The organism is Sphingomonas sp. PAMC 26617 (assembly GCF_000242835.1).
Taxonomy (GTDB): Bacteria; Pseudomonadota; Alphaproteobacteria; order Sphingomonadales; family Sphingomonadaceae; genus Sphingomonas.
Map to the genome: position 1 here is coordinate 3,824,079 of NZ_JH594425.1, position 224,303 is coordinate 4,048,381.

At 66.5% G+C, this 224,303-nt stretch carries 226 protein-coding genes, 4 tRNA genes, 2 other RNA genes, 2 pseudogenes and 1 riboswitch (2 of these 235 cut by a window edge); of the genes and pseudogenes, 99 read left to right on the top strand and 135 right to left on the bottom strand.

Annotated features, from left to right (window positions below):
• A protein-coding gene (ffh, locus tag RH91_RS16845; protein WP_010164180.1) for a signal recognition particle protein crosses the window boundary here: on the bottom strand, positions 1–634 show its beginning. 875 nt of this gene lie to the left of the window's left edge; the window shows 634 of its 1,509 coding nt (coding positions 1–634); the start codon lies at positions 632–634; its stop codon lies beyond the left edge, outside the window.
• Between the two features lie 260 nt (positions 635–894).
• Here ffh and RH91_RS16850 point away from each other — a divergent pair, with 260 nt between their 5' ends.
• The 4 genes from RH91_RS16850 (at position 895) to ispZ (ending at position 5,615) form a co-directional block, all read left to right on the top strand.
• Positions 895–2,538 (top strand): putative bifunctional diguanylate cyclase/phosphodiesterase, encoded by a 1,644-nt coding sequence (locus tag RH91_RS16850; protein WP_010164182.1) that lies wholly within the window; start codon positions 895–897, stop codon positions 2,536–2,538.
• A 64-nt stretch (positions 2,539–2,602) separates the two neighbouring features.
• On the top strand, positions 2,603–4,054 hold the full coding sequence (mtaB, locus tag RH91_RS16855) for a tRNA (N(6)-L-threonylcarbamoyladenosine(37)-C(2))-methylthiotransferase MtaB (protein WP_010164184.1): 1,452 nt from the start codon (positions 2,603–2,605) through the stop codon (positions 4,052–4,054).
• A complete protein-coding gene (gene ftsY / locus RH91_RS16860) occupies positions 4,051–4,980 on the top strand; it encodes a signal recognition particle-docking protein FtsY (protein WP_010164185.1) in 930 nt (309 codons plus the stop codon). The genes mtaB and ftsY overlap by 4 nt, the downstream gene beginning before the upstream one ends.
• Entirely contained in the window at positions 4,977–5,615 is a 639-nt protein-coding gene (gene ispZ, locus RH91_RS16865; protein WP_029624022.1) for a septation protein IspZ, read from the top strand. The genes ftsY and ispZ overlap by 4 nt, the downstream gene beginning before the upstream one ends.
• Before the next feature lie 437 nt (positions 5,616–6,052).
• Here ispZ and RH91_RS16870 read toward each other — a convergent pair whose 3' ends face one another.
• Positions 6,053–6,664 carry a superoxide dismutase gene (locus tag RH91_RS16870; protein ID WP_010164187.1) on the bottom strand — a complete coding sequence of 204 codons (612 nt, stop codon included), beginning with the start codon at positions 6,662–6,664 and terminating at the stop codon, positions 6,053–6,055.
• A 73-nt stretch (positions 6,665–6,737) separates the two neighbouring features.
• Positions 6,738–7,784 (bottom strand): phage shock protein operon transcriptional activator, encoded by a 1,047-nt coding sequence (pspF, locus tag RH91_RS16875; protein WP_010164188.1) that lies wholly within the window; start codon positions 7,782–7,784, stop codon positions 6,738–6,740.
• 157 nt (positions 7,785–7,941) lie between these two features.
• Here pspF and RH91_RS22570 point away from each other — a divergent pair, with 157 nt between their 5' ends.
• The 9 genes from RH91_RS22570 (at position 7,942) to RH91_RS16915 (ending at position 11,312) form a co-directional block, all read left to right on the top strand.
• Positions 7,942–8,091 carry a hypothetical protein gene (locus RH91_RS22570; protein ID WP_157136961.1) on the top strand — a complete coding sequence of 50 codons (150 nt, stop codon included), beginning with the start codon at positions 7,942–7,944 and terminating at the stop codon, positions 8,089–8,091.
• 36 nt (positions 8,092–8,127) lie between these two features.
• Positions 8,128–8,796: a phage shock protein PspA gene (gene pspA / locus RH91_RS16880; protein ID WP_029624025.1), complete on the top strand. Its 669-nt coding sequence runs from the start codon at positions 8,128–8,130 to the stop codon at positions 8,794–8,796.
• The gene (gene pspB / locus RH91_RS16885) at positions 8,796–9,086 is read left to right on the top strand and encodes an envelope stress response membrane protein PspB (RefSeq protein WP_010164191.1); all 291 of its coding nucleotides are present in this window, start codon (positions 8,796–8,798) and stop codon (positions 9,084–9,086) included. The genes pspA and pspB overlap by 1 nt, the downstream gene beginning before the upstream one ends.
• A 1-nt stretch (position 9,087) precedes the next feature.
• A complete protein-coding gene (gene pspC, locus RH91_RS16890; protein WP_010164193.1) occupies positions 9,088–9,465 on the top strand; it encodes an envelope stress response membrane protein PspC in 378 nt (125 codons plus the stop codon).
• 59 nt (positions 9,466–9,524) lie between these two features.
• A complete protein-coding gene (locus RH91_RS16895) occupies positions 9,525–9,821 on the top strand; it encodes a hypothetical protein (RefSeq protein ID WP_010164195.1) in 297 nt (98 codons plus the stop codon).
• 19 nt (positions 9,822–9,840) lie between these two features.
• On the top strand, positions 9,841–10,113 hold the full coding sequence (locus tag RH91_RS16900) for a hypothetical protein (protein ID WP_010164196.1): 273 nt from the start codon (positions 9,841–9,843) through the stop codon (positions 10,111–10,113).
• A 197-nt stretch (positions 10,114–10,310) separates the two neighbouring features.
• Positions 10,311–10,550 (top strand): hypothetical protein, encoded by a 240-nt coding sequence (locus RH91_RS16905; protein ID WP_010164198.1) that lies wholly within the window; start codon positions 10,311–10,313, stop codon positions 10,548–10,550.
• A gap of 23 nt (positions 10,551–10,573) precedes the next feature.
• Positions 10,574–10,816, top strand: a complete 243-nt coding sequence (locus tag RH91_RS16910; RefSeq protein ID WP_026046661.1) for a hypothetical protein — start codon at positions 10,574–10,576, stop codon at positions 10,814–10,816.
• 85 nt (positions 10,817–10,901) lie between these two features.
• Positions 10,902–11,312 (top strand): SufE family protein, encoded by a 411-nt coding sequence (locus tag RH91_RS16915; RefSeq protein WP_010164200.1) that lies wholly within the window; start codon positions 10,902–10,904, stop codon positions 11,310–11,312.
• 17 nt (positions 11,313–11,329) lie between these two features.
• Here RH91_RS16915 and RH91_RS16920 read toward each other — a convergent pair whose 3' ends face one another.
• Positions 11,330–12,181, bottom strand: coding sequence for a hypothetical protein (locus RH91_RS16920; RefSeq protein ID WP_010164201.1), 852 nt, complete (start codon positions 12,179–12,181; stop codon positions 11,330–11,332).
• Between the two features lie 138 nt (positions 12,182–12,319).
• Here RH91_RS16920 and RH91_RS16925 point away from each other — a divergent pair, with 138 nt between their 5' ends.
• The gene (locus RH91_RS16925; protein ID WP_010164203.1) at positions 12,320–12,640 is read left to right on the top strand and encodes a DMT family transporter; all 321 of its coding nucleotides are present in this window, start codon (positions 12,320–12,322) and stop codon (positions 12,638–12,640) included.
• Positions 12,641–12,695: 55 nt separating this feature from the next.
• Here the strand turns inward: RH91_RS16925 and RH91_RS16930 are convergent, their stop codons facing one another.
• The 11 genes from RH91_RS16930 to RH91_RS16975 form a co-directional block, all read right to left on the bottom strand.
• The gene (locus RH91_RS16930; protein ID WP_010164205.1) at positions 12,696–13,022 is read right to left on the bottom strand and encodes a hypothetical protein; all 327 of its coding nucleotides are present in this window, start codon (positions 13,020–13,022) and stop codon (positions 12,696–12,698) included.
• Positions 13,019–13,564 (bottom strand): J domain-containing protein, encoded by a 546-nt coding sequence (locus RH91_RS16935; protein WP_010164206.1) that lies wholly within the window; start codon positions 13,562–13,564, stop codon positions 13,019–13,021. Before RH91_RS16935 ends, RH91_RS16930 begins: the two co-directional genes overlap by 4 nt.
• An 84-nt stretch (positions 13,565–13,648) precedes the next feature.
• Positions 13,649–14,043: RNase P RNA component class A (rnpB, locus tag RH91_RS21285), an RNA gene on the bottom strand.
• Positions 14,044–14,085: 42 nt separating this feature from the next.
• The gene (locus tag RH91_RS16940; RefSeq protein ID WP_010164208.1) at positions 14,086–14,775 is read right to left on the bottom strand and encodes an N-acetylmuramoyl-L-alanine amidase; all 690 of its coding nucleotides are present in this window, start codon (positions 14,773–14,775) and stop codon (positions 14,086–14,088) included.
• A gap of 64 nt (positions 14,776–14,839) precedes the next feature.
• A complete protein-coding gene (locus tag RH91_RS16945) occupies positions 14,840–15,634 on the bottom strand; it encodes a CheR family methyltransferase (RefSeq protein ID WP_010164209.1) in 795 nt (264 codons plus the stop codon).
• A 65-nt stretch (positions 15,635–15,699) separates the two neighbouring features.
• Complete coding sequence (gene cheB, locus RH91_RS16950; RefSeq protein WP_010164211.1) at positions 15,700–16,752, bottom strand: chemotaxis-specific protein-glutamate methyltransferase CheB; 1,053 nt, start codon at positions 16,750–16,752, stop codon at positions 15,700–15,702.
• A gap of 118 nt (positions 16,753–16,870) precedes the next feature.
• Positions 16,871–17,236: a response regulator gene (locus RH91_RS16955; protein WP_010164213.1), complete on the bottom strand. Its 366-nt coding sequence runs from the start codon at positions 17,234–17,236 to the stop codon at positions 16,871–16,873.
• An 85-nt stretch (positions 17,237–17,321) separates the two neighbouring features.
• On the bottom strand, positions 17,322–17,750 hold the full coding sequence (locus tag RH91_RS16960; protein ID WP_010164215.1) for a chemotaxis protein CheW: 429 nt from the start codon (positions 17,748–17,750) through the stop codon (positions 17,322–17,324).
• Entirely contained in the window at positions 17,750–20,041 is a 2,292-nt protein-coding gene (locus tag RH91_RS16965) for a chemotaxis protein CheA (RefSeq protein ID WP_010164217.1), read from the bottom strand. The genes RH91_RS16960 and RH91_RS16965 overlap by 1 nt, the downstream gene beginning before the upstream one ends.
• A gap of 56 nt (positions 20,042–20,097) precedes the next feature.
• Positions 20,098–20,742 (bottom strand): histidine phosphotransferase family protein, encoded by a 645-nt coding sequence (locus tag RH91_RS16970; RefSeq protein WP_010164218.1) that lies wholly within the window; start codon positions 20,740–20,742, stop codon positions 20,098–20,100.
• Complete coding sequence (locus RH91_RS16975) at positions 20,739–21,227, bottom strand: M67 family metallopeptidase (protein WP_010164219.1); 489 nt, start codon at positions 21,225–21,227, stop codon at positions 20,739–20,741. Before RH91_RS16975 ends, RH91_RS16970 begins: the two co-directional genes overlap by 4 nt.
• A gap of 52 nt (positions 21,228–21,279) precedes the next feature.
• Here RH91_RS16975 and RH91_RS16980 point away from each other — a divergent pair, with 52 nt between their 5' ends.
• From RH91_RS16980 to mtgA, 3 genes are all read left to right on the top strand, one after another.
• A complete protein-coding gene (locus tag RH91_RS16980; RefSeq protein WP_010164220.1) occupies positions 21,280–22,227 on the top strand; it encodes an RluA family pseudouridine synthase in 948 nt (315 codons plus the stop codon).
• 54 nt (positions 22,228–22,281) lie between these two features.
• Positions 22,282–23,187, top strand: a complete 906-nt coding sequence (gene rpoH / locus RH91_RS16985; RefSeq protein ID WP_010164221.1) for an RNA polymerase sigma factor RpoH — start codon at positions 22,282–22,284, stop codon at positions 23,185–23,187.
• Between the two features lie 151 nt (positions 23,188–23,338).
• Positions 23,339–24,016: a monofunctional biosynthetic peptidoglycan transglycosylase gene (gene mtgA, locus RH91_RS16990; protein ID WP_010164222.1), complete on the top strand. Its 678-nt coding sequence runs from the start codon at positions 23,339–23,341 to the stop codon at positions 24,014–24,016.
• Between the two features lie 257 nt (positions 24,017–24,273).
• Here mtgA and RH91_RS16995 read toward each other — a convergent pair whose 3' ends face one another.
• The 8 genes from RH91_RS16995 to RH91_RS17025 all read right to left on the bottom strand — a co-directional run bounded on the left by RH91_RS16995 (position 24,274) and on the right by RH91_RS17025 (position 29,545).
• Complete coding sequence (locus RH91_RS16995; protein ID WP_010164223.1) at positions 24,274–24,513, bottom strand: hypothetical protein; 240 nt, start codon at positions 24,511–24,513, stop codon at positions 24,274–24,276.
• 72 nt (positions 24,514–24,585) lie between these two features.
• A complete protein-coding gene (locus RH91_RS17000; protein WP_010164225.1) occupies positions 24,586–24,909 on the bottom strand; it encodes a YbaB/EbfC family nucleoid-associated protein in 324 nt (107 codons plus the stop codon).
• On the bottom strand, positions 24,906–26,579 hold the full coding sequence (locus RH91_RS17005) for a DNA polymerase III subunit gamma/tau (RefSeq protein ID WP_010164227.1): 1,674 nt from the start codon (positions 26,577–26,579) through the stop codon (positions 24,906–24,908). The genes RH91_RS17000 and RH91_RS17005 overlap by 4 nt, the downstream gene beginning before the upstream one ends.
• A gap of 74 nt (positions 26,580–26,653) precedes the next feature.
• Positions 26,654–26,751, bottom strand: an RNA gene (ffs, locus tag RH91_RS21755) — signal recognition particle sRNA small type.
• A gap of 38 nt (positions 26,752–26,789) precedes the next feature.
• A complete protein-coding gene (locus tag RH91_RS17010; RefSeq protein WP_026046662.1) occupies positions 26,790–27,008 on the bottom strand; it encodes a hypothetical protein in 219 nt (72 codons plus the stop codon).
• A 43-nt stretch (positions 27,009–27,051) separates the two neighbouring features.
• The gene (locus tag RH91_RS17015) at positions 27,052–27,384 is read right to left on the bottom strand and encodes a 2Fe-2S iron-sulfur cluster-binding protein (RefSeq protein WP_010164229.1); all 333 of its coding nucleotides are present in this window, start codon (positions 27,382–27,384) and stop codon (positions 27,052–27,054) included.
• Positions 27,381–28,463, bottom strand: a complete 1,083-nt coding sequence (locus RH91_RS17020) for a cysteine desulfurase family protein (protein ID WP_010164231.1) — start codon at positions 28,461–28,463, stop codon at positions 27,381–27,383. Before RH91_RS17020 ends, RH91_RS17015 begins: the two co-directional genes overlap by 4 nt.
• Complete coding sequence (locus tag RH91_RS17025) at positions 28,460–29,545, bottom strand: cysteine desulfurase family protein (protein ID WP_010164232.1); 1,086 nt, start codon at positions 29,543–29,545, stop codon at positions 28,460–28,462. The genes RH91_RS17020 and RH91_RS17025 overlap by 4 nt, the downstream gene beginning before the upstream one ends.
• A gap of 126 nt (positions 29,546–29,671) precedes the next feature.
• Between RH91_RS17025 and RH91_RS17030 the strand changes: the two genes are divergently transcribed.
• Positions 29,672–30,328, top strand: coding sequence for an alpha/beta hydrolase (locus tag RH91_RS17030; RefSeq protein WP_010164234.1), 657 nt, complete (start codon positions 29,672–29,674; stop codon positions 30,326–30,328).
• A 261-nt stretch (positions 30,329–30,589) separates the two neighbouring features.
• Here RH91_RS17030 and RH91_RS17035 read toward each other — a convergent pair whose 3' ends face one another.
• The 9 genes from RH91_RS17035 to smpB all read right to left on the bottom strand — a co-directional run bounded on the left by RH91_RS17035 (position 30,590) and on the right by smpB (position 42,114).
• Positions 30,590–31,222 (bottom strand): glutathione S-transferase family protein, encoded by a 633-nt coding sequence (locus tag RH91_RS17035; RefSeq protein ID WP_010164236.1) that lies wholly within the window; start codon positions 31,220–31,222, stop codon positions 30,590–30,592.
• Between the two features lie 224 nt (positions 31,223–31,446).
• Positions 31,447–32,559, bottom strand: a complete 1,113-nt coding sequence (gene recA / locus RH91_RS17040) for a recombinase RecA (RefSeq protein WP_026046663.1) — start codon at positions 32,557–32,559, stop codon at positions 31,447–31,449.
• Positions 32,560–32,713: 154 nt separating this feature from the next.
• A complete protein-coding gene (locus RH91_RS17045) occupies positions 32,714–33,724 on the bottom strand; it encodes an SDR family oxidoreductase (protein WP_010164241.1) in 1,011 nt (336 codons plus the stop codon).
• A 115-nt stretch (positions 33,725–33,839) separates the two neighbouring features.
• A complete protein-coding gene (locus RH91_RS17050; RefSeq protein WP_010164243.1) occupies positions 33,840–34,193 on the bottom strand; it encodes a response regulator in 354 nt (117 codons plus the stop codon).
• A 38-nt stretch (positions 34,194–34,231) separates the two neighbouring features.
• Complete coding sequence (locus RH91_RS17055) at positions 34,232–36,655, bottom strand: response regulator (RefSeq protein WP_010164245.1); 2,424 nt, start codon at positions 36,653–36,655, stop codon at positions 34,232–34,234.
• Between the two features lie 209 nt (positions 36,656–36,864).
• On the bottom strand, positions 36,865–38,910 hold the full coding sequence (locus tag RH91_RS17060) for a M13 family metallopeptidase (protein WP_010164247.1): 2,046 nt from the start codon (positions 38,908–38,910) through the stop codon (positions 36,865–36,867).
• Between the two features lie 28 nt (positions 38,911–38,938).
• The gene (locus tag RH91_RS17065; RefSeq protein ID WP_029624027.1) at positions 38,939–40,996 is read right to left on the bottom strand and encodes a M13 family metallopeptidase; all 2,058 of its coding nucleotides are present in this window, start codon (positions 40,994–40,996) and stop codon (positions 38,939–38,941) included.
• A 55-nt stretch (positions 40,997–41,051) separates the two neighbouring features.
• Entirely contained in the window at positions 41,052–41,639 is a 588-nt protein-coding gene (locus RH91_RS17070) for a DUF2062 domain-containing protein (RefSeq protein WP_010164251.1), read from the bottom strand.
• Positions 41,632–42,114 (bottom strand): SsrA-binding protein SmpB, encoded by a 483-nt coding sequence (smpB, locus tag RH91_RS17075; protein WP_010164253.1) that lies wholly within the window; start codon positions 42,112–42,114, stop codon positions 41,632–41,634. Before smpB ends, RH91_RS17070 begins: the two co-directional genes overlap by 8 nt.
• A gap of 167 nt (positions 42,115–42,281) precedes the next feature.
• Between smpB and RH91_RS17080 the strand changes: the two genes are divergently transcribed.
• Positions 42,282–42,683: an acyl-CoA thioesterase gene (locus tag RH91_RS17080; RefSeq protein WP_010164255.1), complete on the top strand. Its 402-nt coding sequence runs from the start codon at positions 42,282–42,284 to the stop codon at positions 42,681–42,683.
• Between the two features lie 151 nt (positions 42,684–42,834).
• Here RH91_RS17080 and dapA read toward each other — a convergent pair whose 3' ends face one another.
• Positions 42,835–43,716 carry a 4-hydroxy-tetrahydrodipicolinate synthase gene (gene dapA / locus RH91_RS17085; protein WP_010164257.1) on the bottom strand — a complete coding sequence of 294 codons (882 nt, stop codon included), beginning with the start codon at positions 43,714–43,716 and terminating at the stop codon, positions 42,835–42,837.
• Between the two features lie 87 nt (positions 43,717–43,803).
• On the opposite strand from dapA, the gene RH91_RS17090 reads away from it, so the two are divergent.
• From RH91_RS17090 to RH91_RS22575, 6 genes are all read left to right on the top strand, one after another.
• The gene (locus RH91_RS17090; RefSeq protein WP_010164258.1) at positions 43,804–45,795 is read left to right on the top strand and encodes a lytic transglycosylase domain-containing protein; all 1,992 of its coding nucleotides are present in this window, start codon (positions 43,804–43,806) and stop codon (positions 45,793–45,795) included.
• Between the two features lie 7 nt (positions 45,796–45,802).
• Complete coding sequence (greB, locus tag RH91_RS17095) at positions 45,803–46,306, top strand: transcription elongation factor GreB (protein ID WP_010164259.1); 504 nt, start codon at positions 45,803–45,805, stop codon at positions 46,304–46,306.
• A 96-nt stretch (positions 46,307–46,402) separates the two neighbouring features.
• Positions 46,403–46,738 (top strand): DoxX family protein, encoded by a 336-nt coding sequence (locus RH91_RS17100; RefSeq protein ID WP_442852548.1) that lies wholly within the window; start codon positions 46,403–46,405, stop codon positions 46,736–46,738.
• Positions 46,739–46,862: 124 nt separating this feature from the next.
• Positions 46,863–47,138: an acylphosphatase gene (locus tag RH91_RS17105; RefSeq protein WP_029624028.1), complete on the top strand. Its 276-nt coding sequence runs from the start codon at positions 46,863–46,865 to the stop codon at positions 47,136–47,138.
• 34 nt (positions 47,139–47,172) lie between these two features.
• On the top strand, positions 47,173–47,598 hold the full coding sequence (locus RH91_RS21275) for a Uma2 family endonuclease (RefSeq protein ID WP_010164264.1): 426 nt from the start codon (positions 47,173–47,175) through the stop codon (positions 47,596–47,598).
• Positions 47,599–47,742 (top strand): hypothetical protein, encoded by a 144-nt coding sequence (locus RH91_RS22575; protein ID WP_157136962.1) that lies wholly within the window; start codon positions 47,599–47,601, stop codon positions 47,740–47,742.
• A 172-nt stretch (positions 47,743–47,914) separates the two neighbouring features.
• Here the strand turns inward: RH91_RS22575 and ettA are convergent, their stop codons facing one another.
• Positions 47,915–49,594, bottom strand: coding sequence for an energy-dependent translational throttle protein EttA (gene ettA, locus RH91_RS17115; protein WP_010164266.1), 1,680 nt, complete (start codon positions 49,592–49,594; stop codon positions 47,915–47,917).
• 248 nt (positions 49,595–49,842) lie between these two features.
• Here ettA and RH91_RS17120 point away from each other — a divergent pair, with 248 nt between their 5' ends.
• Positions 49,843–51,249 (top strand): M20/M25/M40 family metallo-hydrolase, encoded by a 1,407-nt coding sequence (locus RH91_RS17120; RefSeq protein WP_010164267.1) that lies wholly within the window; start codon positions 49,843–49,845, stop codon positions 51,247–51,249.
• Between the two features lie 151 nt (positions 51,250–51,400).
• Positions 51,401–51,667 (top strand): hypothetical protein, encoded by a 267-nt coding sequence (locus tag RH91_RS17125; protein ID WP_010164268.1) that lies wholly within the window; start codon positions 51,401–51,403, stop codon positions 51,665–51,667.
• A gap of 197 nt (positions 51,668–51,864) precedes the next feature.
• Here RH91_RS17125 and RH91_RS17130 read toward each other — a convergent pair whose 3' ends face one another.
• Positions 51,865–52,497 (bottom strand): tetratricopeptide repeat protein, encoded by a 633-nt coding sequence (locus RH91_RS17130; RefSeq protein WP_029624029.1) that lies wholly within the window; start codon positions 52,495–52,497, stop codon positions 51,865–51,867.
• A gap of 114 nt (positions 52,498–52,611) precedes the next feature.
• On the opposite strand from RH91_RS17130, the gene RH91_RS17135 reads away from it, so the two are divergent.
• Positions 52,612–53,358 (top strand): HAD-IIB family hydrolase, encoded by a 747-nt coding sequence (locus RH91_RS17135; protein ID WP_010164270.1) that lies wholly within the window; start codon positions 52,612–52,614, stop codon positions 53,356–53,358.
• A gap of 141 nt (positions 53,359–53,499) precedes the next feature.
• On the opposite strand, the gene RH91_RS17140 is transcribed toward RH91_RS17135, so the two are convergent.
• The 14 genes from RH91_RS17140 to RH91_RS17205 all read right to left on the bottom strand — a co-directional run bounded on the left by RH91_RS17140 (position 53,500) and on the right by RH91_RS17205 (position 66,175).
• Positions 53,500–54,552 (bottom strand): Leu/Phe/Val dehydrogenase, encoded by a 1,053-nt coding sequence (locus tag RH91_RS17140; RefSeq protein ID WP_010164271.1) that lies wholly within the window; start codon positions 54,550–54,552, stop codon positions 53,500–53,502.
• 26 nt (positions 54,553–54,578) lie between these two features.
• Positions 54,579–54,655 (bottom strand) — tRNA-His (locus RH91_RS17145).
• A gap of 53 nt (positions 54,656–54,708) precedes the next feature.
• Positions 54,709–55,446 (bottom strand): type II secretion system protein N, encoded by a 738-nt coding sequence (locus RH91_RS17150; RefSeq protein WP_010164272.1) that lies wholly within the window; start codon positions 55,444–55,446, stop codon positions 54,709–54,711.
• Positions 55,443–55,919: a type II secretion system protein GspM gene (gene gspM, locus RH91_RS17155; RefSeq protein WP_010164273.1), complete on the bottom strand. Its 477-nt coding sequence runs from the start codon at positions 55,917–55,919 to the stop codon at positions 55,443–55,445. The genes RH91_RS17150 and gspM overlap by 4 nt, the downstream gene beginning before the upstream one ends.
• Positions 55,916–57,013 carry a type II secretion system protein GspL gene (gspL, locus tag RH91_RS17160; protein ID WP_010164275.1) on the bottom strand — a complete coding sequence of 366 codons (1,098 nt, stop codon included), beginning with the start codon at positions 57,011–57,013 and terminating at the stop codon, positions 55,916–55,918. The genes gspM and gspL overlap by 4 nt, the downstream gene beginning before the upstream one ends.
• A complete protein-coding gene (gene gspK, locus RH91_RS17165) occupies positions 57,010–58,002 on the bottom strand; it encodes a type II secretion system minor pseudopilin GspK (RefSeq protein ID WP_029624030.1) in 993 nt (330 codons plus the stop codon). The genes gspL and gspK overlap by 4 nt, the downstream gene beginning before the upstream one ends.
• Positions 57,986–58,741, bottom strand: a complete 756-nt coding sequence (gspJ, locus tag RH91_RS17170) for a type II secretion system minor pseudopilin GspJ (RefSeq protein WP_332306622.1) — start codon at positions 58,739–58,741, stop codon at positions 57,986–57,988. The genes gspK and gspJ overlap by 17 nt, the downstream gene beginning before the upstream one ends.
• A 26-nt stretch (positions 58,742–58,767) precedes the next feature.
• A complete protein-coding gene (gene gspI, locus RH91_RS17175; RefSeq protein ID WP_010164278.1) occupies positions 58,768–59,139 on the bottom strand; it encodes a type II secretion system minor pseudopilin GspI in 372 nt (123 codons plus the stop codon).
• Positions 59,140–59,143: 4 nt separating this feature from the next.
• Positions 59,144–59,617, bottom strand: coding sequence for a GspH/FimT family pseudopilin (locus tag RH91_RS17180; RefSeq protein WP_029624033.1), 474 nt, complete (start codon positions 59,615–59,617; stop codon positions 59,144–59,146).
• The gene (gspG, locus tag RH91_RS17185) at positions 59,592–60,050 is read right to left on the bottom strand and encodes a type II secretion system major pseudopilin GspG (RefSeq protein ID WP_081469561.1); all 459 of its coding nucleotides are present in this window, start codon (positions 60,048–60,050) and stop codon (positions 59,592–59,594) included. The genes RH91_RS17180 and gspG overlap by 26 nt, the downstream gene beginning before the upstream one ends.
• Positions 60,051–60,058: 8 nt before the next feature.
• A complete protein-coding gene (gene gspF, locus RH91_RS17190; protein ID WP_010164281.1) occupies positions 60,059–61,294 on the bottom strand; it encodes a type II secretion system inner membrane protein GspF in 1,236 nt (411 codons plus the stop codon).
• Positions 61,295–61,410: 116 nt separating this feature from the next.
• On the bottom strand, positions 61,411–62,940 hold the full coding sequence (locus RH91_RS17195) for a GspE/PulE family protein (protein WP_010164283.1): 1,530 nt from the start codon (positions 62,938–62,940) through the stop codon (positions 61,411–61,413).
• 128 nt (positions 62,941–63,068) lie between these two features.
• A complete protein-coding gene (gene gspD, locus RH91_RS17200) occupies positions 63,069–65,312 on the bottom strand; it encodes a type II secretion system secretin GspD (protein ID WP_010164284.1) in 2,244 nt (747 codons plus the stop codon).
• Complete coding sequence (locus RH91_RS17205) at positions 65,309–66,175, bottom strand: type II secretion system protein N (protein ID WP_010164285.1); 867 nt, start codon at positions 66,173–66,175, stop codon at positions 65,309–65,311. Before RH91_RS17205 ends, gspD begins: the two co-directional genes overlap by 4 nt.
• 126 nt (positions 66,176–66,301) lie before the next feature.
• Here RH91_RS17205 and RH91_RS17210 point away from each other — a divergent pair, with 126 nt between their 5' ends.
• The gene (locus RH91_RS17210) at positions 66,302–66,976 is read left to right on the top strand and encodes a prolyl hydroxylase family protein (RefSeq protein ID WP_029624034.1); all 675 of its coding nucleotides are present in this window, start codon (positions 66,302–66,304) and stop codon (positions 66,974–66,976) included.
• Between the two features lie 61 nt (positions 66,977–67,037).
• Here the strand turns inward: RH91_RS17210 and RH91_RS17215 are convergent.
• From RH91_RS17215 to lon, 3 genes are all read right to left on the bottom strand, one after another.
• A tRNA-Val gene (locus RH91_RS17215) sits at positions 67,038–67,112 on the bottom strand.
• A 128-nt stretch (positions 67,113–67,240) separates the two neighbouring features.
• Positions 67,241–67,513 carry an HU family DNA-binding protein gene (locus RH91_RS17220; protein ID WP_010164287.1) on the bottom strand — a complete coding sequence of 91 codons (273 nt, stop codon included), beginning with the start codon at positions 67,511–67,513 and terminating at the stop codon, positions 67,241–67,243.
• A gap of 152 nt (positions 67,514–67,665) precedes the next feature.
• On the bottom strand, positions 67,666–70,098 hold the full coding sequence (gene lon / locus RH91_RS17225) for an endopeptidase La (protein WP_010164288.1): 2,433 nt from the start codon (positions 70,096–70,098) through the stop codon (positions 67,666–67,668).
• 299 nt (positions 70,099–70,397) lie between these two features.
• Between lon and RH91_RS17230 the strand changes: the two genes are divergently transcribed.
• The 3 genes from RH91_RS17230 to RH91_RS17240 all read left to right on the top strand — a co-directional run bounded on the left by RH91_RS17230 (position 70,398) and on the right by RH91_RS17240 (position 73,823).
• Entirely contained in the window at positions 70,398–71,363 is a 966-nt protein-coding gene (locus tag RH91_RS17230) for a bifunctional helix-turn-helix transcriptional regulator/GNAT family N-acetyltransferase (protein WP_010164289.1), read from the top strand.
• Between the two features lie 97 nt (positions 71,364–71,460).
• Positions 71,461–73,197 carry a M1 family metallopeptidase gene (locus RH91_RS17235; protein ID WP_010164292.1) on the top strand — a complete coding sequence of 579 codons (1,737 nt, stop codon included), beginning with the start codon at positions 71,461–71,463 and terminating at the stop codon, positions 73,195–73,197.
• A 26-nt stretch (positions 73,198–73,223) separates the two neighbouring features.
• On the top strand, positions 73,224–73,823 hold the full coding sequence (locus RH91_RS17240; protein WP_232283544.1) for a methyltransferase family protein: 600 nt from the start codon (positions 73,224–73,226) through the stop codon (positions 73,821–73,823).
• 29 nt (positions 73,824–73,852) lie between these two features.
• On the opposite strand, the gene RH91_RS17245 is transcribed toward RH91_RS17240, so the two are convergent.
• The 3 genes from RH91_RS17245 to RH91_RS17255 all read right to left on the bottom strand — a co-directional run bounded on the left by RH91_RS17245 (position 73,853) and on the right by RH91_RS17255 (position 76,789).
• A complete protein-coding gene (locus RH91_RS17245; RefSeq protein ID WP_232283545.1) occupies positions 73,853–74,395 on the bottom strand; it encodes a DUF4893 domain-containing protein in 543 nt (180 codons plus the stop codon).
• A 259-nt stretch (positions 74,396–74,654) separates the two neighbouring features.
• Positions 74,655–75,923, bottom strand: coding sequence for an ATP-dependent Clp protease ATP-binding subunit ClpX (clpX, locus tag RH91_RS17250; RefSeq protein WP_010164295.1), 1,269 nt, complete (start codon positions 75,921–75,923; stop codon positions 74,655–74,657).
• Between the two features lie 164 nt (positions 75,924–76,087).
• A complete protein-coding gene (locus tag RH91_RS17255) occupies positions 76,088–76,789 on the bottom strand; it encodes an ATP-dependent Clp protease proteolytic subunit (RefSeq protein WP_010164296.1) in 702 nt (233 codons plus the stop codon).
• 393 nt (positions 76,790–77,182) lie between these two features.
• Here RH91_RS17255 and RH91_RS17260 point away from each other — a divergent pair, with 393 nt between their 5' ends.
• Positions 77,183–78,646, top strand: coding sequence for a hypothetical protein (locus tag RH91_RS17260; RefSeq protein WP_010164297.1), 1,464 nt, complete (start codon positions 77,183–77,185; stop codon positions 78,644–78,646).
• 221 nt (positions 78,647–78,867) lie between these two features.
• Here the strand turns inward: RH91_RS17260 and tig are convergent, their stop codons facing one another.
• Positions 78,868–80,517 carry a trigger factor gene (gene tig / locus RH91_RS17265; RefSeq protein ID WP_010164298.1) on the bottom strand — a complete coding sequence of 550 codons (1,650 nt, stop codon included), beginning with the start codon at positions 80,515–80,517 and terminating at the stop codon, positions 78,868–78,870.
• Positions 80,518–80,577: 60 nt separating this feature from the next.
• Positions 80,578–80,662, bottom strand: a tRNA-Leu gene (locus RH91_RS17270).
• A 159-nt stretch (positions 80,663–80,821) separates the two neighbouring features.
• Here RH91_RS17270 and RH91_RS22585 point away from each other — a divergent pair.
• Positions 80,822–81,031: a hypothetical protein gene (locus RH91_RS22585; protein WP_157136964.1), complete on the top strand. Its 210-nt coding sequence runs from the start codon at positions 80,822–80,824 to the stop codon at positions 81,029–81,031.
• Positions 81,028–81,255 carry a hypothetical protein gene (locus tag RH91_RS17275; RefSeq protein WP_010164302.1) on the top strand — a complete coding sequence of 76 codons (228 nt, stop codon included), beginning with the start codon at positions 81,028–81,030 and terminating at the stop codon, positions 81,253–81,255. The genes RH91_RS22585 and RH91_RS17275 overlap by 4 nt, the downstream gene beginning before the upstream one ends.
• A gap of 12 nt (positions 81,256–81,267) precedes the next feature.
• Here RH91_RS17275 and RH91_RS17280 read toward each other — a convergent pair whose 3' ends face one another.
• The 7 genes from RH91_RS17280 to gatC form a co-directional block, all read right to left on the bottom strand.
• Complete coding sequence (locus RH91_RS17280) at positions 81,268–81,861, bottom strand: hypothetical protein (RefSeq protein ID WP_010164303.1); 594 nt, start codon at positions 81,859–81,861, stop codon at positions 81,268–81,270.
• 11 nt (positions 81,862–81,872) lie between these two features.
• Positions 81,873–83,078, bottom strand: coding sequence for a M48 family metallopeptidase (locus RH91_RS17285; protein WP_010164304.1), 1,206 nt, complete (start codon positions 83,076–83,078; stop codon positions 81,873–81,875).
• Positions 83,079–83,774 (bottom strand): hypothetical protein, encoded by a 696-nt coding sequence (locus tag RH91_RS17290; protein WP_010164305.1) that lies wholly within the window; start codon positions 83,772–83,774, stop codon positions 83,079–83,081. It lies immediately after the preceding gene.
• A 153-nt stretch (positions 83,775–83,927) separates the two neighbouring features.
• The gene (gatB, locus tag RH91_RS17295; protein WP_010164306.1) at positions 83,928–85,403 is read right to left on the bottom strand and encodes an Asp-tRNA(Asn)/Glu-tRNA(Gln) amidotransferase subunit GatB; all 1,476 of its coding nucleotides are present in this window, start codon (positions 85,401–85,403) and stop codon (positions 83,928–83,930) included.
• A 105-nt stretch (positions 85,404–85,508) separates the two neighbouring features.
• Entirely contained in the window at positions 85,509–87,602 is a 2,094-nt protein-coding gene (locus tag RH91_RS17300) for an HAD-IIIC family phosphatase (RefSeq protein ID WP_010164307.1), read from the bottom strand.
• A gap of 2 nt (positions 87,603–87,604) precedes the next feature.
• Positions 87,605–89,089, bottom strand: a complete 1,485-nt coding sequence (gatA, locus tag RH91_RS17305; RefSeq protein WP_010164308.1) for an Asp-tRNA(Asn)/Glu-tRNA(Gln) amidotransferase subunit GatA — start codon at positions 89,087–89,089, stop codon at positions 87,605–87,607.
• A 94-nt stretch (positions 89,090–89,183) separates the two neighbouring features.
• Positions 89,184–89,486 carry an Asp-tRNA(Asn)/Glu-tRNA(Gln) amidotransferase subunit GatC gene (gene gatC / locus RH91_RS17310; protein ID WP_010164309.1) on the bottom strand — a complete coding sequence of 101 codons (303 nt, stop codon included), beginning with the start codon at positions 89,484–89,486 and terminating at the stop codon, positions 89,184–89,186.
• 276 nt (positions 89,487–89,762) lie between these two features.
• Between gatC and RH91_RS17315 the strand changes: the two genes are divergently transcribed.
• Positions 89,763–90,893, top strand: coding sequence for a DUF3089 domain-containing protein (locus tag RH91_RS17315; protein WP_010164311.1), 1,131 nt, complete (start codon positions 89,763–89,765; stop codon positions 90,891–90,893).
• Positions 90,894–90,905: 12 nt separating this feature from the next.
• Positions 90,906–91,370, top strand: a complete 465-nt coding sequence (gene ruvX / locus RH91_RS17320) for a Holliday junction resolvase RuvX (protein WP_010164312.1) — start codon at positions 90,906–90,908, stop codon at positions 91,368–91,370.
• A 46-nt stretch (positions 91,371–91,416) separates the two neighbouring features.
• On the opposite strand, the gene RH91_RS17325 is transcribed toward ruvX, so the two are convergent.
• Positions 91,417–91,818 (bottom strand): hypothetical protein, encoded by a 402-nt coding sequence (locus tag RH91_RS17325; RefSeq protein WP_010164313.1) that lies wholly within the window; start codon positions 91,816–91,818, stop codon positions 91,417–91,419.
• A gap of 60 nt (positions 91,819–91,878) precedes the next feature.
• On the opposite strand from RH91_RS17325, the pseudogene RH91_RS21760 reads away from it, so the two are divergent.
• The 4 genes and pseudogenes from RH91_RS21760 to RH91_RS17345 all read left to right on the top strand — a co-directional run.
• A pseudogene (locus RH91_RS21760) lies at positions 91,879–92,346 on the top strand (LysR substrate-binding domain-containing protein); the annotation flags it as partial.
• Between the two features lie 85 nt (positions 92,347–92,431).
• A complete protein-coding gene (locus RH91_RS17335) occupies positions 92,432–93,418 on the top strand; it encodes an aspartate carbamoyltransferase catalytic subunit (protein WP_010164315.1) in 987 nt (328 codons plus the stop codon).
• Positions 93,415–94,650 carry a dihydroorotase gene (locus tag RH91_RS17340; protein WP_010164316.1) on the top strand — a complete coding sequence of 412 codons (1,236 nt, stop codon included), beginning with the start codon at positions 93,415–93,417 and terminating at the stop codon, positions 94,648–94,650. The genes RH91_RS17335 and RH91_RS17340 overlap by 4 nt, the downstream gene beginning before the upstream one ends.
• Before the next feature lie 123 nt (positions 94,651–94,773).
• On the top strand, positions 94,774–95,844 hold the full coding sequence (locus RH91_RS17345; protein WP_010164317.1) for a PA0069 family radical SAM protein: 1,071 nt from the start codon (positions 94,774–94,776) through the stop codon (positions 95,842–95,844).
• 12 nt (positions 95,845–95,856) lie between these two features.
• Here RH91_RS17345 and RH91_RS17350 read toward each other — a convergent pair whose 3' ends face one another.
• From RH91_RS17350 to RH91_RS17360, 3 genes are read right to left on the bottom strand one after another with little or no spacing between them, the layout of a single operon-like run.
• Positions 95,857–97,197 carry an SPOR domain-containing protein gene (locus RH91_RS17350; RefSeq protein ID WP_010164318.1) on the bottom strand — a complete coding sequence of 447 codons (1,341 nt, stop codon included), beginning with the start codon at positions 97,195–97,197 and terminating at the stop codon, positions 95,857–95,859.
• Positions 97,194–97,754: a hypothetical protein gene (locus tag RH91_RS17355; RefSeq protein WP_010164320.1), complete on the bottom strand. Its 561-nt coding sequence runs from the start codon at positions 97,752–97,754 to the stop codon at positions 97,194–97,196. The genes RH91_RS17350 and RH91_RS17355 overlap by 4 nt, the downstream gene beginning before the upstream one ends.
• Before the next feature lies 1 nt (position 97,755).
• Positions 97,756–98,472 (bottom strand): ParA family protein, encoded by a 717-nt coding sequence (locus RH91_RS17360; protein ID WP_010164321.1) that lies wholly within the window; start codon positions 98,470–98,472, stop codon positions 97,756–97,758.
• A 168-nt stretch (positions 98,473–98,640) separates the two neighbouring features.
• On the opposite strand from RH91_RS17360, the gene RH91_RS17365 reads away from it, so the two are divergent.
• A complete protein-coding gene (locus RH91_RS17365; protein WP_010164322.1) occupies positions 98,641–99,576 on the top strand; it encodes an SPOR domain-containing protein in 936 nt (311 codons plus the stop codon).
• A gap of 70 nt (positions 99,577–99,646) precedes the next feature.
• On the opposite strand, the gene serB is transcribed toward RH91_RS17365, so the two are convergent.
• Entirely contained in the window at positions 99,647–100,528 is an 882-nt protein-coding gene (serB, locus tag RH91_RS17370; protein WP_010164323.1) for a phosphoserine phosphatase SerB, read from the bottom strand.
• On the opposite strand from serB, the gene miaA reads away from it, so the two are divergent.
• From miaA to RH91_RS17395, 5 genes are all read left to right on the top strand, one after another.
• The gene (gene miaA / locus RH91_RS17375) at positions 100,521–101,450 is read left to right on the top strand and encodes a tRNA (adenosine(37)-N6)-dimethylallyltransferase MiaA (protein WP_010164324.1); all 930 of its coding nucleotides are present in this window, start codon (positions 100,521–100,523) and stop codon (positions 101,448–101,450) included. The two genes, serB and miaA, sit on opposite strands and share 8 nt — an antisense overlap.
• 74 nt (positions 101,451–101,524) lie before the next feature.
• Complete coding sequence (locus RH91_RS17380) at positions 101,525–103,276, top strand: acetolactate synthase 3 large subunit (protein WP_010164325.1); 1,752 nt, start codon at positions 101,525–101,527, stop codon at positions 103,274–103,276.
• Between the two features lie 197 nt (positions 103,277–103,473).
• Positions 103,474–103,989, top strand: a complete 516-nt coding sequence (gene ilvN / locus RH91_RS17385) for an acetolactate synthase small subunit (RefSeq protein ID WP_010217549.1) — start codon at positions 103,474–103,476, stop codon at positions 103,987–103,989.
• Between the two features lie 119 nt (positions 103,990–104,108).
• Positions 104,109–105,128, top strand: a complete 1,020-nt coding sequence (ilvC, locus tag RH91_RS17390; protein WP_010164328.1) for a ketol-acid reductoisomerase — start codon at positions 104,109–104,111, stop codon at positions 105,126–105,128.
• A gap of 271 nt (positions 105,129–105,399) precedes the next feature.
• Positions 105,400–106,020, top strand: coding sequence for a YceI family protein (locus RH91_RS17395; protein WP_010164330.1), 621 nt, complete (start codon positions 105,400–105,402; stop codon positions 106,018–106,020).
• A gap of 46 nt (positions 106,021–106,066) precedes the next feature.
• Here the strand turns inward: RH91_RS17395 and RH91_RS17400 are convergent, their stop codons facing one another.
• On the bottom strand, positions 106,067–106,459 hold the full coding sequence (locus tag RH91_RS17400) for a BLUF domain-containing protein (RefSeq protein WP_010164332.1): 393 nt from the start codon (positions 106,457–106,459) through the stop codon (positions 106,067–106,069).
• A gap of 230 nt (positions 106,460–106,689) precedes the next feature.
• Between RH91_RS17400 and leuA the strand changes: the two genes are divergently transcribed.
• Positions 106,690–108,348 carry a 2-isopropylmalate synthase gene (leuA, locus tag RH91_RS17405; RefSeq protein WP_010164334.1) on the top strand — a complete coding sequence of 553 codons (1,659 nt, stop codon included), beginning with the start codon at positions 106,690–106,692 and terminating at the stop codon, positions 108,346–108,348.
• A gap of 147 nt (positions 108,349–108,495) precedes the next feature.
• On the opposite strand, the gene RH91_RS17410 is transcribed toward leuA, so the two are convergent.
• From RH91_RS17410 to folE, 3 genes are read right to left on the bottom strand one after another with little or no spacing between them, the layout of a single operon-like run.
• Positions 108,496–108,855 (bottom strand): dihydroneopterin aldolase, encoded by a 360-nt coding sequence (locus RH91_RS17410; RefSeq protein WP_010164336.1) that lies wholly within the window; start codon positions 108,853–108,855, stop codon positions 108,496–108,498.
• Complete coding sequence (locus RH91_RS17415; protein ID WP_010164338.1) at positions 108,855–109,607, bottom strand: SDR family oxidoreductase; 753 nt, start codon at positions 109,605–109,607, stop codon at positions 108,855–108,857. Before RH91_RS17415 ends, RH91_RS17410 begins: the two co-directional genes overlap by 1 nt.
• Positions 109,607–110,227, bottom strand: a complete 621-nt coding sequence (gene folE / locus RH91_RS17420) for a GTP cyclohydrolase I FolE (protein ID WP_010164340.1) — start codon at positions 110,225–110,227, stop codon at positions 109,607–109,609. The genes RH91_RS17415 and folE overlap by 1 nt, the downstream gene beginning before the upstream one ends.
• 249 nt (positions 110,228–110,476) lie before the next feature.
• Here folE and RH91_RS17425 point away from each other — a divergent pair, with 249 nt between their 5' ends.
• The 5 genes from RH91_RS17425 (at position 110,477) to RH91_RS17445 (ending at position 115,962) form a co-directional block, all read left to right on the top strand.
• The gene (locus RH91_RS17425; RefSeq protein ID WP_010164342.1) at positions 110,477–113,059 is read left to right on the top strand and encodes a TonB-dependent receptor; all 2,583 of its coding nucleotides are present in this window, start codon (positions 110,477–110,479) and stop codon (positions 113,057–113,059) included.
• 130 nt (positions 113,060–113,189) lie between these two features.
• Positions 113,190–113,393 carry a DUF2945 domain-containing protein gene (locus RH91_RS17430; protein ID WP_010164344.1) on the top strand — a complete coding sequence of 68 codons (204 nt, stop codon included), beginning with the start codon at positions 113,190–113,192 and terminating at the stop codon, positions 113,391–113,393.
• A gap of 43 nt (positions 113,394–113,436) precedes the next feature.
• A complete protein-coding gene (locus RH91_RS17435) occupies positions 113,437–113,718 on the top strand; it encodes an SWIB/MDM2 domain-containing protein (RefSeq protein ID WP_010164346.1) in 282 nt (93 codons plus the stop codon).
• 112 nt (positions 113,719–113,830) lie between these two features.
• Entirely contained in the window at positions 113,831–114,853 is a 1,023-nt protein-coding gene (locus tag RH91_RS17440; protein WP_010164348.1) for a potassium channel family protein, read from the top strand.
• Between the two features lie 125 nt (positions 114,854–114,978).
• Complete coding sequence (locus RH91_RS17445) at positions 114,979–115,962, top strand: aldo/keto reductase (RefSeq protein WP_029624038.1); 984 nt, start codon at positions 114,979–114,981, stop codon at positions 115,960–115,962.
• Between the two features lie 479 nt (positions 115,963–116,441).
• Here the strand turns inward: RH91_RS17445 and RH91_RS17455 are convergent, their stop codons facing one another.
• Positions 116,442–118,079 (bottom strand): methoxymalonyl-ACP biosynthesis protein FkbH, encoded by a 1,638-nt coding sequence (locus RH91_RS17455; RefSeq protein WP_010164354.1) that lies wholly within the window; start codon positions 118,077–118,079, stop codon positions 116,442–116,444.
• Positions 118,080–118,477: 398 nt separating this feature from the next.
• Between RH91_RS17455 and RH91_RS17460 the strand changes: the two genes are divergently transcribed.
• Positions 118,478–119,347, top strand: coding sequence for a hypothetical protein (locus RH91_RS17460; protein ID WP_010164356.1), 870 nt, complete (start codon positions 118,478–118,480; stop codon positions 119,345–119,347).
• Positions 119,348–119,700: 353 nt separating this feature from the next.
• Here RH91_RS17460 and RH91_RS17465 read toward each other — a convergent pair.
• The 5 genes from RH91_RS17465 to RH91_RS17485 all read right to left on the bottom strand — a co-directional run bounded on the left by RH91_RS17465 (position 119,701) and on the right by RH91_RS17485 (position 122,151).
• A tRNA-Arg gene (locus tag RH91_RS17465) sits at positions 119,701–119,777 on the bottom strand.
• 60 nt (positions 119,778–119,837) lie between these two features.
• Complete coding sequence (locus RH91_RS17470) at positions 119,838–120,308, bottom strand: DUF1178 family protein (protein ID WP_010164358.1); 471 nt, start codon at positions 120,306–120,308, stop codon at positions 119,838–119,840.
• A complete protein-coding gene (locus RH91_RS17475) occupies positions 120,305–121,126 on the bottom strand; it encodes a carbon-nitrogen hydrolase family protein (protein ID WP_010164360.1) in 822 nt (273 codons plus the stop codon). Before RH91_RS17475 ends, RH91_RS17470 begins: the two co-directional genes overlap by 4 nt.
• Positions 121,123–121,380, bottom strand: a complete 258-nt coding sequence (gene grxC / locus RH91_RS17480) for a glutaredoxin 3 (RefSeq protein WP_010164361.1) — start codon at positions 121,378–121,380, stop codon at positions 121,123–121,125. Before grxC ends, RH91_RS17475 begins: the two co-directional genes overlap by 4 nt.
• A gap of 45 nt (positions 121,381–121,425) precedes the next feature.
• Positions 121,426–122,151: a ComF family protein gene (locus RH91_RS17485; RefSeq protein WP_010164362.1), complete on the bottom strand. Its 726-nt coding sequence runs from the start codon at positions 122,149–122,151 to the stop codon at positions 121,426–121,428.
• A gap of 8 nt (positions 122,152–122,159) precedes the next feature.
• Between RH91_RS17485 and RH91_RS17490 the strand changes: the two genes are divergently transcribed.
• Positions 122,160–123,047, top strand: a complete 888-nt coding sequence (locus RH91_RS17490) for a class I SAM-dependent methyltransferase (RefSeq protein ID WP_010164363.1) — start codon at positions 122,160–122,162, stop codon at positions 123,045–123,047.
• Between the two features lie 30 nt (positions 123,048–123,077).
• On the opposite strand, the gene RH91_RS17495 is transcribed toward RH91_RS17490, so the two are convergent.
• Together RH91_RS17495 and RH91_RS22590 are read right to left on the bottom strand one after the other, a co-directional pair.
• Positions 123,078–123,467: a response regulator gene (locus RH91_RS17495; protein WP_010164364.1), complete on the bottom strand. Its 390-nt coding sequence runs from the start codon at positions 123,465–123,467 to the stop codon at positions 123,078–123,080.
• A 61-nt stretch (positions 123,468–123,528) separates the two neighbouring features.
• On the bottom strand, positions 123,529–125,091 hold the full coding sequence (locus tag RH91_RS22590; protein ID WP_232283589.1) for an ATP-binding response regulator: 1,563 nt from the start codon (positions 125,089–125,091) through the stop codon (positions 123,529–123,531).
• Between RH91_RS22590 and RH91_RS23220 the strand changes: the two genes are divergently transcribed.
• On the top strand, positions 125,092–125,367 hold the full coding sequence (locus tag RH91_RS23220) for a hypothetical protein (protein ID WP_232283595.1): 276 nt from the start codon (positions 125,092–125,094) through the stop codon (positions 125,365–125,367).
• On the opposite strand, the pseudogene RH91_RS23225 reads toward RH91_RS23220, so the two are convergent.
• From RH91_RS23225 to RH91_RS17560, 12 genes and pseudogenes are all read right to left on the bottom strand, one after another.
• Positions 125,293–125,844 (bottom strand): annotated as a pseudogene (locus tag RH91_RS23225) (tetratricopeptide repeat protein); the annotation flags it as partial. The gene RH91_RS23220 and the pseudogene RH91_RS23225 overlap by 75 nt on opposite strands.
• Positions 125,845–126,023: 179 nt before the next feature.
• A complete protein-coding gene (locus RH91_RS17510) occupies positions 126,024–127,304 on the bottom strand; it encodes an EAL domain-containing protein (protein ID WP_232283547.1) in 1,281 nt (426 codons plus the stop codon).
• A gap of 523 nt (positions 127,305–127,827) precedes the next feature.
• A complete protein-coding gene (gene argE, locus RH91_RS17515; RefSeq protein WP_010164369.1) occupies positions 127,828–128,997 on the bottom strand; it encodes an acetylornithine deacetylase in 1,170 nt (389 codons plus the stop codon).
• A 37-nt stretch (positions 128,998–129,034) separates the two neighbouring features.
• The gene (locus tag RH91_RS17520; protein ID WP_010164371.1) at positions 129,035–130,546 is read right to left on the bottom strand and encodes an efflux transporter outer membrane subunit; all 1,512 of its coding nucleotides are present in this window, start codon (positions 130,544–130,546) and stop codon (positions 129,035–129,037) included.
• Complete coding sequence (locus RH91_RS17525; RefSeq protein WP_010164372.1) at positions 130,543–132,141, bottom strand: DHA2 family efflux MFS transporter permease subunit; 1,599 nt, start codon at positions 132,139–132,141, stop codon at positions 130,543–130,545. Before RH91_RS17525 ends, RH91_RS17520 begins: the two co-directional genes overlap by 4 nt.
• A gap of 1 nt (position 132,142) precedes the next feature.
• Positions 132,143–133,366 carry an HlyD family secretion protein gene (locus tag RH91_RS17530; RefSeq protein WP_010164373.1) on the bottom strand — a complete coding sequence of 408 codons (1,224 nt, stop codon included), beginning with the start codon at positions 133,364–133,366 and terminating at the stop codon, positions 132,143–132,145.
• Positions 133,363–134,001, bottom strand: a complete 639-nt coding sequence (locus RH91_RS17535) for a CerR family C-terminal domain-containing protein (protein ID WP_010164374.1) — start codon at positions 133,999–134,001, stop codon at positions 133,363–133,365. Before RH91_RS17535 ends, RH91_RS17530 begins: the two co-directional genes overlap by 4 nt.
• A gap of 229 nt (positions 134,002–134,230) precedes the next feature.
• Positions 134,231–135,733: a flavin-containing monooxygenase gene (locus RH91_RS17540; protein WP_198283274.1), complete on the bottom strand. Its 1,503-nt coding sequence runs from the start codon at positions 135,731–135,733 to the stop codon at positions 134,231–134,233.
• A 62-nt stretch (positions 135,734–135,795) separates the two neighbouring features.
• The gene (locus tag RH91_RS17545; RefSeq protein WP_010164376.1) at positions 135,796–140,040 is read right to left on the bottom strand and encodes a translocation/assembly module TamB domain-containing protein; all 4,245 of its coding nucleotides are present in this window, start codon (positions 140,038–140,040) and stop codon (positions 135,796–135,798) included.
• A complete protein-coding gene (locus tag RH91_RS17550; RefSeq protein ID WP_010164377.1) occupies positions 140,040–142,154 on the bottom strand; it encodes an autotransporter assembly complex protein TamA in 2,115 nt (704 codons plus the stop codon). The genes RH91_RS17545 and RH91_RS17550 overlap by 1 nt, the downstream gene beginning before the upstream one ends.
• A gap of 104 nt (positions 142,155–142,258) precedes the next feature.
• Positions 142,259–144,328, bottom strand: coding sequence for a malate synthase G (locus RH91_RS17555; protein WP_198283275.1), 2,070 nt, complete (start codon positions 144,326–144,328; stop codon positions 142,259–142,261).
• A gap of 74 nt (positions 144,329–144,402) precedes the next feature.
• A complete protein-coding gene (locus RH91_RS17560) occupies positions 144,403–144,855 on the bottom strand; it encodes a MarR family winged helix-turn-helix transcriptional regulator (RefSeq protein ID WP_010164380.1) in 453 nt (150 codons plus the stop codon).
• An 81-nt stretch (positions 144,856–144,936) separates the two neighbouring features.
• Between RH91_RS17560 and hppD the strand changes: the two genes are divergently transcribed.
• The 4 genes from hppD to RH91_RS17580 all read left to right on the top strand — a co-directional run bounded on the left by hppD (position 144,937) and on the right by RH91_RS17580 (position 148,943).
• Complete coding sequence (gene hppD, locus RH91_RS17565) at positions 144,937–146,001, top strand: 4-hydroxyphenylpyruvate dioxygenase (protein WP_029624041.1); 1,065 nt, start codon at positions 144,937–144,939, stop codon at positions 145,999–146,001.
• A 295-nt stretch (positions 146,002–146,296) separates the two neighbouring features.
• Positions 146,297–147,583, top strand: coding sequence for a homogentisate 1,2-dioxygenase (hmgA, locus tag RH91_RS17570; protein ID WP_010164382.1), 1,287 nt, complete (start codon positions 146,297–146,299; stop codon positions 147,581–147,583).
• 56 nt (positions 147,584–147,639) lie between these two features.
• On the top strand, positions 147,640–148,347 hold the full coding sequence (gene gntA / locus RH91_RS17575) for a guanitoxin biosynthesis heme-dependent pre-guanitoxin N-hydroxylase GntA (RefSeq protein WP_010164383.1): 708 nt from the start codon (positions 147,640–147,642) through the stop codon (positions 148,345–148,347).
• Positions 148,344–148,943, top strand: coding sequence for a DUF1989 domain-containing protein (locus RH91_RS17580; RefSeq protein WP_010164384.1), 600 nt, complete (start codon positions 148,344–148,346; stop codon positions 148,941–148,943). Before gntA ends, RH91_RS17580 begins: the two co-directional genes overlap by 4 nt.
• Positions 148,944–149,126: 183 nt before the next feature.
• On the opposite strand, the gene RH91_RS17585 is transcribed toward RH91_RS17580, so the two are convergent.
• The 3 genes from RH91_RS17585 to RH91_RS17595 are packed head-to-tail and all read right to left on the bottom strand — an operon-like array spanning position 149,127 to position 151,757.
• Positions 149,127–150,542, bottom strand: coding sequence for a coniferyl aldehyde dehydrogenase (locus tag RH91_RS17585; RefSeq protein ID WP_010164386.1), 1,416 nt, complete (start codon positions 150,540–150,542; stop codon positions 149,127–149,129).
• 10 nt (positions 150,543–150,552) lie between these two features.
• On the bottom strand, positions 150,553–151,008 hold the full coding sequence (locus RH91_RS17590) for a hypothetical protein (protein WP_010164388.1): 456 nt from the start codon (positions 151,006–151,008) through the stop codon (positions 150,553–150,555).
• Positions 151,005–151,757 (bottom strand): prepilin peptidase, encoded by a 753-nt coding sequence (locus tag RH91_RS17595; protein ID WP_010164389.1) that lies wholly within the window; start codon positions 151,755–151,757, stop codon positions 151,005–151,007. Before RH91_RS17595 ends, RH91_RS17590 begins: the two co-directional genes overlap by 4 nt.
• A gap of 249 nt (positions 151,758–152,006) precedes the next feature.
• Here RH91_RS17595 and RH91_RS17600 point away from each other — a divergent pair, with 249 nt between their 5' ends.
• Positions 152,007–153,206 (top strand): acetyl-CoA C-acyltransferase, encoded by a 1,200-nt coding sequence (locus RH91_RS17600; protein ID WP_010164390.1) that lies wholly within the window; start codon positions 152,007–152,009, stop codon positions 153,204–153,206.
• 49 nt (positions 153,207–153,255) lie between these two features.
• Positions 153,256–154,254 (top strand): alpha/beta hydrolase, encoded by a 999-nt coding sequence (locus RH91_RS17605; protein WP_010164391.1) that lies wholly within the window; start codon positions 153,256–153,258, stop codon positions 154,252–154,254.
• Positions 154,255–154,305: 51 nt separating this feature from the next.
• Here RH91_RS17605 and RH91_RS17610 read toward each other — a convergent pair whose 3' ends face one another.
• Both RH91_RS17610 and RH91_RS17615 read right to left on the bottom strand, forming a co-directional pair.
• On the bottom strand, positions 154,306–154,770 hold the full coding sequence (locus RH91_RS17610) for a GNAT family N-acetyltransferase (protein ID WP_010164392.1): 465 nt from the start codon (positions 154,768–154,770) through the stop codon (positions 154,306–154,308).
• Complete coding sequence (locus RH91_RS17615; RefSeq protein ID WP_010164393.1) at positions 154,767–155,270, bottom strand: SH3 domain-containing protein; 504 nt, start codon at positions 155,268–155,270, stop codon at positions 154,767–154,769. Before RH91_RS17615 ends, RH91_RS17610 begins: the two co-directional genes overlap by 4 nt.
• A 97-nt stretch (positions 155,271–155,367) precedes the next feature.
• On the opposite strand from RH91_RS17615, the gene RH91_RS17620 reads away from it, so the two are divergent.
• A complete protein-coding gene (locus tag RH91_RS17620; protein ID WP_029624042.1) occupies positions 155,368–156,366 on the top strand; it encodes a 2-hydroxyacid dehydrogenase in 999 nt (332 codons plus the stop codon).
• A 34-nt stretch (positions 156,367–156,400) separates the two neighbouring features.
• On the opposite strand, the gene RH91_RS17625 is transcribed toward RH91_RS17620, so the two are convergent.
• Complete coding sequence (locus tag RH91_RS17625; RefSeq protein ID WP_232283548.1) at positions 156,401–157,360, bottom strand: phytanoyl-CoA dioxygenase family protein; 960 nt, start codon at positions 157,358–157,360, stop codon at positions 156,401–156,403.
• Positions 157,361–157,607: 247 nt separating this feature from the next.
• On the opposite strand from RH91_RS17625, the gene RH91_RS17630 reads away from it, so the two are divergent.
• Entirely contained in the window at positions 157,608–158,699 is a 1,092-nt protein-coding gene (locus RH91_RS17630; RefSeq protein WP_010164397.1) for an energy transducer TonB, read from the top strand.
• 7 nt (positions 158,700–158,706) lie between these two features.
• On the opposite strand, the gene uvrC is transcribed toward RH91_RS17630, so the two are convergent.
• Positions 158,707–160,629 carry an excinuclease ABC subunit UvrC gene (gene uvrC, locus RH91_RS17635; protein ID WP_010164399.1) on the bottom strand — a complete coding sequence of 641 codons (1,923 nt, stop codon included), beginning with the start codon at positions 160,627–160,629 and terminating at the stop codon, positions 158,707–158,709.
• A 217-nt stretch (positions 160,630–160,846) separates the two neighbouring features.
• On the opposite strand from uvrC, the gene RH91_RS17640 reads away from it, so the two are divergent.
• Positions 160,847–161,176 carry an antibiotic biosynthesis monooxygenase gene (locus RH91_RS17640; protein WP_010164400.1) on the top strand — a complete coding sequence of 110 codons (330 nt, stop codon included), beginning with the start codon at positions 160,847–160,849 and terminating at the stop codon, positions 161,174–161,176.
• Positions 161,177–161,344: 168 nt separating this feature from the next.
• Here the strand turns inward: RH91_RS17640 and RH91_RS17645 are convergent, their stop codons facing one another.
• From RH91_RS17645 to RH91_RS17670, 6 genes are all read right to left on the bottom strand, one after another.
• The gene (locus RH91_RS17645) at positions 161,345–161,668 is read right to left on the bottom strand and encodes a hypothetical protein (RefSeq protein WP_010164401.1); all 324 of its coding nucleotides are present in this window, start codon (positions 161,666–161,668) and stop codon (positions 161,345–161,347) included.
• Between the two features lie 116 nt (positions 161,669–161,784).
• Positions 161,785–162,339 (bottom strand): F0F1 ATP synthase subunit B family protein, encoded by a 555-nt coding sequence (locus RH91_RS17650; protein WP_010164402.1) that lies wholly within the window; start codon positions 162,337–162,339, stop codon positions 161,785–161,787.
• Positions 162,332–162,826 carry a F0F1 ATP synthase subunit B family protein gene (locus tag RH91_RS17655; RefSeq protein ID WP_010164403.1) on the bottom strand — a complete coding sequence of 165 codons (495 nt, stop codon included), beginning with the start codon at positions 162,824–162,826 and terminating at the stop codon, positions 162,332–162,334. Before RH91_RS17655 ends, RH91_RS17650 begins: the two co-directional genes overlap by 8 nt.
• 19 nt (positions 162,827–162,845) lie before the next feature.
• Positions 162,846–163,058: a F0F1 ATP synthase subunit C gene (locus RH91_RS17660; RefSeq protein ID WP_010164404.1), complete on the bottom strand. Its 213-nt coding sequence runs from the start codon at positions 163,056–163,058 to the stop codon at positions 162,846–162,848.
• A gap of 59 nt (positions 163,059–163,117) precedes the next feature.
• The gene (locus RH91_RS17665; RefSeq protein WP_051116738.1) at positions 163,118–163,876 is read right to left on the bottom strand and encodes a F0F1 ATP synthase subunit A; all 759 of its coding nucleotides are present in this window, start codon (positions 163,874–163,876) and stop codon (positions 163,118–163,120) included.
• Positions 163,877–163,896: 20 nt separating this feature from the next.
• Positions 163,897–164,190: an AtpZ/AtpI family protein gene (locus tag RH91_RS17670; protein WP_010217632.1), complete on the bottom strand. Its 294-nt coding sequence runs from the start codon at positions 164,188–164,190 to the stop codon at positions 163,897–163,899.
• A 195-nt stretch (positions 164,191–164,385) separates the two neighbouring features.
• Between RH91_RS17670 and radC the strand changes: the two genes are divergently transcribed.
• From radC to arsH, 5 genes are read left to right on the top strand one after another with little or no spacing between them, the layout of a single operon-like run.
• Complete coding sequence (radC, locus tag RH91_RS17675; protein WP_010164408.1) at positions 164,386–165,081, top strand: RadC family protein; 696 nt, start codon at positions 164,386–164,388, stop codon at positions 165,079–165,081.
• A 51-nt stretch (positions 165,082–165,132) separates the two neighbouring features.
• Positions 165,133–165,465, top strand: coding sequence for an ArsR/SmtB family transcription factor (locus tag RH91_RS17680; protein ID WP_010164411.1), 333 nt, complete (start codon positions 165,133–165,135; stop codon positions 165,463–165,465).
• A gap of 17 nt (positions 165,466–165,482) precedes the next feature.
• On the top strand, positions 165,483–165,905 hold the full coding sequence (arsC, locus tag RH91_RS17685; protein ID WP_010164412.1) for an arsenate reductase (glutaredoxin): 423 nt from the start codon (positions 165,483–165,485) through the stop codon (positions 165,903–165,905).
• Positions 165,905–167,191: an arsenic transporter gene (locus RH91_RS17690; RefSeq protein WP_010164413.1), complete on the top strand. Its 1,287-nt coding sequence runs from the start codon at positions 165,905–165,907 to the stop codon at positions 167,189–167,191. The genes arsC and RH91_RS17690 overlap by 1 nt, the downstream gene beginning before the upstream one ends.
• Positions 167,192–167,222: 31 nt before the next feature.
• A complete protein-coding gene (arsH, locus tag RH91_RS17695; protein ID WP_010164414.1) occupies positions 167,223–167,960 on the top strand; it encodes an arsenical resistance protein ArsH in 738 nt (245 codons plus the stop codon).
• A gap of 283 nt (positions 167,961–168,243) precedes the next feature.
• On the opposite strand, the gene RH91_RS17700 is transcribed toward arsH, so the two are convergent.
• Positions 168,244–168,696 carry an EF-hand domain-containing protein gene (locus RH91_RS17700; protein WP_010164415.1) on the bottom strand — a complete coding sequence of 151 codons (453 nt, stop codon included), beginning with the start codon at positions 168,694–168,696 and terminating at the stop codon, positions 168,244–168,246.
• Positions 168,697–168,931: 235 nt separating this feature from the next.
• On the opposite strand from RH91_RS17700, the gene purB reads away from it, so the two are divergent.
• Complete coding sequence (gene purB, locus RH91_RS17705) at positions 168,932–170,251, top strand: adenylosuccinate lyase (protein ID WP_010164416.1); 1,320 nt, start codon at positions 168,932–168,934, stop codon at positions 170,249–170,251.
• A 479-nt stretch (positions 170,252–170,730) separates the two neighbouring features.
• Here the strand turns inward: purB and dnaJ are convergent, their stop codons facing one another.
• Positions 170,731–171,864, bottom strand: coding sequence for a molecular chaperone DnaJ (dnaJ, locus tag RH91_RS17710; protein WP_010164418.1), 1,134 nt, complete (start codon positions 171,862–171,864; stop codon positions 170,731–170,733).
• Between the two features lie 125 nt (positions 171,865–171,989).
• Entirely contained in the window at positions 171,990–173,891 is a 1,902-nt protein-coding gene (gene dnaK, locus RH91_RS17715) for a molecular chaperone DnaK (protein WP_010164421.1), read from the bottom strand.
• A gap of 180 nt (positions 173,892–174,071) precedes the next feature.
• On the opposite strand from dnaK, the gene RH91_RS17720 reads away from it, so the two are divergent.
• Positions 174,072–174,500, top strand: coding sequence for a copper chaperone PCu(A)C (locus RH91_RS17720; protein WP_010164422.1), 429 nt, complete (start codon positions 174,072–174,074; stop codon positions 174,498–174,500).
• Between the two features lie 9 nt (positions 174,501–174,509).
• Entirely contained in the window at positions 174,510–174,977 is a 468-nt protein-coding gene (locus RH91_RS17725) for a hypothetical protein (RefSeq protein ID WP_010164423.1), read from the top strand.
• 48 nt (positions 174,978–175,025) lie between these two features.
• On the opposite strand, the gene RH91_RS17730 is transcribed toward RH91_RS17725, so the two are convergent.
• The 8 genes from RH91_RS17730 to glmU form a co-directional block, all read right to left on the bottom strand.
• A complete protein-coding gene (locus RH91_RS17730) occupies positions 175,026–175,886 on the bottom strand; it encodes a serine hydrolase (protein ID WP_232283549.1) in 861 nt (286 codons plus the stop codon).
• 143 nt (positions 175,887–176,029) lie between these two features.
• Complete coding sequence (locus RH91_RS17735; RefSeq protein WP_010164425.1) at positions 176,030–177,874, bottom strand: sensor histidine kinase; 1,845 nt, start codon at positions 177,872–177,874, stop codon at positions 176,030–176,032.
• Positions 177,871–179,766 carry a putative bifunctional diguanylate cyclase/phosphodiesterase gene (locus RH91_RS17740; RefSeq protein ID WP_010164426.1) on the bottom strand — a complete coding sequence of 632 codons (1,896 nt, stop codon included), beginning with the start codon at positions 179,764–179,766 and terminating at the stop codon, positions 177,871–177,873. The genes RH91_RS17735 and RH91_RS17740 overlap by 4 nt, the downstream gene beginning before the upstream one ends.
• Before the next feature lie 192 nt (positions 179,767–179,958).
• Positions 179,959–180,867, bottom strand: coding sequence for an ROK family protein (locus tag RH91_RS17745; RefSeq protein WP_010164428.1), 909 nt, complete (start codon positions 180,865–180,867; stop codon positions 179,959–179,961).
• The gene (gene glmS, locus RH91_RS17750) at positions 180,864–182,687 is read right to left on the bottom strand and encodes a glutamine--fructose-6-phosphate transaminase (isomerizing) (RefSeq protein ID WP_010164429.1); all 1,824 of its coding nucleotides are present in this window, start codon (positions 182,685–182,687) and stop codon (positions 180,864–180,866) included. Before glmS ends, RH91_RS17745 begins: the two co-directional genes overlap by 4 nt.
• Before the next feature lie 14 nt (positions 182,688–182,701).
• Complete coding sequence (locus tag RH91_RS17755; protein WP_010164432.1) at positions 182,702–183,082, bottom strand: PIN domain-containing protein; 381 nt, start codon at positions 183,080–183,082, stop codon at positions 182,702–182,704.
• Positions 183,079–183,459 (bottom strand): ribbon-helix-helix protein, CopG family, encoded by a 381-nt coding sequence (locus tag RH91_RS17760; protein WP_010164434.1) that lies wholly within the window; start codon positions 183,457–183,459, stop codon positions 183,079–183,081. Before RH91_RS17760 ends, RH91_RS17755 begins: the two co-directional genes overlap by 4 nt.
• A gap of 30 nt (positions 183,460–183,489) precedes the next feature.
• Positions 183,490–184,839 carry a bifunctional UDP-N-acetylglucosamine diphosphorylase/glucosamine-1-phosphate N-acetyltransferase GlmU gene (gene glmU, locus RH91_RS17765; RefSeq protein ID WP_010164435.1) on the bottom strand — a complete coding sequence of 450 codons (1,350 nt, stop codon included), beginning with the start codon at positions 184,837–184,839 and terminating at the stop codon, positions 183,490–183,492.
• A gap of 62 nt (positions 184,840–184,901) precedes the next feature.
• Here glmU and RH91_RS17770 point away from each other — a divergent pair, with 62 nt between their 5' ends.
• Positions 184,902–185,576, top strand: a complete 675-nt coding sequence (locus RH91_RS17770; protein ID WP_010164436.1) for an HAD-IA family hydrolase — start codon at positions 184,902–184,904, stop codon at positions 185,574–185,576.
• Here the strand turns inward: RH91_RS17770 and RH91_RS17775 are convergent.
• The 4 genes from RH91_RS17775 to RH91_RS17790 are packed head-to-tail and all read right to left on the bottom strand — an operon-like array spanning position 185,568 to position 188,120.
• Positions 185,568–186,578, bottom strand: coding sequence for a nucleotidyltransferase domain-containing protein (locus RH91_RS17775; protein WP_010164437.1), 1,011 nt, complete (start codon positions 186,576–186,578; stop codon positions 185,568–185,570). The two genes, RH91_RS17770 and RH91_RS17775, sit on opposite strands and share 9 nt — an antisense overlap.
• Positions 186,563–187,423 carry an HprK-related kinase A gene (locus RH91_RS17780; protein ID WP_029624045.1) on the bottom strand — a complete coding sequence of 287 codons (861 nt, stop codon included), beginning with the start codon at positions 187,421–187,423 and terminating at the stop codon, positions 186,563–186,565. The genes RH91_RS17775 and RH91_RS17780 overlap by 16 nt, the downstream gene beginning before the upstream one ends.
• A 2-nt stretch (positions 187,424–187,425) precedes the next feature.
• Entirely contained in the window at positions 187,426–187,722 is a 297-nt protein-coding gene (locus tag RH91_RS17785; protein ID WP_010164440.1) for an HPr-rel-A system PqqD family peptide chaperone, read from the bottom strand.
• A gap of 5 nt (positions 187,723–187,727) precedes the next feature.
• Complete coding sequence (locus tag RH91_RS17790) at positions 187,728–188,120, bottom strand: hypothetical protein (protein ID WP_010164442.1); 393 nt, start codon at positions 188,118–188,120, stop codon at positions 187,728–187,730.
• A 124-nt stretch (positions 188,121–188,244) separates the two neighbouring features.
• Between RH91_RS17790 and RH91_RS17795 the strand changes: the two genes are divergently transcribed.
• From RH91_RS17795 to RH91_RS17835, 9 genes are all read left to right on the top strand, one after another.
• Positions 188,245–189,492 carry an ATP-binding protein gene (locus tag RH91_RS17795; RefSeq protein ID WP_010164444.1) on the top strand — a complete coding sequence of 416 codons (1,248 nt, stop codon included), beginning with the start codon at positions 188,245–188,247 and terminating at the stop codon, positions 189,490–189,492.
• Positions 189,493–189,620: 128 nt separating this feature from the next.
• The gene (locus RH91_RS17800; RefSeq protein WP_010164446.1) at positions 189,621–190,697 is read left to right on the top strand and encodes a substrate-binding domain-containing protein; all 1,077 of its coding nucleotides are present in this window, start codon (positions 189,621–189,623) and stop codon (positions 190,695–190,697) included.
• Between the two features lie 34 nt (positions 190,698–190,731).
• Complete coding sequence (gene pstC / locus RH91_RS17805; protein ID WP_010164449.1) at positions 190,732–192,108, top strand: phosphate ABC transporter permease subunit PstC; 1,377 nt, start codon at positions 190,732–190,734, stop codon at positions 192,106–192,108.
• Positions 192,101–193,399 carry a phosphate ABC transporter permease PstA gene (gene pstA / locus RH91_RS17810; RefSeq protein ID WP_010164452.1) on the top strand — a complete coding sequence of 433 codons (1,299 nt, stop codon included), beginning with the start codon at positions 192,101–192,103 and terminating at the stop codon, positions 193,397–193,399. The genes pstC and pstA overlap by 8 nt, the downstream gene beginning before the upstream one ends.
• A complete protein-coding gene (pstB, locus tag RH91_RS17815) occupies positions 193,396–194,166 on the top strand; it encodes a phosphate ABC transporter ATP-binding protein PstB (RefSeq protein WP_010164453.1) in 771 nt (256 codons plus the stop codon). Before pstA ends, pstB begins: the two co-directional genes overlap by 4 nt.
• Positions 194,167–194,177: 11 nt before the next feature.
• The gene (gene phoU, locus RH91_RS17820) at positions 194,178–194,882 is read left to right on the top strand and encodes a phosphate signaling complex protein PhoU (RefSeq protein ID WP_010164455.1); all 705 of its coding nucleotides are present in this window, start codon (positions 194,178–194,180) and stop codon (positions 194,880–194,882) included.
• 13 nt (positions 194,883–194,895) lie between these two features.
• Positions 194,896–195,588: a phosphate regulon transcriptional regulator PhoB gene (phoB, locus tag RH91_RS17825; RefSeq protein ID WP_010164457.1), complete on the top strand. Its 693-nt coding sequence runs from the start codon at positions 194,896–194,898 to the stop codon at positions 195,586–195,588.
• Between the two features lie 82 nt (positions 195,589–195,670).
• On the top strand, positions 195,671–196,039 hold the full coding sequence (locus RH91_RS17830) for a hypothetical protein (RefSeq protein ID WP_010164459.1): 369 nt from the start codon (positions 195,671–195,673) through the stop codon (positions 196,037–196,039).
• 176 nt (positions 196,040–196,215) lie between these two features.
• Positions 196,216–197,115 (top strand): SDR family NAD(P)-dependent oxidoreductase, encoded by a 900-nt coding sequence (locus tag RH91_RS17835; protein WP_010164460.1) that lies wholly within the window; start codon positions 196,216–196,218, stop codon positions 197,113–197,115.
• Between the two features lie 131 nt (positions 197,116–197,246).
• Here RH91_RS17835 and RH91_RS17840 read toward each other — a convergent pair whose 3' ends face one another.
• Both RH91_RS17840 and epsC read right to left on the bottom strand, forming a co-directional pair.
• Positions 197,247–197,591 carry a DUF2794 domain-containing protein gene (locus tag RH91_RS17840; protein WP_010164462.1) on the bottom strand — a complete coding sequence of 115 codons (345 nt, stop codon included), beginning with the start codon at positions 197,589–197,591 and terminating at the stop codon, positions 197,247–197,249.
• Entirely contained in the window at positions 197,591–198,268 is a 678-nt protein-coding gene (epsC, locus tag RH91_RS17845) for a serine O-acetyltransferase EpsC (protein WP_010164464.1), read from the bottom strand. Before epsC ends, RH91_RS17840 begins: the two co-directional genes overlap by 1 nt.
• A 159-nt stretch (positions 198,269–198,427) precedes the next feature.
• Here epsC and RH91_RS17850 point away from each other — a divergent pair, with 159 nt between their 5' ends.
• Positions 198,428–199,207, top strand: a complete 780-nt coding sequence (locus RH91_RS17850; RefSeq protein ID WP_010164466.1) for a sulfite exporter TauE/SafE family protein — start codon at positions 198,428–198,430, stop codon at positions 199,205–199,207.
• Between the two features lie 183 nt (positions 199,208–199,390).
• Here RH91_RS17850 and RH91_RS17855 read toward each other — a convergent pair whose 3' ends face one another.
• Positions 199,391–199,912, bottom strand: a complete 522-nt coding sequence (locus RH91_RS17855) for a carboxymuconolactone decarboxylase family protein (protein ID WP_010164468.1) — start codon at positions 199,910–199,912, stop codon at positions 199,391–199,393.
• Positions 199,913–200,120: 208 nt separating this feature from the next.
• Positions 200,121–200,663 carry a peroxiredoxin gene (locus RH91_RS17860; RefSeq protein ID WP_010164470.1) on the bottom strand — a complete coding sequence of 181 codons (543 nt, stop codon included), beginning with the start codon at positions 200,661–200,663 and terminating at the stop codon, positions 200,121–200,123.
• Positions 200,664–200,808: 145 nt separating this feature from the next.
• Between RH91_RS17860 and RH91_RS17865 the strand changes: the two genes are divergently transcribed.
• Both RH91_RS17865 and RH91_RS17870 read left to right on the top strand, forming a co-directional pair.
• Positions 200,809–201,708: a hydrogen peroxide-inducible genes activator gene (locus RH91_RS17865; RefSeq protein ID WP_010164472.1), complete on the top strand. Its 900-nt coding sequence runs from the start codon at positions 200,809–200,811 to the stop codon at positions 201,706–201,708.
• A 76-nt stretch (positions 201,709–201,784) separates the two neighbouring features.
• Entirely contained in the window at positions 201,785–202,447 is a 663-nt protein-coding gene (locus tag RH91_RS17870; protein ID WP_010164473.1) for a fasciclin domain-containing protein, read from the top strand.
• Here the strand turns inward: RH91_RS17870 and RH91_RS17875 are convergent.
• Genes RH91_RS17875 through pgsA form a run of 3 tightly spaced genes read right to left on the bottom strand, consistent with a single transcriptional unit; the run spans position 202,444 to position 203,707 of the window.
• Positions 202,444–202,884: a molybdenum cofactor biosynthesis protein MoaE gene (locus RH91_RS17875; RefSeq protein WP_010164475.1), complete on the bottom strand. Its 441-nt coding sequence runs from the start codon at positions 202,882–202,884 to the stop codon at positions 202,444–202,446. The two genes, RH91_RS17870 and RH91_RS17875, sit on opposite strands and share 4 nt — an antisense overlap.
• Positions 202,881–203,138 (bottom strand): molybdopterin converting factor subunit 1, encoded by a 258-nt coding sequence (moaD, locus tag RH91_RS17880; RefSeq protein ID WP_010164477.1) that lies wholly within the window; start codon positions 203,136–203,138, stop codon positions 202,881–202,883. Before moaD ends, RH91_RS17875 begins: the two co-directional genes overlap by 4 nt.
• 2 nt (positions 203,139–203,140) lie before the next feature.
• Entirely contained in the window at positions 203,141–203,707 is a 567-nt protein-coding gene (gene pgsA, locus RH91_RS17885; RefSeq protein WP_010164479.1) for a CDP-diacylglycerol--glycerol-3-phosphate 3-phosphatidyltransferase, read from the bottom strand.
• Between the two features lie 151 nt (positions 203,708–203,858).
• On the opposite strand from pgsA, the gene RH91_RS17890 reads away from it, so the two are divergent.
• Positions 203,859–205,148: an MFS transporter gene (locus RH91_RS17890; RefSeq protein ID WP_010164481.1), complete on the top strand. Its 1,290-nt coding sequence runs from the start codon at positions 203,859–203,861 to the stop codon at positions 205,146–205,148.
• Between the two features lie 27 nt (positions 205,149–205,175).
• Here RH91_RS17890 and RH91_RS22880 read toward each other — a convergent pair whose 3' ends face one another.
• A complete protein-coding gene (locus tag RH91_RS22880) occupies positions 205,176–205,343 on the bottom strand; it encodes a hypothetical protein (RefSeq protein WP_010164482.1) in 168 nt (55 codons plus the stop codon).
• A gap of 192 nt (positions 205,344–205,535) precedes the next feature.
• Here RH91_RS22880 and RH91_RS17895 point away from each other — a divergent pair, with 192 nt between their 5' ends.
• The 3 genes from RH91_RS17895 to RH91_RS17905 all read left to right on the top strand — a co-directional run bounded on the left by RH91_RS17895 (position 205,536) and on the right by RH91_RS17905 (position 210,495).
• Complete coding sequence (locus RH91_RS17895) at positions 205,536–207,326, top strand: sensor domain-containing diguanylate cyclase (protein WP_010164484.1); 1,791 nt, start codon at positions 205,536–205,538, stop codon at positions 207,324–207,326.
• A 194-nt stretch (positions 207,327–207,520) separates the two neighbouring features.
• Positions 207,521–209,215: a M28 family metallopeptidase gene (locus RH91_RS17900; RefSeq protein ID WP_010164486.1), complete on the top strand. Its 1,695-nt coding sequence runs from the start codon at positions 207,521–207,523 to the stop codon at positions 209,213–209,215.
• Positions 209,216–209,472: 257 nt separating this feature from the next.
• Entirely contained in the window at positions 209,473–210,495 is a 1,023-nt protein-coding gene (locus RH91_RS17905; protein ID WP_010164488.1) for an alpha/beta fold hydrolase, read from the top strand.
• A 100-nt stretch (positions 210,496–210,595) separates the two neighbouring features.
• On the opposite strand, the gene RH91_RS17910 is transcribed toward RH91_RS17905, so the two are convergent.
• Complete coding sequence (locus RH91_RS17910; RefSeq protein ID WP_010164490.1) at positions 210,596–212,536, bottom strand: glycoside hydrolase family 127 protein; 1,941 nt, start codon at positions 212,534–212,536, stop codon at positions 210,596–210,598.
• 187 nt (positions 212,537–212,723) lie between these two features.
• On the opposite strand from RH91_RS17910, the gene cysD reads away from it, so the two are divergent.
• Genes cysD through RH91_RS17925 form a run of 3 tightly spaced genes read left to right on the top strand, consistent with a single transcriptional unit; the run spans position 212,724 to position 216,345 of the window.
• Positions 212,724–213,668, top strand: coding sequence for a sulfate adenylyltransferase subunit CysD (gene cysD / locus RH91_RS17915; RefSeq protein ID WP_081469583.1), 945 nt, complete (start codon positions 212,724–212,726; stop codon positions 213,666–213,668).
• Positions 213,668–215,587: a sulfate adenylyltransferase subunit CysN gene (gene cysN, locus RH91_RS17920; RefSeq protein ID WP_010164494.1), complete on the top strand. Its 1,920-nt coding sequence runs from the start codon at positions 213,668–213,670 to the stop codon at positions 215,585–215,587. Before cysD ends, cysN begins: the two co-directional genes overlap by 1 nt.
• Before the next feature lie 8 nt (positions 215,588–215,595).
• Positions 215,596–216,345, top strand: coding sequence for a 3'(2'),5'-bisphosphate nucleotidase CysQ (locus RH91_RS17925; RefSeq protein WP_232283550.1), 750 nt, complete (start codon positions 215,596–215,598; stop codon positions 216,343–216,345).
• A 132-nt stretch (positions 216,346–216,477) separates the two neighbouring features.
• On the opposite strand, the gene yghU is transcribed toward RH91_RS17925, so the two are convergent.
• The 4 genes from yghU to RH91_RS23500 form a co-directional block, all read right to left on the bottom strand.
• The gene (gene yghU / locus RH91_RS17930; RefSeq protein WP_010164498.1) at positions 216,478–217,353 is read right to left on the bottom strand and encodes a glutathione-dependent disulfide-bond oxidoreductase; all 876 of its coding nucleotides are present in this window, start codon (positions 217,351–217,353) and stop codon (positions 216,478–216,480) included.
• A gap of 67 nt (positions 217,354–217,420) precedes the next feature.
• Complete coding sequence (locus RH91_RS17935; protein WP_010164500.1) at positions 217,421–217,678, bottom strand: hypothetical protein; 258 nt, start codon at positions 217,676–217,678, stop codon at positions 217,421–217,423.
• 7 nt (positions 217,679–217,685) lie between these two features.
• Complete coding sequence (locus RH91_RS17940) at positions 217,686–218,348, bottom strand: peroxiredoxin-like family protein (RefSeq protein WP_010164502.1); 663 nt, start codon at positions 218,346–218,348, stop codon at positions 217,686–217,688.
• A 28-nt stretch (positions 218,349–218,376) separates the two neighbouring features.
• Positions 218,377–218,502 carry a hypothetical protein gene (locus RH91_RS23500; protein WP_269724674.1) on the bottom strand — a complete coding sequence of 42 codons (126 nt, stop codon included), beginning with the start codon at positions 218,500–218,502 and terminating at the stop codon, positions 218,377–218,379.
• A 347-nt stretch (positions 218,503–218,849) separates the two neighbouring features.
• On the opposite strand from RH91_RS23500, the gene RH91_RS17945 reads away from it, so the two are divergent.
• The 4 genes from RH91_RS17945 to RH91_RS17960 all read left to right on the top strand — a co-directional run bounded on the left by RH91_RS17945 (position 218,850) and on the right by RH91_RS17960 (position 222,765).
• On the top strand, positions 218,850–219,794 hold the full coding sequence (locus tag RH91_RS17945; protein WP_010164503.1) for a helix-turn-helix domain-containing protein: 945 nt from the start codon (positions 218,850–218,852) through the stop codon (positions 219,792–219,794).
• A 189-nt stretch (positions 219,795–219,983) separates the two neighbouring features.
• Entirely contained in the window at positions 219,984–220,520 is a 537-nt protein-coding gene (locus RH91_RS17950; RefSeq protein ID WP_010164504.1) for a sigma-70 family RNA polymerase sigma factor, read from the top strand.
• The gene (locus tag RH91_RS17955) at positions 220,510–221,151 is read left to right on the top strand and encodes an NrsF family protein (RefSeq protein ID WP_010164505.1); all 642 of its coding nucleotides are present in this window, start codon (positions 220,510–220,512) and stop codon (positions 221,149–221,151) included. The genes RH91_RS17950 and RH91_RS17955 overlap by 11 nt, the downstream gene beginning before the upstream one ends.
• A 155-nt stretch (positions 221,152–221,306) precedes the next feature.
• Positions 221,307–221,383: riboswitch (Fluoride riboswitch) on the top strand.
• 23 nt (positions 221,384–221,406) lie between these two features.
• The gene (locus RH91_RS17960) at positions 221,407–222,765 is read left to right on the top strand and encodes a voltage-gated chloride channel family protein (RefSeq protein WP_029624048.1); all 1,359 of its coding nucleotides are present in this window, start codon (positions 221,407–221,409) and stop codon (positions 222,763–222,765) included.
• A gap of 152 nt (positions 222,766–222,917) precedes the next feature.
• Here the strand turns inward: RH91_RS17960 and bufA2 are convergent, their stop codons facing one another.
• A complete protein-coding gene (bufA2, locus tag RH91_RS17965) occupies positions 222,918–223,196 on the bottom strand; it encodes a BufA2 family periplasmic bufferin-type metallophore (RefSeq protein ID WP_026046686.1) in 279 nt (92 codons plus the stop codon).
• A gap of 228 nt (positions 223,197–223,424) precedes the next feature.
• Here bufA2 and RH91_RS17970 point away from each other — a divergent pair, with 228 nt between their 5' ends.
• The gene (locus RH91_RS17970) at positions 223,425–223,703 is read left to right on the top strand and encodes a BufA1 family periplasmic bufferin-type metallophore (RefSeq protein WP_010164508.1); all 279 of its coding nucleotides are present in this window, start codon (positions 223,425–223,427) and stop codon (positions 223,701–223,703) included.
• An 11-nt stretch (positions 223,704–223,714) separates the two neighbouring features.
• Positions 223,715–224,303: the 5' portion of an MNIO family bufferin maturase gene (bufB, locus tag RH91_RS17975; protein ID WP_010164509.1), read on the top strand. The gene runs 245 nt beyond the window's last position; only the first 589 of its 834 coding nucleotides appear in the window; its start codon is at positions 223,715–223,717; its stop codon lies beyond the right edge, outside the window.

Consider the following 224,303-nt stretch of genomic DNA (forward strand, 5'->3'; position numbering starts at 1 on the left):
TCACCTCGGCGACCGCGCGCATCTCGTCCATCAACGCCTGGTCGACGTGGAGACGACCCGCGGTATCGAGCATCAGGACATCGAAGCCCTGCAGCTTCGCCGCCTGCACGGCGCGCCGCGCGATATCGACCGGCTGCTGCCCCGCGACGATCGGCAGGGTCGAAACCTCCGCCTGCGTCCCGAGCACCGCGAGCTGCTCCTGCGCGTTCGGGCGGTTGACGTCGAGCGACGCCATCAGCACCTTCTTGCCCTGCCGCTTGGCGAGGCGCAGCGCGATCTTGGCGGTCGTCGTCGTCTTGCCCGAACCCTGCAGGCCGACCATCATGATGATCGCGGGCGGCGCGACGTCGAGTTCGAGCTCGGACGCTTCCGCACCCAGCATCTCGACCAGCGCGTCGTTGACGATCTTGACGACCTGCTGCCCCGGCGTGACTGAGCGCAACACGTTCTGGCCGACTGCCTGCTCGGTCGCGCGATCGACGAAATCGCGCGCCACCGGCAAGGCGACGTCGGCCTCGAGCAACGCGACTCGGACTTCGCGCATCGCCGCACGCACGTCGGCCTCGGTCAGCGCACCGCGCCCCCGCAACCGATCGAACACACCGCCAAGACGGTCGCTCAGGCTCTCGAACATCCGAAAAAACCCTTCCAAACTGTCGCTTTTGCCGCGTAACGCAAAGAACGCCGGCGGACGAAACCTCGTCGGCCGGCGTCGTCCCGCAGGACGGCCTTCACGCTTCACGGTGGAGCGATCGCTAGCGCCATTAGCGTAGCTTGCGCTTTACCGCAACCCGACCGGCGCTTGCCCCGACCCGACGGGCAACTGCCCCGGTTTTAACCTCCTGTACATTGCTTGCATGGGATGACGAAACGGACGGGGGCGGAGCCGAAGGAATGACAGTCGAAAGACATGGTGGCGACAGGCCCGACAGGGGTTACCCTGCCGGGGTCGTCAAGCGACGCGATATCCTGACCGGCGCGATCACGATCGCGGCGACGCTGTTGTTCGTCGGAATCGCCAGCAGCGTGCTGTCGAGCGCGCTGAAACACGTCCTGCACGGGACCGGCGAGACCGATCCGGCGCTCATGATAGCCTTGCTGCTCAACGTCGCGCTGATCCTGATCGGCTGGCGGCGGCACCGTGATCTTGCCAACGAAGTCGACATCCGCGCCGCCGCCGAGCAAAGCGCCCGCCTGCTCGCCGCGCGCGATCCGCTGACCGGGTTCCACAATCGCCGCAGCCTTGCTGAAGCGGGCGCCGCGATGTTCGTCCACGCGGCGGACCGCCACAAGGCGATGGCGCTGCTGCTGCTCGACCTCGATTATTTCAAGACGGTCAACGATCTGCACGGACACGCCGCGGGCGACTCGCTGCTGAAGGCGGTCGCGCACGAAATCGCGCAGGCGATGCCGCCGCACGCGCTGACGGCCCGGCTGGGCGGCGACGAGTTCGCCTGCGGCTTCCCGTTCGACCCGGCGCATGCCACGCTGGTCGAGCGCGTCGCGGAGACGCTGGTCAGCCGCCTTGCGCAGCCGTTCCAGATCGACGGGCTCCACCTCCATATCTCCGCGTCGGTCGGGATCGCGCGGTCGGACATCGGTTGCGTCGGGATCGATTCGCTGATGCGCTCCGCCGACATCGCGATGTATTCCGCAAAGAACGCGGGGCGGAACCGCTTCGCATGGTTCGACCAGTCGATGGAGCGCGACCTGAAAACGCGTACCGATCTCGAGGCGAGCCTGCGCAGCGCCATCCCCAATGGCGAGATCGTCCCCTATTTCGAACAGCAGATTGATCTCAACACGGGTCGCCTGACCGGGTTCGAAGTGCTCGCGCGGTGGGAACATCCGACCCGCGGAATGATCGCGCCCGAGGCCTTCATCCCGCTTGCCGAGGAAACCGGGATGATCAGCGACCTGTCGCTGTCGCTGCTGCACCAGGCGTTCACCGCCGCGCGCGACTGGGACGCGGGGCTGTCGTTGTCGGTCAACATCTCGCCGTGGCAGATGCGCGATGCGTGGCTTGCGCAGAAGATCATCAAGGTGCTGACCGAGACCGGCTTCCCCGCCAACCGGCTCGAGATTGAGATTACCGAGACCGCGTTGCTCGACAATCTCGCGCTGACGCAGTCGATCGTTGGGAGCCTCAAGAATCAGGGCGTCCGGCTCGCGCTCGACGATTTCGGGACGGGGTTTTCGTCGCTCGCCCATCTGCGCGCGTTGCCGTTCGACCAGATCAAGATCGATCGCAGCTTCATCCTCTCGATCAACCAGAGCGCCGAAAGTACCGCGCTCGTCACCGCGATCACGCGGCTGGGGGACAGCCTCAACCTGCCGATCACCGCCGAGGGTGTGGCCGACGCACGGATCGAGGAGCGGCTGCGGGCGCTCGGGTGCGCCAAGGGCCAGGGGTTCCTGTACGGCCAGCCGATGAGCGTCGCCAACACCCGCCGCCTGCTGGCGGAACGACGGTTGCTGCAGATGCCGCAGCCGGGAATCGTCGGCGTTTCGGGCACCGTGCACCGCCGGAGCGCCTGAGCGACGGCGCCTGCGTTCGCGGAGGCGCATGGACTTCGCCCCCCTCGCCCCCTAGATCGCCGCCATGCCCGACCCGCGGATCATCAGCCTCGGCTGCCGTCTCAACATCGCCGAAAGCGAGGCGATCCGTACGCTTGCGGGTCCGGACACGATCGTCGTCAACAGTTGCGCGGTCACCAACGGTGCAGTCGCCGAGACCCGCAAGGCGATCCGCCGCGCGCGCGCCGAACGCCCGGACGCGCAGATCGTCGTCACCGGGTGCGCCGCGCAGATCGACCCGGCGAGCTTCGCGGCAATGCCCGAAGTCGACCGCGTGCTCGGCAACGTCGAGAAGCGTGCGCCTGCCGCCTGGGCCTCGGAGGAAACCGTGCTGGTCGGCGATATCCTGAGCGCCCGCGAAACCGCGCCGCAACTGTCCGCTGTGTTCGCTACGCATGCGCGCGCCTTCGTCGAGGTGCAGAATGGCTGCGACCATCGCTGCACCTTCTGTGTCATTCCCTATGGCCGCGGCAACAGCCGCTCGGTCCCGGCAGGCGCAGTGATCGAACAGGTCGCGGCGCTGGTCGACGGCGGACACCGCGAAGTCGTGCTGACCGGGGTCGACCTGACGAGTTACGGCCCCGACCTGCCCGGCGCCCCGAGCCTAGGGTTGCTGGTCGAGCGGATCCTGCGCCACGTGCCCGCGCTCGAACGGTTGCGGCTGTCGTCGCTCGACGGGGTCGAGATCGACGACCGGCTGTTCGCGTTGCTGACGCAGGAAGCGCGCGTGATGCCGCATGTCCATCTCTCGCTCCAGGCGGGGAACGACATGATCCTCAAGCGGATGAAGCGCCGCCATGCGCGCGCCGACAGTGTTGCGCTGGTCGATCGGTTGAAGACCGCGCGCCCCGAGATCGCGATCGGCGCTGACCTGATCGCGGGTTTCCCGACCGAGGATCACGCGATGTTCGCCGACACGCTTGCGCTGATCGACGATTGCGACATCGTCCACGCGCATATCTTCCCCTATTCCGAGCGCGACGGCACGCCCGCGGCGCGGATGCCTGCCGTCCCGGTGCCCGAGCGCAAGCGCCGCGCCGCGCTGCTGCGCGAGGCTGCGGCGGTGCGCAAAGCGGCGTGGCTGCGCGGGCTGATCGGCACGACGCAGGACGTGCTGGTCGAGCGTCCCGGGGATCGCGGGCACATCGGCAGCTTTGCCGAGGTTCGGTTCGAGGCGCTGCCGGTCGGGTCCGTCCAACAGGTGCGGATTACCGGCAGCGACGGGAACATGTTGACCGGCTCCGTGCTTCTTTCCCCCACCGCCACCCCCCTTCTCGCTTCTTCCCTCCCCTCTTCTTCCCTTCTGGCTTCCCCGGCGAAGGCCGGGGCCCAGTCGCGGAACGATGGCAACGAAGCGCCATCCTCTCCAACCTCTGGCACCGCTCCTGGGCCCCGGCCTTCGCCGGGGAAGCGACAGCAACAGCAGCCGCAGCCGCAGCCGCAGCCGCAAAATATCTTGCACGGAATTTCTCAATGACCCCAAGCTGGCACGACAAACTCCTCGGCGGGTTCAAGCGTACCTCCGACCGGCTGATCGGCAATCTCGCCGGTCTCGGCACCGGGCCGCTCGACACGAAGACGCTCGACGAGATCGAGGAAGCGCTCATCGCCTCCGACCTCGGCCCCGAGACCGCCGCGCGGATCCGCCGCCGCCTGTCGACCGGTGTGTTCGAGCGCGACATGGAGGAGCTCGGCATCCGCCTCGTCGTCGCCGAAGAAATCGAAAAGGTGCTCGACACCGTCGCGACCCCGCTCGAGATCACCGGCTTCCCGCGCCCGCACGTCATCCTCGTCATCGGCGTCAACGGCTCGGGCAAGACGACGACGATCGCCAAGCTCGCGCATCTGCTCAAGGAACAGGATTACGGCGTGATGCTCGCGGCGGGCGACACGTTCCGCGCGGCGGCGATCGGGCAGCTCGCGACCTGGGCCGAGCGCGCGGGCGTGCCGATCATCAGCGGCAAGGAAGGCGGCGACGCGGCGGGCATCGTCTACGAAGCGGTCAAGCAGGCGACCGCGACCGGCATCGACGTGCTGATCGTCGACACCGCCGGCCGCCTCCAGAACAAGCGCGAGCTGATGGACGAACTGTCCAAGATCCGCCGCGTGCTGGGGCGCCTCAACGTCGAGTCGCCGCACGACGTGCTGCTCGTGCTCGATGCAACGACCGGGCAGAACGCGCTCAACCAGATCGAGGTGTTCAAGGAATCGGCGGGCGTCACCGGCCTCGTGATGACCAAGCTCGACGGCACCGCGCGCGGCGGTGTGCTGGTCGCGGCGGCGGAGAAATATGGTTTGCCGATCCACGCGATCGGGGTCGGCGAAGGCATGGGCGATCTACGCCCGTTCAACGCGAACGAGGTTGCGCGGATCATCGCTGGCGTGGAAGGGGTCCGCAAATGACCACCTCCCCCCCCTTGCCGTCATCGCTTCCCGCCAAGCCCCCGCTCAACGCGGGCCAGCGCCTCGCGGTCGACATCGGCCCGATCGCGATCTTCTTCCTCGTTAATTTCCTGACCCCCGGCTACGACATGCTCAAGCTGATCGCCGGGACCTCCGCGTTCATGGTCGCGAGCATTGCGGCGATGATCTATTCGCTGGTCAAGTCCGGGCGGATCTCGCCGATGCTGTGGCTCACCGGCACGCTGGTGCTCGTGTTCGGCGGGCTGACGCTGTATTTCCACAACAAGGATTTCATCCAGATCAAGCCAACCGTCATCTACGCGATGCTGTCGGCGATCCTGGTGTTCGGGCTGGTGACGGGGCGGCCGTTCCTCAGCCTGTTCCTCGATTCGGCCTATCCCGGGCTGAACGACACCGGCTGGCGCAAGCTGACGATCAACTGGGCGGCGTTCTTCGCGTTTCTCGCGGTGCTGAACGAAGTCGTGCGGCACGAATTCAGCTACAGCTTCTGGCTCGGGTTCAAGCTGTGGGGGGTGATTCCGCTCACGTTGATCTTCGCGTTCGCGAACGTGCCGATGCTGATGAAGCATGGCTTCAAGATGGGCGAGGAACCGCCGATCCCGCCGGTCGAGTGATTCGCTGCGATCATAACGCCACAGGCGCCTCCCCGGCGAAGGCCGGGGCCCAGTAGCGAAGGTGGCTGAAACTTAGCGCAGTCGCCCGCAATCTCCTGTCTCGCTACTAGGCCCCGGCCTTCGCCGGGGAAGTGAGTCTGTAAGAAAATCCAGGAAATCGCGGGGGAGAGCAAACTATGCTCGATCCCCCGGCAATCGTGTCGCCGTTGCCGGTCTTTCCGGCGGCGTTCCTCGTCCCGCGTTTCTGTTTTATGTCCGGCGCTACGACAGCACCCGAACCATAGCAGGCGTTTCGACAAAAAAAAGGGCCGGTCTTTCGACCGGCCTTGAAAGTTTTAGGAGAGGATGCCTGAAAGGCACACTCTTTGTGCAGTGCAGCAGGTTTCAGATCAATTGCAATGTTAGCGTTAACGCATGCAATTTCTGCAACTGCACCGTCATGCGGTTGCGCCGTCGAAGCGCTTGCCCGCCTCGTCCCAGTTCACGACGTCCCACCAGGCCTTCAGATAGCCGGGGCGATCGTTCATGTAGGTCAGGTAATAAGCGTGTTCCCACACGTCGTTGCCGAGGATCGGGGTGCCCTTGTCCTTGGCATCGTCCATCAGCGGATTGTCCTGATTGGGCGTCGAGACGACCTTGAGCGCGTCGGACGAATCCTTGATCACCCACGCCCAGCCCGAACCGAACTGGCCCGCACCCTTGGTGTTGAAATCTTCCTTGAGCTTGTCGAGGCCGCCATAGGTTTCAATCGCCTCGGCGAGCGCGCCCGATGGCTTGGTCGTGCCGGCCGGTGCCATGATCTTCCAGAAGAAATCATGGTTCCAGAAACCGCCGCCATTGTTGCGGACGAGCGGCGGGAGCGTCGAGATCATCCCCAGGATATCCTCGATCGACTTGCCCTCGAGCTTGGGATCGGCAGCGACGCCTTCGTTGAGCTTGTTGGTATAAGCCGCGTGATGCTTGTCGTGATGGTAGGTCATCGTCTCTTTCGAGATCGTCGGCTCCAGCGCGTCATAGGCATAAGGCAGCGGGGGAAGTTCGAAAGCCAAGGCTCGTCTCCTTTGAAAATGACGGGGTCGCTCACCCAAACGTCGCGCGGTCGAAATGGGTCCGGCGCGCTCGTTACGCAACCGATTCGGAAACACCCTGCGAAATCAGTCCATGGCGCTTTAGCGCATGGCGCAACTGATCGTAACTCAACCCGAGGGCTTCGGCGGTCGCGCGCTGGTTGAAGCGGTTTTCGGCGAGCGCGGTCTGCAGCATCTCGCATTCGAACCGCGCGAGCCGCGCCTTGTAATCCATCGGCTGGCCGTCGTCGCACGGCACTGGCGATGCGTTCGCCGGAGCCTCGGGCGCGACCGAACTCGTTGGCGGCGGTGCCGCGACCGTCGCCGGGCGATGCGGAGACTGGAACGGATCGAATACGATCGCGTCGATCGGCGCGTCGCGATCCCAGCGATAGACCGCGCGCTCTACCACGTTGCGCAACTCGCGGACGTTCCCCGGCCACGCGTAGGCGACCAGTTGCGCCTCCGCCGCCTTGGTGAAGCCGAGCCAGTCGTCGCGGTGCAGCTCGGCTGCCATCCGCCGCCCGAAATGCTCGGCGAGCACCATTACGTCGTCCTTGCGCGCCCGCAGCGGCGGGAGCGTGACCACTTCGAAACTCAGCCGGTCGAGCAGATCCGCGCGAAACTGGTGGCACGCGACCTTGTCGGGGAGATGCTCGTTGGTCGCGGCGACGATCCGCACGTCGACCCGCATCGGGCGTGACGATCCGATCCGCGTGACCTCGCCATATTCGACCGCGCGCAACAGCCGGTCCTGCGCCGCCATCGACAGCGTACCGAGTTCGTCGAGGAACAGCGTGCCGCGATGCGCCTCCTCGAACCGCCCTGCCCGCGCCTTGGTCGCGCCGGTGAAGGCGCCCGCTTCATGCCCGAACAGTTCGGCCTCGATCAGCGTCTCGGGCAGGGCTGCACAGTTCATGATGACGAGCGGCTGGTCCCACCGCGGCGACAGGCGATGGAGGCGTTCCGCGACCAGTTCCTTGCCGGTCCCGCGCTCTCCGATCACCAGCACCGGACGGTCGAGCGCGGCGGCGCGGCTCGCGAGTTCGAGCGCGTCGAGAAACGGGCCGGATTGTCCGATGACCTGGCTGGTTCGCTCCATTCCCAAGGCTTGGCGTAAAGTCCCAAGCCTTGGCAAGCGCGTTCTCGTTCATCTGCGCGAAAGCCACGCGAATCCGCCATTCCGGCAGTTGGCACGCTCCCTGCAAAGCTTCTGGCATCGCCCAACGGGGCACCGGACGCCAACAGGGAGACACGCCATGGACAGCCAGTACAAGAACCGCACTTCGATCCCCCAGCTTCTCGTCGCGGTGGTCGCCACGATCCTCGTCGGGTCGGTCGCGCTGGCCGGCACGGTCGGCCCGGCGATGGCAAACATTTCCCCGGTCAGCGCCCCGTATCAGGCCTGACCGCGAAAAATCCGAAATTTCCCAAGGAGTATCATGATGGGCATCTTCAGCCGAACCCGCGATATCATCGCCGCCAATTTCACCGACTTGCTCGACAAGGCCGAAGACCCCTCGAAGATGATCCGCATGATCATCCTCGAGATGGAGGAAACGCTGGTTGAGGTGCGCGCCTCCGCCGCGCGCACGATCGCGGACCAGAAGGAAATGCGCCGGCACATCAACAAGCTGGGCAGCCTGCAGGAGAGCTGGACCGAAAAGGCCGAACTCGCGCTGTCGAAGGGTCGCGAGGATCTCGCCAAGGCCGCGCTGGTCGAGAAGCAGAAGGCCGCCGACATGGCGAGCCAGCTCGACGGCGAGATCGCGGTGCTCGATGAATCGCTCCACGCTTCGGAGGAAGACATCGCCAAGCTGACCGGCAAGCTCCGCGAGGCGCGCACCCGCCAGAATTCGATCGCGACTCGCTTCGAAAGCGCGCAAAACCGCTTCAAGCTGCGCGAGATGTATAACGGTCCGCGGATGCAGGACGCCTTCAGCCGGTTCGAGGTGATGGAACGCCGCGTCGACATGGCCGAAGGGCGCGCCGATGTTGCCGGAATGGGCGCACCGCCCAAGACGCTCGAGGAAGAAATCGCCGAGCTCAAGTCGAGCGAGAAGGTCGAGGCCGAGCTCGCCGCGATGAAGGCCCGCTTCGGAAAGGACGGCTGATGGAAGACATCCTCGTCCCGATCTTCGTCTGCGGCACGCTGTTCGTCGGCATGCCGTGGGTCATCCTGCACTACATCACCAAGTGGAAGCAGGCGCCCAAGATCACCAACGAAGACGAGAAGCTGCTCGATGAGCTCTATTCGCTCGCCCGCCGGTTGGAAGACCGGCTGGGCACGGTGGAGCGGATCATCGCCGCGGATCACCCCGAATGGCGCGTCAGCATGCCGCTCGCCGAGCCGACCGCGCAATCCTACCCCACCCCGTCTTACGACCCAACCCGGAGGAACTGAAATGTCCGCCAGCCGCACCAAATTCTACCTCGACAAGCAGAACGCCAAATGGCTCGGCGTCTGCTCGGGGATCGCCGATTACACCGGCATGGACGTGACACTCGTCCGGGTCGGGGTCGCGCTTCTCACCCTGGTCACCAGCGGATGGGTATTGATCGCCTATATCGTCATGGCCTGTGTCGCCGAGAAGAAACCGCTCGGCCTCTATGACAGCGCGGACGACGAGCGCTTCTGGCAGGGTGTGCGCACCAACCCGACTCGCTCGACCGCCGAAGTCCGCTCGAAGTTCCGCGACATCGATCGCCGGCTCGCCGACATCGAGGTCATGTACACCAGCCGCAACAGCCGCCTCGCGGACGAGATCGACAGCCTGCGCTGATCCGCACGGCACGACCGGACCGATACCGACATCACTTGGGGCAAACAGGGGATACTGAAATGAGCTCTTCCATCGGACTGCTGATCCCGCTCGCGGCGATCACCGTCGGGCCCACGGCCTGGGCCTTCAATAACTGGGTCCGTGCCCGCCACGGCTACCCGATCGAGACCAAGAAGGGCCAGCTCGTCAGCCGCGACGGCGACCTTTCGGTCAACCGCCAGACCGAGCTGCTGAAGGCCGAAAACGATAAATTGCACGGCCAGGTCAGCCGCCTCGAGGAGCGCCTCGCGGTGCTCGAACGGATCGCGACCGACCCCGCCGAGCGGGTCTCGCGCGAAATCGACGCGCTCCGCTGAGCCGGAAAGGATCCCGATCATGACCCCCGACCTGGTTTTTCTCGTCCCGATCCTCGCCATCAGCGTCGGCATGGTCGCGGTGATCGGCGGAACGATCATCCGCCCGTGGCTGGCCTATAAGGAGCGGCGCATGACGATCGAGGCGACGATGGTCGCCGAGAAGGCCGCGCAATATGCCGCGCAGACCGAGCGGCTCGAACAGCGGGTCCAGGTCCTCGAACGGATCATCACCGACCGTGGCGTAGACCTCTCGCTCGAGATCGAGCGATTGCGCGATACGCCGCTCAACTAACCCTTCAACCCTTTCTTCCCCAGAGGTTATCATGATTGTCTTTCTTGGAGTGCTCGCCGTCGTGACGGCGGGATGTTGCTGGGCGACCGAAAGCATCGACCGCCCCCGCCGCCGCGCCGCCCGCGCGGCACGCCAATCCGCACAGGGCTGACCCGCCCGAACATTGAACAGGGGAGCGTACGATGAACGGTGGAGAAATGATGGTCGTGCTGATCGTGCTGGTCGCGGTCGCCGGCAAGATCATCCAGGCGCGCTACAAGGCGGCCGAACGCAGCGAGCGCCAGCCGGCGCCGGACAGCGCCGACGCGCAGCGCCAGCGCGACGAGATCCGCGCGCTCAAGGAGCGGATCGCCGTGCTCGAGCGGCTCGCGACCGACAAGGAAGACAGCAGTGCCCGGCTCGATCGCGAGATCGAGAAGCTGCGCGACCGCCCATGACCAGCCTGACAGGAGCAGGGATCATGACCGACCCCAATTTCTACATGACGATGGCCGCAACCGCCCTGGTGGGGCTCGCGATGCTGACCTACGCGATGCTCAACGGCTGGCGCGGCTGGCTCTCGTTCAAGCTCGAGCAGCTCCATGCGGCAGGCGGCAACAATGACGGCCCCGCCCTCCCCAACGCGAGCGCACGGATCGAGATCGCGGATCTCAAGGAGCGCATCCGCAAGCTGGAGGCGATCGCGGCGGGGGTGGATCTGTAAGGGGTCGCCTCGCCTGCTCGCTCCCGGCCCGCGCCGGGGAACAGCAAGGGTGACGAACCCCGTCGCTCCCGCCTATATCTCGGGGATGCAGACCCTCACCGATATCGAATCCGAATACAGCTTCCTCGAGGCGGACGACCGCTACCGCCTCCTCATCGACCTGGGCCGCGAGCTCGAACCGATGCCCGACCCGCTCAAGACCGATGCGACACTGGTGCGCGGCTGCTCCGCCTCGGTCTGGGTCTATCCGATGGCGCGCGAGGACGGGACGTTGCACTTCCTGGCGGATTCGAATGCGGCGATCACCAAGGGGATCATCGCGCTGGTGCTGCTCGCGGTGCAGGACCAGCCCGCTGATGCGATCCTGGCAACCGACATCCCACAGGAGCTCGCACCGTTCGACCTGAGCAAGCAGCTCAGCTCGAACCGCACGCAGGGCATCCCCAACATGATTGCGCTGATCCGCGAGACCGCGACCCGCTACGCCAAGCCGTAACGCCGCCGCCCCTCCCGTCACTCTGACGGCGGGGACTCCATCGCATAGGTTGCGCGCAGCCCGTATTGCGCCTCGACCGCAGGGTCGAGCCACCCTTCGATGTGCGCGACATCGGCAGGCGCGAGATCGTCGTAGCGCTGGGGGACATAGGCGAAAAAGCCCTGCCCCTTGTAGCTGGTGACGGTCTGGAAGATCGGCGTCCGTTCCAGCCCGGTCGCGGTCGCGAGCGCTGCGACGACGGCCTCGGGCGCGCGCATGAAGCCATCGTAGCTGACCAGCGCGACGTTATGCGCCCGCATCGGCAAGTCGGCCCAGTGCCGCAGCTTCGCGGTCCGCTTGGCGATGCAGTTGGCGAAGCGTTCGCCCGTCGCGGGATCGCGTTCGTGGAGCATCTCCTGCCCGAGCAACGGGTGCCCCGGTTCGATATGATCGAAATGTTCGTCCCAGCAGCTGTTCCATTCGCTGCGCACGAATGCCGCGAACGGTTTTGCCTTCAGATCGGGATGTGCGTGCCAGGGTTGGCGATGCAGGCTGCGGACCCAGTCGAACGCGTCGCGCGCAACCACGACACTCAGCGTATCGGCGGGAAACAACGTCTGCGCGGCGACGAACCAGTGTTTGTGACCGAAGGCGTCGGTCAACTGCAGCTCGGGAATATTGGCCGCGAGCGTCTGTGCGACGATGTTGGTCCCACTGCACCGCTGGCCGTAAATCTGCATCCGCGTGATCGGTCGATCGCCGCGAATGATCGCGCGCAATCCGGGCGCGAGCGGCCGCCAATCGATGCGATTCGTCATTCCGTCCTTGTCCTGCTGAGCCGCGCGCAACCGGCGTTCGCGCGTCGCGGTGCGCGCTACACGGTTGGGCACAGTGCGCCAATCGCATAATCGTACGACCGGTGGACAGATCCAGCGCAACCCCTTAAGGGGCTCCGCTCCGCGCGCGCCTCTTTCGGGTTTCCGGCAGCCGCTTTCCTGTCAGAGCCCGTACCAAGAAGGAGATCGCGCATGGCGTGGCTCATCCTCGGCGTAGCCGTGGTTACCGAAATCATCTGGGCGCTCAGCCTGAAATGGGCAGCAACCGCGGGCAGCGCCTATGCCGCCGCCGTCCCGATTACGCTCAGCTTCGTCAACATGGGGCTGCTCGCGCTCGCGATGCGCGGGCTTCCGGCCGGAACCGCTTATGCGGTGTGGACCGGACTCGGCGCGGTCGGCGTGACCATCTTTGGCGTGATCCTGTTCGGCGAGAAGCTCAACGGGATCCAGATGGGGTTCATCGCGCTGATCATCGTCGGCGTGGTGGGCACGAAGTTCTTCGCGACGAACTGACCTTACCGTGGTCCCTCCGGCGAAGGCCGGGGGGACGCGGGTGTTGCCGATCGCGTTACGCGTCCGGCCCTTGCGACCGCTCCCCGTCGCGAAGCCCGAGGTCGCGGACCACCTCCGCCATCGGCGCCCCGTCCTTGACCAGCGCCCAGTCGCCCGGCGCATCGCCGGTCACCACCGTCACTGCGCCGCGCGGGCAGATCCCGAGGCACTTCACCTCGAGAATGCCGAGCGTGCCCTTGCGCCCCTTGCGGACGCCGAGTTCGTCGCGCAGCGCCTTGGCGAGCGGGGTCTTGCCCTTCGGCCCGAACCCGCCATCCAGCTTCTTCGAACATTTCTTGCAGACCAGCACGGTGTTCGCCCAGTCCGAGCGGACCGTCTTCAAGCCTCGGGCTTCCACGTCCGCTGGTCTTCGGCGGCCTTGAGCACGTCATAGGCGGCCTGGATCGCGAGGAAGCGCGCCGCGGCGTCCTTGTCGCCGGGACGAACGTCGGGATGGTTCGATTTCGCAAGCCGCCGCCAGGCGACTCGCACCGTCTCGAAATCGGCGTCGACCTCAAGCTCGAGCACTTCGAGCGCGCGGATCTCGTCGCGCGAGCGGCTGCCGTCGCCCGGGCCGGCCCATTGATGATGGCGCGATTCGGTATAGCCCTCGGCGGTCTGCGTCTCGGCGCGTTCGCGTTCGGCGGCTTCCTCGGCGCTCAGGCCCTCGAAATAGTTCCAGCCGCGATTGTACTCGCCCGCATGCTCCTGGCAAAAATACCAGCGTTCCGGGCTGTTGGGGGATTTCGGTGCGGGGCAATCGCCCTTGTTGGTGCAGCCGTGCCGGTCGCACAGGCGAATCGTCGCGGCTTCGGTGCTGGCCTCGCCATATGCGCGCCAGCGGGGAAAACCCCAGTCGGTTGATCTGGATGTGGAACGCGCCATAGCTCGCCATTTAGGCATGCGCGCGTGCCAGCGCCATGACGCTTTTGTGAAACCGCTGTGAATTAAAGCGATCAGTGTCAGAAATGCGCCAGAGGGTCTGTAAGCCGGGTTCTGTCCACCCCGTCCCGTGAGACGGGGTTAGGCGACCATTCCTCTAGGACGACGCTTGCGCGCCGCCTCAAGCAATCAACCCGGGCGACGAGCTGAAACGAAGCCCATATGCCACCCCTATTCGATCTTGCTCCCGGTGGGGTTTGCCATGCCGCGCCTGTTACCAGGCGCGCGGTGCGCTCTTGCCGCACCCTTTCACCCTTGCCTGTTCCCCTTGCCGATTTGCATCGGGGAGGACATCGGCGGTCTGCTCTCTGTGGCACTGTCCCTGGGGTCACCCCCGCCGGGCGTTACCCGGCACCGTCGTTTCGCGGAGCCCGGACTTTCCTCGCGTACCCGAAAGTACCCGCGGCCGCCCGACCCTCTGGCTGCGCTGCCCCTAGCGCGATTTGGCGTGAGGGCAAACCCTATCAGTCGTCCCCGGTCGGCTTGGGCAAAAGCAATGCGAGTAGGATGCTGCGGCACTCGCCGTCGATCACCCCGTCGATCAGCTCGGGACGAAACCGCCGCTGGAACGCGACGACCGCGGCGAGCTTGTCGGTCACGTCATAGCCGAAGCGTTCGAGCGCGACGAGGAAACCGGCGTCCGCCCACATCGGGTCCATCAATCCCTTGGTCGGGCGCGGCAGGGCGAGCCGCAGCTTGGCGAGCCGGTTCCACGGGAACAGCTCGCCCGGATCCTGCTTGCGCGTCGGCGCGATATCCGAATGCCCGACGACGTTGCCGCGCGTGATGCCGTGCCGTTTGGTAATGTCGCCGACCAGTCGCACGACCGAGTCGATCTGCTGCTCCATGAACGGACGATACCCCAGCTCATGCCCGGGATTGACGATCTCGATCCCGACGCTCGCGCTGTTGATGTCCTCGATCCCGCGCCAGCACGACTTGCCCGCGTGCCAGGCGCGCTGGCTTTCCGCGACCATCCGCAACACCTGACCATCCTCGGCGACGAGGTAATGCGCCGAGACCTTCGCTTCGGGATCGCGCAACCGGTCGATCGCCGCCTGCGCGGTCTGCATGCCAGTATAATGCAGCACGATCATCGACACCGGCAACGACCGTTCGTCGAAATTGGGTGACGGCGTTTCGATGATATCCATAAGCCTGTCCCCTCCGCGAGCAGGCGAACAGCTTAAGCACGGTCGGCGGCGGAGCGAAACCCCGTCAGACGCGCGCGGGCACCGCTTCATAGAGTCCGCGATATCGGGGACTTGGCCGGAAGGCCTCGGTCTGGCCGATCACGGTCTCGCCCGCCCCCAGCACGAGCAGCCCGCCGGGCCGGATCACCGTCGCGAACCGGTCGAGCACCCGCCGCCGCAAGTCGAGCGGCAGATACAGCAGGACGTTCCGGCACAGGATCACGTCGAACCGCCCGACCGGGAGCGGGTCCGCGATCAGGTTGAGGCGGCGGAACGCGATCCGGCGGACGAGTTCGGGCTTGGCCACCCAATCCTCCCCCTGCTGGTCGAACCACCGCATCATGCGTCGGACGGGGAGCCCGCGCTGGATTTCGAAATGGCTGTAGCGACCGGCGCGCGCGCGGACGAGCGCGGCCTCGGACACGTCGGACGCGACGATATCGGGCGGCAGCGTCTCGTGCTGCGATTCCTGCTCCGCGAACAGCATCGCGAGCGACAGCGGCTCCTGCCCGACCGAGCACCCCGCCGACCAGATGCGGATGCGTCGCCCGTCCTGTTCGGCGCGGATCGTGGCGACCGCCTCTGCGACCATCTCGATCACCGCCGCATCGCGGAAGAACGAGCTCTCCTGGTTGAGCAACGCATCGACCGTCTGGTCCGCGACCTCGGGCGAGCGCTGGACCGCTTCGACCAGGTCATCGAGCGACGCCAGGTTGAGATCGCGCAGCAGCGGCTTGAGCGCGGTCTCGATCCGCCACTCGCGGTTTGCGGCGAGCTGTTGGCCGGTGCGCATTTCGAGCAACGTGTTGAGCGCGGCCATCACGCCTTTGCTATGGGTCGGCAGGGCAGGCATTCCGGCGGCAGCGCTATCCAGGAAACGATGAATCATGCGGGACGCCTACGCTTTGCAACTAACTGCCCGATCTCGACCGGCGGCAGCACCGCGCAAGCGCACCCCGCGGCGACGACGGCACCCGGCATGCCCCACACGACCGAACTCGCGCGATCCTGCACGACGATGCAGCCGCCCCGCGCAGCCAGCGTCCGCGCCCCCTCGGACCCGTCGCGCCCCATCCCGCTGAGCACGATCCCGAGCGCGCGCGCGCCGTAAACCTCGGCGATGCTGTCGAACATCGGGTCGACCGAAGGCATGCACCCGCTGCCGACCGCCTCTGTGGTCAGGCGGATCGCCCCGCCCTCGCCGGTCCGCACGACGCGCATATGCGCATCGCCCGGCGCGACGATGATCCGGCCGGGGCGGATCCGCAGGTGATCGGTCGCGACTTCGCACGGCCGCCCGGCGATCGTTTCGAGCTGCGCGGCGAAATAGGGCATGAACGACGCCGGCAGATGCTGGGTCACGAGGATCGGCACCGGGAAGGCCGCGGGCAGTTCGCCCAGCAATTGGGTCAGCGCATGGATCCCACCGGTCGAGGCGCCGATCGCAATGATGTCGAAGCCCTTCGCGGTGGTCGGCGTACGCGGCGCGGCCGCGGGCTGCGGCACCGCGGGCTCGCTCGACTGCGGCTCGATCTCGACCAGACGCGCCAGCTTCTCCACCAGCGCAACCGAGAAACGCCCCGCGAAATCGCCGATATCGGGCTTGACGAGCGTATCCGCCGCGCCTTGCGCAAGCGCCTCGATCGTCGCGGCGGCACCGTCGCTCGCGAGGGACGAGACGATCAGTACCTTTGCGCCACGCCCCGCGACGATCAGGTCGGGCAGCGCGACCAGTCCGGTCACGCCGGGCATTTCGATATCGAGGACGATCCCGTCGACCCGCTGCTCCGCGAGAAAGGCAAGCGCTGCGGCGGCATGCGGCACCGCGCCCGCGATGCGGAACCGCCCGTTCGCTTCGAGCGCGCGCGCGATCATGGCGCGCGCGACGACCGAATCGTCGACGATCAGGATTGACGGGGGACTATCGCCTTCGGACATGCTGGAACTCGCGCGGGCGACGGGAAAGGCGGCAGCGCCGCGATCGACGCGGCGAGCCGTGGCAGAGACACGCGGTGGCGGTCCGGGATACGCTGGACGAGCCACCGGGCGGAGACCGTCAGGCCATGCCGACGATCTGCAACTTGCTTTCGAGCGTTTCGCGGTCGAACGGCTTCATCACATATTCGTCCGCCCCCGCCTCGATCGCGGCGCGGATGTGCGCCATGCCGTTCTCGGTCGTGCAGAATACGACCTTGGGGCGCGTCGGGATCGAACTGTCGCGGAGCGCGCGGAGGAAATCCATGCCGCTCATCACCGGCATGTTCCAGTCGAGCAGGATCACGTCGGGTGCGGACGCCAGGCACGCGGTCAGCGCTTCGCGGCCGTCGCCGGCCTCGCTCACCTGGAAATCGAGTGTTTCGAGGATATGGCGCGCGACCTTGCGGATCACTTTCGAATCATCGACGACGAGGCAGGTCTTCATGAAGTCACCCTGTTGGTATGCGCTTGAGCCGGTCTTGCCCGAAATGCGTAAGCGTCGCGTTAAGATTGGCTTTTCGGCGAAATGCCTATGCCGCCAGCGCGACCGAGCCGGGGATCAGCATGTCGAGCGCGATCACCAGGATCGGTTCGCCATCGCGGTCGACGATGCCGCGACCGACGCGCTGCCACCCCTTGTCGAGCGCGACGCCGGCCGACAGCGGCATGAGGTCGAACGCGGCGACATCCTCGAGCGCGTCGACCAGCACGGCGTAATGATGCCCTTCGACGACGGTGATGACCGCGCGCATCGCGCTGCCATCGCCGGCCGGCAGGCCAAGCGCAGCGCGGGTCTCGATCACCGTGACGACGCGGCTGCGCAGCGCGGCGAGTCCGCGGACATGCTGTTCGGCCCGCGGCACGGGGATCACCGCGCCGATATCGACCACCGATTCGACCTGCGACGATTCGATCGCGACGGTCCGCCCGGCGATCCGGGCGATCAGGAACAACGGCATCAACGGCCTCCGGCGGATTTGGCGAGCGCGGCGAGCAGGCCCGGCCGGTCGTAGCGGAAAATGCTGCCGTCGTTGCCGTCGGCCTCGGCATCGCGCCGCAGCCGCACGACGGGCGCGCCGGCACAGGCGACCGGGCAATCGCAATCCATCGTCACCACGACACCCGCCTGTTCGCCGGGGCGGAGACCGGTCGTGACGCGATATCCCGCGGCTTCGAGGACCGGCTTGAGGAATGTCGTGAGCCAGGCGGAATCGGCACCTTCGAGCAAACACAAGGGCGCGTCGGACGCGGCGCAGGGATCCGCATGGCTGGAGAACAGCCAGTGCAGGTCGATCACCTCGATCTGGTCGCCGTCGATCGCGACGACGCCCGCGATCGGGCCGCTGTCATGCGCCGCGACGAGCGTATCAGGCAGTTCGACGATGTCGAGCGCCTCGCCGATCGCATAGCCGAGCTCGACCGTGCCATCGCGCAGCCGCAGGACCGAAACGTTCGTTCGCCCTTCCCACGACCCGAGCGCGACGAGCGGGATGATCGCGCCGTCGACCGAGAGCCGCAGCCGCCCCGCCGCATGTCGGATCGCGCTGGCAGGAACGGGTTCGACTCGGTCGATGACCGACAACGGAACGATCCGCCGGACGCCGTCGAGATCGTCGAACATCAGGGCCTGGACACCCGGGACGACGACGACGTCATCCTCTTCGACCAAGATCTCGCGCGTGAAGACGAGACCGGCGAGCTGCGCGATCCCGGCGCAATCGAGCATCAGCATCGGCAGCCCGCTGTCGGGCAGGGTCTGCCCGGCGTAGACTCCGGTCGCCATCACCGCCGGCGCGGCAGGCTTGATCACCAGCTCCTCGTGATCGAGCACGGTATCGACCGCGAGCGCATAAGACCCGCCTGAAACGCTGACGATCACCAGCATTACCGGTTCGCTCGTCCCGAACCCGAGCAGATTGCCGAGATCGACCAGCGGCATCCGCCGATCGCGCACGGTGGCCATGAGGGTGTCGCCAAGCCGGTCGATCCGGATCGATTCGGCACCGACGCGGACGATTTCCTCGATCGTCTGGCGCGAGATCGCAAACCGCTGGTCGCGCACGCCCACGCCGATCGTCGACATGATCGACAGCGTCAGCGGCACGTGGATCGAGAGGCGCAGGCCCTTGCCCGGCGTGTTCGCCAGCTCGATCCGCCCGCCGATCTGCTCGACATTGGCGCGGACGACATCCATCCCCACGCCGCGCCCCGAAATCCCGGTGACGACGTCCTTGGTCGAGAGCCCGGGTTCGAACACGAGTTCGAGGCGCGCCTGTTCGCTCAACGCGCGCACTTCGGCGTCGCTGCGCAATCCCGCAGAGACGACCTTCGCCGCCAGTCGCGCGGTATCGATCCCGCGCCCGTCGTCGGCGATCTCGATGACGATCTGGTTGCCCGACTGGCGCGCGACGACGTTCAGCCAGCCCGTCTCGCGCTTGCCCGCGGCACGACGGTCGGCGGCGGGTTCGATCCCGTGATCGATCGCGTTGCGGATAATATGGACGAGCGGGTCGCGCATCATCTCGATCATCTCGCGATCGAGTTCGACGTCGCTCCCCTCGATATGGAGGGTGACGGTCTTGTCGAGTTCCGCCGCGGTATCGCGCACCATCCGCGGCAAGGCGGAGAACAGCGCCTCGATCTTCTGCATGCGGGTGCGGGTGACGGTATCGCGCATTTCGGCGACGGTCAGCGACAGGCGTTCCAGCGCCGCCTCGACGGTGGGATCGACCCCTTCGTCGCGCAGCCGTCGCGCGAGTTCGTTGCGCGCGAGCACCATGTCGGACATGCCGCTCATCATCCGGTCGAGCAGGTCGACGTTGAGCCGCACGCTGCGCGTCGGCGAGCGCATCACCGGGGCGGCGCTGCTCGCGATCGCCTCGGAGCCGGTATCGAGCGCCGCGACCAGCAGGTCCTCGCCGGTATCGTCGAGCGCGTGCCCCGCATCGATCGCCTCGACGATCTCGCCGATCCGGTCGACGATCGCGAGGACGGCGTTGACCAGCCGGGTGTCGGGACTACGCTCGCCCGACCGTACCGCCGCGAGGACATCCTCGGCGGCATGGCTCAGCCGCGCGAGGCGCGGCAGGTCGAGGAAGCCGCAGCTCCCCTTGACGGTGTGGACGAAGCGGAAAATCGCATCCAGCCGTTCGCGGTCGTCCGGCGCGGATTCCCACGCGACGATTTCCCCCGACAACGCCTCGAGCGTCTCGCGGGTTTCGGCAATGAATTCCTGTAGAAGATCGTCCATGGGCCCCCGCCTTTGCGGCAGCGGCCTGCATGGCGCCCCAGTGGTTAAGGGAGCGTTTAAGCCGCCTTGAACGCCGCACCGAACAGCAGCACCGCATCATCGGGAGCGGAGACCTGCACGACGCCGCCGCCTTCGGCGACCAGCGCGTTGACCAAATACGCCGCCGCCGCGCGCGGGGTGACGACCGCGTCGCCACCCGTGCCGGTCAACGCGGCGCGCATCTCGGCGTCGAGCACGATGCGAAGCCCTTCGGCGCGGACGACGATCTCGACCTGTCCGTCATGGCTTTCGGCCCCGACATCGAGCTGCCCGCCCCGCACCAGCGCGTCGCCGGCGATCAGCGCGAGGTTGAGCAGCACCTTGATCGCGGGCTTGGGCAGCGTCGCATCCTCGACCAGCCAGCCGAGCTTGACCTTGTGGCCGTCGCCGAACAGCCCCTCGATCGCCGCGCGCGCCTCGCGCGAATCGACCGACTCGCCGAAGCCACCCGCCGCGCCGAACGCGAGGCGGAAGAACTTCAGCTTGTTGGCGGATGCCTTGGCGCTGTCCGCCAGCAATTCGAGGCAGCGCGCGCGCATGTCCGGGTCATGCTCGTCCGCGAGCAATTCCAGTCCGTTGTTGAGCGCACCCACGGGGCTCAGCAGGTCATGGCACAGACGCGAACAGAGCAGACTGGCGAAATCGGTCGGGCTAATGGTCAACGCTTGGGCTCCAGCTTTGCGCCTCTTTGGCGCAGCACGGCATGCGCCGCAAGCGGGACATCGGGCTTGGCTTGACCAAAACCGCCGGCGGCAGCGGCGGCGTGCGCGTCGGGCACCGTTTCCAGCATCAGCGGCACGAATCTTGTCGCCGGGTCGCCGCTGGCATCGGGCTGCGCACGCCAGGCACCGATCTTTTCGCCACCGACGATCACCCACACCTTGCCATCGGGCGCAGCGTTTGCGGCATCGGTCGCGGACGGCGTGACGGTCCCGCTCGGGTGCGAATGCCAGTAGCCGATCAGCCGCGGCCCACCCCCGCGTTCGGCACGCAACGCGGCGAACACCGCAGCCGGGTCGAGCTCGAACGTCCGGCGCGGATCGTCTGCGACGTTGGTGCAAACCGTCACGTCCTCGATCCGATCCGCGGTGCCGAACAGCAACCCGCACGCCTCGACCTCCGGCGTCGCCTGCGCGGCTTTTAGCAATCTCGTGCGCAGAGTGCTTGTAATCTCCAACACCATGCCCAGATTCTAAACTATGAACCGGGGGGTTTCCACCATCGAGACGCGGATCGCCGACGAAGCCGGACTGAGGCTCGATCGCGCGCTTGCGGATGCGCTCCCGACGATCTCGCGCGAACGACTGAAGGCGCTGATCTCGACGGGCCAGGTGACCGACGAAGGCGGAACGCTCCGGCGCGACCCGTCGAGCAAGGCGGTCCCGGGCGGGCTGTACCGCATCATCGTCCCGGACCCCACGCCCGCGCACAACGAGGCGCAGGACATCGCGCTGACCGTCGTGTTCGAAGACGAGCATCTCATCGTGATCGACAAGCAGGCTGGGCTGGTCGTCCACCCCGCCGCCGGGAACCTCGACGGCACTTTGGTCAACGCGCTGCTCCATCACTGCGGCGGCAGCCTGTCGGGGATCGGCGGCGTCGCGCGCCCCGGGATCGTCCACCGGATCGACAAGGACACGTCGGGCCTGATGGTCGCCGCCAAGACCGATCGCGCGCATGTCGGTCTCGCCAAGCAGTTCGCGGCGCATTCGATCGATCGGCGCTACAAGGCGATCGTCTCGGGGCGCCCTGCCCCGCCCGCCGGATCGGTCGACGCGCCGCTCGCGCGGAGCCCGCAGAACCGCAAGAAGATCGCGATCGTCCAGGGCGGCAAGCGCGCGGTCACGCATTTCTCGACGATCGAACGGCTGCGCGAAGCCGCGCTGGTCGAATGCCGCCTGGAAACCGGGCGGACGCATCAGGTCCGCGTTCACATGGCGTCGCTCGGGCATCCCTTGCTAGGCGACCCGGTTTACGGTAGAACAAAGCAGGCTCACAGACGCGATCTGGAAACCTTGGGTTTCCATCGACAGGCGTTGCACGCCGCGCGGTTGGGGTTCATTCATCCGATCAAATGTAACGTTCTGGCGTTTGATAGCGAAATGCCTGCCGACATGCAGGAACTGTTCGATACATTGCTAGTATAGGGTACGGCCGCCGCGCCCTGCGCGCGACTGGCCTGCGAAAAGGGAGATACGACCATGGCAGCCCGCAGCAACGTCCCCGCGACGATCCCCGCCCTTGGCGGCGAAGCGAGCCTCAACCGCTATCTGTCCGAGATCAAGAAATTCCCGATCCTCGCGCCCGAGCAGGAATATATGCTCGCCAAACGGTTCGAGGAACATGGCGACACCGATGCCGCCGCGCAGCTGGTGACGTCGCACCTTCGCCTCGTGGCGAAGATCGCGATGGGCTATCGTGGCTACGGCCTGCCGGTCAGCGAGCTGATTTCCGAAGGCAACATCGGCCTGATGCAGGGCGTGAAGAAGTTCGAGGCCGATCGCGGCTTCCGGCTCGCGACCTATGCGATGTGGTGGATCCGCGCCTCGATCCAGGAATTCATCCTGCGGTCGTGGAGCCTCGTGAAAATGGGCACCACCGCCGCGCAGAAGAAGCTGTTCTTCAACCTGCGCCGGATGAAGTCCAAGCTCGATGCGTTCGAGGACGGTGATCTCAGCCCCGAGCATCTCGCCAAGATCGCCAAGGATCTCGGCGTGACCGAGGCCGAGGTGACCAGCATGAACCGCCGCATGGCGATGGGCGGGGATACCTCGCTCAACGTGCCGATGCGCGAGGATGGCGACGGCCAGTGGCAGGACTGGTTGCAGGATGACGCCCCGCTGCAGGATACCGTCGTTGCCGAGGCGCAGGAAGCCGATGTCCGCCACGACATGCTGACCGCCGCGATGGACGATTTGAACGAGCGCGAGAAGTTCATCCTCACCGAGCGTCGCCTGACCGACGAGCCCAAGACGCTCGAGGAACTGAGCCAAGTCTATGGCGTGTCGCGTGAGCGGGTTCGCCAGATCGAGGTACGCGCGTTCGAAAAGCTGCAGAAGGCGATGATGCGGATCGCGGGCGACAAGCGGATGCTCGTCGCAGCGTAATCGTGCGGAGGGATCGGCGCGCTGGACAGCGCCGATCCGATCCCCGTACAGCGGCGGGATGGCACGCCGAAAGACCGCTTCACCTTCCAACGCGCGGGGCAGCAATCGCCGCGCCCCAGCGCGCCGCACACGCGGCTCGAGTGGCGGAGCTTTGCGCCGCGTGTTCGGCTGGGTCATCAAGGGCGTGCTCGCCTTCGTCGTGCTTTCGCTCGTCATGGTCGGCATTTACCGGTTCGTCCCACCACCGATCACGCTGACGATGCTTGGCGACGCGGTCGCCGGGCACGGTATCGACAAGTCCTGGATGCCGCTCTCACGGATCGACCCCAATATGGCGCGCGCCGCGATCGCGGGCGAGGATTCTCGGTTCTGCACACATAACGGTTTCGACGTGCACGCAATCGAGACCGCGTTTGCGCGCAACGCGCGGGGCGGACGGATCCGCGGCGGCTCGACGATCAGCCAGCAGACCGCCAAGAACGTCTTCCTGATCCAGGGCGGTGGGTATCCGCGCAAGGCGCTGGAAGCGTATTTCACGCTGTTGATCGAGACGATCTGGGGCAAGCGCCGAATTATGGAAGTCTATCTCAACGTCGCGGAAACGGGGATCGGCACGTACGGCGTCAACGCTGGAGCCCAGCGCTACTTCGGCCACGATGCCGCGCACATGACGCCGAGCGAAGCGGGCCGGATGGCGGCGGTCTTCCCGCAGCCCAAGAAACGCGCGGCGATCGCGCCGAGCGGTTTCACCCGCCGTCACGGCAACGCGATCACCCGCCGGGTCGGCGTCGTCCGTAACGACGGGCTGGATTCGTGTTTGCGGGGGTAAAGCCATCTACCGAGCCCCCTCCTCTACCGTAACCCTGAACGTGCTTCAGGGTCCACCGCGCCCCAAGTCCGGTCCGTGCCGGTTTCACGGTGGATGCTGAAACACGTTCAGCATGACGGGAATTGGGACTGGCGGATGCTAGCCTAGCGTCGGCCGAGGTCACCGCGTCGGGGCGGCAGCACCGGCAGTACGGCACTCCGTAGCACCGCCGGGATAACCACCCGGCCCCGGCCCCGGCCTACGCCAAGGCAATACAATCACTTCCCGTCGGTCGCCTTTTCGGCGCTGTCGCCGATCTTCTTCGCACTATCGCCGGCATCCTTCGCCGCGCCGGAAATCGCGTCGGTGCGGATGTTGTCGTTCTGGCTGCGATTGAACAGATAGAACGCCCCGACCACGACCGCGATCAGCAGCACGATGCCGATCAGGATCCCACCACCGCTCCCGCGGCGTTCGATGACGGTCGTGTGCGGCGTCTCGGTGATCTTGTCGCTCATGCTTGTCCTCCTGTTATGAACCTGGAGGACGAAACACGAGCAACGTCAGATAGTTCCGGAGGCGAACCGACTTCAGAAAGGCAGCTTGAAGCCCGGCGGCAGCGGGATGCCGCTCGTCATTTTGGCCATTTCTGCACCCGATGCAGCGTCTGCCTTGGCCTTGGCGTCGTTGAACGCCGCGACGACGAGGTCCTCGACCATCTGCTTCTCGCTCGGCTGGAGCAGCGATTCGTCGATCGTGATCCCGATGATCCGGCCCTTGGCCGAGGCCTGGACCTTGACCAGGCCGCCACCGGCAGCGCCTTCGACCTCGATCTTGTCGAGCCCGTCCTGCGCCTTCGCCAGCTCGTTCTGGACGTTCTGCGCCATCGCCATGATGTCTTCGATACTGTTCATGCACTCATGCTCCGTTGCGCCGCCAACAGGCGGTCGATTTCGGTTTCGGGTAAGCTCGCGTCGGGGAACGCTTCAAGCGCCGCGGCGATCACCGGGGTCGCGAGAATTTCCGCCTTGAACGCCTCGCGCCGCGCGGCTTCCGCCTCGCGGATCGTCGGCGCGCCGACAGTCGGCGCGGTGGTGATCCGCCACATCCGCCCGGTAATCTGCTTGAGCGACGCGCCAAGCTCGCCGATCAGGTCGCTCGGCAAGGGCCGCGACGAGCTGAGCACCAGCTCGACGTCGACGATGCTGATCATGCTGGCATGGTGCACCAGCCGCGACGCGAGCGCGAGTTGGCCGACCGACTCGAGCAGCGTGACGATCGCCTCGATCGACTGCGGCATCGCCGCGGCGGCGGGTTCGGTGAGCGCAGGCGCAGGCGCAGGTGCGACAGGCGTGGCGACGACCGGCGGCGCGCCGTTCTGGATCATCCGCGCAAGTTCGCCGGGATCGGGCAGCGTCGACGCATGGACCAGCCGCAGCAACGCCATTTCGCACGCCTCGATCGGCAGCGCGGCACGGCCAACTTCCTCATGCCCCTTGAGCAGCAACTGCCACAAACGGTGCAGCGCCGCGAACGACAGGGTCCCGCTCCACGCCTCGAGCGCGGCGCGCTCCTCGGTCGCCTGCCCCGCCTCGGCGGCGGCCCCCAGCTTGACCAACGTCGTCGCGTGGACCGTCTCGAGCAACCCGCGCAGCACGCCGAGTGGATCGACCCCAAGGTCATATTGCCGCCGCAACGCCGCCAGCGCGCCGAGCGCATCGCCTGCGAGCAGCAGCGCCATCATGTCGCGGATCGCGCCGCGATCGGACAGGCCGAGCATGTCGCGCACCGCGGCGGCGTTGACCTGGCCGCCCTCCATGTCGGCATGCGCGATCGCCTGGTCGAGGATCGACAACCCGTCGCGCGCCGAGCCTTCGGCCGCGCGCGCGATCAGTCCGAGCGCCTCGGGTTCCGCCGAAACGCCCTCCGCCTCGACCACCCGCGCGAAATGGTCCGCGAGCTTCTCCGCCGGGATGCGGCGCAGGTCGAACCGCTGGCAGCGGGACAGCACCGTCACCGGCACCTTGTTGACCTCGGTCGTCGCAAGCACGAACTTCACGCCCTCGGCCGGCTCCTCCAGCGTCTTCAGCAGCGCGTTGAACGCGTTCTTCGACAGCATGTGAACTTCGTCGATGATGTAGATCTTGTAGCGCGCGACAAACGCAGTCATCCGCGACGCGTCGATCACCGCGCGCATGTCGTCGACGCCAGTATGGCTCGCGGCGTCCATCTCGATCACGTCGATGTGCCGCCCCTCGGCGATCCCGACGCACGGCTCGCACACGCCGCACGGATCGATCGTCGGGCCGCCGTTGCCGTCCGGACCGATGCAGTTGAGCGCCTTCGCCAGCAACCGTGCGGTCGACGTCTTGCCGACCCCGCGGACGCCCGTCAGCAGGAACGCATGCGCAAGCCGCTGGCGGCGGATCGCATTGCCCAGCGTCGTCACCATCGCATCCTGCCCGATCAGCTCGGCGAAGGTCTGCGGGCGATATTTGCGCGCGAGGACGCGATACGCGTCCTTGGAAACGGGCTGCGGCGGTGCGCCCAGGTCGAAGCCGGGAGGATCGATGGAGTCGGACATTGCCGTCTATCTAGAGCGGCAGCGCGCGCGATGTAAGGGAAAGCTTTGGCGAAGCTAGCACTCTACGCCCAGGCAGCGGTGGGAGCCGGAACGACCCGCGGCGAAATCGTTGTGGCTGCTGCCTTCCGGCCCTGACCAAGTTGGCGACGACCACGTCCGCCCGACTCCCGCGCTGCCTATGGCGGGGTCGGGCGGAAGGATCAAGAGGGCTTAGCGGCGGACCGTCCGGCAGATACGGACCTGGCGGTGACCTCGACGTTCCATCCGGCACACCTTGCGCGACCGATAGTTCGGGCGATGGCGATCGACATGGACGGTGCGCGTCACGACGCGGTCACGGCGATCGTGGCGATCCTGCGCGCTGGCGGCGGCCGGGGCGAGTGCACTGGCGGCGATCAGGCCGGCGGACAGGAGGGCGAACAATTTCATGGCAAGTCTCCGTAGGTACCCGGATGGCACGCAAGCGTAATGATCAGCCGCGCTGCATGTTCCGAGATTCCGGCGGAATCGCGACCGTTATCCGATCCATCGCCGCCGTCAGGACGATCTGGCAGGCAAGTCGGCTGGTCCGCGTCGCCCCCGATGCGAGATCGAGCATATCCTCTTCCACCGCACTTGCGGGCGGCACCGCATCGAAATCGGCCGAAGCGAGGATCACATGGCAGGTCGAGCACGCCATCTGCCCCTCGCACGTTCCCTCGAGCGGCTGGTCCGCAAGCTGCGCGACTCGCAGCAGGCTGTCACCCGCTTCCGCCATGACCTCGCGCACGCCGCCATCGCGCTCGACGAACCGGACACGAATCATGCTGCCATCCTTTGTAAATCTGCGGCAACGACGATCCGGTCGATCGCCTCGGTCAGCGCGGTCGGATCGGTATAGCGCCCGAACCCGAGCCGGATGCTCGAGCGGGCCTGTGCCTCGCTGAGTCCGATCCCGCGGAGCACATGGCTCGACCGCCCCGATCCGCTCGCGCACGCCGAGCCCGCCGAAAAGGCGATGTCGCGCAGGTCGGACATGAGCCGCGCGACATCGAGGCCATCGCGGCGGATGTTGAGGTTGCCGAGATAGCGGTGTTCGACCGATCCGTTGATCTGCCAGCCGTCACCGAGACGCTCGACCGCTAGCCGCCACAGCCCTGCGATATGCGCGGAGGCGGCGGCATATTCGCGCGCCATCAGATCTGCCGCAACACCGAACCCGGCACAAAGCGCCGGCGACAGCGTTCCCGAACGACCGAGCGCCTCCTGCCCCCCGCCATGCATGAACGGGTCGAGCGCGACCCCGTCGCGGACATAGAGCGCGCCGATCCCTTTCGGCCCGTGGATCTTGTGCGCCGAGATCGCCACGAAATCGGCCCCCGCTGGCAGATCGATCCGCCCGACGCCCTGTACCGCGTCGCACAGGAACCGCGCCCCGGCGGATTGCGCCATGTTACCCAATGCCAACGTCGGCTGGACCACGCCGATCTCGTTATTTACCAGCATCGCCGCGACAAGCCCGACTCCGGGGACGATCGCCGCCTCGGCGACATCGCGGTCGACCAATCCGTCCGCCCCGACGGGCAGGATCGTCACCGGTCGTCCGCTCGCGCGCGCGGTGTCGAGCACCGCGGCATGTTCGGTCGCAATCGTGACGATCGGCCCGGTCGTCCCCTTGATCGCCCAGTTGAGCGCTTCGGTCGCGCCGCTGGTGAACGCAACACGCCCGTGCGGTGGCAGCAGCGTCGCGACCTGTGCCCGGGCATGCTCGACCACCGCCTTGGCCTTGCGCCCCGCGGCATGCGGCGAATGCGGGTTGGCATGCTGGTCGCGCAGCCACGGCAGCATCGCGTCGAACGCTTCCGGTGCGAGCGGGGTGGTCGCCTGATAATCGAGGTACGTCATGCCGCCCCCAGCAAGTCGAGCCCGCGCGCGGAACGGGCGACGCTGCGCCACTCGGCCACGAACCGGTCGACATCCGCCGCCGACGTGCCACGCCCGAAACTCACCCGGATCACTTCGCGCGACGCCGCGACGTCCCAGCCCATCGCGCCGAGGACATGGCTCGGCTTCATGCTGCCCGAGGAACAGGCGCTCCCCGCCGAGACCGCGATCCCCGCCATGTCGAAGCGGATCAACTGCGTCGCGGCGGCGAGCCCGGGCAGGCGATACGATCCGATCGCGGGGTGACGCTCGGCCTGCGCCGCGACCACCATGCCCCCCGACCGGACGATCGCATCGTCGAGTCTGGCACGCAGCAGTGCCATCCCGGCGACGTCCTCGGGCTCGCGCAGCGCGGCGGCATAGCCGAGCGCGCCGGGCAGGTTCTCGGTCCCGCCGCGATAGCCGCGTTCCTGCCCGCCGGTCGGGGTGAGCGTCGCCAGATCCCGCACGAGCAGCGCGCCGATCCCCGGCGGCCCGCCCCGCTTGTGCGCGGACAGCGTGACGAAATCGGCCTGCTCCGCGACCGTGCTATCGATCCCCGGGGGCATTTGTGCGGCGTCGACCAGCAGCAGCCCGCCTGCCGCGTGGACGATGTCGGCGATCGCGGCGATCGGCTGGCGCACCCCGGTCTCGCTGTTCGCCCATTGCACCGCGACCAGCGCGGGATCGCCCGCCAGCAGCGTTTCGAGCGCGTTCAGATCGAGCACGCCGATCGAGTCGACCGGCACCACGGCGGCGGCGGGCGCGGCGCGAATGACCGCGTCATGCTCCACCGAGGAGATCAGCCGCCGAGGCGGTGTCGCGCGTGTCAGCGCGATCCCGAGCGCTTCGCTCGCCCCGCTGGTGAGGAGCGTTTCCCCGCGCCAGCCATAGGCACTGCCGATTGTCCGCCGCGCTTCCTCGAGCGCGGCGCGGGCCGCGCGCCCCTCGCTGTGCGGCGACGACGGATTGGCCCATGCCGACATCCCCCGCGCAACGGCCTCCGCCGCGACGGGCAGGATCGGCGTCGTCGCGGCATGGTCGAGATACAGGCGGGGCGGCATTATCGGCATCGAAGGGAGGGACTCGCGGCAATCATTGCGCAGACGTGCGCCATCATTGTATAGCGCACAACTCTTCGCGCGCCCCCTCCGGGCGTGTTCCCCCGAATTTCCTTGTCAGCAGGTCCGATGCCAGAAGTCATTTTCCCCGGCCCAGACGGTCGTCTCGAAGGCCGTTTCGCTCCCGCATCGCGTCCGCGCGCGCCCGTCGCGATGATCCTCCACCCGCATCCGCAGGCGGGGGGCACGATGAACAACCATATCGTGATGGAGCTCTACAAGACCTTCCAGCGCCGCGGGTTCGCGACGCTGCGCTTCAACTTCCGCGGCGTCGGCAAGAGCCAGGGGACGTTCGACAACGGCGTCGGCGAACTTTCCGACGCGGCGAGCGCGCTCGACTGGGTCCAGAGCTTCCACCCCGAGGCGCAGACCACCTGGATCGCGGGCGTCAGCTTCGGCGCGTGGATCGGGATGCAGCTGCTGATGCGCCGCCCCGAGATCCGCGGCTTCATCTCGGTCGCGCCGCCTGCGAACATGTACGACTTCACGTTCCTGGCGCCGTGCCCGGCGAGCGGGATCATCATTCAGGGCGAGGCCGACGAGGTCGCCACCCCGGCCGCCACGCAGAAGCTGGTCGACAAGCTGCGGACGCAGAAGCACATCACGATCAATCACGACACGATCCCCAAGGCGAACCATTTCTTCGAGCATGAAATGCCGCAGCTGATGGGGTCGGTGGACAAGTACCTCGACATGCGGCTGGATCCGAACTCGCCGATCCGCTGATCGAGCCGGGCCGGAGCAGGTTCGTGATAAGTGCGGGGGTATTACGCACTGTACCCCCCCCCCCGGCGCAGGCCGGGGCCCAAGAGCGGTTCCAATGCAAGGGTGCGTCGACGCTTCGTTACCCCGGCCCTCGCGATTGGGCCCCGGCCTGCGCCGGGGGGGGGTCGGTTGGGGGTATCCGCGCCCCCTTTGAACCCGTCACTCCGGACCCGTCATTGGACGAACCCGGGATGGCGGCGTGGTCAATCGTTGCTCACACCATCATGCGTAGGCGTACGCCCCGCCCTTTTCGAGCGCCGCCTGATACGCCGGGCGCGCATGGATCTTGTCGAGCCACGCGATCGTCGCCGGACGCGTTTCGTCGAGCCCGGCGCGGCTGCGCGCGGCCTCGAGCGGGAAGCTCATCATGATGTCGGCGCCACTGATCTGATCGCCCGCGAACCACGGGCGGCTGGCGAGTTCGCTTTCGACATAGTCGAGATGGACGTCGATCATCGGCTGGATCCGCTTTGCCGCGGTCTTGCCGATCACCGGAATGCGGTTGAGCACCAGCAACAGCAACAGCGGCGGCATCATCGATCCCTCGGCATAATGGAGATACTGGCGGTAGCGCAGCGTGTCGTCGCGGTGCGCGGGCGGGCCCATCCGGCCATCGGCAAGCTCGACGATATAGTCGACGATCGCACCCGTCTCGATGATCACACGCCCTGCGTCGGTATCCTGCAGCACCGGCGACTTTCCGAGCGGGTGGATCTGCTTGAGCTCGGGCGGTGCGAGCATCGTCACCTTGTCGCGCTCGTACCGCACGATCTCATACGGAAGCGCGAGTTCCTCCAGCAGCCACAGGATTCGCTGCGAACGCGAATTTTCGAGATGATGGACGATCAGCGTCATGGGCTTCTCCGGAACGGGTGACGGGGGTTGATCCGCCGATACGAAACGTCGCGTCAACCTACCCAGCTTCGCCGATCGCTACCATCCCAAACCATGAAGGGCCCGCCATTGCAGGCGGGCCCTCCCAGGTGTTCGACGGCAAAACCAGCCGTCCCGTACTACGAAACCGCGGTGTGCACGCCGCGCTTTCCACTCCGCCTGCCACCGCGCGGCCGGAGCGAACCTCACATCTCGTCGTCGCCGTCGACATCGTCGGGCTCGGGGCCCGCCATCATCTCCTCGGCAACCTTGTCGGTCCGCGTGCGAATCGCCTTTTCGAGGCGGTCGCTCATCTCGACATTGTTCTTGAGGAAGGTCTTGGCGTTCTCGCGACCCTGGCCGATGCGGACGCTGTCGTAGGAGAACCACGCGCCCGACTTCTCGACCAACCCGGCCTTGACGCCGAGATCGAGAATCTCGCCGATCTTGGACACGCCCTGCCCGTACATGATGTCGAACTCGACCTGCTTGAACGGCGGCGCGACCTTGTTCTTGACGACCTTGACGCGAGTCGTGTTGCCGATGATCTCCTCGCGGTCCTTGATCTGCCCGGTACGCCGAATGTCGAGGCGGACCGAGGCGTAGAACTTGAGCGCGTTGCCGCCGGTCGTCGTCTCGGGGTTGCCGTACATCACACCGATCTTCATGCGCAGCTGGTTGATGAAGATCACCATGCAGCGCGACCGGCTGATCGACCCCGTCAGCTTGCGCAACGACTGGGACATCAAACGCGCCTGGAGACCGACATGGCTGTCGCCCATCTCGCCCTCGATTTCGGCGCGCGGCACGAGTGCCGCAACCGAATCGACCACCAGCACGTCGATCGCATTCGAGCGGACCAGCGTGTCGACGATCTCGAGCGCCTGCTCGCCGGTGTCGGGCTGCGAGACGATCAGCTCGTCGATGTTGACGCCGAGCTTCTTGGCATAGACCGGGTCGAGCGCATGCTCGGCGTCGACGAACGCCGCGGTGCCGCCGCCCTTCTGTGCTTCGGCGATGACGTGCAGCGCAAGCGTCGTCTTGCCCGAGCTTTCCGGCCCGTAAATCTCGATCACGCGCCCGCGCGGCAAGCCGCCGACGCCCAGCGCAATATCGAGCCCGAGCGAGCCGGTCGAGATTACCTCGACCTGCATCGTCTGCTTCGAGCCCAGCTTCATCGCCGAGCCCTTGCCGAATGCCCGATCGATCTGCGCGAGCGCGGCTTCGAGCGCCTTTGCGCGCTCTGCGCTCGCCTTCTCGGTGGATTTATCCGTGGATGCCGCCATTTTGCTGTCGATCACTTTCAACGAAACCGCCATTGGAGCCTCCCGCTAGACCGAACGCCCAGCGCGTTCAATGCATGGTGGCTATGTACTGCGTTTGTTCGATTAGAACAAGTAGGGAACGATAACTTTCGACAGCTTCGCGGGATCGAACCGTCACCCCGACGACGGCCGGGGTGACGAGATCGAATTACGGAAGGCCGTTTCCGCCCGCCGCGCCATAGACATGCCCGGTCGTGAAGCTCGAGCCATTCTCCGCGAGGATGACGTAGATCCCGGCAAGCTCGCCCGGCTGGCCCGGCCGCCCGGCGGGCGCATCCCCACCGAAATTCTCGAGCTTTTCCATCGTCGCGCCGCCCGACACCTGGAGCGGAGTCCACACTGGCCCCGGTGCCACACCGTTGACGCGGATCCCCTTCGGCGCGAGCTGCTTCGCCAGGCTGCGGACGTAGTTGGTCGTTGCCGCCTTGGTCATCGCATAATCGTACAGGTCCTTGGACGGATCGGTCGCCTGCTCGGAGGTGGTGCCGATGATCGCCGAACCCGGCTGGAGATATGGCAACGCCGCCTTGATGATCCAGAATGGCGCGTAGATGTTGGTCTTCATCGTCCAGTCGAACTGCTCGGTCGAAATATCCAGGATCGACGCGTGCGCCTGCTGCCGGCCCGCGTTGCTGACGACGATATCCAGCCCGCCCAGTTGCTTGACCGCGCTGTCGACGAGCTTCTTGCAAAACGCCTCGCTGCGCAGGTCGCCCGGGATCGCGATTCCCTTGCGGCCTGCCGCACGGATCAGCTCGATCACTTCGCGCGCGTCGGCTTCCTCATCGGGGAGGTAGTTGATCGCGACATCGGCGCCTTCGCGCGCATAGGCGATCGCCGCGGCGCGGCCCATGCCGGAGTCGCCGCCCGTGATCAGCGCCTTGCGCCCGGCCAGACGGCCCGAACCGCGATAGCTGGTCTCACCATGATCGGGGCGTGGGTTCATTTTGCCGGCGAGACCGGGCCACGGCTGGCTCTGACGCTGGAACGGCGGCTTGGGGCCGGCGCTCCGCGGATCCTTCAGTCCGGCTGTTGGCGTGCCCTGTGCGGGAGCTTGTGGCTTGGCGAGCGCCGGGCCCGCCGCTGCGGCGGCGGCGAGACCGACCGCTGCACCACTTACCATCGCGCGGCGTGAAATTCCGTCTTCCTGATTGGCCATCGTTCGTCTCCGTCCAGCATGTCGTGTGCTGGGGAAACTCGCGGCCCCGAAAGCGGTTCAGCCAGTGCGCCGCTTTGTTACAGTAATCTATATCAGGTAACGCGACAGAAGCCGATCACCGAAGCGCGTCGAGCGCCTTCGAAACGCCGTCCATCGTGAACGGCTTGGGCAGTGTCGGCCGGTCCGACCAGGCATCCCCGACACTGTCGTGCGACCCGCCGGTTGCGAACACGAACGGGATGTTGCGCGCCGCAAGCGCTTCGGCGATCGGGAAACTCTTCTCACCGCCGCGCAGGTTGACATCGAGGATCGCGGCGTCGATGCCGCCCGCGTCGACCAGCGCCAAAGCGGTGCCGACGGTATCGGCACTCCCAGCGAGCGACTTGCCGAGGACGTCGAGGAAATCCTCGATCATCATCGCGATCAGGGGCTCGTCCTCGACGACGAGAATGGACTGTGGTGCGCTCATCCCGCCGCCTTTATCGTACCACGCCGTGTCGCGCTATCTCATTTTGTTCCTAACACTTCGCGCGTCGCTTCGGCAAGCTGTTGGACGGAAAAGGGTTTTGCGAGGAAGGCGACATTGTCGAGATTGATCGACTTGCGCAGCGTCTCCTCGGCATAGCCCGACATGAACAGGATCGGCAGATCGGGATAGCGCGCGCGGGCGTGCCGGACCATCGTCGGGCCATCCATCAGCGGCATCATCACGTCCGAGATCAGCAGGTCGGGTCGCGGATTGACCGCGAGCAGTTCGAGCGCCGCCTCGCCGTTCTCGGCGGTGAGCACGGTATAGCCCTGCCGGCTCAGCGCCCGTTCGGCGACCGCGCGGACCATGTCCTCATCCTCGACCAGCAGGATCGTGCCCGTCCCCCACAGGTCGACCGGTTTTTCGCGTGGCAAGGCACGTTGTGTCACCGGCTCGCTGAGCGCGCCTTCGGTATAGACCGGCAGGTACATGGTGAACACCGCCCCCTGCGCGCCGCGCGGGCCACCGTCCGCACCGCCGTCCTTGCGATTGTCCGCGAAGATGTAGCCGCCCGACTGTTTGACGATGCCGTAGACCGTCGAGAGGCCTAGCCCGGTGCCCTTGCCGACTTCCTTGGTGGTGAAGAACGGCTCGAAGATCTTCGGGAGGATCTCGACCGGGATCCCGCCGCCGGTGTCCGCGATCTCGAGCACCGAATAATCCGCCGGCGGCAGGATGTCGGACGCGAGCTTGCGCACGTCGGCGGCGGTCACCGCATAGGTCTGGATCGACAGCGTGCCCGCGCCACGCGGGTCGTGCGTGATCATCGCGTCGCGCGCGTTGACCGCGAGGTTGACGACGACCTGTTCGAGCTGCCCCGGGTCCGCGCGGACCGGGCTGAGATTGCGCCCGTGCTTGACCGTCAGCGTCACCGTCTCGCCGAGCAGGCGCTTGAGCAGGTTGGAGACTTCGGAGATGACGTCGGGCAGCTGGAGCACCTGCGGGCGGAGCGTCTGCTGGCGCGAAAAGGCGAGCAGCTGGCGCGTCAGGCTGGCCGCGCGGTTCGAATTGGCGCGGATCTGCTGGATATCGTCATAATCGCTGTCGCCGGGCGAATGGCGCATCAGCATCAGGTCGCAATGCCCGATGATCGCGGTCAGGATGTTGTTGAAATCGTGCGCGACGCCACCCGCGAGCTGCCCCACTGCCTGCATCTTGGTCGCCTGCGCGACCTCGCGTTTGAGGCGGGTTTCCTCGCTATTGTCCTTGAGGCTGAGCAGCACCGCCGCCTCGCCGAGCCCACGCGCCCCCGCGATCGACAGCGCGACCGGCTCGTCGGGATGGTCGCGCAGCCGCACCGCGAGATCGGTCGAATGCGTCGCGCCACCTGCGAACCGTCGGATCGCGTCCGCAACGACGCCCTTGTCCTCGCGCACCAGCAAATCGCCGGGATAGAGCGGCGGGCTGTTCGGATCGACCGCGGCGGCGCGGGCGAACGCGTCGTTCATCTGGAGGAAGCGCCCATCCGCGCCGATCAGCGCGACGCCGAACGGCATCAGCGCGACGAGGCTCTTGATGTGCGCGCTCGCGCTCTCGCCGATCGCGGGGTGAGCGCCGTCCTCCTCGTCGATCAGCGCGACGAGCATCGGCGCGTCCTCGCCGTCGAGGAACGGGATCTGGAGCACGCGCAGCGGGTTGCGGGTCATCCCCTCGCGTTCGAAGCGGGCCATGCCGTACGCGTCGGTGATCAGGAACCGCGCGAAGTCACGCCCGAGGATCGGGCTGTCGCCCTCGCCCATCGCGCGCGCGCGCAGGACGCGGTTGGCGGCGCGGATCCGCCCGTCGGGATTGATCAGCGCGGTCATGATCCCGGCACTGCCGAGCCGGTCGCCGGTCGGGCCCGAGATCAGCGTCTCCATCGTCCGCGCGAGATCGAGCCCCTCGCTCCCGCGGAACCGCCATACCAGCAAGTTGCCGTCCTCGCCCGCGCGCGCGACGTCGGCAGTGAGCGACGTGCCCTGCGCGATCAGCCGCCCCGCGGTCGCCGCGCCGTCGCGCCACGCGGCACGCCCGGCGGCACTCAGCCGCTCGACCCCGCTCGCGTCGAACGGCAGGCCCGGGGGCGTGGGGAAGCCCGAGAACACCGCTTCGTAGCGATCGTTCGCGCAGACGAGCCGCCCTGCGCGGTCCGTGACCGCGATCGCGTCCGCGCTGCTCTCGGCCAGCGCGCGCGCGACGCTCCAGTCGGGTTCGCTCGCGGTATCGGCAGCGATCGGAAACAGCCGGCGGAAAACCAGCAACCCGCCGCCAAGCACGATCGCGGACGCAAGGAACGCCGCCGCGATCGGCACGCTGCCAAGCGCGCCGAGGATGATGAGCGACGCCAAAATCCCCGATCCGACCGCGATCAGCAGCGCCGAGCGGGCGGGAGTGTCAGAACTCGAAATCGGGACGCTTGCCATAGGACCTCGTGTCGAAGCCTCGCGATGAAGCGTCAAGGGTGTTGCGGACCCGCCCGTCCGATGTTTCGCCGCAACCGCCGCCTTGGGTCAGAGGATCGCCCCGAAGACAGGAACCCCCTCTAGACCGCTTCGACCGGCCCCGTCACCCCGGGCTTCTCCCGGGGTGACGCGGTTCGAGCGTCTTGCTCCATGTCCGACCGCGACAGGGCTTACCAGATGCGAACCCGCTGCTGCGGGGTCAGGAACAGTTTCTGCCCAGGCTTGGCCTGATACGCTGCGTACCACGGATCGAGATTGCGCACGACCCAGGCGCGCTGTTCGGACGGGCTGTGCGCGTCGATGACGAGCCGCTGCCGGAGGTTGGCCTCGCGGTAGTTGCGCCGCCACACCTGCGCCCAGCCGAGATAGAAGCGCTGGTCCGCGGTGAAACCGCCGAGCGTCGGCGCGGGACGATCGCCGAGCGCGTGGTGATACGCGTCGTATGCGACCGTCAGGCCGGCCAGATCCGCGACATTCTCGCTTAACGTCAGCGCCCCCTTCACATGGATGCCGGGGAGCGGTTCGTACGCGTCATATTCCTTGACCAGCGCATCGGTCCGCCCCTTGAACGCCGCGACATCGGCGGGCGTCCACCAGTCGGTCAGTTCGCCCTTGGCGTTATACTTCGCGCCCTGATCGTCGAAATGATGGCTCAGTTCGTGCCCGATGACCGCGCCGATCCCGCCGTAATTGACCGCATCGTCGGCGTTCGGATCAAAGAACGGCGGTTGCAGGATCGCGGCGGGGAAGACGATCTCGACCATGCCGAAATTGGCATAGGCGTTCACTTCCATCGGGGTCATGCCCCATTCCCAGCGCTGGAGCGGCTTGCCGAGGTGCGAGACGTTATACGCCTGCTGCCAATGGTTCGCACGCCAGGTGTTTCCGTACGCGTCGCCCGCGACGATCTTGAGCCCGGCGTAATCCTTCCATTGCGAGGGATAGCCGATCTTGGGGGTGAAGGCGGCGAGCTTGGCGTGCGCCTTGATCTTGGTCTCGGGCGCCATCCAGTCGAGCTTGTCGATCCGCCGGTCCATCGCCGCGATCACGTTCTTGACGAGCTTGTCGGCCGCCGCCTTGGTCTCGGGCGGGAAATATTTGGCGACGTACAGCTTGCTGACATCGTCATCGAGCGCGCCGGTGGTGAACTGGACCGCACGCTTCCAGCGGGCTTCCTGTTCGGGCGTGCCCGACAATTGCCTGCCGAAGAAGGCGAACTGCTCGTCGTCGAGCGCCTTGGGGAGCACGTCGGCATAGCTATCGAGCGAGCGCAGGATCAGCTGGTCCTGCAACACGCCGAGCGGCGCGGCCGAAACGAGCCTGGTGATCCCGGCAATCGCGGTCGGCTGCGAGACGATGACGGTCGAGACCTTTGCGCCGATGCCGTCGAAATAGGTCGCGAACGCAAAGCCCGGTGCCGACTTGGCGAGATCTGCGACCGACATCTTGTTGTAGGTCTTGGTCGCATCGCGGCTGTCGATGCGGGTCCAGCTGACCTTGGCGATCTCGGTCTCGAACGCGACCAGCGCGGCGGCGCGCGCGGCGGCGTTCGGCTCGCCCGCAAGCGTCAGCATCTTGGCGATATGTGCCTGATACGCCCTCTTCTTGGGCGCGAAGCTCGCTTCGAGATAATAGTCGCGGTCGGGCATGCCGAGCCCCGCCTGCCCGACCGACAGCGCATAGATTTCGGGCTGCTTGTCGTCCTGCCCGACATAGGCACCGAACGGGCCACCCACGCCCGCGCGCGTCGCCTCGGCGAGCAGCGCGGGATACGCTGCGCGCGCTTTGAGCGCCTTGATCTTGCCGAGCCACGGCTGGATCGGCGCAAGCCCCTTTGCGTCGATTGCGGGACGATCGAGGAAGGTCGCATAGGCCCTGCCGATCTTCGACCCCGGATCGCGCGCCACGCCATCGAGGATCGTCCGCGTCCGCGCTTCTGACAGGTCGGCGAGCAGGTTGAACGACCCGTAGTTCGACTTGTCCGCCGGGATCTGCGTCATGCGCGCCCAGGTGCCGTTGGCGAAGGTGTAGAAATTGTCCCCCGGCGCGACCGAGCGGTCCATGCCCGCCTCGTCGAACCCGAAGCTGCCGAACTGCGGCTTTCCCTTCGCGGCGGCAGGTGCCTCGGCGGGGGCCGTCTGCGCGACGCCGCCGGCCGCGACCGCGACCGCCAACGCCCCGGCCGAAGCCAGGGCGAGACCATAAATCCGTTTCATCGTCGTCTCCGAAATCAGGATGCTTGGCTTACCAGACGCGAACGCGGTCAGCCGGCGCGAGGTACATCGTGTCGCCGGGCTTTGCGCCGAACGCCTTATACCAGTTGTCGACGTTGCGCACCTCGGCGGTGCGGAACGGACCCGGCGAATGCGGGTCGCTCAGCAATTGCGAGCGCAGCGCGGGCTCGCGGAACTTGATCCGCCACACCTGCGCGTACCCCAGGTAGAAACGCTGGTCGCCGGTCATCCCGCCGATCACCGGCGCGGGCTTGCCGTTCAGCGAGCGGTGATAGGCGTCATACGCGACCGCGAGGCCCGCGAGATCGGCCATGTTCTCGCCGAGCGTCAGGCCACCCTGGATATGCTGGCCGGGGATCGGCTCGTACGCGTCATATTGCTTGACGAGCTTGTCGGTCAGCGCGGTGAAGCGCTTGACGTCCTCGGGCGTCCACCATTCGGTCAGCTTGCCGGTCGAATCGAACTTGCGCCCCTGGTCGTCGAAATGGTGACTCAGCTCATGCCCGATCACGACGCCGATCCCGCCGTAATTGACCGCCGGGTCCGCCTTGGCGTCGAAGAACGGCGGCTGCAGGATCGCCGCCGGGAAGACGATCTCGTTCATCGTCGGATTGGCATAGGCGTTGATCGTCATCGGGGTCATGCCCCATTCGGTGCGATCGATCGGCCCGCCGAGCTTGTTGAGATCGCGCTGATATTCGAACGCATACGAAGCCGCGACATTGGTGACGAGGTCATCGCGGTTCACCTTGAGTGCGCTGTAGTCGCGCCACTTCGACGGATAACCGATCTTCGGCGTGAACGACGCGAGCTTCTGATGCGCCTTCACCTTGGTTTCGGGGGCCATCCACTCGAGCTTGTCGAGCCGCTGGCCCATCGCCGCGATGATGTTCTTGACCAGCTGGTCCGCCGCGTTCTTCGATTCGGGCGGGAAATATTGCGCGACATATTGCTGGCCGACATCCTCGCCGAGCGCCCCGCCGACGACCGCGACGCCCCGCTTCCAGCGCGGCTGCTGCTGCGGCGCGCCCGACAGGACGGTGCCGTAGAAGGCGAAATTCGCCTGGTCGAACTGCTTTGAGAGGAACGGGGCAAAGCTGCGCAGCAGCTTTAGTGTGAGATAGTCCTTGAGCACCGGCAGCGGAGTCGCCTGGAACAACTGTGCTTCGGCTGCGACCGCGCTCGGCTGGCCGACGATATAGGCGGGCTGCTGCGCGACGCCGAGCGCAGTCTGATATTCGCTCCAGGGGAAGCCCGGCGCCTTTGCCGCGAAGTCAGCAGCGGTCCACTTGTTATAGCGCTTGTCCGCGTCGCGCGACATGATCCGGGTCCAGTGGCCGGTCGCGATCTGCGTCTCGAAGGCGACGATCGCTGCGGCGCGCGTCTCGGCGTTGGGCTCGCCGATCATCCCGAGCATCTTGGCGAGATAGGCCTGATAGGCGGCCTTGGTCTCGACCAGCTTGGGGTCGGTCTTGAGATAATAATCGCGGTCGGGCAGGCCGAGGCCCGACTGGCCGGTGCTGACGATATAGTTGGTCGGTGCCTTGGCATCGAGGCTCACGCCGACCCCGAACATCCCGCCGACGCCAATGCGCTGGAGCTTCGCCATCTCGACCGCGAGCGCGGTCTTGTCCTTCGCCGCCTTGATCTCCGCGATCCATGGCTGGATCGGCTTGGCGCCCTTCGCCTCGATCGCGGCTTCGTCCATGTAGCTGGCGTACATGTCGCCGCTCTTGTTGCCGGGCGTCTTCATCGCGGTCTCGAGGATCCCGCGGGTCCGCTCGGTCGAAAGGTCCTGCAGCACGTTGAACATGCCGAACGACGCGCGATCCTCGGGGATCGGCGTGGTCTTCGCCCAGTTGCCCCCTGCATATTCGGCGAAATTGTCGCCCGGCTTGATGGACTTGTCCATGCCCGCGGTATCGAGGCCGAAGTCGCCGTAGGTCGGCTTGCCGGCGACGGCGGCGGTGGGAACCGGCTTGGCCCTGCTCGCGGCGGTCTGCGCGTAAGTCGCCCCGGCGATCGATACGGAGGCAAGCAAAGATACGACGAGATACGAACTACGCATGACAGGCCCTTCAAAAATCGCGACGAAGCCTGCGTGTTGTATCCAACCGATACGCCTAGTCAAATGGGTTAACAAAATTCCTGCGCAGCGTTCGCTGCCGCCATTTCCGCCCGATCCGGATTCGCCATACCAGCCCTGCCGCGACATAGCCGATCGCCGCGAGCACGGCGGACATCACGACCAGCCCGACGATCGTCGCCGGGCCGACCTGCGCGACCAGCGTGTGGAACCAGCTTGCATGCGCGGCGACGTTGCTGGCGATCGGACGGCCCGGGATCGTCCGGTCCCAGTGCAGGATCCAGCATCCGATGCGATAGGCGCTGAAATAGAGCGGCACGCTGGTCAGCGGGTTGTGTAACAGGGTCGTCGCCACCGCGACCGGCACGTTGGCGCGCACCGGCAGCGCCGAAAGCGCCGCCACCGGCGCATGGACGAACGGAAACAGGATCCCGCTCACCACCCCCAGCGCGACCCCGCGCGGGACCGAACGCCGCGTGAAGCGCCACAGTACGGGGTGCAGGATGCGATGCGCGACCGGTCGCAGGAAACGGTTGCGCTCGATCCCCTCGCGAGTCGGGATATGGCTCAGCGCAAAGCCCCAGGCGCGCGCCACGAAAGTCTTCGAGGCGGCGGCGTCAGCCACGGTCGCGCATCAACCGACCCTGTTCACGCTTCCAGTCGCGCTCCTTGATCGAATCGCGTTTGTCATGCGCCTTCTTGCCCTTGGCGAGCGCGAGCTCGATCTTGGCGCGCCCGGTCGAGTTGAAATAAATCATCAACGGGATCAGCGTCATCCCGTCGCGGTTGACCGCCCCGTGCATCTTGTTGATCTCGCGCGCGTGGAGCAGCAACTTGCGCGGCCGTTTCGGCTCATGGTTGAACCGGTTGCCGTGGCTGAATTCGGGTATGTTCGAATTGACCAGCCACACCGCGCCATCCTTGGCCTCGGCGTAGCTTTCGACGATCGACCCCTGCCCGGTGCGGAGCGATTTGACCTCGGTCCCGGTCAAGGCGATCCCCGCCTCGAACACCGACTCGATGGAATAATCGTACCGCGCGCGCCGGTTCTCGGCGACGATCTTGGTTTTTTCGAACGTTACAGGTTTGGGACGCGCCATAGGAGGGGCGATGTAGGACGTGCCGCGCGGATGCGAAAGCCCCGTGGCGTCGAGCCGTGATTCGATTGCGAAGGATCGAACCGGCGGACCCATCGTTACTGACATAAATGTTAAGGTCCGTGCCCCTACGCTATCGCGCCGGGGATCGATCTCGGATAGGATACGCCATGGCCCAGTTCGCGACGCACAACTTCCCGATCGACATCGACGCGGCCGACATCGACTTCATGGGGCACGTCAACAACGCGTCCTATCTGAAGTGGGTACAGGCAGCGGTCATCAGCCACTGGCAACGCTTTGCCCCCGCCGATGCGCTGGCGACGCACGCGTGGGTCGCGCTCAAGCACGAGATCACTTATCGCAAGCCGACCTTCCTCGACGACGAAGTCATTGCGACGGTTTTGCTCGAAAAGGTACAAGGCGCCCGCGCCTTCTACGAGACGGTCATCAAGCGCGGCGAAGAGGTTCTCGCCGAGGTGAAGTCGAGCTGGTGCTGCCTCGATATCGAGACGAAGCGGCCCGCGCGGCTGGCGCAGGGCGTGATCGACCGGTTCTTCGCGAAAGACTGAGTTTGCCGCCGCTTTCCCCCGCACCACCCCGGCGGAGGCCGGGGTCCAATCGCGGGATGGTCGGTTGCGGACACTGCGCTCCATGACGCAGGACCTCACTACTGGGCCCCGGCCTTCGCCGGGGTGGTGCTAGCCGGTCTGAGGCGCAGCCTCAAACCAGCCCTGCCCCCGCCAGCCCCGCATCCACCGCGCGCTGGCTTGCCTCGCTCGGCCACGTCATCGGCAAGCGCAGCGCCGTGGGGAACGACGGCCGCACCCGGTTGACCGCATATTTCACCGGCCCCGGCGATGCATCGGTAAACAACGCCACGTGGAGCGCGAACAGACGATCGTGCAGCGCCAGTGCAGCCGTATAATCTCCGTCCGCGCACGCCGCCTGAAACTCCGCGCACAACCGGGGCGCGACGTTCGCCGTCACCGAGATACACCCGACGCCCCCGGTCGCGTTGAACGCGAGCGCCATGTCGTCATTCCCCGACAATTGGACGAACCCCTCCGGACACACCGCCCGCTGTGCCGAGACGCGCTGGATCACGCCGGTCGCATCCTTGATTCCGATCACGCTCGGGAACGCCTGCGCGATCCGTCCCACCGTCTCGGCCGCAATGTCGGTCACCGTCCGCCCGGGGACGTTGTATAGCACGATCGGCAAATCGCAGCTGTTCGCCACTGCCTCGAAGTGGCGGAAGATGCCCTCCTGGTTGGGCCGGTTGTAATAGGGCGGGACCATCAGCGCGGCATCCGCGCCCGCCGCCTTGGCCGCCGCGATGTTATGGATCGCGACCCGCGTGTCGTTCGACCCTGCTCCCGCCAACACCGGAACCCGCCCGCGCGCCTGATCGACGCAGACTGCGACGATGTGGAAATGCTCGTCCGCGGTCAGCGTCGCCGCCTCGCCGGTCGTCCCGCATGGCACCAGCCCGGCGGAGCCTTCCGCGATCTGCCATTCGACGAAATCGCGGTACGCCGGCTCGTCGAAGGCGCCATCGGCGGCGAACGGCGTGACGAGCGCCGGGATCGATCCCGAAAACATGCTGTTATGCTCCTGCGCAACGGGCTGCCCGTCGCATTTCCTGTTTTTCGACGGGACAAATACGGACAGGAAGCATAGTCTGTCCACATGATTGCAACGCTGTTCAAATCGGGTTTCCTGCTGGCCGGTGTCTCCAGTCTGGCGGTGCCGGCGGATGCCGTGCAGGAACAGCTCGGCTGGGGCCGCGCGACGCAGATCCTGACCGGGGCCAATCCCGCGAACGTCGGCATTGCCTCGGCGATTTCCGAATGGAAGATGCTGCAGACGACCGGCTATGGCTTCGATCGCTATGCCGCATTCCTGATCGCGCATCCCGGCTGGCCGAACGAGATGGCGCTCCGCCGCTCGGCCGAGCGCGCGCTCGAGACGCCGGGCTGGTCGCCCGCCACCGCCGTCTCCTATTTCCGGCGCTTCCCGCCGCTGAGCGGCACCAGTCGAACCCGCTACGCCGAGGCACTCGCCGCGACCGGCGCGCGCGCCGATGCCAACGCCGCCGCGCGCGCCGCCTGGGTATCGGGCACGATCTCGCCGGTCGACGAGGCGAAGATCCAGGCGTTCTACCCCGGCGCGCTGAGCCAGGCGGACCAGGACGCGCGGATGGACATGCTGCTGTGGCAGGGCTCGACGCTCGCCGCACAGCGCCAGGTCATGCTGACCAGTCCGGCGCGGCGTCCGCTGTTCGAGGCGCGGCTCGCGTTCCGCACCAATGCGCCCGACACCTCCGACCGCGCCGCCACGACGCAGGCGCTGGGCGCGACCGATCCGGGCTGGCTCGCCGACCGCGCGAGCTGGTATCGCCTCAACGGCGCCTCCAACAGCGCACGCGGAACGCTCGCGCAACGCGCACCACTCGCGGTCGTCCCGGGCAGCGCCGAGCAATGGTTCGAAGTCCTGCTGACCAACGCACGCGCCGCCGCGAACGATGGCCAGACTGCCGTCGCCTATGACATCGCGCGCCGCGTCGACGACGCCTATCCCGCAGGCACCGACGTCAGCGCGCGCCCGTATGGCGAGCGCGACGATTATACGAGCCTCGTCTGGCTCGCCGGCCAGGCAGCGATGAAGCAGATGAACCGGCCCGCCGATGCCACCGGCCTGTTCCTGCGCTACGCCAATGCCTCCAAGACCCCGACGACGCAGTCGAAAGGCTTCTACTGGGCAGGCCGCGCCGCCGAAGCGGCGGGCAACCGCGCCGCGGCAATCGGCTATTACGCGCGCGCTGCGGGCTTCCGCGACATGTTCTACGGCCAGCTCGCGATCGAGCGTCTCGGCCAGACGCTGACCGCCCCCACCGCCCCTGCGCAACGCCCGGTCGACGCCGCCGCACGCAGCGCCTTCTACGCGCGCGAAACGGTGCGCGCGGCGCAATATCTCGGGACGACCGGCGCGTGGCTCGACCAGACCGCGTTCGTCCGCCAGATCGCGCTCGATGCCAAGACCGACAGCGACCACGTCCTCGCCGCCGAAGTCTCGCGCACGCTCGGTCGCCCCGATCTCGGCGTGATGGTCGGGCGTAGCGCGCTGCAGAACGGCCTCAGCGATTACACCACGGTCGGCTTCCCCAACGTGCGTGTTCCGGTCGCGAGCCAGGACGACTGGACGATGATCCACGCGATCGCCCGGCAGGAAAGCCAGTTCGACCGCGCCGCGATCAGCCACGCGGGTGCGCGCGGGTTGATGCAGCTGATGCCGGGCACCGCGCGCGAGACCGCGACCAAGCTCGGGCTTGCGTATGACGCCTCGGCGTTGATGACCGATACCGATTACAACATCATGGTCGGGTCGAGCTATTTCCGGAAGATCTTCGGCACCTTCGGCAGCTATCCGCTCGCGGTCGCGGCGTATAATGCGGGCCCGGGCAACGTGAACAAATGGCTCCGCGCGAACGGCGACCCCCGCATGGCGGGCGGCCCCGACATGATCGACTGGATCGAGGCGATCCCGATCTACGAAACCAAGAACTACGTCCAGCGTGTGCTCGAGAATGCGGTGGTGTACGACCTGATGAACCCGACCCGGTCGCGCTCGTCCGGGCCGAACCGGATCAGCTGGTATCTGGGCAAGCGCACCGCCGGCTGACGCGACGATGGACCGCCCGAACTACATCACGCCCGCAGGCTATGCTGTCCTGAGCGCGGAATATCAGCAATTGCTTGGCGAGGAGCGCCCCAAGCTGGTCGACGTCATTTCCTGGGCGGCGGGCAATGGCGATCGTTCGGAAAACGGCGACTATATCTACGGTCGCAAGCGGCTGCGCGAGATCGACCGGCGGCTCGGCTTCCTCGCGCGGCGGATGAAGGCCGCCAAGGTGGTCGACCCCGCCGCGCAGCCGGATCACGGTCGGGTCTGGTTCGGCGCGACCGTGACGATCGCCGACGAGGACGACGAACACCGCGTGCTGACGCTGGTCGGTGACGACGAGACCGATGCCGCCGCGGGCAAGATCGGGTGGAACGCCCCGATCGCGCGCGCGCTGCGCGGCGCGGCGGTTGGCGACGTCCGCCGCGTGACCCTGCCCGCGGGGGAGCGCGAGTATGAGGTGATGGCGATCGCCTACCCGGCAACGGATCGTTTCGTCTCCGACAATTGACGGTTGCCGCGGCGCGGCGCACCTCGCGGGTTCCACCATGACAGGACCTTGCCGATGCCGATCCCGACGCTCTGGTCCCCGCGCCTGTTGAGTTTGTTGCGTATCATCGTCGGACTGGGGTTCGTCCAGCATGGCTGCTCGAAGTTCTTCGGCATTCCTCCCTTCCCGATGCCGCTGACCCCGCTGTTCATGGTCGCGGGCGTGCTTGAGCTTGGCGGCGGTGCGCTGATCCTGCTCGGCCTGTTCACGCGACCGGTCGCATTCGTGCTGTCGGGCATGTCCGCGGTCGCGTACTTCATGGTCCACTTCCCGCAGAGTTTCTTCCCCGCGGCGAATGGCGGCGAAGCGGCGATGCTCTACTGCTTCGTCTTCCTTTACCTCGCCGCCGCCGGTCCGGGTCCGATCAGTCTGGATGCGCGCCGCAGCGCCTGATGGGCGCTGGCCTGCGACGAACGCAGGTTCGCAGGCCTTTCATGTTGATGCGCTGCAACCGGCGTCGCGCTACACCGCGACGGACTGCGCGGTTTGTGTGCGGGTCCAACGTAACCAGTGAGTGATGCCGATGCAGCGCGTGTTCGTAAGCGGAAAGGTCCAGCGGACCGGCTATCGGGATTGGGTCGTCCGGCGCGCGCAGGAACTGGGCGTGATCGGCTGGGTCCGCAACCGCACCGATGGTCGCGTCGAACTGCTCGCAGCGGGGGATGAGGGTGCGGTCGCCCGGCTGATCGAGCTGTGCCGCCAGGGGCCGGACACAGCCCGCGTCGACCATGTCGAGGCGCAGCCCGACAGCGAGCGCGCGCCCAAGGGGTTCACCAAGCGCTTCACCGTCTGATTGCTCCGCTGCGCGCGCATGCTATGTTGACGACATGACCGCGCAGGATGCCCTCGCCCGCCCCTTCACCCCGAAACTGACGGTCGGCGATTACCTGTTGCTCGACCGGTCGGGTGCGTTCGATGCCTATGCAAAGACGGAGCTGATCGATGGCGCGGTGATCGCGGTGAATGCGCAGTTCAGCGAGCATTTCACGGTCAAGGTCAAGCTGCTGCTTGAACTCGTTGACGCGTGCAAGAGGCTGGGCACCGGGTTGCAGGCATGGTCCGAGGGGTCGATTGCGATGCCACCGCATTCCGTCCCTGAGCCGGACGTATTCGTGACGACGGTCGAGCCGGTCCGCGGGCCGGTCGCCGTTGAGACGGTCGCGTTGATCGTCGACGTTGCCACCACCTCGCTGAGCGACGATCTGGGCGCCATGCTGCGGGTTTATGCGCAGGCGGGGGTGCCCGAATATTAGGTGGCCGACGTCAAAGCCCGAGTCATCCACCAGATGTGGGCACCGACCGGCTTGGCCTACGCCGAGCGACGGGCGATTGCGTTCGGGGATGCAGTCCAGTCGCAGACGATCGACGGTTTCGCAGTAGAGACCTCCGCGCTGTAAGTCCGACAGCTACCGTCGACCAAGCATCGCGGGTCTGTGCTTTCCTCGAAGTTCGTTCCTAGGCGAAGGCCGGGGCCCAGTCGCGAGACGGTAGAAGGCGGGCGGATACGCCTCGTTGCCTTGACCGTCTCGACTGGCCCCCGGCCTCCGCCGGGAATGCAGGTCGGTCAGCTCAGCGCGTGAGCTTCTTGTACGCCAGTCGTGTCGGACGATCCGCCGCATCACCCAGGCGACGCCGCTTGTCTTCCTCATACGATTCGAAGTTCCCCTCGAACCACTCGACATGGCTGTCACCCTCGAACGCGAGGATGTGCGTCGCAAGGCGATCGAGGAAGAAGCGGTCATGGCTGATCACCACCGCGCAACCCGCGAACGACTCCAGCGCCTCTTCCAGGGCACGCAGCGTCTCGACGTCGAGATCGTTGGTCGGCTCGTCGAGTAGGAGGACGTTGCCACCCTCCTTGAGCATCTTGGCGAGATGGACGCGGTTGCGCTCACCGCCCGACAGCTGGCCGACCTTCTTCTGCTGGTCCTGGCCCTTGAAGTTGAACGCGCCGACATAGGCCCGCGTGCCCAGCTCCTGCTTGCCGAAACGGAAGATCTCGAGCTTGTCCGAGATTTCCTCCCAGACGTTGTTGTTCGGGTCGAGATCGTCGCGCGACTGGTCGACGTACCCGAGCTTGACCGTCTGCCCGACTTCGATCGAGCCGACGTCCGGGGTTTCCTGTCCGGTGATCAGCTTGAACAGCGTCGACTTGCCCGCGCCGTTCGGCCCGATGACGCCGACGATCCCGCCCGGGGGCAGCACGAAGTCGAGGTTCTCGAACAGCAGCTTGTCGCCGTACGACTTGGTCAGGCCCTTCGCCTCGATCACCTTGCCGCCGAGACGCTCGGGCAGCTGGATGAGGATCTGCGCCTTACCGATCGAGCGATTCTCCTGCTTTTCCATCAGCTCGTCGAACGCGCGAATACGCGCCTTGGACTTGGTCTGGCGCGCCTTCGGGGTCTGCCGCATCCACGCCAGCTCGTCGGCGATCGCCTTGGCCTTGCCCTGCTCCTCGCGATCTTCTTGCTCGAGCCGCTTGACCTTCTTTTCCAGATAGCCGGAATAGTTGGATTCGTAGGTGTAATAGCGCCCGCGATCGAGCTCGAGCACCCAGTTGACGACGTTATCCAGGAAGTAGCGGTCATGCGTCACGAGGATGACGTTGCCGGTATATTCCTTGAGGTAATTTTCGAGCCACGCGACGCTTTCGGCATCGAGATGGTTGGTCGGCTCGTCGAGCAGCAGGATACCCGGCTTTTCGAGCAACAGCTTGCAGAGCGCGACGCGACGCTTCTCGCCACCCGACAGGTTGGTGACCGAGCTGTCGCCCGGCGGGCAGCGCAGCGCTTCCATCGCCTGCTCGAGCTGGCTGTCGAGCGCCCAGCCGTCGGCGGCGTCGATCTTGGTCTGGAGATCGCCCATCTCCTCCATCAGCGCGTCGAAATCGGTGTCGTCCTGCGGATCGCCCATTTCGGCGGAGATCGCATTGAACCGTTCAACCATCAAAGCGACGGGCCCGGCGCCCATCTTGACGTTCTCGATCACGGTCTTGGTCGGGTCGAGCTGCGGCTCCTGCGGCAGATAGCCGACCTTGATCCCGTCGGCAGCCCAGGCTTCCCCGGTGAAGTCCGGGTCGATCCCGCCCATGATCTTCATCAGCGTGGACTTGCCCGAGCCGTTCGGCCCGATGATCGCGATCTTCGCGTCGGGCAGGAACTGCAGGTGGATGTTGTTGAGCACCGGCTTGGGCGCACCGGGGAAGGTCTTGGACAGGCCCTTCATCACATAGCTGTACTGCACGGCCATAGCCGATGATGCTCCGTTCACATGAGGCTGGAAATATAGACTTCATGTAGCGAGCATGCGGTGGATTGGCAACGTGGCCGCCGGTGGATACGATGACGGCTCGACGCGGGGGGCGTCACGAACCGGACCTGAGATCCGCGCGCGTCCTGTCCCCTGCACGCACCTTCGCCGCCGACCCCGTCGGCCCGGCAAACGCCCGCCTTTCAAGGCCAGACTTTCCAGGCCAAACTTTCAAGGAGTGTCCCTGCATGACCATCCGTTCGCTGTTTCTCGCGTCGACGTTGCTGGCCACCCTTTCCGTCCCCGCGATGGCGCAGCGTGCGATGCCCACGGCAGTCGCGCCCGACGCAGGCGTCGCTTCGATCCGCGACAAGGCGCTGCAGGACGACGTCGCCTATGACATCGTCTCGGGCCTGACGACCGAGATCGGCCCGCGCCCGGACGGCTCCCCCGCCGAGGAACGCGCACGGCAGTGGGCGGTCATCAAGCTCAAGGGGCTCGGCTTCCAGAACGTGCGGATCGAACGCTATGAGCTCAAGAACGTCTGGGTTCGCGGCACCGAGACCGCCGAAGTCATCGCCCCCTTCCCGCAGCCGCTGCGGCTGACCGCGCTCGGCAATTCCGGCGCGACCCCGGCCAAGGGGCTGACGCTCCCGGTCGTCTATTTCCCGAGCTTCAACGATCTGCTGCTTGTCCCCGCGGGCAGCCTGAAGGGCAAGATCGCGTTCGTCTCGAACAGCATGCAACCGACGCAGGACGGGTCGAGCTACGGCAGCCAGGGCGGCGCACGCTTCCTCGGCCCGAACGTCGCCGCGACCAAGGGCGCCGCGGCGATCGTGATCCGCTCGATCGGCACCGATCACGGCCGCGGGCCGCACGCGGGGACGACCAACTTCGCGCCGGGCGTCACGCCGATCCCCGCCGCCGCGCTGTCGGTCGCGGATGCGGAGAACCTCGAACGCATGTTCAAGACCGGCAAGCCGGTCTCGCTCCACCTCACTTTAACGCCGACCGTCGTCCCCAGCCGGACCTCGGGCAACGTCGTCGCCGAAGTCCCCGGCTCGGATCCGTCGGCGGGCATCGTGCTCATCGGCGGCCACCTCGACAGTTGGGATCTCGGCACCGGCGCGATCGACGATGGCGCGGGCGTCGCGATCACCGCCGCCGCGGCCAAGCACATCATGGCGGCAGGCACGCCGCGCCGCACGATCCGCGTGGTGTGGTTCGGCGACGAGGAGACCGGCGGTTTCGGTGGCGAGGCCTATGCCAAGGCGCATGCGACCGAGCAGCACACGATCGCGTCCGAATCCGATTTCGGCGCGGACCGCGTCTGGCGCTTCAACGCCAACCTCCCCGATTCCGCCAAGCCGGTGGTCGACCGCCTTGCCGTCGCGCTCGCGCCGATCGGCGTGGTGCGTGGTGCGGACAAGGCGCACGGCGGGACCGACGTCGAGCCGACGCTCGCGCTTGGCGGCGGCGGGATCGACCTCAACCAGTCGGGCCTGCGCTACTTCAATTTCCACCACACGCCCGAGGATACGCTCGACCTGATCGACCCGGCGCAGCTTCGTCAGAACGTCGCGGCGTGGGCGACGATGCTCGCGGTCGTCGCCAATGCGCCCGAAACGATCGGGCCGGTCGGTGCCACAAAGTGACATCGGCTCGTCGCAAATATGGCTGAAACGTGGCGAAATGGTAACCGAATCGGTGATTGTCGATTGACGCACCGCAGCGAGCCGTTATGCCACCGGTCTTCGCGGCGGCACCTGTCACCGTGAAATGCCTTATTTGCTTGGGAGCAATTGCATGAAGAAGACCGCCCTTGTTCTCGTCGCCGCCGGCCTGGTTTCGCTCGCCGCGTGCAACAAGAACCCAGAAGCTGCTGCGATCGAGAACAATGCTGACATGGTCGCTGACGCGGTCGACAACAATGCAGCGATGATCGACGACATGGCGTCGAACACCTCGAACGCTACGGCTTCGGCAGTGTTGGACAACAAGGCTGACCAGCTCCACGACCAGGCTGACAACATCCGCGCCGACGGCGACGCCAAGGCTGACAACGTCCAGTAAGGACGTTGCGCCGGGCCATCGCTCGGACGCTGAAAGAAGGGCGCTACCGCATCGCGGTGGCGCCCTTTTTCGTGGTCGGGTGCAGTGAAGGTTGACGGCCCCACCCCCACCGTTCGTTTCGAGCGAAGTCGAGAAACCCGGCACACCGCAGGTTTCTCGACTTCGCTCGAAACGAACGGGCAGAAGGGGCGAGCCTTCTACCCCGCCGGCATCCGCGCCATCATCGCATCGAGCGTCGCCAGCCGCAGCGCGATTCCCGCACGATACGGTGCGTTCTGCGGGCTCAGCGCCAACGCCCGCGCCCAATACCGCCGGCCGTTGCGGAAGTCTCCCGACTGTACGTAGGCCAGCCCTTCGAAGAACGGCGGCGCGGGATGTTCGGGCGCAAGCCGGGTCGCTTGATCGAATGCGAGCTTGGCAGCGGGCGACACCACGCCCCCGTCATGCTGCGCGAGCGCGGTGCCGAGCCCGGTCCACAGCGTCAGGCTGCGCGGGTAGGCGTTCGCGCCCATCAACACGATACGGGTCCCGCTGTCGCGACTGCCGCTGCGCATGAGCGCGTCGGACGCGATGAGATACGCGCCGTCGCCACTGAACCGCCCCAGCATCTGGTCGCGCAACTCGGTAACCTGTGGGTAGACCGCGACCGGGTCCCGATCCGGACGCACCGGATGCCCGCCAAGCCCGGCATGCTCCTGCGCCGCATAGCCCGCCGCGCCGAGCATCAACGCGGCCCCCACCATCGTCCACAGCGAGCGCGCGACCCCGCCGAGCCACAGGCTCGCCGCCGCGACCCCGCCGAGCAACACCATCATCATCCAACCGCTCACGCGCGGCTACCAAAGGCTCTATCCATCGCCCGACCATGCGCGCGAACCGGAAGCCGGGCAACCGCAAGCACGGCTCGCGCGTTTCTCGACAAACCCCTCCCGCAGGACTTTTTCATGAAGAAACTCATTGCGTTCGATCTTGATGGCACGTTGGCGGAGAGCAAGCAGCGGATCGGCGATCCGATGGCCGCGCTGTTGGCGCAGTTGCTCGAGGTCGCGCACGTCGCAGTCATCTCGGGCGGCGACTGGCCGCAGTTCGAGACACAGGTCGTCGCAGCCCTGCCCGCAGGCACGCAGCGCGAGAAGCTGTTCATCATGCCGACCACGGGCACCAAGCTGTACCGGTTCGAGCAGGATGCGTGGACGCAAATCTACGCCGATGTGTTCGCCCCCGACGAGCGCGATCACATCCTGCAGGCGCTCGACACGGCGACGCAGGAAGCCGGGTTCGCGGACGAGACGATCTGGGGCGAGCGGGTCGAGGATCGCGGGAGCCAGATCACCTTCTCGGGACTGGGACAGGAAGCGCCGCTCGACGCCAAAAAGGCATGGGACCCGGACTTCGCCAAGCGCAAGGCGATGCAGGTGATCCTGCGCAAGGCGCTGCCCGATCTGTCGGTCAACATCGGCGGGTCGACCTCGCTGGATGTCACGCACAAGGACATCGACAAGGCGTATGCAATGCGAAAGCTCACCGACGCGTCCGGGATCGCGACCGAGGACATGCTGTTCCTCGGCGACGCGATCTATCCCGGCGGCAATGACGATGCGGTGCGCGCGGCGGGGATGGACACGGTCGCGGTGCGCGACGTCGAAGACACGATGACCGCGATACGCGCGATCATCGCGTGTCTGAAGTAGCCACTCGCCACCAGCCTACTTCCCCGGCGGAGGCCGGGGCCCAGTAGCGACGGTCGATGCAACGAAGCGGAACGCCCGGAAAATCTACCGTTTCGCTCTTGGGCCCCGGCCTTCGCCGGGGAAGCAAATCAGAATATACGCTTACCCACGCCCGATCAGCTTGCGCGCCATCGCATCCGCAACGTCGGACGCCGGCGCGCCCGAACGATCGCTCTCGTCCCAGATCGCGACGAGCCGCTCGGGGATCCGCGCAATGCGCGTCTCGACTTCGGCCTGGTCGCCGCGTCCGAGATATTCGAGCGCGACGTTGATGATCCCGCCCGCGTTGATGACATAATCCGGCGCGTAGAGGATGCCACGCTCCTGCAAAGTCGTGCCTTCGGCTTGCGTCAACAGCTGGTTGTTCGCGCCGCCCGCGATGATCTTGGTCTGCAACGCGTCGATCGACTGCGGCGTCAGGATCGCGCCGAGCGCGTTCGGGCTGACGATGTCCGCCTTGGTCGACAGGATCGCATCCGCCGAAACCGTCTCGCCGCCGAGTTCCTCCGCCAGCGCCTTCGCGCGGTCGGCGTTGACGTCGGCGAGCGTCAGCTTCGCGCCGTCCTTGGCGAGCAGCCGGGCAAGCCCGCCACCGACACTGCCGACACCCTGGATCGCGACGTGCACGCCGCGCATGTCATCCGCCCCGAGGCCGCGCTTTGCCGCTGCCTTGACGCCGAGATACACGCCCATCGCGGTATATGGCCCGGGATCGCCACCCGCGCTGCCCGCCGCGACCGGAAGCCCGGAGACGTGCTTGGTGACAGTCGCGATCGTCTTCATGCTCGCTTCGGACATGCCGACATCTTCCGCCGTCACATACCGCCCACCAAGCGACTCGACCGCACGGCCGAACGCCTCGAGCTGTGCCTGGCTGATCGTGTCGCCGGGGTTGGCCGCGAGGACGACGCCCTTGCCGCCGCCCATCGGCAGGTCGGCCATCGCGTTCTTGAAGCTCATCCCGCGCGACAGACGCAGCGCATCGGTAATGGCGCGATCATGATCGGCGTAATGCCAGAAGCGAACTCCGCCCGCTGCCGGCCCGAGCGCCGTCGAGTGAACCGCGATGACTGCCCGCAGGCCGCTGGCCGGATCGGTGAAGAGATGGACGCCTTCATGGTCGTCGAAATCGGGGAAGCCCCAGCCGGTGGTCAAAGCGAATTCCTGGCTGCTAGAAAGAATGGGGCGACCGACGGGACTTGAACCCGCAACATCCGGCATCACAAGCCGACGCTCTAACCAATTGAACTACGATCGCCGCAGAGTGGGCGCTCCTAGCGGGAGCAGGGCCCCACCGTCAAGAATGCTCGTTCAGAAATTACCATTGATCGAGAGCATATGCCCCTTCGACGTCGGCCGAAAGCCGCTGAGCTCGAGTTTCTGCGCCACCGTCGGGTCGCTCGCGCGGACGGTCAGCTGTGCAACGAAGCGTCCGTTTTGCCACAATCGCAGGTCGACATGCTCGCTCCCCGACTGGCTCGCGAGCGGAAGCAGCAGCGCGCCCGCATCGCAACGGGCGTTGCCCGAAAGCCCCTGCCCCAGCGCGATTCCGCCGAGATCGCCGCCCAGCACCGCCTTCACGCGGCCGTCCGCCTTGTCGCAATTACCATCACGGTAGCGCACGCTGACGTCGTCGAGGTCGAGCCCGGTCACCGGCAACGGCGCGAACACGTTCCCGGCCGGAAGGCGCGCGGTCATGTCGTCGATTCCGACCGCATGCCGCGACACGCTGACCGCACCGCTGATCGTCCGCGCGCCCGATTCGGCGCCGGGCGTCGCCTGCCCCGTCAGGTCGATTCGCGCGCGCCCAACCGCGAGCGGGAAGGGCGACAGGCGCGCGCCCAGATCGCCAAGCGCGATCTGCCCGACCTGCGCTTCGCGCACTCCGCCGAACCAGACGCTGCCCGTTGCCTCGCGGGCCGCGACTCGACTCGACTCGAGGTCGAACCAGCCGAGCACCAGCCGCAACGGGAGCAAGACGATCAGCGCAAGCACGAAGACCGCGCCGAACAGCGCGATCGGCCCGGTCCTGAGACGAAACCGCGTCATTGTCCGCGCGCCCTAAGCGTCATCTGTGCCCCCACCGTACGGTCGCCATTGTCGGTCGTGGTCAGTTGCTCGACCAGCACGCCCGACGCCTCCAGATCCGCGATCCACCCGGTCAGCGCGCCCGGGCGCGCCGACTGAATCGAGATCGCGACCCGGTCCCCGCCCTGCGGCGTCACGGCGGCCAGCGCGAAGCCCGCGTCATTGGCGCGCGTGCGGATCAGCGTCTCCAGCGGCTCGGCAAGCGGCGCGATCCGTTCCGCCTGTGCCGCCTTGACCGAGTCGATCCGGACCTGCGTCTCGCCCAGCGCGATTACGTCGGTGGCATGCCGCCCGCGTTCGGATTCGAGCACGTCGTTGAGCGGGACGATCAGCAGATAGGCGATCGCGAGGATCGCGATGACCCCGCCCGCAAGCACGAGCCGCTGCTCGCGCTGCGTCCGTGCGCGGTACCACAAGAGCAGGCGTTCGGTCATCGCGGCTTCACCACCAGCTCGCCCGACAGGCGCCCGCCGGTCGAGACCAATTGCCCCTGAGTCGTCGTCTCGAACCCCGCCGCACCGATCCGGCGACGCAGGTCGAGAATCTGTCCCTCATTCTGCAGCCCGACGGTAACGCGCAGCGCGCCCAACGAATCGAACGACAGCGTCCGCAGCTCGGTCCCCGGCGTCGCCTGCACTGCGGCGAAGACGGCGGCAGTCGTCCGGGTGAACCCCTGCCCGCCGCCGCGCAGCCGCTCGAGCCGCGCATCGAGCTGCCGGTCCGCATCGCTCACCGCCTCGCCGCGCGCGAGGCCGGTCCGCGCCAGCAGATCAGTGCGGCGTTCAAGCTCATTGGCGGCAATCGAATATTTGATCAGCAGCACGACCGTGATCAGCACCGTAACCGCCAGGATCGCAGCGCTCAGCCACGCAAGCCGCCGGATCAGCCCCCAGTCGATCCCGATCTTGCGCCGCCGCGCGAAGGCGCCCTGCCGCAGATCGAGCGCCGGAGCCGCCACCGCCGCGACGATCGCCGCCTCGACCTCTCCGCGCGAGAGCACTTCGGGTGCGACCCCGCCGGTGACGAGCTCGGTCAGCCGCGCCTCGTCCGCAAACCCGCTGGTTGCGCCGCGCACGACCCCCTCGCCGCCGAGATCGGCCCGGACATAGCCCGTCTCCGGGCGCGGCAGCAGCATCGGTGCCGGCAGCACTGCGTCCGGATCGACGCCGTTCGCGGCGAGCGTATCGAGCCACGCCTGCATCTGCCCCGCCGCGACCACGCCGATCGGCCGGTCGACCGCACCGCCCTCGCGGCCCACCGCCACGTGTAGCGCGCTGATCGGGGTCGCGCTCGCATCCGCCGCGAGCAACCGCGCCGCAGTCACCGATTGCGCGACCGAGCGATCGGGAAGGTCCGCCCAGTGCAGCGTCACCGCATCCGCCGGCACGACCGCGACATGGCTCCGCCCGTCCTCGACAGCGAGCGTCGGGAACCCGTCGCCCCGCGCCGCGACGACATTGCCGGCGATGTGCAGCCAGCGCCACGGCAGGTCGTGCGCCGGCAGGAAAAGGACTAGCGTGTCGGTCATGGTCGCTCGCCCCATTGCCGCGAGACGAGCCGCGCGGGAAGGGTTGATGCATCGATCAGCCCCGATTGTTCGAGAACGGTCCCGCCCAGCGTCACGTCGACCTTGAGCGTGAACCATCGGGTGGTGATGTCGGTATGGTCCGCCGCATCGGCGGTCGAGCCCTGCACCGCCGCCTGCGCAAGGAATGCGGTGTTGTTCGCAAAACCCGTCGGCGGACGCCGCAGCAGCATCTGCCGCGCGCCCTCGACCGACATCGTGTCGGGGTACAGCATCGCCACCAGGGGGGCCTGTTCGGGGAGCAAAGTATTGACGTTGAGCTTGAACGGCTTGGCCTCGGGCAGGGTGCAGATCCACGGGCGCAGGTTTTCGTAATCGGCGCGAGTCACGCCGCTCACCGCGCGAAGCTCGCTCGGGTCGCTCATCAGCGTGTTGCCGGTGCGATAGCCCTGCCGCCCGCCGCCATAGGACGAATCCTCCGCGCCGCCGTCGAGCGGCGAGTTGTCCGTATCGATCCAGTCGGACGCAGCGGCGGCGATCGCGTCGGGCGAGCGCGCGGATGGATCGACCAGCCGGATCAGCCGCGCGAAGATCAGGCGGCTGGCGGTGTAGGGTGCGAACGACCCGGGGGTGGTCTCGGTCACGAGGCTGTTGAGGTTGAAGCAATTCCCCCCGTCGGTCACGCGCGCGGTGGCGCTGCCGTTGGGGATCGGCAAGGCGAACGGGGTGTCGCTCCAATTGCCCTGAAGCGTCACACGGTCCTTGCTCTTCTGAAGCAGGTCGGTGACCTTGACGACCGCGAGCGTCTCCGCCGCGAGCGAATAGGCGCGCGCCTGGTCGAGCGCGACCGCATTGCCGCCGAGCCGTGTCGCGAGCCGGAGCTTCTCGAGCGCGGTCCCCGCGAGCACCGCGATCACCGCGACGAGCAGCAGCACCGTCAGCAGCGCAGCTCCGCGCTCGCCGGGGGAGCCGGAGTCAGTTGACGCCGACATTGGGCCGCCTCGCATAGCCGGTGCCCACCAGGAACATCTGGCGTGTCTCGATCCCGTTGGTGCGCAGGACGCGCAGCTCGACCGCATCGGGGAGCGGCATCCGGACGCTGCCCGTCCACCGGTCACTCCACGCGCCGCGAATCCGGTAGCGCAGCAGGACCTGCCTGACGCGGGGCACGAGCGCGGTCGGGGGGAGCGGCTGCGCGCCATCGAGCATCGGGTAGGCGACGCGCGCAAGCGCACCGTCGATCACCGCATATTCGACCTTCTGCACCTCCGCGCGTGGGTTGCCGTCGAGATCGCTCCACCCGCCGCGCGCAAAGCGCAGCATCGGGACCGCGGTCGGCCCCGATCCGCCGACGAACGACGGCGTGACCGCCCCACTCTCGTCACGCACCGGCCGGTCGAGCGCCTGCGCGAAATCGGCGGTCATGATCGAGGTAAGCTGGTTCATGCCCGAGACGTCGTCGAGCTTGGCCGCGGTCGCCCCCTGTGCGCGGACCGAGAAGGCGAGCAGCGCCACCCCGGCGGCCGAGAGCAGCCCGAAAATGAGGAGGGAGATCATCACTTCGATGAGGGTGAACCCGGCTTGCGCCGCTCTCGCGCGCGCTTCTACTTCCCCTACTCCCTTCCCTTCCCCGGCGAAGGCCGGGGCCCAGTCGGAAAGGTCGCGGTAATGTAGCGCAGCCCCCGCCATGCCCGGCCCGCTACTGGGCCCCGGCCTTCGCCGGGGAAGCATACCTTGGGTAAGAGGACGTCCAAAATTCACGGCCGCGTCGCCCCATCACGCACGACCGTCAGATGCCCCGCGCGCCGCCCGCCCGGATCCAGCACCGTCACGTCGATCCGCAAGATCCGTGCGTCCCCGGTCGGCTGGACCACCCGGGTCCACGCCCACGACCGCCCGCCATTCTGCTCGATCCCGCTCGCCGCGCCGATCGTCGGCGCACGTCCATCCGTCATCGCGGTATAGGCGACGTTGCGCGCGACGATCTGCGCCATCAGCGTCGTATCCAGCGTCGTCGCCCCGCGGATCGTTGCGCCCTCCAGCCGGATCAGCGCGAGTGCTGCGAGGCTGAAGACCGCAAGCGCGACCATCATCTCGATCAGCGTGAAGCCGCGCTCGTCCGGGCGCATCCGGTCAGGCACCGATCTTGACCCGCCCGTCATTGCCGATCCGCACCGTCAGGTTTTCGGTCGACCGGTGGAGCACGACGTCCAGCGGCCGATCCGCGCTGCCGGTCGAATCAAACAGGATCCGGTCGCGCCCGCCCGATGCCGGGACCGCCTCGGTCCCCTTGCTCCAGCGCGTGACACGAAGCGGCTTCTCGCTCATCGCGACCCACGCGCCGTCGCGCCGCGCATCGAAGCCATAGCCCCCCGCCGACACCCACACGCTCACCGGCCGCGCTGTGACGACCGCAAGGTCATGCGCCGCCCGCGCCCGCGCCGCGAATTGCGCCCCCTCGTCGCGCAGCCGTCCGCGCGGATCGGGGAGCGCCAGCACGACCACGGCGCTCGCCAGCCCGATGATCGTAATCACGATCATCAACTCGATCAGGGTAAACCCCTGCGCGCCATCAAAGCGGTTACTGCCAGCTACCGATATCGGCATTAACGCCCTCGCCGCCTTCCTTCTTGTCGGCGCCAAGCGTCCAGACGTCCGCCTCACCGTGCTGGCCGGGGGCGGCATACAGATAGGCCTTGCCCCACGGGTCGAGCGGCAGCTTCTTGATATAACCGCCACGCTGATACTTGCTCGCATCCGCATCGGCGGGCGCGCTGACCAGCGCCTGCAACCCATCCGAGGTCGACGGATAGGCGTCGTTCTGGAGCTTGTAGAGATCGAGCGCGCCCTCGATCTGCGCGATGTCGGCCTTCGCCTTGGTGATCTTGCCCTTGTCGCCCAGCGGCAGGACATTGTACGTCACGATCGCGGCGAGCAGCCCGAGGATGACGATCACGACCATCAGCTCGATCAGCGTAAACCCCTGTTCCGACGAGCGAACACGGCGGTTTAGGGCGGGGGTTGGGGTAATATCCGTCATAACAAACCTCATTGTCCGGCAAGCGTGTTGAGCTGCAGGATCGGCAACAGGATGGATAGCACGATCGTCGCGACCACGCCCCCCATCAGGACGATGATGATCGGTTCGAGCAACGACAAAGCGGTCGTCGTGAACCGGTCGAATTCGCGCTCGAGATAGTCCGCTGCGCGCTCGAGCATGTCGTCGAGCTGGCCCGCGGTTTCGCCGGATGCCGCGAGATAGGTCAGCAGCGGCGGGAACACGCCCGTCCGCCGCATCGCCGCCGACAGGCTGCCGCCGCCACGGATCGCCTCGACGATCTCGTCCGAGGCCGCCTTGAGCCGCAGGTTGCGGATCGTGCCGCCGGTGAGCGCCAGGCCCTCGAGCAGCGGCAGGCGGCTCGCCACCATGGTCGCGAGCGTCCGCGCCATCCGCGCGGCGTGGAGATCGCGGAACAGCCGCCCGATCAGCGGGACCCGCAGGATCCACGTATCGAAGCGCAGCTTGACCGCGGGGTTCTTGAGTGCGCGCCAGAAGCCGATCCCGCCGAGCACGATCGCGAGCAGCAACGCCCACCAGTAGCTGACCATGAAGTTAGAGATGCCCATCACGATCCGCGTCAGCAGCGGCAATTGCTGGCCGACCGTATCGAATTGCTCGACCACCTGCGGCACGACGAACACCATCAGCGCGGTGACGACCGCCATCGCGACGACCGCGAGCACCGAGGGATACGCCAGCGTGGTGATGATCTGCCCGTTGATTTCGGCCTGGCGTTCCAGCAGCACCGAGAGCCGTTCTAGGATAACGGGCAACGACCCCGAGGTCTCGCCCGCCGACACCATCGCGCGGTACAGCGCGGGGAAGCTTTTCGCCTCACGCGCCATCGCCTCGTGGAGCCGGCGTCCCTCGACCACCCCCGCATGGACCGAATCGACGATCGCGCGGACATGCTCCTGCTCGGTCTGGCGCGAGATCGTGCGGAGCGACTGTTCGAGCGGCGACACCCGGTTGAGCGTCGCGAGTTGGCGCGTGAACAGCGTCAGCTGTTTGGTGCTCATCTTGGAGCTGCCGAGCCGGAAATCGGAAAACAACGGCTTGCCGCGCGTCGTGGCGGACGGACGGCCCGAGCCCGGCTCGACCTTGACGACATAGAGCTTGCGCCGGTCGAGCAGCACACGCGCCTCCTCGATCGACGGCGCGGCAACCTGCCCGCGCGCCTCGCGGCCCTTCGTATCGATCGCAAGATAATCGAAGTCAGGCATTTGGACACCCGAGACGGATCGCCCTCACATCCGTTCGTTTCGAGCGAAGTCGAGAAACCTGCGCTGGTGCCGGGTTTCTCGACGTCGCTCGAAACGAACGGTGGGAGGGATGCCCCTCACTCACCAGCCACCTCCGGCAACGGCATCGGCGCTTCCGCATCCGCCATGTCGCGCCGCGAGATGCGCACTGCTTCCTCAGGCGTCGTCTTGCCGTCGCGGACCAGCGCGCGGGCCGCACTCCCGAGATTGGGCGAGTGCAGGAAGGCGTGCCGCGCGATGATCGATTCATCCCCACCGTCGTTGATCAGCCGCCGCACGGTATCGTCGATTCGGATCGCCTCATACACGCCGATCCGGCCCTTGAACCCAGTCCCCTGGCAATTCTCGCACCCGACCGCCTCATAGACGATCGCGCCCGAATCGAACCCGAGCAGCGCCGAGACCGACCCCGTCGCTTGCACCGGCCGCCGGCAATGTTCGCACAACCGCCGCACCAGCCGCTGCGCGATCACGGCGCGGAGCGTGGACGCAAGCAGGAACGGCTCGACCTTCATGTCGCGCATTCTCGTGATCGCGCCGACCGCGTCGTTGGTGTGGACCGTCGACAGCACGAGATGCCCGGTCAGCGAGGCCTGCACCGCGATCTCGGCGGTCTCGCGGTCGCGGATTTCGCCGACCATCACGACATCGGGATCCTGCCGCAGGATCGCGCGCAGCCCCGCCGCGAAGGTCAGCCCGACCTTGGCGTTGACTTGCGTCTGCCCGACACCCTCCATCGCGTACTCGACCGGATCCTCGACCGTCAGGATATTGCGGCTGCCGTCGTTGAGCAGCCGCATCGACGCATAGAGCGTCGTCGTCTTGCCCGAGCCGGTCGGTCCGGTGACGAGGATGATCCCGTTCGGCTCGGTAATCGCTTCCTTAAGCAACAGGTTGATCGCAGGCGTCATCCCGAGCACGTCGAGCGTGATCCCGGCATTCTCCTTGTCGAGGATACGCAGCACCACGCGCTCGCCCGCACGGCTCGGCAGCGTGGACACGCGGACGTCAAGCAGCTTGCCCCCCAGCGTCAGCCCGATCCGGCCATCCTGCGGCACGCGCCGCTCGGCGATGTCGAGCCGCGCCATCACCTTGATCCGGCTGACGATGACGGGGGCGACATGCGGCGGCATCCTGAGGGTCTCGCGCAGCACGCCGTCGATCCGCATGCGGACGACGAGGCCGGTCTCATAGGGTTCGACGTGGATGTCCGAGACGCCGTTGCGCGCGGCGTCCGCGATGATGCCGTTGATCAGCCGGATCGCGGGCGCATCGTCCGCGGTGTCGAGCAGGTCGTCCGCGGTCGGCAGGTCGCTTGCGAGCACATCGAGCTCATCGCCAAGGCCGAGCGTTCCCGCCGCCATCGCCGCCGCCTGCCCGTCCATCGCATAGGCTTCGGACAGCAGGCGGTCGAATTCGGTCGGGGTGACGAAGCCGACGTCGAACGGACGCGCGAGGTGACGGCGCAGTTCGAGCAGCACCTTGGGGTCGGAGCCCTCGCGCATCGCGATCGCGAAATGGCTGTCGGTGCCGGGGGCGAGCACGACGCCGAACCGGCGCGCGAAGGCGTAGGGAATGGTGACGGGAAGAGCGATTTCGGCAGTCAAAAGCCCCTCCCCTTCAGGGGAGGGGTTGGGGGTGGGGGGTGTCTCACCGAGAGCGAGCTCTGCTGGACTGCCCCACCCCAACCCCTCCCCTGAAGGGGAGGGGCTATTAAGAAGCGGATCCCCACCCATCACTTGTCCCTGCGCCGAATGATCGTGGTCGTGTTCCGCTGCACCGGCACAGCGATCCGCGGATCGTCGACATTGCCCAGCACCGGTGCGCTCGGGATCGGCGGGGCCGCACCCAGATAGTCGCGCACGAGCTGATCAATCGACGGCTCGGCCTCCGAGTCCTGCAACCCCTGCTGGAGCCGCAGATACCCGTAGCGTTGCTCGGTTAGCCGACGGCTGTCCTCCGCCGTGCGCAGGATCGTCGGGCGGATGAAGATCATCAGATTGGTCTTGGTCCGCGACTTCGCCTTCGAGCGGAACAGGTTGCCCAGCCCCGGAATGTCGCCGAGCAGCGGGATCTTCTCGATCGTCCGCCGCTCGTTGTCGTCGAGCAACCCACTGATGACCGCGATATCGCCGTCGTCGACGGTGCGGACCGTCTCGACCTCGCGCTTGTTGAGGATGAGGTCGCTGTTGCTGCTCGACACCGGCCCCGCGATCGAGCTGACCTCGAGCCGCAGGTTGAGCTTGACCGTTCCGCTCGAATTGACCTGGGGGCGCACGGTCAGCTCGATCCCGACGTTCTCGCGCTGCGTGGTCTGGAACGCATTGTCGAAATTGTTCGACAGCGCCTTGCCCGTGGTGATCGGAATTTCCTGCCCGACAAGGCTGTGCGCCTCCTGATTGTCGAGCATCACGAGATGTGGGACCTGAAGCAGGTTGGACGTCGTGTCGCTCTTCACCGCATTGATGATCGACGCGAAGATCGTATCGCCGATCTTGCCGGTGAAGCCGCCGAACCCGCCGCTCGCGCCGAGGATCGAACTCAGCGCGGATTGTGCGAGCGTGTCGCTGGTCGCGCTGTTGGTGCTGGTGGTGACGGTTCCGCCGTTGATCGTCGTGGTCGTCGTGTTGAGCTGCCGCGCGCCGACCGCGCCTGCGATCGTCAGCAGGCTGGGGGCGGTGTTCTGGAAGCTCGACGCCGCGAAGACGCCGCCCTTCAGATTGGCGATCGCGAATTGCGCGCCAAGCTGGCTCGCGACCTGATCCGACACTTCGGCGACGATCGCCTCGACCAGAACCTGCTCGCGCCGCGTGTCGAGCTGCCGCACGACCTCGGACAATTGCCGCTGCACTTCGGCCGGGGCGGCGATGACGATCGCGTTCGCGCCGACGAAGCGCGTCACGACCGCGGCGGTGCGCCCGCCCTGCGCGGTGATCGCGGCCTGGCTCGGCGTGCCGCCTGGCGCGCTGGTGTCCTGCTGGACCGCGGGGGTATTGGCCTGGCGCTGGACCGAATTGTTGCCGTTGCTGCCGGTCTGGGTGTTATTGCCGAAATTGGATTGCGGCAATTGCTGGTTGGTGATCGGCGACGGCGTCTGCCCGACGAGTTGCTGCAGCACCGGGAGCAACTGCTCGGCATCGGCATTCTCGAGGAACAGGACCTTGATCTCGGTTCCGTTCTTCGCGCGCCGGTCGAGATCCTCGGCGACCGCCGCGAGCCGCGCGACCGTCGTCGCGTCCCCGCTGATCGCGACCGAGTTCGAGCTTTGTACCGCGACCACGCTGGTGCCGTTGGCACTTGGCGCCGCCGCCCCGCCGCCTGCACTCGCGCCCGCGCCACCCCCACCGCCGCCGCTCTGTCCGGCCAGCGACTGCAGCGCAGTCGCGATCTCGCGCGCACCGGCATTCTTGAGTGCGACGATCCGCGTCGTCGCGGTGTTGGTGTCGATCCGCCGCAACACCTCGCGCACGCGGCGAACGTTGTCCGCGAAATCGACGATCACCAGGCTGTTGCCGCCGCGGTTCGCGCTGACGGTGCCTTGCGGCGACACCAGCCCGCGCACCGTATCCACCGCCGACTGCGCGTCGACCGAGCGCAACCGGACGATTTCGGTGACGAAGCTGTTGCTTGCCGCCCCGCGCGAGCCGACGCGGCTCGGCTGCGATGCCGCGCTGTCGAGCGGCTGGATCCGGAAGCTGCCGTTGGTGGTCGGCACCGCGACCAGCCCGTTGGCGCGCAGCGTGGAGAGGAAGATCTCGAAATATTGCGACTTGCTGACCGGATGATCGGTGACGACGGTCACCTTTCCCTGGACGCGCGCGTCGATGATGAAGGTGCGCCCGGTCACCCGCGCGGCATCCGCGATGAACGCGCGGATGTCCGCATCGCGCACGTTCATCGTCTGCTGCGCGGTCGCCGTGCCCGCGCAGGCAAGCGCAAGCGCCGACGCCAGAACGGGCCGGAGAATCAGTCTTTTCATTGGCCCGCAATCGTAAAGGTAAGGGGAACGACCTGTCCGCCGCGCTCGACCGACAGGGCAATGGGGCCGCCACGCGCCAGTTGCGGCGCGAGCCGGTCGATATCGGCCTGCCCGCTGACCGGACGCCCGCCGACCTGGGTCACGATATCGCCGTCGCGAAGCCCCGCCGCGCGGAACGCCGCGCCCGAACCTTGCGAGCGCACCGTCAGCCCGCTGACCTTGCCGCCGTCGATCCGCGGGATGAAGCCGATGTCGCTGCGTACCTGCGCGGCGGTGATGCCTTGCGTGGGTCCCGGGATCGCCGCGGGCGGACCGGCGGGTGGTGGCGCGCCACCGCCCCCCATCAGCGGCGCGCCGGGCGGCGGGACCGCGGGTGCCGGGGCCTGCTCGGCCTGGGTGATGAACAGATCCTCGGCGCGTCCGCCGCGCTCGATCGAGACATGGTCGAACGCTACCGACTTCAGGATCACGCCCGGCGAGATTTCCTGCCCGACGCCGATGCTCTGCTGGATCCCGTCAGCACCCGCAATGATCGCCGAGCCCCCGCCCTGCGCTTCGTCGATCCGCGTGCCGTACAGCGTGAGTTGCAAGGTCGTCACGACCGCGGGCCCCGCCGCATCGCCGCCGCTGGTGCGGAAGAACGGATCGAACCCGCGCAAAATTGCCTGCGGCGAACCGGGGATCGCGCCCTGCTCGGGCCGCCACACGCCGACCGGACCGACCGGGGTGATCACCGCATAGACGAGACGCGCGCTCTGGACGGCAAGGACCGCGATCAGCGCGAGCTCGATCCCGGTGTACACCGTCGTGACGGGAAGGCGCCGCAGCAACGCCCGCGCCCGCGCATCCAAAACCAACCGCATGCGGACATCTTCCCCGTTCAAAGCCCTGCTAGGCGGCGCGTGTTACAGTCCGGTATCATAGCTGTGAACCTCATATGACACGGCGCGAAGCTGGAAAACAGCGGCAGATTTTGGCAGGAAAGCATTATGATGGAACCGTTCGACGCCATGTCTGCCAACTACGGATCGGGGCTGCCCGCGGACGCAATGGTCACGTGGCTTGCGGCGCAGCCGGGCGTCCAGCGTGTCCCCAGCGCGAAGGTTACGCTGTTCATCCGGCGCAACTTTCTCGACGCTGCAACCTGCACCGCGCTGTGCGCGTCGGTCGATGCGACGCGGCGTCCCTCGACCCTGTCGGATACGAACGGCGACGCGAGCTTTCGCACCAGCGAGACCGGCGAGCTCGACCCGCTCGACCCGCTGACGATCGACCTGAACGCGCGGATCAGCGCGCTGACCGGGCTCGATCCGATCTATGGCGAACCGATCCAGGGGCAACGCTATGCCGTGGGTCAGGAATTCAAGCAGCATACCGATTATTTCGAGCCGAGCGGCGTGGACTACGACCGATTTTGCACCGTCGCTGGCAACCGCACGTGGACCGTGATGATCTACCTCAACGAACCCGAGGCGGGCGGCGCCACGCGTTTCAAGGCGATCGACAAGATCGTCCAGCCCGAGACCGGCAAGCTGCTCGCGTGGAACAACCGCCGCCCCGACGGCACGCTCAACCCTGCGACGCTCCATCACGGGATGAAGGTTCGCGCGGGCACCAAATACGTCATCACCAAATGGTTTCGCGAACGTCGCTGGGGCTGGTGACTCGCGTCAAGCCACAACGCAAAAACCCGCAGCACCAGGGGATGCCGCGGGCTTCATGAGATGGTGGGCGCGGCAGGGATTGAACCTGCGACCCCACCCGTGTGAAGGGTGTGCTCTACCACTGAGCTACGCGCCCGCTGCCTGGCATCCGGATCGGAGCCTGGCGAAACGGAACGGGGCAGCGCGATGCCGCCCCAATGCCGCGTCCTTAATCCGGTCGCGCCCCGCTTTGCAAGCGGCGCGCGCGCAGAAAGTGGACGAAAATCAGTTGACCGAGTCCTTCAGGCCCTTGCCGGCCTTGAACTTCGGCTGCGACGATGCCTTGATCGTCATCGGCTCGCCGGTACGGGGGTTGCGACCGGTCGATGCCTTGCGCTTGCTGACCGAGAACGTACCGAACCCGACGAGACGCACTTCATCGCCTGCCTTGAGCGCTGCCGAGACCGCGTCGAACACGGCTTCTACCGCCTTGCTCGCATCCCCCTTCGTCAGCCCCGAGGTATCCGCTACCGTCGCGATCAATTCTTGCTTGTTCATCGCCATTAAACCCCCGTTTACCAATAGAAATCTGATTCCCAGCCAGCCGGCCGGTGGCGCAGTAAGGCGGGTACGGGGGGGGCTGTCAAAGCAAAAAGCAGCAACCCCGCCCCGAAACCGGCGCGGACTGGTCGTTCAGATGCGCAAAAGCATCAGTGATGGACTTCTCCACCAACCGGCGGGATTCCTGCCGGTGGCTGTGCCGCGAGATCGTCCGCTTCACTCCATTCGATTGCCTCGAGCGGCCCGGTCAATGCCAGACGCAACACTTCGTCGACATGGGACACCGGGATGATCTTGAGGCCGTTCAGGATGTTGGCTGGAATTTCTGCCAAGTCCTTCTCGTTTTCCTGCGGGATCAGGACGGTGGTGATCCCGCCACGCAGCGCCGCGAGCAGCTTCTCCTTGAGCCCGCCGATCGGCAGGACGCGACCACGCAACGTGACCTCGCCCGTCATCGCGATGTCGCGTCGCACCGGTACGCCGGTCAGCGTCGAAATAATCGCGGTGACGATCCCGATCCCCGCCGACGGACCATCCTTCGGCACCGCGCCTTCGGGCAGATGGATGTGGACGTCCTTCCGCGCGAACAGGCTCGGCTTGATTCCGTAGGAGGGCGAGCGCGCCTTGATGAAGCTGAAGGCGGTCTCGATCGACTCCTTCATCACGTCACCGAGCTTGCCGGTGATCTTGGCAACGCCGCGACCCGGCACGGTGACGCTCTCGATCGTGAGCAACTCGCCGCCGACCTCGGTCCACGCGAGACCGGTGACCGCACCGATCTGGTTTTCCTCTTCGCCGAGGCCGTGACGATACTTCTTCACGCCCGCGAAATCGGACAGATTCTCCGCGGTGATCGTGATCGCGGTGTCCTTGTTCTCGAGGATCCGGCGCAGCGCCTTGCGCGCAAGCTTGGCGATCTCGCGCTCGAGCGTGCGGACGCCCGCCTCGCGCGTATAGTATTGGATCAGCGCGCGCAGGCCTTCGGTGGTCAGCGTGAACTCACCCGCCTTCAGACCGTGCGCCTCGATCTGCTTGGCGATCAGGTGCCGCTCGGCGATCTCGACCTTCTCGTCCTCGGTATACCCCTCGAGCCGGATGATCTCCATCCGGTCGAGCAGCGCCTGCGGCAAGTTTAGCGAGTTGGCGGTCGTCACGAACATGATGTCCGACAGGTCGACGTCGATTTCGAGATAATGATCCTGGAACTTGCCGTTCTGTTCGGGGTCGAGCACCTCGAGCAGCGCGGACGCCGGATCGCCACGGAAATCCTGGCCGAGCTTGTCGATCTCGTCGAGCAGGAACAGCGGGTTGCTGGTCCCGGCCTTCTTGAGGTTGGTGACGATCTTGCCCGGCAGCGAGCCGATGTACGTGCGGCGATGCCCGCGAATCTCGGCTTCGTCGCGCACGCCGCCCAGCGACTGGCGGATGAACTCGCGCCCCGTCGCCTTGGCGATCGACTTGCCGAGCGACGTCTTGCCGACGCCGGGAGGCCCGACGAGGCACAGGATCGGTCCCTTCAGCTTGTTGGTGCGCGCCTGCACCGCGAGATATTCGATGATCCGGTCCTTGACCTTCTCGAGCGCATAATGGTCCTCGTCGAGTACCGCCTGCGCCGCCGAAATGTCCTTGCGGATCTTCGACTTCTTGCCCCACGGCAGGCCGAGCAGCACGTCGAGGTAATTGCGCACGACGGTCGCTTCCGCCGACATCGGGGCCATCGTCTTGAGCTTCTTGAGCTCCGACGTTGCCTTGGTGCGCGCTTCCTTGGACAGCTTCATCGTGGCGATCTTCTGGGTCAGCTCGGCGATCTCGTCGCCCTCGCCTTCCTCGCCCTCGTTGCCGAGCTCGCGCTGGATCGCCTTCAACTGTTCGTTGAGGTAATATTCGCGCTGGGTCTTCTCCATCTGGCGCTTGACCCGCGACTTGATCTTCTTCTCGACCTGCAGGACGCCGAGTTCGCCTTCCATAAAGGCGAACACCATCTCGAGTCGCTTCGCCGGATCCCGCTCGACGAGCAGCGCCTGCTTGTCGCTGACCTTGACCTGGATGTTCGCGGCGACCGCGTCGGCGAGCTTGCTCGCATCCTCGATTTCGCCGAGCTGGACCGCGGTCTCGGCGGGAAGCTTGCGGTTGAGCTTGGCGTAATTCTCGAACTGATCGACGACCGAGCGCATCAGCGCGGACACCTCGGTGTTCGGCGCGACCGGTTCGGCCGAGTCGTCGTCTTCGGCTTCGAGCAGGTCGACCTGCGCGGCGAGATAGCCGTCACGCTCGGCGAGGTCCGACAAGGAGGCACGGCGCTTGCCCTCGACCAGCACGCGAACGGTGCCGTCGGGAAGCTTGAGCAACTGGAGCACGGTCGCGGTGACGCCGATGTCGTACAGGTCGTCGCGCGCAGGATCGTCCTGCGCGGGGTCGAGCTGGGCAACGAGGAAGATCTCCTTGTCGCCCGCCATCGCGGCCTCGAGCGCGGCAACCGACTTGTCGCGCCCGACGAACAGCGGAACGATCATGCTCGGGAACACGACGATGTCGCGCAGCGGCAGGACGGGATAGGAATGCGGGGCAGAAGCTTGCGTCATGAATACTCCGGGTCCGCGCCATTCAAGCGCGTTCTCCCTTTATATGGGGTGAATGGCGTTGCCATCAATCGTTCCGCGATTTTGGTCGATAGTTGGAATGCCGTGCCGGGCGGAAAGCCGCGAGAGACCGTCCGATGCGGTGCCGCGTCATCCGCTCCCCTGCCCGCTCGTTCATTCCGCGCGCTGTAGAGGCCCGCACTGTGCCAGGTTTCCCGGCCTTTAGAATGGAACGGAGAGGAGTGGACGCGCGACGAAATCTCTATATCGTGTTATATAACGTGGTATAGAAAGGCCACGCCATGTCATCCGATATCCTGCAGGACCTTGGCGCCATCTTCCTCGGCAGCCGTCTCAAGCGGCTCGGCGAACGCATGCAGGCCGGGGCGGCGCGGATCCTCGCCGACGCGGGACTCGGCGTGCAACCAACCCATATGCCGCTGCTCGCAGGGCTTGAGAACGGTCCCCTGACGATCGGCCAGCTCGTCCAGGCGGTCGGCGCGAGCCAGCCCGGGGTGACGCGCGGCGTCGCGCAACTCGTCGACCTAGGGCTCGTCCAGACCGAGCCCGGGAGCGACCAGCGCCAGCGGACGATCTCGCTGACCCCCGCCGGGGTCGCCGCGATGACGCGCGCGCGGCTGCTGGTCTGGCCGCGCGTCGAGGCGGCGGTCGACGTCCTGTGCGGTGGCGAGGCCGATGCGTTCCTCGCGCGAATCACCGCGATCGAGGCAGCGCTCGCCGCCACGCCGCTTGATGTGCTCGCCGCGCAGGCCAATCCGCAAACCCTTCGGATCCGGGAATATGCCGATGATCTCGCGACCACGTTCCGCGATATCAACGCCGAGTGGATCACCACCATGTTCCGCCTCGAGGACACCGACCGCGCGGTGCTCGACAACCCGCGTGCGAAGATCCTCGATCCCGGTGGGACCATCCTGTTCGTCGAGGCGCGCGGGCTTGGCATCGTCGGCACGTCCGCGCTTCAGAAAACCGGCGACACCGGGTTCGAGCTGACCAAGATGGGGGTGCGCGAGAGCGCGCGGGGCCTGAAGGCTGGCGAATTCCTGCTGACCGCGATGATCGCGCGCGCACAGGCGATGGGGGCCGACCCCCTGTACCTGCTCACCAGCACGAAATGCGCGGCGGCGGTGCATCTGTACGAGAAGCTCGGGTTTCGACACGACGCGGAGATCATGCGCGATTACGGCGCGCGCTATGCCCGGTGCGACGTCGCGATGCGCTACGCTCCCGGCGGTGCAGCGGCGTAACGCTCGGGCTACTCTGCCACGCATGCGAAGATCAGGTGCGATCCCGAGGATTTACGCCTAACACGGTCGCGCAAGGGTTTGGTGGAGCGGTTCCGGAATGATGGTGTCTCGCGTTGCGTTGCTGCTGGCCGGCCTGTCGCTGACCGCAGCAGCCCTCCCGCAGAAGGGCGAGCCGCCGATCACCGCGCAAACGCAGAAGTCGGGCGGCGCAATCGATCCCGACCAGGCGAAGCTGACCTTCGCGGCGGCCGACCTCGCGTTCGAAATCCTGCCCGAAACCCAGTCGCTGCGCGGGATCGCCACGCTCGATTTCGCGGCCCGCGCGCCCCTCGCGCGGCTCATCGTCGATCTCGATCGCAACCTGCCGGTCGAGTCGATCGCGATCGACGGGACCGACCTCCACCCCGACGCCTGGACCAACCCCGAGGGCCAGTTGCGGATCACCCTGCCGCACACCGTCCCCGCCGGCCGGCACGTAATCGCGCGGATCGTCTATAGCGGGCAGCCCCACGTCGCGGTCAAAGCGCCGTGGGATTCGGGGATGGTCTGGTCGAAGACCCCCGACGGCGCGACCTGGTTCGCCACGACCGCCGAGGGGATCGGCTGCGACCTGTTCTGGCCGTGCCTCGACTTCCCGACCGGCAAACCCGGCGTCGTCACGCTGCACATCACCGTCCCCCACGGGCTCAAGGCTCCGTCGAACGGCGTGCTTCTCGGGGTCGACACGCTCGCCGACGGGCGCACCCGCTGGAACTGGCGGGTCAAGCGACCGACCACCTACGGCATCGCGCTCAACGTCGGGCCGTACGAACAGCTCTCGGGCAGCTACAAGAGCCGCTTCGGCAACACGATCCCACTCTTTTACTGGTATCTCCCCGGCGAGGACGCACAGGCGCGCGCGCTCTTCGCCGAATTCGCGCCGACGCTCGACTTCTTCGAAAGCCAGATCGGCCCCTATCCGTTCGGCGACGAGAAGGTCGGCGTCGTGGAAACCCCGCACAAGGGCATGGAGCATCAGACGATCAACGCCTATGGCAACGGCTATGCCAAGGCCCCCGAGGGGTTCGACTGGCTGTTCCAACACGAATTCGCGCACGAATGGTTCGGCAACCAGCTCACCGCCGCCGACTGGGACGATTACTGGCTGCACGAGGGCTATGCCGAATATATGCAGCCCCTCTATGGCCGCTGGCGCGAGGGTGACGCTCGCTACGCAGTGATGATGGACGATCAGCGCAACAAGATCGCCAACCTCCGCCCGATCGTCTCGGGGAGCGTCCGCACCGAGGAACAGGTGTATGAGATCGCCAAGGGCGGTCCGGGCCAGGACATTTATTACAAGGGCGCGTGGATGCTCCACACGCTGCGCGGGTTGATCGGCGACCGCGCGTTTCGCGACGTGACTCGCCTCGCGGTCTACGGGCGGCTCGATCCGCGGCCGGGCAATTTCGTGCCGCGCTATGGCACCACCGCCGAATTCGAACGGATCGTCCGGCGCGTGACGGGCAAGGACTATGGCTGGTTCTTCGACGTCTATCTCCGCCACGCCGCGTTGCCCGACCTGATCGAGACTCGCACGCCGACTCGACTGTCGGTCCACTGGAATGCACCGGGCGGACGCCCCTTCCCCTTGCCGGTCGAGGTACAGATCGGCGGCCGGGTCGTGCGTCTGCCGATGTCCGCCGGGTTCGGCAGTGTCGCGGTCGCGCCCGGAACGCATGTCGTGGTCGATCCCGCCGCCCGCCTGCTCCGTCGCTCGATCGCGGTCGAGCAATATCAGGCTTGGCGCGATGACCAGGCGCGCAAGCGAGCCGCGACGACCGCCAAGGATTGACCCTACCGGTTCCCATGGAGACCTTCATGCGTTTTGCCCCCGTCCCCGTTGCGCTTCCCGGCCTTGTTGCGCTGAGCGTGGGTCTTCTGGCGTTCCTGTACGTGTTGCTGCTGGCGCGCGCGCGGGGACGCCGTGCGCCGCGCAGCGCGGATAGCGGACGTCGCAACGCGTCGCTCGGATGGATCCTCGTCCAGGGTTTCGGGATCGCGGTGGCCGGGCTTGGACCGATCGTAACCACGCGCGGCTCGGTGTCGCCGCTCGCGCTGGCGAGCGCTGCGGTCGTCCTGCTCCTGATGCTCGCGGCGGCGGCGCTGTTCGATTCCGCCTCGCGGACGATGGGGCGCAACTGGGCGCTCGTCGCGCGGACGCGCGGCGACGGCACGCTGGTCGAGACCGGACCCTTCGCGTATGTCCGCAACCCGATCTACGCCGCGCTGCTGCTCATCCTGCTGGCGCTGGCGCTCGCCTGCGGGCATTTCGCCAATCTGGTCGTCGCGCTCCCGGTCTTCGCGCTCGGCACCGCGATGCGGATCCGGCATGAGGAGGCGGTGCTGCGTGCGGCGTTCGGCGCGGCCTATGATCGCTATGCCGCGCGCGTGAAGCGGTTCGTGCCGGGCGTCTTCTGAAGCGATCGCCACGTGGCCGCCGGCATTGCCTAGCCCGCCACCGCCGGCACCGAGCCGGGCACCTTCGGCGTCACCGGCACCAGTTCGTACAGGTCGAGCAGCGCGCCGTTGCCCGCGCGCGTCATGACCATTCGCCAACGGAACGCCGAGACGCGTTCGACCACCGCCGCCACGTTGAGCGCAGGGTTCGCGCCGTATGCGGGCGCCGCACCACCCCGCACCGGCAGGAACGCGCCGAGAAAGACCGCGCGGGTATCATTATGGTCGAACAGCCAGCCGCGCGGCTGGCTCACGCCGCTCTGCTTGTTGAACGCGACCCCATCGGCCGTGGCGACGACTGTGCAGAAATCCGGCTTGGCCGTCGCAAACCCCGCATGCCCGCCAAACCGCACCAGACGACAATAATAGAGCCCCGGCGGCAAGTCCGGCTTTGGAAGCGCAATCGCAGGATCGACCAGCGGGCCTTCCGCCGCATAAGCGCCGCGCATCCGCCGCGGCACCGCCGCCCGCGCGCGACTCCACGTCGTATCGAGCTGATCGATCGCCGCCCGGTCGACCGGCGTGAGACGCATATGCCAGTCAGTGGGAATGTCCGGTTGGGTTGCAACGGCGAGCCGGGGGTGCGGCGCACACCCCCCGAGCGCCACGCCAGCGAAGAGCAGCATCGTGATGATGCGCATGACCGTCTACTCCGGGCAACAGGACCGAACCTTGGCCGAAAGGCAGGTATACGCCCGGTAACCGTCGCTGGTTAACGAATGGTGAATTTCGCACACAAAAAAAGGGCGCCGATCGCTCGGCGCCCTTTTCGATCCGGATGAGGGAGCGCTGTTACGCCGCCCCCGCCCCGGCCTTTTCCTTCTTGGCATAGACGCGGATCGGCTCCTTGCGGCCGTCGATCACGTCCTTGTCGATCATCACCTCGTCGACGCCGTCCATCCCGGGCAGATCGAACATGGTGTCGAGCAAGATGCCCTCGAGGATCGAGCGAAGCCCGCGCGCCCCGGTCTTGCGATCTATCGCCTTCTTGGCGACCTGCACCAGCGCCTCGTCGGTGAAGCCGAGCTTGACCGTCTCCATGTCGAACAGCTTCTGATACTGCTTCACCAAAGCGTTCTTCGGCTCGGTCAGGATCGTCACCAGCGCCGGCACGTCGAGATCCTCGAGCGTCGCGATCACCGGCAAACGACCGACGAACTCGGGGATGAGCCCGAACTTGAGCAGATCCTCGGGCTCGACCGCCTTGAGCGTCTCGCCGGTCCGGCGTTCCTCGGGGCTTGCGACATAGGCACCGAAGCCGATCGACTTGCCCTGCAGACGATCCCCGATGATCTTCTCGATGCCGCTGAACGCGCCACCGCAGATGAACAGGATGTTCGTCGTGTCGACCTGCAGGAACTCCTGCTGCGGATGCTTGCGGCCCCCCTGCGGCGGAACGCTCGCGGTGGTGCCTTCCATCAGCTTGAGCAGCGCCTGCTGGACGCCCTCGCCCGACACGTCGCGCGTAATCGACGGATTCTCGGCCTTGCGGCTGATCTTGTCGATCTCGTCGATGTACACGATCCCGCGCTGCGCCCGCTCGACGTTATAGTCGGACGCCTGAAGCAGCTTGAGGATGATGTTCTCGACATCCTCGCCGACGTAACCGGCTTCGGTCAGCGTCGTCGCATCGGCCATCGTGAACGGCACGTCGAGGATGCGCGCGAGCGTCTGCGCGAGCAGCGTCTTGCCGCAACCGGTCGGGCCCATCAGCAGGATGTTCGACTTCGCAAGCTCGACATCCGCGCCCTTCTGGCCGTGGTTGAGGCGCTTGTAGTGGTTGTGCACCGCCACCGAGAGCACGCGCTTGGCGCGCTTCTGGCCGATGACATAATCATCGAGCACGTCGCAGATTTCCTGCGGCGTCGGAACGCCGCCATCCTTCTTGCTCACCAGCGCGGACTTCGTCTCCTCGCGGATGATGTCGTTGCACAGTTCGACGCATTCATCGCAGATGAAAACGGTAGGGCCCGCAATCAGTTTGCGGACTTCGTGCTGCGATTTGCCGCAGAACGAGCAATAAAGCGTGCTCTTGGAGTCGCCGCCGGTCATCTTTGGCATTTAGTCCATCCTTGGCAGCCCTTGGGGCGCACTACTGCGAGGGTCCATCCTAGACCGCCCCCGCGCGATCCGACAATCACCAAAATCGTCTCAAGATCGGTGTGCCGGGCTGAACCGTAGACGCCCGGCACTGAATATACGGTGAATTTACGATATTTACGAAATTATGCGGAGGTCAGCGCGGGCGGCGTGGTCGAGTCGTCGGGCAATGCGGGACGCTTGTCGAACACCTGGTCGACCAGACCGAACTCCTTGGCCTCATGCGCCTCGAGGAACGTATCACGATCCATCGCACGCTCGATCTCCTCGATCGGCTTGCCGGTGTACTGGGCGTAGAGCGCATTCATCCGGTTCTTGATCCGCTGGATTTCCTTCGCCTGGATCTGGATGTCGCTCGCCATGCCCTGCGCCCCGCCCGACGGCTGGTGGATCATAATTCGCGCGTTCGTCAGCGCGACGCGCATGCCGGGCTCGCCCGCTGCGAGCAGGAAGCTGCCCATCGAAGCGGCCTGGCCCATGCAGACAGTGCCGACACGCGGCCGGATGTACTGCATCGTGTCATGGATCGCCATGCCCGCCGTGACGACGCCGCCCGGCGAGTTGATGTACATGAAGATGTCCTTCTTCGGATTCTCCGATTCCAGGAACAGCAACTGGGCGCTGATCACCGAGGCCATATGGTCCTCGACGCCGCCCGTGATGAAGATGATGCGTTCGCGCAGCAGCCGCGAATAAATGTCGAAGCTGCGCTCGCCGCGATTGGATTGCTCGATGACGATCGGGACGAGGCCGCCCTGCGGGGAGGTCGTCAGCCCGGCGCCGTGAATGGGGGCCAGGAAGTCACCGGTGTCGAACGGATTGCGCATGATGAGTCTTGAAATCCTTTATGCCCCGAAGAGGCACCATACATCGGCGCTGGCGGAAACGAGTTCAAGCCCCGTCACGGATCACGCGGCGATCAGGGACCAGCAAACCCCCGCCCCGTTGGATCTTCCTCGCCGCACCCGCATCGTCGCCTGCCCGGCTTCGAGACCGCGTTCGGGGAGGGCAGCGATTGCTTGCTCGCATGCGCGGCATGCTTTACCCGCACCTGCGACCCCGCATTCCGGAACAACAGTTCACCAGCCCAACCCGCCCAGTATGCGCCACCCGCCACGTCGCCCTGAGCGATCCCGGCAAAGACACATCAGCAGGATTGCATGACGCGCTGTGAAATAACCCGGTTACGGCCCGCTCAATATCTCTTGCTTCTTGCAAGTATGATGTTCCTTTGGCCGGGGATCGTCAATAACGGCCCCTTTTACTTCAGCGATACGACCGCTTATGTTCGCGGTGTCGACGCGGCGGTTTATCATGCGACCGGAATTTCCAGCGAGTGGACGTCCAAGGCTGCAAAGCCTGCTACCGCGACACCCGCCGCAAGACCCGTCATCGCAGCCGCACGACCACCCGTCCCAACCAAGCCAGTCCTGCTAGGACGGTCAGCCTACTACGGCATCATCCTGTATTTAGGGGTATTCTTACACAGCTTCTGGGCGGTCCTGCTGGTGCAGGCGCTCATTGCAACGTCGATCCTGATCATCTTGCTGCGTCATTTCGTCGATCCGGGCGAGGGTCGACACTTCGCGATCGTGACTGTCGGCGGTCTTGCGCTGCTTTCGGTAACGCCGCTTCCGTTCTTCGTCTGCCTGCTCATGCCCGACCTTTTCAGCGGAATCACGATTGTCGCCGCGGCCGTGGTTCTGTTCGGATGGAAGCGGGAGCGACCGTTGGTGCGCGGCTATCTCGTGGCGATCTTGGCCCTGGCCGCGCTGGCACATTCGTCGAACGTGCTGTTGCTCGGCAGCCTAGGCCTCGCCTTCGCGGCCTGGACCCTGCTGCGAACGCAACGCAGGCCCGCAGGGATCGCACGCTTGCTGCCCCCCGCCATCCTGCTCGGGTGCGCGCTGATCGGCCTTGCCGGTGAAAGTGCTTTCACCGCCGCGATCACGCGAATCACCGGCCAGGCCCCGATCCGCCCCCCCTTCCTGACCGCGCGCTTTGTCGACGACGGCCCGGGAACCGCCTATCTCCGCGCGAACTGTGGTCACTCCGACTTGGCGCTCTGCAAATTCGTCGACCGGCTTCCCGTTCCAAGCGATGGCTTCCTGTGGGATCCGGACCCCAGGACGGGCGTGTTCATGACCGTCCCACCGGAACAGCAGCGCCTTCTCGCCGCCGAGCAGTTCCCGTTCGTGCTTGCCAGCGTTCGGAACGCCCCCGTGGCAACCGCGGCGATGCTGGTGCGCGACTTCGCGACGCAGATCGGCAAGGGCGGGCTTTCCGAGTTTTATTACAACCGCGAGCAACAGCGCTATTTCGAAGTGAAGCTGCCGGCGGCGGTGTTTGCCGAGGTGCGTCAGTCCCCGGCGTATCGCGGCACGATCCCGCTTGCCCCGTTCGAAACGATCTCGCTGCTATTGTCGATCGGCGCGGCGGCGATCCTGATCTCGTCCTGGCTTCCCCGATCACCCCTTGCACCCTGGTCGGGCTACGCCACGACCGCCCTCGGGGGTGTGCTGGTCAACGATCTGGTCTGCGGCTGTCTCTCCACGCCGCATGATCGCTACCAGATGCGCGTCATATGGGTGCTTCCGGCCGTCGCCGCAGCGATTCTGATCGCGCGTTGGGCAGACGCCGGAGCAGTCCGCACGCCCGCTCCGATCGATTCCACCAAAGCCTGAGACCGTTTGTTGGCAACGTGGAGCCGCCCGTCGCAAACCCGACGGACGGGTCGGCATCGCCTTTCCGCCGTGTCGTGGCGACTATCTCGGCACTGCCGAACATGTGATGGCCGAAGCCGGCATAGGCATTGGCCGTCACCATAGTCCCGCACATACGAAAACAGGGGCGGTCCGTAGACCGCCCCTGCTGTATCATCGTGCCGTGGTTGAACCCGGAGGGTTCAGGCCTCGGGCTCCTCCGTCGGAGCAGCAGCCTTCTTCTTGGCCGGGGCCTTCTTTGCAGGAGCGTCGGTCGCTGCCTCACCCTCGGTGGAAGGCGCTGCCTTCTTGGCAGGCGCCTTCTTGGTAGCGGCCTTCTTTACTGGTTCCGCCGGGGCCGCCTCGGCTTGATCGGCCGGGGTAGCGGCGTCGGTCAGAGGGGCCTCGGCATCGGCTTCCGTAGCGCCTTCAGCATCGGATGCCTTGGCCTTCTTCGCCGGGGCCTTCTTGGCTGCCTTGGGCTTGTGATTGTCATGGTCGTGGCTGTGCGTGCCGGTCGAGAAACCCTCGTCGCTCTCGATCGCTGCCTCGAGCTCCTCACGCGTCACTTCGCGATCGGTGATCTCGGACTTTTCGAACAGGTAATCGACGACCTTGTCCTCATACAGCGGCGCGCGGAGCTGGGCGGCTGCCATCGGCTCCTGCTGGACGTACTGGAGGAAGCGCTGGCGATCCTCCGGGCCGTACTGCTGGGCTGCCTGCGCGATCAGGCGGTTCATTTCCTGCTGGCTGACTTCGACGCCATTGGCCTGGCCGATCTCGCTGAGCAACAGGCCCAGGCGAACGCGACGCTCGGCGATCTTCTGATAGTCGTCGCGCTCGGACTCCATCTCGGCGAGCGCTGCTGCCGGATCTTCCTCATGCGTCGCTTCATGCTCGAGCTGCTGCCAGATCTGGCCGAACTCGGCTTCGACCATCGACGGCGGCACTTCGAAATCATGCCCCTCGGCGAGCTGGTCGAGCAGCTTGCGCTTCATGTAGGTGCGCGTCAGCCCGTTGAGCTCCTGCTCGATCTGGCCCTTGAGCAGCTCGGTCAGTTGCTCGAGGCTCTGCAGGCCAAGCGACGTCGCGAGTTCGTCGTCGATCTTGGTCTCGCCCGCGGTCTTCACCGACTTGATCGTCAGGTCGAACGTCGCGGCCTTGCCCGCGAGTTCCTTGGCCTGATAGTCGGCCGGGAAGTTGACGTTGATCTGGCGCTCGTCGCCAGCCTTCACGCCAACGACCTGCTCCTCGAAGCCCGGGATCAGACGCCCCGAACCGATTTCGACCGACATGTCCTCGCCGGTGCCGCCATCGAACGCAACGCCGTCGACCTTGCCGACGAAGTCCATCACGACGAGATCGCCGGTCTCGGCAGCGCGATCCTCGGCCTCTTCCCAGCGCTTCTGCTGGTCGGCGAACTTCTGGAGCTGTGCCTGAACGGCCGCCTCGTCGACCGGCACGGTCAGACGCTCGAGCTTGAGGCCCTCGATCGCCGGCGTCGGCACGTCGGGGAGCACTTCGAGCTCGACCTTGATGCTGGCGTCCTGCCCAAGCTCATAGCCGTCATCGAGGCTCACCGAAGGCTGCAGCGCGGGGCGCAGCTTGTGCTCGGCGATCAGCTCCTGGATGCCCTGCTGGATCGAGCTGTTGAGCGCGTCCTGCATCAGCGCCGGGCCGTGCATCTTGCGGACAAGATTGGCGGGCACCTTGCCGGGGCGGAAGCCGGGCATCTTCACCGTCGGCGCGACGCGCTTCAGTTCGGCGTCAACGCGCGAATCGATGTCCTTCGCGGTGATCTTCAGCGTGTAGGCGCGCTTCAGGCCCTCGTTCAACGTCTCGACAGTCTGCATGTTCAGGTCTGGCCTTTTACAGGAAATTCGTTTGGCTACCGCCCGTTTGCCACGGGCGGCTGGTGCGGGCGAAGGGACTCGAACCCCCACATCTTGCGATGGCAGGACCTAAACCTGCTGCGTCTACCAGTTCCGCCACGCCCGCACAGGACACCGCCGGTGTGGGGGGCGTCTATAGCAGGCGCGCAGGGTTGGGCAAGTCGCGGCGACACGTGTCGCAAAAACAGTCGAGCCGATTGATCCGGGACAATACGGGGCAACCCCCTCCCGGCCCATGCGTTACAAGGCGCAGAGGAGAAAACTGATGGCAAGCACCCCCCCGACTGAGCTTCCCCCGATGCCAGGCGACCCCGGCACGGTCCCGACCGAACCCGGTCAGCCGACCCCGATGCCGACCGAGCTCCCGGCGCCGACGCCAGATACCGACATCCCCGATCCGGCACCGATGGGCGACCCGTCGATCGATCCGGCACAGCCGGTCGACGACTCCGGCCTGTCGGGGGATTTCGCATGAGCGACATCGACACGAGCGAAGGCCCGATCAAGGGGCCGCTCGACGATCCCAAGGCCAAAAAGGATGATCGCAGCGACCTCCAGAAAATGGTGGAAGCGCGCAAGGATGCGGTCGAGGACGGCGAAGGCGGCGATGAGCCGGAGAACTTCACGTCGTCCGGCATGGCTGACGGCGTCGGCGGGACTGGCGGCGTGACCAAGAACCAGGACGACGACGCGCAGTAAGCCGACCTCCCGCTATCGTGCGATCGTCGCTCTGGCGACGATTGCACGATAGGCGGCGACGTCGCGCTGATAGTAGAACACGTCCGGCGCATCGAACGTGATCATGAACAGTTTTCCGCCGATGATCGCCGCGACGGCATCCCCCCTCCGGCGCACTTCCTCGTCGACCCGGCTGTACGTGTAGGTGAAATGCACGCCCTTCTGCCCGAGGAACGTCGCCGGCGTAACCGCGTCGATCTTCATTACGGGGGTATTGAGCGCGATCCGATAGCTCGCCTCGAACAGCGCGGGGAGATCGGTCAGCAACATCGTCGACGAGAAGCGCGGCAACGGCGTCGCGTGCTTGTTTACCTCGCGGAACAGCGCCCGGTCCGGTTCGATCCCGCCGTAGAAGGTGACTTCGTTCAGCCCGTCGCCGTCGATCGTCCAGCTCTCGGAATTGCGCCCGGGCCGCGCGCCCATCTTGTTCCATTCGCGATCGGGCGTCACCGTCATCGGCGATTTGGCAACCGCCACCGGCGTTTGCGCCGTGATCAGCGTATTCGACGCCAGCGCGGGGTGCGCCGTTGCGACCAGAATCGCGCCAAGCCATAGCGTGCGTTTCATGCGGAATGTCCTCACTGGATCAGCATCGAGATCATCGCCGCGTCATCCGCCGCGGGCTTCATCGTCAGATAGGTCTTGAGCGCTGCCGCCCCCGCCGCGTCGTGGCTGCGCAACTGGGCAAGCCCAAGTCCGCGATAAGCCTCGGCATTGGTCGGGTCGTGCGTCACGACCTCGCGGTAGAAGCCGACCGCCGCGACCAGATCGCGCGGATTGCCCCGCGTCCGATACAACTCACCCCGTGCGAACAGCAGGTCGGGCGACCATTCCGACCCGGCCAATTGCCCGAGCAGATAGTCGGTGCCCTCGAAATCGTTGCGCTTGATCTGGTCCGCGAGCCACAGCGCGCGCCAGCGGGCAACCGCCGTATCGTAACGCGCCTTGCCGTCCTCGCCCGGCCTGTCGATCGCGACCGCCAGCGCGCGCAATGTCCTGGCGCGCTCGAGGTCCGACGGATGATCTGCAAAGAAGCCGACCCTGTCGTACCGCGTGCTGCGCTGGCGGCGACCGTGCGCGGTGGCGTCCGCCTCGTCCATCAACCGGTCCCAGATGTCGGGGAAGCTGCGCGGATCGTAGGGCGACGCCTTGAGATACGCCATCGACAGCAGATCCGCCTGCCGCTCCTGGTCGCGGCTGTGCGCAAAGGTCGATCCGATCGCGGCATTCTGCACCGACTGTGCCGTCCGTACGGTGTCGTAGGCGCTCGACCCGCCATAGGCGACCGCCCCCGCCGCCGCGACGCCCGCCCACGCCACGATATCCCCGGCGATCCGGTTGTGCCTGAAGCCAAGCAGACTGTGGCGTAGTTCGAAATGCGAGAATTCGTGCCCGAGCACCGCGGCGAGCTCGGCCTCGTCGCGCGCGCGCAGCAAGAGGCCGGTATGGACGATCATCATTCCGTTGGGCGCCATCGACGCGTTGAAGCTGGTGTCGCGGACGATGTAGAGCCGGACCGTCTGGCAGCGCGCCGCGCCGACCATCCGGCACACGACTTGCTGGATATACGCCTTGAGCGGCGCATCGTTGATGACCACGGTGGAATCGCGGAAGCTGCGTTCGAGCTCGTCGAATTCCATCCACAGTCCGCGCTCGTCGACGCCCTGCGGCTGATACGCGCCGGTATAGGGCGGCAGGCTCGGAATCGGCTCCGCCTGCGCCGCCGCGCCGACAATCAGAGCGAGCGCCGCCGCCGCCGCCCGGCCCCATCCGCCGCCGCGCATCTATTTCGCCGTCGCCACGGCCGGAGCCGCGCTGCCGGGAAAATCCTCGAGCAATTGCGCGACGCGCTTCGTCGCGCCCGCCCGCGTGCGCACGTCGCCACCCATCGCCATATCGGCGTTGAGCCACACCAGATCCCCGCTATGCAGGTCTACCAGCCCGGCCATCCCCGTATGCTCACCCGACTTGACCGAGACATAGGCCATCGCCGCGAAGACCTGCAGGACCTTGCGCCCGGTCGAGCCATATTGGTCCTCGTTGAACAGGAACAGCGCGTAATCCGCGCCCGTTCCGCGCGCGATCTCGGCCACGCCCGGCCCCATCGTCCAGTCGAACACGCCCTTGCGCTTCTTGCTCGGCAGACGGTTGCCCGGGAAGAACTGATAGCGCATCACGCTGTCCGCAAGCACCGAGAACAAGGCGCGATACTCCGCGAGCGCCTGCGCCGTAGCGCCGACCGGTTCGTCGACGACGATCACCTGATTGCCCAGCCGGGTCTGCGCAACCGCCAGCGCCGCCGCGATATTGTCGCGCGCCTGCGCGGTCCAGTCGGCATTGGGCTCGAACATCCCGCCGGTCGATTGTGCGCCGACCTTGATCGTCGGGCGAATCAGCAGGATCCTGGCTGAACCCCTGGGCAGGACGAAGCCGGCCTTCGTTCCCGATTTCTCCTGCGCCCAGGCGCCTGGCGCACCCATCGTCAGCCATACGCACACCGCACCCAGCGCCCAACGTCGCAACCGCATGATCCCCCCCGTATCGCCGCCCTTGCCCCCAAGGTCGACGGGAAGATCTTACGCCGAAACGCCGTCTTCGATCAAGGACTCGATCGAAGACGGGCAATCATCACGTCAGCCCAAAACCTTTTTCAGGACATCATTGACGACACCGGGATTGGCCTTGCCCCCCATCGCCTTCATCGTCTGCCCGACGAAGAAGCCGAACAACTTGTCCTTGCCGCCGCGATAGTCGGCTACCTTGTCCGCGTTCGCCGCCATCACTTCGGCGATGACGCGTTCGATTTCGCCGGTATCGCTGGTCTGTTTGAGCCCGCGCTCCTCGACCACGGCGCCTGCGCTCTGCCCGGTTTCGAGCATGATCTCGAACACCTGCTTGGCGAGGCTCCCCGACAGCGTCCCGTCCGCGACCAGCGCGAGCAGTTCGGCGGCCTGCGCGGGGCTGACCGGCGACGTCGCAAAATCGGTCCCGGTGCGGTTGAGTGCACCGAACAGTTCGGACGTCGTCCAGTTCGCCGCAGCGACCGGCTTGGTCCCCGTTTCGAGCAACGCATCGAACCAGCGCGCCGCCTCGACCTCGGCGGTCAGCACCGCGGCGGCATACGGCGTGATGCCGAACGCCTCGTAGCGCCGCCGCTTGGTGTCGGGCAGCTCGGGCAAGGACGCCCGGCATTCCTCCAGAAACGCGTCGTCGAGTTCCAGCGGCAACAGATCAGGGTCCGGGAAGTACCTGTAATCGTGCGCATCTTCCTTCGAACGCATCGAACGCGTCTCGTTCCGGTCAGGGTCGTAAAGCCGCGTTTCCTGGACGATCCGGCCGCCCTCCTCGAGCACCTCGACCTGCCGCCGCGCTTCCTGCTCGACCACCGCCATCACGAAGCGGACCGAATTGACGTTCTTGGTCTCGGTCCGCGTGCCGAGCGGGTCGCCCGCCTTGCGCACGCTGACGTTGACGTCCGCGCGCATCGAGCCCTCTTCCATATTGCCGTCGCAACTCCCGACATAGCGCAGGATCGACCGCAGCTTTCGCAGGTAAGCCCCTGCTTCCGCGGGAGACGTCATGTCTGGCTTGGACACGATCTCCATCAGCGCGACGCCCGAGCGGTTGAGATCGACGTAGGAGCGCGTCGGATGCTGGTCGTGCATCAGCTTGCCCGCGTCCTGCTCGACATGGATCCGCTCGACGCCGATGCGCTTGCCGCTCTGGTCGGGGTTCTTGTCGTCGAGGCTGATATCGATCGCGCCCTCGCCCACCAGCGGGTGGAAAAGCTGGCTGATCTGATAGCCCTGCGGCAGATCGGCATAGAAATAGTTCTTGCGGTCGAACCGCGACCAGCGGTTGATCTGCGCGTCGATCGCCATGCCGGTGCGGACCGCCTGGCGGATGCACTCGCGGTTGGGGACCGGGAGCATCCCCGGCATCGCGGCGTCGACCAGCGACACCTGCGTATTGGGCTCCGCCCCGAACGCGGTCGCCGCGCCCGAGAACAGCTTGGCGTTGGAGGTCACCTGCGCATGGACCTCGAGGCCGACGACGACCTCCCAGTCACCCGTTTCGCCGTGAATCACATAGGTCTGATGTTCGCTCATCCGCGCTGGCTAGCACGCAGATCGGCGCTCTGCATTTGGAAAATTGCCAGGGCACGGGGGAAACCCCCATCCCGCTGCCGCTGCCGTCGCCCCGGCAACGGGCCGCTAGGCCTGCTGGGCAGCCCCCATCGGGCGGACCGCTGCATCGACCGTGAGCCAGCCCGCGACGTCGATCGGCGCAGCCGCCGCCTCGCGCTGCCATCCGCCGGTCGCGGGCCCGAACCCGGCTTGCGGATAGACGTCGTGGCACGGCTGGTTGTGCGGCGTTTCCTGAAACAGACCGAAGATCGATACGCCAGCGGGGATCGCCGCGCGCAACGCCTCGAGGATCGCATATTCCATCCCGTAGCCGAACACCCGGCAGCTCAGCACGAACGCCGAAATCACGACGCGGCCGTCCTGCGGCTCGGCGATCAGCACCGAGATCGTCCCCATCGCGCCGAACCGGTCGGCGGCATCCGCGATCAGGACGCGCGCGTCGGGATCCGCGACGAGGTCCTCGACGCGGCGGCGCGTAATCCGGCTGCCTGCCATGTTGAACTGGTTGGTGCGGTTGATCAGCTCGGTCACGCGCGCGACGTCGTCCGCGCCCGCCTCGCGGATCGCGAGTTCCAGTCCGAGCTGCTCGAACAACGCCGCACGCTCGCGCGCGCTGGTCTCGGCCTCGTTGGCGATGAACGATTGCCGCGCGTCGCGCTGGCGATAGAAGTCGGTGCGATCCGCCCCCGGCTTGGCGGGAAGCAGCTTCGCCCACAGGTCGAACAACCGCCACGACCGTGGCTCCTCCGCGTCGAGCACCGCCATCGCCGGAAACCGTTCCTTGACCATCGCACGTTCGTCGGCGCGGTCGTCGACGAAGACGAAATCCTTCGCCTTGAGGTTGAGATGCTCCGCGATGCGGGTGATGTTGATCGTCTTGGGATCCCAGTTGATCTGCCGCGACACGAAATCGTCGAGCGCCAGCCGTCCCGGCTCTGCTTCCCATACCGCCTTGCTCGGATCGTTCTTGGAATTGATCGCAAGCACGACGCCGCGCCGCTTGAGCTCGAGCAGCGGTGCCTGGCGGTCGTAATGATGCTCGACGCCGAGCCCCTCGCCGATCACGCCCTTCCACAGCGTATTGTCGAGGTCGCAGGCGACCAGTTTGCGCTTGAGCAGCCACGCGACGACATAGACGATATCGCGATACTGTTCGGCGACCAGCACGCCGAACCGCGCCGGATGCTGCAAGTCGGAGCGGTACAGATACCGCCCGGCCTCATGCGCGCCGATACCGGCGATGAGCGCTTCTTCGTCGAGCAGATGAATCACCTGACCCGCTGCGTTGCGAGTCTCGGCCCTGATCAGCAGCGATGCGCGCACCGCCTTGATCGCGGCACCGCGCGCGGGGGCAGTCGCGATCGCGTCGATCCGCTCGCGCAGGCTGTCCTCGTGGCGCAGGAAGGCGGCCGGCGCATGAACGACGATCGGGCAGTCGAACAGGTCGGCAAGCGTGTCGAACAGCGTCTCCGCCGCGCTCACCGCGCCGCGAATATGCCGCCCGGCCTTGCCGGTCAGCGACGTCTTCGGATGCTGCAACGCCTCGAAATCGGCGAGGAACGCGTAGCTGAACGGGCTGTAGAAGACGACGTCGAAGCGTTCGTCGGCGAGGCGCGCGAGATGCGCCTGGATCTCGCCCGGCTCGTGCGACGTGACGAAGGTGGGCGCGAGGCGCACGCCATCCGCCAGCGCGGGGGCGGTGAGGAAAGCGATCACGTCGAGATACAGGCAATCGCCGACGAACAACGCCTTCAGCGTCGCCTGTGCGGGGGCAAGCAACGCATGGTCGATCGCGTCGAACGCGTGTGCCACCGCCTCGGACGCCGCGGGATGCGCCGCCAGCGCCTCGACAAAAATGGCGCGCTCGGCCTTGAGCAGCGCCGTCTCGCGATCCAGTCGTTCTTCCGGCGTGACCGCGGGATCATGGAATTGCTTGGCCTTTTCGCCGACGTACAGATGTCGGTAATTCTCGTCCGACCGCTCGATCAGCGACGCGATGTAATCGACCAGAACCGCGGTCTCGACCTCCGCGAACCCTGCCGGATCGGCGGCATGCGCCTCGGCATATTTGGGCCAGCGTGCGACGAGCGCCGCCAGCTTTCCGGCAATTGCCGGGCGCGCGGCCCGCAGCAGGGCGACCGCGTTTCCGGATTGCGTCATCGTTACCACCACCGCTCCGCGCGCGCGACGAAGCCCGCGCGCTGTTCCAGGGCAAGCCCGGCGTTGAGCACGCCCTGTTCGTCGAGCGGCTTGCCGATGATCTGCAGCCCGAGCGGAAGCCCCTGCCCGTCGAGCCCACCCGGCACGCTCATCGCAGGGAGCCCGGCGAGCGACGAGGGCACGGTGAAGACGTCGTTGAGATACATCGCGATCGGGTCGGCACTCTTCTCCCCCAGCGCGAACGCGGCGCTCGGTGCGGTCGGGGTGAGCAGCAGGTCGCACGTTGCCCACGCCTGCTCGAAATCGCGCGCAATCAGCGTGCGGATCTTCGAAGCCTGTGTGAAGTATGCGTCGTAAAACCCCGCCGACAGGACGTACGTCCCGATCATGATGCGGCGCTTGACCTCGTCGCCGAAGCCGTCGGCGCGGGTCGCGGCGTACATGTCCTGCAGGTTCGCACCCTCGGGCAGATCGCGCAGGCCGTACCGCACACCATCATAGCGCGCGAGGTTGGACGAGGCTTCCGCGGGCGCGATGATGTAATAGGCCGGGAGCGCATATTTCGTGTGCGGCAGCGAGACCTCGACGATCTCGGCCCCTGCGTCCTTGAGCCAGTCGATCCCCTGCTGCCACAGCGCCTCGATTTCGGCAGGCATGTCGTCGACACGATATTCCTTTGGAATACCGATCCTTTTGCCCTTGAGATTGCTGGACAATCCGGCCTCCCATGCGGGAACCGGAAGATCGAGCGAGGTCGCATCCTTGGCATCGAACCCGCTCATCGCCTCGAGCATGATCGCGCAGTCGCGAACGTCGCGCGCCATCGGACCGGCCTGGTCGAGCGACGACGAAAACGCGATGACGCCCCAGCGCGAACAGCGGCCATAGGTCGGCTTGATCCCGGAAATGCCGGTGAACGCGGCGGGCTGGCGGATCGAGCCGCCGGTGTCGGTGCCGGTCGCCGCCGGGCACAGCCGCGCCGCGATCGCCGCCGAGCTTCCGCCCGACGATCCACCGGGGGCCATCGCGGCATTGCCGCCGTCGCTGCGACGCCACGGCGAGATGACGTTGCCGAACGCGGACGTCTCGTTCGACGACCCCATCGCGAACTGGTCCATGTTGAGCTTGCCGAGCATCCCCGCGCCGGCGTTCCACAGATTGCCGGAGACAGTCGATTCGTACGGCGGGGTGAAGCCCTCGAGGATGTGGCTCGCCGCGGTCGCGGGGACGCCCTTGGTGCAGAACAGGTCCTTCATCCCGATCGGCACGCCCGCAAGCGGCTTGGGCGCTTCCCCCGCCGCGCGCGCCGCGTCGGCCGCATCGGCGGCGGCAAGCGCATGCTCGGGGGTTTCGACGAGGAAGGCGTTGAGCGTCTTGGCAGCGGCGACGTTGGCGATGAAGCCCTCCGCCACTTCGCGCGCGGTGAACGTGCCGGCGCGCACGCCATCACGGATGGCGGCGACGCCGAGATCGGTAAGGTCGGTCATGCAGAAATTCCCGTCACCCCGACGCCCGGGATGGTTACGTAATGGAACACGCCGCGTGCAGTAAGCCAGGCGGAAGAGACATGCGCCGGGGCGCTCATTCGATCACCTTGGGCACGGTGAAGAACCCGTGCTCCGCCTGCGGTGCGTTCGCGAGAACCGCGTCGCGGATCCCGCCGCCGGTCAGCGGATCGGCATTCACGACATCGTCGCGCAGTCGCAGATGGTTGGGGATGACCGCGGTCATCGGCGCGACTCCGGTGCAGTCGACCTCGCCCAGTTGCTCGATCCAGCCCATGATATTGTCGAGCTCTGGCGCGATCCGCGCGGCCTCGGCGTCGGTGATCGCGATCCGGGCGAGACTCGCGATCTTCTTCACGGTGGGAATGTCGACTGCCATACGGCCCCTTGGATCTGTCTGGATGATCGTCTCGCGCGGCGGCTAGCATCGCTGCACTGCACGACGCAAGCTATGCCCGCCTTCCCGCCCCCGGATCAAGCGCGTTCCCGTCCCGCCAGCGCGGTCCGGACCTGCAGGGGCAATGAACAGGCACGGCGATTGAAATGGGGCCTCTGCCGAAGCGATCAAGACGATTGCAACGCGCGCAGTCCCGGCCCACCAATTGCGCAATTGCCCGACAGGCAGTTTATGCTGCACTGCACAATGGAGTCGTCAGTGGCACGGAAGTTTCTTTATGTTGTGGTGTTTCTCATCGTGCTAGCGATCGCCGGAGCGTTTGCGTACCGTTTCTGGGGTGCCGAGATGTTGCGCATGGCGATGGTGCCGAGCGCGCGGTTCGAGGCGCTGCCCGCGCAACCCGCCGCCAGCTATCGCGATGCACGGATGTGGCTCGCGCGCCCCGACAAGCCCGGCAACCCTGCGCTGTGGACGCCCGCCGGCTATACCCCGGGTGCGACTCCCAAGGCGGCGGTCTTCTTCGTCCATCCGACGTCTTTCCTCGAACGTTCGCGCTGGAACGCGCCGCTCGACAATCAGGAAGCCAATGCCCGTGCCGAACTGTTCCTGCGCGGCCAGGCGAGCGCCTTCAACGACGTTGGCGCGGTGTGGGCACCGCGGTATCGCCAGGCGACCTTCGGCGCGTTCCTGACGACGCAGGCAAATGCCGCCAAGGCACTCGATCTTGCGTACGCCGACGTTTCCGCCGCGTTCGACGCATTCGTGGCGCAGGCGGGGGACCGGCCGATCATCCTCGCCGGGCACAGCCAGGGCTCGCTCCACCTGATCCGGCTGCTGCGGGAGAAGATCGCGGGCAAGCCGATCGCGAAGCGGATCGTCGCAGCCTATGTCGTCGGCTGGCCGGTCTCGCGCACCGCCGATCTCCCCGCGCTCGGGCTTCCCGAATGTCGCACGGCTGACCAGTCGGGCTGCATCCTGTCGTGGCAGAGCTTCGCCGAACCGGCGGATCCGTCGCTGATCCTCGACACGTACAATGCGAGCAGTTCGGTCGACGGCGTCGCGCGGCGCGGGACGGCGATGATCTGCACCAACCCGCTGACCGGAATGCCCGATTCGATCGCCCCCGCCGACGCCAATCTCGGCACGCTATTCCCCTCGTCCGATATGTCGACCGCGACGATCGAACCGAAGCGGGTCGCCGCGCGCTGCGATTCGCGCGGGCTGCTGCTGATCGGCAACCCGCCGTCGCTCGGCGGCTATGTGCTGCCGGGCAACAATTACCACGTTTACGACTATAGCCTGTTCTGGGCGAACGTCCGCGCCGACGCCGCGCGCCGGCTCGCGTCGTTCGGCACGGCAGCGGCTGGGCATCGCCGCCAGCCTGTGTAAACGACCTTCGCGATGATTACGACCGACCGCCTGGACTTCCGCGCCGCCCTCCCCGCCGGGGGGCGGCTGATCGGCCTCGACGTGGGCACCAAGACGATCGGCACCGCCTTGTGCGATGCCGGCTGGAGCTTCGCCTCGCCCGCGGTGCTGATCCGGCGCACCAAGTTCCAGAAGGACAAGCTGGCGCTTGCCGCGCTGATCGCGGCGCAGCAGGTGAAGGGGATCGTCATCGGCCTCCCCCTCAACCTCACCGACGGCAGCGAAAGCCCGCGCAGCCAGTCGAGCCGCGCCTTCGCCCGCAACCTCGCCGACCTCGCGCTGCCGATCTTCCTCCAGGACGAACGCTGGTCGACCCAGGCCGTCACGCGCACGCTGATCGAACAGGATGCCAGCCGCGCCAAACGCGCCGAGCTCGTCGACAAGATGGCCGCGGCCTACATCCTGCAAAGCGCGATTGACGCCCTGGTCGCGATTTAGCGCGCGCGGAGCGTCGACGGGCACCGGACTGACCCTCGCGCCGTGACTAAGCGGCCACGAGGTCGCGGGCGACGTCGCGGTATCCATGGAGCGGCCGCCCGAGCATCGCCGTCAGGCGTTCGCGGTCGCCGTCCTCCGGGATCATCCCGTGGCTGACGTAGCGTTCAGCCATCCGCCGCATTTCATACGCCATCCAGCGCGGCATGACCGTCGCCATCGTCTGCTCGAACCCGCTCGGATCGTCCCCGCCATAGACAACCGGCCTCCCGAGCACGTCGGCCCAGATCGCGGCGACCGCCGGACCGGTCAGCGTTTCGGGGCCGACGAGGTTGATCGTCTCGATCGGCAACTTCTCCGCCGCCGTCTCGCGACGGATTAGCTCGATCGCTGCGACATCCGCGATGTCGCGGGCATCGACCATCGCGACCCCCTTGCTGCCGATCGGCATCGGGTAGACGCCGTGGCCGACGATCGCGCGGTCGACATGATCTAGGAAGGCTATGACCTCGTCATCCGGGTCAACCCTTCCCCTGATGCGGCGCTGGTGGGACGCGCCTTTCTGAATGACCGGCTCGTGATGGTCAGTTCGCCAGACGTGCCCAGCCCGGCAATTGCGCCGATACCCGCAGTTGTGCGCGGGAGCGAGGTTGCGGAGATCTGGACCGTGACCGCCCCCGGGGGACGGACCGAGGTCCCGGTCGTTCCGGTGCTGCGGCTGTCGTCGCTCGTCATGATCCGCGATGCGGTGCGCGCCGGAGCAGGCGCGGCCCGTCTCCCGCTGTCGCTGGTCAGCCGCGACATCGCCTCCGGGCGGTTGACCCCCTGGGGCGACGTGACGGGGTCGGAAATCACACTCTGGGCGCTGTATCCGTCGCGCAGGCTGTTGAACGTACGGGTATCCGCCTTTCTCGGACTCTTGCGGGAGGCTTTCCCGAACGGAACGCCGGAAGAACTCGCTGCCTATCTAGAAGACTGAGAAACGAGGCAAGTTGCCCGCGCCCTCCGCTTCGACTTTGTCCCACCTTGCCACCGCGCGCCCGCCCCGCTACCCGGCACCCTCGATGCAAAGCTCCGATCACCGCCCCGGCTCGCTCATTCCCGGCCGCGCCGTGTTCCCGCACCGGCACCTCACGGGAATCGAGGGGCTGCAGCCGCATGAAATCCTGTTCCTGCTCGATGAGGCGGACGGCTGGGTCGCCGCCAACCGGACCCGCGCGATCAGCGACAAAAGGCTCGGCGGGCTGACGCTGATCAACGCCTTTTTCGAGAATTCCACGCGCACCTTGCTGTCGTTCGAGATCGCGGGGAAACGGCTTGGCGCGGACGTCGTCAACATGCACGCCGCGCAGTCGAGCGTGAAGAAGGGCGAGACGCTGATCGACACCGCGATGACGCTAAACGCGATGCGCGCCGACATGATCGTCATTCGCCACATGTCCTCGGGCGCGGTGCGGCTGATCGCGGGCAAGGTCGATTGCCCGGTGCTCAACGCAGGCGACGGACAGCACGAACATCCGACCCAGGCGTTGCTCGACGCGCTGACGATCCGGCGGCGGCGCGGGACGATCGCCGGGCAGCGCGTGGTGATCTGCGGCGACCTGCTCCACAGCCGCGTCGCGCGCTCGAACATCCTTTCACTGACCGCGCTCGCCGCCGAGGTGCGGGTTTGCGCGCCGACGACGCTGATGCCCGCTGCGATCGAACGGATGGGCGTCACCCCCTTCACCGATTTCGACGAGGCGCTCGAGGGCGCGGACGTCGTGATGATGCTGCGCCTTCAGAACGAGCGGATGAACGGCGGGTTCGTCCCATCGAACCGCGAATATCATCTGCGCTACGGTCTCACCGAACGCCGCCTGGCGCTCGCCAAGCCGGACGCGCTGGTCATGCACCCCGGCCCGATGAACCGGGGCGTCGAAATCGATTCGGTCGTCGCGGATCACGCGCGCTCGGCCATCACCGAACAGGTCGAGATGGGCGTGGCGGTGCGGATGGCGTGCCTCGACGTACTCACTCGCCGGTCGCGCGGCGTGGCGGGCTGGGCATGAGCCGGATGATCGCGCTGCTTGATGCGACGCTCGCGTGCCCCGTCGCAGGCGTGTCGCGCGGTGGCGTACTGATCGCGGACGACCGCATCGCCGCAACCGGATTGATCGAGGTGCCCGAGGGTGCCGAAACGATCGACTGCGCAGGACTGGTGCTCGCGCCCGCGATCGTCGATCTCGGCGTGTTCGCAATCGACGTCCCCGCCTTTCATGCCGGCGGGATCGTTCGGGTCGGCCTGATGCCTGACCAGTCGCCCGTTCTCGACGATCCGGGCGTGGTTCAGCGCGCTGCGCTGATCGGGCGACCCGGGCTGTGGATCCATCCCATCGCTGCCGCGACACGCGGGCTGGCCGGAAAGGATCTCGCCGAAATGGCGATCAATCGCGACGCTGGTGCGCGCGCGGTCGGCACCGGTGCGGGATGGATCGCGGACTCGGGCGTGATGCGCAAGGTACTGTCCTATGCCAACGACCTGGGGCTGGTCGTCATCGCCCATGCGGAGGACGGCGGAATCACCGCGGGCGCCGTGGCAACGGCGGGCGAAACCGCGACTCGCATGGGGCTTGCCGCCGCGCCATCGGTCGCGGAAGCCCTCGCGATCGCCCGTGACCTGATGCTGGCGGAGGAAACCGGCGCGGCGCTGCACTTGCGCACCGTAACCACCGCCGCCGGGTTTGAGCTCGTCCGCGCGGCGAAACGGCGTGGGGTTCGCGTGACGTGCGGGATCACCCCCGCACACCTGCTCCTCTCCGATATCGCCATGAGCGATTTCCGAACTTTTGCCCATATTTCGCCCCCGCTGCGGCAGGAGGACGACCGCCGTGCCGCACTGCTGGCTCTGGCGGACGGAACGATCGACGTGCTGTGTTCATCGCACGATCCGCGTGGCCCCGAGGAGAAACGCCTGCCGTTCGGCGATTCGGCGGCGGGAATGGCCGGTGCCGAGACCCTGCTTGCGCTTGGACTCGGGCTGGTGCGCGACGAGCATGTCACGCTCGACCGGCTGTTCGCTTTGCTCGCCGCCAATCCGGCCCGGGTGCTGGGGGTGGAGACAGGGACGCTTGCAACCGGCGCACCGGCTGATCTGCTGCTTTGCGATCCGCAAGCCCCCTGGCAGATCGAGGGCGACCGGTTGCACGCCAAGGCGGGGAATACGCCGTTCGATGGCCTTCCGGTGGAGGGCAAGGTCAGGCGGCTGTTCAAGGGCGGGACTGAGATCGCGATCCCCGGCTGACGACCGGACGTTTAACGATAGCGCCCGCACGCGACTATCGAACGATGCAGATTTTTCAGACGACCCTAGCGTAGCCTTGCGGTTTGTTCTTTTTTTGTTCGCGTCGTTGTGCGACAATCAATCATGCCGGCTGCAAGACCTCATCGCGGTGCCACGATCAACTCGCAGAGTAGCCGCTTTGTCCTGCCGGAGCGCGCGGCGGATGGTGATTGGCTCGACCAATGCGAAAGTATCGATGGCGCCCCCCAGCCGCTCCGGACCACCGTTACGGTCGAACGTGCGCGGAGCATCATCACGCGCAACCAGTCGCCGGACGTCGGGTTCGATCGTTCGATCAATCCGTATCGCGGGTGCGAACACGGTTGCATCTACTGCTTCGCGCGACCGAGCCACGCCTATCACGACCTGTCCCCCGGGCTGGATTTCGAAAGCCGCCTGTTCGCCAAACCCGACGCCCCCGACCTTCTCCGCAAGGAACTCACGAAGCCGGGCTACACGGTTGCGCCGATTGCGTTCGGCACCAATACCGATCCGTATCAGCCGATCGAGTCCGAGTGGCGGATCACCCGGGGTTGCCTCGAAGTCCTGGCGGAAACGCGGCACCCGCTGACGATCACGACCAAGTCCGATCGCGTGCTCGGGGATATCGATCTGATCGCGCGGATGGCGTCCGACCAGTTGGTGTCGGTCGCGCTCTCGATCACGTCGCTCGATCCGCGAATCGCAATGACGCTCGAGCCGCGCGCACCGGCGCCGCACCGGCGGCTGGCAGCCGTCCGCGCGCTGACGGCTGCAGGTGTTCCGACCTATGTCTCGATCGCGCCGGTGATCCCGGCGATTACCGATCACGAGATCGAACATATTCTGGAAGCTGCCGCTGAAGCGGGCGCAAAGGCGGCCTTCTTCATTCCGGTGCGCCTCCCGTGGGAGGTCGCGCCATTGTTCAAGGCGTGGTTGGAGGCGCATTTCCCCGACCGCGCAGGAAAGGTGATGGCGACGATCGCGGCGTTGCGGGACGGGCGCGAGAATGATCCCGGTTTCTTTACCCGGATGCGCGGAAGCGGCCCGTGGGCCGATCTGCTGCGCACCCGCTTCACGATCGCTTGCCGCAAGCACGGCCTAGATCAGAAGCGGATCGCGCTGCGTACCGATCTGTTTCGCCCGCCTAGCGGACCGCAGGGCGAACTGTTCTAGGCGAGCGACGTGTCAACGTGACGCTAGCTCGCGTCCTCTGGCCCACAGTGCGACCTGATCGCCCGCACCGGCTCGGACAAAGCAATTGCCGCCGCGCGCGCGATAGTCGCGGCACATTGCAACCGCATCCTCGCGGACGAAGCCGCCGACCGACAGACGATAGAAATTGGCCCCGCCGGCAGCAATCCCCGCGCCCTGCGGCACCTGGCCCGCAAGCCCCGCGAACCGGCGCGCGGCACGGATCCACGCGTCACGCGCGACTGCGGGACTGTCATAGGCCCCAAGTTGGACGTAAAAACCGCCCTTTGCGGGGCGTTTGGCAGTATGCGCCAAAGCGGGGCGGAGCGCCGCAATCCGGGCCATCGTCACCGGCGTCGTCGCCCGCGCATCCCGCCGCGTGGGAACCGTCTGGACCACCTCGCTGTGGGGCGCGAACACGACCCCGCCGATCGTCGGCCCTACCGGATCGACTGCCGCCACCACTATCGGCGTGCGCTCGGCTGCCGCGGGTTGCTGCTCCGCAACTTCGACCGGCTGCGCCGTTTCGACCGGCGCAACCGCTGCAGCGACCGCCGTCATCGGCGCTGCGGCGCGGCTGAGCGCTATTGCCTGCGGTTGACCTGTATCGGCAACCGGCATGATCCCTAGCAACGCCGAAACCTGGTCCGACGCGGACGTCGGGCGCGAGAAGGTTGACCATTCGAGCAAGCGGTGCGCGACCTCTGCCGGTGCGACGTCGATCGCGACGACGACCTGCGCCTCACGCCAGCGGCCGGCAAGCGCCAGGGCGAGCGCCAGGTTCTGCCGGGTCTTGGCATCCGCCCCCGGTGACCGCGCTGCCGTACCAAGCACTTCGACCGCAGCGACGGGATCGCCTGCAAGCGCCAGCGCCAGACCACGATCGTTGACCGGGATGATCGTCGCGTGCGAATCGAGCGTCGCGCGTGCACTTGCCCAGTCCCCGGTGGCGACCTGCATCAACGCAAACTGGAGTGCCGCCTTGCCGTTCGTGGGATCGAGCATGAGTGCGTCGCCGAAGGCGTCGCGCGCCGACTGGAACCGACCCGCCTTGAGATACCCCTGTGCCAGCGTCATCCGATAGTCGGCGGCATTCGGCTCGAACGTCACAGCCATCTCGGCATGCGAGATGGCCTCGGCGAACTGCCGGTGCGACAGTGCACCGCGCGCCTTGCCGATCTCCCGCCGGGCTTGCTTCTCGGCGCGCGACTGTTCGCGCGCGCTGGCAGCGGCAATCGACGAGGTGGCGACCGCGCCGATCGACCCGCCCAGCAGCATCACGGAAAGGGCCAGTGTGAAGGGACCGAAAGAGATGGCGGGCCGGGTCTTCATCATTTCACTCGCTTGGTCGGGGTCGGCAACTGGGCGACCAGTGCCTCGACTTCGGGCAGGGTCTGGAGGAATTGGTCGAGCGCCTCGGTAACGAGGACCTGTGCGGAGGCATTCTGCAGCGCACTCGCCAGCCGCAACCGCAGGTGTCGATCCTGGTCGAGCCGCAGCGTGAAGGCGGTGCGCCCCGATCCCTTCGGACTGTGCTTCTGGCGCGTCTCCCGGCCAATCCGCGTCGCGGTCGCCACCGATACGGGCTTGAGTTTGATCACACGCGCGGTGCGGGGTGCCGGGGCAATCGCCTCGACGGAAGTCTCAAGTTCCTCACGAAGCGCTTCGCGCTGGACGATTACCGGGGGAACGACAGCCGCGGGCGGCGGTACTGGCGGCGCGGCAGTCTCGGCAGGTCCCATGTCATTCCAGCCAAGATCGTCCTGACTGTTGGACATCGATCCGAACCCGCCAAAGCCTTGCGGCCGCATCGCGGGTTTCGCCTGCCCCTTGCGCGCCAGCAACGTTGACGAGAGCGAGGCGAGCGGCTTGGATTGACCGAAGGCGCTCATCTCAGCTCACCACCCGGCGACCGAACCCGCCCTGCGTCGGGCGAGGAGTCGCATAGCCGTTGACCCCGGCCGGAACCGCGAACACCGTACGCCGAAAATTCTTCTCCAGCCGGTCCGAGATATAAGTCCACAGATCGCGGACTTCCCCCGCCGAACGGCTTTTCGGATCGACTTCCATCACGGTGCGCCCATCGATCATCGACGCGGCGAAATCGGTGCGGTGGTGCAGCGTGATCGGCGCGACCGTGCCATGCTGCGACAAGGCGACCGCCGCTTCCGAGGTAATCCGCGCCTTGGCCGTTGCGCCGTTGACGACGAAGAGCAGCGGCTTGCCCGCGCGCTCGCACAGATCAACCGTAGCGCCGACCGCGCGCAGATCGTGCGGGCTCGGGCGCGTCGGAATGACGATCAGCTCGGCGACCGCGATCACGCTTTGAATCGCCATCGTGATCGCCGGCGGCGTATCGATCATCGCGAGCTTGAACCCCTGCTGGCGGAGGGTCTCGAGATCGGCCGCGAGCCGCGCGACCGTGGTCTGCGCGAAGGCGGGGAATTCGCCGCTTCGTTCGTTCCACCAATCGGACAGGGACCCTTGCGGATCGATATCGATCAGGACGACCGGCCCCGCGCCCGCAAGCTGAGCCTGGACGGCGAGATGCCCGGACAAGGTGGTCTTGCCGGATCCGCCTTTTTGTGATGCCATCGCAAGGACGCGCATGAGCCTCTTTCACTCCCGCCTGTTCGAGATTGTGGAGTGCCAGCGATGCATCAAGAATCGGTTAATTTCGGGGTTCGTCCTCATACTTTGGTAGAACCACGGCTAACGAATTCTTTGCCATGACCGGGATAGAGAGGGGGCAACTGCTTTCGATCCGGGACCAAGACAATGTACCTGCCAGGCAAGACGGCGCTCGCGGCGCTATGCGCGATCGGGCTGATCGTCCCGCTCGCGCCCGCGCGTGCCGACGTTCGCGACGGGGTCGATGCCTGGAGCAAGGGGGATTATCGCACCGCCGTCGCGGCATGGCGGCCCGCCGCCGAAGGGGGCGATGCCGATGCGCAGTTCAACCTGGCGCAGGCCTATATGCTTGGTCGCGGCATGCCGGCTGATCGGTCCGTCGCGACGGGCTGGTTCCACAAGGCGGCGCTACAGGATCATGTCGCTGCGATTGCCAAATACGGGCTGGTGCTGTTCGACGCGGGCAAACGGAGCGAGGCACTCCCATGGCTCGAGAAGGCGGCGCATCGTGGCGAGCCGCGCGCGCAACTCGTGCTGGGGACGATGTTGTTCAATGGCGACAGCGTGGCGCGGGACTGGCCGCGCGCGTATGCGCTGCTGGTTCGCTCCGCCGCCGCGGACACGCCGCATGCCTCCGAGGTCCAGGCCGAAATGGACCGGGCGGTTCCGGTCGCGCAGCGTCAACAGGGGCTCGAACTCGCGCGCCAGTATGAAGCCGAGGCACGCCGGCCGCAGATGCCAGCCGAGTCCGCGCGCCCCGTTGCGGTCGCCAAGGTTCGCGCGGACGATCTCCCGCGATCAAAGACCGCGCTGGTGGAAACCCCGCGCAAACCGGCGGTGCGCCCGCCCGCGCCGACTGTGCCATCGTCGCAGGGGAACTGGCGCGTCCAGCTCGGCGCGTTCGGCGACCCCGCGAATGCGCGGCGGCTGTGGACCCAGATGGCAGCGCGGTTTGCCGGTACAAGCGTCAGCTACGTCAAGGCGGGCACGCTGACTCGCGTGCTGGCGGGGCCCTATCCGTCAAGCGCAGCGGCGACGCACGCTTGTGGTACGGTAAGGCCGTGCGTGGCGGTGCCGCGCTAGGCCTGCCCTTAGCGCGGGAGAAACTTTCGCTTGAGCGGCGTTGGCGTCGTAGCCCGCTGCCCCCCGTCCCTCACCCCGCGACCCATTCCGCGCGCGCGATCCCCTGCGCGTAGAGCAGCGCGGTCAGGTCACCGTGGTCGATCCGTGCGCCGGCCGCCGCCGCGACGATCGGCTTGGCCTTGAACGCCACCCCCAGCCCCGCCGCCTCGATCATCCGCAGGTCGTTCGCGCCATCGCCTACCGCGAGCGTCGCCTCGGGCGGAAGCCCAAGGTCCGCCGCCGCCGCGCGCAGCGTGTCGAGCTTGGTATGCGCGCCGACGATCGGGCGCTCGACCCGGCCGGTCAGCGCGCCGTCCGCGATCTCGAGGCGGTTGGCGATCGCGTAATGGAAGCCCAGACGCTCGGCGACCGGCTCGGCGAAGCGGGTGAACCCGCCCGACACGAGGATCGCGGTCGCCCCGCGCGCGCGCATCGTGCGGACGAGCGTCTCGGCACCGGGCATGTTCACCACCCGGTCTGCAAGGCACTGTGCGATGACGCGCTCGTCGAGCCCGGCGAGCAGCGCGACCCGCGCATCTAGCGCCGCCTCGAAATCGAGCTCGCCGCGCATCGCTGCTTCGGTGATCCCGGCGATCTGCGGCTTGATGCCCGCATAATCGGCGAGCTCGTCGATGCACTCGACCGTGATCATGGTCGAATCCATGTCGGCGACCAGCAACCGCTTCTCGCGGCCCTCGGCCTGCTGGACGATCACGTCGACCCCGGGGAACGCCCCCTCGAGCGCCCGGCGCGCGGCATCGGGCGCGGTTGCGAACATCACGTCCGCCGCCTGCCCCGGTTCGATCCAGCCATCCGCGACCGCGGAACAGCCCGCCGAATCGAGCCGGTCGCGCGCGGTCGAAATATCGGCAGCGCTTAGCCGCCCGGATGCTATCAGCGTGGCAATGAACACAGACGATCTCCCGAAGCTCGCGCTCATCGCAGGGCCGACCGCCAGCGGCAAGTCCGCGCTCGCGATCGCGGTCGCCGAAGCGCACGACGGGATCGTCATCAACGCCGATTCGGCGCAGGTCTATCGCGACTTGCGGATCCTGACCGCGCGCCCCTCCCCCGCCGACGAGGCGCGGGTGCCGCATCGGTTGTTCGGGCATATCGACGGGGCGGAGGCCTGTTCCGCCGCGCGCTGGGCGGACGCGGCGCGCGCGGAGGTGGCCGCGGCGCACGCGGCGGGAAAGCTGCCGGTGCTGGTCGGCGGGACCGGGCTGTATCTGCGCACACTGCTCGACGGAATCGCGCCGGTGCCCGAGATCGACCCCGCGATCCGCGCCGCGGTCCGCGCGATGCCGGTGGCGGAGGCGCATGCCGCGCTGGCGCACGCCGACCCGGCGGCGGCGGCGCTGCTCGCCGCGGCGGATACGACGCGGGTGGCGCGCGCGCTCGAGGTGGTGCGCTCGACCGGGCGTCCGCTCGCGGCGTGGCAGGCGGAGCGAAGCGGCGGGATCGCAGCGAAGGTTGCACAGAGCGCGGTCGTGCTGCTGCCCGAGCGGGACTGGCTGTTCGAACGGTGCGATGCGCGCGCCGCTGCGATGTTTGACGACGGCGCGGTCGAGGAGGTCCGTATCCTATTGCAACGAAACGATATCCCTGACGATGCGCCGATCCGCAGGGCGATCGGCGTGCCCGCGCTCGCCGCCTTCTTGGCCGGCACCAGCTCGCGGGAACAGACGCTGGAAGCGTTGCGGCTGGCAACGCGGCAATATGCCAAGCGGCAATATACCTGGTTCCGCAACCAGCCCCCGCCAAACTGGACCAGAATAAATGAGTCACAAAATTCCGATAGAATGCGGATATTCGACATATTGTTTCATCTATAAAGGTTGACACGCACGTTTCATACCTATAGCCGCGCTTTTCCCGTTGCTGCCGCGCAGCATCGCCGACGAGGAGAATGACCGTGACCGAGAAGAGTGGAGCCGACATCCTGATCGAGGCGCTGTGCGATCTCGGCGTGGAGGTCGTGTTCGGCTACCCCGGTGGTGCGGTGTTGCCGATCTACGACGCGCTGTTCCGCTCCGGCCGGATCAAGCACATCCTCGTCCGCCACGAACAGGCCGCAACGCATGCCGCCGAGGGCTATGCGCGCTCGACCGGCAAGCCCGGCGTGGTGCTCGTGACCTCGGGCCCCGGCGCGACCAATGCCGTGACCGGGATCACCGATGCGCTGATGGATTCGATCCCGATGGTGGTCATCACCGGGCAGGTGCCGACTGCGCTGATCGGGACCGACGCGTTCCAGGAAGCCGACACGGTGGGCATCACGCGCCACTGTTCGAAGCATAATTACCTGGTGAAGGACCCCGCCAAGCTTGGCGCGACGATCCACGAGGCGTTCTATATCGCAACCTCGGGTCGCCCCGGCCCGGTGGTGGTCGACATCCCCAAGGACGTGCAGGTCGCGACCGCGCGCTACACCAAGCCCGGCCCGATCCGGCACAAGACTTATCGCCCGCAGATCAAAGCCGACCAGCCGAGCATCGAGGCGGCGATGGACATGCTCGCCGCCGCCGAACGCCCGATCCTCTATACCGGCGGCGGGATCATCAACGCAGGGCCGGCAGCGAGCCAGTTGCTGTGCGAGCTCGCGCGGATCAGCGGCGCGCCGGTGACGTCGACGCTGATGGGCCTGGGGGCCTATCCGGCGACCGGCTCGCAGTGGCTCGGGATGCTCGGGATGCACGGCACCTATGAAGCCAACATGGCGATGAACAAGGCGGACCTCGTCGTCTGCCTCGGCGCGCGGTTCGACGACCGCGTCACCGGGCGGCTCGATGCGTTCAGCCCCAACTCGCGGAAAATCCACGTCGATATCGACCGGTCGTCGATCAACAAGAACGTGCGCGTGGACCTGCCGATCGTCGCTGACGTCGGCCATGCGCTCGAGGACATGGTCCGCGTGTTCAAGGCACGCCGCCACCCCAAGCCCGATCTGCGCGAATGGTGGACGATGATCGAGGAATGGCGCGACAAGCAGAGCCTCGCCTTCACCGACCTGCCGAGCGACATCATGCCGCAGCGTGCGATCCGCGCGTTGTGGGAGGCGACGCACAAGCGCAATCCGATCATCACGACCGAAGTCGGCCAGCACCAGATGTGGGCGGCACAGCATTTCGGGTTCGAAGCGCCGAACAAGTGGCTGACCTCGGGCGGTCTCGGCACGATGGGCTATGGCCTGCCCGCCGCGATCGGCGCGCAGATCGGCAACCCCAAGGCGCTGGTGATCGACATCGCGGGCGAAGCCTCGATCCAGATGAACATCCAGGAGCTGGGGACCGCCTCGCAATATCGCCTGCCGGTCAAGATCTTCATCCTCAACAACGAATATATGGGGATGGTCCGCCAGTGGCAGGAGCTGACCTATTCGAGCCGTTATTCGGAAAGCTACAGCGACGCGCTGCCGGACTTCGTGAAGCTCGGCGAAGCCTATGGCTGGAAGGGCATTCGCATCCAGACGATGGGCGAGCTCGACGACGGGATCGCGGCGATGCTCGATCATGACGGGCCGGTGATCGTCGATTGCCGGGTGACGAAACTGGCGAACTGCTTCCCGATGATTCCGAGCGGGGCCGCGCATACCGAGATGCTGCTGCAGGCGAGCGAAGTCTCGGGCGAGATGGACGACGAAGCGAAGGCGCTGGTGTGATGGAGGCAGCGTTTTGCAGGAGCGCGATGGCCGGACGGTGCTCGCCTCCTCCACGTCACCCCGGGCTCGTCCCGGGGTCCACCGTGGTCCGTCTCCGCCAGCCGTTGGTCGAACGGCGCGGTGGACCCCGGGACACGCCCGGGGTGACGAAGTTTTTGGCCGAACCCGTTCGCCCGACCGGCGCCACAGGATAAGACATGCACATCACCCAGGAAAAAGCCTCCCGCCATACGCTGGCGGTGATGGTCGACAACGAACCCGGCATCCTCGCGCGGATCGCGGGGCTGTTCACCGCGCGCGGCTATAATATCGAGAGCCTGACCGTGTCCGACGTCACCGCGGACAAGGCGGTCAGCCGGATTACGATCGTCACGTCCGCAAGCGATGCGACGATGGAGCAGATCCTCGCGCAGCTCGACCGGCTGATCCCGGTGCATTCGGTCACGGATCTCACTGCGCTCGGGCCGCATGTCGAGCGCGAGCTGGCGCTGCTCAAGGTGTCGGGGGTCGGCGATCACCGGATCGAGGCGCTGCGCCTGGCGGATGTCTACCGCGCGCGCGTGGTCGATGCGACGACGACCAGCTTCGTGTTCGAAGTGACCGGCGGGCGCGAGAAGATCGACACCTTCGTCACGCTGATGCGCGAGGTCGGGCTGTGCGAGGTCGCCCGTACCGGGATCGTCGCAATGGCTCGCGGCGCGAAGGCGGTTTAAACAGAGTTCCGTCCCCCCGGCCCCGTGCCGGGGTCCACCTATCCAACACTCCACCGTGCGTGAGGCGCGGTGGACCCCGGCACGAGGCCGGGGTGACGACCCTTAGGAGCTAAGATACCATGCGCGTTTATTATGATGCCGATGCCGATCTGAACCTGATCGCGGGCAAGAAGATCGCGATCGTCGGCTATGGCAGTCAGGGCCACGCGCATGCGCAGAACCTGCGCGACTCCGGCGTCAAGGACATCGCGATCGCGCTTCGCTCCGGCTCCGCGACGGCGAAGAAGGCGACCGACGCGGGCTTCAAGGTGATGACCAATGCCGAGGCCGCCGCCTGGGCCGACATCACGATGATCCTCGCCCCCGACGAGCATCAGGCCGCGATCTATGCGGACGATCTCCACGCGAACCTCAAGCAGGGCGCGACGATTGCGTTCGCCCACGGCCTCAACGTGCATTTCGGCCTGATCGAGCCGCGTGAAGACCTCGACGTCATCATGATCGCGCCCAAGGGCCCCGGCCACACCGTGCGCAGCGAATACGTCAAGGGCGGCGGCGTCCCCTGCCTGATCGCGATCCACCAGGACAAGAGCGGCAACGCGCATGACATCGGGCTTGCCTATGCGTCGGGCGTCGGTGGTGGCCGTTCGGGCATCATCGAGACCAACTTCAAGGAAGAGTGCGAGACCGACCTTTTCGGCGAGCAGGCGGTGCTGTGCGGCGGGATCACGCATCTGATCCAGGCCGGGTTCGAGACGTTGGTCGAGGCGGGCTATGCTCCGGAAATGGCGTATTTCGAGTGCCTCCACGAGACCAAGCTGATCGTCGACCTGCTGTATGAGGGCGGCATCGCCAACATGCGCTATTCGATCAGCAACACCGCCGAATATGGCGACATCACCACGGGGCCGCGGATCATCACGCCGGAGACCAAGGCGGAGATGAAGCGCGTGCTGGCGGACATCCAGGGCGGGCGGTTCGTGAAGAACTTCGTGCTCGACAACCGCGCGGGGCAGCCCGAGCTGAAGGCGGCGCGCAAGGCGGCGGCGGCGCATCCGATCGAGAAGGTCGGCGCGGAGCTGCGCGCGATGATGCCGTGGATCGGGGCGAACAAGCTGGTGGACAAGGACAAGAACTGAGGGTTTTTGGCGGGGGGGTGGTTCTCTGCGAGGCACTGCCCCACCCCAACCCCTCCCCTGAAGGGGAGGGGCTAAGAAGAAGAAGAGCGCGGAAAAAAGCCCCTCCCCTTCAGGGGAGGGGTTGGGGTGGGGCAGTCCAGCAGCGCAACGCCCCCGTATCTAGCCCCCCCGTACCGCCCCCATCCCGCGCAAGAAACCGTCCGTTGCCAAAACGTTGCTTGTTCCACCGCCACCCGGTGCCCCAAGGCGATCCTCCAACAGGAGTATCCCCATGCAGCGCACCCCCCTCTTCCTCGCCGCGATCGCAGCCATCGCGGCCGCCCCGCTCGTCGCGCAGATGCCGACCACCCCGCCCGGCACGCGCACCCTCTCCAAGGTCGCCGCCGGGACGTACAAGGTCGATTCCGCGCACACGCAGGTCGTGTTCACGCTCAACCACCTGGGTTTCAGCGAATATAGCGGCCAGTTCACGCAGCCAACCGGCACGTTGACGCTCGATCCGCGCGATGCCACGAAGGACAAGGTCGATATCGTCTTCCCGATCGACAAGGTCTCGACCACTGTCGCCGCGCTCGACGCGCATCTCAAGACCGCGGACTTCTTCGATGCCGCCAAGTTCCCCGAGGGCCGCTTCGTCTCGACCAAGGTCACCGTCACCGGCATGACCGCGACGATCGCGGGCAATCTGACGCTGCGCGGCGTGACCAAGCCGGTCGTGCTCAACGCCAAGTTCATCGGCGCGGGCCCGTCGCTGTTCGGCGCGCACAAGACCGTCGTCGGCTTCTCGGCGACGACCTCGATCAAGCGCAGCGATTTCGGCGTGAACGGCTACCTGCCGCTCGTCTCGGACAAGGTCGACCTGGTCATCAACGCCGGGTTCGACGCGTCCTGATCCCGTACGCGACGTCCGGCGGAGACCCCGCCGGACGTCGCGGCGTTCAGGCGTCTACCAAGGCGCGGAAATAGTCCGCGGTTTCGGGCGACACGCCGCGCAGCAGCACATGCAGCCGCCGGTCGAACGCATCGGTCGTCTCGCGCCGGTCGCGGTGGACCAGCATCCAGTCGCCGAACTCGCGCTCCTCGACCGCACGGTCAACCAGGATCTTGATGTCGCGGTGGCGCGGATCCGCGCTGATGTCGGCGAACAGCTCCGCGACGCTCTCCTCTGGCCCTTCGATCGTCTGGAGGTACGAGGCGTCCTCGGTATAGAGCAGCCCGGTGATGCCATCCAGACCATTGCGGGCCGCGGCAACGCGCAGGATCGCCGCACAATCGTCCGATGCCCGCCCACTCGCTGTGGTCGTGACGCTGGTATAGATGATCTGACGCATTCGCTGCGGCCTATCACAAGATGTCGAAAACGACATTGATGCAAATCATCCTTCGATCGGGCTGGACAGTGCTGCGGTGCGCGCGCTACCAAAGTGGTATGGCGACCGTGCTCCCTCTCCCGCTGCTTCGACTTACGCGCCCTTAGGCGCGAACCGACCCCGTGCGCCGTTGCGCACGACGCGCCTGAGGGCCTGATCCAATCCCGTCCATCTTATTGACGAGACCCATCATGCTGCGCGACCCTTCGACCAAATACCGTCCCTTCCCGCAGATTACGCTGCCCGACCGGCAATGGCCGTCGCGGATCATCGACACCGCGCCGCGCTGGCTGTCGACCGACCTGCGCGACGGCAACCAGGCGTTGATCGATCCGATGGACGCCGAGAAGAAGACGCGGATGTTCGACCTGATCGTCAAGGTCGGGATCAAGGAGATCGAGGTCGGGTTTCCCGCGGCGGGCGCGACCGAGTTCGACTTCATCTCGGGGCTGGTCCAGTCGGGCCGGATCCCCGACGACACGCTGATTCAGGTGCTGACGCAGTCGCGGCGCGACCTGATCGAGCGCAGTTTCGAGTCGCTCCGCGGGGCGCCGCGCGCGATCGTCCATCTGTACAATGCGGTGAGCCCGGCGTGGCGCAAGATCGTGTTCGGGATGACGCGCGACGAGGTCAAGCGGATCGCGATCGACGGTGCGATGATCCTGCGCGATCAGGCCGCCGCGCAGCCCGACACCGACTGGTTTTTCGAATATAGCCCCGAAACCTTCTCGACCGCAGAGCTCGATTTCTCGCTCGAGGTCTGCGAGGCGGTGATGGACGTGTTGCGGCCGACGCCCGACCACAAACTGATCCTCAACCTGCCCGCGACGGTCGAGTGCGCGACGCCCAACGTCTATGCCGACCAGATCGAATGGTTCGGCCGCAACATCCGGAACCGCGAATGCGTCGCGCTGAGCCTGCACCCGCACAACGACCGCGGCACCGGCGTCGCCGCCGCCGAGCTCGGGCTGATGGCGGGCGCGGACCGGGTCGAGGGGTGCCTGCTGGGGAATGGCGAGCGGACCGGCAATTGCGACCTCGTGACGGTTGCGCTCAACATGTACACGCAAGGCGTCGATCCCAGGCTCGACTTCTCGGACATCGACGGAATCGTCAGCACGGTCAATTATTGCACGCAATTGCCCGTACATCCGCGCACGCCCTATGCGGGCGAGCTGGTGTTCACCGCCTTCTCCGGCAGCCATCAGGACGCGATCAAGAAGGGCTTCGCCGCGCAGGACGCCAAGAACGATCCCTTGTGGGAAGTCCCCTATCTGCCGATCGACCCGGCCGACCTCGGGCGCAGCTACGAGGCGGTGATCCGCGTCAATTCGCAAAGCGGCAAGGGCGGCGTCGCCTGGGTGATCGAGCAGGACAAGGGGTTGAAGCTGCCCAAACGGTTGCAGGCGGACTTCAGCCGCCACGTCCAGCGGCTTGCGGACGAAACCAGCCGCGAATTGAACGCCGCCGATATCTGGGGGCAGTTCGAGGCGACCTATCTGGCGCGCGAGGCGGATCGCTTCCGGCTGGTCGATTATCAGGAAAGCGGGAGCGTCGGGGACCGGTTGTTCGTCGGGCATGTCGCGGTGGACGGGACCGAGCAGTCGATCTCGGGGCGGGGCAACGGGTTGATCTCGGGCGTGATCGCCGCGCTGGAAGGCTCGACCGGGCCGACGCTCGACGTGGTGGACTATAACGAGCATGCGATCGGCCACGGCGCGGATGCGCAGGCCGCCGCCTATGTCGAATGCCGCACGCCGGACGGGCGGACAGTGTTCGGCGTCGGGATCGATGCCGACGTCGCGACGGCGAGCGTTCGCGCGGTGCTGAGCGCGGCGAACCGGGTTTAGCTAGCACTTCTTCCCCGGCGAAGGCCGGGGCCCAGGAGCGATGACGGAAGTAACTGGCGACCGCTTGCTATGACAATCTGTCTCTCTACTGGGCCCCGGCCTTCGCCGGGGAAGTAGAAGCGGGAGCGGTGGCGGTGGTTGCGGCCGCTATCGCTCGCGTTCGATCTCGCACCCCACGGCGGCGTCGGGATAGACGTCGGGCTTGCTCGTCCGCACCGTCACCAGCTCGACGCGGGGGTCGGTGAAGCACAGCGCGGCGATCGCCTCGCACAGCGTCTCCTGCAGGTCGAAGTGCCGATCCGCGACCAGCGCGCGGATCCCGCTGCGGACGAAGTCGTAGTCGAGCACCTGCTCGATCCGGTCGTCGGCGGGTGGCGTGGGGTAAGCGACCTGCATCCGCACCGACACGATCACGCGCTGCGGTGCGGCGCGTTCGCCGGGGTGGATGCCCAACCCCATCGTCAGTTCGAGCCGTTCGAGGATCGTCGTGAACCGGACCGTCGCCATCATACCCGACCTTCGAACATCACGTCGCGCGGTAACTGCACGAAATGCTGCCCGCAATCGACGAAAAGATTCTGGCCGACGATTCCGCGCGCATCGAGCAGGAACGCGACCGCACGCGCGACATCCTCCGGATCGACCGGGCGGCGCAGCACGTTCCGGGACGCGACTGCAGCAAATTCGGCATCGGTCTGGTCCGCGCTCGGCAGCGTCAGACCGGGCGATACCGCGTTGACGCGGATGCGCGGCCCCAGCGCCTGCGCGAGCATCGTCGTCGCGCCAGTGAGCGCGACCTTGGCGCAGCTATAGGCGAAGAAATCGGGGTTCAGATTGGCGACCTTCTGGTCGAGCACGTCGACCACCGCGCCCCCCGCAACATCGTCCTGGCGTGCGAGCGCGCAGGCGAGCAGCACCGGCGCATCGAGATTGACGCGCGCATGGCGCTGGAGCGATGCCGCGGAGACGTCCGGCGGCGTGTCGTAGTCGAACAGAGACGCACTGTTGACGACCGCCATCAACGGCGCGCCGAACGCGGCGCGCGCCGCCGCGACCAGCGCCTCCGGCATCGCCGGATCGGCCAGGTCCCCGGTCAGCACGACCGACCCCGGCAATGCCCCGGCAAGCGCCTCGGCGTCCCCGGCCGAATGGTGGTGATGGATCGCCACCCGCCACCCTTCCCCCGCCAGGTGCCGCGCGATCGTCGCCCCGAGGCGCCGTGCCGCGCCGGTCACCAAGACCGTTCGTGCCGCCTGCATCAGCAGCCCATCAGCGCGAGAATTTCCTTCCGGCTGCGTTCGTCATCGCGGAACACGCCCATCATCCGGCTCGTCACCATCGTGACACCCGGCGTCCGTACGCCGCGCGCGGTCATGCACGCATGGCTCGCCTCGATCACCACCGCGACGCCAAGCGGCTTGAGATTTTCCCAGATGCAGTTGGCGACTTCGGCAGTCAGCCGCTCCTGCACCTGCAGGCGGCGCGCATAGGCGTGGAGCACGCGTGCCAATTTGGAGATTCCGACGACCCAGTCCGACGGCAGATAGGCGATATGCGCCTTGCCGATGATCGGCGCCATGTGATGTTCGCAATGCGACTGGAACGGAATGTCCTTGAGCAGCACGATCTCGTCATAGCCGCCCACTTCCTCGAACACGCGCGCGAGGTGGACCGCCGGATCATCCTGATATCCGATGCAATATTCCTTCCACGCGCGCGCGACTCGCTGCGGCGTCTCGATCAGTCCCTCGCGGCTGGGGTCGTCCCCGGCCCAGCGGATCAGCGTCCGGACCGCTTCGGCCACGTCGTCGGGCACCGGGATCTTGGCCGGCGCGGCCACCACGTCGCCGTCATCCGGGCCGCTGCTGTGATCGTTCATCGTTGGTCTTTCAAAACGTGCGCGCGCCTGACGCTACGGCAACCGCAGCTTCGCGCATCCCGATACCAAGAACCTGAATTGGTCCTGATTTGCAACTGTCTCCTTTCGGCAACGATGACCCTCTCCGGTTCTTTACGTACGATTATGGCGTTGACGAGAGAATCAACGACACGCTATTTCACAAACCCTAAATTCGAAAACGCAGATCCGGCGGCAAGACCGGCACCTGTGGCAGCGAGAGGATGACAGATGAGGAAGTCGGACCTGCTTGGCGCGTCGGCAATCGCATTGCTGTACGCGGTGCCTGCCTTTGCGCAGGATACCCCCCCCACCACGCAAGCACAGGGTGCGCCCGCCGCAACCTCCGCTGCGCCGAAGATCGATCGCAGCGCGACCGACACCGACGACATCATCGTTACCGCGACCAAGCGCGAGCAGACGTTGCAGGACGTGCCCGTTTCGGTCGCCGTCACCAGCGACGACACGATCAAGAAGGCGAAGATCCACGACCTGATCGATCTGCAGGCAAGCGTTCCCTCGCTCAAGGTCACGCAGTTCCAGAGTGCCGGGCAGACCAACTTCACGATCCGCGGCTTTGGCAACGGCAACGGCAACATCGGGATCGAAAGCTCGGTCGGCGTCTTCATCGACGGCGTGTATCGCTCGCGTTCCGCCTCGTCGATTTCGGATCTTCCTGAACTCGAGCGGATCGAGGTCCTGCGCGGTCCGCAATCGACGCTGTTCGGCAAGAACGTCGCGGCGGGCGCAATCTCGATCGTCACCAAGCGTCCGCAATTTACCTGGGGCGGCAATGCCGAGGCGACCGTCGGCAACCTCGGCAATATCGAGGCGCGCGCGTCGCTCACCGGGCCGATCACCGATACGCTCGCGTTCCGCCTTTATGGCAGCGTCAACCAGCGCGATGGCTATTACACCAACCGTCTGACCGGGTCGAAGGTCAACGGGCGTGACCGCCAGTCGCTTCGTGCCGATGTGCTGTTCGAACCGTCGTCCACCTTCTCGGTCCGGATCATCGGCGACCTCAACAACATCAACGAAGTCTGCTGCGGCGCGGTCACGATCAACAACGGGCCGCTGACCCAGTTGATCGGCCTGCCGCGCGCGATCGGTGGGGTTGGCGGGCTCGTCGGCAATGCCGCAACGCCATTCAACCGCGAGGTGGTGTACAACACCGCACCCAACAACCGTCTCAACGGCAAGGGTATCTCCGGCCAGATCGACTGGACGCTCGGCTTCGCCAAGCTGACCTCGATCACCGCCTATCGTCGGCAGACCAACCGCACCGATCTCGACGTGGATTTCACCGGCGGCGATATCTCGAACCAGACGACCGACGACACGATCAAGACCTTCACGCAGGAAATCCGGCTCGCGTCGGATTATGCGGGGCCGTTCAACTGGCTGCTCGGCGGTTTCTATTCGGACGAGCGGATCAAGACCGGGCGCAACATCCTGTACGGCGCGGACGGTCGGCGCTTCGCCGATGCCGCCGCGCTCGCCGCGACCGGCGCCGCCCTCACCGGCACCTCGCCGATCACCACGCTCGAGGCGCTGCAGCGCGGCGCCGGCAATACCAGCGTCGTTCCGGGCCAGACCTATTTCGCGCAGGGCACCGGGATCCTGGACAATTACCGCCTCACCGACATCAGCTACTCGATCTTCGGACAGGCGGATTACAAGCTGTTCGAGAAACTGACGCTGACGGTCGGCGGTGCTTATCTCAACGATCGCAAGTCGGCCTTCTCGAACGTCGTGCTGACAGATCGCTTCTCGCAGCTCAATCTGCAGAACGTGCCCGAGCTCGGGTTCCTGCCGCTGCGGCTGCTCAACCCCGCCGCCCCGGCCGCGGCGCGGATCCCCACCAACTTGTTCGCCGGGCTCAACGCGCTCCAGTTCTTCTACCCGGACACCGCCAATCACGGCCCGGTCAACTTCCCCAACGCCAATGAAGACGGTGTGCTGAAGGGCGACAAGTTCACCTATCTGGCCCGCGCCAAGTTCGATTTCACCCGCAACATCAACGTCTACGCCAGCTATTCGACTGGCTGGAAAGCGGGCGCGTACAACCTGTCGTCGGACAGCCGCCCCGCCAACAACGGCGTCGGCCGCACCGCCGCGCCGGAAAATGTCACGGTCTATGAAGTTGGTGCCAAGGCGCGCTTCAATGGCGGCTATTTGAACGTCGCGGTGTTCGACGAGAAGATCAAAGGCTTCCAGTCGAACGGCTTCACCGGCACCGGCTTCGCGCTGGTCAACGCGGGCAGCCAGTCGGTCCGCGGCGTAGAGGTCGAGGCGTCGTACAAGCCGTTCCGCGCGCTGCTGCTGAATGCCTCGGGCACCTATCTCGATGCGAAATACGACAGCTTCACGCGCGCGCCGTGCTTCTCGTTCGACACCCGTTGCCAGGTTCCGGCAGGGTCGCCAGCCGGCACGCTCGCGCCGCAATTCCGCGACCTGACCGGCGCGCGACCGGGCGGCGTCCCGGAATTCTCGGGCAACGTCAACGCGACCTATACGCAGCAGATCACCGACCGGATCAGCGGGTTCATCCGTGGCGAATTCGTCTATCAGAGCAATACCGCGCTGACGGACACCGTTCCCGCGTCGCTGGCCAGTTCAAAGGTCAAGACCGTCAACGCGAGCATCGGGCTCGACTTGCCGGACGCGTTCCAGATCCAGGGCTGGGTCCGCAACCTGGGCAACGACAATTACTACATCGGCGCGTTCAACACGGTGATCCAGTCGGGCAGCTACAGCGCCTATATCAACGAACCGCGCACGTACGGCGTCACGCTCCGCAAGAGCTTCTGACCGGATCGTTACCCGCCCGAAATCGGCGAACGGCCTGCTTTTCCGGGTGGAAAGGCGGGCCGACTTGCGGTCGGGGTGCAACGATCGCGCGGCTCGTGCTTTGTTGGGTCAGGCTTGACGGAGACAGTCGATGAAGGACCCGAAGAAGGGTGACGTGGTGACCTGGAAATCGCACGGCGGCACCGCGCATGGTGTCGTCGAAAAGAAACAGACCAGCCCGACCGAGATCAAGGGCCACAAGGTCAACGCCTCCCCCGAGGAACCGCAGTTCATCGTAAAGAGTGACAACGGCGGCAAGGCAGCGCACAAGAGCGCAGCGCTCGACAAGGCGTGAAACCGATGTCGGTTCTAACGACACACCAGGAAGGACCAAAAAAATGGCCAAGACCCCAACCGCAAAGAGCGACGCCCCCAAGACCGGCGGCATTTTCGCGCCTATCCAGCCCTCGCCCGAGCTCGGCGCCATCGTCGGCAACGACCGGCTGCCGCGCAGCGAAGTGATCAGCAAGGTCTGGGAATATATCAAGAAGCACGACCTGCAGAACCCCGAGAACAAGCGCGAGATCGTCGCCGACGAAGCGCTGAAGAAGGTGTTCGGCAAGGACCGCGTGACGATGTTCGAGATGAACAAGCATCTCGCCGGCCACATGAAGGCCTAACAGCCAGCATCGTGATCGCGGCGGCCGCGGCACCCCACGGTGTCGCGGCCGTTTTCGTTTCAAGGCGGGATCGCGTCGTTCCCCCATCCCCAATTCGGCGTTAGGGATCGCCATGCGCAGCGACCATGCCAAAACGGCTCGGTATCATTTGCGGCGGCAAAGCCCGACCCCGGGCTGGCTGTCGCTGTCATGGCGCGCGCTGCTCGCGCTCGCGCTGATCGGCGTTGCGCTCGCGGGACACTGGTTCGACCGGGACGGGCTCCGCCAGAATTCGGGAGCGCCGGTGACGTTCGCCGATATCCTGTATTTCACGACGATTACGGTGACGACGGTCGGCTATGGCGACATCGTTCCCGTGACCCAGCAGGCACGGATGTTCGACACGTTCGTGGTGACGCCGATCCGGCTGTTCGTGTGGTTGATTTTTCTCGGCACGGCCTATGATTTTCTGTTGAAACGGGTTTGGGAGAAATGGCGGATGTCGGTGCTTCAACGTCGCCTTGACGGGCATGTGATCGTCACCGGCTATGGCACCAGCGGTGCCGAAGCGGTGCGCGAACTGATCGCGCGCGGGGCGGACCCCGCCGCGATCGTCGTGATCGACGAGACCGCGGCGGCGCTAGCGCGCGCCGAAGCGTGCGGGGCGACGGTGATGGATGGCAACGCGACCCGCAACGCAGCGCTCGAGGCGGCGCGGATCCAGACCGCGCGCGCGGTGATCGTTTCGGCGGGTCGCGACGATACGTCGATCCTGATCGTGCTGACCGCGCGCCGGCTTGCGCCAAATGTTCCGATCAGCGTGGTGATCCGCTCGCAGGACAACGAAGCGATCGCGCGGCAGGCGGGGGCGAACACGGTGATCAATCCGGCGAGCTTCGCGGGACTGCTGCTGGCCGGCTCGATCCACGGCGCGCATACGGCAGAATATATGGCCGACCTTGCCGCCTCCGGGGGCCGCGTCGCGCTGCGCGAACGCACGGTGACGCACGAGGAGATCGGCAAGCCGCTATCCGCGATCACCACCGGGCTGGGGCATCGCGTCTATCGTGGCACACACACCTTCGGCTTCTGGGAACCCGAGACGAACCGGCTCGAGCCGGGCGACCTCATCGTCGAGGTCGTCCAGCGACCGTAACGCGCGCGTCCGGTCTCGTCGCGCGCACCCGCCAGGTCGTCGCCGCCCGCCCTGTCATTGCGGACCAGGCGTCCTATCTGGGGGAAGGACGCAGGCACGGAGCCACGCGTCGCGGGAGATTTTCGATGAAAGTGCGTACGCTCGGGCAAGGCCTGGAGGTCTCCACGATCGGCTTCGGCTGCATGGGGCTCAATCACGGCTATGCCACCACGATGACCCGCGACGAGGGGATCACGCTGATCCGCGCAGCGGTCGAGCGCGGCGTGACGTTCTTCGATACAGCGGAAGTCTATGGCCCTTATACCAACGAGGAAATGGTCGGCGCAGCGCTGGCGCCGGTGCGCGACCGGGTCGTCATCGCGACCAAGTTCGGGTTCGATATCGGCAAGGGCATGGGCGCGCTCGACAGCCGGCCCGAGCAGATCCGGCGCGTCGCGGATGCCTCGCTCCAGCGGCTGGGGGTCGAGCAGATCGACCTGTTCTACCAGCACCGGGTCGACCCCGCCGTTCCGATCGAGGATGTCGCAGGTACGGTCAAAGAGCTGATCGCCGAGGGCAAGGTCAAGCATTTCGGCCTGTCCGAGCCCGGCGTCGACACCGCCCGCCGCGCGCATGCGGTGCAACCGGTGACCGCGCTGCAGAACGAATATTCGCTGTGGACGCGCGATGTCGAGAGCAACGGCATCCTCGCGCTGTGCGACGAACTCGGGATCGGCTTCGTACCGTACAGCCCGCTCGGGCGGGGTTTCCTGACCGGGGCGATCACGAGCGCGACCAAGCTCGAGGACGGGGACTTCCGCGCCAACCTGCCGCGCTTCACGCCCGATGCGCTGGCGAAGAACACCGCGCTGGTAGACCTGCTGAAACGGATCGCGGCGGAGAAGGACGGAACCCCGGCGCAAATCGCGATCGCGTGGCTGCTCGCGCAGCGGCCGTGGATCGTCCCGATCCCGGGGACGACCAAGCTGCACCGGCTCGAGGAGAATCTCGGCGGTGCCGATGTGGTGCTGAGCGCGGAGGACCTTGCCGCCATCGACGCTGCGGCCCGCGCGATCCCGATCGAGGGCGCACGCTACCCCGCGCCCTTGCTCGCCGTTACCGGACGCTGAGCCACGCCGGGGGCATCGACGGACCGTTGGTGCCCCCGAGGGGATTCGAACCACATCGCGCCGTCGATCGGTTGAAGCCGCCGGCGACGATATGGTCCTTTCCCTCCGTTCGTTCATCCACGTCCTGATGACCAATGCTTGCGGTCAAATGCGGGCCGTTCAGCGCATCCCGTCGATCCCAAACCGCGCCGCCACTTCCCCGCATGTCGCTCCCGACGCCACCCGAACGATACGACACGCTTCCGAAGATCCTGAAAAGAAGGACGCGACATCGCTGCCGGCCGGCAGTCCCCTTCATCACGACTTCCCTTTGTAGGCGGCGAATGGCCAATGATTGCGGTGCTGCTGCCATCAGCGCGCGACCGCAAGCCTGTTCCGTCCCGCGCATCGCGCGCTTGGCGCGGCTTGCAAATGCGCTCGCGCAACCTTGCTCGTTTCGAAATGGCCACGGTATAACCGCACGACGGCGGCGCGGGTCCTTATGCCGCGCGCAGCTCCCCAGCACCGGCAGAGGTGACGCCAGGTGCGGTCACCTGATCACGCCACGAATCGATGATTTCGGCGAGCGTCTGCAAGCCGGCCGGCGTATAATGGCTGACGTCGCTCATATGCGCAGGCGCGATCGCCACGCCACTGTCCAGCGTGGAAATGCAGGAATACTGAGCGAACATGCGGCGCCACAGCGCGTTGAACCGCACCGCGCGCTCGCGGCTGAATCCCCAGCCAGGTTGATATTGATCGTCGGACAAATCCTCCGACGGGAGAACGACGAGCAGTTGCTTGCCGTGCTCCAAAACATAGGTGCACAAGCGCAGCACGCAGACTTCGTAGACGCCATGGTCGAGGAACACGCTCATATCGTCCGCCGGAGCGGTGAAGCGATCATAGGTGCCGCCTTGCCCGAGCGACCCGCGCACATCCTGCCAGGCCTTGTTCACATAATCGGTGCCGGCACCATAGACGAGATAATCCGGTAGCGGCATCTGCGTGAACGAGTCGTCCCACACCGCGCGCATGCAGAAGAGTTCGGGAAAGCTGTCGAACGCGATCTGGTCGCGCCGCGCGCTGAAATGCGCGATGCCGCCGGATTGGCAGTTGAACATGATTCGAATGCTCGCCGTGTCGGGACTTGGCCCGGTTGACGACATGGTGGCGACGTGCGCGCGCACCGCCGGATCGGCATAGCGCTCCATCGCCACCCAATCGACCGGTCCGGCGCTGATCCGCGCGCCGGCCGCGCCCAGATCGACATCGGTCATCGGCGCATACATGTCGCGCGAACGCTTGCGCAGAAAATCCAGCGCCGCGCGTTCGAGCCCCATGTGCATCGCGCGGCACGAGAAGACCAGATGCACTGCCTGGAATCTGCCAAGCGCCTGCCGAAGCATGACAAACCCGACCAGGCCATAGTCGCCGTGCCGGTCCCACGCGAAGATCGCCAGGCTGGGGTGCGCCAGCACATCGATGATCTCGGCGCGCAACGCGTCGACGGTGCGGCGCGATTTCGTATAGTTGAGCTGGTTCGAGCGCTGCATCAACTCGGCGATGCGCTCGACATGGTCGAGATTTTCCATGCAGAACGACGCGGTCGCGCGGATATCGCACGAGCGCAGGAAGTCCTCGTGCGACAGGGTGGGCCGCTCGCGCTGGTCCTGCTTGCGCGCCTCGAGACTGCGATAGAGCGGGCGGCGGTCGGTCCCGTCGACCTGCGCGGCGAGCAGGTCTCGCAGGACATCGTCGGCATCGGGTCGCAAGCTGTCGAGCAGCTGGATGTCGGGAAGGTGATAGCGCACTGCTTCGAGATTTTGCGGATTGTCGTCGACGAACAGCACGTCGCAGGGCCGCAACTGCATGTCGGCGATGATGCCCGCCACACTGGCCGGCTTAGGATCGAAGGCGATACGGCAAAACACGAACGCGTCCCACCAGCCCAGCGCCTCCAGCCGCGCACGCGCCGCGACGGCGTCGTTCTTCGAGCAGATCGAGGAGACCACGCCGCGTGCATTGAACGCGCGGACCATCGCGATCCGCTGTTCGAAAGGCGCGATGTCGTCGCCATCGGCCAAGGTGCCGCGCCATAGCGTGTCGTCGAGGTCCCAGATAATCAGCTTGAGCATCGGTAGTCCACCTCCACAGACGCCTGACTTCATTATAGGCGGCCGGCTGGACGTGGGGTGGTAACTCGCAAAACTTGCACGACTGGAAATGGGCGGGAGCGGACGGGCAGCTTCCCGCCCGATAGCTGCCGGTCTGCTTTGTGACACGATTGTCCCCCGCGAAGCGCTTGAACGGCAATAGGTGGTAGGGGGCCGACCGACTGCTTCCATTACCGGAGCGCCGCCAGCCGCAAAGGAGCCATCCCTCTGTACGCGCAATTGCACCGCTTCCCGGCAATCAGCGCCCCCGTGGCGTATCCGGCGGCATCTTTGGCGCGTATCCAACGGCAGATGGGTCCCCCTGCCCTATAATAAAGTAACACGGCGCTATTGCGCGTCGACACAGGCGGGAAAATGCAGTGGCAAGTTTTGGTACATTCATCGAGCCCGACGTCACTCTACAGGGCTGTGCCGACCCGGCTGCTGCGCTCGATATCCGCGTCCTCTCTGGCTATCAGGCGCGGCACGAACTCACATCGCAGACGCATCAAAACCGTATCGTCGACAGCATCGTTTCACGGATCGGAAACCTTAGCCTCAATTATGAAGATCAGTGTTCGCCACAATATTATACCGATTTGATCACGACCTTACGCGATATGAACGGTCAGTTCGACCGTCTCGTCGAGGTCGGGGTCTTCATGGGCGGATCTTCTTGCTATTTCGCCGGCTGCAGCCAGTTTTTCGACTTTGATATCGATATGGTCGACGTCAACATCGCCTACTTGAAGTTCGCCTACGAGCGCGTGCGCCGCACCTATCCCGAGGCGGTCGGCCGGATACGCCTGTTCCATGGCGATCTGCCATCCTACACCCGGCATGTCCTGTCAGAAGACCAGAACCGCCGCTATATCGTCCATCACGACGGCGCGCATAATTTCGATCAGGTCGTCAAGGACATGTCAGCCCTTTACTATGTGCGCGAGCAGATCTTCGCCGTCATCGCGCAGGACACCCACCTCCGCGGCGCAATCAAACACATGAACTTCGTCGATCTGGCGCTGTACGCGGTGTTCGGGACCGACCTGAAATTCGCCCCGATCGGCGCGGTTTACGGCGACGAAACCGAGCGGACCCGCCCAAACCGCTACGAAGGCAATTATTTCATGGCCGGCTGCCACGAGGGTGTCGTCCTGCCGATGGCGGCGAACCGGTTCGTCTATCCGCACCCGGACCTTTGCATCGACGATTTCTTGCCGCGTGTCCCTGCGATGGCAGGCGTTGCCTGAACCCTGCCGGCGCAGGCGCGTTGCTCCAGCCTGCGCCATGCCAATCTGGGTGAGCGTCCGCGATCGGACGGCGTTCGCCTGGCCCGAACGGTGAAAAGTTGTCGTCATCGACGACCGTATGGAAAATCGAACGCGACAGCATCGAGGCCATGCTACCGCGCGATTACATTTTGATCCGTAACGTCAGAACCGCATCGCCTGGTTCAGATGCCCTTCGGCCTTATTCCCGAATGCGCTCGGTCGCCGCGGTGGCCGGCGCGCGAGCTCGCGATTACGGCCAGACGCAAACCGGAGCATTTCGCGAACCCAGGGTTCATCGACCGGCCGGAATGGCGGAAGTCTGTAGTTTGGGATGGTGCCCCCGAGTGGATTCGAACCACCGGCCTGCGGTTTAGGAAACCGTCGCTCTATCCACCTGAGCTACGGGGGCACGGAGCGGGGTCGTAAAGTGTCGGCCGGAGCCGGTCAATCGTGCGTCGGCGCAGCGCCGTCAGTTGACGGTCTCGGGTGGCGCGATCGGCAGCGGGAGCGGTGCGATCGGGACGCCCTCCTCGACCAGCGCCTTGGCTTCGGCGAGCGTGGTCTGGCCGTGGATCGGGGCCTGCGCGACGGTGCCGTCGTGCATCGCGCGCGCCGTGTCCGCGAACCCGCGCCCGACCCAGGTCGACTGCGCGAGCATCTCCGCCTGCGCCTTGGCGATGACTTGCAGGGCCGCCTTGATGTCCTTGGGTGAAGGCGCGTTCGCCGCCACCGTGACGGCGGCGGGGGCCGTAGATTGATTGGTCGCCCGGTTGCCCTTGGCGGGGATGTTCGGGGCCATCACCGCCTTGGTGACTGCGGCATCCCCGCAGATCGGGCACGCCAGCAGACCGCGGGCGCGCTGCTCATCATAAGCGGCGCTCGACCCGAACCACGCTTCGAACACGTGGCGCGCCGAACATTGCAGGTCGAAGACGATCAAACCCGGGCGACCTCCGGGATCATGCGCCGATGCGACAGCACCGGGATCCGCGCGCGAACATCCGCCAGCCGCGCGGGATCGATCTCGGCGAAACCGACCCCGGCCGCCGCGCCCATGTCGAGCACGATCTCCCCCCATGGGTCGACGACCAGCGAATGGCCGTAGGTCGCCCGCCCGTCCTCATGCTCGCCGGTCTGCGCCGCCGCGACGACATAGGCCGCCGCCTCGATCGCGCGCGCGCGCATCAGCACGTGCCAGTGCGCGGCTCCAGTCGGCCGGGTAAACGCGGCGGGGATCGCAAGAACGGTCGCGCCGGCATCGCTCAGCGCGCGATAGAGATCGGGAAAGCGCAGGTCGTAGCAAATCGACAAACCGAGCGACCCGGCCGGCGTGTCGACCACGACCGCGCCCGAGCCCGGCGCATAGGACGCGGATTCCCGCCAGCTTTCGCCGGTCGGCAAATCCACGTCGAACAAATGAAGCTTGTCGTAGCGCGCGCGGATCGCGCCCGTGTCGTCGATGACGAACGCACGATTGGCGAGCCGCCCGTCCTCCCCGTGGACCGCGAGCGACCCGAGATGGACCCAGATCCGATGCCGCGCCGCCGCCGCACGCACCGCGGCCAGCACGTCGTCTTCCGCCTCTGGCCGAAGCACCACGCTGGCGCGGACGCGATCGCGATCGATCAGCCCCGACATCTCCGGGGTGAACAGCATCGAGGCGCCGCCCGCCGCCGCCGTTGCCACGGCATCGACCAGCGTCGCTGCGTTGCGCGCCGGATCGACCCCGCTGGTCAGCTGGGCAAGCGCGATCTTCACACGCCGAGCAGCGCGTTCAGCTTGCCATCGCGCTCGAACGCGGCAAGATCGTCCGACCCGCCGACATGCTGACCGTCGATGAAGACCTGCGGAACGGTCGTCCGGCCATTGGCGCGCTCGAGCATTTCGGTGCGCTTCGGGCCCCCCATCGTGATGTCATACTCTTCCGGGGTGACACCCTTCGACGCGAGCAGCTTCAGCGCGCGCGAGCAATAGGGACAAAAGGCTTTGGTGTAGATTTCGATCTTGGACATGCATCAGAAATGTGGGGTGACCACCGCATTGTCAATCTTTTGGCGTCACCCGTTCGGATCGAGCACGCGTGCCCAGCACAGGATCGTCACGCTTTTTGCGCCTGCGTCGAGCAACGCGGCGGTACAGCCGTCGGTGGTCGCACCGCTCGTATGAATGTCATCGACCAGCACCACCGCCTTGCCCGCGACGGTCCCGTTCGGATCGACCGTCCGAAACACCCCGGCGACGGTCCGTGCGCGCGCCTTTGCGCCCATGCCCCGCAGGGGCGGCGTCGCCTTGATCCGCCGGAGCAGCAGCGGGTCGGCCGGCACCCCGCTCGATCGGCCCAGCGCCGCCGCGATCAGCGCCGCCTGGTTGAACCCGCGCGCCCACAGGCGCCAGCGATGCAGCGGGACCGGCACGAGCAGGTCTGCATCCCCTGGCAGCAACCGCCGCAATTGGCGCGCGATCGTCTCGGCAAACGCGATCCGACCGCCATATTTGAACCGCAGCGCGACCGTCCGCGCGACATCGCCATAGGCGACCGCGGCGAGGATGCCCGCATGCTGCGGCGGATCCGCGATGCAATCCGGGCAAAGTGCCGCTTCCCCCCGGTCGAACGCGAACGGCGTGTGACAGGCCGCGCACCACGGCGGCGCGAGGAAGCGCAAACTGCCCCAGCAGCCCGCGCAGAAACGATGGTCCTGCCCCGTCACCGCGCCACAGCCGGGGCAGCGCGGCGGCAACGCGAAATCGGCGACGAGGCGCAGCGGGGCGAGCCAGACGGACACGACGCCCCTTGTCGCGCGCACGCGCGCACGGCACAAGCGGCGCGGTGAGCGCCCCCGACATCTTCGACCGCACCGCCCGCCGCACCCGCCGCGACCGTGCAGCCCCCGACTTCGCCGACTTCGATTTCGTTCGTGCGGTGATGATCGACGGGCTGGCCGAACGGCTTGCGACGGTGACGCGCGACTTTACCGACATGCTCGACCTGGGCTGTTTCGATGCCGCCTTCCCCGCGCCGCCCGGAGTGACGGTCACGCGATGCGACGCTGGGGGCGTGTTCGCGCGGGCGGCGAACGGCGTCCAGGCTGACGAGGACATGCTGCCGTTCGCCTCGGAATCGTTCGACCTGGTCGTTTCGGCGGGTGTGCTCGACAGCGTCAACGACTTGCCGGGCGCGCTGTCGCTCGCGCGGCGGGTGCTGCGGCCCGACGGGCTGTTCCTCGCGGCATTCTGCGGGGCCGGCACGCTGTCGACGCTCCGCGCAACCTTGCGCGAGGTCGAGCGCGATCGCCCCGCCGCCCGGATCCACCCGCAGGTCGACGTGCGCTCCGCGGGCGACCTGCTGATGCGCGCGGGGTTCGCCTTGCCCGTCGCGGACATCGAGCCGCTGACGGTGCGCTATTCGAGCATCGGCGGCCTGCTGCGCGACCTGCGCGGCATGGCGGCGACCAACATCCTGCGCGACCGTGTCCCGCTGCGCCGCGATACGCTCGCGCTGGCGGCGGAGGCCTTTGCGGCGCGCGCCGATCCGGACGGCAAGACCGCCGAGCGTTTCGATATCATCTATCTGACCGGTTGGGCCCCTGCCCCGAGCCAGCCGCAGCCCGCGCGGCGCGGGAGCGGCACGCAGTCGCTCAAGACCGCGCTCGAACGGTTTCCCGAGCGCGACGCGGGTTGAACGACGGGGCTTGCTGCGGGATCGCTCGCGTCAGACGATCATCCCGTTGCCCGCGCCCTTGGCAAGCGTGCGCCCGATCGCGTCGAACAGCGAGTCCATCGCGACCGGCTTGAACAGGATGTCATCCGCGCCATCGGCCAGACACCGTTCGCGCAGATCGGCCGCGGTATCGGCGGTGAGAATAATGACCGGAAGCTGCGCCTTGGCATCGGCGCGCGCGCGGATCCTGCGCAACGCCTCGAACCCGTCCATCCCGGGCATGCGCAGATCGAGCAGGATGATCGCGTAATCATTGGCGTCGATCAGGTCGAGCCCGAGCTCGGCGCTTTCCGCCCCCGTCATCGTCGCGCCCGCAACATCAAGCATGTCTTTCACGACACGGCGGTTCATCGGGTCGTCTTCGATGAAAAGTATGTTCATCGGTTCACCCCGAGACGCTTGGAAAAGGCGATACAGCCGACATTGTAGACCCTCTATCGGGTCATGCCGCCTGCGAGACAAGCCCGGAAATTGGGGATTTTGCAGTTCGTATCTCGTCAAACAACTGATCGGCCAATGCGGTTCCGGCAATCGGCTTGGCGATGACGAGCGCGATCCCCGCACTCGCGAAGCGGGCTTGATCCTGCGCGCTCGGGGTCGTCCAGAGTAACGCGCAGGGCACCGCGAGCTCGCCGACCCGGGCGAGCGCGGCTGCCTCGTCGGGCATCGCGCGGATCGTCGCCTCGTCGATCAAGAGGCGCGTGACGCCGCCTTGCGCGATCCGGTCGATCGCCTGGTCGATCGACGACGCAACCGCCACGGCGCTCGCCCGCGGCTCGAGAACTGCCCGCAACATACTCCGGGATATGGGATTTCTGTCGACGATCAACAGTGTGTCGCCACTCTGCTCGGTCATCGGCAAGGCCGCTTCGGGGCCGTTCGCGCGGACCAGCGGCAAACGCACCGTAAAGGTCGACCCCTGCCCGGGGACGCTCGCGACCGCGATATCGCCGTGCATCGCGCGCGCCAGATTGCGACAGATCGCAAGCCCTAGACCGGTGCCCCCGAACTTGCGCGTGGTTCCGGCATCCACCTGCCGGAACGATTCGAAGATCAGGTCCAGCTTGTCCGCGGGGATCCCGATCCCGCTGTCGGCGACCGAAAGCGCAAGCCACTCCCCTTCGGCGACCGCGCGCAGCGTGACGGTGCCCTGTTCGGTGAATTTCAGCGCGTTGGACAGGAGATTGAACGCAATCTGCCGCAACCGAGCCGAATCGCCGACCACGAACGGCGGGCAATCCGCGAGGTCGAGCACGAACCGCACCCCGCGCGCGCGCGACTGGTCTTCCCACAGGCGGGAGACCTCGGTCAGCGTGGTGCGCAGATCGAACGGCACCGCCTCGATCGTCAGGTTGCCCGTCTCCATCTTCGCGACGTCGAGAATGTCGTCGACCAGCGCGCGCATCGTGACGCCCGCGCCATGGACCACGGTGATTCGCTCGCGCACCGCCGGATCGATCGCGCGGTCCGCCAGCATGACCTGCGTCATGCCGAGGATGCCGTTGAGCGGGGTGCGGATTTCGTGGCTCGTCGTCGCGAGGAATTCGGTCTTCGCGGCGAGCGCTTTGGCGAGGGCCGCGTTGGTCTCGGCAAGGTCGAGGTTGGCGGCGCGCACCTCGTTGCGGCTGCGCCGGATGGTGACCAACCCGAAGGTGAGCAGCCCGACGATGATCCCCGACGCGATCGCGAGACCGCCGATGATCGTCCGCTGCGTACGGGCACGCAGCTTCGCATCGTCGATATCGCGCTGGAGCTGCGCGCGCCGCAGCTTTTCGATCTTGAGCTCCTGGCTGGCAAAGTCGAACCGCGCTGCAGCAAGCGCGGTATTGGCGGAAGCGGCAAGCGTCGAGGTCTTGTCGTCGAGCGCCTTGAGCGCCTCGAGATTCGTCAGCGCCTCTCCCTGATTTCCGGCCGCCTTGAAAATGTCGTAGGCGATCTGATGCGCCTCGCGCAGTTCGATTGCAGAAGTATCCGGATTCGCGGTTGCGAAGACGCGATTAATCAATTGCTTCGCCGTATCGAGTTGTCCGCTCAATCTCGCGGACCATGCCATCAGGGCAAGAAAGCGGTTTCTGGCATCGGAACCCTCCCCTTTTCTCGCTTGCAGCCCTTCCGCGATCGCTCGATTGGCCGCCTCGACATTCCGAGACAGGAGGAAGCCGCGCGCTATGTTTCGAAGCGTCCGGGCCTCGAGCACCGGGCTCCGAATTTCCCGTGCTACCACCAGCGCCTTCTGAAACTCGGCCTGGGCGGCGGCCATATGGTTCAGTTCCTGCAGTGATACAGCGACACTACTCGAAATGGAGAACGCTAGCTGCGGATCTGCCGTATAGATTTCTCGTGACTGCCTAAAGTAACGAAGCGCGGTTTCATGGTTCTTCGCCTCACCATACAGCATGCCAATACTGACGATCGCGATCGCTTCACTTCGTACTTCGCCTATTTTTTGAAAGATCTTGTAGGCTTCTTGGTACGATTGCAAGGCAGCCGCCACTTCTGCGGTCTGGATCTTCAGGCCGCCGCGTGACAGCAGTACATCACCGGCAAGTTTGCTCGGGGTCTTCTGTAATCGCACGATCGCCAGCGCGTGGTCGATTTCTGGCCCCGCCCTCTTTAGATTGTTCATGCGAAGGTAGGCTTCACCTTGCAGCCATTCCGCGGTTGCAATCGCGGTGCCACGTTGTGCCGAACCGAACCCTGCCGCGTCCCGCTGTGCTAGCTTTGCCTCGGCAAGCGCCCTTGGAGGGTCACCCAACATTGCGGCTTTCGACGCGGCGACATGCTCGTCGAACGTCCCCGCGTCAGCGGCAGCCCTTGCCGCTGTCGCGCCGGAAAACAGAGGGGCAGCACAGATAATGGCGATCGAAATGCCCCCCCGGACGCATCCGACGCGGAATTGTCGCTGGAATGCCGCGACAGCGGTTTCCCGTCGCAACGCTACGCACTCTTCCAGAAAGAAGCCGACGTGTTGAACATCGGCTGTCTTGGCGCAGTCAGGACCGACATCGGATCATTCCCCATGAATTGCCGGAATGCGCCCAACGACAAGGGGCGGCTGATCAGATAGCCCTGAACGATATCGCACCCCATCACCGACAACAACGCCAGCGCAGCAGGGGTTTCGACGCCTTCCGCGGTAACTTCCATCTCGAGCGCATGCGCCAGATCGATCGTCGAACGAACGATCAGCGGATCCCTGTTGCTACTGGTCAGATCGAGGATGAACATCTTGTCGATCTTGAGCTCCTGCGCAGGAAGCTTCTTCAGGTAGGCAAGCGAGGAGAGCCCGGCACCGTAGTCGTCGATTGCAATGGAAATGCCGACGTCGGCCAGCGCCTGCAGGTTGGATATGGCGACATCGGGATGCCGGATTACCGCCGTCTCGGTAATCTCGAACCCGATCTTTGCGCCCGACTCTCGAACACGCTGGCACGCCATCGTAACGAACGAGGCGTCTCCGAGTAACTGTCCAGAGATATTGAGAAAAAGGGTAAGATCCTGCCCGTCGGATGCGAGCGCGACCTGGTCCGCGATCACCTGCTCCAGTGTCCACAGCGTCAAGGCGAGGATATGTCCCGAATCCTCGGCGATCGTGATGAAATCCCCAGGCAGGATCAGCCCCCGTTCGGGATGCTGCCACCGCACGAGTGCCTCGGCGCTGTTGATCTCCTGCCGCCGGATATGGATTTTTGGCTGATACTGAAGGAACATCTCTCCACTGGCGATCGCCTGCGGCAGATCCCGAATCAGGGCGAGGCGATCGAGTCCGAGCGTTCCGACGGAGACATCGCGCAACGTGATCCCAGACGTTGGCAGCGAATCACTCAGCGCCGCCTCGGCCTCCTCGGCGATGCGAACGGCGTCCGTATTGGGGCATGCCGTCGCCGCGGCACCGATCGCTACGACGAATTGATGAGCCTCCCCATCGATGTCGAACGATGCGCGACAGGCCTCCGCAACACGGTCAAGAACGGTGCGCAAAGCGTCAAAGGATCGCGCGCGACACATGAATTCGAGCGTCGCGCGCCCGGCCCGAACCGCTCCGGAAACACCGATCTCGGTTGCGATACGACCATCCAGATCATGCACCAGACCATCCGCACGCAAGCTGCCGAGATAGCGCCGGAGTTGGACGAAATTGGTGATCTCGACGAGACAAAGCATCTGCCATGGCTGCCCGACGAGGGGTGAATCACCCTCAGGACCGGCTGGCGGCATGGTGCCCCAGCGACCGGGCGCAACCCCACGCGGCGAGGCAACGCGATCACCCGGGATTACGGGCGTGTTGCCAGTGCTCGTCGGCGGAGGAGGATCCGGAACGCGTGTCATCCAGCCAACCCTAAGCGACGTGCCTAAAGGAACAGTTAACCGCTTCCGGCCGTCGGCCGCATCCTGCGCAAGTCGTTTGCATTATGTTTAAGATTTCATTAATAATTTGCCGTGCTCGACTGAGCACGCAACGGAGGAAAGTCATGATCAAGTTCATCATCGGTCTCGTCTACGGCGAATACACGCGCCCCTGGTAAATCGAGTTTAGTCGGTCCGGCGACACGGCATTGCGGGCAGCAACGCTAATCGCGACGTATAGTCGGACCGATAGTCTAGCTCGATTAAGTGACTGATCCGGTCGCACCATTCTTCTCGCTTACCCTGATTAATTCGAAAAGCTTTCGCCGAAGATCGACCTGAAGCTACTGAAATCGCCTTCAACGCTCCATGTATTACATACGTTTACCTGCACTTACCCCAACGTTTCCCCCAACCGCCGCATAAACGCCGCACCGCGCTCGATCTGCGCGAGATCGATGAATTCATCCGCCTGGTGCGCCTGCTCGATCGAGCCCGGCCCGCAGATGATCGTCGAGAACCCTGCCCGCTGGAACTGTCCCGCCTCCGCCGCATAGGCTGCCGCCCGGGTCGGGCCGTTGTCCCCGGCCAGCCGCCGCGCGAGCACTTCTGCCGCGCCATCCCGCTCCGGCGCGAACGACGGAGTCGCCGAACGGCGAATCACCGACACCCCGGCATCCGCGAATTGCGCCTGCGCCGTGCGGTGAGCCGTTGCGCACGCGTCCAGAAATGGGACGATGATCGTGTCGGGATCCTGCCCCGGCGGCGTCCGCAGATCGAAGCTGAACGTGCATTCGCGCGCGAGGATGTTGACCGCGGTTCCACCGTTGATCAGCCCGATCGTCAGCGTCGCGTGCGGCGGATGATAAGGCGAGTCCGGGTCGCCGTGCCGCGCCAGGTCCTCGCCGATCTGCCGCAGCCGTTCCATCAGACCGACGGCGATCATGTTGGCCGAAAGACCGAGGTGAGTCAGGCTCGAATGCGCCTCATGCCCGGTCACGGTGACGCGCCAGGTCGAGATCCCCTTGTGCCCGCTGACCACCTCCATGCTGGTTGGTTCGCCGACGATCACCGCGAGCGGCGCGGGTAGCTCGGTCACGAGCTTCTCGATCATCGACGGGGCCCCGATACAGCCGACTTCCTCGTCATAGGAGAAAGCGAGGTGGATCGGCCGCGCGCTGGTGCCCCGTGCGAACCCGGGGACCGATGCCAGCGCGAGCGCGAGGAAGCCCTTCATGTCGCAGGTCCCGCGCCCGTACAGCCGCTCGCCCCGCCGGGTGAGCACGAACGGGTCGCTGCTCCACGCCTGCCCGTCGACCGGCACGACATCGGTATGCCCGGACAGGACGACCCCGCCCGCAACCGCCGGGCCGATGGTCGCATAGAGGTTGGCCTTGGTCCCCTCCGCATTCGCGACCCGGCGGCTGGTCACGCCATGCCCGGCAAGGAAGGCTTCGACGTACTCGATCAGACGCAGGTTCGAATCCCGCGAGGTCGTGTCGAAACCGATCAACGCCTCGAGATGAGTCAGCGCGGCGGCGCAGAGCTGGTCGGTCGTGTCCATGTCCTTGGTTCTAGGCATGGATTAACCATCTTGCCAATCATCCCGTAGGGTTTCGTGCAGGTTCTTCCCACCCACCGCCGATAGCCTTGAACAAAGCGGCGGTATCCTGCCGCAATTGCGCGTTGCTCGCGGCCAGCTGCTCGCGCGCGGTCAGCACGCTGACCTGCGCATCGAGCAGCGACGTCTGCGTGACGAAGCCGGTGCGATATTGCGCCTCGACCGAGCGTGCGGTGGTCTGCGCGTCCGCGACCGAGCGCTGCAACGCGGCGTTGCGCGCGCGTTCGGCGTCGAGCCGGGCGAGCGGATCCTCGACGTCGCGCAACGCCCCCAGCACCGTCGTGCGATATTGCAGATACGCCTGTTCGCGGTCTTCCTTGCGGATCCCGATCGTCGCCTTGCGCCGCCCCCAGTCGAGCAACGGGAATTGCACCGCGCTCGTTCCGGTCAACTGCAGGCTATTCCCGGTGAACAGCGTGGCGAGTGAGGTCGAGAGCAATTGCGCGACCCCGGTCAGGTTGAACTTCGGATACAGGTCCGCGACCGCGACGCCGATGTCGGCGGTCGACGCCGCAAGCTGCCGCTCCGCCGCGCGCACGTCCGGGCGACGCCGCAACAGGTCCGACGGGAGTCCGGCGGGGACCACTGGCAGCGCGATGAGCGGCACACCCGGGCGCATCAATTCGCCGTCGAGCGTCTCGGGCTCGACCCCGAGCAGGATGCCGAGCGCGTGGATCCGCACCCGCACGTCGGCGCGGATCGGCTCGAGCCGCGCCTGCGTGCTGGTGATCGACCCGCGCTGGCGCGTGACGTCGATCGACGGGACCAGCCCGACGCGCGCGATATTGCCCGCGATGTCGAGCGAGCGCTGTTGCGAGACCAGTTCGCCCTGGATGACGGCGATCTGCTCCTGATCGAGCCGCAACGCGAAATAGGCCTGCGCGACCTCGGCGGCGAGCGTCACCGCGGCGTCGCGCCGGGTCCATTCCGCTGCCTCGACCCGCGCGCCCGCCGCCTGCACCCCGCGCCGGCCGCCGCCGAACAGGTCGAGCTCCCAGCTCGCATCGAAGCCTGCGGAGAAGGTCGTGATCCCGCTACCCGGCAGGGCGAAGCCGCTGCTGCCACCCGTGCCGCCCCCGGTGCCACCCCCGGCGCCGCCGCTGCTCCCGCCGGAAAAGGCCTGCGCGATCGACGCGAGCCCGGCGTTCTTGCTGAACTCGATGTGGGTGACGTTGCCCGTCGCATCGACGGTCGGCTTGCCGACGGTGCGTGCCGCGACTTCCTGCAACCGCGCCTGCCGCACCCGCGACGCCGCGATCGCGATGTCGGGGCTGTCCTTCAGCGCGCGCTCGACCAGCGAATCAAGCTGCGGGTCACCGAACGCCGACCACCAGCGCGCCGGATCGACCTGCGCCCCCGGCGCGGGTGCCGGCTGGCGCTCTGCAAAGGCGGGCGGGACCGCGAGCCTGGGCGCGGTATAGTTCGGTCCGACGGTACAGCCGGCCAGCAGCGTGCTGCCGAACAGGGCGACGGATAAGTGCGAGCGGGTCAATGGGCCATGCCTCCACCGCCACCGGACTTGCCGGAGCGCATCAGGAATACGAGTGGTGCCACCACGAGCACCACGATCATCAGCGAACGGAACACGTCGAGGAACGCGAGCATCGACGCCTGCCGCTGCACCGTCTGGTACAGGACGGCGAGCGAGGTCGTTGCGGGATCACCCTGCCCGCCGAACGCGCCCTGCGCCTTCGCGATCCAATCGGTGTAATTGGGGTCGATCGGGCTGAGCTTCTCGACCAGTTCGGACTGGTGCCGCTGCTGCGCCGAGGCGAGCAGCGTCTGCGCGGTCGAGATGCCGATCGACCCGCCGAGGTTGCGCGCGACGTTGAGCAGGCTCGAGGCCTGCGCGGTCTTGTTCTGCGGCAGGCCGACATAGGCGACCGCGTTGATCGGCACGAACAGGAACGGAAGCGCCATCGCCTGGAACAGCCGCGCGATCGCGGCATCCTGGAACGAGATGTCCGCGCTGAGATGAGTCATGTTCCACAGCGCGAACGCCTGGACCAGCAACGCCGGGAACAGCAGCAGCCGCACGTCGACCACCCCGGACAGGCGCCCCGCGAACGGCACCGCGACCAGCGTCGCGATCCCGCCGAAAGTCAGCGCGAGACCCGCCTGGAACGAGGTATAGCCAAGCACCTGCTGGAGCATCTGCGGAATGAGCTGGGTCGTCCCGAACAGGATCATGCCGGTGACGCCCATGATCAGCAGCGTCAGCGAAAAATTGCGGCTCTTGAGCAGCTTGAGATCGACCACTGGGTCATCGTGGTTGAGTTCCCAGAACGCCAGCGCGGTCAGCGCGACGAACGAGATGCCCGCGGTCATGATGATGAAGCTGCTCGCGAACCAGTCCTCGCGCTCGCCGCGATCCAGCGTCAGTTCGAAGAAGCCGAGACCGAGCGCGATCAGGATGATTCCGATGTAATCGACCCGGATCCCGCGCTTGAGCAGCTTCTTGCGGTCATTCTTGATCGCCGCCGGCTCGTCGACGAAGATGTTGACGAGGAACAGCGACGCGATCCCGATCGGCACGTTGATCAGGAACACCCAGTGCCAGCTCGAATTCTCGGTGATGTAGCCCCCGAGCGTCGGCCCGAGCACCGGCCCGACGACGACGACGATCGCAAAGGCGGCGAACGCCATCCCGCGTTGTTTGGGGGGAAAGGTGTCCGCGAGGATCGATTGCTCGACCGGCGCGAGCCCGCCGCCGCCGATCCCCTGCAGCACGCGCGCGATGACAAGCGTCGACAGGTTGGGCGCGAGCCCGCACATCAGCGAGGCGATCGTGAACAACCCGATCGACAGCAGGAAATAGCGTTTGCGCCCGATCACGTCGGACAACCAGCCGCTGATCGGAATGACGATCGCGTTGGCGACGAGGTAGCTGGTCAGCACCCACGTCGCCTGATCGTTCGAGACCGACAGGCCGCCCGCGATGTGATCGAGCGCGACGTTGGCGATCGAGGTGTCGAGCACCTCCATGAAGGTCGGGATACTGATGATCGCGACGATCAGCCACGGGCTGAAACTGCCCGCGCCGGACCGGGACGGATCCCAGCCGTCCTGCGCCTTGGCGCTCGCCACCTCAGCGCACCTTGACGGTGGGGACGACCGACATGCCCGGGCCGAGCGGATATCGGCGCGGATCGGGACCGTTCTTCGCGTCGAATTCGATCCGGACCGGCACGCGCTGGACGACCTTGACGTAATTGCCCGTCGCATTCTGCGGCGGCAGCAAGGCGAACGCCTGACCCGCGCCGCGCTGGACCGAATCGACGTGGCCGAGGAACTTCACGTCTGGATAGGCATCGACCTTGATCTCGACGGTCTGCCCGATCTTCATGTCGCGCAGCTGCGTTTCCTTGAAGTTGGCGGTGATCCAGACATGGTCCGGGACGATCGCGAGCAATTGCGTGCCCGGCCCGACATAGGACCCGACGTTGACCGAGCGGTTGACGACCTGCCCCGACACCGGCGCGACGAGGCGATTGTCGCCAAGCGTGATGCTCGCCTGCTGCACCGATGCCTTGCGCGCTTCGATCACGGCCTGCGCCGCCGTGACCTGCCGACGCGCGACGAGGATGTTCGCGTCCGCACTGTCGATCTGTTGACGCGCCGCGGCGGCGTCGGCGGCAGTCGACCGCGCGGTGGCGCGCGCGGCGTCGAGCTGTTGCCCGGCGACCGCGGACGGATCGATCCGCAGAAGCGCTTCGTAGCGCGCGAGGTCCTGCCGCGCCTTGGCGGCGGTGGCAAGCGGCGCACGGGCCTGCGCGACCGCTTGCGCGCGGTTCGCCTGCGCCGCGGCAACCTGCGCGCGGTTCTGTTCGACCTGCGCTTCGGCCTGCTTCACGTTCGCCTGCGCCTCGGCGACCTGCGCGCCGGTGCTCGACGCTTCGATCACGGCGAGCAGGCGGCCTGCCTCGACATGCCGGTTGTCGACGTCCGCAACCGACTTGAGCGTCCCCGCCACCTTCGGCGCGAGCCGGACGATATGCGTGTCGACGAACGCATCGTCGGTCGATTCATACTGACGCGCATCGAGATAATAGAGCGTACCGCCGATCGCGACGACCGCGACGACCACGATCAGGATGATCCAGAACAGCGGTTTCTTGAAGATCGACGGCTTCTTGGGCTTGGAGTCCCCCCCTTCATCGGAATCGCCGTCATCAGAATCGTCGCCGTCCGAATCGTTCTTTTTCGATTCATCGTCCTGCTGTTTGCCGTGCGAGTCCTGCTGGTCGGACTTGTGCTTCGCCTCCTCGGGCTTTGCGTCGTCCTGCTTGGCGGCGTTGGGGTCGTCGCTCATGGAAGCTCCTGTCGTTCGGCGATCATGCGGTCGAGAATGGCGTCGGCGTTGGCACCGATCCGCGCGGCAAGCGCGGACAATGCCTCGGAATCCAGGTCCTTGCGGCGGAGCAGCTTGAGCACGGTCGCGCGCGACGCGCGCAGCGTGACGACCTGCCCCATCAGCGTGACGACCGCGACCTCGCTCGCGAAAGCGTCGCGGCGGCCGGTCGCGATGCAGACGAGCTGCACCATCGTCTCGAGCACCTTGCCCATCAGCCCGCCGTAGATGCGATCGAACGCTTCGGTCGGCTCCATCTGCTCACGGACGACGAACAGCGAGAACGCGCTGCTTTTCCGCGTGCCCATCGTGTCGATGAAGCGCGCGAGGATCTGGTGGATCGCTGCGCGTGCGTCGTCAGCGGTCATATCCGCGGTCACGCCGCCGTCGCGCAGCGCGGGGGCCATATGGTCGCCGATCTGACCGGCGATATAGTCCGCCGCCGCGAGGTACAGGCCTTCCTTGCCGCCGTAATGATAGGTGATCGACGACATCGCGGTCCCCGCCGCCTTGGCGATCCCGCGCGTGCTCGCGCCTTCGAGGCCCTTGGCCCCGAATTCGGCGATCGCAATGTCGAGGAGTCGTTGCTGCAACACAGCGCGCCTTTAGTTCGTTCGAACGAACACGGCAAGTTGCAATGCAGCAATGGTCGAGAAACATTCGAAACGGGCGTGGGTTCCGGAACGAGGGCCCGCGCTCCCGTCCTCCCGCTTCCCCGGCGAAGGCCGGAGCGCAAGAGTGGTCGGGTCGTTGACGGACAGTGCGCGAGCGATGGAAGCCTGTCCGCCTGGGCCCCGGCCTTCGCCGGGGAAGGGAACGGAGAAGCTAAGCCGCCACCGCATCCTTGCGCTTCGCGGTCACCCGCCCCGGCGCGGGATTGGAGAATTCCATCCCGTCGTCCACCGACCCGTATTTCAGCGCCAGCAGATCGCGTGCGTAATTCTGGTGCACCCGCCATGGCGACTTGCTCCCCTGCTTGGGGAATTTCGCCATCGCGCGCGTGACATAGCCCGAGGTGAAATCGAGGAACGGCGCCGGCGCGAGATCCGCCCCGCCGACACGCGGCGTCGCCTGCCGCAGCCCGCGCTTCTTCATCGTGTTGAGCAGGCGGCAGACATAACCGCACGTCAGGTCCGCCTTCAACGTCCACGACGCGTTGGTGTACCCGAACGACGACGCCATGTTGGGGACGTCGCTGTACATCATGCCCTTGTAGTTGAACGTATCGGTCAGATCGACCGGTACCCCGTCGACACTGAACGCAACGTCGCTGAGCAATTGCAGCTCGAGCCCCGTCGCGGTGACGACGACATCGGCGGGAAGCTCCGCCCCCGATTCGAGCACGAGCCCGTCGCGGGTGAAGCGTGCGATCCGGTCGGTGACGACCGAGGCACGCTGCGTCTTGATCGCCTCGAACAGATCGGCGTCGGGAACCAGGCACAGGCGCTGGTCCCACGGATTGTACTTGGGGGTGAAATGCGTTGCGACGTCATAGTCGGTGCCGAGCTGGTCGCGCACCATGCCGATCAGCCGCTCCTTGGTCTGCGCGGGCCGCTTGCGCGCGAGATTGAAGAACAGCATCCCGAGCAACACGTTGCGCCATCGCACGAGACCGTACGCCAGTTTCGCGGGCAGCTTGCGCCGCAGCCAGTTGGCGGCGGCATCCTCGGCCGGGCGCGACACGACATAGGTGGGCGAGCGCTGGAGCATCGTCACGTGCGCGGCGGTGTCCGCCATCGCTGGGACGAGCGTGACCGCGGTCGCGCCGCTGCCGATAACGACGACTTCCTTCCCCGCATAATCGAGATCGCCGGGCCAGAATTGCGGATGCACGATCCGCCCCGCAAAGTCCGCGGTGCCAGGCCATTCGGGCGTGTGCCCCTGCGCGTAGTTATAATAGCCGCTGCACATGAACAGGAAAGCGCAGGTGAACACGACCGGGCCATCGGGCCCGTCCGCCTCGACCCGCCAGCACGCATCGGGGGTGGACCAGGCGGCGCGCTTCACGTGATGGCCGAAGCGGATATGCCGGTCGATCCCGAAATCGCGCGCGGTCTCGGTCACATAGCGCAGGATCGAGGGGCCGTCGGCGATCGCCTTGGCCTCGGTCCACGGCCGGAACGAATAGCCCAGCGTATACATGTCCGAATCCGACCGGATCCCGGGATAGCGGAACAGGTCCCACGTCCCGCCAAGCTGCGGCCGCCCCTCCAGAATGACGTAGGTACGATCCGGGCTCTGCGTCTGCAGATGATAGCCCGCGCCGATACCGGATATTCCGGCACCGACCACGACCACATCGAAATGCTCAGGTTTACGCTCTGACATAGCCACTCTCCGAGGATACCCGATATTCGATTTCGGGCTCCTCGGAAAGCGTTAGGTTGCGATCAGAAATCCTTTTTGTAGCGCACCGTGACATTCGACCCGCCGAACGACCCGGCCTGCGACAGCACGCTCAACGCCTTGGTCAGCGACACCTCCAGCTGCGTCGCGGTGAAGCCGCGCGCGTCGGTGATGATCTCGACGTAGATGTTGTTGGTGATGTACTTGCCCGCCGCGAGCGAGGTGCCCTGCCCGGTCGCATCGTTCGCACCGAGCACGCGCAGCCGGTCAATGCCCGTCGCCGAGCGCAGCTTGCCGAGCGGGTTGAGCCCGCCCCCCGACCCGCGCAGCGAGTTGAGCGCGGACGCGAGCTGAATCGCCTGGATCGCCGACAGGTTGGTAACCGAGCTGCCGAACAACAGGCGGCTGAGCACTTCGTCCTGCGGCAAGGCCGGGGTCGAGGTGAACGCGATCTGCGGCTTCTGGCCGGTGCCGGTCACGTTGATCGTGACGTCGACGTCGCTCGTCGTCGTGGTCGCGCTGATGTTGATCTCCGGGTCCGACAACGGTCCGCCGTTGAAGCGGATGTCGCCCTTGGTGACCTCGAACCGCTTGCCCGAGAAGGAATAGGTCCCGCGCACCAGTTGCAACCGACCGAGCACCTGCGGTGCCGCCGACGTGCCGGCGACCCGCATGTCCATCTCCCATTCGGACTCGAGCCCCATGCCCGAGACGAACAACTGATTGTCTGCACGGATCCGGATATCGAGCTTGAACAGCCCGACCGGTGCCTCCGCCGCCGGAGCGCCCGCTGCCTTGACCAGATCGCTCTTGCGGCGGACGCCGGTCAGTTCGGGCACTTCGGCCTGGCCCTGGCGGATGATCTCGTAGCGCGCGTTCGGGATGCGGATGTCGCCCTTGATCAGACCGCCATTCGCCTTGGAGTTGGTCACCGCGATCGTCCCCGTCGCGGTCGCCCCCAGCGCATCGCTCCGCGCCAGTCGCGCATTGTTGAGTGTCGCACGAATGTCGATCGGGAAGCCGGAAGCGGCGGCGAAGCCAACCGAGCCCTGTGCCTGGACCGTCCCCTCGCCCGCGCGCGCCGAGAGCTGCGTGATCTCGAGCCGGTCGTTGGTGAACCGCCCCGCGATCTTCATCTGGCTGAGCCGCGTCCCGTAGACTTCATTGTCATAGGTCAGCGAATCCGCGCGGATGATGCCGTTTAGCTGTGGCGCATCGACCCGCCCGCCGAAGTCGGCGGCGATCGCGATCGGCCCCGACAATTGCTGGCGGCTGAGCCCGGCAAGCGAGAACAGCACGCTCGACGGACCATTGTAGCGGATCCCGCCCGATAGCGGAGCCGCCATCAGACGCGTCGTCCAGTTCGCCCCCGCACCCAGCGGGCGCAACGTCGCGACCATCCGCCCGACGGTCGTCCCGCCACGCTGCACCAGCGCGCGCGCTTCGCCGCCCGCGTCGGTCAGGCCGATCTGGCCGACGACGTCGACCGGATCGGAAACACTGGCGAGGCTCGAGCGCGTGAAGTTGGCGATGCGGAACTGGCCCGCGATCTTGGGGACCGAGGCACCGCGCGGCTGTGCGTAGTCGAGCGACCCCGTCGCCGCACCGCCGAGCCCGAGGTTGGGCACCAGCACGTTCGCGACCGACAGGTCGAGCTTGTCGAGCCGGAGCTGCGCCGAAAGCCCCGTGCCATAGACCGCCGCTACGCGCGCCGAGCCGTTGTCGAAGTCGATCTTGGTCGGTTGCAGGCGGTAGGTGGCGCCGTCGATATCGATCCGCGCCGGGTTGACGGTGCGGAAGCCGATGCCGTTCGCCTGGCCCTGGAGCGCCGCGAGCCACTGCTTCGGGCTAAGCCGGGCATTGGCGGCGAGTCGGAACGGCACGCCGTTCGACCCCGTCGCGAGCAACTGCGCGGTGCCCGAGCCACCGGCGTAATTGACCTTGGCGCGTGCCGCCGAAATCACCGTCGGACCGTAGCGCAGATCCGCGACCTGCGCGTCCGCGACGACTTGCGGCGTCGGGGTCAAAATGGCGCGGGCGTTAACCAGTGCGCGACCGATCGTGAAGTCGACCAGCCCCGGGATCTTGGCGTTGCTCGCCCGCGCGGCGACATCGACCCGCTGGAACTTGCCCTGCGCGCCGAGCAACGCCGCCCCGCTGATGCCTGATCCGGCGAACGTCACCCGCCCGCCGAACGGACCGGCGGCGAGCTGCTGGACGCGGCCCTTGAAGTCGATCCCGGCAAAGCGCGCATTGCGGATGTCGACCGTCAGCGGTGCCGCCGGCACGACGTTGAGGTCGGCGGTGAACGGTCCGTAATTGGTCCCGCCCTTGGCGAGGATCAGATACGATGTTCCCGTGCCGCGCACGCGTGCCTCGAGATTGACGAGACCGATGCCCACGCCCGGACGCGGCGCCCGCAGCAGCACGACCGGCTTGGTCGCAGTACCCGTGACCCGCGCGAACAGCGGACCATATTGGGTGGAATAGGCATCCGCATCGACCGCTAGCGGCCCCTTGGGATCGTACCGCCCCTGCCCGCGCGTGACACGGAACTGGGGCGCGTTGAGCCGCAGGTTGCGGAAGGTGATGATCCCGTTCGGATCATAGCCGACGTCCGCGGTCACCGCAGCGTTGCCGCCGAGGAAGGTGCGCGCGCCTTCGTTGAATATCTGCGAGGTCCGTGCCGCGACGTGCGCGGTGATCCCGAACCCGCCGGGCATCGTGACGAGCTTGGCATCGGTCTTGACGCTGACGATCCCGAAGCTCTCGACGCGGTAATCGTTGACCCGGCCATTGAGCGCGGCGCGGTACATGCCGGTCGCCAGATCGGCGACGATCAGCGCGGTCGCGTCGATCTTGCGCGATCGGATCTTGAGATTGTCCGACAGCACCTTGCCGTTGGCGATCGCGAAGCTGCCGTTGATCGCAACATTGTCGAGCAGGCCACCCGCCGCCGCGTTGAGTCCGGTGACCCGCGCGGCACGCGCCGCGACCGGGATCACGATGTGATCCGCGTTTACGCGCGCAAGACCCGAGGCGTAGAGCTGCTGGACGCGAGTCTCGCCGAAGCCGAGCACGCCTGCGCTGACCACATAATTGACCGTGGGTGTCGCGAACTTGCCGTCGAGCACGACGCGCGCGGTCACGTCGCGCCCGTTGAGGTTGGGGAGAATCGCGCCGGGCGTCAGCAGCTTCGCGTCGACCGCGAACTGGCTGAAGGCGCTCTGCGCGAGATCGATCAGACCCTTCGCGTTGAGCGCGAGCGCCTCCGACTTGAGCGCAATGACCGTATCGACCTTGCGTTCGTTCAAACGCGCGTCGATCGAGACGTCGAGCGCGGGCGCGGTGAGGCGCGCGATCGGGTTGGTCGGGGTCGCCTTGTCCTTGGGCGCGCCACCGGGATAGAGACCAGGGTTGGTCTTGCCGCGGATCTGGAAGAAGCCGTTATGCGCCTGAAGGTCGAGGTCGGCGAACTTCGCGCCGCCGAGCGACCCGCTCGCCTTGCCGGCCCAGGCCTTCCAGCCGCCCTTGCCCGCAATCGTGAAGTCGAGCGGAGCCTTGAGCCCGCTCATCTCCGCGACCACGCCGCGCGCGGGCGCGGTGATCCGCGCGTCGATCCCGAGCCGGTCCGAATCGGGCACCGCGTCGAGCCGCAGCCGAAGCTTGTCGCCACCCGCGATGCCGGGGCCGGTCAGCGCATCGACGTCCGCGGTGATCTGCGCGCGCTTGTCCGCGATGTGCGTCGCGCCGTCGATCTTGATGATGTGGGGCGACCCCATCACGGCCTTGCCCAGCACCATCCGGTTGACGGTCAGGCGACCGATATCGATGTCGAGATCGGGGAGGATCGGTGCGTTGGGGTCGGTCGGCGTCGGCTTGAACGCGGGCGAGCGCGTCATCGTGATGAGGCTCGCCTGTGCCGACAGCACGTTGATATGGTTGCGGACGTAATCGAACGGCTTCCAGTCGACCGCGATCCGCGGCGACGACAGGAACACGCCCTGCGGATCGCTGACCCGCACGTCGTTGAGCACCATCTTGCCGTAGATCGATCCCTCGATCCTCCCGACGCGGATGTTAAGTCCGCCCGCGGTCTTATAATCCCCGATGAAATTGGCGATCACGCGCCGCCCCGGCGCGGTATCGAGCCCGGCGACGATCCCCATCGCGAGCAGCCCGAGCACGCCAAGCGTGATCGAGACCCATTTGAAGATCCGCTGCCACAAAAGACGTCGCACAACGACGGTTTCCGGCGCCGCCGAAGGGCCGGTTTCTACTTCCGCCATCAGAAGGCCTGTCCGATCGAGATATACAGCGCGACCTTGCCGTCGCCCTTGCGAGGATTGAGCGGGGTTGCGACGTCGACGCGCAACGGCCCGAAATTGGTATAGAAGCGCCCGCCGATCCCCGCGCCGAAGCGCAGGTCGGAGCCCTTCGGCAGCACGCTCGTATAGGCGTTCCCGCCGTCGATGAACGGCACAATCCCGTAATTGCCGAAGCGATAGCGCGCCTCGAGTGCGAACTCGTTCAAACTGCGCCCGCCGACCGGATTGCCCTGCGGATCGAGCGGACCGAGCCGCTGATAACCATAGCCGCGCACCGACCCGCCGCCGCCGCCATAATAACGCCGCGACGGCGCGAGGTCGTCGCGCTCGATCCCGGCGATCGCGCCGGCACGGAGGCGACCCGCGATGACGAACTTCTCGCCGACCGGATAGTAGGCACTCGCCTCGATCAGCGTGCGCGCGTAGGGGCTGATCGACCCGCGCACCGACGTCTCGGGGCTGACGCTCAGCTTGAGGCGATAGCCCTTGGTCGGGTTGAGCAGACTGTCCGACCGGTCGAACTGGACCTGACCCGGCAGCGCCGCGATGAAATAGGTCGCGCGCCGGCGATCGCCGCGCGCGAAGTCGTAAACGCTTTCGTTCGTGCCGACGACTTCGAACCCGTACGCGTAGGTGAACTTCTTTTGCCACAACGGCGTGGAGTCATACGAAATCCGGCCCGACAGCGTCGCGGTGAAAGCGTTGAACGCGTCGTAATTGGTATGGTCGACCGCAGCGGTCAGCGTGACCGTGCGATCGCGCTTGCCCGCGTTCGAGCGGCGGAAGGTCCCGCTCAACCCCTGCTCCTGCGTGCCGCCGACCGCCGTCGCGATCAGCGCGCCCTCGGGCGACCACAGGTTGCGGTGCGTGAACGAGCCTTCGACCCGCGCGCCCTGCCCGGTGCTGTACCCACCGCTAACCGCGAGCGAGCGATATTTGCCGCGCTCCTGCTCGACCAGCAGATTGACCTGCTCGGTCCCGTCGGGGTTGATGTTACCGGTCGGCTTTGGCTCGACCGACACGGTCGAGAACAGCCCCGTCGCGACCAGTGCCGCGCGCAGATCATCGACCTTGCGGTTGTCGTACAGTTCGCCCGCCTGAAAGCGTTGCAATATGCGGACGTGATCGGCCCCGAACGCAAGCCGCCCTTCGGTCGTTACCGTCCCGAACGACGACCGCGCGCCAACCTCGACCGGGAGGGTGTAGTCGCCGGTGCCGACCTGATCGTCGAGCAGGATGTCGCGGTCGCCGACCTTGGCGAAGGGGTATCCGTTCTGCGGCAGCGTCAGCGCGACGTTGGCTTCCGCGCCCTGGATACGCACCGCCTCGATCGGCTCCCCCACCTTGAGCGGGAGCGCGTCGCGGATCAGCGTCGGCGGAACGGTCGGGCCCGCCTTCACGACGATCGTGCCGAGCTTGTACTGCTTGCCCGGAGTCGCCGAGACGATCGCCTTGACCCGGGTCTTGTCGCTGGGGACGGTCTCGATCGTCGAGACCGCGGTCCCGTCATAATAGCCCAGGCTCTTCATCAGCCGGATCGCGAGCTGCTCGTCCTCGCGCCCGCGCGCCGCGATGACGGTGTCGTTGGGGGCCTTGTCCTTGCCGCCCTTGAGCGCGGACAGGCCGTTGAACTGCGCGGTCAGCTTGAGCGGATCAAGCCCGCGGATCACGGTCTCGTAGCGAATCTCGGGCGCCTTCTCGTCCTTGACCGCGACGTCGACCAGCGGCGCCGTGTCGAAAGCCGCAAGCGGCGGAAGCGGCTGGTTTAGGTCGGCGGGGATCGTCGGCGCTGGCGTTGTGGCGACGGGTACGCCCGTCACTGCAGGCGATGCTGGCTGCGGCGCGACCGGAACGTCGGTCGTCGCCACCGGCACCGGGATCATCGGTTCGAGCGGGGCATTGATGTCGTTGCTGAGCGGCGGAAGCGCCTTGTCGAACTCCGAATCGGAAACAATCGGCGGCTCGGTGGTTTGGCCGATACCCGCGACAGCACCCGGCGTGGCCGTCACCACCGGAGGGGGTGCCTGCTGGAGACTTGCAACCGCGATGGCGAGAAGCCCGCTCGAATACGCCAAAGAAATCAAGAGCTACGCTTCCCCGCTTCACACGAGGGCCGGTTTTTCGGTCCCCCGCTCAGCGTTCCTAACGCATGAACAGGAAATGGTTTCCTAGATTCTGCTCATTCGGATTTTACGCGTTGGCGATAGGCATGCAGCAACGGCTCGGTATAGCCGTTCGGCTGCGTGATCCCGTCGAAGACGAGCGCGCGCGCCGCTTGTAGCGCAAGGCTTTCGGCGTTCCCGGCCATTGGTCGATATGCCGGGTCGCCCGCATTCTGCGCATCGACCTTCGCCGCCATCCGTTCGAACGCGGCATCGACCTCCGCGCGCGTGGCAACGCCGTGGAGCAGCCAGTTGGCGATATGCTGCGACGAAATCCGCAACGTCGCACGATCTTCCATCAGCCCGATGTCGTGGATGTCGGGGACCTTGGAGCACCCCACCCCCTGGTCGATCCAGCGCACGACATAACCGAGGATGCCCTGCGCATTGTTGTCGAGCTCGGCGCGAATCTCGTCGGGCGTCCAGTTGCGCCCCTGCGCCGCGACCGGCACGCGCAACAGCAACGCGAGCGACGGGATGTGCTCGTGGGCGATCTTCTTCTGCCGGGCGAATACGTCGACCTTGTGGTAATGCATCGCATGCAGCGTCGCCGCGGTCGGCGACGGGACCCAGGCGGTGTTCGCGCCTGCGGTCGGGTGGCCGATCTTCTGCTCCATCATGTCCGCCATCCGGTCGGGCGCTGCCCACATGCCCTTGCCGATCTGTGCCCTGCCCGACAGCCCCGCCGCCAGCCCAATGCGGACGTTTCGGTCTTCATAGGCCTTGATCCAGTCGCTCCCCTTCATCTCGGCCTTGGGGATCATCGGTCCGGCGTGCATCGCGGTGTGCATCTCGTCCCCGGTCCGATCGAGGAAGCCGGTGTTGATGAAGACGATCCGGTCCTTCACCGCCGCGATGCAGGCGGCGAGATTGGCCGATGTACGGCGTTCCTCGTCCATCACGCCGACCTTGACCGTATGCCGCTCGAGCCCGAGCAGGTCCTCGACCGCATCGAACAGGCGGTCGGTGAAGCCGCATTCCTCGGGCCCGTGCATCTTGGGCTTTACGATATAGACCGAGCCCGCCCGGCTGTTGCGATAGGAACCCAGCCCGCGCAAATCGTACAGCGCGATCGTGCTGGTGACGATCGCATCGAGGATCCCCTCGGGTGCCTCGCTGCCATCGGGCAGCCTGATCGCAGGCGTCGTCATCAGATGCCCGACGTTGCGGACGAACAACAGGCTCCGCCCCGGCAGCGTCAGCCCGTCGTCATAGACGCGGTCGGGGTTGAGCCGCCGCGTGATCGTCTTGCCGCCCTTGTCGAACGACTCCTCCAGATCGCCACGCATCAGCCCGAGCCAATTGGCATAGGCCGCGACCTTGTCCTCGGCATCGACCGCCGCGACTGAATCCTCGAGGTCGCAAATCGTGGTCAGTGCGGATTCGAGGATGACGTCGGCGATCCCCGACGGATCGTCGCGCCCGATCGGATGGTCGCGGTCGACCACCACCTCGATATGCAGGCCGTTGTTGACGAACAGCCACGAGGCACCCTTTCGCCCGACCAGGTGCTCGGGGTGGCGCAGGTCCGGTTCGTCGCCGCGGAGTTCGTCCCAGCAGCCCGTCGTCAGCGGGACGGCATCGTCAAGGAACGCCTTCGCCGCCTCGACCACCTGCTTGCCGCGCACCGGATCGTAACCCCCGGGGACCGCCATGCCCGGCAGCGCATCGGTGCCGTAATAGGCGTCGTACAGGCTTCCCCAGCGTGCGTTGGCAGCGTTAAGCAGGAAGCGCGCGTTGAGGATCGGGACGACGAGCTGCGGTCCGGCCATCGTCGCGACCTCGGCGTCGACGTTGGTCGTGCCGATCGTGAAGGCGGCAGGTTCGGGAACTAGATAGCCGATCTCGCGCAGGAACGGCTCGTCGACCGCCTCCCCCGAACCATAACGCGCGTCGATCTGCGCCTGGAGCGAGTCGCGGGTCGCGAGCAAAGCGCGGTTCTCGGGCGCGAACCGGGCGTAGATGTCCGCGACGCCCTGCCACCAGCCCTCTGCCGCTACGTCGAGGCCGGGAAGCACGCGCGCCTCGAGAAAGGCGGCGAGCGGGGCGGCGACCGACAGACCGGCGCGGTCGAGCATTTCAGGCATCAACATCCTCCTGGAACCAACGTCTGCCTGGGGAGGGCTTGGGCGACAGGCTTAGGCCAGGCTTGCGGTCCGCTTCAAGCGCGTTCGGGGTCGAACGGCGCGGCCGATGTCTCGAGCCGGTCCAGCATCGCGCGAAAGCTCGCGATTTCAGCGTTGGTGAAGCCAGCGAAGACCTGCGCTTCGAGCTCGAGCGCCTTGGGGGCGACATTCTCGTACAACGTCCGCCCGGCCGCGGTCAGCGACAGGAGGTGCGACCGCTGGTCGGTCGCATTGGGCCGCCGTTCGACCAGCCCGCGCTCGACCAGCGTCGCGGCGGCGCGGCTGACCGTCACCTTGTCCATCCGCGTCGCCAGGCCCAGCGCCTGCTGCGTCGCACCCTCGCTCTCGGCGATGATCGCGACCAGCCGCCATTCGGGAATCTTGAGCCCGAACAACGCCTGATAGGTGCTCGCTATCGCCGCCGACACGCGGTTCGACACGATCGACAAGCGATAGGGCAGGAACTGATCGAGCTTGAGCCGTGTCATCACTCCGCAGGGATAAGGGATGGACCGGCCTTGGCAAGACCGCTATATCGTTACATCTGAAACCATCTCGGAGCCGATGTGATGACTGCCACCGAAAACCCCATGGGCCTTAACGGCTTCGAATTCGTCGAATTCACCTCGCCCGACCCGGAGGCGATGGCCGATCTGTTCGTCAAGATGGGCTTCACCCATGTCGGCAACCACAAGTCGAAGAACGTCCGCCGCTATGCGCAGGGCGACATCAACTTCCTGCTCAACATGGATGACGCAGGGCAAGTCGCGGGTTTCCGCGATACGCACGGCCCCTCCGCCAATGCGATGGCGTTCCGCGTTGCCGACGGCGGGGACGCGCTGAAAATGGCGGTCGAGCGCGGCGCGGTCGCGGTGAAGGGCGCCGTCGGCCCGGACGAGCTCGACCTTCCCGCGATCGAGGGAATCGGTGGCGCGAACCTGTATCTGGTCGACGAAAAGTCGCGGATCTACGAGACCGACTTCACCCCGGTCGAGGGCGCTGGCGTGGATGACCATAGTGTCGGACTCCACACGCTCGACCATCTCACGCACAATCTGCAGCGCGGGCGGATGGCCTATTGGGCGGATTATTACGAGCGGATCTTCAACTTCCGCCAGATCCGCTATTTCGACATCGAGGGCCAGTCGACCGGCCTCTTCTCCAAGGCGATGACCGCGCCCGACGACAAGATCCGCATCCCGTTGAACGAAAGCCAGGACGAGCATTCGCAGATCGAGGAGTTCATCAAGGACTATAAGGGCGAAGGCATCCAGCATCTGGCCCTCGCGACCGACGACATCTTCAAGACGGTCGACACGTTGCGCGCGAACGGCGTGCGGTTCCAGACGACCCCGCAGACCTATTTCGATCTGATCGACAAGCGCCTGCCCGGGCACGACCATGACGTCGAGGAAATGCGCAAGCGCGACATTCTGATCGACGGCGCGCCCGAGACGGGTGGCGGTCTGCTGCTGCAGATCTTCACCGAGAATATGGTCGGGCCGATCTTCTTCGAGATCATCCAGCGCAAGGGCAATGACGGCTTTGGCGAGGGGAACTTCAAGGCGTTGTTCGAGAGCATCGAGCTGGACCAGATCCGGCGGGGTGTGGTGCCGGGGGCGGTTGAGGCTTGAGGCTTTTGGGGTGGGGGGTGGTCTCTGCGAGGCTTCCCCCACCCCAACCCCTCCCCTGAAGGGGAGGGGCTAAAGTAGAAGGCGGGCGCACCGTAGAGCCCCTCCCCTTCAGGGGAGGGGTTTGGGGTGGGGCAGTAACACGCGCTACCCTCTGCGAGGCGTCCCCCACCCCAACCCCTCCCCTGAAGGGGAGGGGCTAAAGAAGAAGGCGGGCGCACCATAAAGCCCCTCCCCTTCAGGGGAGGGGTTGGGGTGGGGCTGTAACGGGCACCCGCGCCGATAGCTGGAGAGCGAAATGACCAACACCATGACCGGCTTCGGCAACCACTTCGCCACCGAAGCCATCCCCGGCGCGCTGCCGATCGGGCGCAACTCGCCGCAGAAGCCCCCCTTCGGCCTCTACGCCGAGCAGCTCAGCGGCAGCGCCTTCACCGCGCCGCGCCATGAGAACAAGCGCTCGTGGCTCTACCGCCTCCGCCCCTCCGCCGCGCACCCGGCTTTCACCCGCTACGCGGGCGCCCCCCTCTTCGCCCCCGGCACCACCGACGACCCCCTCGCCCCCAACCGCCTCCGCTGGGGCCCGCTCGAGACGCAGGACGCCGACTGGCTCGACTCGCTCACCACCATGCTCGTCGCGGGCGACGGCCCGAAAACACAGACCGGCGTCGCGATGCACATCTACCGCGCGAACAAAGACATGGTGAACCGCGCGTTCGTGTCGGCGGATGGCGAGTTGCTGATCCTGCCGCAACACGGCCGCCTCACGCTCTACACCGAGTTAGGAAGGATCGACCTCGCTCCCGGCGAAGTCGCGATCATCCCGCGTGGCGTGCGCTTCCGCGTCACCCTCCCCGATGGCAGCGCGCGCGGCTATGTCGCGGAGAATCACGGCGCGCCCTTCCGCCTCCCCGACCTCGGCCCGATCGGCGCGAACGGGCTCGCCAACCCGCGCGATTTCGAGACGCCCGTCGCCTGGTATGAGGACGTCGAGGGCGAGTACGAACTCGTCCAGAAATTCCTCGGCAGCCTGTGGACCACGAACCTCGGCCGCTCGCCGCTCGACGTCGTCGCGTGGCACGGCAATTATGCGCCGTGCAAATATGATCTCGCGCGGTTCAATACGATCGGCAGCATCAGCTTCGATCACCCCGACCCGTCGATCTTCACCGTGCTCACGTCGCCCAGCGACGTGCCCGGCACCGCCAACGTCGATTTCGTGATCTTCCCGCCGCGCTGGATGGTGGCGGAGGACACGTTCCGCCCGCCGTGGTTCCACCGCAACACGATGAGCGAGTGCATGGGGCTGATCACCGGCGCCTATGACGCCAAGGCGGACGGGTTTGTGCCGGGCGCGCTGTCGCTCCACAACCAGATGAGCGGGCACGGCCCCGACGTCGCGACGTGGGACGCGGCGAGCAACGCGCCGCTCGCGCCGCGCAAGATCGACGGCACGATGGCGTTCATGATCGAAAGCCGCTGGGTCTTCACCCCGACCCGATTCGCTGCAGAAACAAGCGCGCTCGACGAAGACTATGACGCTGCCTGGTCTGGCTTTCCCAAAGCACAACTGCCGGATACTTAACTCTTATCAGCACGAATTCGCGGAACTGGCATCTCGCGCGGGAGTCTTGTTGTTCTATGCCTACGCCCCAGACTCCGCTGTTCCCGTGGAAACACCGTGCCCAGCACGACTTCCAGGCCCTGCTCGATGCGCATGTCGCGGAGGCGGACTTCCCCTGCGTCGGCGCCAAGGCGGCGCTGGCGAAGGGCACGCTTTCCGTCCTTGCGTGCGACCGGCTCGACAGCGCGTGGGACGACTTGCGGATCCACGATGGTCTGATGCATTTCGCCGCGGCCTATCGCAAGGATCCAGGGCTGTTCCGCAGCTTCGCGGTGATTTTCGACGGCCCCGACGACCTGAGCGAGCAGGCATTCGAGGCGGCGTTGTGGCAGCGCGTCCAGTCGATCTCGGACAAGGACGTGTGGCGCGGCCAGGGGTATGACACGACGGTCAGCACCGACCCCGACAGTCCGCATTTCTCGCTGAGCTTCGGCGGCGAGGCGTTCTTCATCGTTGGGCTCCACCCCAATGCCAGCCGCCCCGCGCGGCGCTTCGCGCGGCCGACGATGGTGTTCAACCTCCACGACCAGTTCGAGACGCTCCGCGCGCAGGGCAAATATGAGGGCATGCGCGAGAAGATTCTGACGCGCGACGAAGTGCTGGCAGGTTCGCGCAACCCGATGCTCGCGCGGCACGGCGAAATGAGCGAGGCGCGGCAATATAGCGGGCGTGTCGTCGACGAGGCGTGGGCCTGCCCGTTCCGCTATTCGGGCGCGCCCGAATGAGCCCCGAAGTCGGCGGCGTCGTCGAGATCCCCGAACGCAGCGGGGATGCGTTTCGGTTGAAGGCTGGGCAGACGCTGACCGTGATCGACCCGCGCGGGGTGCAGGTGTCCGACCTGCTCGCGTATAACGCCGACGATCTGGCCGAGGTGATCTCGTCGGGGCGGACGCTCGATTATGCCGAGACGATCTATCTGACGACGAACAACATTCTCTATTCCAACCGTTCGCGGCCGATGCTGACGATCGTCGCGGATACGGTCGGGCGGCACGACTTCCTGCTGACACCGTGTTCGTACGACACGTTCCACCATTTCTACCCGGACCTGCCACCGCATCGCGGGTGCTTCGGCAACCTGGCAGCGGCGCTCGAGCCGTATGGCGTGAAGCCCGACATGATCCCGACCGCGTTCAACTGCTTCATGAACGTGACGGTGGATGGGACGACGGGCAAGCTCGACGTACTGCCGCCGATCAGCAAGGCGGGCGACCATATCGTGCTGCGGGCGGAGATGGATCTGATCATCGGCCTCACCGCCTGTTCTGCGCCCGCGAGCAACGGCGGGAGTTTCAAGCCGATCCATTACCGGGTGGATTGAGCGGGGGCTTTCTTCCCGAGTTAGTGCTTCCTCTGTTCCATTCATGCTTCCCCGGCGAAGGCCGGGACCCAGTAGAGAGACAGCAGATTGCTAGCGGTTGCGCTGAGTTACCTCGGCCATTCCGACTGGGCCCCGGCCTTCGCCGGGGAAGCTGGAAAAGAGAGGGAAGCGCCGGTCAGCCCCCTATTTCATTTGCCGCCGCACGCTCGTCATCGTCGCCTTGCCATAGGGCGGCTTGAGCCCCGCAAGCTTAGCCACGTCGAGCTTCGCCTGCTTGAACACCGCCTTCGCATGGCTGAACGTCTTGAACCCGTCGAACCCGTGGTACGACCCCATCCCCGACGGCCCGACCCCACCGAACGGCAAGTCCTCCATCGAGACGTGGAACACCACGTCGTCGATCGTCACCCCGCCCGAGATCGTGCGATCGAGCACGCGGCGCCGCTCGGTCTCGTCCGGCCCGAAATAATAGAGCCCGAGCGGGCGGTCGCGCCGGTTGACCTCGTCGATCGCGCTGTCGACGCCGCCCACGTAGCTGCGCACCGGGAGGATCGGGCCGAAGATCTCTTCCTGCATGACGATCATGTCGTCGGTCGCATCGCGGACGATGTGGAGCGGCATTTTTCGCGCGTTCGATCCGGCGAAGTCCTCGCCGCCGGGATTGACCACCTCGACCGTCGCGCCCTTGGCCCGCGCGTCGGCGACCCAGTCGGCGAGCCGCTGGTGATGCCGGTCGTTGATGATCGCGGTATAGTCCGGGTTGGCGAGCAGCGTCGGATACATTGCCGAGACCGCCGCCTTGAGCCCGTCGACCACTGCCTGTTCCTGCGCTTGCGGGACGAGCATGTAATCGGGCGCGAGGCAGATCTGCCCGGCGTTGAGCATCTTGCCGATCGCGACCCGCTCGGTCGCACGCGCGATGTCGGCGTCCTTGCCGATGATGACGGGCGACTTCCCCCCGAGCTCGAGCGTCACGGGGGTGAGATTGTCGGCGGCGGCGTGGAGGATGTGCCGGCCGATCCCGGTCGCGCCGGTGAAGATCAGGTGATCGAACGGCAGTTCGGAGAAGGCCTTGCCCACCTCCGGCCCGCCGCTGAAGAACGCGAGTTCCTCGGGCGCGAAATACTTCGCGCTGACCGTTTCGAACAGCGCGGCGGTGCGCGGGGTGAATTCGCTGGTCTTGACCATCGCGCGGTTGCCCGCGGCGAAGATCCCCGCGATCGGCCCCATCACGAGATTGACCGGAAAATTCCACGGCGCGATGACACCGACCACGCCCTTGGGCTGATATTCCACCCACGCGCGCGCCCCTAACAGCCCGAGCGGAAATTGCACCGCGCGCTTGTCGCGCTTCGTCCAGCCGTCGAGCGACCGCAGCGCGTGCTTCAGGGGCGCGATCGAGGACGCGATGTCGGTCAGCATCGACTGTTCGCGGCTGCGGTGCCCGAAATCCTCGCTCAGCGCGTCGCAAAAGGCATCGGCATTGTCACCGATCATCGCGACCGCCCGCTTGAGTTGGTCCTTGCGGGCCTCCAGCGAGACGGGCAATTCCGTATTGAACGCAAGCCGTTGCGCCCTGAGCGTCGCGTCGAGTGTCATTCCCGTCTCCCTAAGCGCAGCCGACCAACCCGGCGACCGGCACCACCACACTGTCCTGCCCCGCGCGGTCGAGCTCGAGGATGCCGTCCGACACCACCCCGCCCCCGCTGATCGAGGAGCGAGTCTCGATCCGCATCGTCAGCTTCGCAACGAGCGCGCCGCCGCCATAGGTCGACGTCTCGGCCAGGCCGAAATTGCCGCCGCCCATCTGCCCGCTGCGTTCGAGATCGGTGATCCGCCCGTCGACCGCAAGCCGCAACCGCGCCGGATCCGCGCCCGCCATCGCGATGAAGGCGCGCGTCCCGCTGGCGGTCCACAGATACGCAGCGCAGCCCTGCCTGGGCAGGTCCTGCTTGGGGATCACGCCGAGCGGAAGCCCGTCGACCGCGCTGAGCGGCGCAGGGGTCGGTTGCGGCGCGGGTGTCGCCTGCACGGCGGCGAGCGCGAGGAACAGGAACGCGGTCATGACGCCATGCCTAACAGCATCAGCCACGCCGGGTAAGCCGCGATCGCAAGCAGCGCGCCGAACGGCATCCGGTCGGTCATCGCCATCGACCGTCCGCGCAACGCCCCGATCACCGCGACGCCAAGCCCCGCCAATGCCGCGAACAGCACCACGGTCGGCAGCATCCGCCACCCGAGCCACAGGCCGATCGCGCCGAGCAACTTGGGATCGCCCCCGCCGAGCCCCTCGCGCCCGCGCAGCCGCTTGTACCCAGCGCCGACCGCCCACAACGCGACGAACCCGACCACACCGCCGATCAACCGCTTGTCGAGCTCGGGCGCAACCCCGAGCGCGCCGGTCACCACGCCGCCGACCGCGAGCGTGACGGTCAGAACGTCGGGGAGCCAGAAGGCGACGACGTCGAGCGCCCCGAGCGTCAGCAGCAGCCAGCCGAATACCGCGCCCGCGATCCCGACCGGCCCCGGCACCGCCAGCCCCGCCGCGACTCCGATCAGCAGCGCAGCCAGCTCGACCTGCCAGTGAAGCGGGTCGATCGCCGCGCCACAGCGACGGCACTTCCCACGCGCGACGAGCGCGCTGAACAGCGGCACCAATTCGCGCGCGGTCAGCGGTACGCCGCATCCGTCGCACGCCGAGCGCCCGTGCAGCACCGAGCGCCCCTCGGGCCAGCGCAGCACGATCGTCGCGATGAAGCTGCCGAAGATCGCGCCGAGGCCACCCAGCAGCACCGGCCAGATCCAGTCATCCATGCGTCTCGCCTCGATCGCTGCGGGTCATCGAAGCGCGTCCTATAGTTTGTAAATCTGAGATGTCGGCCCTAGATCGACACCGCTCGTATCCGATCCCCCCACCCGTTCGGGCTGAGCGAAGTCGAAGCCCCTTTCGCACTTCAGACCTGGTCTGTTTGGCAAGGGGCCCTTCGACTGCGCTCAGGGCGAACGGGGGGATCAGGCGCGCCGCAGCATGTCAAAGATCGCTTCCCTGAGAGGTTTCCCACTATGGCCACCCGTCCCGCAGCCGATCCCGTCGTTATCGTCTCCTACGCCCGCACGCCGATGGGATCGTTCCAGGGTGCGCTGGCCGGAGCGAGCGCGACCGAACTCGGCGCGACCGCGGTCGGCGGCGCGGTCGAGCGTGCGGGGCTTTCGGGCGACGCGATCGAGCGTATCTACATGGGCTGCGTGCTTCCCGCCGGGCTCGGCCAGGCGCCCGCGCGCCAGGCGGCGCTCAAGGCGGGGCTGCCCGACCATATCGAGGCGACGACGATCAACAAGATGTGCGGATCGGGGATGCAGGCGGCGATCCTCGCGGCGGATGCGCTCGCGGCGGGGTCGGCCGACCTGCTGATCGCGGGCGGGATGGAGAGCATGACCAACGCACCGTACCTCTCCATGCGCCACCGCGGGGGCGCGCGGATCGGGCATGACGTGCTCAAGGACCATATGTATCTCGACGGGCTCGAGGATGCGTATGAGCCCGGCAAGCTGATGGGCAATTTTGCCGAGGATACCGCCGCGGCGTACCAGTTCACGCGCCAGCAGATGGACGATTATGCGATCGAATCGCTCCACCGCGCGCAGCGCGCGCAGACATCGGGCGCGTTCGACCGCGAGATCGTCCCCATCGAGATCGCCGGGCGCAAGGGGCCGACCACGGTCAGCCTCGACGAGCAACCCGCGAAGGGCGATGTCGCGAAGATCCCGACCTTGAAGCCCGCCTTCTCGAAGGAGGGCACGATCACTGCGGCGAACGCTTCGTCGATCTCGGACGGTGCCGCCGCGCTGGTGATGACGCGCGCGTCGGTGGCGGAGAAGCTCGGCCTCACCCCGCTCGCACGGATCGTCGCGCATGGCGCGCATGCGCATGCGCCGTCGCTGTTCACGACCGCGCCGGTGTTCGCGATGCGCAAGACGTTGGAAAAGGCGGGCTGGTCGACCGGCGACATCGACCTGTTCGAGGTCAACGAGGCGTTCGCGGTCGTCGCGATGATCGCGATGCGCGACCTCGACATCGCGCACGACCGGATCAACGTCAACGGCGGGGCGTGCGCGCTCGGCCATCCGATCGGTGCGAGCGGCGCGCGGATTCTCGCGACGTTGCTGTCAGCGCTGGAAGCGCGCGGCGGGAAGCGCGGGCTTGCGTCGCTGTGCATCGGCGGGGGCGAGGCGACCGCGGTTGCCGTGGAGCTGATGTCCTAGGAGCGGCGGAAAGCCGCCCGGAACGCACGCAACAAAAAGTCGGAAAGCAATGGACGATGATACACACGGCGTTGCCGTTCCGGCCCGGACGGTTCCGTTCCCCAGCTCGATTTCGGCCGAAGCGCGCGCGATGCTCGCACGCGCGGTGCGGGCGGACGGCGTGCCGCTCAATACGCTCCACGTCCTTCCAGACCCGGCGGATCATCCGGCGTGGATCGACCTCAAGACCGCCGCCGACGCCCATTATGCGACGGCGATGGAAGCGCTTGCCGGAACCTTGCGATCGACCGTCGAGACCGTGACGATCGGAGAGACGACCATCCATGTCGCGACGCCGGTTGCAGGACCGGAGGCGGCGTCCAAGACCGGGCGCGCCTATATCGACCTGCACGGTGGTGCGCTGGTGTTCGGTGGAGGTCTGGCATGCCGCGTAGGCGCGCGGATGCAGGCCGACCAGCATGGCATGCGCTGTTATGGCGTCGATTATCGCACGCCGCCCGAACACCCCTTCCCCGCTGCGCTCGACGACTGTCTCGCGGCGTATCGCCATGTCCTGACGCACCACGCCGCCTCCGATATCGTGATCGGGGGCCGGTCGGCGGGGGGCAATCTGGCCATCGCGATGCTGCGCCGCGCGCGGGACGCGGGGCTGCCGATGCCCGCCGGACTGGCGCTGCTGTCGCCTCAGGCGGACCTGACCGAATCCGGCGACAGTTTTAGCGTCAACCAGTTGGTCGACGTCGTACTTCCCGGATCGTTGATGGCCACGAGCCGGCTCTACGCGAACGGCGCGGAGCTGGCGGACCCCGATCTGTCGCCGCTGTTCGGCGATCTGGCGGGTCTGCCCGCCACCTTGTTGCAGACCGGGACGCGCGACCTGTTCCTGTCGACCACCGTGCGCTTGCACCGGGCGCTCAGACGCGCGGGCGTCGCGGCCGAACTGCATGTGTTCGAGGCGATGCCGCATGGCGGCTTTGGTGGTGACACCCCCGAAGATCGCGACATGCAGGCGGAAGTTGCCCGGTTCGTGTCGGAGCGGTGGCGCTAGTACCGGCCACCCGTTCGAGGCGGCAAACCGGGGTGGCGGCCGCGCCCGTCCTTACAACACCTTTGTGAAATACCGTGCGAACACCGTATCGTGATACGCGCCGAACGGCGCGCATTCCACGAACCCTGCGCGCTCGTACAGCGCGTGCGCCGCTTCGAACGGGGCGTCCGTGCCCGTCTCCAGGCTGAGCCGACGATACCCCCGCGCCCGCGCTTCCGTGATCAGATGGTCGAGCAGCGCCCCCGCGACGCCCCGGCGCAGGTGCGCGGGCGCGGTCCGCATCGACTTGACCTCGCCCTCCGCGTCGCCGAGCGCCTTGAGCGCGCCCATCCCGAGCAGCGTCCTATCCTCCCACAGCGTCCACAGCGTGACGGACGGATCGCGCAACCCGCTGATATCCAGCGCATAGACGCTCCCCGGCGGTGAGTTCTCGTGCGCCGCGCGCAGATGCAGGTCGAGCAGCGCAAGGACGTCCGGATGCGTCAGGTCGTCGCGCCGGATCGTCCAGTCGCTCATGGGAGCGTTTCGCCCGGTTCGCTGCCCCAGAAGCGCATCTGCTCGACAAAGCCGCCGCGCCCGTGGACGTCGAAATAGCACCAGCCGCCGGAACAGCGGCTCAACCGCCCGACCACGCCGGGCGCCGCGCGCCAGACGATCCGGCCGCCCGCATCCGCGCGGTCGCGGAGTTCGGCGACCTGCCCCGTCACCAGCCCGGTGCGCGTCTCGCTGAGCAGCCCGCCGGTCATCCAGCCCTGCGTGCCGTCCGGATCCTCGACCTTATACCATTGGCCGTGTTCGAACACGTCGATCACCTTCACCGGCAGGTCGGCGCGCTGATAGAGCCAGTTCGCAGGATAGCTGCGCGCCGGGCCGCTTCGCATCCGCGCCTTCTTGGCGGAGATCGAGGCATAGAACGGCGGCTTCTTGTTCGCCATCGCGGCGAACGCAGGCGCAAGCGCCCCTGCGCCGAGCGCGAGCGCCGTCCCCGCGAGCATGATCCTGGCCCCGATGCGCATGCCGTGTTCCCTCGCGTTCATGCGCTCGCTTATCCCAAGTTGCGCGCGCGCTTCAACACCCGTTGACGTTGCGCGGGGGCTCCGCCAAGCCTGTCGCATGGCCGAAACCAGACGTGTCCCCAACCCGCGCGTGGCGGTGACCCGCGAATTGCCCGATGCGGTGATGCAGCGGATGGAGCAATTGTTCGACACCGAAATCCACCGCGGCGCGGCCGCGCTGACCCGCGCGGACCTCGCCGCCGCGATGGCGGACTGCGACGTGCTGGTGCCGACCGTGACCGACGAGATCGACGCCGCGCTGATCGAGGGCGCGGGCCCGAAGCTCAGGCTGATCGCCAATTTCGGCGCTGGCGTGAACCATATCGCGCTCAAGGCGGCGCGCGCGCGCGGCATCCTCGTCACCAACACGCCGGGGGTGCTGACCGAGGATACCGCCGACCTGACGATGGCGCTGATCCTCTCCGTCCCGCGCCGGCTCGCGGAAGGCGAGAAGCTGGTGCGTTCGGGCGCTTGGCAAGGCTGGACCCCGGGCGGGATGCTCGGGCACCGGATCGGCGGCAAGGCGCTCGGCATCCTTGGCATGGGCCGGATCGGCCAGGCGGTCGCGCGCCGCGCGCGCGCATTCGGGCTGTCGGTGCATTACCATAACCGCCACCGGCTCCCCAAGGTGGTCGAGGCGGAGTTGCAGGCGCAATGGCATCCGAACCTCGACGAGATGCTCGGCGCGATCGACCTGCTGACGATCCACACCCCGCGCAATGCCGACAGCGAGGGGCTGATCGATGCGGACCGGATCGGGCTGCTGCGACCACATGTCTATGTCATCAATACGTCGCGCGGCGGGATCGTCGACGAGGATGCGCTGGTCGATGCGCTCGAGAACGGGCGGCTTGCGGGTGCGGGGCTCGACGTGTGGAAGCACGAGCCGCAGATCGACCCGCGGCTGCTCGCGCTGCCCAATGTCGTGATGACGCCGCATATGGGCTCCGCGACGTTCGAGGGGCGGCTGGCGACGGGCGAGAAGGTCATCGCCAACATCCGCATGTGGGCGGACGGGCATCGTCCGCCGGATCAGGTGCTGGAGGGCTGGGCGTAAGGTCGGGGCAGCGCACGCGCCACCCTCGCCGTCCTCAGACCCGCGACGGCGGCACCAGCCGCCACGTCAGCGGCAACCCCTGCCGCCACAATGCCGCCGCGCGCTGGCGTGGGGACAGGTCTTCGGTCATCGCGACGATCTCTCGATGCGACAGCCCCGAGCGATGACAGAAATACGGCCGCTGCGGCACGCGCGCGAAGTAACTGAAGAACAGGGCTGCGCGGTCCTGCGCGGTCGCGGGCTTGCCGCGATGGAAGAAGCGCGCGGTATCCGCGAAGACCGCGGTCCCGGCTGGGCCGGTGCACGCGATCGGCTCCGCGCCGAGGATGCGCCCGTCGCGCATGACCTCGTCGGCATCGCGCAGGTAGAACAGGTCGCGCGGCCCGGTTTCATAGGACAGCGGCTCGGCCACCGGCACCAGTTCGAACGGGCCACTCTCCGCGTCGACGTCGGTCAGATAGACCGCGAGCTTGATCATCCGCCGGTCCTCGCGGTCGCGATGCCATTTGCGGGTCGAGACGGCGCGGCCGTCCGCCACGGTATATTGCAGGATCACGCCGTCATACGCGACCGGCAGCCCGATATACGTCTCCACCAGATCGAGCAGCGCGTCCTGCAATCCGAAGCGATACAGATCGGGGTGTGCGGCGATGTCGGCGGCGGGAACCTGGAGGAACTGGACGCCGCTGCGCGCCTGTTCGCGCAACGGCTCGGCCCAGACGTCGGCGAGTGCCGTGGCCTGTTGCAACAAACGCCCCGCACCGGACAGCGCGAGCGCGGACAGATCGGCCTGCGCCACGCCCTGCCGCGCCACGGTGTCGACGATTTCGGATTGCCACGGCGCAAGATCGGGAAGCTGCGGCCGATATCGGTCGAGCGCGGTGTGATAGTGCCGGTCACGTGCCGAATGGATTGGCCGCACCTGTGCGAGATCGGACGCGATCCGCCACGGCACCGCCCCTGCGCGACGCTTCAACCCTCGCATCACGTCCATATCGCTACGCCCCACTGGCCGGACGGCACGATCGAAAGACCGTCCCGATGTGGCAGATATCCCTAGCGCCCCCGCATCGTAATGGACCGTTACGGCCAGATTTACCAGAAGCGCCGCGCCATGAATTCGGGTGAGCGCCGCAGTCCGTTCGTTTTTCGCGGCGGAGGGCGATCAAGACCGGGCGTTGTGTCGTTCCGGGGATCAGGATAATAGCGCGGGAGACGCACAGGCTCGGGGGTTCAGCAGCATGACGGTTCCGCCACCACCGCCGATCATCGCCGTCACGTCACCGGCAAACGCGCGCGTGGTCGAAATCGAGCGGTTCGCCCCCGGACCTGTCACCTGTGATGGGAAAGCACTCGCCGGTGCCGTGCTGGTCGCCCCGATGCCGAACGTTGTCTCGCGATTCCGTGCCGCCAGCCCCTCCCAGCCGCTGCCGGTCCTCCGCTACGTCTTCACGATCGACGCCAACGGCCAGCCCGGTACGATCCGGCCGGACACGTCTCCCGTCCAGCCCCTCTTCTATCTCGACCGGAGCGATCTCGCGCCATCCATCGCTGCGTCGCGCTTCGCGGCGGGGCAGCAGCGCACGTGTACCGTCGATTTCGCGACCAGCCTGACCGCGGTTGCCGAGGTCCCGCTCCAGACGCTGTACGCGCTGGCCAGTCGTCCCGGACCGCTCGCCGCGCCGCCCGAGGTCTATGACCGGATCCGCCCGAGCGGATCGACCTGCGTGCGCGGTCCCGGGCAATTTCGTGCGCTCAACAACCCTGCGTTCGAGACGATCGCGGTGCCGCCGGGGGACTGGGCGTGGGCGTTTTTCGCGTTCGACGTCATGCCCGACGGAACCCCGCGCAACGTCCGCCTGCTCGGGTCGTCCGCGACCACCGCGCTCGACCGCGCGGGCGAGAACGCGCTGGCGCGCAATCGCTACGCGCCGGGCACCGCGCGCATCGGTTGCCTCTATCATTACTTCCGCGTCGGCAGTCGCCCCGCGGTGCCGGCGGACTTTCCCGCGGATACGCCGCCCGGCACCGACGACACGATCCCCGCCTGCCGGATCGACCCGAAGACGATTTCGGGGCTGCTGTCCGGCCAGGCCTATCCCAGGGCATTCCAGCGACGGCGGATCGAGGGCGTCGCGGCAGTGCGTTACGATACCGCGCCGTGGGGTGCGATCGGGAACGTCCGGGTGCTGGCGTCCGAACCCGCCGCGGCCTTCGGCGAAACCGCGGTCGCCGCGTTGACGAGCGCTGCGGTCCTGCCAAGTGAAACCGGGTATCGCGGCTGCGTGACCCGGGTCCGCTTCCGCCTCCCCGCCGGGACACACCACGGTTGAGCACCCCTCAGCGGGAGTGGAAGAAGTCGTACAGTTGCTGCGCCACCGCCGCGCTCACGCCGGGGGCGCGCTGGAGATCGTCGAGGCTTGCGTTGCGGACCGCGCGCGCGGTGCCGAAATGCATCAGCAACGCCTTCTTCCGCGCGGGGCCGATGCCGGGCACATCGTCGAGCGGCGACGCGCCGATCGCCTTCGCGCGCTTCGCGCGGTGCGCGCCGATCGCGAAACGGTGGACCTCGTCGCGCAGCCGCTGGAGGTAGAACAGCACCGGCGCGTTGACAGGCAACTGGAACTCGCGCCCGTCGAGCATGTGGAACACCTCGCGCCCGTCACGCCCGTGATGCGGCCCCTTGGCGATCCCGACGAGCACGACGTCCTCGATCCCGAGTTCCTCGAGCACGCCCTTCACCGCATTGAGCTGCCCGCGCCCGCCGTCGATCAGTACGAGATCGGGCCAGTCGCCCGAATCGCGGTCGGGGTCGTCCGCCTGCGCGCGCGCGAACCGGCGGCCGAACACCTCGCGCATCATTCCGAAATCGTCGCCCGGGATCGTGTCGGGGTTCTTGATGTTGAACTTGCGATACTGGCCCTTGCGGAACCCCTCCGGCCCCGCGACGACCATTGCGCCGAGCGCGTTGGTGCCCTGGATATGGCTGTTGTCGTACACTTCGATCCGGTCGGGCGGTTCGGGCAGGTCGAACAGCTCGGCGACTTCGCGCAGCAATTTGGCCTGCGTCGTGCTCTCCGCGAGACGACGGTCGAGCGCTTCCTCGGCGTTGCGCTTCGCCTGTTCGAGCAGTTTGCGGCGCGTGCCCCGCTGCGGCATCGACAGCGCGACCTTGAACCCCGCCTGCGCGCCGAGCGCCTCGCCGAGCAATTCGGCTTCGGTCAGTTCGCGGTCGAGCAGGATCGTCCGCGGCGGCGGCACCTCCTCGTAGAATTGCGCGAGAAAGCCGGTGAAGATCTCGTCCTCGGGCACGTCGGCGGTGTGCGCGGGGAAGAAGCTGCGGTGGCCCCAGTTCTGCCCGCCACGGATGAAGAACGCCTGGATCCCGATCACGCCGTTCTTGCACGCCATCGCGAAGATGTCGGCATCGCCCAGCCCCTCGGCGTTGATCGCCTGGCTGCCCTGGATGAACGTCAGCGCGCGAAGGCGATCGCGAATGATCGCGGCGAGCTCGAAATCCATGTTCTGGGCGGCGGTCTGCATCTGCGCGCCGAGCTTGGCCTGCACCTCGGTCGATTTGCCCGCGAGAAACGCCTTGGCGTCCGCGACGAGCTCGGCATAGCCATCGGTGTCGATTCGACCGACGCACGGCGCGGAGCAGCGCTTGATCTGGTACAGCAGGCATGGCCGGTCGCGGTTCTTGAAGAAACCGTCGGTGCAGCTCCGCAGCAGGAACAGCTTCTGCAACGCGTTGAGCGTGTTGTTGACCGACCCCGCGCTGGCGAACGGTCCGTAATAATTGCCCTTGGCGCGGCGCGCGCCGCGGTGCTTCTGGATGCGCGGAAAATCGTGGTCGGCGCGGAGCAGGATGAACGGGAAGCTTTTGTCGTCGCGCAGCAGCACGTTGTACGCCGGGCGATAGCGCTTGATCAGCTGCGCCTCGAGCAGCAACGCCTCGGCCTCGTTGTTGGTCGTGACGATCATCATCGAGCGCGTCTGCGCGACCATCCGCTGGAGCCGCTTGGTCAGCCGGTCGACCTGCGTGTAATTGGTCACGCGGTTCTTGAGCGCGCGCGCCTTGCCGACGTAGAGCACCTCCCCGCGTGCATCAAGCATGCGATACACACCCGGCCGTATCGGCAGCGTTGCCAGCACGTTGCGGATCGCGGCGACGCCCGCCTCGATATCGGGCGCGTCGCTGCCGCGGACGGTGAAGGTGGCCTTGTCTTCGTTGAAGCGGGTCGGGGCATTGGGATCGGACATTACCGACGATCTAGGGATTCCCGCTGGCGGATGCCACGCTTTCGTTGCAAGGGCCCACAGGCTGGCAAGACGCCTCTACCCCTGCCCGTTCGTGTCGACCAACGTCGCGCACGCTGCCTTGCGCCGTGCCTCTCGACTGCGCGCGAAACGAACGGCGGGAGGCGAGACGCCGAGAGAGCGGCGTACCGCGTAAATCGATAACGGCTAGGATTTGCGCATGTACATCTCGATCACCGGACTGCGCCTCAAGGGCCCGCTCAGCTTCCCGCGCTTTGCCTGGCATGCGGTGGGGTCGATGCGCCAGGCGCAGACTGCGCCCGGAAATTTGCGCGCCGAGGCGCGGCGGATCGACGGGGTGCATCACACGATGACCGTGTGGACCGACCGCGCCGCAATGCTCGCCTATCTGCGCAGCGGCGCGCATCTGCGCGCGATGAAGGCGTTTCACGGGATCGCGACGGGCGCGGTGCTGGGATACGAGGCGGACGTTGCGCCCGAGTGGAGTGAGATCCACGCGATCTGGCGGGAGCGGGGGCGCACGGTTTGACGGCGCTTCTCTACCCCGGATCCCGCCATCTGGCCCGCCCTGTCCATCCCGTTCGTTTCGAACGGCCTGAAGTGTTTACGTTCAGTTAGAGCGGCAACCGGGCTTCGGAACTTGAATTGGTGTGGCAGCCCCGTCTGTACGACCAGCCTGCCACCCCGATCGCCGCGCCTACTTCAGCGCCGCCAGATCCGCCTTGACCTTCGCCAGCGCCGCATCACTCAGCGCGCCCTGCGACAACGGCTGGACCTGCGAAAGCGACATGCTCTTGAACTGATCGTACATCGGATGCGCGGTGATGTTGTCGAGGTCGGTGTCGAGGACCTTCTTCGCCACGGGGTCGGACGCGATCGTTTCGATCGGCGTATCGAGCGTGAATTTGGCAACGGGGGTCGCTGCAGCAGCGGGTGCGACCGGTGCAGTCGGCGCGGTGGTTTGCGCGGCCAGCGGCGTCGCGGTCAGGACGACGATCGCGGCGAGAACGGCAGATTTCATGGCAGGGCCTCATTGCAGGATCACGGCGCGAATCGCCGTCATCCTGACCCTAACCCGGACGTGTGACATTTAGAATGAGGCGTCGGAACGAGGTCGCCCCCGATCCGGCCGTGATTTCAGTTGAGGCGACCGAGCCCGGCGATCGTCCGGTCGACGAGCGCCTTGTCGGCGTCCGCGCCGTGACGTTCGGCGATGATCGACGAGGCGGCACGCGCCGCGGCATCCGCCGCCTGCGCCCGAACCTCGGCGATCGCACCGCGCTGGGCGGCGGCGATCTGGTCCTGCGCCATCGTCTGGCGACGGGCGACGAGTTCGGTCAGATCGGCTTCTGCCTTGGCGAGCATCGCTGCTGCCTCGGCCTCTGCATGCTTGACGATCGCTGCGGCATCGCCAGCGCTTGCCGCGTCGCGCTGCTTCGCGGCGGTGAGCATCGCTTCGGCCTCGGCGCGCAACCGCGACGCCTTGTCCAGCTGCGACTTGATCTTCTCGATCTGGCCATCGAGCATCTTTGCCACCATCCCCGGCACCTTCTGCCAGAGCAGGATGGCGAAGACGACGAGCATCGACAGCGCGACCCAGCCCGCGGCGTTGATGCCCAGTGCGGTCGGTTCGTGATGCAGTTCCACCACACCGCGCGTGGTGGCGGTGGTGACGGTCGGTTGCTCAGCCATGCGCCAATTCCGTCTTCACGCGTGCCGCGATCGTCGAACGGTCGACCGCCACGCCCGAAAGCTTGGCGACGATCGCCTCGACCGCATCGGTCGTTGCAGTTTCAATCTCGGCGACGGCCTGCGTCTTGGACGCTTCGACCTGCGCGGTTGCAGCGACCAGCTGGTCGTGCAGCGCCGCGTCGCTTGCCTTGAGCCGGGCCTCGGTATTCGCGGTCGCCCGCGCCTTGGCTTCGCCCAGCGCCGTTGCTGCCTTGGACCGGGCGCTTTCGAGCCCGGTCTGATAGGCGGCCTCGACGGCATGCGCCTGCGCGCGCGCAGCCTCTGCCGCGGCGAGGTCACCTTCGATCCGGCCGTTACGATCGTCGATCGTCGCCTCGATCTTGGGGACCATCGCCTTGCCGATCCCGAAATAGATCAGCGCGAATACGATCGCCAGCCAGAAGAGCTGGGAGGCGTAGATCTCACCGATCTGGGAAAGCTGCGGCATCGGATGCGCTCGCTCTGTCTTACTTGACGACGAAGAGGATGAGGATCGCGACGACGAACGCGATCAGGCCGAGCAGCTCCGATGCTGCGAAGCCGATGAACAGGCGACCCTGCTGGCCGTCTGCTGCGCCCGGGTTGCGGAGTGCGCCCTCGAGGAACGAACCGAACACGTTGCCGACGCCGAGTGCCGCGAGGCCGACACCGATCGCTGCCAGGCCGGCACCGATGTACATTGCACCAAGATCAGTCATCATAAGCTCCTTAGAATACAGTCAGATGGGTGTTGAAAGGATTAGTGCAGGTGCACCGCGTCGTGCAGGTACAGCGACGTGAGCAATGCAAAAACATACGCCTGGATCGCGCAGACCAGCAGCTCGAGCGCGCTGACGCCGACGATCATGACGAAGCTGAGCACGCTGACGACCGGGCCGAGCGCCCCGCCGGCATTAATGCCCTGAACGACGAAGCTGCCGAACACTTCGAGCAGGATGTGCCCGGCAGTCATCGCGACGAACAGTCGCAGCGCGAGGCTGAACGGGCGGACCATGAACGACACGAACTCGACCGGGATGATGACGGGCATCAGCCAGCCGGGCGCGCCGTGCGGCACGAACAGCGAGAAGAACTTGAAGCCGTGCTTCGCGAAGCCGACGACCAGCACGATCGCGAACGACAGGAACGCCAGGATCGCGGTGACGGTGATATGGCTGGTCACCGCGAAGGTGTGCAGCCCCGGCAGGATCGCGAGCGGCAGGACGCCGATCAGGTTGGCGAACAGGATGAAGAAGAACAGCGAGAAGATGTACGGCGCGAACTTCTTGCCGCCCGAGCCGATATTCACGGTGACCATCGAATCGATGAAGCTCACCGCATTCTCGGCCATCACCTGCCAGCGGCCGGGGATGAGCTGGCGCTTGAGCCCGCCCGCCATGAACACCGCGAGCACCACGAACACGACGACCATGAATAGCGCCGAGTTGGTGAAGGAGACGTCGTAGCCGAACAGCGAGAGATGGCGCCCGAGGACGGGCTCCACCATGAACTGTTCCATCGGATCGATTTTGCCGGCGCTCACTCCGCGCGCTCCTTCGAAATCTTGATGATGTTCATGAACGCCCCGACGACGGCCAGCGCCAGCACGATGAGCAAAGCCCACGGACTGGTGCCGAACCACGAATCGAGCGCCCAGCCCAGGATCCCACCGCCAAGCAGCGCGCCGAGCAATAGCGCAAGAACACGAGTGCCCTGACCATAGCCCTTCGCCTGCGGCACCGCGCCACGGCCATGCGACTGCGATGCCGCACGTGCCGAAGCAATGCGGGCGTCGAGGTCGTCGGTCGGGCGGTTATCGGCCAAGGGGCGCATGTCCTGATAAGAAAACGCCGCCGTGCTGTCTGGCACCGCGACGGTATGTTCGGAAAACAGGAGGAAGCCTCCCGTGTGACGGATCGTTTAGGAAGCTGGCCGGGGGGTGTCAACCATTGGTCGCGGTCCGGTCCTTCCGCGCGCCTACGTCCGCCAATGCGTTGCTTCGTCGCAAGCGTAACGATACGTCTGGCGATGATGACCGGCCCCGCCCCCGCCCTCCCGGACCAGACCGGACACCGCGCCCGCCTGCGTCAGCGGCTGTTCCAGCAGGGCGGCGAGGCGCTGCTCGATCACGAACTGGTCGAATATCTGCTCGCGCTGGCGATCCCGCGGCGCGACACCAAGCCGCTGGCCAAGGCGTTGCTCGCCGAGTTCGGCGGGATCGGCGGGCTGTTCACCGCCGAACCCGAGGCGTTGCTGCGGATGCCGGGCATGGGCGACACCTCCGCCGCGGCGATCCGCATCGTCCAGGCGACCGCCTTGCGGCTGCTGCGGGTCGAGGCGAGTACGCGTCCGGTGCTGGCGAGCTGGCAGGCTTTGCTCGATTATCTCCACGCCGATATGGCGCATCGTACCAATGAACGAGTCCGTGTGCTCCACCTCAACGCGCGCAACATGCTGCTGCGCGACGAAGTGATGAGCGACGGGTCGATCGACGAGGCGGCGCTCTATGTCCGCGAGGTGATCCGCCGCGCGATCGACCTCGGCTCGGCGGCGATCATCCTCGTCCACAACCATCCGAGCGGCGACCCCGCCCCGAGCCGCGCCGACATCGACATTACCCGACGCGTCGCCGAGGCGGGGAAGCGGATGGGGATCGCGCTGCACGATCACGTCATCATCGCCGCGTCGGGGCATTCCAGCCTGCGGGCGATGGGATTGCTGTGATTCGCCCGCGGCAACTCTTGCGCTGACCGTCGCATCCGCTATTCTGGATACATGGAATCAGCTCTCGCCATCGCCGGGCTCGGCGCACTCGCCCAGGGGACTCGACTCGATACCTTCCGGCTGCTGATGCGCCACGTGCCCGACGGCCTGCCCGCCGGGGAAGTCGCACGCCAGCTCGGCGTGCCGCAAAACACCATGTCGGCGCATCTCGCGATCCTGACCCGCTCGGGGCTGGTGCGGTTCGAGCGCAAGGGTCGCACGATCTTCTACCGCGCCGATATCGATTCGGTGCGCAAGATGATGCTGTTCCTCGTCCAGGATTGCTGCGCGGGCAACCAGGAATTGTGCACCCCGCTGCTCGCCGAACTTGCCCCCTGCTGCTGAAGGACCGCACCGTGACCATGGACATCATCGTCTACCACAACCCCGCCTGCGGCACCTCGCGCAACACGCTCGCGATGATCCGCAACGCCGGGATCGAACCGCATGTCGTCGAATATCTCAAGACCCCGCCGTCGCGCGCCATGCTCGTCGCGCTGGTCGAGCGCGCTGGGATCACGCCGCGCGCGCTGCTCCGCGAAAAGGGCACGCCCTATGCCGAGCTCGGGCTCGATGACGAAACGCTGTCCGACGCCGCGCTGGTCGATGCGATGATGGCGCACCCGATCCTGATCAACCGCCCGCTCGTCGTCTCCCCGCTGGGCGTGAAACTGTGCCGTCCGTCCGAAGCGGTGCTCGACCTGCTCCCCACCCCGCAGCAAGCCGCGTTCGCCAAGGAAGACGGCGAACAGGTCGTCGATGCCGCCGGGCAGCGCATCGCCTGATGCTGCTCGCGCTCGCGATCTTCATCGCCACGATCACGCTCGTCATCTGGCAACCGCGCGGGCTTGGCATCGGCTGGAGCGCGCTTGGCGGCGCGGGGGTCGCGCTGCTCGCGGGGGTGGTGTCGCTGTCCGACATCCCGGTGGTCTGGGGCATCGTTTGGAATGCGACAGCGACCTTCGTCGCGATCATCATCGTCAGCCTGTTGTTGGACGAGGCGGGCTTCTTCGAATGGGCCGCGCTCCATGTCGCGCGCTGGGGCGGCGGGCACGGGCGGCGGCTGTTCGTGCTGATCGTGCTGCTGGGCGCGACCGTCTCCGCGCTGTTCGCGAATGACGGCGCGGCGCTGATCCTGACGCCGATCGTGATCGCGATGCTGCGTGCGCTGGGGTATCGCGACAAGGCGACGCTTGCCTTCGTAATGGCGGCGGGCTTCATCGCCGATACCGCGAGCCTGCCGCTGATCGTTTCCAACCTCGTCAACATCGTCTCGGCCGACTTCTTCCGGATCGGGTTCGCGCGCTACGCCTCGGTGATGGTGCCGGTCGACCTCGCATCGATCGCGGCGACGCTGGTCGTGCTGTCGCTGTATTTCCGCCGGGATATTCCGGCGCGCTATCCCGTCGAGCAACTGCGCACGCCCGCTGCGGCGATTCGCGATCCGGCGACGTTCAAGGCGGGATGGGTCGTGCTCGGCGCGTTGCTCGTCGGGTTCTTCGTGCTCGAGCCGCTCGGCGTGCCGGTCAGCGCGATCGCGGCGGCGGGGGCGCTGCTGCTACTGGGGATCGCCGCGCGCGGCAATGTGATCGCAACGCGAACGGTGCTGCGCGGTGCGCCGTGGCAGGTCGTGGTCTTCTCGCTCGGCATGTATCTGGTGGTCTATGGCCTGCGCAACGCGGGGCTGACCGATCATCTCGCTGTGCTGCTCGATCGCAGCGCGCAGGGCGGCGTGTGGGGCGCGGCGTTCGGCACCGGGATTCTTGCGGCGCTGCTGTCGTCGGTGATGAACAACATGCCGACGGTGCTGGTCGGCGCGCTCTCGATCGAGGCGACGCACGCAACCGGGCTGGTCCGGGAAGCGATGGTCTATGCCAATGTCATCGGCTGCGACCTTGGCCCGAAGATCACGCCGATCGGCTCGCTCGCAACGCTGCTGTGGCTGCACGTGCTGGGGCAGAAAGGGATCCGGATCGGCTGGGGCTATTACTTCCGCATCGGCGCGACGCTGACGATCCCGGTGCTGCTGGTCACCCTCGCTGCACTGGCGCTTCGGTTGAGCCTGGCATGATTCCGCTCCCTCCCATTAAAGAGGTGCGCTGATGCCGCTTCGCCTGCTTGCCGATCCCGATCACCTCCCCGCACTCGATCCGCGCTATGCGCATCGCCGCCCCGCGCTAGGGCTGGGGCCGAGCGATCCGCCGCCGCGAATCCTGCTGCTCTACGGTTCGCTCCGCGAACGCTCCTTCTCGCGGCTTTGCGTCGAGGAAGCCGCGCGGCTGTTGCAATTTTTCGGGTGCGAGACGCGGATCTTCGATCCCTCGACCCTGCCGCTCCCCGATCAGGTCGCGGGCGACGATCATCCCGCGGTCCACGAACTGCGCGCGCTATCGCTGTGGTCGGAGGGGCATGTCTGGTGCAGCCCCGAACGCCACGGGCAGATCACCGGGATCATGAAGCTGCAGATCGACCACCTTCCCCTCGCAATGGGTGGAATGCGCCCGACGCAGGGGCGGACGCTGGCGGTGATGCAGGTGTCTGCGGGGTCGCAATCGTTCAACAGCGTCAATACGCTGCGCATCCTCGGCCGGTGGATGCGGATGGTGACGATCCCCAACCAGTCGAGCGTCGCCAAGGCGTTCGCCGAATTCGACGAGGACGGGCGCATGAAGCCGTCGTCCTATTATGATCGGATCGTCGATGTGATGGAGGAACTGGTGCGCTTCACCGTCTTGCTGCGGCCGCATGGCGCGCAGCTGGTCGACCGGTATTCCGAGCGCAAGGACGCCGGGCGGGTGATCGACCCGGCGACCGACCTTTCGAGCATCGCAGGTCGGTAGGATTGAGGTACGCCGACACTCGCCGGGATCAGACCCTTCCCCACCCGTTCGTTTCGAGCGTAGTCGAGAATCCTGGCACGGTGCCTGTGGCTGCTTCTCGACTTCGCTCGAAGCGAACGGGGCGGGGAAGCTGTACAGTGTAAGCCAGCCCTCTTTCCCTCTGAGGCCCGGGCCGCAACGCGAGCGAAGCCGAGAAACCCGCGCTGTGCCGGGCTTCTCGACTTCGCTCGAAACGAACGGTTGGTTGGGAGGTGCACGCCGTTTGCGCGGCGTGCGCCCTGGATCAGGCCGCTGCCGACAGGAACGTCGTCAGCTCGCCCTTGGAGACCTTACGGTTCTTGTCGACGTCCGCCTGCGCGAACGCCTGGGCGATCCAGGTCTTGGTCGCGGGGGCGGTTGCCTTGGTCGACGGGTCGCTCGCGGTCTTGAGCGTCACCATCCACGCGCCAAACTCCTTCGCGCTGAGCGCGCCGTCGCCGTCCTTGTCATAGGTCGGGAATTCGGTGCCGACGACTTCTGCGACCTGCGCGCCGGAGGCGGCCTGCGCGGTCGTGGTCTGCGCCGGAGTCGATTCGGCCGGAGCCGCACCCTGCGACGATGGTGCCGACGAGTTGGCATCAATATTCGTGGCCCCTTGCTGCGCGCCGGGAGGGACTGCGGCTGCAGGTTGCGTGGTCTGACCGAATACCGGCGCTGAAATCAGAACCGCACTCGCAATAACGATGGACTTGAACATTACGCATCTCCTTGGTCGGGATCCGGGGGGTTCCCTGCCCGGCGGATCCGATGCGTCCTTATGCTCCCGGCTTCTCCGCAATGCTATGGCAGGAGCCTGGGAACGCCCGATTTGAAGCCTCGGCCCGTCCCTGCTACCCCCCCGCTCGTCCAGATGCGTGCCGAATCCACGATGGGCCGATCCGGCCCTGTGTCTGGCGCGTTCCGATCCACGCCCGCTTGCCGAAGGAATCCCGATGGTCCCCCGCTACTCCCGCCCCGCCATGACCGCGATCTGGACGCCCGAGGCGCGTTTCCGCATCTGGTTCGAGATCGAGGCGCATGCGACCGAGGCGCTCGCCGACCTCGGCGTCGTCCCGCGCAAGGCGGCGGACGCGCTCTGGGCGTGGTGGGCGACCAAGCCCGAGATCGACGTCGCCGCAATCGACGCGATCGAGGCGGTCACCAAGCATGACGTGATCGCGTTCCTGACGTGGGTCGCGGAGCAGGTCGGCGACGAAGCGCGCTTCATGCATCAGGGGATGACCTCCTCGGACGTGCTCGACACCTGCCTTGCGGTGCAGCTCGCACAGGCGGCGGATTTGCTGATCGCGGATATCGATGCGCTGCTCGCCGCGCTGTCGGTCCGCGCGCACGAACACAAGATGACCCCGACGATCGGGCGCAGCCACGGCATCCATGCCGAGCCGGTGACGTTCGGCCTCAAACTCGCGCAGGCCTATGCCGAATTCGCGCGCAACCGCGAGCGCCTGGTCGCGGCGCGCGCCGATATCGCGACCTGCGCGATCTCGGGTGCGGTCGGCACCTTCGCCAACATTGACCCGCGCGTCGAGGAACATGTCGCCGCCAAGCTCGGCCTGACGGTCGAACCGGTCTCGACCCAGGTCATCCCGCGCGATCGCCACGCGATGTTCTTCGCGACCCTAGGCGTGATCGCCTCGTCGATCGAGCGGCTCGCGACCGAAGTGCGCCATTTGCAGCGCACCGAAGTGCTGGAAGCGGAAGAGTATTTCTCGCCCGGCCAGAAGGGCTCGTCGGCGATGCCGCACAAGCGCAACCCGGTGCTGACCGAGAACCTCACCGGTCTTGCGCGGATGGTGCGCGGCTATGTCACCCCCGCGCTCGAGAATGTCGCTTTGTGGCATGAGCGCGACATCAGCCATTCCTCGGTCGAGCGGTACATCGGCCCGGATGCGACGATCACGCTCGACTTCGCGCTCGGCCGGATGACCGGGGTGATCGAGAAGCTGCTCGTTTACCCGGTGCGGATGGAAAAGAATCTCAACAAGATGGGCGGTCTCGTCCATTCGCAGCGCGTTCTGCTCGCGCTGACGCAGGCCGGGGTGAGCCGCGAGGATTCGTATCGCCTCGTCCAGCGCAATGCGATGAAGGTGTGGGAATCGGATGGCGAACTGTCGCTGCTCGAACTGCTCAAGGCCGATCCGGAAGTGACCGCCGCGCTGTCGGTCCCGGAGATCGAGGACAAGTTCGATCTCGGCTATCACCTGAAGCACGTCGACACGATCTTCGCGCGGGTGTTCGGGGCGAAGCGTTAACAGTTCGTCGACGAAATAAGGCATTCCGACGTGCAAATGCTGCACCTGCGAATGCGCGTAACAATGTTGCTTGCCTAAGCAACAATCTCCAAATGCCTCCGTGCCGGGATGATCCGGCACGGAGACCCACGATGCGCATTTTGCAAACCCTGGCCAGCGGCCTGATCGCTGCTGCCGGTGTCGCGCTGGTGGCGGAAGTCCTGATCTTCTAACCACCGACCGCTCGACCGCCCCTTGTTATAAGGGGCGGGAGAAGCGCTTTTTTACTATCCTGATATTTGGCGCGAGCCTGTTCCCTACCACCCACTTCCCCGGCGAAGGCCGGGGCCCAGTCGAGATGGCCGAGGTAACGAAGCACAGCGCTTGAGGCTCTTCTGTCTCACTACTGGGCCCCGGCCTTCGCCGGGGAAGTAGCAGATGAGGGGGATAGCGCTTTCTTGCACCCGCTTACGCCACCCCCTTCGAGCATTACCCCCGCCTCACACCCAGGCGCTCTTCACCTTCTTGAAGAACCCGCTCGTCTGCGGGCATTCCTTACCCGTCTCGGTCGCGCGGAATTCCTCGAGCAACTCGCGCTGGCGCGCGGTGAGGCTGGTCGGGGTCTCGACCTCGACGCGGATCACCAGATCGCCGCGACCGCGACCCTGCAACACCGGCATGCCCGCACCGCGCTGGCGCAGCTCGCGTCCGGACTGCGTGCCGGCAGGAATCTTGATCGCGTAATTCACCCCGTCCGGCCCCGGAATGGTGACTTCGCCGCCCAATGCCGCCGTGGTGAAGCTGATCGGCGTGCGCGCGAACAGCGTGGTGCCTTCGCGCTCGAACAGCGGATGCCGCGCGACATGGAGGAAAATGTAGAGATCGCCCGCCGGCGCGCCGCGCAGCCCCGCCTCGCCCTCGCCGGTCAGGCGGACGCGCGTGCCTTCGTCGACCCCTGCGGGGATGTTGACGGTGCGCGTCTTGGTCTGGTCGATCCGGCCCTCGCCGTGGCACGCGCCGCATGGATCCGCGATCGTCTGCCCCGCGCCGTGACAGCTCGGGCACGTCCGCTCGACCACGAAGAAGCCCTGCTGCGCGCGGACCTTGCCGTGGCCGTGGCAGGTCGCGCAGGTCTTGGCGACGGTCCCGCGGGTCGCGCCGCTGCCCTCGCAGACCTCGCATACGCCCGACACGTCGATCGTGATGTCGGTCGACTTGCCGTGGAACGCGTCCTCGAGCGTGATTTCCATGTCGTAACGCAAGTCCGCGCCGCGCCGCGGTCCCTGCGCGCCACCGCCACCGCGCTGGCCGCCCATGAACTCGCCGAAGATGTTCTCGAAAATATCGGAGAAGGCGCCGAAGTCCTGTGCGCCGCCGCCGCCACGACCGCCACCGCCGCCACCCTGACGGAAGGCCTCGTGGCCGAAGCGATCATAGGCCGCGCGCTTCTGCGGATCCTTGAGACAATCATACGCCTCGCTGATCGCCTTGAAATGCGCCTCGGAATCCTTGCAACCGGGGTTGCGGTCCGGGTGATATTTCATCGCCAGCTTGCGATAGGACGTCTTGATCGTCCCGTCGTCGGCGGTGCGCTCGATTTCGAGCAGTTCGTAGAAATCGACTTCGGTGCTCATGTCAGGCCCTCAGACCGGGAGACGGTGGCGGGTGGAACAGCGAACGGTTCGATCCGCCCTGCCCCAAACCCGCCACCGCCGCGCCCGGCGGCCCTCCCCCGCCAAGCGAGAGAGGGCGTTTGTGCTTATGCCTTGGTGTCGTCGACTTCGGAGAATTCCGCGTCGACCACGTCGTCCTTCGGTGCCGCTGCACCGTCGGCGGCGGGCGAAGCGTCGGCCTGCGCCTGCTTCTCGTAGATCGCCTGACCAAGCTTCATCGCAACCTGGCCGAGCGCTTCGGCCTTGGCCTTCATCGCTTCGGGATCGCCACCTTCGACCGCGGTCTTGGCTTCGGCGATCGCCGCTTCGATCTCACCCTTGAGCGCGGCGTCGACCTTGTCGGCATTGTCGGCAAGCTGGCGCTCGGTCGTGTGGATCAGGCTCTCGGCGTTGTTCTTCGCCTCGGCCGATGCACGGCGCTTCTTGTCGTCCTCGGCGAACTGCTCGGCGTCGCGAACCATCTGCTCGATGTCGCGATCCGACAGGCCACCCGATGCCTGGATGCGGATCTGCTGCTCCTTGCCGGTGCCCTTGTCCTTCGCCGACACGTTGACGAGGCCGTTGGCGTCGATGTCGAACGTGACCTCGATCTGCGGCACGCCGCGCGGTGCGGGCGGGATGCCGACCAGGTCGAACTGGCCGAGGATCTTGTTGTCCGCCGCCATTTCACGCTCGCCCTGGAACACGCGGATGGTCACCGCACCCTGGTTGTCGTCCGCGGTCGAATAGGTCTGCGACTTCTTGGTCGGGATCGTCGTGTTGCGATCGATCATCCGGGTGAACACGCCACCCAGCGTCTCGATGCCCAGCGACAGCGGCGTCACGTCGAGCAGCAGCACGTCCTTGACGTCACCCTGCAGCACGCCGGCCTGGATCGCGGCACCCATCGCAACGACCTCATCCGGGTTGACGCCCGAATGCGGTTCCTTGCCGAAGAAGTCCTTCACGACCTGACGGACCTTGGGCATGCGCGTCATGCCGCCGACGAGAACGACTTCGCTGATGTCCGACGCCTTGACGCCCGCATCCGCCATCGCCTTCTTGCACGGCTCGAGCGTGCGCTGGATCAGGTCCTCGACCAGACGCTCGAGATCCGAGCGCGTGATCGCCTTGACGAGATGCTTCGGGCCGGTCGCGTCCGCGGTGATGAACGGCAAATTGACTTCGGTCGTGGCTGCCGACGACAGCTCGATCTTCGCCTTCTCGGCCGCTTCCTTCAGACGCTGGAGTGCCAGCTTGTCCTTGGTGAGGTCGATCCCTTCCGCCTTCTTGAAGTCGTCCGACAGGAAGTTGAGCAGCTTGTTGTCGAAATCCTCGCCACCGAGGAAGGTGTCGCCGTTGGTCGCCTTCACTTCGAACACGCCATCGCCGATCTCGAGGATCGAGATGTCGAAGGTGCCGCCGCCGAGGTCATAGACCGCGATCGTCTTGTTGGTGTCCTTGTCGAGACCGTAGGCGAGCGCTGCCGCCGTCGGCTCATTGATGATGCGGAGCACTTCGAGACCGGCGATCTGCCCGGCGTCCTTGGTCGCCTGGCGCTGCGCGTCGTTGAAGTATGCGGGCACGGTGATGACCGCCTGCGTGACCGTCTCGCCGAGATAGGCTTCCGCGGTTTCCTTCATCTTCTGAAGCGTGAAGGCCGAGATCTGCGACGGGCTGTATTCCTTGCCGCCCGCGCCGACCCATGCGTCACCATTGTTGCCGCGCACGATGTGGTACGGGACCAGCTCGGTGTCCTTCTTGGTGATCGGATCGTCGAAACGACGGCCGATCAGCCGCTTCACCGCGAAGATCGTGTTCTCGGGGTTGGTCACTGCCTGGCGCTTGGCCGGCTGGCCGACCAGTCGCTCGCCATCCTTGGCGAACGCGACGATCGACGGCGTGGTCCGCGCGCCCTCTGCGTTTTCGATAACCTTCGGCTTGCCGCCTTCCATGACGGATACGCAGCTGTTGGTCGTGCCGAGATCGATTCCGATTACTTTTGCCATTGGTCCTCTTGGGCCCCCGTCAGTCAAAAAATTGGCGTTCAGCCGTGCCCTCGAACTGAGCGACACGACCCGTTACTCCAGCGATATAGGGGGGCTTTCGCTTGTCGCAAGATTTTCGCACGCCTAGAGACGCAGTTGGGTTCCCAATGCGGGAGATAAGATTTGAACGTGCGGTCTTTTATGGTTTTTGCCGGGCTGTCGGTGGCCGGGTGCCAGTCGCCGCCCGAACTCAAGGTCGATCACGGCTATGTCCGGCTGGGCACGCTGCCGAGCCGCCCGTCGGCGGGCTATTTCACGATCCATGGCGGGCCGACCGAAACGACGCTCATCGCAGTCAACAGCCCGGTCGCGGTCAAGAGCGAACTGCATGAATCGATGACCGCCGGGGGCATGGCGACGATGAAGCCACTCGGCGACCTCAAGATCCCCGCGCTGTCGACGACCCCATTCAAGCCCGGCGGCAAGCATCTGATGCTGTTCGACATGAACCCCGGGATCAAGCCGGGCCGGCCGATCACGCTGACCTTCACCTTTTCCGACGGCCGCCGGATCGACGCGCTCGTTCCGACGATCGCGCCCGGCGCGCCCGCGCCGACTTTCAAGGACTGAGACACGGGCGTGGCACGGGGCGAGAAAAGGACGCTGACCGAGGGCGAGATCACGCTCGCAAAAGGCGTGTTCGGCGATGCGATCGATTACGCGAAGGTGCGCCTCGCGCAGCGCAAATGGGCGTTCTTCCAGCCGCGCGAGACGGTGATGGCGCCGACCGGGTGCATCTGCTTCCATCCCAAGGGTTCATTGTACCGCGATGATTTCGCATGCGAAAATCTCGATGCGCAAGGGCTGCTGATCCATGAGATGACGCATATCTGGCAGACCCAGCGGGGGGTGTTCCTCCCCCTCGTGCGGCACCCGTTCTGCCGGTACGATTACGCGATCCGGCCCGGCCTGCCGCTCAAACGCTACGGGATCGAGCAGCAGGCGGAGATCGTGCGGCATACCTTCGTGCTGCGGCGCGGCGGGTTCATTCGGGGCGCGCTGCCGCTTGCGACCTATGAGAGCATCCTGCCGTTTCGGCCGGGGTGAGGTCGATCGTCCCCCGGTCGACGTCGCGACCGGGCCAGGACGATCGGGTCACCGCATCTGCAGGAACAGCGACAGGGCAATGCGGACGCTGTCCGAGAACCGGTCGTAGATCACGCGCGAAACTTCCGCGATGACCGGCTGCCGATCGCGCCCCCCACGCGCGAAGATCGCAATCGCGACGCGGCGCCCGTCGGGCATGGTGATGACCCCCACGTCGTTGGTAACCCCGTCCAGCGTGCCGGTCTTGTCCTCGACCCGCGTGCCCACGGGCAGCAGCGCGCGAATACGGCGCGTGCCCGTCTGGCACCGGCCCATCAGGTCGAACAGGACGTTGCGGCTTTGCGCGCTCAGGATGGTCCCGTTGTCGAGCTTGTACAACAGCGCGACCATCGCAACCGGCGTGGCGACATCCTTGCTGTCGGCGAGATGGCCACGCTCGCGCAGCAACTGGGCGATGGTGCGGTCCACGCGGATGCCGGTGATCTTGTGCGACCACAGCCACTGCTGGACCGCCATCGGGCCACCGAGCGTCGCGAGCAACTGGTCGGCCGCGATATTGTCGCTGCGGACGAGCATCAATTCCATGACCTTGGCGGCGGGTCGGCCGTAGAGCGTCTCGCTCAGGCTGCGTCGCCCGTGGTCGACCTCGGCAAGATAGGCCGCCGCAATCGCGAGCTTGACCGTGCTCGCCATCGGAAACGCGATGTCGCCGTTGACGGCAACCGCCGAGCCATCGCGCAGATCGAGCGCGGCGATGCCATATTCCCCGGTGCGTCCCGCGACCAGCATGCTCAACTGGCGTTCCAGCCCGATCAGCTCGGGCGAACTTGCGGCCATGGCCGGTGCGGGGACGATGAGGCTGGCGGCAAGACCGGACAGAAGCAGGCGGGAGAGGAGGGGTACGCGCATCGATCGTCCTTGCGTGGGATCCTTCGGCATTGTGCTTAGCCTAAACTCCGGCATGTGAATACGACGTGTTGCAAGATGCTGATGTTCGTCGAATTCCGGGGAGCGCGCGAAAAGTGGGGGGCGCTGTCCCGGAAAGCCGGCCGTCACGTTCCACCCGCCCCGGTCGGCGCGAGCCGCAGGGTCAGCGTCGCCACCGCGCCCTGCCCCGGGCCTGCGCTGTCGAGCCGCAGCGTCCCCTGCATCGCGCGCATCGCATTGGCGCACCAGTGCAACCCGAGCCCCCCGACCTTGTGTGCGCGCGTGGAATAGCCGCGCTGGAACAGGCTGGACGCCGCGCCCCGCTCGATCCCCTCGCCGTCATCGCGGATCGCGATCCAGGCGGTGTCGCCGACCCGTTCGATCGTCACGCCGATGCTGCCGCTCCCGGTGCCGCGCGCCGCGATCGCATCCGCGGCATTGGCGAACAGATTGCCGATCACCTGGCTCAGCAGGATCCGGCTCGCGATCACGTCGCAGCGCTGCGCGGGGAAACTGAACGCGATCGAGACGGTCCCCGAATAGCGCGCGATCGTCGCGTTGCGCGCGATGATATCCGTTACGTCACAGGGGGATAGCTCAGGACGCTCCTGCGCCGCCTGATGTTGTTGCCCAATGATCTCGAGCACCTGCGCCATCGCCTCGCGGGCGACCAGCAACGCCGCCTGCCGCTCGGCGCGGTCCTTGGCAACCGCCGCCACCGCAGCGCCCGTGAAGGCCGCGAGCTTCGCGCGGCGCGCCGGCTCGAGATCGTCCTGCGCGAGCTCCGCAATCGCCCGGTCGATCATGTCACGGTCGACCGGCGGCGGCTGTTGCAGATCCCGGCTCACGATCGTGCTGACCGGGGTCAGCGCGTTGCGGACATTGTGCAGGATCGCGGTCGCGCTGTCGCTTCTCCCGAGCGCGAAATTCTGCAGTTCGAGCTGCCCGCGCAGATCCTGCAACTGGCACAGCATCGCGTTGAAGCTGGCGGCAAGCGAGCCGATCTCGTCGTTGCGCGGGACATCGCGCAGCAATGCGAGTGAGCCCGTCTGCGGCACGGTCTGCATGTGCCGCTCGACCCGCGCGAGCGGGCGCAGCACCAGCGTCGTCATCATCCGGGACAGCACGAGCAGCACGATCAGCAACAGGATGATCGACCCGGCGACCGCGAGCAGCAGGACGCGCTGCCCCAGCACCGCAAGATCGCGCCGGACGATGACCGTCACGCTCCCGAGCACGCGCCCGTCGACGGCCGCGATCGGCACCGCGATCTTCAGCGACGCGGGCGACGAACGGACGACCGTGGTCGACGGCGTTTGCGTGAGATCGATCCGCGCGGGCTGTTGCGCGGCGTCGGAAAGCATCTTTGCCGACAGGCGCCGGGCCATCACGACATACCGGCGTGATCCGTCGGTGCCGCCGGGCGCAGGATAGACCCGCGCCACCCCGATCGCGACGATGCCGCCGCCGAGCCGGGTGTAGAAATGGGCTGGATGCTGCCCCGCAGCGACGCGCTCGAGCGGGAGATGCGTCAGCAACGTTGCAAAGTCGCGCTCGCCACGGACGCCTGCGGATTTGCGCCACCGCAGCGCTTCCACGCCGTCGAGCGGCGCGACCTGTGCGATCCCGTCCACCGTCTTTACTTTGAGCGCCCGCGATGCGCCGGCAGCGATCGGGGTGCCGGCGGAACCGTCGACATAGTCGCGCGCATTCTGTTCGACCGATCGCGCAATGGTGTCGAGCGCGGCGTGCATGCGATCGACCTCGGCCGCCACCGCGCGCTGCTCGAGCGCATCGAAACTGGGGACGATCACCGATGCCAGCACCGCGACCAGCGCAACCGCGCCGAGCAGACCGATTACGGTGAGGATCAGCACGAGCTTCGCGCCCAGCGTCCCTGGCCACAATGCCCGGACCGAACGCCGCCGCCATACCCGTGCGCGCGTCCAGCGGGAGCGGCGCGCGATCATCCCGATGTCGCGCGATCGTCTTCGAGCAGCGGCAGTGTTCCCGACCCATCGGTCATGAACCGCGTCACCGCGATCTGGCGTGCGAAAGCCTTGGGCACCGGCCGGGAGAACAGGAACCCCTGCATGTGCGAACACCCCGCCACGCGCAACGCCTGCAACTGGGCATCGCTCTCGACCCCTTCCGCCACCACGCCGAGCCCGAGCGCGCGGCCGAGATGGATGATCGAGTGGACGATCGCCGCGCTTTCGCGTTCGCGTCCCATGCCATCGATGAAGCTGCGGTCGATCTTGAGGCAGTCGAGCGCGAACTTGCGGATGTTGTAGAGGCTCGAATAGCCCGTCCCGAAATCATCGAGCGCGATGCGGAAGCCCATCTGGCGCAGCTTGTAGAGCGTCTCGGCGGCGCGATCGGCATCGTCGAAGATCGCGGTCTCGGTGATCTCGATCTGCACCCGCGTCGGGTCGACCCCCGCGCGCTGGACTTCCTCGACCAGCCGCGCGACGAAATTGTGCCGCCGGAACTGGCGCGGCGAGAAGTTGATCGAGACATATTGCGTCGGCCATTCGACCAGCACCTTGAGTGATTCCCGCAGGACCCAGTCGCCGATCTCGTGGATGAGATTGGATTCCTCGGCGATCGGAATGAACACATCGGGGCCGATCGGGCCGTGCGCATCGGTATTCCACCGCAGCAGCGCCTCGAACCCGACGATCTCGAGCCGCTCGCGCCCGACGATCGGCTGATAGGCGAGGCTGAGCTCGTCGCGCGCGATCGCGCCCGAGAGGCCGGTCTCGATCGTGCGGCGCAGACGGATCGTCTCGTCCATCCCGTCGTCGAACACGCGGACGATCCCGCGCCCGTCGCGCTTGGCGTCGTTGAGCGCGAGATCCGCCCGGCGCATCAGGTCGACCGGATCGCGCGTCTCGCCCGGCTCGGTCGCGATCAGCCCGATCGAGGCGCCGCCGTGCACCGAATGGCCGAGCACCTTGAAGGTGGTCGCGCACGCCTTGGCGATCCGCTCGCAGTCCGCTGCGGCGGCGTCCTGCCCGGGGGTATCGAACAACAGGCCGAATTCGTCCCCGCCCAGCCGCGCGACCATCCCGCCCTCCGGGACCGAGCGTTGCAACACGCCGCACATCGCGCGGATCAGTTCGTCACCGGCAAGATGCCCCAGCGTGTCGTTGACGAGCTTGAACCGGTCGAGGTCGACCATGGCAACGGCGAACTGCACGTTCGAGCGCGCGCGTTCGGCCAGCGCGCGGCGGAAGGCCAGCCGGTTGGGCGCCTCGGTCAAAGAATCATGGCTCGCGAGATGCATCGCGCGGCTTTCGTTCGCGGCGAGCTCATGGCCCTGTTCCTGCAACTGGACGACCTGCGCGGCGAGCGTCAGCCGCGCCGCGGTCAGCTCGCGGTCGTTTTCCCAGCGATGGACCAGCGCGGTCGCCATCTGCTGGACCTCGGCAACCTCGAACGGCTTGGCGATATAGAAGAGTTTGTCCGCGGGGCCGGCGACCCGGGCGATCTCGATCGGCGCGAAGTCCGAATAGCCGGTGACGATGACGAGATGGATCTCGGGGTCGAGCGCGCGGATCCGCGCGGCGGTCTCGCGCCCGTCGATCCCCGGGGGCATGCGCACGTCGATGAACGCGACCGCGATCGGATCGTCGTCGCGCTTTGCAGCGGCGACAGCGGCAACGCCCTCCATCCCCTGCAACGCGTGAACGAGCGGGAACGACTGCAGCGGATCAGCCGGGAGCGCAGCGACACTCGCCCCGAACAGCTCGGCTGCCATCGCGTCGAGCGCCGGGTTGATGCCGTCGCCGACCGACGCGAAGCTGCGCCGATAGCTGTCGTGCATGGCAGGTTCGTCGTCGACGATGAGAATACGCATCTGGCACCACCATTATCGGCAAAGGACGCGATGCGCCCTTTCCTTGCGGTATGCAAACTAGGTTAAGAACTTGTGTAGCGAAGATATTCAAATTCCGAAGATTTTCATCCCGAACGGGGGGCTCTGGCAGCCGCCGCAGGCATCACCCCCGCGGGAAACGTCGATGGAACCGACCGTTTCCCGCAACCGGGCTTACGACCGGCCGAACGCACTTCCCCGGCTCAAGGCGCGAACGCCGAGCTCGATCGCACCCAGCGGCCCGGCCATCCCGCCGAGTTCGGCCGGAACGACGAACGCCTCGATCGGCAGGAGTCCGCGCGCGCTGACATAGCCTGCAAGGCTATGGACGAGCTTCTCCTGGATCCGCGCGAACAGATGCGGCGTCCCGACCATCACCCCGCCACCCATCACGATCCGACGCGGAATTCCGGTCAGCACGAGCATGTGGCACAATTGCGCGAGCGCATGGGCGACCCCGTCCCACACCGGATCGTCCGCCGCGAGATCCTGCGCCGCGGTTCCGGTGCGCGCGCGGATTGCGGTCCCCGAGGCGAGCCCCTCGAGGCAATCGCCGTGGAACGGGCACGCCCCCGTCCAGTGGTCCCCCGCCAGCCGGACGGGGCGAATGTGCCCCAGCTCGGAATGCGTCAGCCCGGATACCGGCATCCCGCCGAGCACCAGCCCGACGCCAAGCCCAGTCCCGACCGTGACATAGGCATGATCCGCGACGGTGCGCGCGGCACCCCAGCGCCCCTCGCCGAGCGCCGCGCCCGCGACGTCGCTGTCGAACCCGGTCGGCACCCCCGTCACGCGCGCCAGCCGCGCACCGACATCGGTGTGCGACCAGCCCGGCTTGGGGGTGGCGGTGATGAAGCCGTGCGTCGGATCCAGCGGATCGAGCGACACCGGCCCGAAGCTCGCGATGCCGAGCGCCTCATACCCCGACCAGCGGGCGAGCACCGCCTCGACCGCGTCGAGCGTTTCGGCGGGCGTCGTCGTTGGGATCGTCACCGTGTCCCGAACGTCGTCCGGCCCGCTGCCGAGCACGCAGATGACCTTGGTCCCGCCAAGCTCGACCCCTGCAACGAGCGGCGAGCTCATTCGACCGTCACCGACTTGGCGAGGTTGCGCGGCTGGTCAACATCGGTGCCCTTGATCACCGCGACATGGTACGCGAGCAACTGCACCGGCACCGCATAGACGAGCGGCGCGATGAGCGGGTGGACCTTGGGCATGGTGATCGTCGCGAGACAGCCGTCGCCGGCCGCCTGGATCCCGTCGTAATCCGAGATCAGCACGACCTTGCCGCCGCGCGCCTGGACTTCCTGCATGTTGCTCACGGTCTTGTCGAACAGCGGCCCCGACGGCGCGATGACGATGACCGGCACGTTCTCGTCGATCAGCGCGATCGGCCCGTGCTTCATCTCGCCCGCGGCATAACCTTCCGCGTGGATGTAGCTGATTTCCTTCAGTTTCAGCGCGCCTTCCAGCGCGAGCGGATAGTCGGTGCCGCGCCCCAGGTAGAGCACGTCGCGCGCGACCGCGATATGATGCGCCATCGCCTCGATCGCCTCGTCATACGCGAGCGCGCCGTTGAGCGCGGCGGGCGCTTCGGCGAGATGCCTGACGATCATCTTCTCCTCGGCCGGGCTGAGCTTGCCCTTCGCACGCGCGAGGTTGGCGGCGAGCGCGGCGAGCACCGCGAGCTGGCAGGTGAACGCCTTGGTCGAGGCGACGCCGATCTCGGGACCAGCGTGGGTCGGCAGCAGGATGTCCGCCTCGCGCGCCATCGAGCTGGTCGGCACGTTGACGACGACCGCGATCGTCTGCCCCTCGGCCTTGGCGTGGCGGAGTGCTGCGAGCGTGTCGGCGGTCTCGCCCGACTGGCTGATGAAGAGCGCGAGACCGCCCTCCTCCATCACCGGCGCGCGGTAGCGGAATTCGGACGCGACATCGAGGTCGACCGGCACGCGCGCAAACTGTTCGAACCAGTATTTGGCAACCATGCCCGCATAGAAGCTCGTCCCGCACGCGACGATCGTGACGCGCTTGATCGTCGACAGGTCGAACTCGGGGATCGGCAGCGTGACGCGTTCCTCCATCCGCTGGAGGTACGAGCGCAGCGTCTGCGCGACGACGATCGGCTGCTCGTAAATCTCCTTGAGCATGTAATGCTTATGGTTGCCCTTGGAGACGAGATCGCCGGTCACGCCCGAGATCGTGATCGCGCGTTCGACGGGGGTGTTGTCGCGGTCATAGACCTGCGCGCCGTCGCGCGTCAGCACGACCCAGTCGCCCTCGTCGAGATAGGCGATTCGCTGCGTCAGCGGCGCAAGCGCGAGCGCGTCCGAGCCGAGGTACATCTCGCCTTCGCCATGCCCGACGACCAAAGGCGAGCCGAGCCGCGCGCCGATCAGCAGGTCGGGATGCTGGCGGAACAGGATCGCGAGCGCGAACGCGCCGTGGAGCCGCGGGAGGATTTCGCGCACCGCCTCGATCGGGCCGAGCCCGGCCTCGACCTTCTCGCTGATCAGATGCGCGACGACTTCGGTGTCGGTCTCGCTGGTGAAGGTCCGCCCGCGCGCGATCAGTTCGTCGCGCAGCGGCTTGAAATTCTCGATGATCCCGTTGTGGACGACCGCGACTTCGCCCGTCGCATGCGGGTGCGCGTTGTTGGTGGTCGGCCCGCCATGCGTCGCCCAGCGGGTGTGCGCGATCCCGGTCTTGCCCGGCAGCGGGTGCGCGGCGAGTTCGTTGGCGAGATTGATCAGCTTGCCCGACGCACGCCGCCGCTCGATCGCGCCGTCGAAGTCGGTCGCGATGCCCGCCGAATCATAGCCGCGATATTCGAGCCGCTTGAGCCCGTCGAGCAGACGATCGGCGACGTCTTCGGTGCTCAGAATGCCAACGATGCCACACATGGAATGTCTCTGCTCTAGAGGGCGTAGGGAACGTGGATCCCCGGCATGGTCGCCGGAAAATCCTTGGTATTGCGCGTGACTAGCACGCGACCGTGAACTTGGGCTGACGCAAGGATGATCGCGTCGGGGGATTTGAGCCCGGCGCGCTGTCGCCGCAATGCCGCAGCACGCTGCGACGTCTCGTGATCGATCTCATCAAGCCCGAACCGACCCAGAAACGCGACTGCCTCGCGAACGACGCGATCGTCACCCTTTGACAGCACTTCGATCCAGGCCATTCGGCTGACCCACATCCCGGCCCCAACTTCGAGAATCCGCGAAAGCTCGATCAGTGCGGGCTGGTGCGCAAGCAAGGCGTCGATCAGGATATTGGCATCGAGGCTGTAGCCGCTCATGCATCGGGCGCAGACTTGGAATCGGCGGCGGCCTTGCGCATTAACTCCAGATAATGTGCGCGTTCACGATCATCCTCGGGCGTGAAGCAATCTGGCGATTCAGCCCGCACTTCTTCGTAATCATCGTCCCAAGGCCGGGTCCATTCGGCGCGACGACGACGCTCATAGTCCTTCGGATCGACGATCATCCCATGCCGCGCCCATAGCCCGAAGCCCTGCTCGAGCCAGTCCGCCGCCGGAACGGTCTGCACTTTCTGTGCCTTGTAGCTGGAAACTGCCTCGCGCAGGATGGCAGCGCGAGACTTACCTTCCTCGACAGCGTGCTGATCGAGCCACCGGAGATCCTCGTCGGAAAGATCAGCGAGAATACGCGTCATGTCGAGTTGATATCATTTGATGATATCATGTCAAGACGTGCCCTTCCGCGCCGCCATCGCCGCGCGGAAGCGCTTGCCCCAGCCGGGCCGCGTTTCCTGTCGCGCGCGCGCCAGCGCGAGCGCATCGGCGTCGACATCGGCGGTGATCACGGATCCCGCCCCGACCGTCGCGCCCGCGCCGATTGTCACCGGCGCGACGAGGGCCGAGTTGGACCCGATGAACGCGCCCGCACCGATCACCGTCTTGTACTTGAAGAAGCCGTCGTAATTGCAGGTGATCGTGCCCGCGCCGATGTTCGCGCCTTCCCCCACCTCGGCGTCGCCGAGATAGGTCAGATGGCTCGCCTTCGCGCCAGCGCCGAGGGTCGCCTTCTTCATCTCGACGAAATTGCCGACCTTGGACTTTTCTCCCATCACCGCGCCGGGGCGGAGGCGGGCGAACGGACCGACCTCGGCGTTCGCACCGATGGTCGCGCCCTCGATATGGCTGAACGCGTGGATCATGACGCCGTCCGCCACCGTCACGCCCGGGCCGAATACTACGTTGGGCTCGATCACCACGTCGCGGCCGATCCGTGTGTCGTGCGCGAACCAGACGGTTTCGGGCGCGATCAGCGTCGCGCCGTCCGCCATCGCGCGGAGGCGCCGCTGCGCCTGCCAGTCGGCCTCGACCGCGGCGAGTTCGGCGCGGCTGTTGACGCCGGCGACTTCGCCCGCGCCGGTCTCGATCACCGCGGATGCCCGGCCATCGGCGGTGGCGAGCATGACGATATCGGGCAGGTAATATTCCCCCGCCGCATTGTCGTTCCCCACCCGCGCGAGCAACGCGAACAGGTCCGCGCTGCGCACCGCCATCAGGCCCGAATTGCACAGGTCGACCACGCGCTCGGCGTCGGTCGCGTCCTTATATTCGACCATCTTCGCGATCACGCCGTCGTGCGCGACGATACGACCGTAGGCGCCCGCATCCGCCGGACGGAAGCCGAGCACCACCGTCGCGGGCTGGTCGGGTGCATTCAGCCGGTCGAGCATCGCGCGCATCGTCGCGGTCGTCACCAGTGGCACGTCGCCGTAGAGGATCAGCACATCGCCATCGAAGCCGGCAAGCGCGGCCTCGGCCTGCGCGACCGCATGGCCGGTGCCGAGCTGTTCGGCCTGGAGCGCCGTCGCAATGCCGAGCGGGGCAACCGCCGCCTCGACCTGTTCGCGTCCAGCGCCGGTCACGACGACGGTCATCGCGGGGTCGAGCTGCGCGATGCTGTCGACCAGATGGAGCAGCATCGCGCGCCCCGCGATCGGATGGAGCACCTTGTGCAGGTCGCTCTTCATGCGGGTGCCTTTGCCGGCGGCAAGGACGATTGCGGCTACGGGACGGTTCATGGATCCATGCCCTGCCACGCGCGTCTTGCCAATTCCAGAGCAACGCTGTCACACAGGACCACATGGCGAAAATTTCATTCGATATCGTCGGGTTCGACCTGGACGGCACGCTGGTCGACAGCAGCGGCGACCTTACCGCCGCGGTCAACGACACGCTCGCTTCGGTCGGCCGTGCGCCGCTGACGGTCGATCAGGTCAAGACGATGGTCGGCGGCGGCGCGAAGCACATGCTGACGCAGGGGCTGGAGGCGACAGGCGGGGTCGAGGCGGATGAATTCCGCGCGCTCTACAAACGGATGCTCGGCTATTACGGGGAGCATCTGTCGGTCCACACCCGCCCCTTCCCCGGCGCAGTGGCGGCGCTCGACGCGCTTACCGAGCGTGGCATCAAGGTCGCGGTCTGCACTAACAAGTTCGAATCGTTCGCGACCCGCCTGCTCACCGATCTCGGACTGATCGACCGATTCGCCTGCCTGATCGGCGGCGATACGCTCGGCCCCGGCCTGTCCAAGCCCAATCGCGCGCCGATCGACGAAATGATTCGGCGGTCGGGCGGCGGGCACGCGGCGTTCGTCGGGGATTCGATCTACGACATCATGGCGGCGCAGAATGCCGAGATCCCTGGCATCGCGGTGAGCTTCGGCTTCCTGCTCGAACCCGTCGAGCAGATGTGCGCGGATGCGGTGATCGATTCGTTCGACGAGCTGATCCCGACGCTGGAGCGGCTGTCAGCCTGAGGAGGGTCCCGCGCCGCCCTTGCGCCATTTGGTCCACAGATGCCGCGCGAGCAGCCCCGGCGGCATCCGCAACCAGTGCGAGCGGACGTAGAACGCCATCCGCGTGACCGGCCGCGTCGGGCGGCCCCAGCCGTCGCGCGCGGTGATACGGTAGAGATAGAGCCGGTCGGCGAGCGTCACGCGTTTCGCGTCGCCATATAGCGCCTCCGCCAGCCGCAGCGCCCGCACCGTCTCGCGTTCCAGGCCATGATGCCGTGCGCGGACCGCCAGCCCCTCGGTGCCGAATTCCGCGACCAGACACTGCACGTCCCACAGGTTGCGCATCCCCCCGGCGAGATCGCCATCCGCGAACAGATGCGCCGCCGCGTGGACCAGCCGGTCGTTCGGCGACAGCGCGAACATGCCAGGCGCAAGCTCCCCGACGTCTGCGAGCAGCGCGGCGGGATCGGGCGTGATACGCGCGGTCGGCGGGAGGATCGTGTGGTGGACGTCGATCATCCGGTCGCGATCGCGGTGGATCAGCGGGGGAAGCTCGTGCATCCAGGTGCGGTAATACGCGTCGTCATACGGGTCCGGCTTGACCCACTCCCACCCCGCCGCGAGCAGCGCCGCCTCGACCGCGTCGATCCGGTCGCGCGGGACCAGAATATCGAGATCGCCGATCGACCGGCCCATCCCGGCGCGCATCCCGCCGACCGCGAAGGCGGTGCCCTTGAGCAGGACCAGCCGCACGTCCGACGGCGCGAGAACCCGGCGCGCGACCTCCGCCTCCCACAAGGCCACGACCTGCCCCTGCGCCGCCGACGCGCGCGCGTCGTCGAGGATCCGCGCGACCGAGACGGGGACGGCAATCCCGTCGAGCCGCCACGCCAGCGTGCCGATCATCTGTTCCGCCCGCGCCATCGCGATCAGCGCGTTCCACCCGTCCGGATCGAGCGTGACGACGCTTTCCGGCACCCGCAGCGCGCGCGCGAGCCGCCAGCCGGTCACAGCGCGGCCCATGCCGCCTCCACCTGGTCGATCGCGCTTTCGGTATCGGGATAATCGATCGCGCGCGCGGGCACCGCCTTGACGAGGCCACCGAGTGCCGCGAACCCGCGTTCGCCCAGCGCGACATAATTGGTCGATGCCTGGGTCAACCGGACGAACACCTCGCTTTGCGCGACGTCACGCTCGGCGCGCGCGTAGCCGAAGCTCGGGAACAGGATCAGCGCGGGCATCGCGGGCGTATCCATCGCCGCAACGGTCGTGGCGTCGGGAATGAGGTGGCGGATCGCGCCCTTCGGCGTCCCCGGCAGCATCGGCCCGAGCCGTCGTGCGGGAACTTCGGCGGCGACCGCGGCGATCCCGTCGTTCTTCAGGCTGACCAGCCGGGGAAAGGCGTGGAGCAGCCCCGTGACCGGATCGAGCAGCGCGAACTCGTCCCCCATCAATCGCCAGCCGCGCAGCGACAACAGCGCCGCCAGCGTCGACTTCCCCGACCCTGACGCGCCCGTCAGCAGCACCGCCTGCCCGTCGCGCGCGACCACCGCCGCATGGAGCAGCAGATACCGCCGCTGCCCGAGCGCCATCTGCAGGTTCATCCCCATTTCAGCGGCGAGCACCCCTTGCGCGAGCGGCAGCGGCGCGGCTTCGGGCAGGACGTAATCGCCCCCGATCATCACCGCCGGGCGGATCACCCGCCGCCACGGCCGCGCCGCGAACAGCCGCACCGAGAAATCGGCGACCCCGCCATGCGGCGCCGGATAGTCCGCATAGAGCCGTTCCAGCTCGGCGATGGGCGCGCGCCAGTCCGAGCCGATCCGGAACCCGACCGGGCCGACCCGCACCGAAAAGACGTGCCGCATCGTCAGCCCACCCGCTCGCACGCGACCAGCCCGGTCGCGACGAGCTCGTCCAGCCGCGCGCCGAGCGCGTGTTCATCGGCATCCTCGAGCGCATAGTCGGCGCGCAGTTTGGCCAGCAGCGCGGCGCGGGTCAGCCCGGCCTCGCCCAGCGCAGCGAGGATCTCGGGTGCGGGCGCCGCGAGCAGATGGGTGATGCCCGATGCGCGATGATAGAGTGCGGTGAAGCTGTCGATGTGCAGGATGTCGAGCGTCTCGGGCCGCGCCATGCGGTACAGCAGCGCTGCGGCGCGCGACGGCATGCGGCTCAGCCGCGCGGCATCTGCAACGACGCAAAGCAGGTGAAGCCACTCGTTCCCGATTGCAGACGCCGGATATAGTTGGTGTAGGCGCGGCTCTGGGTCGCGGTGGTGCCGGGCAACTGCCCCCCGGCGAGCGCGGTGCGGACGTCCTCGCCCTTGAACGGACGGCCCGGCGGCGCGAACGCCCCCGCGGTGCCCGACGGAACGGTGCTGCCATCGGCGGCGATGTAGCTCCCCGCGCGCCCCGCATCGGGGACCGGGATCTCGCAGGTCGCGATCGACGCGGTCGTCGCGGCGAGCGCGGGGCGGATCGACACCACCGCCGCCGCCGAGGCTGCGCCGAGCATCAGCGCGCGCCGTCGCGCGGGTGCGGGGACATCGGGCGTATCGTCGTTCATCGCACCATGCCCTTTCACATTCGCGATTCGCTGGCAAGCGCGGGCGCGGCGTTAACCCCTTTTCGCGTCTCGCGACGGCACAGGGGCGCTTCCGCCGCCGCGCAACTGCCGCTAAGGCGCTGGCATGTTGCAGGGGTTCGGGTCTCGCACGGTCATCGCCATCGGGCTCGTCGTCATCGCGGCGATCGCGGTGTTTTTGCTCGAATGGAATTTGCAGGCCGCGATCATCACGCTGGTCGGCGGGGTCGCCGCCGCGCTCGCCGCGACCGGGACCGGCGACCAGCCGATCGAGACGCCGCGCCCGATCGAAGTCACCCCGCCCCCGCCCCTGCCCGAGTTGCAGGAAGTGATCGAGGCCGTCCTGGGCCCGGTGCTGATCGTGGCGGAAGGTCGCGTCACGCACGCCAATGCCGCCGCGCTCGAGCTGCTCGGCAAGCATATCGTCGGGGAGGACGTGCGCGTCGCGATCCGTCATCCCGGTGCCGCCGAACGGCTCGCCAGTCCGCTCGCCGGAATGCCGCAGGGGCCGACCAACCTGGTCGGGCTGGGGGCGCTCGACCAGCATTGGGAAATGCACGTCAGCCGGGCCGCCGGGGGGCAGCGGATCGTCCATCTGATCGACCGCACCGGCAATTATGCCGCCGAGCGGATGCGCGTCGACTTCGTCGCTAACGCGAGCCACGAGCTGCGCACGCCGCTTGCGTCGATCCTCGGCTATATCGAGACGCTGGGGGACGACAAGGCGGGCGAGGATGCGCAGGTGCGCGGGCGTTTCCTCAAGATCATGTTCGACGAGGCGCGGCGGATGCAGCGGCTGGTCGAGGACCTGATCTCGCTCAGCCGGATCGAGGCGGAGAAATACCGCCTGCCCGACCGTGCGGTCGATCTCGGCGAACTGATCGGCGAAGTCCGGTCCGAGCTGCTCGACGCGCAGAATGCGCGGAGCAACGATATCGTCGCGGACCTCGACCTCGGGGTCGCCGCGGTGGCGGGCGACCGCGCGCAGCTCAGCCAGGTGCTCCACAATCTCATCGGCAACGCGATGAAATACGGGCGCGCCGGAACGCCGGTGACGGTCAAGCTGTGGAGCGACCGGGTCGGGATGGTGCGGATCAGCGTCGCCGACGAAGGCGAGGGAATCGCGCCCGAACACATCCCGCGGCTGACCGAGCGTTTCTACCGCGTCGATCCCGGCCGCAGCCGTGCGGCGGGCGGCACGGGACTCGGCCTTGCGATCGTCAAGCACATCATCGAACGGCACCGCGGGCGCTTCGACATTGCCAGCACCGTGGGCAAGGGCACGACGGTCACGCTCATGCTGCCGCCGCACGGCAAGGCTGCAATGCCCTTCCCTGTCGCGCCCCTTTCGTAGCCCGCATTTCCCCGTCGACTGTCATCAAACGGTAACGACAACGTCACACAGGCATTTGCGTGAGGGTGGTACGCGACTCCGGGGGCCACAGTTTCGACATCCGAGTCCACGGCCCGAGGGGAGATTCCATGAACCGCACACACGCGACAATCGCCAAGACCTTCAGCCTGTTGTGCGCGGCAACCGCGATTCTGCCATTGGCTGCCTGTCAGGATCAGGCGAATGGCGGCGGTGCCGGCTCGCGCGATCACATCACGGTCGTCGGCTCGTCCACTGTGTTTCCCTTCACCACCATCGTCGCCGAGCAGCTCGTCAACCAGACCCCGGGGATGAAGGCCCCCGCGATCGAATCGACCGGGACCGGCGGCGGGATGAAGCTGTTCTGCGCCGGCGTCGGCGCAGCACACCCCGACATCGAGGACGCATCGCGCCGGATCAAGGCGAGCGAGTACAAGACCTGCCTCGACAATGGCGTATCGAAGATCCTCGAGATCCAGGTCGGGCTCGACGGGATCGCGTTCGCCGAGTCCAAGGCCGGACCCAAGCTCCAGCTGACCGCGGTCGACCTGTATCGCGCGCTCGCCGCGACGCCGAACGGGCAGCCCAACACCGCCAAGACCTGGAAGGACGTCAACCCGTCGCTCCCGGCGGTGCCGATCCAGGTCTATGGCCCGCCTTCGACCAGTGGAACGCGCGACGCGCTCGCCGAGCTGATCCTCGCGCGCGGGTGCGACGCGATCAACCCCAGGATGGCGGACCTCAAGGACAAGGATCACGTTGCCTATGCCAAGGGCTGCACCGCGATCCGCGAGGATGGTGCCTATGTCGATGCGGGCGAGAACGACAATCTGATCGTCCAGAAGCTGCAATCGAACCCCAATGCGATCGGCATCTTCGGCTATTCCTATCTCGAGCAGAACAAGGACAAGCTCAACGGCGTCCCGCTCAACGGGGTCGAGCCGACCTATGAAACGATCGCGCGCGGCGCCTATCCCGGCTCGCGCCCGCTGTATCTCTACGTCAAGGCGGCGCATCTCACCGCGATCAAGGGCTTGCGCGAATTCCTCGCGCTGTACGCCAAGTCGTGGGATCCGAACGGGCCGCTGGTCGCCAAGGGCCTGATCGCCGCACCAGAGGACGTGCGCAAGCGCAGCGCGGAGATCGTCAAGAACGAGACGCTGCTCGACCCGTCGAAACTGCTCTGACCCGTTCCTCTCATCCTAGAACGAGCCTGATTTAGTGTCCTTTCTCGCACTTTTCCTGGTCATCGCCGGGCTTGGGCTGATCGGCTGGCTGACCGCGCGGATGCGCGCGGTCGCCTTCCGGCGCGGCAGCACCGCGCGCTTCAGTTCGCTGCCCTCGCACTTCGGCGGCTATGTCGCCCTGTGGACGATCGTGCCTGCCGCCTTGTTCCTCGCGGTCTGGGCGGCGACCTCGCCCGCGCTCGTCACCAACAGCGTGCTCCACGATCCCGCCGCCGCGCTGCTGCCGCCGCAGGGGTTCGACCGCGCGGCGATCCTGTCCGAGGCGCGCAGTCTGGCTGCGGGTCGCAGTTTCGGCGCGTTCAACCCGTTGTCGCAGAAGCTCGCGCCCGCTTACGCCGCCGCGCAGACGCGGATCGACTGGATCGGGACCGCGGTCGCGCTGCTGCTGGCGTTCGCCACCGGTGGCTTCGCCTTCACCCGCGTCCGCCCCGATTTCCGCGCGCGGACCAAGATCGAATTCGTCGTGATGGGCGCGTTGCTCTGCGCGTCGCTGATCGCGATCCTGACGACGCTTGGGATCGTGGCGTCGCTATTGTTCGAATCGTGGCGCTTCTTCGAAGTGGTCCCGATCACCGATTTCCTGTTCGGCACGCACTGGAGCCCGCAGGTGATCGACCCGGCGCACCCCGGCGCGACGCTCGGCGCGGTGCCGCTGTTCTGGGGCACGTTCCTGATCGGCGCGGTGATCGCGATGATCGTGGCGATCCCGTTCGGGCTGATGAGCGCGGTGTATCTCACGCAATATGCGACCGCGTCCGCCCGGCGCTGGATGAAGCCGATCCTCGAGGTGCTCGCGGGCGTGCCGACCGTGGTCTACGGCTATTTCGCGGCGCTGACGGTGGCGCCAGCGGTGCGCGATTTCGCGGTGTCGATCGGAATCACCTGGGCGAGCTCCGAAAGCGCGCTGGCCGCGGGGCTGGTGATGGGGGTGATGATCATCCCGTTCGTCTCCTCGATGGCGGACGATTCGCTCGCCGCCGTGCCCGGCGCGATGCGCGACGGCAGCCTTGCGATGGGCGCGACCTCGTCCGAGACGATCCGCCGCGTGCTGCTGCCCGCCGCGCTCCCGGGCGTGGTCGGCGGTGTGCTGCTCGCGGTATCGCGCGCGATCGGCGAGACGATGATCGTGGTGATGGCCGCGTCGGGCGTCGCCACGCTGACGCTCAACCCGTTCGCCAGCGCGACCACCGTGACCAAGCAGATCGTCGACCTGCTGACCGGCGAGGCCGAGTTCGACAGCCCCAAGACGCTCGCCGCCTTCGCGCTCGGGCTCACGCTGTTCGTCATCACCCTGCTGCTCAACATCGTCGCGCTGACGGTCGTCAAACGGTACCGTGAAGCTTATGAGTGAATCCCTCGTCGCCCAGGTGCCGGTCGGCACCGCCGAGCCGCAGGAGCGTGCGCCGACCGACTGGCGGACGCAGTCGATGCAGCGCCGGATCCGCCAGCGCTATGCCGCGGAGCGGCGCTTCCGGCTGCTCGGGCTTGCCGCGGTGGTGATGTCGGCAGGGTTCCTCGCGGTACTGCTCGTGACGATGGTCTACAATGGCGCGAGCGGCTTCCTGCAGACGCAGGTCGCGCTGCCGGTCGATTTCGCACGCGCCGGGCTGATGCTCGACCCGGCGCAACTCAAGGGACCGGGCGCGGATCTCGCGCTGGCGGGGGCCGGCGTCGAGCCGGCGACCCGCGCCGCCGCGATCGCCGCGTATGGCAAGGACGGCGACAAACTGCTGTCCGATGGCGCGTGGCTTTCGGTCCGCGCGGCGATCAAGCACGATCCTGCGATCCTGAAGGGCCGCAGCATTGTCTGGGTTCCTGCAGCGGATTCGATCGATATCGCGGCCAAGCGCACCGGCACGCCCGAGGACGAGGCGACCGTCGCGCGGCTGAAGGCGAAGACCGCGATCTCGACCGGGTTCAACCTCCCCTTCCTCACCTCGTCGGATTCGACCGACCCGACCCGCGCCGGGATCTGGGGCGCGCTCAAGGGCTCGATCTTCACGATGGTGGTGACGTTGCTGATCGCCTTCCCGGTCGGCGTGCTGTCCGCACTCTATCTCGAGGAATATGCGCCGCGGAACCGCTGGACCGATTTGATCGAAGTCTCGATCAACAATCTCGCGGCGGTTCCGTCGATCATCTTCGGGCTGCTCGGTCTTGCGGTGTTCCTCGGCACGTTCGGGCTGCCGCGCTCGGCGTCGATCGTCGGCGGGCTGACGCTCGCGTTGATGACGATGCCGGTGATCGTCATCGCCGGGCGCAATGCGATCAAGGGCGTGCCCCCGTCGATCCGCGATGCCGCGTTCGGTGTCGGCGCAAGCCCGGTCCAGGTGGTGTTCCATCACGTCCTGCCGCTCGCGCTGCCGGGCATCCTTACCGGCACGATCATCGGCATGGCGCGCGCGCTCGGCGAGACCGCGCCGCTGCTGATGATCGGGATGCGCGCGTTCATCTCCGCGCCGCCTGCGCGCCTCAGTGATCCGTCGACCGTGCTCCCGGTCCAGATCTTCCTGTGGTCCGACCAGATCGACCGCGGCTTCGTCGAAAAGACCAGCGCGGCGATCATCGTGCTGCTTGTCTTCCTGCTCGCGATGAACGGCTTCGCGATCTACCTCCGCAACAAATTCGAGACCCGCTGGTGAGCATTCCAAACCAACACAAGATCTGCGCGAAACGGGTCAGCGTCTTCTACGGCGCGAAGAAGGCGATCGACGACGTGTCGCTCAACTTCGACCAGCGCTACGTCACCTCGCTGATCGGACCCTCGGGCTGCGGCAAGTCGACCTTCCTGCGCACGCTCAACCGGATGAACGACACGATCCCGAGCGCGCGGGTCGAGGGCGACATCACGCTCGACGGTGAGGATATCTACGCCCCCTCGATGGACGTGGTGCAGCTCCGCGCGCGCGTCGGGATGGTGTTCCAGAAGCCCAACCCGTTCCCCAAGTCGATCTTCGAGAACGTCGCTTACGGTCCGCGGATCCACGGCCTCGCCTCGAACAAGGCGCAGCTTGCCGAAGTGGTCGAGCAGTCGCTCCGCCGCGCGGGCCTGTGGGATGAGGTCAAGGACCGGCTCAGCGACAGCGGCACCGCGCTGTCGGGCGGGCAGCAGCAGCGGTTGTGCATCGCGCGCGCGATCGCGGTCGACCCCGAGGTAATCCTGATGGACGAGCCGTGCTCCGCGCTCGACCCGATCGCGACCGCCAAGATCGAGGAACTGATCCACGAGCTCAAGGGCCGCTATGCGATCGTGATCGTCACGCACAACATGCAGCAGGCCGCGCGCGTCTCGCAGCGGACCGCCTTCTTCCATCTGGGGACGCTCGTCGAATATGGCGCGACCTCGGACATCTTCACCAATCCGCGGCAGGAACGCACCAAGGATTACATCACCGGCCGTTACGGCTGAGGCGAGACATCATGCCCACCAACGAACATACGATCAAAGCCTTCGATGCCGAAATCGGGCAGCTGCGCGGTCTCATCGCGCAGATGGGCGGGCTCGCCGAGCAGGCGATCGGTGCCGCAATGGAAGCGCTGCGCCTCCACGACCTCGAGGGTGCGCGCGCGATCATCGACGGCGACAAGCGGATCGACGCGCTCGAGATCGAGGTCGAGCAACTCGCGGTGCGGATCATCGCGCTGCGCGCGCCGCTCGCGGACGACCTGCGCGAGGTCGTCGCCGCGCTCAAGATCGCGGGCGTGGTCGAGCGGATCGGCGATTACGCCAAGAACATCGCCAAGCGCGTGCCCACGATCGAAAGCCACGGCGAGATCGAACCGCTGTCGGTGCTCCCCGCCATGTCGGTGCTCGCGGTGCAGATGGTCCACGACGCACTCGACGCCTTCGCAGCACGCGATGCCGCCGCCGCGGTCGAGGTTTGCGCGCGCGACCGGCAGGTCGACGACTTCTACAACAGCCTGTTCCGCGTGCTCGTCACGCACATGATGGAAAACCCAAAGACGATCGGTCAGGTCGCGCAGTTGCTCTTCATCGCCAAGAACCTCGAACGTGTCGGGGATCATGCGACGAACGTTGCCGAAATGGTGTATTTCGCGGCGACCGGCACCCACATGGTCGAACGCGACCGTGGGCCAATGTCCTATTTAACGCCGACCGCTTGAAGGAGTGATCGCCATGGCACGCGCTAAAATGTTGCTGGTGGAAGACGACGCGGCATTGGCCGAATTGCTCGTGTGGCACTTCAAGCGCGAGGACTTCGAGATCGCGCAGACGCCCGACGGGGAAGAGGCGCTGCTGCTCGCCAAGGAGAATACCCCCGACATCGTCCTGCTCGACTGGATGGTCGAGGGCCTGTCGGGGATCGAGGTCTGCCGCCGCCTGCGCCGCATGCCCGAGACCGCGAACGTCCCGATCATCATGCTCACCGCGCGCGGCGAGGAAGAGGATCGTGTCCGCGGGCTCGAGACCGGCGCGGACGATTATGTCACCAAGCCCTTCTCGCCGCGCGAACTCGTCGCGCGGGTCGGCGCGGTGCTGCGCCGCGTGCGCCCGGCGCTCGCGGGCGAGCAACTGACCTATTCGGACATCGAGATGGACACGGTCGGCCACAAGGTCCGCCGGTCGGGCGAGGTCATTCCGCTCGGGCCGACCGAATTCCGTCTTCTCAAGCACTTCCTCGAGCATCCCGGCTGGGTCTTCTCGCGCGAGCGATTGCTCGATGCGGTGTGGGGGCATGACAGCGACATCGAAAGCCGCACCGTCGACGTCCATATCCGGCGGCTGCGCAAGGCGATCAATCGCGGCGATCGGCCCGATATCATCCGCACCGTTCGATCGGCGGGCTACGCACTCGATTCGGGAGCGTAAGAATTTTTGGGAGCCATGCGGGCGGATGCGCGTTCATCCGCCCGTGCAGCACACAATGCTGCCCGTTCGTAGGAGATCCTATATGAAGATCATGATGTTCGCGGCCCTCGCCGCAGCAGTTTCGATGCCTGCCCTCGCGCAGACCGCCCCTGCAACCCCCGACACGTCGATGCAGCAGCCTGACCCGGCGCAGCCCGCCGCCGACCCGGCGATGCAGCAGGCGCCTGCGGCCCCCGCAGCCCCCGCTGCCGACCCCGCAATGGGCGCACCCGCCGGTGCCCCCGCAATGGCACCCCAGGGTGGCCAGCCGCCGATGGCAGCACCGGCCGCCGCCGCACCGATGCCGGCGACCGCCGAATATCCGGCCTGCTCGCGCACCGTGAAGGATCAGTGCATCGACAAGCGCAGCAATGGCGGCGCGAAGAAGGCGATGCATCGCAAGCGCAAATAATGCTGACGGCGGCGCGCAAGCGTCGCCGCCGCTAGCGAACGAGGCCGACGTAGGGGAAAGCCCCTGCGTCGGCATTTTCGTGTCCGGGATCGGTCGGAATCGGGACGAGTCCGCCCCTTGCACCGCCTGTGCAATCGAATAGGACGCGGGACAAAGCAGCTAGAGGAGCAGCCATTATGTCCATCCGTTTCGATGATAAGATCGCGATCGTCACCGGCGCCGGCGGCGGTCTGGGCCGTGCCTATGCGCTGGAACTCGCGAAGCGGGGCGCGAAGGTCGTCGTCAACGATCTCGGCGGCTCGCGCGACGGGACCGGGCACAGCGATGCCGCGCTCAAGGTGGTCGAGGAGATCGAGGCAGCCGGCGGCACCGCGATGTCGAACGGCGGCAGCGTCACCGAATATGAGCAGATGGTCGAGATGGTCGCCAAGGCCAAGGAAGCCTGGGGCGGCGTCCATATCGTCATCAACAACGCCGGCGTGCTGCGCGACAAGAGCTTCGCCAAGATGGAGCCCGCCGATTTCAAGTTCGTGATCGACGTCCACCTCAACGGTTCCGCCAACGTCACGAAGGCAGTGTGGGACACGATGCGCGAACAGAATTACGGGCGCCTGCTGATGACCGCGTCGTCGACCGGGCTGTACGGCAATTTCGGCCAGGCCAATTACGGCGCGGCCAAGCTCGGGCTTGCCGGGCTGACCAAGACGCTCGCGATCGAGGGCGCCAAGAACAACATCAAGGTCAACACGATCGCGCCGACCGCGGGCACGCGGATGACCGAGGACCTGTTCCCGGCCGAGGCATTCGCCGCCTTCGCGCCCGAGAAGGTGGCGCCCGCCGCGCTGTATCTCGTGTCGGAAGAGGCGCCGACCAACATGATCGTCGGCGCTGGCGCAGGCGTGTTCCAGGCGGCGTACGTGACGCTCACGCAGGGCAAGCTGCTGACCGGGGACGATCTGTCGCCAGAAGGCATCGCGGCGCATTGGGCCGAGATCACCGATCGGACCGGCGAACTGACCCCGCAAAATGGTGCGGAGCAGTCGATGAGCATCCTGAAGAAGTTGCAGGGCGGCTGATTCGCCTTGGGGTCGAAGCTGGCGTCCGGCGCCGGCTTCGACCTCGCGCAGCCCGAACGGTGGTTGGAGCCGGGGACGCTTCCGCCCTCCGTTCGCCCTGAGCGAAGTCGAAGGGCCGGCGCTGACCCCTGTTAGTCCTCGACCACCTTCATCAGCCGCCGCTCGACCGGTGCCAGCACCGGTCCGAGCTCATGCCCGCGCTTGAGCACGACGCCCTGTTCGTTGACCAGCGCCCACATCCCCTGCCGGTTGCGCAGCTCGGGCCGCTTCTCGATCCGCACCTCGGGCCGTTCGGCCGAGCGCCGGAATGCGGCGAACACCGCGACGTCCTGCCCGAACTCGACCGCATAATCGCGCCAGATCCCGGCCGCGACCATCCGCCCGTACAGGTCGAGGATGCGGTTGAGTTCGAGCCGCTCGAAACCGATCTGGCTCGGCTTGCCCCGGACGACCGGAAAGGGAGTCACCGTTCCCATCAGGCGCGGTCGCGGATGTCCTGATCGGCGAGCAGCGCGTCGAGCCGCTTGCGCATCGTTTCCAATTCACAGCGCAGCAGCTCGACCTTCTGCGTCTGCGGGTCGAACGCATCGGTACACGGCGTGCCATAGGCGAGGAACTGCGCAGGCTGCTTCCCGCCCTCGACCATTGTCGCGCGCGCGGGGATGCCGACCATCGTCGCGCCCTGCGGGACATCCCGCGTGACGACCGCGTTCGCGCCGACACGCGCGCCCTCCCCGACCGTGATCGGCCCGAGCACCTGCGCGCCCGACCCGACGATCACGCCGTCGAGCAGCGTCGGGTGCCGCTTGCCAGGAACGCCATTGTCCGGGTTCGTCCCGCCGAGCGTGACGCACTGGTAGATCGTGACGTTGTCACCGATCTCGGCAGTCTCGCCGATCACGACGAAGCCGTGGTCGATGAAAAAATTCCGCCCGATCTTCGCGCCCGGATGGATGTCGATCGCCGTCAGGAAGCGGCTCATGTGGTTCACGGCGCGCGCCAGGAAGAACAGCCGCGCCCGGAACAACCGGTTCGCGATCCGGTGATAGGCCATCGCCCACACGCCCGGATAGGTGAGGATCTCCCACCGCGAGCGGGGCGACGGATCGCGCGCCTTGATCGAGTCGAGATAGGAGACCAGTCGTCCCATCATCCGCTTATTCCCCTTGTATCGACGGGCTATCTAGGCGTTTGGATGACCAAATTAAAGGACCGCGCGCGCCTTGATCGCCGGCATCGATACTCCAGCGGTCTTGTAGGATATTGGATTAGCGGCAATAACCGACCGATATCCTGCGGAGAACAGACGATTATGCCCGATTTCGCTGCGCTCGACTGGAGCACGATCGTCTGGACGATGCTGCCATTTGTCGCGGTCGGTTTTGCCGCGCAGATGATCGACGGGGCGCTCGGCATGGCGTTCGGCGTCATTACCAACACCGCACTGGTGGTGTTCCTGGGGCTGCCGCCCCGGCTTGCGTCGGCGACGGTCCATGCGGTGGAGAGCTTCACCACAGCCGCCTCCGGGATCAGCCATGTCCTCCATCGCAACGTCGACTGGAAGCTGTTCGTCCGGCTGATGATTCCGGGCATGATCGGGGGCGTGCTCGGAGCCTATGTGCTGAGCAACGTGGACGCCGAGGTCGCAAAGCCGTTCGTGATGGCGTATCTCGCCGCGATCGGCGTGTACCTACTGTACCGCGCCTGGCGTGGCCGGGTCGAGCCGCGCGAGCCGAAGATCGTCGAGCCACTGGGGCTGATCGGCGGGTTCCTCGATGCGGCGGGTGGCGGCGGCTGGGGGCCGGTGGTGACCTCCAACCTGCTCGTCCAGGGCGCGCAGCCGCGCAAGACGATCGGGACGGTCAACACGTCCGAGTTTTTCCTGACGACGACGATCTCGGCGACGTTTATCTTCACGATCGGCTTTTCGGCGTTCACGCTGCAGGCGGTCGGAATCCTGATCGGCGGGGTGGCCGCGGCTCCGTTCGGCGCGGTCCTCGCAAAACGCGTTCCGGCGCGGCCGCTGATGGGAATGGTCGGCGGGTTGCTGACCGTGACGAGCGTCTATTCGGTATGGGCGGCGCTCGCCTGACGGACTGCGCTTCGCGCGCCTGTCCTCCCCACGTCCGTGATGCGCGCGGTCGCTCTGTTCACGTCCGTCATTCCCGTGAAAGCGGGAATCCATTGTCTGGCCGGTTTGCTTGCGACAGTGACGCCAGCCAGTATGGATCCCCGCCTTCGCGCGGGTGACGGACCGGGGTAAAAGCGCGACCGCTTAGTTGATCGCGGCGTGGACCGTGGCGACCGCCTTCATCACCGCGCCGATCCGGACCGCGGTCTGGATCGCCTCGGCGGTGGCGCCGGCCTTCTTTAGGATCTGCTCGTGCGAATCGATGCACATGCCGCAGCCGTTGATCGCGCTGACCGCGAGGCTGAACAGCTCGAAATCGACCTTGTCGATCCCCGGCTGGCCGATCACGTTCATCCGCAGCTTGGCGGGCATGGTCTGGTACTCGGCATTCCCCGCGAGATGCGTGAAGCGATAATAGACGTTGTTCATCGCCATCACCGCCGCCGCCGCGCGCGCTGCGTTGGCCGCCTCGGGGGTCAGCTTGCCAGCGACTTCGGCTTCGGCGGCATCGACCAGCGGCTTGTAGCCCGTCGCATGCGCGCACGAGAGGAACAGGCCGAACTTCTGCTGGTCTGGCAGATGCGCCTCGTTGAGCAGCGAGCCGACATTGAGGCGGATATCCTTGGCGAAATCCGGGAGCGTCCCGGCAAATTCCTTGAGCGACATGGGTTCTACTTTCTAACGCCCCTCCCGCTTGCGGAAAGGGTTGGGGGTGGGTCTGACATGAAAAAGGAGGGCGCGTCTGCTGACACGCCCTCCCATCGACCGGCATGCCGGCATCGAGATGCGTCCCGCGCATCTCTAAATCATGCGGGGCATGACTTACCCCGGCATGACGGCCGATCCCTCCCGCGAGCGGGAGGGGGGACTTCACTTAAGCTGCGAGCTGGAGGACGTCGTCGCCCTTGTTCCAGTTGCACGGGCACAGTTCGTCGGTCTGCAGCGCGTCGAGCACGCGGAGCGTCTCGGCGGGGTTGCGACCGACGTTGAGGCCGTTGACCTGGACCGCCTGGATGACGTTGTCCGGATCGATGATGAAGGTCGCGCGGAATGCGACATGCTCGTTCTTGTCGAGAATGCCGAGCTGCGCGGCGAGCACGCCGCCGTTATCCGCGAGCCACGGGAAATCCGCCGCCGCGAGATCGGGGTCCGACTTGCGCCAGGCGAGGTGGACGTGCGCGGTGTCGGTCGATGCGCCGATGAGCACCGCATCGCGGTCCTCGAAGTCGCCCTTCAGGCCGGCATAGCCGACGATCTCTGTCGGGCAGACGAAGGTGAAGTCCTTCGGCCAGTAGAACAGCACCTTCCACTTGCCGGGGAAGGCATCCTGGCTGAGCGTCTCGCCCGCCGGAAGCGCGCTGGTGCCCTGCTGGACAGGAACGGTGAAGTCGGGGAGCTTGTCGCCGATGGTCAACATGATGGGGCCTCCTGGTTGAATTGGGGCCTCGTCGACATCCTCAAACGTGGCGCTTGGCGCGCCATCTCGTTGGGAGCCTCATATAGGCCCTAGTCTTATCGATCCAAGTGGTTATTTATCCCCCAGTGATCGATTGGAGTAATGAGTGGCAACCTACCTACCGACGTTGAAACAACTGCAATATCTGGTCGCCCTGCAGGATCACGGTCATTTCGGGCGCGCCGCCGAATCGTGTTTCGTGACCCAATCGACGCTGTCGGCGGGGCTGCGCGAGCTCGAAACGCTGATCGGCGTAACGCTGGTCGAACGTACCCGGCGAGTCGTGCGCTTCACGCCGCTGGGCGAACGGATCGCCGAGAAAGCGCGCAGGGTGTTGCGCGAGGCGGACGAGCTCGGCGACATGGCGCGCGCTGCGGGGCGCCCGTTGTCGGGCGAGATGCGGATGAGCGTCATCCCGACGATCGCGCCGTTCATGCTGCCGCGGATCCTGCCGCGGTTGCGCCGCGACTATCCCGACCTCAAGCTGTTCCTGCGCGAGGAGCCGAGCGGCCCGGCGTGCGAGGGGCTGCACCACGGTCGTGCCGATTGCGTGTTGCTGGCGCTCCCGTTCGCCTGCGGCGAGGTGGATTCGCAGGTGCTGTTCGACGATCGCCTGTTCATCGCGGGTGCGCCCGACGAGATGGGGGACGCGACCCGCGCCATGCCCGCCGCCGAGATCGACGAGACGCGGCTGCTGCTGCTCGAGGACGGGCACTGCCTCAAGGACCATGCGCTGTCGGCCTGTGCGCGCCCCGAATTGCGCGCCGAGGCGACGATGCTAGGGACGTCGCTCCATACGATCGTGCAGATGATCGACAACGGGCTCGGCCTCACGATGCTCCCCGAAATGGCGATCAAGGCGGGGATCCTCGACCATACCGGGCTGATCGCCCGCCCGCTCGATGCGGCGAGCCCGTCGCGGCGGATCGCGCTGGTCTGGCGGCGCGGATCGCCGCGTGAAAAGGACTTCCAGCTGCTCGCCGCTGCACTCGCCGAAGCCGCCTGACGAAACCATTTCGCCCCTCAACCGTATTTATCGGACGCAGCCCTTCGGGGTCGCGCCTGTTTTATTGGAGAGCCTCATGACCCTCAAGACCCCCCTGTACCTGACCGCGATGGCCGGCGTACTCGCGATCGGTGCCGCCGCAACCGCGCAGACCGCACCTGCCGCCGCTCCGACCGCAGCAGCACCCGCAGGCCAGGCTGCCCCGGTGGCTCCCGCCGGCCAGACCGCCCCGGTCGCACCGACCGCAACGACCAACCCGACGGTTGGCGGTGCCGCGATGGACACGAGCAAGACAATCGTCGCCAACGCGTCGGCCGCGCCCAACCTCTCGACGCTGGTGTCGGCGGTAAAGGCTGCAGGCCTTGCGACGACGCTCGCAGGCCCCGGCCCGTTCACCGTGTTCGCGCCGACCAATGACGCCTTCACGCGCCTCGCACCCGGCACCGTCGACACGCTGATGAAGCCCGCCAACAAGGCGACGCTGGCCAAGGTCCTGACCTATCACGTCGTCCCCGGCACGATCACGCTGGCCGACCTGCAGCAGAAGGCAACCGCCGGTGGCGGCAAGGCCGTGCTGACGACGGTCGAAGGCGAGCCGCTGACGGTCGAGATCACCAATGGCGCGGTCCAGCTGACCGACGTCAATGGCAACAAGAGCTATGTCGAGACCCCGGACGTCCGCCAGTCGAACGGCGTCGTCCATGTCGTCAACGGCGTCGTCCTGCCGAAGCTGAACTAAGCCTTCCACCGCGCGGCGGCGGCATCGTCGCTGCCGCGCGGTTCTACCCAGCTCGTCTGGTCGCCGCGCGTTTCCTTTTTCCAGAACGGCGCTTCGGTCTTCAACCGATCGATCAGGAACGCACACGCCTCGAGCGCTGCCCCCCGATGCCGCGCGGCCGTGCCGACGAATACCACGATCTCCCCGGGATGCATGTCCCCGACCCGGTGCGTGATGCGCGCGCCGAGCAGATCCCACCGCGCGACTGCCTGTTCGGCGAGAGCCTCAAGCGCGGCTTCGGTCGCGCCGGGATAATGTTCTAGCGCCAGGGTCGCCACGCCGTCGTCGCTGCGCACCAGCCCCACGAACGTCGCAATGCCCCCTGCCCCGGTGGCGGAAATAGCCCCGAATTCGACCCCAGCGTCGATAACCCCGGGGCTTACCGAAACCGCGATCATCCGCCGGTCACCGGCGGGAAGATCGCGACTTCGCGCGCACTGCCGAGCGGCGCATCGAGCGGCACGAACGTCTGGTCGACCGCCGCGCGCAACCGCGCCCGGTCGACGAACGCCGCCGCATGGACCGCACTGTCCCGCGCAAGCCAGTCGATCAGGTCGGCAACGGTGGTCACGTCGGCGGGCGGGCAAACCGTCTCGCTCGCCGTTCCGATCCGTTCGCGCACCCAGGCGAAATACAGCAGTTCGATCGTCACGGTCAGTCCATATGCTTGAGGCCGACGCGCAGGTAATCCCAGCCCGTCACCAGCGTAAGCGCCGCGGCGCCCCAAAGGGTCCACAGGCCGACCTGATCGACCCACGGCGCGGCCGGCAGCGCGCCGCCGAGGATCAGCGCGCCGAGCGACACGAGCTGCAGCGTCGTCTTCCATTTCGCCAGTTTCGAGACCGGCACAGAAACCTGCAATTGCGCGAGGAACTCACGCAGCCCCGATACCGCGATCTCGCGCAGCAGGATCACGAGCGCCGCGATCTGGTGGATGCCCGGGATGATCGCGGGTTGCGCCCCGCGTGTGCCCACCAGCAGCAGGATGACCGCCGCGACCATGATCTTGTCCGCGATCGGATCGAGGAATACCCCGAGCTTCGACACCGTGCCCTGCGTCCGCGCGAGATAGCCGTCGAAATAATCGGTGATCCCCATCAGGCAGTAAAGCACGAACCCGGCGGCATAGCCGTCGATCCAGTCCGGCCACCACAGGAACCACGCGAGCAGGGGTATCGCGACGATCCGCGACAGGGTGAGGAGGTTGGGGAGCGTCAACACCCTGCTGCTCTAGCGGCGCACCGGCTCCGGCGAAAGCCCGTGCGATAATTCGCCTGCCCCAAAGGGTTTACCGAATGGCGGGTTGCCGCTTGCGGCAAGCCTGCGCTATGGACGGGGCTTATTCCGGCCATATCGAGGCAACGATCCCATCATGCTCAACGCGCTCGGCTTGCTGAAGGAGCGCCGTTTTCTGCCGTTGTTCGTCACCCAGTTCCTCGGTGCGTTCAACGACAATCTGTTCAAGACGGTGATGGTGCAATTCGCGATCTACAAGATCTTCGCGGATCCCAAACTGGAACAGAATTTTACGGCTTTGGCCACCGCCCTTGGCATTCTGCCCTTCTTCCTCTTCTCGGCGCTGGCCGGGCAGCTGGCGGATACGAACGACAAGGCCAAGATCATCCGGATCGTCAAGACCGCGGAGATCCTGATCATGGTGATCGGCGCTGGCGGATTGATGCTCGCGTGGACCGGCTTTGCGACGTTCGGCCTGGTGCTGATGCTGTTCGCGACGCTGTGCCTGGGCGTCCATTCGGCGTTCTTCGGTCCGATCAAATATGCGATCCTGCCACAGCATTTGCATGAGGACGAAGTGCTCGGCGGGACCGGACTCGTCGAATCGGCGACCTATCTCGCGATCCTGCTGGGGACGATCCTCGGTGGTTTCATGGCGGTGCAGCACGCGGCCATCGCGGTGCTCGCGGTCGCTATCGTCGGCTGGGCGGTATCGCTCAAGGTTCCCCCCGCCGCGCGCGAGGGCAAGGAACTGGTCGTCAACTTCAACCCGTTCACGTCGTCGTGGCGGCTGATTTCGGGGACGATGCACATCCGGCGGCTGTTCCTCGCAATCTGTGCGATCAGCTTCTTCTGGACGATGGGGTCGATCCTCATCATCGTGTTCCTTCCGCTCGCCAAGAACGTGCTGACCGCGGACAAGCATGTCTTCACGCTGATGACCGCGCTGTTCTCGATCGGCGTCGCGGTCGGCTCGGTGCTGATCAACTCGCTGCTCAAGGGGCATACGTCGGCCAAATATGCGCCTGCGTCGGTGCTCGCGATGGGCGGGTTCGTCGTGCTGTTCTCGTTGCTGGTGCGCGGCTGGCCGGAAGCGCCGGTCGGGACGTTGTACGACCTGGCGAGCTTCATCGCGCTGCCGCGGGCCATCCTGCTCGTACTCGTGCTGATGGGAATCGCGGTCACCGGCGGCATGTTCGTCGTCCCGCTTTACGCCTTCCTCACCACCACCGTCTCGAAGGACGAGACCGCGCGGACCGTGGCGGCGAACAATGTCGTCAACGCCGGCGCGATGACGGTCGGCGCGATCGGGGTGCAGGGCCTGACGCTGCTGGGCGTCTCCCCGGACAATCTGTTGCTGGTGGTCGCCGCGATGTGCCCGGTATCGGCGTGGATCGCGTGGAAGCTCCACGTCGCCTGCGACTGACCGGGCGCGTCCCCGGTCAATCCCCGGTCAGAAAATGAACGTGTAGAAGCACACGAAGAATGCCGAGAAGCTGAGGACGAACAGCCGCACGTCCGAATCGTCGCGCGCGCGGACGCGTGCGCTGCGCGCGGCGGCGACGGTCTGCCGGAAGGGATGACGGGCGGTTTGCGCGCGGAGCGGAAGAGTGCGTTGCATGGCAGCCAATTAACGCTTTGTTTACGATTTCGGCCAGAGCCAGTCGCGGTTAACAGGCGCGCCATAATGGGACTCGTATTGGCATCCCCGGACCTTAGATCCGCGTGTCGCGGGAGCCACGACGCTTCGAAAGTTTCGTCGGGGCTGGCGTCGTTAACCAGACGTTGACCAAATCGGCCGTTAACCTGACGCATGTTGACGCGTATCCGTCTTTCCGATCATGCGCAGGCGTTCCTGCTTGGCTTCATCTTCTTCCTGGCGGCCGCGGCGTCGGTCAGCTTCGCGCGGTTCGATGGCGGCGTGGCCTATGTCTGGGGCGCGGCCGGGCTGTTGCTCGCGCGGCTGGTAACGCTGCCGCCGCGCCGTTGGGGCCCGTCCTTGCTGTGGTGCGGCGTGGCGTGCGTCCTTGAGATCGTCACCGTCGGGATCGGCTGGAGAAGCGTCCCGTTCCTGACCCCGGTCCTCCTGCTCGAGCCCGTCCTCGCCGCATTGCTGCTGCGACGCGTGCTCGGGCGCGAATTCGATATCAACACCGTGCGCGGCATGGTGTGGTTCATCGCGCTTGCCGGGATCGTCGCGCCCGCCGTCTCGGGATTGTTTGCCGGCGCGGTCGTCGCGGTGTTCGTTCGCGCGCCCTTCTGGAGCAACTTCCTGCATTGGGTGGCAGCGCACGGTCTCGGTGCGGTAATGATCACGCCGGTGGCCGCGATCCTCTTTACCCGGACGACCAGCCTGCGCAGCCTGCGCTGGTGCCGGGCCGACTGGCTCGCCAACGCCGCGTTGCTGCTCACCGTCGGAGTGACCGCGCTGATCGTCTTCTATCAGAAGACCGCCCCGATCCTGTTCCTGCCATTGCTGCCGATGGTGCTCGCCACCGTCCGCGGGGGCCGGTTCGCGGCGATTGCCAGCATGGTCATCGTCGGAGTGAGCGGCGCGGTGCTGACCGCTTACGGGCGCGGGCCGATCAACCTGGTGCCGGGGTCACCGGGAGAAAAGGCGTTGCTGCTGCAAGGCTATATCGCCTGCGCGGGATTGCTGGTGCTGCCGGTCGCGTCGCTGCTGACGCAATTGCGCATCGTTGCCGACCGCTGGCGCGAAAGCGAGGCGCGCTATCGCACGATCGCCGACGCGCTGGGCGACGCGATCATCGACGTCGCCGCCGACGGAACCGTCCGCTACGCCTCCTCCGCGATCGCGGACATGACCGGACTGCCGTCCGACGCGGTGGTCGGCAGCCATGCGAGCGGCTTCGTATTCGAGGATGACCTCGCGGTGGTGGCGGTTGCGTACCGACAGGCCCTGCAAGCCCCCGGGAAGCCGGTCATCGTCCAGTATCGCGGCCCCCGCGAAGAACCCGACGGCCGCCGCTGGTTCGAGGCGTCGCTGCGCGCCGTCACCGCGCAGGGGGAGTCGCTCGGCATCGTCGGGTCGATCCGTGACGTTTCGGAGCGCAAGCGTCTCGAACTGTCGCTGACGCGCGAGGCCCGGCTCGACCCGCTGACCGGCCTTGCCAACCGCCGCGCGTTCCTCGAGCAGCTCGAGCAGCGCTGCGACGCGACGCAGGCGGCGTGGTCCAGCGCGCGCGCCGGGAGTCTCGCGATCCTCGACCTCGATCATTTCAAGCGGATCAACGACGGCTATGGCCACGCGGTCGGCGACATCGTGCTGCAGGCGGTCGCCAGCGAGGCGATGCGCTTCTGCCGCAGCCGCGACCTGGTGGCGCGGATCGGCGGCGAGGAGTTCTGCGTGATCTTCGGCGGGGCGTCGATGGCGGATGCGGAGGCGGCGGCAGACCGCCTGCGCGAGGCGATCCGCGCGCTGCGAATCCCGCTCGACGGCGGGCAGTCGATCAGCGTCACCGCCAGCATCGGGCTGGCCGAGATCGTGCCCGGCGGCACGGCGCTATCGATCCTGAAGCGTGCCGACACCGCTTTGTATGAAGCCAAGCGCCATGGCCGCAACCGGCTCCGGATCGCGGCATGATCTAGCCCCGGGCGCTGATGGCGCACCGGACCGGCGGTCCCGATCGTTTCCGGCGCTCGGATCCGCAGCCACGCAAGGCGATGTCTTCCCGATTCGACGCGCCTCGCCCCCGCCCTGGCAGAAGGTTCGCAAAAGGCGCGCGAAAAATCGGACTTTGCGTTGGCGGCGCGGAAAAGACGACCTAAGCTCGCCCCATGACCACATCGCCCCCCCGCCCGGCTAAACGCGCCGCTACACGCCACGCCACTCGCCTTGCCGCGCTGCTTGCAGTTGGCGTCGCGCTCCCCGTCTCCGCGCAGGTCGCGACCGACCCGGTACGGATCGAGCAGAGCGTCCGCACGCTCGCGTCGGACCTGTTCGAGGGCCGCGCGCCGGGCACGCGCGGCGAGGACCGGACGATCGGCTATCTCGTCGCGCGCTTCCAGGCGCTCGGGCTCGAGCCCGCCGGGCCTGACGGCGGCTGGGTCCAGAAGGTCCCGCTGATCCACACGCGGTTGGGCACGCCGAAGACGTTGCGGTTCGATTCCCCCAAGGGCGCGCTTCCCGCCGAACAGGCGAAGGACATCTACGTCTCGACGATCCGCCCTGATGACGTCGCGAAGATCGCCGCCGCCCCGCTCGTCTTCGTCGGCTATGGCGTGACTGCGCCCGAGCGCCAGTGGGACGACTTCAAGGACGCTGACCTCAAGGGCAAGGTCGCGGTGTTCCTGGTCAACGATCCCGACTTCGCGGCAGCCAAGGGCGAACCCGTCGCCGGGAAATTCGGCGGGCGCACGATGACCTATTACGGCCGCTGGACCTACAAGTTCGAGGAAGCCGCGCGGCGTGGCGCGATCGGCGCGCTGATCGTCCATGACACCGCCGGGGCCGGCTATGGCTGGAACGTCGTCGTCAGCAGCGGCGGCGAGAATTACGATATCGTCCGCGATCCGTCCAAGCTGACCAGCGTCGCGCTCCAGGGCTGGATCGCGAACGATGCAGCGACGCGCGTGTTCGCCGCCGCCGGGTTCGACCTCGCGCAGCTCCGCGTCGCGGCGCGCAAGGCGGACTTCCGCCCGGTGACGCTCAAGGGCGTGACCTTCACCGCGGACGTGCCGGTCGCGCAGGAACAGGTCGCGAGCTACAACGTCCTCGCGCGTATCCCCGGGAGCGAACGCCCCGACGAAGCGGTGATGTTCGGCGCGCATTGGGACGCCTATGGCGCGGGCAAGCCCGATGCGCAGGGCCGCATCTACCGCGCGGGCGCGAACGACGATGCGCTCGGGATCGCGGGCCTGTTCGAGATCGCGCGCAATCTGAAGGCCGCGCCTGCGCCCAAGCGATCGGTAGTGTTCGCCGCCTGGACCGCCGAGGAGCGCGGGCTGCTCGGGTCCGAATATTATGCGACGCATCCGACCGTGCCGATGGCGAAGACCGTCGCCAACCTGACGATCGACATCCTCCAGACCGCCGGGCTGGCGAAGGACGTCGTGCTCGTCGGCGCAGGCCAGAACAGCCTCGAGGGTGACATGGCGCGTGTCGCGGCGACGCAGGGGCGGCACCTGACGCCCGAGGGCCTGCCCGAGCGCGGGCTGTTCTACCGCGCGGACCATTTCTCCTTTGCCAAGCAGGGCGTGCCGACGCTGCTGCTGATGGGGATCGCCGGCGCGTCCGACCTCAAGCAGGGCGGGACTGCCGCGGGGCAGGCCTGGATCGATGCCTATACCGGGCAATGCTACCACCAGGCCTGCGACGCGTGGAGCAAGGACTGGAAGCTGGACGGCGCGGTGCAGGACATCGACCTGATCGGGACGATCGGCGCACAGCTTGCCAACTCGACGGTCTGGCCCGAGTGGAAGGCAGGGTCCGAATTCAAGGCGATCCGCGACAAGAGCCGACCGTCGCGGTGATGCTGCGGGCGGCAGGGACGTCCTGCCCGGCAGAGCATTGGGACTAAACCTGGCGTAATCACGGCGCTTCCCCGGCGAAGGCCGGGGCCCAGTAGCGAGACGGGCGTTTCAAGCGCGTGCGCTTCGGTACCTCGACCACCTCGACTGGGCCCCGGCCTTAGCCGGGGAAGCAAGTTCGGTCTGGCCACAGACCGCTTCGCTTATGTGCCGCGGAATATCTTCTACGGTTAGCATCCTCAGAACCAAGGTTTTTATATATGCGCCGTGCCTCCGCCCTACTCCTGCTCGCGACCCTTGGCACCGCAGGCGTCGCCGCACCGCTCCCCACCCCGACCAAACCCCTCGGCGCAAACCTCGAACGGTTCGACTACCCCTACCCGGTCCACTGGTATGAAGCGCAATCGCAGGGCGCGCCCGTCCGCATGGCGTATCTCGACGTGCCGCCGCAGGGAAAGGCCAACGGCCGCACCGTCGTCCTGCTCCACGGCAAGAATTTCTGCGCGGCGACGTGGCAGGACACGATCGCCGCGCTGGTAACCGCGGGCTATCGCGTCATCGCGCCCGACCAGATCGGCTTCTGCAAATCCTCCAAGCCCGAAGGCTATCAGTACAGCTTCCAGGCGCTCGGCGCGCTGACGCGGGGGCTGCTCGACCAGGCGGGGGTCGGCAAGATCACGCTGGTCGGCCATTCGACCGGCGGGATTCTCGGCGCGCGGTTCGCGCTGCAATATCCCGACCGGGTCGAGCAGCTCGTGCTCATCAACCCGCTGGGTCTCAACGATACGTTGGCGCAAGGCGTGCCCTATACCGAGCTCGGCGCGCTCCGGCAGGAGGAAGCCAAGACCGACGCGGCGTCGATCAAGGCGTATCAGTTGCGCAATTACTATCACGGTGCGTGGCGCCCCGAATACGACCGCTGGGTCGCGATGCTCGCCGGGCAATATGCCAGTCCCGACGGGGCGATCGTCCGCGATGCGCAGGCACGGCTGTCGGACATGATCGAGACGCAGCCGGTCGCCGCCGAACTCGCCCGGCTCGCGCCCCCGGTCTCGCTGATCATCGGCCAGCGTGACCGCACCGCGTTCCGCGCGAACAGTGCCCCCACGGCGATGCGCGAGCGTGTCCAGACCGTCCCGCAAGCTGCGGAAGATGCGGCGAAACGTATCCCCGGCGCGCATCTCGTCCGGATCGCGGGTTCGGGCCATGCGCCGCAGGTGGAAGATCCAGCCGGCTTCAACGCGACGTTGCTGGCGGAACTGCGCAGCCCGCCGACGCGGTAAAGCCTCACAATCCCCACCGTTCGTTTCGAGCGAAGTCGAGAAACCCGGCACAGCGCTGGCTTCTCGACTACGCTCGAAGCGAACGGATGGGGTGAGTACGTCACACTGCCGGGCTGATCCGCCAGTAGGTCGCATAACGATCATGCGCGACGCGGTGATACGGGACCAGCCGAACCGCCGTCCGGTCCGCCGCCGGGATCGTGAATTCGAGCGGACCGTCCGCCTTGCGCACCTGCGCGGCGAGCGTCGCCGGGTTCCCCACCAGCGTCGGCACGGTGACGGGCCCGGCGTTATACTCGCCGTATTTCCGTTCGTTGATAATCACGTCCGCGCCGGGCGCGAGACCTTCCCGCCCGAGCACCCCGGCCAGCACCATCGGCCCATAGCTGAACGCGACGATATCGGGCGCGGCCGGGGCCTGATCGGGAACGACCTCCATCGCCAGTCGCAACTCGACGGTGTCGCCACTGTGCCACGTCCGCGCGAGCTTCACATAGCTGCCGGGAGTATCCGAACGCGCCGCCTCGACCCCGTTGACCAGCACGATCGCGCTTCGGCTCCAGCGCGGATGGCGTAACTGGAGCGTCACGTCGGTCGGGCGCTCGACGGTCCAGTGCAGCGTCGTCGTCGGTGCATCGGGGAAGCGCGTTTCCTGCCGCAGCGCGACGCCCTTCTCGCGCCACCGCACCGCGGACGGAACGAACAGGTTCACGTACAGCGCCTTGTCATCGTGGAAGTAGATCGAATCGCGGTACTTCACGTGGTTTTCCATCCCCGTGCCGGTGCAGCACCAGAAGGAATGCTCGGGCGTGTGGTACAGCTTCATGTACCCCGGCCGTGCGCCTTGGAAATAGGTCACCATCCCGGTGTCGGGGTCCTGCGACGCGAGGATCCCATTGTAGAGCGTGCGCTCGTAATAATCCGCATACTCGGCCTGCGGATCCTGCAGGAACAGCGCGCGGGTCAGCTTGAGCATGTTGTGCTGGCCGCACGTCTCCGAGCCCTTGGCCGAGAAGACGTGCTTGTCGAACTCCGCCATCGGGAAGAAATGCTCGTTGTCGCCGTGCCCGCCGGTCGCGAACGAACGCGTCAGCGCGACCGTCCGCCAGAAGAATGCCGCCGCCTCGTGATAGTGCGGCGTGCCGGTCGCCTCGAAAACGCGCTGGAAACCGACGATCTTGGGGAGCTGCGTATTGGCGTGAAGCCCGTCGAGCTGGTCACGCCCGGCGGCGAGCGGCGTCAGCAGCGCCTTGTGCGAGAAACGCTCGGCCATCGTCCGGTAGTCGGGGTTTCCCGTCATCAGATACAGGTCGGCGAAGACCTCGTTCATTCCGCCATGTTCGGTCTCGAGCATCGTCTCGAACTGCGCGTCGCTCAGCGGGCGCGTCGCCACCACCGCCCAGTCCGCCAGTCGCAGCAGCACCGCACGCGATTCCGCGCTGTCCGCCATCAATGTGGCGTCGCGCAGGCCAGCGAAGACCTTGTGCAGCGTGTACCACGGCACGCCGGTGATCGCGTCCCCCCGCAGATGCGCAGCGACCAGCGCCGGCCCCTTGGGAAACGCGCAGACCAGGCCGGACCTAGCCGCATCCTGACACGCGGCAAGCTCGCGCGCGATATGGTCGATCCGCTGCCGGAACGCCGGCTTGCGCGTAGAGCGATAGGCGAGCGCGCAGGCCGACAGATAATGGCCGAGCGTATGCCCCTGGCAATTGATGTCCGCCCAGATCGGATCGGATTCCCACCCGCCATAGACCGCGGCCTTCGGTTTCAGCCCGGCGTTGACTCGGAAGGCGTGGAGCATCCGGTCGGGGTCGAGGCTGAGCAGATACGCCTCGGTCTTGCGCTGCGCGTGGAGGAACGGGCCCTCACCAAGATCGACATCCGCCAGATCGAACGGTTGCAACCGCGCCGTGCCGAGCGCGCGCGGCGTAAGCGGAGGCGCGGCGACACCAGGTGCGCCGGCGATCAGCGCGCCGACCCCCGCGCTCGCGAGGAACGCTCTGCGCGAAGGTCCTGCGCAGCAACCACCGTCCGACACCGCATCTCTCCCGTCAGGCTTCTTATAGTCCGACTATACCGATATCAGACCTGGTGTCAGCCCCCTGCGACCGGCGTCATCCACGGCTGTCGAACCCGAAGATTTTCTTTAGCGGGAGTTTCGCTGCACGACGCTAGGAGGGGTTCGGGTTCGAAAGCCCGGAATGATCTGCTTTGAAAGCTCGGACATGGCGACACAGGTTAGGGATGAGACGGCGGCCGCGGCATCGGTGGCAACGCTGACCCATCTGGAACGGCTCGAGGCCGAGGCAATCCACATCCTGCGCGAAGTCGTTGCGGAGGCCGACAAGCCGGTGATGCTTTATTCGGTCGGCAAGGACAGCGCGGTGATGCTCCACCTCGCGCGCAAGGCCTTCTACCCGTCGCCCCCGCCCTTCCCGCTGCTCCACGTCGACACGACCTGGAAATTCCAGGAGATGTACAAGCTGCGCGATCGCATGGCGGCTGAAAGCGGGATGGATCTGCTTGTCCACCAGAACCCCGAGGCGATCGAGCGCGGGATCAACCCGTTCGACCACGGTGCGCTCCACACCGACCTGTGGAAGACCGAGGGGCTCAAGCAGGCGCTCACCCACTACGGCTTCGACGCGGCGTTCGGCGGCGCGCGCCGCGACGAGGAGAAATCGCGCGCGAAGGAGCGGATCTTCTCGTTTCGCACCGCCAGCCAGGGCTGGGACCCCAAGAACCAGCGCCCCGAGCTGTGGAACCTATACAACGCCCGCAAGGCGCGGGGCGAAAGCATCCGCGTCTTCCCGATCTCCAACTGGACCGAGCTCGACGTCTGGCAATATATCCAGCTCAACGCGATCCCGATCGTCCCGCTGTATTTCGCCGCCCCCCGCCCCACGGTCGAGCGCGACGGGATGCTGCTGATGGTGGACGACGACCGCTTCCGGCTGCTCCCCGGCGAGACGCCCGTAATGCGCTCGATCCGTTTCCGCACGCTCGGCTGCTATCCGCTGACCGGCGCGGTCGAGAGCAAGGCCGCCACGCTCCCCGAGATCATCCAGGAAACGCTGCTCACCACCACGTCCGAACGAAAGGGCCGCGCAATCGACAAGGATGCGGGTGGCGCTGGGATGGAGAAGAAGAAGCAGGAAGGGTATTTCTGATGGCCACCACCGCTGCGGAGCAGGTCTACCAGGCCGAAGCGCTGATCGCCGAGGATATCGACGCCTATCTTAACCGGCACCAGCACAAGACGATGCTGCGCTTCATCACCTGCGGCTCGGTCGACGACGGCAAGTCGACGCTGATCGGGCGGCTGCTCTATGATTCGAAGATGATCTTCGAGGATCAACTCGCCGCACTCGAAGCGGATTCGAAGCGGGTCGGCACGCAGGGGCAGGAGATCGACTTCGCTTTGCTCGTCGATGGCCTCGCCGCCGAACGCGAACAGGGCATCACGATCGACGTCGCCTATCGCTTCTTCTCGACCGAGAAACGCAAGTTCATCGTCGCCGACACGCCCGGGCACGAGCAGTACACCCGCAACATGATCACCGGCGCGTCGACCGCGGACCTCGCGGTAATCCTGATCGACGCGCGCAAGGGCGTGCTGACGCAGACCCGGCGGCATTCCTATCTGGCGCATCTGATCGGCATCAAGAACCTTGTGGTGGCGATCAACAAGATGGACCTGATCGGCTACGACCAGGCACGCTACGACGCGATCCTCGCCGACTATCGCAGCTTCGCCGACAGCATCGGGATCACGACGTTTACGCCGATGCCGATCTCGGGATTCAAGGGCGACAATATCTCGAACCCGTCCGGGAACATGCCGTGGTACGCCGGCCCGACCTTGATGGAGCATCTCGAAACCGTCGAGCTCGGCGTGGACGAGGACCGTACGGGCGATTTCCGGATGGCGGTGCAATGGGTCAACCGGCCCAATCTCGATTTCCGCGGCTTCTCGGGCCAGATCGCACGCGGCACGGTGCGGCCGGGCGATGCGATCCGCGTCGTTCCGGGCGGCAAGACGTCGACCGTCACCCGGATCGTCACGCTCGACGGCGATCTCGACCAAGCCGTCGCGGGCCAGTCGGTCACGCTCTGCCTCGCCGACGAGATCGATTGCTCGCGCGGTCAGGTCATCGCCACCGCCGACGCGCCCCCCGAAACCGCGGACCAGTTCGAGGCGACGATCGTGTGGATGGATGATGCGCCGCTCGTCGTCGGCCGCTCCTACTGGCTCAAGCTCGGCACGCAAACGGTGTCCGCGACGGTGCGCGAGCCGAAATATCAGGTCAACGTCAACACGATGGAGCATCTCGCCGCCAAGACGCTCGAGTTCAACGCGATCGGCGTGGCGGAACTCCAGACCGATCGCGCGATCGTGTTCGAACCCTATGCGCACGACCACACGCTCGGCGGGCTGATCCTGATCGACAAGCTCACCAACGCGACGGTCGCGGCGGGGATGCTGCACTTCTCTCTGCGGCGCGCGCAGAACGTCCACTGGCAGGCGACCGACATCGGCCGTGACGCGCACGCCCGGCTCAAGAACCAGACGCCGCGCGTTTTGTGGTTCACCGGCCTGTCGGGTGCGGGCAAATCGACCATTGCGAACGAGGTCGAGAAGCTGCTCAACCTGATGAACCGGCACACCTTCCTGCTCGACGGCGACAATGTGCGGCACGGACTCAACAAGGATCTCGGCTTTACCGAGGCGGACCGGATCGAGAATATCCGGCGCGTCGGGGAGGTTGCCAAGCTGATGACGGATGCCGGGCTGATCGTGCTGACCGCGTTCATCTCGCCGTTCCGGGCGGACCGCGACATGGTCCGCGCGATGCTCCCCGAGGCAGAGTTCGTCGAGATCTTCGTCGACACCCCGCTTGAAGTCGCCGAGCAGCGCGACGTCAAGGGCCTGTACAAGAAGGCGCGCGCGGGGGCGCTCAAGAACTTCACCGGGATCGACAGTCCGTATGAGCAACCGCTCCACCCCGACATCCGCGTCAACACCGTCGCAATGACCCCGGTCGAAGCCGCCGAGTTCATCGTCCGCCAGATCCTGCCGCTCAAATGAGCGAAGCGATGACCGATGGCGCGCTTGCGGCGCATCTCGCACAGGTCACCGGCGCGTTGCTGCTGACGGTCCGGGAGTCGCGGATGTGTTCGGCGCACACGCTGGGCAAGGCCGGCGACCAGACCGCGAACCAGTTCCTCATTCACGCGCTGCGCGAGCAACGCCCTGACGACGGCCTGCTATCGGAAGAAGAGAAGGACTCGCCCGACCGGCTTTCGCGCGAGCGGGTGTGGATCGTCGATCCGGTCGACGGGACGCGCGAATATGGCGAGGGACGGTCCGACTGGGCGGTGCATGTCGGGCTCGCGATCGACGGCGTCGCGACGGTCGGCGCGGTCGCGTTGCCGGGTCTCGGCGTGACGGTGAGAAGCGACGCGCCCCCCCCGCTGCTGCCAATGCAGACGCCGCTGCGCATGGTCGTCAGCCGCTCCCGCCCCGCGGCCGAGGCGATCTCGGTGGCGACCGCGCTGGGCGCGGTGCTCGTGCCGATGGGATCTGCCGGGGCGAAGGCAATGGCGGTCGTGCGCGGGGAAGCGGAAATCTACCTCCACACCGGCGGGCAATATGAATGGGACAGTTGCGCGCCGGTCGCGGTCGCCGCGGCGGCGGGGCTGCATGTCAGCCGGGTCGACGGCTCCCCGCTCGTCTACAACCGGCGCGACGTCTACATGCCCGACCTGCTGATCTGTCGCGCCGAACTGGTGCCCGCAGTGTTTGCGGCGTTGCGCGGGCGTCCGGCTGACAACCCCGTCGGCTGACGTCCCTCCCCGGCCGTTTCCGCCAGACCTCGGCTCCCGCCAGACGCCAGACGTCACGGCGGACATGTCCGCCGCGCCCCGACATTGCTGGATCGAAGCGCGGCGGTCAGGCCCCGTCAGGTCGCATGGCGATCAGGCGATATCGATCTTGTCCTGGGTACGCAGGTCGAAATCGCTCGAGTCGTGCCGCTCATGCAGCTGGTCGGACGGCGCGCCGGTGAAGCGGTTCACGATCCTTCCGCGCTGCACCGCCGGGCGCGCGGCGATGGCAGCCACCCAACGCTGGACGTTGGTATATTCGTGCAACGCGAGGAACTCCGCTGCATCCCCGTAGAACTGGCCCAGCGCGACGTTGCCATACCAGCACCACACCGCGATGTCGGCGATCGTATAGTCGTCACCCGCCAGATAGGGCGTTTCCGCCAGTCGCCGGTCGAGCACGTCGTACTGACGCTTGGTTTCCATCGCGAAGCGGTCGATCGCATATTCGATCTTGGTCGGCGCGTAGGCGTAGAAGTGGCCGAAGCCCCCGCCGAGATAGGGCGCGCTGCCCATCTGCCAGAAGAGCCACGACAGCGTCTCCGCGCGACCGGCCCGATCGGTCGGCAGGAATGCCCCGAACTTCTCGGCCAGATAGGTCAGGATCGCCCCGGATTCGAACACACGGATCGGCGTGGGCTCCGAACGGTCGAGCAACGCCGGTATCTTGGAGTTGGGATTGACCGCGACGAAGCCGCTGCCGAACTGATCCCCCTGGTCGATGCGGATCGGCCAGGCGTCATATTCGGCCCCCTCGTGCCCCAGCGCGAGGAGTTCCTCGAGAAGGATGGTCACCTTCTGGCCGTTGGGCGTGGCCAGGGAATAGAGTTGCAAGGGGTGCCGGCCGACCGGAAGGTCTTTGTCGAGCGTTGCCCCGGCGATGGGGCGGTTGATGGCGGCGAACTGCCCGCCGTTTGGCTTGTCCCAGGTCCACACCTTGGGGGGGCTATATTCCGGCTGATCAGACATGATGTACTCCTGATGATGGGTCACGATATGGTGTCGAGATTGAGTCGCCGATAGACCTAGCGCTGCTCTAGCCGACCTTGAGGGCGCTGGTCTTCGCGGCCGGGGTCCGGTCCGCTGGGCGCGCGTCGAGCACGGAAAACCAGTGCGAGAGACCGGGCAAGGCGGTCGCGAAATTGGCAAGGGCCCGCGCGATCAGAAGGTCGGCGAATTGAAGCAGCAGGAGGATCTCTATCGCATATGGGATATTCGCCTGCGCGAACGAAACGAGAATCGTCTCCGAAAAGCTGTAAAGCCGATGGGCCTGGCTGAGGGCGGCGTGTCCCATGCGACACCTATGCCGCTTTGCTGCGGGCGAGCGCCGACAGCGTGGCCGTGATCGCGGCGGGCTCGAGCCGGTTGCGATGATCGACATCCGTGTGCGCGAAGGCGATGCTCCCGCCCCGGTCGATGACGAAGGTTGCTGGCAGGGGAAGCACCCAGCTTTCGTCACCGTTGCGGTCCGGCAGCGCGTGGCCGAGGCTGGTGAAGATCGGCCGCAACGCGACGGGGAGGTCGAACGCGATCCCGAAGGATCGGGCGACGCGCGATCCCATATCGCTCAGCACCGGGAACGCGAGGTCGTTCGTCTCGACCGTCTTCAGTGATTCCTCCGGCGTCTGCGGCGAGACGGCGATCAGCGTCGCGCCGGCCGCCTCGAATTCAGGCAATATCGCCTGAAGGGCGCGCAGCTCGAGGTTGCAATAAGGGCACCAGCCACCGCGGTAGAAGCTCAGCACCACCGGGCCAGCGGCATGCGCATGGGATAGCTGCACGACACCCCCCCGTGCCTCGGTCAGCACGAAGTCCGGTGCCTGGTCGCCCGCCTTCACCGCGGTCTCGAAGATACCCGACCCGCTCAGGGCGAGATCGGCCTGGAACATCGCCGCCGCGATCCAGGCTGGCATCGTCGTCAACAGATCGGCGTCGAGGGCGCGAAGTTCGGATTGGAGTGACATCGTGGATTCCTTCGGCGAACGGAGCCGTTCAGGCGTGGTGCGAAACGAGCAGCACCAGCGCGGTGAGCATGAAGCTGGAGAGGCCAGCCAGCGTCGGGGCGAACTTGCGGATGGCGGTTGCAGCGTCGCAAGGATCGAAACCGGTGATCGTCATGGTCGGTCTCCCTGAGGGGTTCGGGGCCAGCCGGACTGCTCGCCTGCCACCTGAATGATCCCTTCACCGCTCATCCAGAAGGCGGGCTGAGGCGATATGATCTATGCAGAATTGGAATATACAGAGGCCGACGGACCGAGCGATCGCACCCGCTCGAAGCCTCCGCCAAGGTCGTGAATGCGCGGTCGATGCCCGCCCCGCTGCCTGAGAACGGCGCAAGGGCCTGCCCCCGTTCCAATCGCCGCCGTTCCAGTGCCCAGCGTGCCGGATCATCCAGTGACGTGCCGCATCATCCGAATTTATCATTTCGTTGCGAAACGTCTGGGATCATCACGACAAAACCGCACATGATGGCAATCATGAACACTACAGCGATCGACCAGATTCTCGCAGCGCTCGCGGTGAACGTGAAAGAGTTCGCGGTCTGTGCCTTCACCACGACTTCGGCGATCGCGATCGAGCCGCTCGACAAGATAGAAGTTCATTTCGTGCTCGCAGGGACACTCTATCTCGGCCTGGAGGACGGCACCTTCATCACGGCACCGACTGGCAGCATGGTGCTGGTGCCGGCGCATGTCAGCCAGGTGATCGGGGGGTCGGCAAGCCCCTCAGATGTCTTCAGCCCTGAAGAGACGTGCAGCAAGCGGCGCGATGGCTTGGTGCAGTATGACGCCACGACGGGAAGCGCGAGCAGCGTCCTCGTCGCCTGCGGTCAGATCAAGGCCGACATCGGCGGATCGTTCGGGCCGTTTGAAGGACTGAAAGCGCCAATCCATTCGCATATCGCCGACGAGCCGGTCGTCGGCGTCGCCTTCTCGACGATCCTTCGTGAAACGGGCGTCGCGTCCCTGGGAAGCAAGGCGCTGATCGGCGCGCTGATGAAAGCGTGCCTGATTCTGGCGCTGCGTCGCTCCGTCCAGGAGCTCGGCGCACGCAACGTCCTCCCCGGCCTGTTCGAGCGGCCGTCTCTGGCCCGGGCGGTGGCGCTCGTCGTCGAAGACCCGGCTTCCAGCCATAGCCTGACCGACCTCGCTCGCGCCGCCGGCATGAGCAGGTCCAAATTCGCAAAAGTCTTTGCAGAGACGTTGGGATCGCCACCGATGGCATTCGTGACCCATGCGCGCCTCGACAAAGCGCGGAACCTGCTTTTGTCGACCGAGCTTTCGATTGCCGACATCGCCCATCATGTTGGCTTCGCCAGCCGCAGCCATTTCAGTCGCAGCTTTCGTACCGCATTCGGCATCGATCCGACCCGGATGCGCCAGAGCGGGGAGGCCCGGGATGCGAGCTAATCCAGAGCCCTCGACCCCCCGACCAGAATGCGTCCGACGGGGGCGGCGCTGCTCTGGGCGGGGGTTTGTTTTTGCCGGGGCTGTAACCGGCACGCTCGTCCGACCGAACGACGGGACGTGCAACCCCGACCCCGCCTCGCGCCTCGACCATTCGCCGGTGCCGCAGCCCCGGCACCGGGGAACGCGTCGATGAGCGAGACCATCGACCAATGGGGCCAGTTGATGGCTGCGGCCCAGGACGGGCATGCCGCCGCCTATCGCCGGCTTCTCGACGAAGTCCGGCATTGGCTGAAGGGCTTCTACGCGCGACGCCTTCCCCCCGCGATGGTGGACGATGCCGTTCAGGAAACGCTGATCGCAATCCATGAAAAGCGCCACACCTACGATCCCGGCAGGCCTTTCAAGCCGTGGCTGATGGCTGTCGCCCGGTACAAGTGGATCGATCGCCTGCGGTCGATGAGCCGCTCGAGAACGGAGGAACTGGCCGAGGAGATCGCCGTCGACGACCATGAGAGCAGCGTGACCAGCTCGATCGTCCTGGCACGCTTGATGACCGAGTTGAAACCCGCCCAGGCCGAAGCCATTCGGCTCGTGAAGATCGAGGGTTTTTCGGTCGAGGAGGCTTCCGAGAGGACCGGCCAGTCCGGATCGCTGATCAAGGTGAACATCCATCGCGGGCTGGCGCGGCTCGCCGCGATTATTCAGAAGCAAACCGATGTCGAATGATGCACTGATCGATACGCTGGTAGACGATCTTCGTCCGGTACGCCGGCCGAAGTTCGGCCCCAGGATTGTCATCCTCCTCGCTCTGGCGATCATCGAACTCGTCGCTTTCCTGGCGCTCGGCACGTTGCGGACCGATATCGGCGCAGCGCTCGGTCGCGCCGCCTTCTGGTGGAAGATGGCGGGGCTCGGCATTCTCGCGATCCTTGGCATCGGCGTAGCCTTGCGGTCCTTCAGCCCGGTGTCCTCACCACGAAAGGGGCTTCGCCGCTGGGCGCTTGCGCTTGCGGGGATCGTCCTTGCCGGCGCTTTGCTCAATTTTGCCGGCCTCGGCCTGGAGGGACTGATGGGGCGACTGATGTGGCGGATGGGTGTCGAATGCCTGACCGTGATGACGGTCCTTTCGGTTCCACCCGTGATTGCGCTCGGATATATGATGCGCCGCGGCGCACCCACCGATCATGCGGCAAGCGCAGCCGCCGTCGGCGTTGCCGCGGCGGCGTGGGGCGCCTTCATTTTCGCGTTCCACTGCCCGAGCGACGATCCCTTCTATATCGTTTTCTGGTACGCCCTGGGCTGCCTCGCCATTACGTTGCCGACGCGTGCCCTCCTTCCCTTGCTGTCACGCTGGTAGGATCGGCCGAATGGCGCGCGCCGCCCCTGTTCGGGCGACGGACACGCAAGGCGCCGTTGGCAGACCACGGACGACGATGTCATCGCGACGTCGGGAAGTGTCGGTTCAGGTTCCAGACCGACGGCGTTGACGACTGAGGCCGTGCCTTCCATAGGGCGCGCGACGGCGATGGATTTCCGCCGGGCGATGGGGCCGAACCGCTCTGGCAAGAGCTGATGATTCCTACTTGGCGCCGCAAGGCAGCAAGGAGGAATCGTGCACGCTCGCTTTCTTACTCTCATTGGCCGGATGAACGTCTCGGCGTTCGCGCGTACCCGCCACGGTCATGCCATCTCCGTCATGCGCTGGGCGCTGATCCTGGTCCCGATGGCCGCTCTCGTCGGGACGCTCTGCGCGACCTTCTTGTGGAGCCTCGACGCCGTTACCCGACTGCGCTTCGCGTGGCCCTGGCTGCTCTACCTGCTGCCGCTGGGCGGCTTTGTTGTCGGGCTGCTCTACCACCTGACCGGCCAATCGGTGGAGGGCGGCAACAACCTGATCGTCGACCAGATCCATGAGCCGGGGGGCGGGGTGCCACTGCGGATGGCACCGCTGATCCTCTTCGGTACGGTGATGACGCATGCGTTCGGCGGTTCGGCCGGGCGTGAAGGCACCGCTGTCCAACTGGGCGGAAGCGTGGCCAGTGGCTTCGGCCGCGCGCTCAAACTCGATGCGGACGGCACGCGTGTCCTACTGATGGCGGGCATCGCGGCCGGATTCGGTGCGGTGTTCGGTACGCCGATCGCCGGCGCGGTCTTCGCGCTGGAGGTGCTGGCAATCGGACGCGTCGAGTATCGCGCGCTGGTGCCATGCCTGGTCGCGGCGCTCGTCGGTGACTGGACGTGTCTCGGCTGGGGCATCCACCACGGCGTCTACCGGATCGACGCGCTGGTGCCGGTCGATGCTTTGCTCGTCGCGAAGGCCGCTGTTGCCGGGGTGGCGTTTGGGCTGGTCGGCCTCGCCTTTGCGGAAGCCAACCATGCGCTCGGCGCATGGCTCAAGCGGCGCGTGCCTTATGGTCCGATGCGCCCGGTCCTCGGCGGAATCGCGGTCATCGCGCTGGTCTTCGTGATGGGCACGCGCGACTATCTCGGCCTTGGCACGCTGGCGGCGATGCCTGATGGCCTCACCATCGCTAGCTTCTTTGGACCTGACACCCACCCGTGGAGCTGGGCATTAAAACTGCTGTTCACGGTCGTAACGCTCGGTACCGGCTTCAAGGGTGGCGAGGTAACGCCGCTGTTCTTCATCGGCGCGGCACTCGGCAACGCGCTTGCCCCGCTGTTCGGCGTCCCGACGGGCGTGTTCGCCGCGCTTGGCTTCGTCGCCCTCTTCGCCGGTGCCGCCAACACCCCCCTCGCCTGCACCTTCATGGGCATCGAGCTGTTCGGTGCCACGTATGCCGTGCCGATCGCGGTGGCCTGTTTCGTCTCCTACCTCTGCTCGGGCCACAGCGGCATCTACCTGTCGCAGCGGGTCGCCGTGCCGAAGGTGTCAGCGACCGGTCTTCCTCCGAACGCAACCCTGCGCGACGCGCGGGCGCACCGCGCCAGGTCCGATCCCGTCGGGCGTTAGCCGTTGCGATTGTCCTGCACGGGGGTCGATCGCGGCGATGACGCGCGAGCCAATCCTGCGACGGAATGTGACCGCGAGTTTGAAGACGCACAAAACCGCCCGGCCGCGTTACGCCGCCGGACGGTTTCGTGCGTAAGGGGGTGGCCGCGCGCTCAGCTCGCCGTCGGGGTGAGGCTACCGCCCATCTTTGCGCACGACTTGGCGGAGATGTCCTTGAAGCCCTGGCCCTTGCAGTCGTTCTGACCCTTGCAGTCATGAGTGCCCGACTTGCAATCCGACTGCCCCTTGCAGGAATTGACGCCGTAACAGGGCTGCACCTTGCCCGAAGCGTGCGCACCAGCAGCCTGAGCCGGGCTTACGGAAGCGACACCGGCGAAGGCGAGCATGGCGGCGGCAGACGCGATGGCGGCGCCGGTCTTGAAGGTCTTCATAGCAAACTCCTGGATTGAGACGTGGTCTTGCCGAGTGGCACCCAAGATTTCGCCACCCGAATACGGCCGGTTACAGGCCGGCATGAAATCTATTCCTTGGACCATCGTGTAACCGCGACGCCTGTTCGGGCGGACTCGTCGGCATGGTCCGACCCCGTCAGCCTCCCGGACCATCGTGCGGCGTCCCGTCCTTGGGGCGCCGTACGTGAGGCGGACTGGAGACTTTACATGAACACGCGTTCCACCACCGCAATCAGCGCCCTGCTTCTTGCGTCCCTTGCCGCGGGTGCCACCACGGCAGCGCACGCTCAGGCGAGCAAGCCGATGGAAAAATGCTACGGTGTCGCCAAGGCCGGCAAGAACGACTGCAAGGCTGGCGCGGGCACAACCTGCGCGGGCACTTCGAAGATCAACTATCAGAAGGATGCCTGGAAGCTCGTACCGGCCGGCACCTGCGCCAAGATCAAGACTCCCGGCGGCTTCGGCTCGCTCACGCCCGGCGCCTGAGGAGCCGTCGGATGATCATGACCGCAGGCCTGGGCTTCAAGCTTGAGCATCTCGATGAAGCGTTGACCGCGCGAAGCCCGGGCCTGTGGTTCGAGGTGCATGCCGAAAACTATATGGTCGATGGGGGGCCGCGGCTGCGCGCGCTTGCCGCGCTCGCGGAGCGCTTTGCGATCTCGCTCCACGGCGTCGGCCTCTCGCTGGCGTCGGTGGAACCCCCTGCCGCAGATCACCTCCGCAGGCTGCGCACCCTCTCCGACCTGATCCGCCCGACCGCCATTTCCGACCATCTCGCATGGCAGAAGTGGGCGGGTGCGCATCACGCCGATTTCCTACCCTTTCCGCGAACGCGCCAGGCGCTCGACATCACCGCGGGCAACGTCGCGCGCGTGCAGGACGCGCTCGGTCGTTCGATCTTGGTCGAAAACCCCTCGCTCTATGTCGATCTGCCTGGTCACGACCTCGACGAGGCGACCTTCCTCGCGGAATTAGCGGCGCGTACGGGATGCGGTCTGCTGGTCGACGTGAACAACATCTTCGTCAGCGCCGCGAACCTGCGTTTTTCACCGGAGGCCCGGATCGACGCGATCCCGGCCGCGATCG

Bases quoted from the DNA above. Each gene is read 5' to 3' on its own strand.
- RH91_RS16850 (WP_010164182.1), top strand. From the start codon at position 895: ATGACAGTCGAAAGACATGGTGGCGACAGGCCCGACAGGGGTTACCCT.
- mtaB (WP_010164184.1), top strand. From the start codon at position 2,603: ATGCCCGACCCGCGGATCATCAGCCTCGGCTGCCGTCTCAACATCGCC.
- ftsY (WP_010164185.1), top strand. From the start codon at position 4,051: ATGACCCCAAGCTGGCACGACAAACTCCTCGGCGGGTTCAAGCGTACC.
- ispZ (WP_029624022.1), top strand. From the start codon at position 4,977: ATGACCACCTCCCCCCCCTTGCCGTCATCGCTTCCCGCCAAGCCCCCG.
- pspF (WP_010164188.1), bottom strand. From the start codon at position 7,784: ATGGAGCGAACCAGCCAGGTCATCGGACAATCCGGCCCGTTTCTCGAC.
- RH91_RS22570 (WP_157136961.1), top strand. From the start codon at position 7,942: ATGGACAGCCAGTACAAGAACCGCACTTCGATCCCCCAGCTTCTCGTC.
- pspA (WP_029624025.1), top strand. From the start codon at position 8,128: ATGGGCATCTTCAGCCGAACCCGCGATATCATCGCCGCCAATTTCACC.
- pspB (WP_010164191.1), top strand. From the start codon at position 8,796: ATGGAAGACATCCTCGTCCCGATCTTCGTCTGCGGCACGCTGTTCGTC.
- pspC (WP_010164193.1), top strand. From the start codon at position 9,088: ATGTCCGCCAGCCGCACCAAATTCTACCTCGACAAGCAGAACGCCAAA.
- RH91_RS16895 (WP_010164195.1), top strand. From the start codon at position 9,525: ATGAGCTCTTCCATCGGACTGCTGATCCCGCTCGCGGCGATCACCGTC.
- RH91_RS16900 (WP_010164196.1), top strand. From the start codon at position 9,841: ATGACCCCCGACCTGGTTTTTCTCGTCCCGATCCTCGCCATCAGCGTC.
- RH91_RS16905 (WP_010164198.1), top strand. From the start codon at position 10,311: ATGATGGTCGTGCTGATCGTGCTGGTCGCGGTCGCCGGCAAGATCATC.
- RH91_RS16910 (WP_026046661.1), top strand. From the start codon at position 10,574: ATGACCGACCCCAATTTCTACATGACGATGGCCGCAACCGCCCTGGTG.
- RH91_RS16915 (WP_010164200.1), top strand. From the start codon at position 10,902: ATGCAGACCCTCACCGATATCGAATCCGAATACAGCTTCCTCGAGGCG.
- RH91_RS16925 (WP_010164203.1), top strand. From the start codon at position 12,320: ATGGCGTGGCTCATCCTCGGCGTAGCCGTGGTTACCGAAATCATCTGG.
- RH91_RS16935 (WP_010164206.1), bottom strand. From the start codon at position 13,564: ATGGCGCGTTCCACATCCAGATCAACCGACTGGGGTTTTCCCCGCTGG.
- RH91_RS16940 (WP_010164208.1), bottom strand. From the start codon at position 14,775: ATGGATATCATCGAAACGCCGTCACCCAATTTCGACGAACGGTCGTTG.
- RH91_RS16945 (WP_010164209.1), bottom strand. From the start codon at position 15,634: ATGGCCGCGCTCAACACGTTGCTCGAAATGCGCACCGGCCAACAGCTC.
- cheB (WP_010164211.1), bottom strand. From the start codon at position 16,752: ATGTCCGAAGGCGATAGTCCCCCGTCAATCCTGATCGTCGACGATTCG.
- RH91_RS16955 (WP_010164213.1), bottom strand. From the start codon at position 17,236: ATGAAGACCTGCCTCGTCGTCGATGATTCGAAAGTGATCCGCAAGGTC.
- RH91_RS16960 (WP_010164215.1), bottom strand. From the start codon at position 17,750: ATGCCGTTGTTCCTGATCGCCCGGATCGCCGGGCGGACCGTCGCGATC.
- RH91_RS16965 (WP_010164217.1), bottom strand. From the start codon at position 20,041: ATGGACGATCTTCTACAGGAATTCATTGCCGAAACCCGCGAGACGCTC.
- RH91_RS16980 (WP_010164220.1), top strand. From the start codon at position 21,280: ATGAACCGGGGGGTTTCCACCATCGAGACGCGGATCGCCGACGAAGCC.
- rpoH (WP_010164221.1), top strand. From the start codon at position 22,282: ATGGCAGCCCGCAGCAACGTCCCCGCGACGATCCCCGCCCTTGGCGGC.
- RH91_RS16995 (WP_010164223.1), bottom strand. From the start codon at position 24,513: ATGAGCGACAAGATCACCGAGACGCCGCACACGACCGTCATCGAACGC.
- RH91_RS17000 (WP_010164225.1), bottom strand. From the start codon at position 24,909: ATGAACAGTATCGAAGACATCATGGCGATGGCGCAGAACGTCCAGAAC.
- RH91_RS17005 (WP_010164227.1), bottom strand. From the start codon at position 26,579: ATGTCCGACTCCATCGATCCTCCCGGCTTCGACCTGGGCGCACCGCCG.
- RH91_RS17010 (WP_026046662.1), bottom strand. From the start codon at position 27,008: ATGAAATTGTTCGCCCTCCTGTCCGCCGGCCTGATCGCCGCCAGTGCA.
- RH91_RS17015 (WP_010164229.1), bottom strand. From the start codon at position 27,384: ATGATTCGTGTCCGGTTCGTCGAGCGCGATGGCGGCGTGCGCGAGGTC.
- RH91_RS17020 (WP_010164231.1), bottom strand. From the start codon at position 28,463: ATGACGTACCTCGATTATCAGGCGACCACCCCGCTCGCACCGGAAGCG.
- RH91_RS17025 (WP_010164232.1), bottom strand. From the start codon at position 29,545: ATGCCGCCCCGCCTGTATCTCGACCATGCCGCGACGACGCCGATCCTG.
- RH91_RS17030 (WP_010164234.1), top strand. From the start codon at position 29,672: ATGCCAGAAGTCATTTTCCCCGGCCCAGACGGTCGTCTCGAAGGCCGT.
- RH91_RS17035 (WP_010164236.1), bottom strand. From the start codon at position 31,222: ATGACGCTGATCGTCCATCATCTCGAAAATTCGCGTTCGCAGCGAATC.
- recA (WP_026046663.1), bottom strand. From the start codon at position 32,559: ATGGCGGTTTCGTTGAAAGTGATCGACAGCAAAATGGCGGCATCCACG.
- RH91_RS17045 (WP_010164241.1), bottom strand. From the start codon at position 33,724: ATGGCCAATCAGGAAGACGGAATTTCACGCCGCGCGATGGTAAGTGGT.
- RH91_RS17050 (WP_010164243.1), bottom strand. From the start codon at position 34,193: ATGAGCGCACCACAGTCCATTCTCGTCGTCGAGGACGAGCCCCTGATC.
- RH91_RS17055 (WP_010164245.1), bottom strand. From the start codon at position 36,655: ATGGCAAGCGTCCCGATTTCGAGTTCTGACACTCCCGCCCGCTCGGCG.
- RH91_RS17060 (WP_010164247.1), bottom strand. From the start codon at position 38,910: ATGAAACGGATTTATGGTCTCGCCCTGGCTTCGGCCGGGGCGTTGGCG.
- RH91_RS17065 (WP_029624027.1), bottom strand. From the start codon at position 40,996: ATGCGTAGTTCGTATCTCGTCGTATCTTTGCTTGCCTCCGTATCGATC.
- smpB (WP_010164253.1), bottom strand. From the start codon at position 42,114: ATGGCGCGTCCCAAACCTGTAACGTTCGAAAAAACCAAGATCGTCGCC.
- RH91_RS17080 (WP_010164255.1), top strand. From the start codon at position 42,282: ATGGCCCAGTTCGCGACGCACAACTTCCCGATCGACATCGACGCGGCC.
- dapA (WP_010164257.1), bottom strand. From the start codon at position 43,716: ATGTTTTCGGGATCGATCCCGGCGCTCGTCACGCCGTTCGCCGCCGAT.
- RH91_RS17090 (WP_010164258.1), top strand. From the start codon at position 43,804: ATGATTGCAACGCTGTTCAAATCGGGTTTCCTGCTGGCCGGTGTCTCC.
- greB (WP_010164259.1), top strand. From the start codon at position 45,803: ATGGACCGCCCGAACTACATCACGCCCGCAGGCTATGCTGTCCTGAGC.
- RH91_RS17105 (WP_029624028.1), top strand. From the start codon at position 46,863: ATGCCGATGCAGCGCGTGTTCGTAAGCGGAAAGGTCCAGCGGACCGGC.
- RH91_RS21275 (WP_010164264.1), top strand. From the start codon at position 47,173: ATGACCGCGCAGGATGCCCTCGCCCGCCCCTTCACCCCGAAACTGACG.
- ettA (WP_010164266.1), bottom strand. From the start codon at position 49,594: ATGGCCGTGCAGTACAGCTATGTGATGAAGGGCCTGTCCAAGACCTTC.
- RH91_RS17120 (WP_010164267.1), top strand. From the start codon at position 49,843: ATGACCATCCGTTCGCTGTTTCTCGCGTCGACGTTGCTGGCCACCCTT.
- RH91_RS17125 (WP_010164268.1), top strand. From the start codon at position 51,401: ATGAAGAAGACCGCCCTTGTTCTCGTCGCCGCCGGCCTGGTTTCGCTC.
- RH91_RS17135 (WP_010164270.1), top strand. From the start codon at position 52,612: ATGAAGAAACTCATTGCGTTCGATCTTGATGGCACGTTGGCGGAGAGC.
- RH91_RS17150 (WP_010164272.1), bottom strand. From the start codon at position 55,446: ATGACGCGGTTTCGTCTCAGGACCGGGCCGATCGCGCTGTTCGGCGCG.
- gspM (WP_010164273.1), bottom strand. From the start codon at position 55,919: ATGACCGAACGCCTGCTCTTGTGGTACCGCGCACGGACGCAGCGCGAG.
- gspL (WP_010164275.1), bottom strand. From the start codon at position 57,013: ATGACCGACACGCTAGTCCTTTTCCTGCCGGCGCACGACCTGCCGTGG.
- gspK (WP_029624030.1), bottom strand. From the start codon at position 58,002: ATGTCGGCGTCAACTGACTCCGGCTCCCCCGGCGAGCGCGGAGCTGCG.
- gspJ (WP_332306622.1), bottom strand. From the start codon at position 58,741: ATGCTTCCCCGGCGAAGGCCGGGGCCCAGTAGCGGGCCGGGCATGGCG.
- gspI (WP_010164278.1), bottom strand. From the start codon at position 59,139: ATGCGCCCGGACGAGCGCGGCTTCACGCTGATCGAGATGATGGTCGCG.
- RH91_RS17180 (WP_029624033.1), bottom strand. From the start codon at position 59,617: ATGCCGATATCGGTAGCTGGCAGTAACCGCTTTGATGGCGCGCAGGGG.
- gspG (WP_081469561.1), bottom strand. From the start codon at position 60,050: ATGACGGATATTACCCCAACCCCCGCCCTAAACCGCCGTGTTCGCTCG.
- gspF (WP_010164281.1), bottom strand. From the start codon at position 61,294: ATGCCTGACTTCGATTATCTTGCGATCGATACGAAGGGCCGCGAGGCG.
- gspD (WP_010164284.1), bottom strand. From the start codon at position 65,312: ATGAAAAGACTGATTCTCCGGCCCGTTCTGGCGTCGGCGCTTGCGCTT.
- RH91_RS17205 (WP_010164285.1), bottom strand. From the start codon at position 66,175: ATGCGGTTGGTTTTGGATGCGCGGGCGCGGGCGTTGCTGCGGCGCCTT.
- RH91_RS17210 (WP_029624034.1), top strand. From the start codon at position 66,302: ATGATGGAACCGTTCGACGCCATGTCTGCCAACTACGGATCGGGGCTG.
- RH91_RS17220 (WP_010164287.1), bottom strand. From the start codon at position 67,513: ATGAACAAGCAAGAATTGATCGCGACGGTAGCGGATACCTCGGGGCTG.
- lon (WP_010164288.1), bottom strand. From the start codon at position 70,098: ATGACGCAAGCTTCTGCCCCGCATTCCTATCCCGTCCTGCCGCTGCGC.
- RH91_RS17230 (WP_010164289.1), top strand. From the start codon at position 70,398: ATGTCATCCGATATCCTGCAGGACCTTGGCGCCATCTTCCTCGGCAGC.
- RH91_RS17235 (WP_010164292.1), top strand. From the start codon at position 71,461: ATGATGGTGTCTCGCGTTGCGTTGCTGCTGGCCGGCCTGTCGCTGACC.
- RH91_RS17240 (WP_232283544.1), top strand. From the start codon at position 73,224: ATGCGTTTTGCCCCCGTCCCCGTTGCGCTTCCCGGCCTTGTTGCGCTG.
- RH91_RS17245 (WP_232283545.1), bottom strand. From the start codon at position 74,395: ATGCGTCTCACGCCGGTCGACCGGGCGGCGATCGATCAGCTCGATACG.
- clpX (WP_010164295.1), bottom strand. From the start codon at position 75,923: ATGCCAAAGATGACCGGCGGCGACTCCAAGAGCACGCTTTATTGCTCG.
- RH91_RS17255 (WP_010164296.1), bottom strand. From the start codon at position 76,789: ATGCGCAATCCGTTCGACACCGGTGACTTCCTGGCCCCCATTCACGGC.
- RH91_RS17260 (WP_010164297.1), top strand. From the start codon at position 77,183: ATGATGTTCCTTTGGCCGGGGATCGTCAATAACGGCCCCTTTTACTTC.
- tig (WP_010164298.1), bottom strand. From the start codon at position 80,517: ATGCAGACTGTCGAGACGTTGAACGAGGGCCTGAAGCGCGCCTACACG.
- RH91_RS22585 (WP_157136964.1), top strand. From the start codon at position 80,822: ATGGCAAGCACCCCCCCGACTGAGCTTCCCCCGATGCCAGGCGACCCC.
- RH91_RS17275 (WP_010164302.1), top strand. From the start codon at position 81,028: ATGAGCGACATCGACACGAGCGAAGGCCCGATCAAGGGGCCGCTCGAC.
- RH91_RS17280 (WP_010164303.1), bottom strand. From the start codon at position 81,861: ATGAAACGCACGCTATGGCTTGGCGCGATTCTGGTCGCAACGGCGCAC.
- RH91_RS17285 (WP_010164304.1), bottom strand. From the start codon at position 83,078: ATGCGCGGCGGCGGATGGGGCCGGGCGGCGGCGGCGGCGCTCGCTCTG.
- RH91_RS17290 (WP_010164305.1), bottom strand. From the start codon at position 83,774: ATGGGTGCGCCAGGCGCCTGGGCGCAGGAGAAATCGGGAACGAAGGCC.
- gatB (WP_010164306.1), bottom strand. From the start codon at position 85,403: ATGAGCGAACATCAGACCTATGTGATTCACGGCGAAACGGGTGACTGG.
- RH91_RS17300 (WP_010164307.1), bottom strand. From the start codon at position 87,602: ATGACGCAATCCGGAAACGCGGTCGCCCTGCTGCGGGCCGCGCGCCCG.
- gatA (WP_010164308.1), bottom strand. From the start codon at position 89,089: ATGACCGACCTTACCGATCTCGGCGTCGCCGCCATCCGTGATGGCGTG.
- gatC (WP_010164309.1), bottom strand. From the start codon at position 89,486: ATGGCAGTCGACATTCCCACCGTGAAGAAGATCGCGAGTCTCGCCCGG.
- ruvX (WP_010164312.1), top strand. From the start codon at position 90,906: ATGATTACGACCGACCGCCTGGACTTCCGCGCCGCCCTCCCCGCCGGG.
- RH91_RS17325 (WP_010164313.1), bottom strand. From the start codon at position 91,818: ATGCCGATCGGCAGCAAGGGGGTCGCGATGGTCGATGCCCGCGACATC.
- RH91_RS17335 (WP_010164315.1), top strand. From the start codon at position 92,432: ATGCAAAGCTCCGATCACCGCCCCGGCTCGCTCATTCCCGGCCGCGCC.
- RH91_RS17340 (WP_010164316.1), top strand. From the start codon at position 93,415: ATGAGCCGGATGATCGCGCTGCTTGATGCGACGCTCGCGTGCCCCGTC.
- RH91_RS17345 (WP_010164317.1), top strand. From the start codon at position 94,774: ATGCCGGCTGCAAGACCTCATCGCGGTGCCACGATCAACTCGCAGAGT.
- RH91_RS17350 (WP_010164318.1), bottom strand. From the start codon at position 97,197: ATGATGAAGACCCGGCCCGCCATCTCTTTCGGTCCCTTCACACTGGCC.
- RH91_RS17355 (WP_010164320.1), bottom strand. From the start codon at position 97,754: ATGAGCGCCTTCGGTCAATCCAAGCCGCTCGCCTCGCTCTCGTCAACG.
- RH91_RS17360 (WP_010164321.1), bottom strand. From the start codon at position 98,472: ATGCGCGTCCTTGCGATGGCATCACAAAAAGGCGGATCCGGCAAGACC.
- RH91_RS17365 (WP_010164322.1), top strand. From the start codon at position 98,641: ATGTACCTGCCAGGCAAGACGGCGCTCGCGGCGCTATGCGCGATCGGG.
- miaA (WP_010164324.1), top strand. From the start codon at position 100,521: ATGAACACAGACGATCTCCCGAAGCTCGCGCTCATCGCAGGGCCGACC.
- RH91_RS17380 (WP_010164325.1), top strand. From the start codon at position 101,525: ATGACCGTGACCGAGAAGAGTGGAGCCGACATCCTGATCGAGGCGCTG.
- ilvN (WP_010217549.1), top strand. From the start codon at position 103,474: ATGCACATCACCCAGGAAAAAGCCTCCCGCCATACGCTGGCGGTGATG.
- ilvC (WP_010164328.1), top strand. From the start codon at position 104,109: ATGCGCGTTTATTATGATGCCGATGCCGATCTGAACCTGATCGCGGGC.
- RH91_RS17395 (WP_010164330.1), top strand. From the start codon at position 105,400: ATGCAGCGCACCCCCCTCTTCCTCGCCGCGATCGCAGCCATCGCGGCC.
- RH91_RS17400 (WP_010164332.1), bottom strand. From the start codon at position 106,459: ATGCGTCAGATCATCTATACCAGCGTCACGACCACAGCGAGTGGGCGG.
- leuA (WP_010164334.1), top strand. From the start codon at position 106,690: ATGCTGCGCGACCCTTCGACCAAATACCGTCCCTTCCCGCAGATTACG.
- RH91_RS17410 (WP_010164336.1), bottom strand. From the start codon at position 108,855: ATGGCGACGGTCCGGTTCACGACGATCCTCGAACGGCTCGAACTGACG.
- RH91_RS17415 (WP_010164338.1), bottom strand. From the start codon at position 109,607: ATGCAGGCGGCACGAACGGTCTTGGTGACCGGCGCGGCACGGCGCCTC.
- folE (WP_010164340.1), bottom strand. From the start codon at position 110,227: ATGAACGATCACAGCAGCGGCCCGGATGACGGCGACGTGGTGGCCGCG.
- RH91_RS17425 (WP_010164342.1), top strand. From the start codon at position 110,477: ATGAGGAAGTCGGACCTGCTTGGCGCGTCGGCAATCGCATTGCTGTAC.
- RH91_RS17430 (WP_010164344.1), top strand. From the start codon at position 113,190: ATGAAGGACCCGAAGAAGGGTGACGTGGTGACCTGGAAATCGCACGGC.
- RH91_RS17435 (WP_010164346.1), top strand. From the start codon at position 113,437: ATGGCCAAGACCCCAACCGCAAAGAGCGACGCCCCCAAGACCGGCGGC.
- RH91_RS17440 (WP_010164348.1), top strand. From the start codon at position 113,831: ATGCGCAGCGACCATGCCAAAACGGCTCGGTATCATTTGCGGCGGCAA.
- RH91_RS17445 (WP_029624038.1), top strand. From the start codon at position 114,979: ATGAAAGTGCGTACGCTCGGGCAAGGCCTGGAGGTCTCCACGATCGGC.
- RH91_RS17455 (WP_010164354.1), bottom strand. From the start codon at position 118,079: ATGCTCAAGCTGATTATCTGGGACCTCGACGACACGCTATGGCGCGGC.
- grxC (WP_010164361.1), bottom strand. From the start codon at position 121,380: ATGTCCAAGATCGAAATCTACACCAAAGCCTTTTGTCCCTATTGCTCG.
- RH91_RS17495 (WP_010164364.1), bottom strand. From the start codon at position 123,467: ATGAACATACTTTTCATCGAAGACGACCCGATGAACCGCCGTGTCGTG.
- RH91_RS17510 (WP_232283547.1), bottom strand. From the start codon at position 127,304: ATGCCGCCAGCCGGTCCTGAGGGTGATTCACCCCTCGTCGGGCAGCCA.
- argE (WP_010164369.1), bottom strand. From the start codon at position 128,997: ATGGACACGACCGACCAGCTCTGCGCCGCCGCGCTGACTCATCTCGAG.
- RH91_RS17530 (WP_010164373.1), bottom strand. From the start codon at position 133,366: ATGAGCGACGACCCCAACGCCGCCAAGCAGGACGACGCAAAGCCCGAG.
- RH91_RS17540 (WP_198283274.1), bottom strand. From the start codon at position 135,733: ATGTCAGAGCGTAAACCTGAGCATTTCGATGTGGTCGTGGTCGGTGCC.
- RH91_RS17545 (WP_010164376.1), bottom strand. From the start codon at position 140,040: ATGGCGGAAGTAGAAACCGGCCCTTCGGCGGCGCCGGAAACCGTCGTT.
- RH91_RS17555 (WP_198283275.1), bottom strand. From the start codon at position 144,328: ATGCCTGAAATGCTCGACCGCGCCGGTCTGTCGGTCGCCGCCCCGCTC.
- RH91_RS17560 (WP_010164380.1), bottom strand. From the start codon at position 144,855: ATGACACGGCTCAAGCTCGATCAGTTCCTGCCCTATCGCTTGTCGATC.
- hppD (WP_029624041.1), top strand. From the start codon at position 144,937: ATGACTGCCACCGAAAACCCCATGGGCCTTAACGGCTTCGAATTCGTC.
- hmgA (WP_010164382.1), top strand. From the start codon at position 146,297: ATGACCAACACCATGACCGGCTTCGGCAACCACTTCGCCACCGAAGCC.
- gntA (WP_010164383.1), top strand. From the start codon at position 147,640: ATGCCTACGCCCCAGACTCCGCTGTTCCCGTGGAAACACCGTGCCCAG.
- RH91_RS17580 (WP_010164384.1), top strand. From the start codon at position 148,344: ATGAGCCCCGAAGTCGGCGGCGTCGTCGAGATCCCCGAACGCAGCGGG.
- RH91_RS17585 (WP_010164386.1), bottom strand. From the start codon at position 150,542: ATGACACTCGACGCGACGCTCAGGGCGCAACGGCTTGCGTTCAATACG.
- RH91_RS17590 (WP_010164388.1), bottom strand. From the start codon at position 151,008: ATGACCGCGTTCCTGTTCCTCGCGCTCGCCGCCGTGCAGGCGACACCC.
- RH91_RS17595 (WP_010164389.1), bottom strand. From the start codon at position 151,757: ATGGATGACTGGATCTGGCCGGTGCTGCTGGGTGGCCTCGGCGCGATC.
- RH91_RS17600 (WP_010164390.1), top strand. From the start codon at position 152,007: ATGGCCACCCGTCCCGCAGCCGATCCCGTCGTTATCGTCTCCTACGCC.
- RH91_RS17605 (WP_010164391.1), top strand. From the start codon at position 153,256: ATGGACGATGATACACACGGCGTTGCCGTTCCGGCCCGGACGGTTCCG.
- RH91_RS17610 (WP_010164392.1), bottom strand. From the start codon at position 154,770: ATGAGCGACTGGACGATCCGGCGCGACGACCTGACGCATCCGGACGTC.
- RH91_RS17615 (WP_010164393.1), bottom strand. From the start codon at position 155,270: ATGCGCATCGGGGCCAGGATCATGCTCGCGGGGACGGCGCTCGCGCTC.
- RH91_RS17620 (WP_029624042.1), top strand. From the start codon at position 155,368: ATGGCCGAAACCAGACGTGTCCCCAACCCGCGCGTGGCGGTGACCCGC.
- RH91_RS17625 (WP_232283548.1), bottom strand. From the start codon at position 157,360: ATGGACGTGATGCGAGGGTTGAAGCGTCGCGCAGGGGCGGTGCCGTGG.
- RH91_RS17630 (WP_010164397.1), top strand. From the start codon at position 157,608: ATGACGGTTCCGCCACCACCGCCGATCATCGCCGTCACGTCACCGGCA.
- uvrC (WP_010164399.1), bottom strand. From the start codon at position 160,629: ATGTCCGATCCCAATGCCCCGACCCGCTTCAACGAAGACAAGGCCACC.
- RH91_RS17640 (WP_010164400.1), top strand. From the start codon at position 160,847: ATGTACATCTCGATCACCGGACTGCGCCTCAAGGGCCCGCTCAGCTTC.
- RH91_RS17645 (WP_010164401.1), bottom strand. From the start codon at position 161,668: ATGAAATCTGCCGTTCTCGCCGCGATCGTCGTCCTGACCGCGACGCCG.
- RH91_RS17650 (WP_010164402.1), bottom strand. From the start codon at position 162,339: ATGGCTGAGCAACCGACCGTCACCACCGCCACCACGCGCGGTGTGGTG.
- RH91_RS17655 (WP_010164403.1), bottom strand. From the start codon at position 162,826: ATGCCGCAGCTTTCCCAGATCGGTGAGATCTACGCCTCCCAGCTCTTC.
- RH91_RS17660 (WP_010164404.1), bottom strand. From the start codon at position 163,058: ATGTACATCGGTGCCGGCCTGGCAGCGATCGGTGTCGGCCTCGCGGCA.
- RH91_RS17665 (WP_051116738.1), bottom strand. From the start codon at position 163,876: ATGGAACAGTTCATGGTGGAGCCCGTCCTCGGGCGCCATCTCTCGCTG.
- RH91_RS17670 (WP_010217632.1), bottom strand. From the start codon at position 164,190: ATGCGCCCCTTGGCCGATAACCGCCCGACCGACGACCTCGACGCCCGC.
- radC (WP_010164408.1), top strand. From the start codon at position 164,386: ATGATGACCGGCCCCGCCCCCGCCCTCCCGGACCAGACCGGACACCGC.
- RH91_RS17680 (WP_010164411.1), top strand. From the start codon at position 165,133: ATGGAATCAGCTCTCGCCATCGCCGGGCTCGGCGCACTCGCCCAGGGG.
- arsC (WP_010164412.1), top strand. From the start codon at position 165,483: ATGGACATCATCGTCTACCACAACCCCGCCTGCGGCACCTCGCGCAAC.
- RH91_RS17690 (WP_010164413.1), top strand. From the start codon at position 165,905: ATGCTGCTCGCGCTCGCGATCTTCATCGCCACGATCACGCTCGTCATC.
- arsH (WP_010164414.1), top strand. From the start codon at position 167,223: ATGCCGCTTCGCCTGCTTGCCGATCCCGATCACCTCCCCGCACTCGAT.
- RH91_RS17700 (WP_010164415.1), bottom strand. From the start codon at position 168,696: ATGTTCAAGTCCATCGTTATTGCGAGTGCGGTTCTGATTTCAGCGCCG.
- purB (WP_010164416.1), top strand. From the start codon at position 168,932: ATGGTCCCCCGCTACTCCCGCCCCGCCATGACCGCGATCTGGACGCCC.
- dnaJ (WP_010164418.1), bottom strand. From the start codon at position 171,864: ATGAGCACCGAAGTCGATTTCTACGAACTGCTCGAAATCGAGCGCACC.
- dnaK (WP_010164421.1), bottom strand. From the start codon at position 173,891: ATGGCAAAAGTAATCGGAATCGATCTCGGCACGACCAACAGCTGCGTA.
- RH91_RS17720 (WP_010164422.1), top strand. From the start codon at position 174,072: ATGGTTTTTGCCGGGCTGTCGGTGGCCGGGTGCCAGTCGCCGCCCGAA.
- RH91_RS17730 (WP_232283549.1), bottom strand. From the start codon at position 175,886: ATGCGCGTACCCCTCCTCTCCCGCCTGCTTCTGTCCGGTCTTGCCGCC.
- RH91_RS17735 (WP_010164425.1), bottom strand. From the start codon at position 177,874: ATGATCGCGCGCCGCTCCCGCTGGACGCGCGCACGGGTATGGCGGCGG.
- RH91_RS17740 (WP_010164426.1), bottom strand. From the start codon at position 179,766: ATGCGTATTCTCATCGTCGACGACGAACCTGCCATGCACGACAGCTAT.
- RH91_RS17745 (WP_010164428.1), bottom strand. From the start codon at position 180,867: ATGAGCTCGCCGCTCGTTGCAGGGGTCGAGCTTGGCGGGACCAAGGTC.
- glmS (WP_010164429.1), bottom strand. From the start codon at position 182,687: ATGTGTGGCATCGTTGGCATTCTGAGCACCGAAGACGTCGCCGATCGT.
- RH91_RS17755 (WP_010164432.1), bottom strand. From the start codon at position 183,082: ATGAGCGGCTACAGCCTCGATGCCAATATCCTGATCGACGCCTTGCTT.
- RH91_RS17760 (WP_010164434.1), bottom strand. From the start codon at position 183,459: ATGACGCGTATTCTCGCTGATCTTTCCGACGAGGATCTCCGGTGGCTC.
- glmU (WP_010164435.1), bottom strand. From the start codon at position 184,839: ATGAACCGTCCCGTAGCCGCAATCGTCCTTGCCGCCGGCAAAGGCACC.
- RH91_RS17770 (WP_010164436.1), top strand. From the start codon at position 184,902: ATGGCGAAAATTTCATTCGATATCGTCGGGTTCGACCTGGACGGCACG.
- RH91_RS17775 (WP_010164437.1), bottom strand. From the start codon at position 186,578: ATGGGCCGCGCTGTGACCGGCTGGCGGCTCGCGCGCGCGCTGCGGGTG.
- RH91_RS17780 (WP_029624045.1), bottom strand. From the start codon at position 187,423: ATGCGGCACGTCTTTTCGGTGCGGGTCGGCCCGGTCGGGTTCCGGATC.
- RH91_RS17785 (WP_010164440.1), bottom strand. From the start codon at position 187,722: ATGCCGTCGCGCGCCGCAGCGCTGCTGTACCGCATGGCGCGGCCCGAG.
- RH91_RS17790 (WP_010164442.1), bottom strand. From the start codon at position 188,120: ATGAACGACGATACGCCCGATGTCCCCGCACCCGCGCGACGGCGCGCG.
- RH91_RS17795 (WP_010164444.1), top strand. From the start codon at position 188,245: ATGTTGCAGGGGTTCGGGTCTCGCACGGTCATCGCCATCGGGCTCGTC.
- RH91_RS17800 (WP_010164446.1), top strand. From the start codon at position 189,621: ATGAACCGCACACACGCGACAATCGCCAAGACCTTCAGCCTGTTGTGC.
- pstA (WP_010164452.1), top strand. From the start codon at position 192,101: ATGAGTGAATCCCTCGTCGCCCAGGTGCCGGTCGGCACCGCCGAGCCG.
- phoU (WP_010164455.1), top strand. From the start codon at position 194,178: ATGCCCACCAACGAACATACGATCAAAGCCTTCGATGCCGAAATCGGG.
- phoB (WP_010164457.1), top strand. From the start codon at position 194,896: ATGGCACGCGCTAAAATGTTGCTGGTGGAAGACGACGCGGCATTGGCC.
- RH91_RS17830 (WP_010164459.1), top strand. From the start codon at position 195,671: ATGAAGATCATGATGTTCGCGGCCCTCGCCGCAGCAGTTTCGATGCCT.
- RH91_RS17835 (WP_010164460.1), top strand. From the start codon at position 196,216: ATGTCCATCCGTTTCGATGATAAGATCGCGATCGTCACCGGCGCCGGC.
- RH91_RS17840 (WP_010164462.1), bottom strand. From the start codon at position 197,591: ATGGGAACGGTGACTCCCTTTCCGGTCGTCCGGGGCAAGCCGAGCCAG.
- epsC (WP_010164464.1), bottom strand. From the start codon at position 198,268: ATGATGGGACGACTGGTCTCCTATCTCGACTCGATCAAGGCGCGCGAT.
- RH91_RS17850 (WP_010164466.1), top strand. From the start codon at position 198,428: ATGCCCGATTTCGCTGCGCTCGACTGGAGCACGATCGTCTGGACGATG.
- RH91_RS17855 (WP_010164468.1), bottom strand. From the start codon at position 199,912: ATGTCGCTCAAGGAATTTGCCGGGACGCTCCCGGATTTCGCCAAGGAT.
- RH91_RS17860 (WP_010164470.1), bottom strand. From the start codon at position 200,663: ATGTTGACCATCGGCGACAAGCTCCCCGACTTCACCGTTCCTGTCCAG.
- RH91_RS17870 (WP_010164473.1), top strand. From the start codon at position 201,785: ATGACCCTCAAGACCCCCCTGTACCTGACCGCGATGGCCGGCGTACTC.
- RH91_RS17875 (WP_010164475.1), bottom strand. From the start codon at position 202,884: ATGATCGCGGTTTCGGTAAGCCCCGGGGTTATCGACGCTGGGGTCGAA.
- RH91_RS17890 (WP_010164481.1), top strand. From the start codon at position 203,859: ATGCTCAACGCGCTCGGCTTGCTGAAGGAGCGCCGTTTTCTGCCGTTG.
- RH91_RS22880 (WP_010164482.1), bottom strand. From the start codon at position 205,343: ATGCAACGCACTCTTCCGCTCCGCGCGCAAACCGCCCGTCATCCCTTC.
- RH91_RS17895 (WP_010164484.1), top strand. From the start codon at position 205,536: ATGTTGACGCGTATCCGTCTTTCCGATCATGCGCAGGCGTTCCTGCTT.
- RH91_RS17900 (WP_010164486.1), top strand. From the start codon at position 207,521: ATGACCACATCGCCCCCCCGCCCGGCTAAACGCGCCGCTACACGCCAC.
- RH91_RS17905 (WP_010164488.1), top strand. From the start codon at position 209,473: ATGCGCCGTGCCTCCGCCCTACTCCTGCTCGCGACCCTTGGCACCGCA.
- cysD (WP_081469583.1), top strand. From the start codon at position 212,724: ATGGCGACACAGGTTAGGGATGAGACGGCGGCCGCGGCATCGGTGGCA.
- cysN (WP_010164494.1), top strand. From the start codon at position 213,668: ATGGCCACCACCGCTGCGGAGCAGGTCTACCAGGCCGAAGCGCTGATC.
- RH91_RS17925 (WP_232283550.1), top strand. From the start codon at position 215,596: ATGACCGATGGCGCGCTTGCGGCGCATCTCGCACAGGTCACCGGCGCG.
- yghU (WP_010164498.1), bottom strand. From the start codon at position 217,353: ATGTCTGATCAGCCGGAATATAGCCCCCCCAAGGTGTGGACCTGGGAC.
- RH91_RS17935 (WP_010164500.1), bottom strand. From the start codon at position 217,678: ATGGGACACGCCGCCCTCAGCCAGGCCCATCGGCTTTACAGCTTTTCG.
- RH91_RS17940 (WP_010164502.1), bottom strand. From the start codon at position 218,348: ATGTCACTCCAATCCGAACTTCGCGCCCTCGACGCCGATCTGTTGACG.
- RH91_RS23500 (WP_269724674.1), bottom strand. From the start codon at position 218,502: ATGACGATCACCGGTTTCGATCCTTGCGACGCTGCAACCGCCATCCGC.
- RH91_RS17945 (WP_010164503.1), top strand. From the start codon at position 218,850: ATGATGGCAATCATGAACACTACAGCGATCGACCAGATTCTCGCAGCG.
- RH91_RS17950 (WP_010164504.1), top strand. From the start codon at position 219,984: ATGAGCGAGACCATCGACCAATGGGGCCAGTTGATGGCTGCGGCCCAG.
- RH91_RS17955 (WP_010164505.1), top strand. From the start codon at position 220,510: ATGTCGAATGATGCACTGATCGATACGCTGGTAGACGATCTTCGTCCG.
- bufA2 (WP_026046686.1), bottom strand. From the start codon at position 223,196: ATGAAGACCTTCAAGACCGGCGCCGCCATCGCGTCTGCCGCCGCCATG.
- RH91_RS17970 (WP_010164508.1), top strand. From the start codon at position 223,425: ATGAACACGCGTTCCACCACCGCAATCAGCGCCCTGCTTCTTGCGTCC.